Source organism: Paenibacillus sp. FSL L8-0502 (genome assembly GCF_038593055.1).
Taxonomy (GTDB): Bacteria; Bacillota; Bacilli; order Paenibacillales; family Paenibacillaceae; genus Paenibacillus; species Paenibacillus polymyxa_D.
Window position 1 is genome coordinate 5,468,872 of record NZ_CP151958.1, and the last position, 230,686, is coordinate 5,699,557.

Here is a 230,686-nt window from a genome sequence, read left to right on the forward strand (position 1 = left end):
TGATCATTACGTACCCCAACAGCAAGGTCCGAAACATGTATCTGTTGTTCCTTTGGCAGGGTATGATTGGTTCCTATTGCGATTTCATAGGGGCGAGTATGCTTCGTTAATACTACATTTGCCGATCTTCCCGAACTGGGTAAATACGATATTTCGGCTAACAGCTTTTCAGGCTGTAACCGTTGCTCTTCCGATTGAATGCTGGAGAACATATCAGTAAAAGGCTCGTCAAACAAATCCAGAAATCTCCCGAACGTCTTTCCCGCCCCGTCTGACCCCTGATTAGGTGCCAGAAGTAAAATATACTCGCCGCGATCTACAGCCTGCTGATCAGGGGCGACCAATTGAAAAAACAATTCCATAGAAGGTGCTGCCAACCATTTGCCTGATTTCTGCCCTTTTAACATTTCGTCTATCATGGCATCTGTAAGTACCACTTCATGTTTTCCTTCATGGATGCAAGATACGAACCATTGAAATAAAAGCTTCTCCTGATGTGATCTCGACTGGGACGGTGACATGTTTTGAAGCCGTGTTCGGTTACTCAATGGATGTTTGTAGCCTGCCGGAGCACCCATCCCTGTATCCTCATCAAGAAGCTCCAGCAAAGGAACCTCCCGATATGGACCATACTTTTCCAAAAACTCCATACAAAATTCATCCAAAGGTCTATTCTCTCGCGACGAAAGCTTAGTTAGTAATTCGGCAACACATTCAACATCCTTACGGATACATTGGGGAAGAACAACTCCTCGATCCTCCAGGGAAAGGTCGATTTGCAAGCTTGATTTTGCACTGAACATTTTGCCCATCTTTCGTCTTAAATGCTCCAACGAATCTTCCCCTTGGCCTATAGGGAGACGATTATATTTATTAATAGTATCCGCGATGTTATTAAAATTCTCTTTTAACTCATCAATACCCGTTACTAACTTCAAGACGGATCGTATATGATCCAGAGGTTCGGTAGTAGTGGTAGGAGGAATAAGCTCAGATATCAAAAACTCTTGCTCAAATAGCTGCCATACATAACGGTCAATTGTCTCGATATCAGCTCTTTCAAATGTCTTATGTAGATGGTTGACCAGTTCCTGATAAGGTATGAGGGTCGAACTTGCTTCCATCACACAATCAAATACCTGAGTCGCACGAACGGACACACTCTGATCTTCTCCACCGACTATACTGCCGCATCTTGTCGTGTAGGGGATTTTAGCCCGGTTACCCTGACGATAAATTAATGTATTACGCTGAACCCGCAGCTGGCGGACAACCTCCTTACTGCTTGTGACCATTTCAACGGCTTTCATTAGCCATTCCATGTCCGGTCTTGCACGCTTTCGATACATATCTGGCTCTTGTAAAATGAGCTGAGACTGCTCTCCGAATTTCCCGTATGTGACTCCAGATAACAATCCGAACGGCGTAGGTCGTGTAGCCATTCTAGTGATATAACGCATAAAGGATTTGATAACTTGTTCCTGTTTGCGCGGATTGTCCTGATCGCTGATATGTACTAAAGATTCAAGCAGAGTAGGGCTGGAGGCAGCTAACGCTTCACGAATAAATGGATTACGAGATAATTCCGTAAGACGATTTATTGCAACTCGTCTGATTCCTTCAGTCTCTCCGACATTGGTTAGAAAGCATTTTCCGAACTCTTCCATAGGTAGCACAGGAGTACGAAGCATAAAAAAATCCAGGGTTTTATAAAGATGCTCTTCCATTCCCATTAAACCTCCGTTCTAAGCCAAACGTTTAAATTGTTTTCTTTTGCCAACGAACAAAGCTAATAGTCGAACAAATCAATATAATCACGATTAGACACATCCAGAATCTGGTGGAACCATCCACTCTTAAAGCAAGCATAATTTGCTGGAAAGGATCTATTAACATCACAAGTGGCTTGTAAAATGGGTAGATAAACATAGATATAAATAAAATAGAAATAAACGAGAATAAAGGTCTGGATATGAACAAACACACTGCACTACTTAGCATGAGCTTTGCCAGGCAAACCAACGTTAATACCAAATAAAACACAAGTGTATATGACATAGCATCTAATGAGGTGGAAGCCTCTGCTGAGCCGTATTTAAAAAAGGTTAAGCTACGGGGAAAAATAGTCCAACCAGCCAGTATGCCTATGAGCAAGGCTGTACCCGTAAAAACGATCGTCGTGACCGATAATGCGAACAGTTTTCCAAGCCAAAATTGAAAGCGACGGTATGGACGCAGTACATATAAACGATACGCCCCGGAGTGAATATCCCCGCTTAACTGATCCACATACAAAATAGGCAACAATGCCAGGATCAGAAATAGGGAAATTTCACTCATCATAAGCCACGGCAAGTTCAGATTATTAACAGTGGCAATCCCTTCGCCAAAGCGGAATTTCATTGTTCCATTAATTTTAAGACTGACAATATTCGCAATAACCATCAATAGAAAAATTGTATATAATAAAAGAGTAGATCTTCGATTCCATATTCGTTCCATTTCACTTCGCCAAATTCCTAGCATAAGAAAAATCCTCCTAATACAAATAATCATCCTTGGTAAAACGACGATATGCTCCCCATGTAAAAAGGATTAGATATAAAATAACAACGGTGGCAATCGCCCCATTTGCAGACAGGTTTCCGGATAAGGATGTCTTCAATCCTCTATACTGCATATAAGGAATAAATAAAAAGACTATAAGATCATGTATGTAGGGAATATGAGAAAATAGAGATGCTAATTTAAGGTATAAGCCATCGAACAGCAAAGAGAACAGATTATAGGTCGTACAAATACCAATTGCATGGGTTACACTCTTGCTACACATGGCAATATAGGAATACAGACAGCCAATAGCCATAAGTGAGACAAAAGCCTTTGCATAATATTGAAATACATACATTATAAGCTCTCCATATTGCCTTGTTTCGCCTTCAGAATAGGGAAATCGCCATACTCCGACACCCCAAAGAGACAGACCCAATATAAGTAAGAGTAATAGAACAGAAACCTGTAAAACCAATAGCTTGCTCCAGAAAATCTGTCCCCGAGTAAAACGCCGCATGAAGATTAGACGCAACTGTCCACCCCGAAATTGCTCCGTATATAGAGTCGCTACTAATGCAGCTACAGCAATATTGCATATTAAAAACAAATTTTCTTGCAGGCCTATAATGACAAAGACTTTGGACAACACTTCTACCGAAGTCTTGAGATACAAAAAATAGCTGGCTGTGGAATAAGCGAGTACAGGGGTACATAAAATCAGAAGCCAGAACCATTTTCTGCTATACAATCTCTCGAACTCACTGTAAATGAGTGTCTTCATAATCCCATTAGCTCCATAAAAGCATCCTCTAGCCGTTGACCTTCCTCAACCAATTGATCTGCGGGTCCCTTCCAAACTAGCGTTCCTTCTTTAATCACAATTAATTCGTCACACATTTGCTGCAACTCATCCAGCAGATGGCTGGAGATAAAAAATGCATAATTTTCTGAATTTCGCAAACGAAGGATAATATCTCTCAACTCCCTCATTCCCATAGGATCGAGACCATTGGAAGGCTCATCGAGCAGCAGTAGCTCCGGGTTACCCAGCATAGATTGGGCAATGCCCAAGCGTTGCTTCATGCCCAAAGAATAAGTTTTCACCCTGTCGTCTCCACGCAAATCCAGGCCTACTCTTTCTAACAATTCCTCTATATGCTTTTCCCGATCGGAAGATTTAATATTCGGATGCAACCGAGACAAATTACGCAGCACCTGTTTACCCGTCATATAATCAAAAAAGACCGGGGACTCAATGATAGCGCCTACTTTGGAGAGCGCCTTTTCCCGATCCGCCTGTACGTCATATGAAGCTATCCTTACAGAGCCACTGGTTGAATGCATTAACCCCGTCATGATCCGCATCATTGTTGTTTTCCCGGCTCCATTCGGTCCAATGAAACCATATATTTTCCCCTTTTCAAGCTCGAAGGAAATGTCACTTAATAAAGCCCGTTTCCCCATTTTTTTGGATACTTTTTCAACTTTCAATAAGACATCCGACATTACACTTTCCCTCCATTACTAAATCCAAATATAAGGATGCCTCTGATATTCACAACCAGGAAACCAAAGGTTTTCTCAAAGAAGAAGAAGGGACTTCAAGGTCCCTCCTCCTTTGCTAAATTAAATAGTTATCCAATATAAAGGTTTTGCAAGTTGCAAAACAACTAAAATTTATTAACAAAGTGTTCCTAAATTACTGAAGCAAGGTGAACATGTCTCAACACAAGTTTGGGATGTATTACCGCCACCACAGCCGCTAGAGCAATTCCAAATACTTCTAATTTTAGGCTCTACAGAACCTTGAGATTTGTTTACTTGAACGTCCAGATCAAATAAGTTTTCAGCCATTGCATTCCCCCCCTTTCATTTAGATATACCATCAGCCTTCAGCGAGGTTCATGTTTACCCCGCCAAAGCCTTCCTTCTCGCAATAGAAGAGAAGGATTTTATATGAACAACACCCCGACCAGATCGTCACCTACTCGAAATATTGCCATATATCACGTAGACAACCGTATGTATGATCTTTGTTGATAACAAACACTTCATCTAATAATAATTTATATCTTCCTTACAAATAAAAGAATATCATATGTTGCAAAATGTAAATCTATTACTTTATATGTAAACATACATAATAAAAAATCATTAATACCAATTTATTTTAATATATGGTTATTCTATTCCCACTCTCTCATTCTCTTTACCATACAAAAAAGGGGACTGACCCCATAACGTGAGACACATCAAAATACCTTCAAGAGAATCAAGCCATGTCGTAAGATATGGAGATAACCTTGGAGGTGTTTTTACGTTGGCAACGAGAGTGAGTTATCCCTTAGAAATAAAGATGAAAGCGATTGAAATGAGATTGGCAAGAGTTCTGGTAAGAGAGGTTATGGAGCAACTGGGAATACGGAATAAGACACAGCTAGAAACATGGATGAGGTGGTATCGAAAAGGCGAAGTGCATCGTCTGGAGCAGCCTGTAGGTAAACAATACAGCTACAGAAAAGGTCCGGAACACTCTTCGGAGCTTGAAAAAGTAAAAGCGGAGAATCGATTCCTGAAGCAGCAATTGGACCTGCTAAAAAAGTACAAGGAACTGGAAAAGAGGTGGAACCAGAAGTCGCCGTGGCCTGGATCGAATCCATTCGAGACGAAGTGACGGTGTCTGAGGCTTGTACATGGCTCGGGATCGCAAGAGCGACCTACTACCGCTGGAAAGCAACTATGGAGACAAAGCGCACAGATGCTACGGTGGAGAAAATCCGAGAGCTTTGCATCCATCATAAGTTTCGGTATGGTTACCAGAAAATCACCGCACTCCTTCGGGCAGAGCAAAGAATGAATCACAAACGAGTTCAGCGGATGATGCAGCGTGAGGGGCTACAGTGCCGCGTGAGAATGAAGAAACGAAAGGTCACTGGGCAGCCTGCAGGCTGCTTATCCAGCAGAAAATCTGCTGAAGCGGCAATTCCTTGCAGAGGCGCCCCTGCAAAAGCTCGTTACGGACATCACCTATTTACCGTTTGGCGGAAAGATGTTGTACTTCTCTAGCATTCATGCCCGCTTGTAGGATGCATCAACCCTGTCATCATGCGCATCAACGTCGTTTTCCCTACTCCATTCGGACCAATAAAACCATATATCTTTCCTTTGTCAAGCTGAAAGGAAGAATCGTGAATTACTTGACGCTTCCCAATCACTTTAGTGATTTGCTGAACCTCCATAACAACATTAGACATTCTTTCTCTCCTTCCAAATCTATCATAATTGAGGGGAAGGATGGGACTAAAAAGACCCCTTCCTTCCATTTTTCACCCTAATTCGATTAGGATTCGAGTTCAAATTCCATGGTTACACTGTTCAACACAATGCTCCAATATTAGAAAAACATTTTACACCTGCTGTTTCAGCACAAGTGTTGGCTGTTCCGCCGCACATTCCGGTGCATTGCCACGCCAAACTTGTTACTTGAGGTTCTACTGAACCTTTAGACTTGTTAATTTGTACATCCAAATCAAAAATATTATTTTCCATTTTTTCCAAACTCCTCTCGATATTCATCTTTAATAATAAATACAATAATTTTGTGTAATCTAGGAGGCTAATTTATATGAAAGATATCTCAACAGATCGTCACCTATTGAAACATCCTCATATGACATCTTCTTTATATGGTTAGACACTTTATTCAGGCATTATGCCGAAAAAAATCCTGCAAATGACTAATCAAAACTCCTTGTATCGAGTAAAAAGAAATATATATACTAATACATAATTATATGTATAGTTAAATTATGTATTATTTAAAACATATTTAGTAACTGATTTTTTATGAATTCAAGATTGGAAGATATACTTCAATATTCAAGATGCATAAAAGGCCTTGATCCAACTTTGATGCGTGTCCTAAAAGTACACGAAAACGACTTTGGGAGTAAGATATAGCGAAGTCCGCTTTACAACCTGGCAACAAGCAAGTTTAGTAAGGGATTATAAATACCTATTGTAGATGGATCCTTTCTTGATGGACGAAATCATTTCATACCGAGTACTCGCTCGGTCGCGGTCTTGAAGCTCAAATGAGCCTTAAATTTCATTCACTTGAATATCCAGATCAAATAAGTTTTAGAACCACACCCTGACCAGATCGTTACTCAAGGAATATCCATATATGACAATGCGGAAAATCTTATGTATGATCTTAGTTGACCATTATAAAAATTTATCTAACAGTGATTATTTCCTTCTTACAAATAAAACAATATCACATGCTTCAAAATGTAAATCTATTACTTTATATGTAAACATACATAATAAAAAAATAATTAACACCAATTTATTTTAATATATGGTTATTCCGTTCCCACGCTCTCATTAGTCTTTACCATATAAAAATAGCCCCTCAGCAGACGCGCTACCTCAGGGCTATCCCTTTATAAAATATACGTTGCCTATCTTCAGCAACCAGCCTATCACTTACTCCAGTTCAACCCACTCGCCGAGCAACGTGTCCAGCTCAGCTTGCAGTCGCTCACGCGCGTCCCACAGCTCCGCCATGTGCATCGTGTCGCTGCTTGTGCCGAGCAGCTCCAGCTCGGCATCTGTCGCCGCCAATTCTGCTTCTTTGGCGGCAATCGCTCGCTCCAAGCGCTCGCTGGACACAGCGGGCGAGCGGGTTAGCTTCGCGGCCTTCGCTCCGGGTGCCCCCAAGCGACCAGCGGACCCGGAGCGAGCACGGCTCGCATCGGCTCCGCTGGTCGCTCCTGCCCGCGCAGCCGTCCCCGCGCCATTGCTCGCTGCGCTAGAATGTACAGCTGTGCCCGAGCCTGAGCTGCCACCCGATGCGGCTCTGCTTGCAGATGTCGGGCGTGTCCCGGTATCCCCGTCGCTCTGTAAACGAGCGTTCTCCAGCTCACGCTTCTTCGCTCGGTACTCATCAAAGCTACCTAGATAAAAGGTCAGCTTTCCAGCCTCCAGCTCCCACACGCGCCCTACCAGCTTGTTCACAAAGTAGCGGTCATGTGAAATCGCCAGCACCGTTCCCGTGTAGGTGTCCAGCGCTTCCTCCAGCGCCTCGCGTGAGTCAATGTCCAGGTGGTTCGTCGGCTCATCCAGCACCAACAAATTTGGCTTTTTTATGACCAGCAACGCCAGCCGCAAGCGGGACCATTCGCCACCGGACAGCATGCTCACGGGTTTAAACACATCGGCACCGTAAAATAAATACTTCGCTAGCAATCCGCGTGCCTCGCCTTCTTCCACCCCTGCTTCTTCCTTGAAGTAAGCAAGCACAGTCGCCCGGCTATTCCGTTCTCTCTCTTGCTGCGCCAAATATCCGTACTCTACGCGCGTACCCCACTGGACCGTGCCTGCATCTACGCTTTCCTGACCAAGCAACAGCTTGAGCAGCGTCGTTTTACCTGCGCCGTTATCGCCCAACAAGGCTACCTTTTCACCGAATTCCAGGCTGCCCGTTGCCCCGCTTAATATCTGACGCTCTCCATAAGCTTTAACAATATCTTCAAACTGTAGCACTCGGCGACCGGAACGATCCTCCAGCTTTAAGTGAAATTCTGCCCCCTGTGGGTCCAGTACAGGTCGTTTCACCAGCTCCATACGCTCCAGTGCTTTACGAATGGAGGCTGCTTTTTTGAAAAACTTTTCGTTATCGCCGTTGCGACCCCACTCTTCAAAACGCCGAATGGCCTCTTTCATCTTTTTGATTCGCTTTTGCTGTTCCTTATAATCTTCAAATTGCAGTAGCAATCGTTCTTCCTTTTCCTTAACGTAGCCGCTGTAGTTCGTATAATACGTAAACGCCTCGCCATCCTCAAGCTCAATCATTTTAACGGCGACCCGATCCAGAAAATAACGATCATGGGACACAACCACACACGCGCCTGTGTAGCCCTGCAAAAAATGCTCCAGCCATTCCAGCCCTTTCAAATCCAGATGGTTGGTCGGCTCATCCAGCAGCAGCAAATCCGGTCGTCCGATGAGCTGTGATGCCAGCGCTATTTTTGTTTTCTCTCCACCAGACAGCGAGCCGAAGCTGCGCGTATACATTCCTTTGGGAATACGCAGACCATCCGCTACCTGATCAATATTTGCATCCATTTCATAGCCGCCGTTGCGCTCAAACCGTTCCTGTAGGGAAGCATACGATTGCAGCAGCTTCTCCAGAAGACCCGTATCCGCTACCACAATCGGATCTGACATTTCCCGTTCCAGTGTGCTCATCTGATTGCGGCAATCCTTCAGCTCACGATAGGCGTAAGCCAGCGTTTCGTACACGGTGAAGCTCTCAAACTCCGCCGGAATTTGCGGTAAATAGCCGATTTTCGTATCCTTGGCGATGACGAGCTGCCCTTCATCCGGGCGGGACAAGCGTGCGATTAGGCGTAATAGGGTGGTTTTACCGCTTCCGTTGCGGCCGATGAGTCCCACCTTTTCTCCCGTATGGATATCAAACGATGCACCATCCAAAATCAGATTGGCAGCGTGGTATTTTTTCAATTGTTGACCGTTAACTATATACATGTTCAGGCTCTCCTTTATTTAGGAAGACCCTTACCCGGGTAACACAAAAAGAGCCGCAGGAGCAACCCCGCGACTCTTCGGAAGATACAGCAATCCGTTCGAGTTAAGGTAGGCGTCTTCTCGCGATGTTTACAACCATATGATTAAAATTGGACAGACTTCTCCCGTTGTATGGAAAAGCATGAACAATGCCAGCCATAGCAATCGGCAGCTGGCTAATACGGTTGTTCAGCATCTCGTGATTCACCTACCTCACCTCCTTCTTCATAATTGTGTGTAGTATAACATGTTTGCTCGTATTATAAAAGAGGGCGATGGTTCAGCGAACTATGAAACAGAGTGGTGCCCTCTGACAGCCTGCGATGTCCCGGCTCTGGTAATGGAAAATACGCCGCAGACAAAAGCAACAATCACAAATGCCCCACCCACCCAAGCGTTCGTGGCAACAGATTCACTATTCTCAATTACTACGCCTCCCAAGGCAGAACCCAGAGCGATCCCGACCTGGAGTGCGGAGAAATTAAAGCTTTGCTGAATACTACCCGATTCGGGCGCATTTTCAATAAGATAGCTTTGCATCGGGGGCGACAAGGCCCAACTCAGTATGCCCCAGATGATCAATAGTGGCGCAAATACATAAACCGAGTGGATTGAGAGTGGCAGCAGGAACATCACGGCGATAAACACGCCTACGACGACTAGAATACTTTTCGCTGTGCCGAACCGATCTGCCAAAGAACCGCCAATAAAACCACCGCTCACTGCCGCCAGCCCAAAGACAAAATAGGCCACACTAACCCACGAAGCATTTAAACCCATCATATTTTCTAAAAACGGAGTGAAATACGCATATAGCGTGTAGTGGCCCGCCAGTGTCAGCGTGGTCACCAGATGAGCACTGATGACTTTAACATTTTTTAAGGATTTCAATTGATCACGCATAGGCACAACATGTTCCGTCGGAATCCGTTCCATAAACAAGTTGATAACGATCATAGCAACGACCGTCAACAAGGCAATAATCAGGAAAAGCACCCGCCAGCCAAACGCATTTCCAATCAGCACCCCGGCTGGAATACCAAGCACGATGGAGGAGCTAACCCCCATGGAGATGACACCGAGGACACGGGCCTGATAAGCCTTGGACACCACTTTGACTGCAATGGTCAGTGACAATGTCACGATCAGCGACCCGCTTGCAGCGGTAATGATACGGGATACAAACAGGACTGCATAATTCGGACTCCAGAAGGCCAGCAGACTTCCCAGAATAAAGATAAACATCGACCACAGGTACAGTCGTTTTCGTTCGATTTTGGCGGTCAACGCCAACAAAGTTGGCCCAGCAATAGCGTACACGAGCGCATAGATCATGATAAGCTGTCCTGCCGTACTTACGGAGACATTCAAATCCTGTGCAATTTGGGGCAGCACGCCACCGATAATCAGCTCCACCAACCCCACCGTAAAGGTCGCAATCGTTAAAATAACTACTTTGAAGTTCATTACATTAGCTCCTTTGCTGTCATGTAAATTCCCTCGTATTACGCAAAAAAATCCTGACCACAAGAAATGTACAAGACGTACACTTTTTGTAATCAGGATTTATCGGTTCCTGGTAGAGACCCTCAAACCATATTATTGAGGTTATACAAATGGGGCATTCATTTATTACGCATTCACGAAGGTTATAGCTATTACTATAAAGGAGCCTGTGGCTAAGTTCAACCCCCTACAGCCGCAAAAATTCACTCATGGCACGATCCGACAGATAAGGTAGATACTCATGACCGTATTCGTGATACAGGAGTATTTCCTTGCCTGATACGATTTTATTGTACACCGCAAACTGCGTGGAGGGTGGACAAATGATATCCGACAGCCCTGTCACAAACAACACACGACTACGAATACGGTCTGCCAAATGTTGAATATCGATGTAGCCTAGTCGGTGAAAGAGCTCCTCCTCGCGCACATGGTTCGGATCAAACCAACGAAAATAATAAACCAGTTCTTCATATGCGGATGTAGTGGCATCCAGCGCCCAGGCTCTTTTATAGTCCGATAGGAACGGATATACCGGAACTGCCATACGGACACGTGGCTCCAATGCAGCGCAAGCAACCGTCAAGGCCCCTCCCTGAGAGCAGCCAAATGCCCCGATCCGTTCAGGGTCGACCTGCTCCATAGACATCAGAATGCGCACCGTCTGCACGGTATCCAAAAATACATTGCGGTAATACAACCGATCCGGGTCCGGGTCGTCAATTCCGCGGATAATATGGCCGCGCACCGTCGTTCCCTGAACCTGCAAATTGTCCTCGGACAGCCCTCCTTGCCCCCGGCAATCCATAGCCAGCACGGTGAATCCGTGTGCCGCGTAGCTTACCTTGTCGAACCAATCACCACTGTCGCAGGAATATCCATGAAACATGGCCAAAGCTGGACCTTGTTCCGTAAGGTGCTTGGGACGAGCCAGCTTCCCATGAACCCTTGCTCCGCCCACTCCGGTAAAATATAGATGGTAACACTCTACCAGCGGAGAGACAAAATCCGCAGGCTCCAGTGTATATTCCAGTGGCTGCTGCTCCAGCTCCAGTAGCGCCCGTTCCCAGTATGCGTCAAAATCCGGTGGCTTTGGGCTGCTCCCCATGTACGACTGCAATTGCTGTAAAGACATATCCTCCGGCATTCACGTTCCCTCCTACATGCTACATCCGGCCCGACTCACGGTCGTCTCCGACCACTTCATCCGTTGCGATGACATACTTCATAATGTCGGATACTGTCGTGTATGCGATACCTACATACGTATCAGCGGCTCCATAATAAATTGCAATTCTTCCAGTGTCCGCGTCATGCAGCGTAGCACACGGGAACACCACATTCGGCACAAAGCCCCGCTCCTCATACCATTCCTCCGGGGTCAGCACGAAGTTGGAGGAACGATATTTAACCTTAGATGGATCATCCAGATCAAGAACGGCTACCCCCATGCTGTATACCAGCCCATTGCACGTGCCTGTCACCCCGTGGTAGAACATCAGCCAGCCCTCGGTCGTCTCAATCGGTGCCGGTCCGCCGCCAATTTTTACCGATTGCCACCAGCCCTGTCCGCCCTTACTCATGACATGACGGTGCTTGCCCCAGTAGACCAAGTCAGGACTTTCACTCAGAAAAATGTCGCCAAACGGTGTATGTCCACTGTCACTCGGACGGGATAGCAACATAAAGTTTCCGTTTAGCTTACGGGGCAACAGCACACCATTACGATTAAACGGCAAGAATGGATTTTCCAATCGTACAAAACTTTTAAAATCCTTCGTTTGGGCTATCCCCAACGCTGCACCGTAAAAATCTGTACACCAGATGATATAATACGTATCCTCCACGCGGACCAGACGCGGATCGTAAGCATAATTAGGCTGGTAATCATGCCCCTCCTCATCAACCAAATGCAACCGTTCTGTCTCAATGTCCCAAGCCAACCCGTCGTCACTCCAGCCTAGATGCAAATGCGGACGTCCGTTAATTGTTTCAGCCCGGAATACCCCTACAAACCGTCCTTCATACGGAGCTACTGCACTGTTGAAAATACGGGCAATGCCCGGCACCGGATTCCGCCCAATGACCGGATTCTCAGTATGTCTCCATACCGGAGCCTCACTGCCCTCAGGCTTATCCTGCCACGGCATTTTCGGCAGACTGTCTCCCACGATTCGCACGCTATTTACTCCCAAATCCACATTCAATTTATTCATACGTTTATTCCCCTCTCTACGAGATACTTGATTTCACCATTTTTTTGTTCAGCGTTATTCTATTTCACCGAACCCTGAGCGAATCCGTTATAGATATATTTTTGTAAGGATAAAAATGCAATCAGCGTCGGAATTATGGCAATGATAATGCCCGCGCTAATGACTTCCCATTGTGATCCATAGGGTCCTTTAAACTTGAACAGCGCCGTCGATATGACCTGAAGGCTTGTTTTGGGCATATACAGGAACGGGGTGTAAAAGTCGTTGTAAATATTAACGCCCTTGATAATGATCACCGTCACAATGGCAGGCTTCAGCAGGGGCAAAATAATGCGCCAGTAGATCGTCAGATAGGAGGCCCCATCCAGCATGGCCGATTCATCCAGCGCCACCGCAATGGAATCCAGAAATTGTAGAAAAATATACACCGCAATAATATCCGTTCCCAAATACAGCAAGATCGCCGCCCAAGGCGTGTTAAACAGCTCCAACTTGTTGATAATTTGAAATGTCGATACCTGTGTCGTTACCCCCGGAATGAGGGTTGCGAGCAGGAACGCACCCAGCATAAGACTTTTGCCCTTAAATTTAAAGCGGTTCAAAATGTACGCGATCATGGAACCCGTCAACGTGGCTCCGATGATCGAAATCAACAGGATAAAAGCTGTGTTCACAAATCCGGTCAGCATATTTCCGTTAATAAAGGCTTTGGTATAGTTAGCCCAATTCAGCCAGTTCACAGGGGGAGTCAGAGGACTGGTTGCCGCATATTCAGTCTTCGTCTTCAAAGATGCAAACAAAATTACGACAATCGGCAGCAGTGCAATGAACGCACCTAGTAGTAGCGCCGCATACTTGATGCTGCTAGCCAGTATTCTTTTCAGCTTATACATGATTAGTCCTCCTCTCCCCGAATTAGCAACCGTTGAAGCAGCGTAACAGCGATTACGATCAGCAGCAGAACAACCGCCATCGCCGAGGCCAAACCGACCTTGCTGTATTTGAATGCCACATCAAGCGTCTGAATGACGAATGTTTCGCTACCATTGGAGCCACCGGTCATAATATACGGAATATCGAATGCACTGACCGCACCGCTAATGGCCAAGATGAGGTTCAACTGCAAAATCCGCTTGATGCTCGGCAAAATAATTGAGCGGAACTGATGCCAGCGGTTGGCCCCATCGATATCGGCTGCTTCATACAGATCACTGGATATGGAAGAAATCGCACCTAGAAACACAATAAAGTTAAAGCCCATGTATCTCCAGATCGACGTGCCCGCCAGCGAAATATTGATAATCTCCGGGTTGCCCAGCCACAGCTTGACATACGAACCCAGCCCCACTGCCTGAAGCAGTGTATCGAGCGTGCCGTCTGGCTTAAAAAAGAATAGAAAAATAAAACCAATGGCCACCCCGTTCATCAGGGAAGGAAAAAACAAAACGCCTTTAAAGAAATTTTTAAACCAGGTCTGAAAGCTGAGAATGCTTGCAAAATAAAGGGCCAGACCCATCTGTACAAACGTGGCTACAAAGTAATACAGACTGACCTTAAACACCGAGAAATACTCGGGATCGGTAAAGATTTTGATATAGTTTTCAAAACCCACATATTCCAGACGCTTACTATAGCCGTTCCAGTCCGAAAAGCTGTACTTAAACATATTGATCACTGGCAAGTACGCAAAAGTGATCAGCAGCGCTAGCGGAATAAATGAAAAGGCAACAATAATCGCCAATCTTTGTTTGGAGTAGCTGAGATTCGAAAATTTTAACATGCTGCACCTCCTGGCTATCCGTCCATCGACTGCTACGTCGATCCTTTCTTTTCGTCAGTTCAGATGGCTATTTTGCTTCCTTAGCAGCCACTTCAGCACGCGCCTTCACCCATGCATCGTTCAGATCTTTCATAATGGCGTCATACGATTCCGGGCGGTTACCCACCGCTGCCTCAATAATGCGTTTCTTGAAATCAGGCTGCCACAAACCAATTTCGCCCATTTTGTCGATTTTATCAACAATTCCTTCCTGTCCTTTTGGAGATGAAGTAAGTGTTTCAAAAACGACCCCCTGATCTTCGTATTGCTTCAAAATGCTAGGCATTGGAGCACCCTTCAGCGGACTAATACTGCCTGCCTGCTCTACAGCATAGTTGGACTTTTCGGTAAACCAATCCACCCAGGCACGGGCCGCTGGTTTATTTTCACTGTTTACGTTAATACCGAGGTTAAAGTCACCAGCCAGCGGCACAAGTACCTTGGAGGCATTCGTCGGGAAAGGCATAAAACCGATATCATCCTTGTTAGGAGCTGTGCTTTTGATCTGGTCAATTGCCCAAGAGCCAAGCACCATCGTACCGATTTTGCCTTGAGCAAGATCTGCCTTGGAGGTCTCCCAATCCGTAGTCGTTGGATCTTTTTCAATCAGGCCTTTTTTAGCTGCATCGTATAGGACCTTATACAGTTCATAGTGAGGCTGGCCCTTTGTGAAATTGTCATCTGTATTCGGTTGTGTGACATTCACGTATTCCTTTGTACCCGCCAATGTTGCCAGACTAGACTCCCACTGGGTCAGTGCCCAACCAGAGGCATAGTTCGTAAACAGCGGCACTGCCTTGGTTTTGTCCTTAATCTGCTGTAACGCTGTCAGGAATTGGTCCGGTGTTTTGGGAAGCTGCGTGATTCCTGCGTCCTTGAACACCTTTTTGTTATAAATCACACCAGAGTAAACCATCGCAATCGGAATACCGTAGCTGTTATGATCCACCGTACGTTCTTCAATGCCGGTATACTTGTTTTTCATCTCCTCATAAGTACCCAGTGGTTCGAAAAAATTGGGCAGCTCTTCAACTGGAATACTGCCAGGGATCAGCAAAACATCCCCGTAATCCCTGGTCCCCATCCGAATTTTAATTTGACCATCATAATCGGCCAATGCCTGGAAATTGACCTTCACGTTCGGATAAAGCTTGTTAAATTCCTTAGCGTAGTCCTGAAATACCGTATCCACAATATCTGTCCGCTGTGTGATAACCGTAATTTCACCTTCCACGGCCTTTGGATCAGAGCTGGCAGCTGGCTCATCCTTCTTTGAGGTACAGCCAGTAAACAGCCCAGCTAACAAAACCACAGATAGTAATGACATCAAAACCTTGGACAACTTCATGAGACGACTCCTCCTGTTGTTTTTTAATAAGGTTATCGTTAAAGTAACAAAATCATTTTATTATGTTAGCGCTTACTATGTCAATTGCAATATTCTTTTTTTGTGAAGTGGAATCGGTCACACCTTATGAAAAAACACCAATTTAGCATGGTTGACAGTTTACAAACAGCTAGATATGATAATTCTGTAAAGTTAACGATAACCTAATATTTTTCCCGAAGGAGGCTTTGTCTCTTGGCAACACTACTGGACGAAATTAGACAGGAATGGAAGGAACACATACTCCCATTCTGGCTTGGACTGAAGGATGAGACACACGGTGGGTTTTACGGCGAGGTGGATGTGGATCTGCACACTCATAACCAAGCCGACAAAGGCGGGATTGCCACTGCACGGTTACTCTGGTCCTTCTCGGCGGCTGCTCGTGTAACAGGGGAAGATACCTATGCAGAAGCCGCACGAGATGCATTCACATTCCTGCGAGATCACCTGCTTGATCCATTACATGGAGGAATGTATTGGATGGTGGACTACACCGGGCAACCCGTGGACACGTGCAAGCATGTATACGCGCAGGCATTCGCGATCTATGCGCTAGCAGAGTATGCACGTGCCACAGACGACCCGAATGCATTGCCACTAGCTATGGAGCTGTTCCACCTGCTGGAGCAAAAAGGATATGATCCCGCCCGGCAGGCATACGGCGAGCAATATGACCGCTTGTGGAACACGCAGCCTAATGAGCTGCTCAGCGAAAATGGAGTTACCGCGCATATCACCATGAATACGCATATTCATGTTTTGGAAGCGTATACCCAATTGCTGCGCGTCTGGCCAAATGAAGAGGTTCGAGATGCACTGACGAACGTACTGGATATTTTATATCGTCGTGTTTACGATGCTTCTGCCCGACGATTGGGGGTATTCTTCGATCGTGAATGGCGCTCTCTGCTTGACCTGACCTCATATGGTCACGACATCGAAGCCAGCTGGTTGATTGAGGACGCTATGAATGTGCTGGGTTATTACCCGTCAGAATACGTGGATATGGTGATGGATATTGCCAATGCGGTAGCAGAGCGCGCTGTTCAGCCAGACGGATCGCTCATCAACGAGCGGGAAGGAGAGCGGGTAGACACCTCACGTATTTGGTGGGTACAGGCCGAGGGGATGGTTGGTTTTTACAATGCGTTTCAACGTACAAATGACGAACGATTTCTGCAAATTGTGCGTAATCTGTGGGCCTATACTCGGCAATATATCATAGATCCGCGCCCCGGAGGCGAATGGTTCTGGTCAGTTCAAGCGGATGGTAAGCCTGATGCGAGAGAGATTGCAGGCCCTTGGAAGTGCCCTTATCACAACAGCCGATTTTGCATAGAAATGCTAGAAAGGATGGAAAACCAATGATTCATAGCAAATACGATGAGCTGCTATTGCAGCAAGAGGAACTGATTACACGCCCTAATGAGGTTAAAACTACCTTTTACAATGGTATCTACGAGCGCTACCTCTATCCAGTGCTCACACGCCATCATGTTCCACTTCACTGGCGGTTCGATCTGGATGCGCAAACTAATCCCTTTTTCATGGAGCGGCTGGGTGTAAATGCAGCATTGAATCCAGGGGCGATCTATCATGAAGGAAAATACATTCTTGTTTCGCGTACCGAAGGACTGGATCGAAAATCATTTTTCGCTTTGGCAGAAAGCGATAACGGCATTGATCAATTTCGATTCATTGACGCCCCCCTAGTATGGGAGGATATCGACCCAGAAGAAACAAATATGTACGATATGCGGCTGGTGAAGCATGAGGACGGCTGGATTTACGGTATTTATTGCTCGGAAAAAAAGGACCCTGACGCGCCACCTCACGATACCTCCAGTGCTGTCGCTCAGGCCGGACTGGTCCGTACTCGTGATCTTCGTACATGGACCCGGCTTCCCAACATTACTACCCAGTCCCCACAGCAGCGCAACGTTGTTCTGCACCCTGAATTTGTGGACGGTCAATACGCCTTCTATACTCGTCCTCAGGACGGGTTTATTTCCACCGGCTCGGGCGGTGGCATTGCCTTCGGCCTGTGCAAAGATATTACACAGCCCGTGATTGAACACGAAACCGTCATTGATGAGCGCCGTTATCATACGGTGTACGAAGCCAAGAACGGACAGGGGCCTGCCCCGATTAAGACCAGCCGCGGCTGGATTCATATCGCTCACGGGGTACGCAATACGGCCGCCGGGCTGCGGTATGTGCTGTATACCTTTGCCACCAGTCTGGAAGACCCTACGCGCGTCATTGCTAAGCCCGGTGGGCACTTTCTAGCTCCTTATGATGAGGAACGCGTGGGCGACGTTTCGAATGTTATTTTTTGCAACGGGGCTGTTGTTAACGAGCAAGATGAAGTCTTTATCTACTACGCTTCCAGTGACACCCGTATCCACGTAGCGACAACCACCATCGCTCGACTGGAGGACTACACCTTCAATACACCATCCGACCCGCTGCGCTCTCTCAGCAGCGCCGCTGTTCGCCGTGATCTGATTCATCACAATGAAGCGCTATTGAAAGCGCACTCCCGTCCTTCTCAGCAGACATAAGCCGCAGGCTTTATCCTGCTTGCGGAACCATGTATACTATCCTTAGAACAACTGTTACCCGCAGGCTAACAGTTGTTCTATGGGCAGCCAGGCTGCCAGTCTTTGTATCTTTACAAGACAACTTTGCTGCTAAGTCTTTGTATCTGTACAGGCGGCTAAGCTACTGATATATTCCCCAGCATTTGCATCCATTCTCTGGATTAGGCAAAATGCTTATCTTTTTAAAATTGGAAGGCGGAACAGGAATGAAGAGCAACGTTACGATGCGGGATATTGCAGATAAGCTGGGAGTAAGCAGCGTGACCGTGTCGAAGGCGCTCAATGACAAGGATGGGGTTAGCGAGGAGCTAAAAGAGCGTATTAAGACGCTCGCGGGCGAAATGGGTTATCGTTTCAATACCGTTGCCAAGTCCATGAAGGAGGGCCTCACCTACAACATTGGTGTTGTCATCCCTGAACGCTTTACCGGCCCCGGCCAATCGTTTTATCTGCACATCTACCAGCAAATTTCACGGGCACTGGAGCCATACGGCTACTACGGCATCCTTCACATCCTCCATCGTGAAGACGAAGAACAGCTTAATCTGCCACGTATCTATTACGACCGCAAGGTGGACGGTTTCATTCTCCTGGGCCAAGTGAGCAAGCCATATATTGAGCTTGTACAAACCATGGATCTACCCAAAATGTTTCTCGATTTTTATGATGAACATGCCGATATCGACTCTGTGGTGACGGATAATTTTTACGGAGCCTACGAGCTGACCAACTATTTGATCGCCCAGGGGCACCGGGATATTGCTTATGCGGGAAATATCTATTCCACCAGTAGTATTCAGGATCGTTTCCTCGGCTACTATAAATCCTTGCTGGAGCACAGACTGCCCCTCCGTAACGAGTGGGTGCTCAGTGACCGGGACGACGAAGGTGCCTTTGTTGAAATGGAGCTGCCTCAGCCGCTGCCGACTGCCTTTGTATGTAACTGCGATCAGGTCGCTCACAATCTGGTACACAAGCTCATTGCTCTGGGATACCGCGTACCTGAGGACTGCTCTGTGGTCGGCTTTGACAACGATGTATACGCCACTCTTATTGTCCCGCAACTGACCACAGTCGGAGTAGACATCGAGCAGATGGCACGTACCGCGATTGATTCGATGATGAAAAAAATAAGCCATCCCGGCAGCCGCTTTGGTCGAGTTCTGGTGCAAGGTCATATTGTATATCGTGACTCCGTCAAGCCCATCGAGAGAACATGATCAACGCACACTTTACTAGGGAACAGGTCACCCCTACTCCAATATTCTACAACCAAAAGCCGCTCAGCATGTCGCTGGAGCGGCTTTTGACGTTCATAAATTTTGCAGTGTGATCATCGTACTCACTTTCAATTGTGGATTTTGCAAAATCCTGGATTAGGAGCGCTGGGCGACAAAGGAATTGCCCGCCCGATTGAGAATCGGCAACATCCGCATTTCCTGCCCCATCGAGGCTTGGCAAAATGGACAAGATGGCTCGTTCAAAAAGGTGAAATCCGTTCGCATCCAACCGTTGCAACCCTCGTTTGTACACGACCAAATAGCCGTATTTTCCTCTGGAATGATTTCCGGGGCCTGGCGTCTGTACATCTATATCCCCCCTCGGTTTTTATAGGGTAATATCCCCTGTCGTATTACTGTTAATTTCTACCTGTGCCAGGATTTTTGAAAATTCGATTCCAGTCGCTTCGAAGTGCAAGATATAGACGAACTAAACCATTTCGATCTATATCTTGTTCATTGAAAGTCGCTTATTGGATTTTCGCAAAATCCTCACCTGTGCGAGTATTAATATGCTCCAACCTCCAAAAAATATGCGCATTTTACCAAATTGTTTATTTACGGATAGCCTTGGTCCAGAAGCCACCATGGAACTGCTTCGGCTCTACCGTAATGACAAAAGCCTTGGGGTCCAGCTCCAAAATGGACTGATACAGCTTATTCTGGTTTTTTCGTTTAGCCAGAATTTCCATCACCAGGCGCTCTCCATCACGTCCACTGCCCAGCCAGGCTGTAACGCCGTATCCTTTGTCCCGCAGCGCATTGGCAATTCCTCCATTGATCTCATTGCTGATCACTTTAACGGTGACATAACCAAGCGCTATTTTTTCCTCAATCCATGCTCCAATAAGAATACCCAATGCATAGCCAATGGCGTATACCGCAAGACTTGCCACTTGATCCAGATACTTCAGCACAACATTCAAGCCCAACACATAGACCGTAACTTCCACGGTGCTAATGAGCGCAGCAATGTACTTCTGTCCTTTCAGCGTCAGAATCATGCGCAGTGTATACGCCGACACGTAAATAATTTGAATAACGAGAATAAACAATAAAATTTTGAGCATGCGCTCACTCCCCACTTCACGTTCTGATTTAACCCGTATCCCACATTATACCCTCGTCTGTGATATACAGCCTCTGGTTTCGTATTACCCTCGCTCGGGTAATGACTAACTACAGCATGCTGAATGAAAGTTCGATCACATAAGGAGGGCTACAACATGAAGGATAACGGAACTAGCGATAAAATCAAAGGTAATGTGAACAAAGCCAAAGGTGAAATCAAAGGTAATGTGAACAAAGCCAAAGGTGAAATCAAGGACCAAATCGGGAACGCTACCGATAATAAGTCCCTTCAAGCCGAAGGTAAACTGGATAAGGCCAAAGGCCACCTTCAGGAAACAGTTGGAAAACTGAAGGACGGCAAATAATTCTGAATGGATAACCTCGGCGCACTGTTTTACCAACAAGTCTCGCTGTCTTGTGCAGCGGGCTTGTTTTGTGTTGTTCGGATACTTTTGGAAAAACTTTTGCGCAAACAGGGCAACTTTTACGGTTGCTGTTGCGTCTAACCAATATAAGCACAACCCATAATGACTCTTCCAACCTGTTGGATTTTGTATGCATTAATGTTACTCTAGTCTATGAACCAGGCTATAATTCTTAAATAAAGGGGTAGACCAACGAATGAAATCACTGAAATCTATCAAAAAACCTGTCATCATCACTGCCGTATCCGCCTTGGCCATATCCGGGGCTCTTTTCAGCCAATCCACATATGCCGCACAAGTGACTAAGCCGATCCAAGCAGTATATAACAATATCAAAATTATATACAACGGAACCGAGGTTCCTACTGATGCTAAAACAGAACCATTTCTGCTGGATGGCGTGACGTATATCCCGCTGAAGCTGGCAGGTACAGCTTTGGATAAAAAGGTAACATGGGATGGCACAAACAAACGCGTAGTCATTGCTGACAACGGCGTTCCAATTGATCAATCTACAGTTACGGCGCTGAACAACCAGATTACGACGCTGACTCAAGAGCTCAACACAGCGAAAGCAGCGAACACGACGAAGGACGCTACCATCGCTCAGTTGCAAAAAGACAACCAGACGCTAAAAGATGAAGCAAGCAAAAATAGCTCCAGCTCCTTGAAGGATCTTCAAAAGAAGCTGAACGATGATCACAGCGATGACTACAACACCAACTCGGATATCACTCTGGATGGTAACAAAAACGATATTACGGTGACCATCGAAATGACAAAATCCAGATGGACTGAGCTATCTGACAGCAGAAAGGAAAGCTTCCTGGAGGACATCGTGGAAGATATTTTGAAAGAGTATAAAGATGCCGATGTAGAGGGTACGGTTAAAAACTCCAGTAATAGAGATAAAATGGCGACCTTCACAACCAACAGCAGAGGCGATGTTACTTTGAAGGATGTAGCTTCTTCCTTGGATGCAAGTACGATTCAACGCGATTTGGTTAATAGATATGGCAATTACGCTGGCGTTGGCTTTGATTTCACAGTAAGAGGCGACAGCAGTGAAGCTAGCGTGGATGTATATGTAAAGACTGACGCTTGGAACAATACACTTACTAATGCGCAAAGAAACTCTCTTATAGAGAATGTTCTTTATGAGCTTAAAAACAGAAACTCGGTATCTCGAGTAGTGGGTAAAATTAAGTCTAGCGAAAACAGCAACACGATAACTTCGTTCTAAATCGCACTTTTTTCAAAAAAAACGACAAAGGCTACAAAGCCTTTGTCGCTTTTTTTTAATGTACAAGCAACCTGCATTCAATTATTGAATCAGCCTGCCTACGGAAGTGATATATTTTATATAATCATTATCAGCGTCAATTGTATCGATATTCATTGTATAAACCAAATGACCGTGGCTGGTTATTTTCACTTTGTGAAATGAACCGGGTTTAGAATAAGGATCTACAGTATAGGTCCCTTTGCTATATACAATCATAGGATTAAAGTCAATTTGCTTAAAGGCGGGCGATAAGTCACTCTTATACGTAGCATGAATATTCAATACACCTTGCCTTTGATCCCAGTCAAAGGCAATAAGATCAAATGCATTCGCATCAATGACTTGGGCCAAGTCTTGTCCCTTAAACCTCATAAGAACTGGACTTTCCGTAAAGCTATCATGCCTTAGCTTCAATAAGCCACGCTTGGAATCCCACTCCATCTTCGCATCTGTATCTTTCAACAAAATGGATACCGGTAAAAACATTGCATTACTTAGCATGATAGGGACTGTGTCCATTGTCATGGGTTCGCCGTTAACCGATATATCGGGTGATCCAATCGTTGCCGTTACATTACGGTCTAACAGATCAACAGAAGCGGTTTTGTTCGCTGCATTATAAGTTACTTTACCGCCCAGTATATCCTCAGCCACTTGGAGCGGTATAAGCAGTCTTCCCTTCTTATCCACAAAGGGGGATGCAGGGAAGGTGTATAAAACGTAATGATCATTGACCTTCAAGTGTATGGGGGTATGATCTTGAGCCGATGCCAAATTCGAGTTTGTAGTAGCAAAACTTAGTACAATCATAATACCGATTAATAACCTGATTTTCATAATGCCCTCCTAATCATTTTGTTTAGGCTCAAAACCAAAATTATGGTGGAGGAGTCCAGTTGAGTAAGCTTAACATGGAAAAACATCTGCCAAGCCACATTGTTGTAAGTCCCACCCAACAACAAAGGAAATGACAGATGCTATTCAGTATATTTTAGCTTGAGCCATTGTTTAACTAATTGTTCTTATCGGTTGTTGATCCACACACTTGGACCATAATGAGTAATATAATCGGCGGGCCAATCAATCGTGCCGAACCACTGATTTCCATCCCAAAAAGAGTAATCCCGATAGTCATCCCATGGATAATAATAATCTGAATTGAACTTTGAGACTACCAATTCTGAAAACTCTCCATTGATAGAACTTCCAAAGATATTGCTGCCATCAAAGTTTTTTTTCGCTATTGCCGTCACTCTCTTAACCGACATGGATGATAGGTCTGAAGAGTCAAAAGAGGTTTGCATAACGACGATGTCTCTGTATTTTGCTAACAGATAAGCGTTATAGGTACTATTATCAATATAAAATTTAACTGAATCATTTATGTCGTGATTTTTCCACGTCTCTAAAGAGTATTTGAAACCATTATCGTTCCTAATATACCCCTGCCATACTTCTCTGCCTGTTTGATAGGAAAATCCCCCCTCAATTCCCCGTCCATTCTTTGCATCAAAACCGTAATACATCCATGGCTGTTCGTTTGCTCCTAGGTACTTAGCCCTTGGCGTAATCACATTTGCATTAACCCCATCAAAACCATCATAATCCAATTGAACCCTTGAGAAAGTTCCCGTTGTCCCTCCACTTACTTGTGATGGAGTGGGATTATATTTACTTGATATGGAAACATCATGATTGTTGCTTGATTCACTCAAAGAGCTTGTTTCCGTATAAGTAGCACCCGTCACACTATCGTCTTTTGGTTCAACTTTATCCGCCATGCCTACATAACCTTTTTCTGAGCTGTATACTTCTCCATCGAGAGTAAGATATATGTATTCCGATTCGTTAAGCTTCTCCAGACTTTGTTGTAGATCACTATTTTTTTTACTCTTTAGTGATGTACTATCCGCTGTATTCAGTAGTTCAGCAATAGATGATTTCGGGTTAACGGCGATCTTGTGTTCTTGAAGCTCATGGACTATGGCCCGCTGTTTGAGATTTTCAAAAAATGAAGCATCGTACGTAGTGGACTTAGGTTCCGCATAGGCGAGGCTTCCCGAGAATGCGGAACACATGAGGATAGTTGCTAATCCCATGCTGAAAAACTTATTTTTCCTAAACATACACAAACCTCCTAGTTATTTTTCAAAACTAGCATACCTCCACAATTATATAACGTCAACCATAATTTATAATTTTTACCTAAAAGTAGAACGGAGTATTTTACATATCATAGTGTATAGAAGGCTCAACTACATATCAAAAAAAAGAGAGGAATAGTGGTCAAAGACATTTCAAAGCCTCTTAGCTTTTTTACTATAACCGCCTTACAGGTATACAACGGCTCTTGGGTGCCGATATCTTTCCTATCGCTATTTAATTCATAAATATATTAATAATATTTATAAATAGAAAGGTATTTAGCAATGAAAGCAGAATATATCACTGTACTCCAATTCAGAAAGGGGCAAATGTGTATGATGAGAAGTTTTGTTAAACGTAAAGTCAGGAAAAGCATTGCAATAACACTAACATTATTATTAGCAATCGCAAGCGTACCATTAGGTGCAAGTGCAATAGACGCGGCGGCAACGCTGCCAGACCAGAACAATAAACAGGATGTGCCAACCTTCTCTAATGTATCGGTTCATGATCCTTCGATTGTCAAAGACGGTGACACTTATTATGTATTTGGGTCACATATCTCCGCGGCGAAGTCAAAAGATCTTATAAACTGGACTTCTTTTGCAAACGGTTACACTACGCCTGGGAATACACTTTACGGGGATTTATCGAAGAATCTGGCTGGATCTTTCGCTTGGGCGGGTGAGAATGATGCGGACAGTAAGGGAGGATTCTCGGTATGGGCGCCCGATGTATTTTGGAATGAGCATTATGTCAATAAGGATGGGACAAAAGGGGCATATATGATTTATTATAGTGCATCTTCCACCTACATTCGTTCCGCGATCGGCATTGCAGTTGCACCCAAAATTGAGGGTCCATATCAATATGTGGATACCATTATATACACTGGTTTTACGAAGGAGACTGCATTCGATAAAGATAGCAAGGTAGATAAAAAATGGACAAATACGCCGATTCAACAACTCATTAAGGAAGGCAAGCTTGAGGGTCTCAGACCGGGATGGTTTAATACCGATGGTTCCTATGCCAATCGGATGTTCCCAAATGCAATCGATGCAAGCGTTTTTTACGATGCAAACGGGCGCTTGTGGATGACGTATGGATCATGGTCTGGGGGAATATTTTTACTGGAGCTGGATAAGGCAACTGGCAAACCCATGTACCCAGGTCAAGATGGAACTACAGAAGACGGTCGGCTCATTGACCGTTATTTTGGCACCAAGATCGCAGGTGGATACGGTGAGTCAGGGGAAGGTCCATATATTGAATACAACCAGGAGACGGGGTACTACTATTTTTATGTAACCTACGGCGGTCTTGCAGCGGACGGAGGGTATAACATGAGGTTGTTCCGTTCCAAGAGTCCGACAGGACCTTATAAGGATGCCAAAGGACAGAATGCTGTTCTGCCGGCAAACACCAAAAATATAACTTATGGCAACAAGTTGATAGGTAATTTCTTGTTCGATAGTAAAATAGGTGACCCTGGTACAGGTGCTGGCTACGGCTATGTTTCCCCTGGACACAATTCTGTATACACTGATCCTGCTACTGGACAAATGTTTGTCGTCTTTCATACCCGATTCCCTCAGCAGGGGGAGACACATGAGCTGCGTGTACACCAAATGTTCATGAATCAGAATGACTGGCCTGTTGTAGCTCCTTATCGTTACGGTGGCGAGACTCTTTCAAAGCTGGATGAGCAGCAACTGATTGGGGATTTTCAATATATTAACCATGGCAGTGATTCGTCAGCGACGATCAAAAACACACAATTCATTCAGCTTAGAGCAGATCATACCATCGAAGGTGATGTGCAAGGAACATGGCGCAAGTCGGGGGATGCGAATGTTCAACTAACACTGGATGGTGCTATATATGATGGAGTATTCTTAAGACAATGGGACCAGGTTACGAACCAATATATTTTGGCGTTTACAGTTCTATCGAATAAAGGTGAAATGGCCTGGGGCAGTAAGCTCCCTGATATGACGGATACGACAGTAGTGGACAGTGTGTATCGTGAGTTAAATCTTGGCGATACAAGTCGGGTGACGGCTAGCCTGAATCTTCCGAAGGAAGGCAGTCGGCAATCCCGGATTACCTGGAAAACTTCAGACCAAAGCGTCATTGCGGATACAGGTGAAATCAAGCGCCCAGGGATCGGAGAAAGGGCTGCATCTGCCACTTTGACGGCTACCATTACCAAAGGAGAACGTAGTCGGGACAAAACTTTTAACATCACGGTATCCCCTTATGAGAAGGCAACATTGACTGCATCATACACATTTGAAAATAATCTGGAGGATCAGCAAGATGTTTTTGCTAATGGAGAAGTTATCGGTGACCGAATCGATCGCCAGGGTGGAAGTGTATCCTACGCTGAAGGCGTAAGAGGCCAAGCTGTAGTCCTTGATGGAAAGTCAGGCATTGCTCTACCTGAAGGACTCATATCCAGCTCAGCATATTCCGTGTCACTGTGGGTAAAACCAAGCGAATTAACTGTTCATACACCAACCTTCTTTGGAGCTATGGATAGTAATCACTGGATTAGCCTTTTGCCCAGAGGACCGGAGAAGGATAACACCATGGTGTGGTCGGGTAGCTCATCTTGGTATACCGGCAGTACCGGCCTAAAGATCAAAACAAATGAATGGACCCATCTCGCCTTCACTGTAGATCGTGGGGTGTTAGCCGTGTATGTGAATGGCAAGCTTCAATTTACCGGCTCAGGATTCCCAGATGTCTTTACCTCCAGATCTGGAACATTCAGCTTAGGTGTCAACTGGTGGGACCCTGCGTTTAAAGGATCTATTGATGAGCTGAGTATATTTGAGGGTGCACTCCCCCCTGTACAGGTGGCAGAGTTAGCGAAGATGAAGTGAATTAAGACTAATGAATCGTGAGTAACTCTAGTGTCGAAAAGAAAAGCTACAAAAAAGAGAGCGCTGAATAGCGCTCTCAGATTGTCGAGAAACCCCGTCATTTTGAGACGTGGGTTTCTTTTTTACATCATAATGCTCTGGTCTCTGGAGAAGCAGGGGGGGTTACCCCTGTTTCTCCAGGCGATCTAGGTGGATCGCCATCTTCTTCATGTTCTGCACGGCTGCCGTCATAAGGGCTTGTTCCCTGACGTTTGGAAGACCGCGCAAACGGCAATAGCGAAACCCATGGAGCTCTTTGGCATCCGCGAAGCTTCGCTCAATCGTCTCTTTTCGTTTGCGGTACAGCTTTTTACCAGATGGGCTCAGCCGGTTGCTCCGTACCCACTCTTTGCTGTCTTCCCAGACATGCCGAGTCACCACTTTGCGGTGGTTTCGAGACTGGGTACACTGACTTAGCAGTGGGCAATGCTGGCACTGAGCTGGGTCAGAGGCATACTGCCGGTATCCCTTACGGTCCGTCGTTCGGTAGGGCAGTTCCTGTTGGGCTGGGCATCTATACGCATTGCGTTTGGCATCGTATTCAAACTTCCATTTCGGAAACAGTCCTTGTCTGGGATGGAATCTTCGGTGAGCAATCACGGCAAAAATCTTTCGGTTCTGCAAACCTCGGCAAATCGGCGTTGTTAAATAACCTGAATCTAGTGCAACAGCTTCTACTTGAAAACCAAAACGTTCTCTTTGGCGATCCAAACGGGACAAATAGGGGACAGAATCATGTACATTCCCTGGTGTCACATGCACGTCCGTAATCAGATTGTACTTCATATCCACCGTGCGGTGGTCCAGATAGAAGAAGCCTTCGGGCTTGCCATCACGGATCATATAGCCGCTGTCCGGGTCTGTTTTGCTCACTTTAATTTCTTTTTCTTCGTTCACTTCCTCTCGGGATTTTAAGGCTTTTTTCCGTGGTTTCTCCGGTCATCCTTCACCGCTTCGTTCAGCTCGTCCATATAGTCTTTAGTATTCTGCAACACTTGTTCTTTGATGTACTGGTGCCTGTTAGCATTGGCTTTGACGTGTGTGGAATCGGTGACGAGAACACGCCCACCCACCATTCGGTGAGAGATCGCCTGCAGCACAATTTCATCGAAGATATCTTGAAAGATCGTGGTGTCTTTAAAGCGAGTGCGACGATTCCAGCTAATCGTCGTATGGTCCGGAACTTTATCCGTTAAGCCCAACCCCAGAAACCAACGATAAGCTAGGTTCGTCTGAATTTCTCGCTCGAGTTGCCGTTCTGAGCGAATGCCATAGAAATAACCGAGAAAGATCATTTTAAACAATACGGTAGGATCAATGGCAGGACGCCCGTTGTCTGCACAATACAGTGGCCGAACTTTATCATCGATAAACGAAAAATCGATATACTTATCTACTTTGCGGAGCAAGTGATCTTGAGGAACCAGATCTTCGATGGAAACAAATTCGTAGGATTGTTGTTTTTCGCGGTTGGAACGTAGCATATCAACACCATCCCTTCTACAATAGTTACCTATATTATACAACATCAACGCGGTGTCGTCTTAAACAAAATTAACATAAAATAGGCTGTCGAGACTTTCTCGACAGCCTGAGAGCGCTGAATAGCGCTCTCTTCCAATGAAACATATAAAATATAAGGAATATTAATAGGCCAATGCAAAAAGTCCTTTGATGTGGGACAAGTAACGGATGTTACTGCCTTCTTTCATCAAAGTGGCTACAGCGCCTTTCAGTTGGGTGCCATTCGCGCCTACAGTACCGATCGCGTCTGTTCTGCCCAAGCTGCCCAGTGTACCGGAGAATACTGGTGTAAAGCTTTCCATTTTCGCTCCGTTGAAATAAGCGAAGATGTTGTAACCAACTAATTCGCCCATTTGCCAAGCCAACTGTGCCGTTGGAGGGTATGGACGCTCGCCTTCAGCCGGGAACACCACTGCGCTGTCGCCAGCGAGGAAGATGTCTTCGTGAGAAGTCGATTGCAGTGCACTATTCACAGTTGCGCGACCACGGTTTACTTCGATACCAGATGCGCCAACCAGTGCATTACCTTGTACGCCGCCTGTCCAGATCAGTGTGTTCGTTTTGATCGAACGTCCGTCTTTCAAGAGAACTTCGTCAGCTTTCATTTCTGTAATCGGAACACCCGCTACGATTTGAACGCCACGTTTTTCAAGGCTTGTTACTGCACGATCAACCAGTGGTTGAGGGAAGCCTGCCAAAATAGATGGTCCAGCTTCTACACAATACAAGTTGATATCTTCGTAGTTAATACCTTTTTCGCGACAAATTGCAGGCAATTTGTCAGCATATTCGCCCACCAGCTCAACGCCTGTCAGACCGCCACCACCGATAACGATTGTAGCATCTGCTTGGTTACCGGATTGCTTGTAAGCATCCAGACGAGCTTCCACATGTGCACGGATACGATTGGCTTCTGCCACTGATTTCAGCGTGAAGCTATGCTCTTGCAGTCCTGGAATACCGAAGTAAGCCGTTTCGCTGCCCAGGGAAATAACGAGAGCATCATAGCTCAACGTAGCACCACTGGCCAAGGTTACTTTTTTATCGTCAGGCTTGATTTCGGAAACCGTATCCACTTTCAGGATAATATCTTTGTTACGCAGCAGTTTTTCCAAAGGAAGCGCCACAGCTTTTTCGGCAATTGTACCTGCCGCCAAACGGTGCAGTTCCGTAATAATTTGGTGCGACGCAAAGCGGTTAACCACTGTAATGGTGGCTTGGCTAGCGTCCATATGCTGGCGTGCTGTAAGAGCGGCCAGCAATCCGCCGTATCCGCCGCCCAAGATCAAAATTTGCTTCGACATGTCCATCCTCCGTTCTCAGTCAGGTAATTATTTGCTTTCGCGTTGGCGCTCATTCAGAATATCCAGGAAAGCCTGGCTGAAACGCAGCGTTTTTTGTACATTCGGATCTTTAAGCATTTTGAGCAGACCGAACAGACCTACACTGCCATCCGTAGTTTGTACACGGTCATTTGCTTCAATCGCAGCAGAAGCCAATCCTTTAGCCGATTCTGTTACAGGCTTCACAAACTCTCCCATGGAGTTTTTCATATCTCCGATAAAGACAGGGTCAGTTGCCAGACTGCGAGCTACATCATAAGCGTCGGTCATCAAAGTAACCATCTCAGTCAACTTTGGCAGATTCTCTACCAGTACGGTCAGCGATTGCTGAACCTCCGGTTTCATCAATTGGTCCAGTACATCCCGAGACTCTTTGGTAGCTTCTTGTGTTACTGCCACCTCTTGTTGGTTTTCAGACATGCGTGAACGTCCTCCTTTACTGTGAAAATAGAAGTCCATCCTCTCTCGTAACCTGTATCCATAAACTCTAGCAATAAAACGTTCATTGAATTCACGCCCTTAAACATACAAGAAGCACAGCTTAAACCGGCCTATACCCTAAAGGGCAAGACTGATTTATCGCAGATGCCAATTGTATATTGCTCAGACGTTATTCTGTTGTTACTGCTGCGGAATATCTCACGAAGCGTTCCTTCGTGACTACAACAGGCCGAAACGGAACCCTATACCTCTATATTACACCTTTCACAACACAATCGTCGAAGAAATTTTAAATTTGCACAAATTTCTGCAAATTTTTTATTGTTATTTTAGATAAAAATTAGAATAAGCTCGATTTTTGTCCAAGTTTCCCTTGAAAAAGGGTCATTTTAGACTAGAGGAGGGTAATAGAGAGCGTACGTTTCAGTTCGATAATATGAAAATAACCCAAAATATATTCATACAGAGGCCCGATCATCATTACTTGTGGGTCGGGCGGACAAGCTGCATTGGCAGAATCGCCCTACCTACGTAGGGTGTCTTCAGAAGCATCAGGAATATCAGATGGTTCGAAATCATCAGGAGACGGCTGTGGCACACCAGACTCAATGAACTCCTCTACATCGCGGGCAGCCTTAACTTGATTGCATTCATTGCAAGCACATACACAATTGACGGGCGTCGTGTGACCCCCTTTTGCCCGAGGCAGTAAATGATCAATCGTGTCACCGTAGCCCCCGCAAAAGAAACAAGTATAGCGGTCACGCTTAAGCACATATTGGCGAAATTCCTTGTTGCTATACAGTCTGCGCACGGTGTAAGGATTAACAATCACCGCCATACGCTCTCTGACCAGGGTCATGGCTAGATCAAGCTCAATCTCTTGATGCCAGCGTCTCCCCTGATCGGTTTTACCTCTTAGCCGAATCATGCCATTACGATTGAGCCGCAACGCCCGAGTATCCGCAGGCTTCAGCCTACTAAGCAGATGCCGAACCCGTTGCCGATGGCGCTCACGCGCTTTATCCGTGACCGGCTTCCTGCGGGGGCGCTGTGCCTCCATAGGTAGTGACGCCTCCAGGCTGTGCACAGCCGTATTTGCTCCAAGGCTATGCTGCGTCACGGGAGCAGCCGAGAGGTTCGCTTCCTCGCCGTAAGGAGCGGACGTAGCCGCACGTTCTTGCGGGGCCAACCCCCGGCAGGAACGGCAAGGACCACGCCGGGAATAAGGACCCGCCCGGCGACCCGTTCTGCGCTGAAAGTCCGTTAAAGGTTTCATCTCCTGACAATACGTACATTTTTTTATCAGCGCTTTGCTCGTTTCATCCTTATTCTGCTGCGGTTCTGTCACGTCCACCCCTCCTTTCTTCTATTGCTCGCGCTCCACGGTTTGCCCAAAACCCGAACTATTGTTAAGTTAGATTCATTTTACCGTTTTCACGTTCCCTTTTCTAGCTATTGAGACATTATGAACACTCAGGTATAACAAATTTTAATGATTTAGCATACGTTATACAGCGATCCTTGTTCTTCATTCAGCATCATATTGACCGTCTGACGTTTAGCCCCCCTCACTTGGTGGGTAACTTGTTATATATAAAGGAGGGACGCACATGAAAAGGAACCATACGATGATGCAATTTTTCGAGTGGAATGTCGAAGCTGACGGTTCTCACTGGAAGAAGCTTGCCCGCCTGGCACCGGAACTGAAGGCCAAAGGAATTGACGCGATATGGATTCCACCTGTCACCAAAGGCCAGTCGCCCGAGGATACGGGATACGGCGTCTATGACCTTTACGATCTGGGCGAGTTTGACCAAAAAGGCGCGGTGCGCACCAAATACGGAACCAGGGAAGACCTGCTGGAAGCTGTTGCTGCCTGCGTTCGTCACGGTGTGGCCGTCTATGTCGATCTGGTCATGAACCATAAAGCTGGTGCGGATGAAACCGAAGTATTCAAGGTCGTCGAGGTCAACCCGGATAACCGCAATGAGGTCATTTCCGAGCCCTTTGATATCGAAGGCTGGACTAAATTTACATTCCCCGGCCGACAAGGGAAGTATTCCACATTTCAATGGAACTTTGAACATTTTAACGGAACCGATTACGATGCGAGCCAGGACCGGACAGGAATCTATCGTATTTTAGGTAAAAATAAAAGCTGGAGCGAAAATGTAGATGATGAATTCGGCAATTATGATTATTTAATGTTCGCCAATATTGACTATAATCATCAGGATGTGCGCAAAGAGATGATCCGCTGGGGCAAATGGCTGGTGGACACTCTGCAATGCAACGGATTCCGTCTGGATGCAATCAAGCATATTAATCATGAATTTGTACGAGAGTTTGCTACAGAAATGATTAAAAAACGCGGGCAGGATTTTTATATGGTAGGCGAGTTTTGGAAACCGGATCTGGAATCATGTCAAAAGTTCCTGGATACCATTGATTATAAAATCGACCTGTTTGACGTATCCCTCCACTACAAACTACATAGCGCTTCCTTGGGTGGCAAGGATTTCGATCTAAGCACCATTTTCGAGGATACGCTGGTTCATACCCATCCCCTGAACTCGGTTACTTTTGTCGATAATCATGATTCCCAGCCGCACGAAGCGCTCGAATCCTGGGTGGAGGACTGGTTTAAGCCCAGCGCCTATGCACTTATCTTGCTGCGCAAGGACGGTTATCCCTGCGTGTTCTACGGCGATTACTACGGTATTCAGGGGCAAACGCCCGTGAAAGGCAAGCAAGCTGAGCTAGACCCGCTACTATATGCCCGGTACCATAAAGCTTATGGTGAGCAAAAAGATTATTTCGATGATCCCCATACGATTGGATGGGTTCGTCATGGCGTGCCTGAGCTGGAAGGCTCCGGATGTGCTGTGGTGATCACCAACGCAAATGACGGGGAAAAGCGCATGTTCGTAGGTAAACAACGTGCAGGGGAAGAATGGATAGATTTGACCGGGCATCACGATCATATCGTAAAGATCGGGCAGGATGGCTACGGCATATTTCCCGTTCGTGCCGGCAGTGTGTCGGTGTGGGCACTTCCCGCAGAGGAAGACAGCCAGGAATCAGAAGAAGAAGAAGCGAACGCTTAATCTATACCCAACACAAAGAGGACAGGATGCGAGGAGGCGCCCTGTCCTCTTTGTGTATAGAAAATCACTCCGTTACCTTGCTTTGGTTGGCCACAGCCTGCTTCTTAGCCTCTACATGACTCGGATCACCGAGATAAAAGCGCCGAATGGGATCTATATGCTCATCCAGCTCGTACACCAGGGGAATGCCTGTCGGAATATTCAAATCCAGCAATGCGGTTTCGTCCAGATTCTCCATATACTTAATTAAGGCCCGCAAAGTGTTACCATGTGCAGAAATGATAACTCGATCCTTTTTGAGAATCAAAGGTACAATCCGCTGCTTCCAAAACTCGCCGACCCGATGCACTGTGTCCTCCAGACTTTCCCCAAGCGGCAGCTCTTCTGGCTTAATATTGCGATAACGCTCTTCCCGATGCGGACTCCGCTCGTCTTTCTCATCCAGCATGGGGGGCCGCACTGTCAGGCTACGCCGCCAGATATGAACCTGCTCCTCGCCGTATTCAACGGCAGAATCCAGCTTGCTAAGCCCCTGAAGAGCACCGTAATGGCGTTCATTCAGCTTCCATGACTTCTGCACAGGTATCCACAGATGATCCAGTTCATCCAAGATGTGATACAACGTGCGGATAGATCGTTTTAGCACAGAGGCAAATGCCAAATCAAACGTATAACCAGCCTCCTTGAGAATACGTCCCGCCTCAATGGCCTCATGAGTCCCTTGTTCAGTCAGGTCCACGTCCGTCCAGCCCGTAAACAGGTTTTGTCGGTTATACACGCTTTCTCCATGCCTAACCAGCACTACTTGATACATGTACTCACTCCTCTCCTGTCTGTCTTAATGTTTTACCCAACTTCTATGTATTTAACGTAAAATGCAATTTTTAAACCGTCTATTTAAAATACAAAAAAGGACGGCATTCAGCCATCCCTTTCTTCTCATCCTGCACTTAGTCCCTCTTACTGAACTTGGCCAACAGGTCCAAAATCCGTACATACAGCCATACTAGAGTCACCAGCAATGCAAAAGCACCATACCACTCCATGTATTTGGGTGCACCTTGATCTGCTTGCTCTTCAATGAAATTAAAATCCACCAGCAGATTTAAAGCCGCAATGATCACGATAAATAAACTGATGCCGATGCCCAGCCAACCTGTTTCATGGATATACGGAACATTCATACCGAAAAAGTTCAACATAAAATCAACCAGCGTCACCAGAAAAATCGCCATCGTACACAGGACCACGAATGAGATAAAGCCGCGTGTCACCTTGATGATTCGCTGTGTATACATAAAGAGCATCAAGAACAAAATACCCACGGTCAGCAAAATGGCATTAGCCACAATTCCCGGGTACTCATACTCCATAAAGGCTGAAACGCCACCCAAAGCAAAACCACTCAGAATCGCATATACAGGAGAGAGTAACGGAGCCGTCTTGGGAAAAAAGGATATCGCAAGTGCTACGCCTGCCATACCAATAAAGCCTGCCGTCAGCAAAGATAGCACCTCTACAGTTCCTTCATAGGTCATGTACCAGGTAATACTGCCAGAGACGATGAGCAGAACCAGCAGAAGCAACGTTTTGTTCACCGTTCCTCCAATGGTCATGCGTTGTTCACTAGCTTCTCTTTCATCTTCGCGCAAAAAGATGTCATCACGTAAAACCGGATTGCTAAAGCTCATACAGGGTACTCCTTTTCGATGTTGTTGTTTGCTATGCTATATGTATATATCGGCACAATATGAAAAAAGTTTCAGAAAATTTCAAACAAAAAAAGCTCTAACCTTGCCTTTCGGCAAAGCTAGAGTTAGAGAGTCAGGTCGTTACAAGTTAGAAATCAGATGTAGCAATTTGGATTGTACCTGTTACTGCTCCAACTGGAGTCGCCTGAAGAGCAGCTACCAGCAGCAAAGCAACTTCTAACGTTAGACTGTTGCCCGCCGGGATAACATAAGTGATCACAGGAGCATTGACACGGGTAACCACAAGATCAACCGGATTGGCACCCGTATTATTCACGGTAATTGTAGCATTATTACCGCCTCTCAGGTTTTCAAAAAAGGACTTACCCACACCAGCAGCAAGATTGTAGAATTGCGAAGGTAAAAGAATCGCCATAGTTTTCACCTCCCTTGCTTTTGATAGTGTATTCTATGCTTCCAATCTATGAACGTAACGTTAAGTGACTCAGTAATAAGACACAATTTAAAAGACTCATAGATTAACGTACCCTATATATGTAAAAAAGAGTTGCCCCCTCAGATCCTTTACAGAATCTGCGGACAACTCCTTTTTTAAATAATGGAAGGCTCAAACGTTATAAAAAGTGGCTAGTAGGATTGTATGTTGCCTTTGCTTCATTATTGCACGTGAAGGCTCAATTCCTGCGGACCGAAACGGGAAGGCGCAGAAACCTTCACACGAATTTGTCCAGCCTCCCCCTTCGACCGAATCCAGAATGCAATACGTCCTCCAATCAGAGATAAGCTCGAAGGACCGATCAATTCACCCACTCCCTCGACCTCCACCGAAACGGGATCTGCATAGAACGGCAATACATTGCCGTATTCGTCCAGAGCATCGACTACCACTCGAGTGACATCCCAATCGCCGGCTTCCAGCACTGTATCATCTGCAGCTACGCGCAGCTCTGTCGGCACCGGATTACGTGAATAGTATCTACGTATTACTTCTTGCCCATTTACGTACCCAATGAATACAGCGTCTTCCCACTTCATGCCCCAGTGGCCTGTCAACTCGTCGATCACGACAGGGGGGTGAGGAAGCGCTGGGTACTTCTCTCGGTTCGGACGATAAACACCTTTGCGCTCATGACCGTAGATGAACTCCACCTCATCGCAATTGGTGAACACGACCAGCGGCACGATGCCTCCGATATTCCGCTCGCCACGCGACCAGTAAGTGACCGGCTCCATAACGACTTCCTGTTCGACGTTCTTCTGGCTCCGGTACACGCTCGCTGCAAATTTAGGCAGGCGGAACATATCCATGACACCGTGGTAGCAGATTTTATCACCGGAACCAAAATCAGCATGCGTGTTATAGTCAAAAGCACACCAGCCAATCGCTCCGGCAATGCCCTCATCGGCATAGGAAGCATTTTGGACCCGCGTATGGCGCAGTGCATGCTCCATTACCCGTTCCTCCTGGTCAAAACGCTTGGTCGGGTACATATGCCCGTTATATTCCGTTACCAGATAAGGGACCGGATGATCCAGCTTTGTAACGAGAGAAGGCTGGCGCAAGCCTGTCGTTTCGCCATCTACGCCTTCTGTATCGTCATACGTATCAAAATTGCGGATTTCCTTCGCCAAATATTTTTTGTGCCCACCATCATGAACAAAATCATTTATCGTATATACGTCTTCCAGCAGCTCACTGCCTACAATATAACGCACACCACCCGTAGCACGGGTCGGATCTAGCTTTCGTGCCAGCTCATTGGTACGCGTGTACAGATCATGATCATCCTGCGACTCATTAATTCGTACGCCCCAGATGACGATGGAGGGATGATTACGATCACGGATAATCATGTCCTCGACGTCCCTCACCGCCTGGTCCTTCCACGCTTTACCGCCAATATGCTGCCAACCCGGAATCTCTTCGAAAACGAGCAATCCGATCTCATCACAGCGGTCTAGAAAATGACGGGACTGAGGGTAGTGGGATGTCCGTACCATATTCAGCCCCAGCTCCTCCTTGAGCACATCTGCATCACGACGCTGCGCTCTTTTGGGCATAGCATAGCCAACGTACGGATAGGATTGGTGACGGTTCAGGCCGAGCAGCTTGATCTTCCGCCCGTTCAAGTAAAAACCGTCCGGCTGAAATTCGGCCTCGCGGAAGCCAAAGCGCACGGTCACCTGATCCAACTCTTCTCCGCCTCGTAGCAGCGTCAGCTTCGCTTCATATAGCTTGGGACTATCTATACCCCAAAGCTGCAGGTCGCCCAGCTCTTTCAGCTCCAGCGTCACTTCCGCCGCCGTCACCACTGCCAGCTCGGTCTCCGCCTTCACGCTCGCTCTGTCCAGCAGTTGCAGCGCGACCGTCAAGTCGTCCTGCTGATCGCTGGCGCCCTCCAGCTCCACGACGACGCGTACCGTCTTACTTGCTGCAAGCGGCTCCGGCGTTTGGACGAATACCGTTCCGAGGTGTACAGGCTCCACTATTCGCAGCTGCACTTCGCGGTAAATACCGCCGTAGGTCAGATAGTCGATGACTGCCCCAAAGGGAGGGATGTCGTCCCGTTCCGTGGAATCGACGATGACCGTGAGCACATTGGAGCCGCCATACTCGGCAACTTCGGTCAATTCAACGCTGAACGGTGTATATCCACCTTTATGCTCACCCGCTTTTACCCCGTTTAGATATACCTGGGCATAGGTTATGACTCCTTCAAAATCAACATACACTCGCTTACCTTTGGCATCTGCCGGAATGTCCAGCTCTCTTTTATACGTAGAAATAAACTGAAATGCCTTGTCGTCAAAATAATTGTACGGCAGCTCTACATTCGTGTGCGGCAGCTGAACTGGCTCATACCGACTCGCATCAATGCCTGCGCTTACTTCGCTCTCGACATATTCAGGAAGGTAAAACCATTGGTCATTCAACGGCAAAATGGTACGCATGGGCAGTCACCTCAACCTTTTATTTTTCACTCTTATACCATAGTAAAATATTTGAGTAAAAATAACGAGTAAAACTTGGTAAAATAAATATATGTTAAATGTAAGCATTTACAAGACAATTGTCAATCCATTTTTGTATCTTTTTACAATCAAAAAAACAGCCCCGGAAGGCAGGGCTGTCCAAATCCATAACGTTGATTTTATGGGGCATCGGTATGTAGCGGCGCACTGCTGTTGCGAATCATTAGCTCGGTCGGAATGATGACCTTGCGCCCTACCTCGTTGGGACCGTTGCGTACCGTATGCAGCAAGAACTGAACACCCGTTTCTCCCATCAGTTCGGTATGCGTTTTGACCGTTGACAGAGATGGGGTCAAATATTCCGCTGTCGGAATATCATTGAAGCCAACAATGGAGATCCGTTCCGGCACCGCAAGGTGATGCCGCTCCAGTGCCTTTAACACCCCAATAGCCACCGAATCGCTCGCAACAAAGAAAGCTGTAGGCAGGTTTTCTGGTCCTGCCAAAATAGCCGCTTCCATCGCACGGAAGCCGTCTGCCGCCGTTCCGCCGCACACATGAATATCATCCGACGTGCACAGCCTGTGCTGTTCCTGATACCGCAAAAATGTCTCATAGCGAGCATCTAGATCCGCTCGTTCGAAATCATGGGACTGCTCATCCTTGCCCATACCTACATATCCGATGTGACGATGGCCTGCGCCCATCAAATAATCCAGTGCATCAGCTGTAGCGCGAGCAAGGTCAATGACCACATAGTCTGCCCCTGTGCGCTCTACCGAATGATCCAGAAAAACGCAAGGAATGGGCAGTTCCAGCATACGTTCTACCTCTTCGCTGCTAAAATGCCCCAGCACGATCAGCCCATGCAGCCCTTCGGATGACGCCTTCAGCGCAGTCAGGTCCTCTCTTCTGAAAATACGCTCCAGCTGTGCCCCGCTTTGGCGGCACTCTTTTTCCACGCCAAACCGGATAGACAGATAATAAGGGTCTTCCAGTTCCTCGTACGTACTAAACCAGTGCACCATGCCCAACCGAATGGGTCCATCTGCCTTCTTGCGGGGCTGACGACCAATACCGCCATTTTTACGTTTAACAGTCGTATACTTCATACGCTCGGCAACCTCAAAAATTTTGCGCCGCGTTTCCTCTGATACAGACAGTGTCTCATCATAATTTAGCACTCGGGAGACCGTGGATATCGAAACCTCTGCCTCCTGGGCGATATCTTTTAACGTAGGCATTGCAGACTCCTTTAAGATTTTACTCTATTTTTACTTTTATTTTACTATTATCCCTAAAAGGTTCAACCATTTTTTTCATATTATAAGCCTAATCATGATAAAATACCTACCATAATAGAAATGACACCAAGGAGGATATCCACATGAAACAGGAACTGATTGACCGCCTGACTACATATGTTCAGGTAGATACCCAATCTGATGAAAGCAGCCACACTTGCCCCACTACACCTGGACAGCTTACATTGGGCAACCTTTTGGTGGACGAATTGAAAGCCATTGGTATGACAGACGTAACCATTGATGATCATGGTTATGTGATGGCAACCCTTCCTTCCAATACGGATAAAGTGGTTCCCGTCATCGGTTTTCTCGCTCACCTCGATACGGCTACCGAACTGACTGGTGCAGGGGTAAAGCCGCAATTGACGGAAAACTATGATGGGGGCGATATCACGCTGAATGCTTCGCTTGGTGTGGTTCTTTCTCCACGTGAGTTTCCCGAACTGACTCAATATAAAGGCCACACCCTGATCACAACAGATGGTACCACCCTGCTCGGTGCAGACAACAAAGCCGGGATCGCAGAAATCATGACAGCTATCCACTACCTGATTGACCATCCAGAAATTCAACATGGCAAAATTCGCGTTGCTTTTACACCGGACGAAGAGATTGGGAGAGGACCGGAACGCTTTGATGTAGCCGCTTTTGGCGCTGAATATGCCTATACGGTAGACGGCGGACCGCTCGGAGAACTGGAGTATGAGAGCTTTAACGCCGCAGCCGCCCATATTACCATTCACGGTGTGAATGTGCATCCTGGTACGGCTAAAAACAAAATGATTCACGCTGCCAAAATCGCTATGGAGCTGCACAGTCGGTTACCTGCAAACGAAGCCCCGGAATATACAGACGGATATGATGGCTTCTATCATCTCTTGGATTCTACAGGCACCGCAGAACAAGCTAAACTGTACTATATTATCCGTGATTTTGACCGCGAGAGCTTTGAAAACCGGAAAGCTTATTTAACAAATGTAGTCAAAGAGCTGCAGGCCGCATATGGAGAAAACCGTATTGCACTGGAGCTGAGAGATCAATATTACAACATGAAAGAGAAAATAGAGCCAGTCAAGCATATCGTCGATGTCGCTTATGAAGCAATGACAAAGCTGAATATCGAACCCATTATCAAGCCGATCCGTGGCGGTACAGACGGTTCACAGCTATCCTACATGGGACTGCCTACACCGAATATTTTTACAGGTGGGGAGAACTACCACGGTAAGTTTGAATATGTGTCGGTGGACAACATGGTGCTCGCTACCAAGGTTATTGTGGAAATCGCACAACTGTTCGAGCAACGCGGCAAGTGAACTACCTATACGCAGCACTGACACGTTCAGATTAAATAGAAGGCATATCGTTTCGAAATGGAAATGGTATGCCTTTTTTTCTGATGCTTTCACTTCCTTAAAGATTCAATATCTTTATAACTTTTATCCATCTTTAGACCGACAACTATATACGAGACTATAAAAAATATACCTAGTAAAGAAAGGTAGGTTATCTATTTGAATACAATAGATGCATTAATTGCAGCCATTCCCTACATACAACAGATCATGCGTGAGAAAGTGACCCTTGCTCTCTTCGACCGAACTCATGTCCTTATGTATACCCAATCGGAGGGTATGGACCTCGGCTTTGAAACAGGCTCGGAGCTACTCGAGGACTATAAGAATTTTGCCATGCTTAAAAATGGACGTGAGACCAGCCTGACCCACATTCCTGCTGAAATTCTAGGTTTTCCTCTGGATATGATCAGTATTCCTGTATTGGACGAGAAAGGTGAAGTCATTGCAGCATTTGCGGCCTCTTATAATTTGACTAACAAAAATCAACTGGATCAATTCGTATCCGAGAACCGCTCCATCACCGAGCAGCTCATTGATATGGTACAGCATGTAGCAGCTCATTCCGAGGAACTTCAGGCAACCAGTGAACAAATTTTGAAAAACACCCAAATCGCTGTGCAAAACTCGGGTAAAATCAATCAGGTAGCTGTGTTCATCAAGGAAATTTCCGATCAAACCAACCTGCTTGGATTGAATGCAGCGATTGAGGCCGCGCGTGTCGGAGAAGCAGGAGCAGGCTTTGGTGTCGTCGCTCAAGAGGTGCGCAAGCTATCCGTAGAATCCAAAAAGGCGACGGTCGATATTGAAGGGGCCCTTAAGGATGTACAGAACTCCATTCATCAAATGGAGCAGGAAATTGAGCAAATTGTTTCTTCTTCTCAAGAGCAGGCGACTCTGGTAGGCTCTTTCACTGAAGTGATGGACCGTATGCAAAAGGCGAGTGAAACGATGCAACATCTGGCCAATAGCCTGACTTCGTATGTCGTAAAATAAATTTTGGCATAAAAAAGGGAGCACACGGATCGCAAAATGCGTAAAAGTGTGCTCCCTTTATGTACAAAAGGCCTATCGGGCTTAAGGATCTAAATCTGAAACTCAAGCAGGATAAGAAAAAGAAAAAACACCATGATTTGAAGGAATCACAGGGTCTAACCCTTCCCAAATATTTCCCACCGGAAGAGCAATACTAAGAGACGCCAAGGCCATAGTTACCGAGATTAATGCCTTTTTCAGCATGAAGCCCCCTTAATAAAATGGTTTGGTATTGCTCTTGCTGTGATGGTGTTGCCCAATCTCGATAAGTCTCAAACAGAGCAACCAATGTCCTGAAATTGGCATCCACTTCTACATTGGCAGAGAATTGCAGAGAATCAAGAACATAATTTAAGGCAACGGAGTACTGCTTCTTCTTGAAATGGTAAATGGCCAATTGGTTGACCAGTTTTAGATAATATACGCGGTTTGCTCTATCTTCATAACCTTCAAATATTTTAATATCATCAGCAAAATCGTTCAGCAGGTCGTCTATATTCCAATTATTCAAGTTAGCCGCTTCCGCAATACCAACCAATCCTGGAAGTAACTCCTCTTCATTGTCATGAAGAAATTGAACGTACTCAGGCAAAAGTTCCCTTCTCCCCGAAAGTAACTCAATCGTAAATAAATTGGCCTTGGCGAGGAAACGGAATCTCTCTACTTCTTCGTGACCGCTCTGATCCAGCCCCATAAACCAGCCCATTTCGCTATACTTCATAATATAGTTTCTAGCTTCCTCATACTTGCCCATATTCTGATAGTAAATAGACTTCGCCAGATAACTGTAAGCATAATAAAACACTAGCGGGTGTTTGGTGTCCAATGTCTCATACTTGCCGTCTGCAGCATTTCTCAGTTGGGTGTGATACAGGTTTTCAGCCAACGTATGCAGAAAGTCTGCTACTCTGTTCGCTTCATCCCAATCATTATGTGTGTAGCTGAGTCTAAACAACTCACAAGCTTTATCGAGTTCGTGACTGTCCGACAACAAATAAATGGCTTCCCTTTGGTTCAAGACCTCTTCCATTAGACCCCGCCTCCCTAGCCTGAAAATTGCGGTTACCCCTAGCCCAATGGCTATTTTTCAGGGCAGTTATGCTGCTAGCCTCCATTTTTGCATACCGTATATTGCAAATATAGTCAAAACCTAACTTGAAGTCAATTCAATCATCGCTATCTTCTTTTTTTTTGCAACCTTACATTGCTGTGTACGGTTATGGATTTTGCAAAATTCGATTCCAGTCGCTTCGAAGTGCAAGATATAGACGAACCAAACCATTTCGATCTATATCTTGTTCATTGGAAGTCGCTTATGGGATTTTTGCAAAATCCTCGGTTACGAATAGTTGACTCTCCTTATAGAAATAATACTAAAAAAGACAAAGTATAGGCTCTCTCATGGATGGTTTTTATGATGCTATAGTATCGTGGGGGTAACTACGTTACGAATTAGTGCGTACTTTTCAACCGGATAGCTGGGCCTTACAATCAAACCTGTGCATGAAATTAAAGTATAGAGTAATACTCAACAGAGCATGTACCTGTTCATCAAAATACAAATTCACTTAAGGAGTGAAGTTAATAACATGGAACTTCAATTGGCTTTAGACTTAGTAGATATCCCGCAAGGGATTGCATTGGTAAAAGAAGTAGAGTCGTATATTGACATCGTAGAAATCGGTACGCCGATTGTCATCAATGAAGGACTTCATGCAGTAAAAGCAATGAAAGAAGCATTCCCGAATCTGAAAGTGCTGGCTGACCTGAAGGTTATGGATGCAGGGGGCTATGAAGTGCTAAAAGCTTCCGAGGCTGGTGCAGATATCGTTACGATTTTGGCTGTAGCTGAAGATGCAACAATCAAAGGTGCAGTAGAAGAAGCGAAAAAACAAGGCGGCAAAAAAATCCTGGTGGATATGATCGGTGTTAAAAACCTGGAGCAACGCGCGAAAGAAATTGACGCTCTGGGCGTTGACTACATCTGTGTGCATACAGGCTACGATCTACAAGCTGAAGGACAAAGCCCGTTCGAAGCACTGCAAACCGTCAAACAAGTCGTGAAAAACTCCAAAACTGCCGTGGCTGGCGGTATTAAGCTGAGCACATTGGCTGAAGTCGTGAAGGCTCAACCGGATCTGGTTATCGTCGGCGGTGGTATCACTGGCGAGGACGACAAAAAGGCTGTAGCTTCCCAAATGCAACAGCTCATCAAACAAGGTTAACCCCAATGGAAACCTCTCAATATTTATCAGAGGTACTCAACGAGCTACAATGGGTTCCACAGTTGATCAGCAATGCGGAATCGGAACAGCTGATCCACTCCATCAACGCTGCGAATAAGGTATTCGTGGCAGGTGCGGGCCGCTCAGGGTTCATGATTCGCTCGCTGGCGATGCGACTGATGCACATGGAAATTCAAGCTTACGTGGTGGGTGAAACCGTAACTCCCGGCTTGGGCGAGGGCGACCTGCTCATTATTGGTTCAGGCTCTGGCGAAACCAAAAGCCTGATCTCCATGGCAGAAAAAGCAAAGAAACTCGGGGCCTCTCTGGCGCTTCTAACCACGTCCCCCGAGTCTACCATCGGCAAACTGGCCAATATCATCGTCAAGCTGCCCGGTGCACCCAAGGATCCTTCCAACAAGGATTACCAGACGATTCAGCCTATGGGCTCATTGTTTGAGCAAACCCTGCTGTTGTACGGTGATGCACTGGTACTCAGAACGATGGAGCTGCGCAAGCTGACCTCCGAATCTATGTTTGGCCAACACGCTAACTTGGAATAAACCGCGATTCCTTTACGATAACAAAGCAGGCTGTCCTTCACATGTGAAATGTAAAGGACAGCCTGCTTTTATGCTTGTATAAGCGGACGTTCGATACAGCATACATGCCAATCCATACTTCCGTAAAACCGCCATTGCGTTCAGGTGAGATAACAAAGGCCGGCATGTATTCAAACCATTTATTCGTTATTCCCTGCTGGCAACGGCGGGACTTTGGACGAATCAGCAAGTGCCCAATAGGCATATTTGGCCTTTAACTGTTCGTCGAATAATAGCGGCTTATCCAGCCGGGCTATTGGAAACGTGCTGAGCCACGTATTTCCATCATCCGTACCCCAAATCGTCACATTGCTGATATGATCCTGCTGCCTTGAAAACATATCGAACAGCGCCCGATAGCGGTGAGCCTGCCGGATCAGCATAGATTCTGGAATCGTTTCATAGCGATCTGTGTCATTGGAATAAAGACCCATATCCAGCTCGGTAATCTGATTATCCAGACCAAGCGAAGCAAACTTTTCGATGGACTGCTCAATCTCGCTAATAGCGGGAAACTCTAGGCGGATATGCGATTGGTGGCCTACCCCGTCAATCGGTACACCTTTAGCGAGCAGATCACGTACCAAATTGTACAGAAAATCCCGTTTCTTCGGCTCATGCGTGTTGTAATCGTTAATGAATAGTCGTGCGTTCGGGCCCGCCGCTTCCCTCGTGACACGGAATGCTTTTTCAATATAATCCGTACCGGTAATCTGATACCACTTGCTGCGGCGCATGCCATCCGGCTGATCAGGATCAATGACCTCATTCACCACATCCCAATCGGTGATGACATTTTTATACCGCGCTGCAACAGCGCGAATATGCGTCTCCAGCCGATCCAGCAAAAGCTTTTTATTTTCAGCAGTCGGTGTCATCGGCTGTCCATTCTTATCCTTGAACATCCAATCCCCAGTTTGGTTATGCCACACCAAGGTATGGAAGCGAATCTCTAGTCCGTGCTGTCTAGCAAACTGCACAATTTGGTCTGCTTCCTCCCAATGGAACTGTCCCTCGGACGGTTGTAAGGAGATTGGCTTCATCGCATTCCCTGCAACGACGCTGTTAAAATGCTTCTGTACCAACTCTCCGTAAGCCCCTTCGGTCTGAAAAGCTTCAATCGCCGTGCCGATGCTGAACTGTCCCCCATATAATCCATGCAAAGAAGGAATGTCCTTTTCAATAGCCAGTGGTGGTACAAGTGACAGTTCGAAATCATCCATATAAAAGGAAGACGTTCCTTCTGCCGTTTCCAAATACATAGAAACAGTGTCTGCATCATGCGCGAGCGTATACGTACCAGATAAATGCATCCATCCCCCTGTCGTAGTAGCCGTGTCGCCTACAACAGTTTCATACGAACTATTCCCTTGGTGATCACGCTGCACGCTGAGCCTCACCTTGGCAGGCTGCTCACCCGGCGCCAGCTTCACCCAGGCACTGACCGTATATCGGCTGCCCTTTTGCATCGTAGCAGTCACATCCAGCTTCGGTCCGGCATATGTCTTTTGTCTGCCTGTTGTCAGCAGACTGTATGAGCCGCTTCGTGCATCGGCATCCGAAACCTGCACGGTCTCGGCTCCCATACGGGACACCCATCCTTGAGCCGTACCCTCTTCAAACCCGGATACGATACCATGGGCCGGCTCCGTTGGCGTCTTCGATACCTGTGTTATTTCTACCTCATCCACATAGTAGGCCTGCGCGGGATTCGAGCTTTCCACATACAGCTTCAATGCATCCATCCCCCCGGTAAAAGTATATTTCCCCTGAAGTTTAATCCACGATGTATCCGCCGTCTCCGTCTGCGCTACCGTCTTCCATGTCGTAGTCCCGTCTGTCGGCTGCTGCTCCACTGTAAGTTTAACCATGCTCGGAACCGCAGAATGACCATCTAGCTTCACATAGCCACTAATTTCATACTCTACATCCGGCTGCAATAGCGACTTCACATCCAGCTCCGCCCCGTTCCAAGCCGCTGTGCGGGCGGTTGCCTTCAGACTGTGCGTGCCGCCATATGCTGCTTCCGTGACGGATGCAATTTGGGTATAAGTTCCCCGGGGTTTCCAGCCGTCGCTGTTTCCTTGCTCAAATCCATACGTTCCAATGGTCTTATGGATATTACCCGCTGACAGCACCGTATCCGAAACGGGCGGGGAATGTTCTATAGACGGAGCTGCCTTTACTACAGACGCCCCCCACCAACCGACAGGCGATAACAACAGCGCTCCAGCCAGTACCAGACAAAAAGGCTTAACCCAACATGACCGCAAAGCAATCCCTCCCGTACTCCGATTTTTTGGAATTGGTATTTGGCACCATTGGTTTTCATTTACTATCCTTTGACACCGCCCAAGGTCATACCCTTCACAAAGTATTTTTGCAAAAAGGGATAAACTAAAATAATAGGCACTGAAGCGACAATCGTCATCGTGGCCCGAATTGAGGTAGGCGTGACCGACTTCGCTAGATTTTCCGAACCAGCGAATTGGCTCGCATAGTCCTGAGTGTTAACAGACGTGTTGGAATTTTGCAGTATTTTCATCAACTCATATTGAAGAGTGCTCCATTGTTCATATGACGAATTGTACAAAAACACATCGAACCAGGAATTCCATTGCGCGACTGCTGTAAACAGCGACACCGTCGCTAGCACGGGAACACACAGCGGTAAAACGATGCGCATAAAAGTGGAAAACTCCCCAGCCCCGTCAATACGCGCCGACTCCAAAATCCCTTCCGGCAATCCCTCAATAAAGGAGCGAATAACAATCACATTAAACACCCCAATCAATCCCGGCACAACATACACCCAGAAAGTCCCCAGCATCCCAAGCTCACGAATCAGGAGAAAGTTCGGAATCAGTCCACCGCTAAAATACATCGTTAAAATAAAAGCAATCGAAACAAATTTACGCAGCACATATTCCGGCCGGCTGATCGTGTACGCCACCATCGCGCAGCAAAACACCGAAGTCACCGTGCCCGCAACCGTACGTAATACAGAAATCAGCGTAGCATGAAAAATCGTCGCTTCCTTGAACACAAATTCATAATTACTCCACGTGAATTCACGTGGCCACAAATAAATCCCGCCCCGTATCGAATCATTCGCTTCATTCAACGAAACCGCCAGCGTATTCAAGAACGGATACAGCGTGAACACCATCAGGCAGAGCATAAACAGAATATTGCACGCATCAAAAATCCGATCCGAGGGCGCCCGAAACCGCCCGTGTACAGCCTTCCCTTTACCCATGACTTCCGCTCCTTTCTAAAAAATAGCCTAATCATCTGACTGATAAGGTCAGCTAAGCGGCCTGTTAAAAATCCACTGACCTGCACCCGTAGTATGAATGAGCTCGCACCTTCTGTTATCACCACCACTAGCAGTCCTAAAAACAAGCGAAAGCGAAGCTGAGCCAACCATCATGGCGCATTTACCCAAGGAAGCGCGAGTCACGCGCCTTCCCTAAGTTCTCCCCTTGCCACTACCCTCAGTTCTCAAAAAAAGTGACTTTACGGCGGGTAGCAGCGGAGCGGGCGGAATTGTTCTGAAGAAGCGGAGCGTTCGCCTTTATCCCCGGATTTTAACCTATGATCTTTATTCCAATAAGAAAATACGGGGATAACAGCGATCGGAAGAACAATCCGCACGCGAAGCGACAACGAGCCCTCCCCAGAAACTCACTCTTTTTTTAGAACAATCTCTCCTCCCCTAACCGCTTCGCAATATGATTGGCGCTAAACAGTAAGATGAAGCTGACCACCGTTTTGAACATCCCGGCAGCAATGGAAAGCGAGAAATTACCCATCTGGATACCATATTTCAGCACAAAAATATCCAGATTCTCCGAGTAATCCACGTTCATACCGTTGCCCAGTAAGTATTGCGGCTCAAAGCCGGATTCCAGCAGATTGCCGATGTTCATAATGAGCAGGATGATAAATACAGGCTTCAATCCGGGTAATGTCACATGCCAAATCCGCTGAAAACGCCCTGCTCCATCCATCTCAGCCGCTTCATACTGCGAGGGATCAATCATCGTCATCGCGGCCAAATAAATGATGGTATTCCAGCCGACATTTTTCCATACCTCCGATGCACCGAGAATGCCCCAGAAATAGCTTCCTTCGCCCAGCCACAGAATAGGCTCCTTAATCAATCCCAGCCACATCAGCACCTCATTGATGATGCCGCCATCCGCAGATAGCGCCGTACTAATGATGCTGGCCGCGACCACCCACGAAATAAAATGCGGTAGATAGCTGATCGTCTGTACCACCCGCTTAAATACGAGCTGACGAAGCTCATTCAGCAAAATTGCTAGTGTTATAGCGGTGACAAAGCCCAACACCAAATTAATAAAGCTCATCGCCAGCGTATTGCGCATGACCCGCAGAAAGTGTTCATCCTGAAACAGAAAATGGAAATGCTTTAATCCAACCCATTGCTGATCGAGCAACTTGCGGGCAGGCTTAAAATCCTGAAAGGCAATCGTCCAGCCCCAGATGGGCAAATACTTGAAGATGAACAGCCAGATTAAAAAAGGGACGGACATCCATACTAGTGCCCGTTGCTGATTCAGCTTGTGCATAAATCCCCTAAAGCCGGTTCGCCGCGAGGGCGGAAAATGATCCGGGGAGATCGTGACAGGTGGTGGTGACGAGTGGCCCATAGCTGCTTCCTCCTTTATTTTTTACCGGGATTTTCGATTTTTTTGGCAACCTCCTTCGTGATCAACTCCTCATACGCCTTTACATCCAGCTTGTTGAATTCAGTAGTGTATTCATTCCAAATCGCATCAAACTGTTCCGGTGCAGACAGCACCAAACGCGGGAAATATTTGCGCTGTAGGTCCCCCTTCTTTTGCTGGAAGAGCTGCGCAGTTGAGCCTTGAGCAATCGGAATACTCCAGGCCGGATACCATGGGCGCTCGTCAGGTGCGGAAAACATTTGCGAGAAGGACTCTACACCATAGACTTTTAGTAGCTTTTTATCTCCCTCGGTGTAGGACATACGCGCAACCTCAGGCTGCCGTCCGGGGCCAACCGAGTTACCGTCAGGCAGGGTAGAACCGCTACCGTATCGCGGCCAACTATATTCAAAATATTTGAACCCGAATGATTCGCGGAACGCGTCCTGACCAGTCTGCTTAATTTGCTCCTCAGTCCGGTAAAAGCGTCCTTTTTTATCTACATCATAGGTTTCCCCCTTGATTCCCCAGTTGGATAATATCTGGTTTTCGTCCGTCAGCAGGTTGTCAAAAAATTTGATGATACGTACCGGGTCCTTGGCACTGACCGTAATTCCTATGCCTCGGTTATTAACGAATGACGACGGATCAATGTACTGATCCTTTATATTCTGGTCGTATACAATAGGCAGCCCTATATACTCCATATCATCATTGCCCGATTGCTTGGCAGCCTCTTGCAGATTATTCAGGGCCTGCCCCGCCTGCCAGCGGTAGTCAAAAAAGCCCAGCACCTTACCCGAAGTCAGCTTCGCCAAATATTGATCGTAATTGTCCACAAAGGACGATTTATCAAATAGGCCCTCTACATTGAGCTGATTTAGCTCTTTCAGATACCGCTTTGTGATTTCCATATCTCCATAATCCGTGGCCCGGTGTGTCTTCATATCAATAATCGTGCCGCCATCATTCGGATAGCCTGCCAGATGCATCGGCGCGTTCGTAAGAGCATAAAACCTATCCTGCGTGGTTAACGCCAGGTACCCAGTCAAGCCCTCATCTGCATGTTTTTTCGCATAGTTACGAATCAGGGCTAAATACTCGTCAAGTGTTTTGATTTTTGGAAATCCCGCTTCTTTTAATACCCTGCGTTGCACCCAAAAGGCTCCTTGCTCCAAGTTAGGCGCAGGTAAATAATCGCCTACCACCGCACTGAGCGGAAGAAAATAAATGTTCCCATCCTCCGCCTTCATCAAGTTGTAGTACGGTCCATATACACGCTTAATATTCGGTCCGTATTTGTCGATCAAATCATTCAGGGGAATAAAAGCCCCGGCATCCAGCAGCTTATCGATCGTGCCATCCGGTACTATCACATCCGGGAAATCGTTACTGGCAATAAATGTACCGATCTTCGTATTGGAATCACCCACCAAATGCTCCAGCTTCCAGTTTACCCCCGTCTGATCCTCCAGGATCTTGCCGATCCGCGTTTCATTGGTATTAATGTCCCTGCCCGCAGTGGCATTAAAATACGTGAATGTGACCTTCTCCTTGCTATCTCCTGACGCTGGCTCCTTGCCCGAGCTCCCTGAGCAAGCAGTGATCATAGATGCCATCATAACCATTACCAGACCGATGATTCCGAACCTTTTGCTTGTCATGCCAGACCTTCCCCTTTCGCCCTCTTTTGTCGATTGTGTGTGAATATCGTGCGGACGTACCGCAAGCACTGGGAATCCCGCACACCCTAAATTGTAAGCACTTTCATTTTATAAAATGCCGTCCATTTCGTTCACCTGCCAATCTAAAGGTGTTACTTAGGAAACTATAGGTAAAGGTCCTTCAAAGCAAAATAGGTACCGCTCTCCACCTCACTCCCGATCCGCAGGAATCCTAATTCGTATCTCCGTACCCACGCCGGGGGCACTGCGTATGGCAAGCTCAAAGCGGCTCCCGTAGTAAAGTTTAAGACGATAGATGACATTTTGCAGACCTATACGCTCACCCATTTCTTCCTGCCTTTGCATGTAACCATATAAACGTTGTACCTGTTCCTCAGACATGCCCACCCCATCATCTCGAACCGTTAGAATCAGTTGCCCTTCCTCCTGCTCAAAATGAATCTCAATGCGTCCCCCATGCTTTAGCGGCTCAATGCCGTGGATACTTGCATTTTCAACCAGTGTCAGCGCGACCATTTTGGGAAGCAGATTGTCCAAGTCTTCAGAGCGCGCCTGCACTTCGTACTGTATTCGCTCACCAAAGCGATATTGCTGGATTTCCAGAAAACAACGGATCAGCTCCAGCTCCTCCCGCAAAGTAACCCGATCCTTGTTCCACACCAGCGAATTGCGGAATATCCGTGCCATGTTATGAATAATGTGCGCTGTCTCATCCTCATGCTTCATCAAGCTCCTCATGCGAATCGTCTCCAGCGCATTGAACAGGAAATGGGGGTTGATCTGGCTGTGAAGTGCATTCAACTGGGCATGTCTGCGCTGAATTTCCAGATTTTTTCGTTGAATATCGGCCATATACACATCGTTAATCAGTCGTTTTATTTTCAGCGTCATCCGGTTAAACTCACCTGTTAATTGCCCGATTTCATCTCGCGACTCTGTATCGGGAATCAGCTCAAAATGCTGGTTTTTCACCTTTTTCATGTGCTTTAAAATACGATGAATCCTCACGTTCAGCGAACGTGTAATCCAGATAATAATTAATGTAGGTAACAGCATATTTACACAGGTTAACAAGAGCACAAAGTTGCGGGATTCCTGCATTTCATACAGCATTTCATCTCTGGATACCGCTGCCACAATGCTCCAGCCGTTCAGATTGCTCGTAAGCACATAATTCGTCTTGAACTCCATCGTGTCCTCGGGCAGCTTGAGGGTGCTATAGGCCACACTTTTGTGGTTTATAGCAACTTTGGGATCCGTTGTATATTCGATTTCCCCTCGTTCGTTCAGCAGAAAGAGACTTCCCTGCAAATTCAGGTTGTTGAAAATCTCACGAATGGACGACATTCGCAGTTCTATTTTTAGTATTTTTTCACGACCATTTTGGGAATAAAAGTAGTTCATCCGCCGAATCAGGCTGAAAGGGTGCAGCTGTTCGCCTGTACTGTCATCGGTACGTACAAATATAGGCTTGGACTGGCGCCCAGACGGGATTTTGGTATACCAGGGCAAGCTTCTGACCCTCTCATCTATAAAGCTGACTCCCCCGGAATCCAGCAGCGTTGAATTATCGGTGTAGATCGTAATTCCACCTACGGAATGGTATACAGGACTGTAATTATTGTTCAAGATACGACGTAAATAAGAGTCATAGGCAGCAATATAATCAGCAGGGTGGGGATATGTTTGTTCCAACACCTCATTGAGCTGATGATCGGTATAAAAGATAGACGAGATTTCCATCGCATCTTCAAATTCACGGTAAAATTCAATTTTAATCTGTTCCAGTGCACGCGAAATATCCTGAATACGCTGTTCTTTCACATTTTGTGAGGTAACATGGTAAAAAACCAGATTGGTCAACACTACAGGCGCGAAAACACACAGAAAATAAAGCAGCAGCATTTTATCCCGCAATCGCACATGATCAAGAGTCGTCCTCAGCATCTTCATTCGCCGGCCCTCTCTGGCTCGTCGCCAATACTCAAGCTGTTGCGGTATTCACTAGGCGTGGCGTGCGCCGTCTTTTCAAACTGGGTAACAAAATAGTCTGAACTGCCAAAGCCCACGCGCTCCGCAATTTCATAAATCCGCAGATCCGTCTGCCGCAACAAACGTTTTGCCTCCTGAACGCGCAATTTCAGCAAGAATTCGTTAAAGTACACACCATACGTTTTTCTGAACAATTGACCGAGGTACACCGGGTTCATGTAAAAGCGAGCCGCAATACTTTTCAGGCTTATATTCTCGGCTGCATGCTGCTCAATGTAAGCACGGATGTGCTGGATGCCTCCCTGCTGACAATCCTTGCGCAGAACCCCAATATACCTTCCACTTTCCTCTGCAAAAGCTGTAAACAATCGCTGTAGTTCACCCAGGGACAGGTTCATGTCCTGCCAGTTCATCATCGGTTCTAGTGACCGAAGTGAGCGCTCATCTCCCTGCATGTTTTGAATGACCCGAACGATACTAAGTACGCATTGATGCAAACTCATTTTCACAGCCTCAGGTGCATAACATTCCTCCCGAAAGCTGCTAAATAAATAATCCACGGCCACACGCAGCTCCTCCAACCGCAGTTCCTCGACTTGTTCCGTCATGCGATCCAGTACGTCCTGATGTATGGTCTTATAGTGGAGTGGTGGCATTCCCTCCTGTAGATATACAACAATACCGCTATGGTCATAAATGTATTTATGGAGCACTGCTTCCTTCGCACAGGCGTAGGACTGCTGGATATCCTGCAACCGATTCACAGGCTCTCCTGCATAAATGAAAACCCGACTTCCCAGCTGGTCTTTTAGTGACTTCATCCCCTCTATCTCCTGTTGTAGCGCTTTCATAAAGACTTCGACCTTGCCTTCAAAATAGTTCAAAAAGAAGTCCGGTACGATAAGACCGATCCGGTTGCGATGCTCATGGACATAGAGAGGGTACTTGCCATCCATTAAATGATGAAGTGCTTGCTCTATAAGCTCCCTGAATTGGAAAAGCGATAGCATAATATTATTGTCACCAGAGCGCCAGGGATGTTGGTCATTCAGCTCGACGAGTACATAGTACATAGAAGTGGCCTCCTCAAGCCGTAGTTGCTGCTCCCACTGTGTCACCACTACATCATCCACTGGGTTCATCATCACAGTCTCTAACAACCCACCTGCATGGTGATTCTGATATCGTTGCGCATTCTGTTGTTCACGATGCAGTCTCTCACTCAGCTTGCGCAATGTAGCCGAAAAGTCACCCTCATCAATCGGCTTAAGCATAAAATCATGAACCCCATAGCGGATTGCCTGCTGCGCATAAGCGAAATCACTATAGCCGCTTAAGATAATAAACGCGGGATGTTCTGTACTCTGTTCGAGCACAGATCGAATCAGCTCTAATCCGTCGAGCACAGGCATACGAATATCGGTAATGACCAGGTCCGGGTGAATACGGCTGATTAGCTCCAGCGCATCCTCACCGTTATCAGCTTCTCCTACGATTTCAAAACCACAGGCTTGCCAATCCATGAGTTGAAGCAGCCCTTTACGAGTAAAGGTTTCATCATCTACCACAATGGCTTGATGCAGCTTCATAACACGCTTCCTCCTTTTGATGTACGCCTATTTTATTATTTTAGTTAACTATTCCAACGATCTTAGTCACTATGATAATGTAAAAACATCAGGGATTGGAAATTTTCACCACACCTATGATATGACAAATAGAGGGGTGCAAAGCATGCGCACACCAGCAGCCAAGCCAAGCAGCAAATATACAAAAAGGAGACGAATCCCTGAATGGGGGGTCGTCTCCTTTTTTTGCTATTGCGTAAAAAGCTCTATTATTCTCTTATTCGTGAATTCAGGCTATCGCTCAGCGATGATACTGACCGCTTGCAGATGGTCGGCGTACTTTACAAACTGCTTGCGCATACCCATAACCCTTGTCCGGGCAGCATGGTTACGCATAAGGTTAAAGGTGATTTTTCCAAGTCTCAACCAGCCCTCGTCCTGAATGATACGTGGCAGATGCAATAAGTGCATGGGAACCGTATAGATTTTAACGACCTTAAAGCCTTCCTCTTTCAGCAACTGTTCCCACTCTGACACCGTCAACGGTGTCGCGTTAACTCGCATGGCTACAGCCAAGTCCTTGTAAATTTGCTTTCTGAGCGCAGGCTCAATATGGCTAGGAGCAAGGCACATCTCATGGATAGCAAACTTCCCGCCTACTTTCAAAAGCCGCCTGGCTTCCGAAATAATCTGCGCTTTCTTGGCCCTTGTGTGCATCGTCAGCATGGCTTCCCCATATACCACCGTCGCAGAGGCATCCGGCAACGGAACCTGTTCAGCATCGGCAATAATGACCTCCCGGTTTGCTCCGCTTGCATACGTTTTTACGATAGAGGCCGCCTTCTCATTCTGTTCAATCGCAATATAACGGCGGGGATTAAGCTGTAGTGTGATTTGGGCAGTTATACCCAATCCGGGGGCAAACTCAATGACCTCATCCTGCCCGGTTACGTCAAGTCCCTCTATCATCCAACGTGTCGTTTTTAACCCTCCGGGCCTAAGCACGCGCTTACCGAGACTTGCTAATACCCAGTGCCCTGGCACCTGATTGTAATCTACTGTCTGCATTGGCCATTAACACCTCTTCTCAAAATTTGATAATGATATTCATTATCAATACGAGTGTAAAAAAAATAACCATTTTCTTTTTTTTATATGAGCATCTTGCTGCTATGTTCTCTTTTATATGTTTTGTGCATAGCTTTCACTTGGAGTTTGGGTCAACACTACATGCAGACTGGAATTCGTCTCTGAACCGCCACGATAGGAAAAGTGTTCATCGCCTGTAACATGAATGATATCCCCTTGGACAACTTCCGTTGCTTCGCCGTTCACAGTTACAGTACCGCTGCCTTCAAGAACAAGCAAATATACATTCGCTCCCGGGTGATTATGTGTTGGCAGCTCGGCATTAGGAGTAAAGTTGAGAATAAAAATTACATTGTCGGCTTCCTTATGCACAATTCGTTTTGTAAAGGCTGCTTCCTTATATTCCTGAAATTGAATGAGGTTTGATTTTTTCATATTGGTTCACGCTCCTGTTTGGAATTAAATTGCTTAAGATGGATTTATACCTTTATTGTATTGGATTATTTCGCTCGCCTTGTGATTGCAGTCACAAAACTAAATTTAAGGAGGATTTTGCAAAAATCCAATAAGCGACTTTCAATGAACAAAATATATAGATCGAAATGGTCTAGTTCGTCTATATATTGTACTTTGGGGCGACTGGAATCGAATTTTGCAAAATCCTAAAGTCAAAAATACTTTTGAAATATTTAAAAATTTGATTTCAATCATCTTTTTCATCGACACATCCAACTAGAATCGAATTGTGTTAGACAAACAAAAACAAGCAGGAGGTTGTTCCTATGAAACCAGGATTCCAACTGGCAAAGGATATTTATTGGGTAGGAAAAATTGATAATCGTGAGGTTCCCTTTCATCGTCTTCTACTATCTAAGGGCACAACCTATAATGCATATCTATTGAAAACCGGAAAACCGACCATTGTAGATACCGTAGATATGGCGTTCGGTAGAGAATTTGCAGAGGCTGTTGCCGAATTGATCGATCCATTGGATATTCAATATATTATCGTCAATCACACGGAACCAGATCACTCGGGTGGATTGGCGGCACTCGCCTCCAAGGCAACAAACGCTACGATCGTCTGCACTGAGATTGCCGTTCCGGAAATTCAACAAATGTACAAGCTTCAGCATCGCAACTTCCTCGTCATCAAGGATGGAGATCAACTGGACATTGGAGGCAAAACGCTGCTGTTCAAAGAAACACCTTACCTGCATACGGAAGAAACCATGATTACGTACTGCATAGAAGATAAAATCTTGTTCCCTTGCGATATTTTCAGTACACACGTGGCTGTAGAGCATCTATTTGCCGACGAGGCTGGTTTTGATATCACCGAGGACTTTGTCGGATACTATCAGGCTATTATTCATCCACATCGCAGATATGTGCGCACATTAATTGAAGCTGTTGCCGATCTGGATATTGAGATGATTGCACCTTCCCACGGCTTCGCCATCCGGCATGATATTGCCAAGTTTATTGATGTGTACGCCTCTATGAGTACCGAAACCAAGGAGGATAAAAAAGTAGCGATTGTTTATGCCACCCTAAAAAATAACACTAAAAAAATGGCAAACATTCTGAAAGACTGCTTTTTGGAGAACCAAATCAAGGTGGAGCTATGGGACGTGGATAAAGCCGATGAAACGGAGATATTGAATAGTATTGCCTCAGCGGATGCTGTTTTTGTCGGTAGCTCTACCAAATATGCTGATATGACAGGCAAATTGGAAGGCCTATTGCAACAAATGCAAAAGATGAATCTGGAAGGCAAGCTGGCTGCTGCCTTTGGTTCCTACGGCTGGAGCGGGGAAGCCATTGAAGTCGTACAAGATTACTTGAACGGTACCAATATGAAGGTCCAAAGCACTTCAGATGTAATCAAATCAACAGGTATGACCCATGTGGAATTCCCGGTACGTATTCGTTTCTCTCCTACAGATGTTGAAAAAGTGAAAAAAATTAAAAATGCCGCTGAATTTGTCTCAGATCTACTGCTTAGTGTTATTTAAAACACAGTAGCATATAGCGAATAGGAGAGATACTGAATGGGTAACCCACATTACGTTATTATCGGAGGCAGTGTCGCCGCCGTCAACGCAGCAAAAGCAATTAGAGATCATGATGAGCTGGCTGAAATATCTATTTACGGAGAGGAAGCATCCTTTCCATATAACAGAGTCAAACTTTCCAAGGGACTATTTACTGATTTGCACAGTGACAAAATCCTGATCAAAAAGGAAAAATGGTTTGCCAATCAACGAATTCATGTGTATTCCGGTATCAAGATAACCGAGATACATCCTGAGGATCGTACTATCCAAACCATAAATGGACAAACCGTTGCTTATGACAAGCTGCTACTGTGTACAGGAGCTCACAACCGTAAGCTTGTGCTAGAGGGGGCTTCTCTAAGGAATGTTCACAATATCCGTTTTCGACAAGATGCAGATAGCCTTAAAGCGGAATTGCGACAGGGAGACCGGATATGCATCATCGGCGGTGGTATTCAAGGCGTGGAAACCGCCTGGTCCTTCCAGCAAGCAGGGTATTCTGTAACCATACTGGAAGCCTCGCATCGGCTTATGCCCCGCCAGCTAGATGAAAAGGCCTCCACTATTTTGACCGATCGTATGACCGATCGGGGTACTCAGGTACACCTTGGACAAGGCGTACAACGTATTAAAGGCACAGATCATGTTGAAGGTGTGGAACTTCAAGACGGCTCCGTTATCCCCTGCGAGCATGTCGTGTACTCTATCGGAATTGTACCTAATACGGAGCTTGCTCGCCAAATCGACCTTGGTATTGGACAAGGCATTCTGGTGAATGCGCAGATGGAGACCAGCGCCACCAATATCTATGCAGCAGGTGATGCAGCCGAATTTCAGGGTAGAGTAGATGGGTTATGGGAAAGCGCAATGGAGCAAGGAAAAATAGCAGGCGCCAATATGGCGGGCGCATCCGTCAGCTATCAGCGTCCCCTCCCTGTAACCCTGTCGAACTGCTACGAATCCCCTCTCTTTTCCATCGGTCTAGTAGATGAACGAGTCTGCGACACCAGCCTGATTACTAAAAGTCAAGCTTCTTATACACGTATGTTCATACAAGACGGCTCTATCTGCGGCGTGATTGGCTTTGGGGATGCCCTTGCTTCACTACCATACAAAACAGCCATCATGCAGGGACTCAAACCGGATGCACCAGAGCTCACAAAAATTTTAAATGACAAGGAGAACTAGAGATGAAAAAATATGTATGTCAGCCCTGTGGATACATTTATGATCCTGCTATCGGCGACCCCGATGAAGACGTTATGCCCGGTACAGCGTTTGAGGATCTTCCAGAAGACTGGGTTTGTCCAGTCTGCGGTGAGGATCAAAGTCATTTTGCCCCAATAGATGATACAGAATAACAACCATGCACTATAACCTGTAGTTTCCGGTTTATGAATGGAGTGAATGAATGTGAATGAGATGTCCTGCCCCTGCCAGTGCGAAAAGGAGCCCTGTGCCCGCAAAGTACCTATCTTTTCCTCTTTGTCCTGCGAAGATTTGTGTAAGGTCAGCTCCATGATCCGACACCGAAAATATCAGAAGGGTGAGGCCCTAATTATCGAGGAACAAGCATCCGATACGCTGTACATTATTAAAAGCGGGCATGTCAAGCTGCTGAAGATGACGCCTCAGGGTAAGGAGCAAATCCTGCACATTCTAACAACTGGCGATTTTTTTGGCGAGTTGAACATATTTAACAGCGATGAGCTGAGTAACTTTAGTGCGTATGCCTTAAAAGATACTGATATTTGCATGCTCACCAAGGATGATATGGAGCAGTTGATCCGCAACAATCCCGATATCTCTTTGAAGCTGCTCAAAACCATTACTAAACGCTTGGCACATACCGAAAACCTGGCTCAAAGCCTAGCTACCAAAGACCCGGAAATCCGTATCGCCTATATGATTCTTGAGCTTGGACATAAATACGGCAAGCCGGATGGCTCCAATATTAAAATAAATCTCCCCCTTTCACGCGAAGAAATGGCTAATTATGTGGGTGTCACCCGCGAAACCATCAGCCGTAAATTTGGAAAATTTGAACAGCTGGGGATTATTCATAGCAAGGGTACACGAGAGATTACCATCTGCGATGTACAAAAACTGAACGAATATATGGATTGAGACATATATATACCAGGTTACTCTGGCATGAGAACAACAAAAAACCGCTTCTTTAACTTATGGATTGCAGTTGATCTATCAACCACTTCCATTTCGTTAAAAGGCGGTTTTTACCATATTTTATACTCCACTAACGATCAATTGTCGTGTTCACGCCTTGGGAAGACGCTCCCCATGCAGGCCGCGCTGAAGGAAGTTCTGGCGAAACTCCGTCTGTGGAAGGAGCAGTCTCAATCGTGGTCGATTGGGAGCAATCCCACACTACTTTGACCAAATACCCAAACAATAACACATTCAACAATGACGTCACGCACAAAATAATACCGTATTGATCCCGAGAATTGGAGCTATAGAAGATATCAAAGGTATTCAGGAAAATCGTAAGACTGAATCCACCTGCAAGCCATAAAAATCTGCGGTCTCGCAAATACAGATACGCCAGTACAGCTAACGCCGCCGCAGGGAACAAATACCTTTCATGCATGCTGGAAGCGAAGGTAAATACACCTGCAATGAGTACCAGTGCAGCTGCCGCTGCAAATTGTGGTTTGCGACTACGGATATACATCCACCACGTGAACAGAGTCACCAGCACAATGCAGATCATACCCCATGTATGGTAACTAAACAGGAACAGCGTTGTAGTGTCCTGCGTATAATTGCCTCCGATCAGTGCAAAAAAGTTATACGCGTTCACCGAAGCATACGGATACTCGCCGACCGTTCCCTTGTATAGGTCAAGTAGCCATAACGGTTCCTGCCCCCACGAAAATGGCAATATAACCAGAATGGTCGTCACAACGGCACCGCCAATGGACAACAGCCAAGGTTGTATTTTGCGTTGTCTCAGCAGCTCGAAAAACAAAACTGGCCCATAAATAATTCCCTGCGGCTTCATCAATACCGCTACCGTAAACAATACGGCTGACCAGCCCACCCGGTTTTCCACAAGCAGCACAATCATGCCCACAATCAGCAGAGTAAAGAAAGAATCCACTTGCCCCCAGAAGGTCGAATTGATAAATACAGCTGGGTTAAACACGTAGAATATAGCCAATCCAAGGCTTATTCCATAGCCGACCCGTTTGCTCGCCAACCGGTACAGCATGTACACTGTCACGATATCGGCTAATATATTTGGAAGCCGCAGCAGCACGGACATATAGGGACTGAAAGCATCCGTAGAGCCGATTTGACCGATCACATATAAAATATAAATATAGAACGGCGGATAATCACTTGATCCGTTCGTGTAAAAGCCCGATAAGCTATCCGCTGCTGTCGTAGCCCAGTTCCGGAATAGCATTAAATCCATGTGACCCGAAATCCATGGGGCGATCGCCATTCTTAAAAAGAAACCCACACCCAGCACAGTCCACAGCATCAGTCCTCGATTACGTTCCCCGAGCTTCCAATCACGAGCCCGAAAACGGTACGTAATAAACACGAATGCACCGAAGAACAAAGCGGCGAAAACCGCCAGCGGAGTCGCATAAGCAGATGAAGAATTCCCACTTCTTCCACCACCGCCAGGACCGCCCATGCCAGATCCGTTACCAGACATGCCTCCGGGGCCTCTGTGCTGGCCGTCTCTGGCGGCACCACTGCTGTCCGATGCAGACGTATCCGTTCCAGCCATTGTACCTTGGTCACCCGATGTTGATGTCCCCTCAGTGGAGGAGTCGGTAGTTTGGCCTGTCGTCCCCTGATCCTTGCTGTCAGCGCTATTCACCGAATCCAGCCCCCTCATACCTCCGCCAGGTCCGCCTCCTCCCCCAAACCCGCCGGATGGGCCCTGTCTAACAGCCGCAGACTGGGACGCGGAGCTACCTGAATAACTCCATAACGAAACGACACTAACGACAGCACACAATATGAGACTAAATAGAAGTATATATTTCAGACCGTTCGCTTTCCAAACGTTCAAATCCGATGCACCTCTCTCTGTTTCTATTTTCCCATATTGTATCTGCCTTAGCTTAGGACTTTGTGAGTTCTGGCTGAATGTTGGCTGAATACGGAATCATCACACTGAAGATTGTCGTTCCATCTCCATAATCGCCCTTTCCAGCTGAGATTGTGGATGCTTCAGCATGTTGCCGTGACCGACAGCTAATAAAGATGGATCGAAACTCGCCAGCTTTTTGGCGCTTTTCAGCGAAATTTCCTTGTTCCAGGTAGCCAGTGCCGGAAAAGGAAACAGCGGTTTAAGCCTTCCCGATACCGCTATACCTCCTCGGGTCTGAATGGCGTCGCCTGCAATTAACGCTCGGGTACGAGTATCCAAAAATGCCATCGAACCCGGCGTATGTCCTGGTGCGCTGATCGCCAACAGCGAACCTACATGATCCCCATCCTCCAGTAAAACGTCAGGCTGGGTAAGGATATGCTTCGGTACATCGCCCCGAATTGGAGTATCCGGTTCCCCTGCCTCCAACGATACATCGCCCTGTAGCAGCGGTGCGTCCCGCCTTGAAATGAATACTTGCGCGTCAGGATACCTTGCCTTCAGCTTATCCAACGCACCCACATGATCCCCATGGGCATGGGTAAGTACAATTCGAATAATCGGCTGCCCGATCCGCGCCGCAGCCTGCTCTATACCACGGGTACTGTATGGCAATCCGGCATCTACTAAGGTGAGCCCCTCTTTCTCCTCCACCAAATAACAGTTCACCGGGAACAGCCGGGGCATAAACGTCAATTGATACAGATGCTGTACCTGAACAATACGCATTTCAGCTCATCTCCTTGTCTTCATCACAAACTAATTATATTAGTATTATAATTAATATAATTAGTTTTAAGCAACTGTTTTTGCTGCTATTCAGCCGGAGTTGGAGCTTGGGACTACTACGGGGACGATCACACTGAGAAAAACAGCAAAAAAGCATCCCCGGAACTCTGCCTCCGTGGATGCCTCTCAAAGCAAAAATTAGTCTTAGATACGAATCTTCCTGCACGCTCCCTTTGCCCAGTCTTGGGAATGGTGATATCGAGATGTCAGGAGATCCAGATATCATTGCAGAAACTTGGTACAACTTATACGAGAAAAAAGACAGCTTTGAAGAAACATTCCCAAAAGAAATGGATCCAACAACTTCATCCGTAATTACAGCCGGATTGCCTCAGCAATAGGCGTACTGCCAGACACCAGATTAATTGAACGATGATACGTTTGCTGTTCCTCCAGCACTGCTATGACCACTGCCGCCACATCTTCACGGGAAATGGTGTGGCTGGTGAAATCCTCACCGGTAGCAACTTTGCCGGTGCCCACATCATCCGTCAGGCCACCCGGACGAAGAATCGTGTAGTCTAGGTTGCTCGCTTCCAACAGGCGGTCTGCATAATGCTTCGCCACATAATACGGTTTAATGGATTCGGGCCACTGCTCCCGATTCTCCGCATGTAGGGCGCTGACCATTACGAAGCGTTGGATACCTGCTTGTTCGGCGGCTTCCATCGCCTTGACCGCTCCATCCAAGTCGATAAGCAGCGTTTTATCTGCACCTGTTTTTCCGCCGGAGCCTGCTGTGAATACGACAGCATCGCTGCCTTTTATAGCTGCGGCAATTTCACCAACCGTCCCTTCGAGGTCAGCTACCACTGTTTCTGCTCCCAAACGTTCAAGCGCTTCGGCCTGATCCGAATGGCGGATCAACGCCTTTACACGATGCGATTTATTTTGCCCCAGTAGACGAACAAGATGTCTGCCTACTTTTCCATTTGCGCCAATCACCAGTACGTTCACTCATATCCCTCCTGTATTCAGAGTCTCTCATCTACATTATACAGATGTATTTTACCCTTCGGGTCTGCGACGCAACCATGTTAGCTGCATCAGGTTGAAATCAGACTTCTTTGGTCAGCTCACCATCTCGCTTTTGCTGCACACGCAGACCTGCCAAAAAGGTAGCCATGATCACCTCAATGCTCCGGTCCACCTCGACAGGCAAACCAAACCCGCCCTTTTGTTCAAGCGAGGCAAATCCATGAAGCAGGCTACGGAATCCCCTCGCTGCATGAATGCAATCTTCTTCCTTGAAGCCGTAACCACTGGACAGGACGGTAATGACCAGCTCGGCCACGCGATCCGCAGCCTGCCTCATTTCGGTATCATTTCGATCAGTTGCATACAGCATCGCTTCATACAAACCGGGTCGCTCGCGAGCATACCGCATATACGCCTTCCCCATAGCGGTTAGCGCATCTGCGCCCGCTCTACCAACTGCTGCGCTCATCAAAGCTTCCTCCAACTGTTCGAGACTGTGCAATGCCAGTACTTGGCGCAGTCCATTCAATCCGTCCACGTGGTTATACAAAGACGGAGGGCGAATGTGCAACTTTTGCGCCAGCGTGGTGAGCGTGACATCCCACATCCCTTGTTCATTGGCAATGTCCTCGGCAGCCCGCAGAATATCTTGCAGCTTTACTCCGTTTCTAGGCGACATCATCCTGTCTCCTTTCATCGAATTTCTATGTAATTCGGTTCCTTATACATGTACAGAATCGATCCAGATTCTATTTTAACTAATCCTGTTAGTTTATACAAAGAAAATGCCGTTTACCGCAGCCAACCTGCATCGAATCTTTACAGAAGAGCATAGCAGTCATTACTGATATAATAAAAAAATAAGATCATAGAACGGATCTGATCCCTTCCTCGATCCCCTACAAAGGAGCTAGCTATATCTATGGAACCCAAACCACTTCCAGCTATTGAATTTAACCACATCATCAAATATTTCACCGGGTCTGGACAACAACGTGCGGTTCTGAACGGGATTACCGCAAAAGTTTCCCCCGGCAAAATCACCACGTTGGTCGGTCCATCGGGGTCTGGTAAAAGCACGTTGCTTTCACTGTGTAACCTCCTAATGACACCGGATGAAGGGGAAATCCGTGTCCTCGGCAAACCTATATCGGAGTGGGAGATCCCTGAACTGAGACGGAAAGTCGCATTGGTTTTTCAGGATGCCCCCATGCTTCAGGGAACTGTCCTGTACAATCTCCAAACCGTAGAACGGCTGCACGGTACAGTGCTGGGTGATCCTGCCAGCCTGTTGGAACGCGTAGGGCTCACCCGCGACCTGTTGGAACAGAAGGCGCAGGAACTGTCTGGCGGACAAAGACAACGCTTGGCCTTGGCGCGGACGCTTGCGAACCGCCCGGATATTTTACTGCTGGATGAGATTACTTCTGCACTGGACCCTGCCTCGGTCAAAGAGGTTGAGGAACTGCTGCTACAAATGAACAAAGAAGAGGGAACAACGATGATTTGGATTACGCATCACATGGAACAAGCCCGCAGAGTAGGCCACGAAACATGGCTAATGATCGACGGAAGACTGATAGAACAAGCGGATACGGAGACGTTTTTTAATGCTCCGCAGCATAGTGAGACCCGCAAGTTTGTAGCAGGAGAATGGGTATGACGATTGTTGCTTTGATTCTCTCTCTTGGTTTTGTATTTATCGCCATTGTCATGTCCAAATCCTTCAAACTCGGTCTGGACCGAGACATGATCATCGCCACGATCAGAGCGTCGGTTCAACTGCTGGCGATTGGATATGTATTGCATTTGATTTTTGGGTTGCAAAGCTACGGGTTTATCGTATTATTCATTCTGCTCATGATTACCGTAGCCTCACAAAATGTTGCGCGCAAAGGACGATTTATCCCCGGTCTCATGTGGAAGTCATTCCTGACTTTGCTGTGTGTGGAAATCGTTACACAGACATTCCTCATTGGCCTGCATATTATTCCGGCGACAGCCCGATATATGATTCCGATTAGCGGTATGATCATTGGCAGCTCCATGATTTTGTCCAGTCTGCTGGTATCCCGGCTCAAGTCGGAAGTCCTGCTGCGCAAGCCTGAAATCATGCTCATTCTGGCACTAGGCGGCACGCCTAGACAAGCCATCTTCCCTATACTCAAGGATTGCATACGTTCCAGTATGATTCCAACCATTGAGGGGCAGAAAACGCTGGGGCTTGTCCAGCTTCCCGGCATGATGACCGGACAAATCATCGCAGGTGCCAATCCGATTGCCGCTGTGCGTTTGCAATTGCTCATCGTATTTACCACCATGACCTCTGCTATTTTGACCAGCGTGCTACTCAGCCTGTTCATTTATCCGGCATTATTTAACCGCCAGCAACAACTGCACCCCGAAGCATGGGAACGCTAATCAGGTGAATATCCCCAGTTATCTGCTATTTGGCAAAATAAAAGGGACATGTTTAATTCCTGACACAAAGGTTAATAGATACACGTACCCGCTTTACTAAAATTCGATGAGGAGTGATTGAACATGGCTAACAACAACCAAAATGGCAAAATGAGTCGCGAAGAAGCAGGACGTCTAGGTGGAGAAGCTACTGCTAAAAATCACGACAAAGAATTTTACCAAGAGATTGGCGAAAAAGGTGGCGAGGCCACTTCCAAAAATCATGGCAAGGACTTCTACCAGGAAATTGGTGAAAAAGGCGGCGAAGCCACTTCCAAAAACCATGACAAGGAATTCTATCAGGAAATCGGACGCAAGGGCGGCGAAGCCCGTGGCAATTCAGACCAAAGTGATAGCGACGGGAAAATGAGTAGGGAAGAAGCAGGCCGCAAAGGCGGCGAGGCTCGCGCACGCCAACGTAAAAATAATTGACAATAAAGCTATGCCGTCGGTGCAATCCTATGAAGAGGCACAGACTGCGTATAAACACAAAGTAAGTTGACGTTTATGTTATAAAAGCCTATCTGCCGGAAGAATGGCAGATAGGCTTTTTGTGTAAAAGTTACTTTCAACATCGGATCATACACCTTACAATATACATAAACAGGATAAATAACCAATCATACATATTTTATTACAAATGAAAGAATGGATTATGGGAGGTTGGTGCGAATGTTGATTACAAAAAATAAAACGGCTGCAACTATTTTAAAAATTATATTTTTTTCACTAATTTTCAGCTGGATTTATTATTATTCAGGTCATCACTCGACAGAAATCGCTAAGCTAGTTAAAACTACAGATGATTACTTGGTCATACAGAGAGATACTTTTAACGGAGGTGGATATAAAGAATTATATATTTCCTCAAAGTCCGCGATCCCTCCTCTGGTTATAGGCAAACAATATTATTTCGTGTCTGATCAAAGGTACTTTCAACACCCATATATCCGCTATGTAGAGGAGTAAAGCAGAACAAGAGAAAAAAACACATGCAACTCAAGTCAAATATTCCTGCATTCCGGCTGTTAAGATGGAGTCGAAAGGAGGGAACGCTCGTGTATGAATGGAACGAAATGGTTCAGCTTATGATCGATTGGATTGATAATAATCTTACTTCAGCACCTTCGTTGTTGAGAATGTCCAATCAGTTAGGCTACTCCCCTTACTACTGTACAAAACAGTTTCATTCCCTTACAGGAATAACGTTAAGGGATTATGTGTGGATGCGCCGGATTAGCCGTGCCGCGCTAGAACTCCGAGATGGCAATGTCCGCATCCTCGATGTTGCAATAAAGTATGGGTTTTCTTCACAGGAGGCTTTTACACGGGCATTTGTAAAAGCATTCGAGGTAACTCCGGCTGTATACCAGAAGGAGCCCCGACCTATTCCGTTAGCCATTCGCGTTGAGGTGTTCTCTCCTTATCATTACCATTTGAAGGAGCGGGATAAGATGGTTAAGGATCATTTGCAAGAAGCTGAAGTCAAAATCGAGCATATACCAGCACACAAATTTATTGGAATCTGGGATACCTCTTCTCGAAACTACGGTGATTTCTGGAGAAACGGTCACAATTGTGATGAAATTTGCGGAACATTGGAAAGCATGTCTCATCTCAAGCTTCCCGAACAATTGGGCCAAACTGCGGGCTGGTTCTATCAGGATGGTCAGAAGGGATATCTCTATGGAATACCGGTTGCCGCTGACTACGCCGGAGAGATTCCCGCAGGAATGAGGTGCCGGGACATCCCCGAATCAGATTACCTGGTGTTTTTCCACCCACCCTTCAATTATTTAAAAAACAATGGAGACGTTATGAGAATGGTGGAGGAGAAAGCTTGGAACTTTGACCCTAGCAGCCTGGGGTATGAATGGGATGAGGAAACAAAGCAAGATTATCAGCGGCATTTCCCAGAAGGATACGGATACGCAGTGTTACGTCCAGTAAAAAAAGTGTAGAGAAAAAGAATCCGAAGAAGCCGCTACGATCAGGATGCTGTTCATCGTCTTGCTAAAGTCTGTTGAAAAATAATAACAGTTTATTACTGACGGGTTCCGTTTTGAGGTGCAATACACATCGAATTGACATTGTGGACACAATCCGATGTAAATACAGAATAAACCGATTCACTGAATCATACAGTTGTCGGTTTATTCTTGATCAGCATTTTTAGTTTGCAAGTAACTATCAGTGATTTAAATATCGTTCTTTTTAATACATTTTATTAAATAAATTTGGAATAAAAGCTGCTTTCAGCTTTTTTATTCGTCTATAACAACAAATACAATTGTGGAGGTATAGAATATGAGCTCTGTCTCAAAAATAGCTTGCATATCTATTTTAGGTCTTACTTTAGGTGCGGGAGCAGCACAAGCTTCTTCGACACATATTATCGTTAATAATTCAATTGTATCCTCTGATGAAACTTACCAATCTCATGGGATTACCATGGTCCCATTAAATGCTGTTCAAAGTTTACCTGGTGTATCCATCACATGGAATAATAGCACCAAGACAGTCACAATAGATCGTAACGGTGAAAAAACACTATTAAAAGTTGGGCAGAAAAGTGCAACGCTTGGTTCAAAAAATATAACCTTGCCTGTTGTCACTACATTGAAAAACGGACGGATTATGGTCCCTCTCCGATTCATTGCTGATTCATCCAATGCGTATGTCTCCTGGAATCCAAAATCTCAGACGGCCTATGTAGCGAAAGCAAACAATGAAATAAAAAACAAATATACTTCGGATAAGCTTAATGTATCCAGAGGAGCAGCAATCAAACTTCCCAAAGTTAGCAATTTAAAAGAATATACACCCAAAGGGTATGAAAATCTGAACACAGACTATTATTTTCCTGAAGGCAAATCAAATTCGTTTTTTATTCAGGAGATGGATGTTATTTCATACTATAAAATCAGCAACGATTGTAGTGTATTAATATGGACAGCACGTTTTGACTCAACCAAAAGGGAGAGCAGTGGTCTATCCTTTTTGCCTTATAAATTAGTGGAACAAGACGGCCAGAAACCTACAATTCAAGGGCGAATAACCCATTTTAATTTCATGGCCGCTGTTGGAGAAATCAGTTACAATCTCATTGACAATACTGGGAAAGAGATAAACCCAGGGCAAAAACCAGTTGATCCAACAAATTTCTTTTTTGATATCCCTGATGAACAAAAATGATCGAATTGACTTTGCATGCGTTCTTTTCCTCTTACATTAATAAAGACCAGAATCTAAGCTGGTACGTGGTAATAAATTGATACAATATTGGTTTGGAGGTATAGGCAATGAAATCTTTTCGTTTTTGGCTAGTCCTAATCTCGTGTCTAGTTATTACTGTAAATATTATGGGGAACGACGACTATAATATGCTATTGGCTATCGTTAGCCCGTTGGTTTGGATGTATGAATCATTTCGATTTGTGCGAGAAGCAGACATCCCCATAGCCATTGTTTACTTCACTACACTAGTTTTCTGGTATCTTATTGGATACGTTTTGGATCGTTTGATTAGAAAATTGAAAAACTAAAATCACTTGAAGTTATCTTCTAAATTGTCGTCTACTTTGTCAGGCTCAAACTCGACCGTTCTGTTTCAAAGCGATAATCATCAGACAGTGAAAGCATCTTATTGTAATCGCGACTCATAGAAGCGTTCATATATTCTGAAAATGTCGAGACAGCAGTCTCCTTGGGCTTATCGGGAAGTTTATAAGGCTCCTTATCCCCTCCAAAACCCGTAACAATTACGGTCAAACCCCCTCCTAAGACAACCAAGCAAGCCAACTTATTACGCGATACAATCCTCAATAAACAAAACCCTCTTTGTTGTAAATTTTACCACCTATTTTCAACGTATCTCAACTTAAAAAGATGCTATAAAACGCGGCATAACTTCTTGTAAAGTCCCATTCATTTAAAACCAAGGTCATGCCTTTAATATAATTTTATTTTAACGTAAATACTCACTGAACACCTTTGTTACCTTATGTAATGTCTTCTTCCCATCCTGTAAACTAAGTTCCATCAAGCGGTAACCGCTGGATCATAGAGAGGATGAGATATTTATGAGTTTGGATAATAGAGTTTTTGCGATACAAGCTGGTCTGGACGGACGTGTAAATGCAGTTATAGATCAAACCCTTGCCGAAAAGCGTCTGATCGGCACAGTCGTCATGATATATATGGATGGTTCACCCGTGTATGTCCGAGCGGCGGGGCTGGCTGATCGAGAAGAACAACGTCCTATGCATGAGGATGCTTTATTTCGGCTTTCTTCTGTATCCAAACCGATTGTATCTACTGCGGCTTTGGTTTTGGCAGCCCAAGGATTGATTAAGCTCGATGAATCTATTGAACGCTGGTTGCCCGATTTTCGCCCCCGATTAACCAGTCGTGAGCAGCCCTCCATTACAGTACGCCAATTGCTGACACATACTGCCGGGTTGACCTATGGCTTTTTAGAGGAAGAAGGCGGGGGTCCCTATCATCGTGCAGGCGTATCAGATGGCATGGATTTTTCAAATCTTACGCTGGAGGAGAACTTGCAACGTTTGGCTTCTGTGCCTCTGTTATATACACCGGGTAAAGCATGGGGATATTCGATTGCTACTGATGTGCTCGGCGCTATCATTAGCCGCGTATGTGGCACAAGCCTTGATGCAGCTGTTAAAAAACTCGTTACCGAACCTCTCGGTATGCACGACACCAGTTTCGCGGTCGCGGATGCCGGACGGCTTGCGGCTCCTTATGTTAACGATATATCAGAACCTCGGCGAATGCGTGAGCTTGAGGTTGCACAGGTTTTTGAGGGCACGGCAGGACTACGTTTTCAGCCTGCACGAGCCTTTGATCCCACGGCTTTCCACTCTGGTGGCTCGGGTATGATTGGCAGCGCAAAAGATTTCATGCGACTGTTGGAAACACTGCGAAACGGCGGCAATCCGTTACTTTCAGAGGAATGGGTCCGCGAAATGGGCACCATCCAGACCGGGAACCTTCCCTTGGCAGGCTGGCCGGGGCGGGGTTTTGGATTAGGATTCACCGTACTCCAAAATCCCGATGAAAGCGGAACAGCAGAATCACCCGGAACGTGGCGTCTCGGAGGAGCTTATGGTCATTCGTGGTTCGTTGATCCCGCACTAAGACTCAGTGTGGTCGCCTTTACCAATACAGCGTTTGAAGGGATGTCAGGTCCGTTTACAACTGAGCTTTGCCAAGCCATTTACGGTAGCTCAAATAGGGTCTAATAAAGTGGGGGTTACATGTTTATGGTCTACAGGCGAGGACAGGACAATTAACGTGGTAGAGTGCCCATGCTTTCCACACTCATCCCCGAACTGCTCCAGCTTGAGCATAGACTCAACCATGACTTTCAGTAAGTAATTTTGCTCGCCGCTGATTCTATGGCACTCAATGACTTCAGGTGCAGATTGGCAAAACTCAACAAATGAATTGCATTGATTCGTGTGCACGAGCACGTGAGCCATGATCGGTTTTCCAACTTTCTCATGTGAAACTGTGGCACGATATCCGGTGATAATACCTTTATCCTCCATGCGCCGTACTCTTTCCGTTACGGCAGGCTGGGAAAGTCCAACCTCCTTACCCAGCTCGGTCATGGAGATACGCGCCTGGTTTTGTAGACACAACAAAATTTTATGATCCACTTGGTCCATCAAATCCATCTCCTTAAATCCAAGGTAATATTGCATAAACGCAATTATTATTATGTAGTATTTCGAATATTGACTTATTATTTTATGATTTAATGAAATATTAGCATGCAAAATCAAGGACGTAAAGTAGGAGGACATGGAGAGGGAATGAAACTAATGAAATATAGTAAGCCTCTGCTTTTCATCGCACTTGGCCTATTTGGTGTATACACGATTGAGTTCGGTGTGGTTGGCATTTTGCCGGTCATCATTGAACGTTTTCATATTACGGCAGCTCAGGCCGGGTTTCTTGTCAGTTCATTTGCATTGATCATCGCGCTGTTCGGTCCCTTCATGGTGCTATTGATGTCCAGGTTTAACCGCAAGCGAATCATGACAATGTCGTTGTTTGTTTTTGCCATAACAAGCTTGCTGTCAGCCTATACATCCAACTTTTATCTACTAGTGATTTTACGTATCATTCCGGCTCTGTTTCACCCGGTGTACTTCTCGCTTGCCTTTGTCGCCGCTACTGCGTTGTATCCCCCGGAAAAGGCAACGCAAGCTTCCGCCAAAGCCTTTCTCGGCACGAGCATGGGAATGGTACTCGGTATTCCAATTACGGCCTATATCGCCAATCAAATTTCATACGAGGCCTCCTTCTGGTTTACTGCGGTAGCGAATGGGATTGCAGGGATTGGTATTTTATTCATGCTGCCGGATACACCACAAGCCGAAATGTTCTCCTATCGGAAGCAGCTTGGCATTTTGCGTAAAATACCGCTGTGGCTCAATATCGGGGCAGCTACTTTTATTTTTGCAGCCATGTTCTCGGTGTATAGCTATTCTGCCGAATATTTGGGACAAAACACAGGGATGAGCAGCAATGTTATCAGTTTTCTGCTTATTATTTTCGGCATCGGCGGAATGCTCGGCAATCTATTGGCTGGCAAGCTCATGGGCTTGCATAAGGTACGCACCGCTCTTTTTCATCCAGTAGTCTTGGGGGGCACCTATTTGCTGCTGTACGGGATCAGTTCTTCATTCATCCCTACCCTCTTCATCATTATTGTGTGGGGGGCCGCTCATACCAGCGGACTGATTGTCGCCCAGATTTGGGTGATTGATGAGGCCAAAGAAGCTCCCGCGTTTGCCAACAGTCTTTACATCTCGTTTATTAACCTGGGGGTTTCACTGGGCTCGCTGGCAGGGGGATGGTTTATTGCCAGAGCGGGCATCCAGGGGACGCTGTGGAGCGGTTTGCTGTTCGCCATGCTGGCGATGGTATGTATCGGGACTAGAGTAATTTATCCACGTATTTTTCGAAATATAAAAGGTTAGATGTGCAAAACTAAAAAGTTGCAAGAGGGCCAAGCCTGTTATCATAAAAAAAAACGGTCAACACTTTGTATGGTGTTGAACCGGTTTTTGTTTAATGATTTATTCCTGCCTGTCGGATTGGATTAGAATGAAACATGCACTTCGTTGCGAATTAAATCAACGTATAACCACCATCCGGGAACAGCACGCTTCCGGTGGTAAGCTTGTTCGCCATCAGATACAACACAGTATGTGCAATTTCCTCATTATACCCCACCCCGGTGTAAACAGATGGTCGAATGCTCCGACTTTTTCAAAAAACGCCTGAACCTCTTCCTCTATTTGATTATTAAGCATGTTGATTATGTAAATTCGTATTATTCTCAGCTACTCTATGGGGATCATATCATAACTATTTTAAAGGAATACTTATTTTTATTCAGATGGGCTTTCCTGCACCGAGCTTTTGCGATAGGATGTCGGCGATTGGCCCGACCAGCGCTTGAACTGTCTGCTAAAATGCGCAATATCCCCATAGCCGAGCATATCGGCAATTTGTTGCACCGACCATTGCGGATCAGCCAACAGCAACTTGGCCTCATGCAGCACAAGCCCGGATAGATATACACGGGGAGAAACGCCGAAAACACTACGGAAAACACGATTACAATGGGATACGCTAATACCTAGCTCGGATGAAATCCCCTCGATCCCATCCTGTTTTTCCACCGAGCCAGCCTGCCCATAGGGCTGATTCACTCTGCCCTGAAGACGACTGGCAATCTGATGGGCAAGCTCTGCCTGCACATATCCACGCCCCGGCAGATGAGCGGCTTCGCTGGATACAGCCTCCCACAACGTTGCGAACAGTTCAAACACAGCAGATTGAATCCGCATTCGCTTTGCCACCGAATCACTACCTACTCCTATGTCTTCCGGCGTTGAAAGATCGAGCAACTTGCCCAGCGCTGGTCCCATCTGCCCTGCCACTGTGCCTTCAGCTGGAAACAGCACCTGTTCCAGACGACTCAGCAGCGAGAGAAACAGCTTATCATCAATGTCGAAATGCATGCAAAAATACGTAAATCCCTTTCCGTTACTATGACTGGAGTGAACAATCCCCGGGCGCAGCAGCACCAGATCACCCTGTCGCTGGGTATAGCTACGACCATCCACAACCATGATCTGTTCTCCCGCAAGCACGATGTTAATTTCATATTGAGGATGCTCGTGTGGCGGATAGCTCCAGTCTCTTCCCACACTTCGTGTATGAATGGCAAATAGATTGACTGTGGTCCGCACATCGGGAAAAAAGAATTCCTCTCCGGCAGCTGTAAGGTCCGGATGATGGGGACGCTTCGGTAAACGTGGTGACGACATGTTTTCCCTCCTGGCTTACTTACATGGATATACTCCAGTATATCGCTTTCAGCGCGATTTGGATAAATAGTTGAGCGATTTGACAATGGTTCCCCACCACATGACATGCTAGGCTCTAAGTGAAGTTAATCAAAGTTGAACTTTATCATGAAAGGGGTTTCATTATATGTCGAAAAATATATTTTATAACACACAGCATGCACCTATCGGTTCTTTTTCCAGCTTTACACTTGGGTTTAAGGGTAATCGCGGCGGACTTGGTTTGGAGCTGGGCAAGCCTGCCGACGAAAATGTATATATCGGGCTGCAATCCAGAGATGGCGAATCATACGAGGCGCTTCCCTTCTTTGCATCCACACAGGATGAAAGTGCCCGCTACGACGTGGAGAAAAAGGGTAAACGAACGGAACCGCAGCTTATGGCCTTTGCTGATTCCGACATTACCCGTGAGCTAAAAGTAGGAACGGATACATGGCAGGCCGGCGATTTGACGTTCCGGCTGTACTCTCCTGTTCGCCCGGTACCCGAGCCGGGAATTGCAGGTATGGATGAACTGCGAGCAGCGTTGGTTCCGGCGGTATTCGCCGAGCTAACCGTCGATAACACGCAGGGGACTGCAGCGCGAAGAGCTTTTTTCGGCTATCAGGGCAGTGATCCGTATAGCGGCATACGCATTATAGGAGAAGATCCGCGCAGGGACACTACGGATTCTACCCCATTGGAGGAAAGACTCACAGGCATCGGCCAAGGGCGCAGTACAGCCATTGTGACCAACAGCAGCGAAGCAGTACCTGCCAGCGGATTTGCAATGGAGAAGCTGCTTGGGGAGACCATGGCCGAGAATTTATCCTTTGGCCTGGGCACGACGGGTGCGCTCCTGATGGACGTTCCCGCAGGTGAGAAGCGCACATATGCCTTCGCCATATGCTTCTATCGCGGCGGCATTGTGACAACAGGCATCGAAGCGTCGTATTACTATACCCAGCTGTTCAAGGATATTGAGGACGTGGGAAACTATGCGTTGAAGCATTTTACAGACCTGACTGCAGCCTGTGTTCAGGCTAATCGCTGGATGGAGTCGGCAGACCTGAGCCCGGACCAGAAATTTATGCTCGCTCAGGCGATCCACAGCTACTACGGCAGTACTCAACTGCTGAGTCACCAAGCGGACGGAGAACCGATCTGGATTGTGAACGAAGGCGAGTATCGGATGATGAATACCCTCGATCTGACGGCGGATCAGCTTTATTATGAATTGATTTTGAATCCATGGACGGTACGCAACGAGCTGGAGTGGTTTGTCCAAAGGTACAGCTATCGGGATGAGGTACGCTTTCCGGGAGAGGAACAGACCTATCCCGGTGGTATCACGTTTACCCATGATATGGGCGTAGCCAACGTGTTCTCCCGGCAGGGATACTCCTGTTATGAGCTGGCAGGGATTGACGACTGCTTCTCTTACATGAGCCACGAGGAACTGGTGAACTGGCTTTGCTGCGCCACGGTATATATCGAGCAGACACAGGATCAGTCATTTACGACACGTATGCTACCTGTTTTGTGTGACTGCTTCGAAAGCATGCTACGACGGGATCACCCCGACCCGGCACAACGAAACGGCTTGATGGGCTTGGACAGCTCTAGAACCCGGGGCGGCGCGGAAATTACGACCTACGACAGTCTGGACGTATCTCTGGGTCAGTCCCGCAACAACATTTATCTGGGCAGCAAATGCTGGGCGGTATATGTTGCACTGGAAAAGATATTTGCCTCAAAAGGGCTTAACTCCCTCTCACAGGAGGCTGGCTTACAGGCGGACAAATGCGCAGCAGCAATCACAGCACATATGACAGACAAGGGCTATATTCCTGCAGTTATTAAAGAAGGCAATGACTCGCAGATTATTCCTGCCATTGAGGGGCTGATCTTCCCTTACTTTACAGGATGTGAGGATGCGCTTAAGCCTGATGGACGGTTCAGTGGATATATCCAAGCATTGCGGCGCCATTTGGAAACTGTACTGGTACCGGGAGTTTGTCTGTTTGAAGACGGAGGCTGGAAGCTGTCCTCGACCAGTAACAACTCCTGGCTGAGCAAAATCTATCTGTCACAGTTTATTGCCCGCGAGCTGCTAGAGCTGCCTTGGGAAGAAGCTGGGCAGGCCGCAGACGCTGCCCACGTCTCATGGCTCCTTCACCCTGAAGAATCCTATTGGTGCTGGAGCGATCAGATACTCTCCGGCATTGCCCACGGCAGTAAATATTATCCGCGCGGAGTTACCGCTATTTTGTGGCTGTATGAAGGCAACGGCAACCGTCTGACTCTCCCAGAGCATATGAGTCAGGATCAGAAACAGCATGTCTGAGGATCATCTTCACCTGCCCAAAAGGAGGCTCCAATATGAGCAAGCTTATGGATATGCCAAAAGAAAGCGGCTATGCGGCTTGGCTGCATTACAGCCGCAATAGTAAGGTACAAAAGCTGCCCGCCTGGTGCAGGGTCATCGTGGTCCATGAGACAGATGAAGTGCTTCAATCGGCTGCGAGTGAGCTTCAGCACGGATTGACCTCCATGTTTGGACAGCAGCCGAAAATCAGTACCGTTCCTGTAAATGCGCCATTCATTGCGCTGGGTACGTTCCCAACGCATCCTTTGGTCGCAGAACGATTCAGTGCGACGGAACAGGCAGAAGTGGGCGCGGAAGGCTACCGAATTCGCGGGCTAGAGATGCCAGATCCGGCATATTCAGCTTTGCACAGTAACGATGAGTTCAAAGGACCGTACGTTATAGTCGCGGGGCAGACCTCCAAAGGCGTATTGTATGGAGTCTTTCATCTGCTGCGCTACCTTCAAGGAGGATTAGACGGCAAACTGAAACCCGCCGCCGAGGAATCATTGCACGCTCCCCTTCTAGACCTATTGTCTAATCCAGCTAATCCCATCCGTATGATCAACCACTGGGATAACATGGATGGTAGTATTGAACGCGGGTATGCGGGTGGGTCCATTTTCTACGACAATAATGCCTTTACTGCAAATATGGAGCGCCTGCGAGACTATGCCCGTCTACTCGCTTCTGTAGGCATTCAAGCGCTATCCATTAACAATGTGAATGTCCATCAGGTAGAAACCGAGCTGATTACAGATAAATTCCTACCGGATGTGGCCAAAGTAGCTGCGGTATTCCGCGCCTATGGCATACAGATCTACTTGAGCATTAACTATGCCAGTCCTATTCAGCTCGGCGGGTTAACTACAGCCGATCCCTTGGAACCAGCTGTAGCTGAATGGTGGCAGACCAAAGCCCAGGAAGTTTACGCCGCCGTTCCTGATCTGGGTGGTTTTGTGGTCAAAGCCGATTCCGAAAATCGGCCCGGACCGTTCAGCTACGGGCGCCATCACGCCGATGGAGCCAATATGCTGGCAGATGCGTTGCAGCCCTATGGCGGACGTGTGATTTGGCGCTGCTTTGTCTACAATTGCAAGCAGGACTGGCGCGATCGCAAGACGGATCGAGCTCGCGCAGCCTTTAACCATTTTAAACCACTGGATGGGCTGTTTCGGGAAAATGTCATTTTACAGATCAAAAATGGTCCCATGGATTTTCAGGTGCGGGAGCCTGTCTCCCCCCTGTTCGGTGGGCTGGAAGCCACTCAGGTGCTACTGGAATTTCAGATTGCGCAAGAGTACACCGGCCAACAGAAGCATCTATGTTACCTTGTTCCGCAATGGAAGGAAGTATTGGATTTTGATACTTACGCCCAAGGAAAAGGCTCCACCATCAAGCGTATTGTGAGTGGCGCCCTGCATTCTCCCAAACCTACCAACTATGGAATAGCCGCTGTATCCAATATTGGTGCAGACACCAATTGGACCGGACATTTGCTCGCCCAGTCCAATCTTTATGGCTATGGTCGACTGGCATGGGACCCGGAGCTGTCTGCGGAGGAAATCGCTGATGAGTGGGTTCGGCTGACGTTTGGCAGACAAGGGAATAGCGAAGGCGACACAGATTTAATTTCTACCATTAAGCAGATGCTGCTCGATTCATGGAATATCTACGAATCCTACACCGCCCCTCTGGGGGTCGGCTGGATGGTCAGTCCCGATCACCACTATGGGCCGGATGTAGACGGGTACGAATATTCCAAGTGGGGAACCTACCATTTTGCTGATTGCCGAGGGATTGGAGTAGATCGCACGACCGCAACCGGGACCGGCTATGCAGGACAATATTTTGCTCCCCATGCCGATATCTATGAATCTACGGACACCTGTCCGGATGAGCTGCTCTTATTCTTTCACCATGTTCCTTATACACACTTGCTCCATTCCGGCCAAACTATCATACAGCACATTTATGATACCCATTTTGAAGGTGCAGAACGTGCGGCCCATCTTCGAGACACATGGGTTAGTCTACGAGGGCAGCTGAATGATACCATGTATGAACAGGTGTTGGAGCGGCTGGAGCATCAGGCTGAGCATGCCAAAGAATGGCGGGATCGGATCAATACGTATTTCTACCGTAAAAGCGGTATTGCCGACCAGAAGGATCGCCCTATTTATTAAGCAGGCTGTCTCGGCAATACTTTCCATACAGACTGGAACAAGACTTTTATACGCTTAGGTTCATTTTCTCCTATACTGGCTTGGCTATCCGCACATCACTAAAGGGCATGCGTCTCCTCAGACCTATGCCTTTTTTTTGCCTGTAGACTTTTAGGCACACGGTTGCTTACGTAAAATGTCATATTTGTCCACCTTGAGTGCGCAATAAATTCTTCTTTTTATGCAACCGCTTGCTTTATACTATTTTTGTAGACGTTTACAAAATGTTGTCGAATTAGACTATGCTTTGGGGAGGATGATCGGTTTGACATTGTATCGAAGTCTATGGAAAAAAGGGTGTATGCTTCTACTAAGCCTTGTGCTGTCTCTGACTGCCTTCATTGGCTCACCCTCTAATACGGCGAGCGCAGCGGTTGCAGATGATTTTCAAGCTTCCGTCATGGGACCGCTGGCGAAAATCAATGACTGGGGTTCCTTTAAAAAGCAGCTACAAACGTTGAAAAACAATGGCGTGTATGCCATCACTACCGACGTCTGGTGGGGCTATGTGGAGAGCGCAGGAGATAACCAGTTCGATTGGAGCTACTACAAGACCTATGCAAATGCCGTGAAAGAAGCGGGACTGAAGTGGGTTCCTATTATCTCTACGCATAAGTGTGGAGGAAATGTGGGAGATGACTGTAACATCCCACTGCCAAGCTGGCTGCCGAGCAAGGGCAGTGCAGATGAAATGCAATTCAAGGACGAAAGCGGCTATGCCAATAGTGAAGCCCTCTCCCCATTGTGGAGCGGAACCGGTAAACAATATGACGAGCTGTATGCCTCATTCGCTGAAAACTTTGCCGGATATAAAAGTATCATTCCCAAAATTTATTTGAGCGGCGGTCCTTCTGGGGAATTGCGCTATCCGTCCTACTATCCAGCAGCAGGGTGGAGCTACCCGGGACGAGGCAAGTTCCAAGCTTATACTGAAACAGCCAAAAATGCATTCCGCACAGCTATGAATGACAAGTACGGATCATTGGACAAGATTAATGCTGCTTGGGGCACCAAACTTACCAGCCTTAGCCAAATCAATCCACCGACCGATGGGGACGGATTTTACACGAATGGCGGATATAATTCCACATATGGAAAGGATTTTCTGTCGTGGTACCAAAGTGTACTTGAGAAGCATTTAGGTGTCATCGGAGCAGCGGCCCACAAAAACTTCGATTCTGTGTTTGGTGTCCGGATCGGGGCCAAAGTTTCCGGTCTGCACTGGCAAATGAACAATCCTGCTATGCCGCACAGCACAGAACAAGCAGGTGGATATTATGATTACAACCGTCTCATTCAGAAATTCAAGGATGCCGATCTAGACTTGACATTTACTTGCCTGGAGATGAGTGACAGTGGCACAGCACCGAATTATTCCTTGCCGTCCACCCTGGTTGATACCGTCTCCTCCATCGCGAATGCCAAGGGTGTTCGCCTGAATGGTGAAAATGCACTCCCGACAGGCGGCAGCGGCTTCCAAAAAATCGAGGAGAAAATCACGAAGTTCGGTTATCACGGGTTTACGTTATTGCGCATCAACAATCTCGTCAACAATGATGGCTCACCAACCGGTGAGTTGAGTGGATTCAAACAATATATCATCAGCAAAGCCAAGCCTGACAATAATGGCGGTACAGGCAACAAAGTAACGATATACTACAAAAAAGGCTTTAACTCACCTTACATTCACTACCGTCCGGCTGGCGGAAGCTGGACTGCAGCGCCAGGTGTGAAAATGCAGGATGCCGAAATTAGCGGCTATGCTAAAATTACCGTCGATATCGGTTCTGCCTCCCAATTGGAAGCCGCTTTTAATGACGGCAATAACAACTGGGACAGCAACAACACCAAAAACTACTCCTTCAGCACGGGCACTTCTACGTACACGCCCGGTAACAGCGGCAATGCGGGAACGATCACATCTGGCGCTCCAGCGGGTACGATTCCCGGGGATGGCGGCGGTACAACTAACAAGGTAACGGTATACTACAAAAAAGGCTTTAACTCGCCTTATATTCACTACCGCCCAGCTAACGGAAACTGGACTGCCGTACCCGGTGTGAAAATGCAGGATGCCGAGATTAGCGGCTATGCCAAAATTACCGTTGATATCGGTTCTGCCTCCCAATTGGAAGCTGCTTTTAATGACGGCAATAACAGTTGGGACAGCAATAACTCGAAGAACTACCTTTTCAGCACTGGAACTTCTACCTACACACCCGGCTTGAACGGGGCTGCAGGATCTATCCGAACGGGGGCACCTTCGGGGGGCGTCCTCAGCGTAGGGGCTTCTACCTACGCAACCGACCTCAACGAAGTGGCAGGACCTATCCCAACAGAAAAACTTTCGGGTGTAACCTTAAACGTAAGCACTTCTACCTACACACCCAATGTTAACGGAGTTGAAGTAACTGCTCAAACGGAGGCGCCTTTAGGCGCCTTCACTCCTATAGATCCGGGTACCCTTTCCAAGCCCACTCCCCTCAACGTAGACTGGAGCGAACAAAGCATTTATTTTATCATGACAGACCGATTTAGCAACGGAGATCCGTCCAACGATAACTACGGTGGCTTCAATTCCAACAACAGCGATCAACGCAAGTGGCATGGTGGCGATTTTCAAGGTATTATTAACAAACTCGACTACATTAAAAATATGGGGTTTACCGCGATCTGGATTACCCCGGTAACGATGCAAAAGAGTGAATACGCTTACCACGGCTATCATACGTATGATTTTTATGCGGTAGACGGGCATCTCGGTACAATGGACAAGTTCAAAGAGCTGGTTGGTAAGGCACATGACAAAAATATCGCTGTGATGCTGGACGTCGTCGTGAATCACACAGGTGATTTCCAACCGGGGAACGGCATCGCCAAGGCCCCTTTTGATAAAACAGATTGGTATCATCACAATGGTGAAATTACAGGTGGGGACTACAACTCTAACAACCAATGGAAAATTGAAAACGGTGATGTGGCTGGACTGGATGACCTAAATCATGAAAACCCCGCTACCGCAAATGAGCTTAAAAACTGGATCAAATGGCTGCTGAATGAGACAGGCATCGACGGACTGCGGTTGGATACCGCCAAGCATGTACCGAAGGGTTTTCTAAAGGATTTTGACCAAGCCGCCAATACCTTCACCATGGGTGAAATTTTCCATGGCGACCCTGCTTATGTGGGGGATTACACCCGGTATCTCGATGCCGCATTGGATTTTCCGATGTATTATACAATCAAGGATGTCTTCGGACACGATCAATCCATGAGAAAAATCAAGGAACGCTACTCCGATGATCGTTACTATCGCGATGCCCAGACCAACGGTGTATTTATTGACAATCATGATGTAAAACGTTTCCTGAATGACGCCTCCGGCAAGCCGGGTGCTAACTATGACAAATGGCCACAGCTCAAAACTGCTTTGGGCTTTACTCTGACATCACGCGGAATTCCAATCATCTACCAAGGTACTGAGCAAGGCTTTAATGGCGGAGATGATCCCGGCAATCGGGAGAATATGGCTTTCAACTCCAACCATGACCTGTATCAGTACATCGCTAAGCTGAACAATGTGCGCAACAACCACCCTGCTCTGCAAAACGGCAGCCAAAAGGAAAAATGGGTGGACGACTCCTTTTACAGTTTTCAGCGCTCTAAAAACGGTGACGAGGCCATCGTATTTATCAACAACTCCTGGAATAGTCAAACCCGCACGATTGGCAACTTCGATAATCTGTCCAACGGAACTCGCCTGACCAACCAATTAGGCAACGATTCCGTTCAGATTAACAACGGTTCGGTTACCGTGACTCTTGCTCCAAAGGAAGTTAAAATTTTCACCAAGTAACGGTCCCATTCGGTTACATTGGTTATTCAGATGTGCTAAAATGAGTTATAGAAGGATATACTAAAAAAGAGCAAGGATGCTGGTAACATCCCTACTCTTGGCAACAGCCGCTTTGAAGAGCGGTCGGCTGTTCAAAGGCGATCTACAGAAATAGACCGTTTTCCCCTTGAGCAGGGCGGTCTATTTCTTTTTGTTTTGGTTCAACGCAATAACAATCGTAACGATTAATCCGATCAACGCTATTAATAGCGTGCCGAACATCATCATTAATGTCAGAGCATCCTTAACCTCCACAGGCATCACCTCCCTTCCGGGAGATTAGCCGACCGCCCACCTAAGCCATTCTGTTGTTACTGGAATTATAGCACGTAAATCCGTCCTTAAGCGACAACATTTTACAGATTCATCCAGCCAATCTTATATGGACACTCATCGTCCTTTGCTGCTTACACATTCTACTGTGTCTCTATATGGGTATAGCTTCTTAACGCCAATAAAAGCCCAGCACAAAAATGAAGCAAATACTGATGATTCCTCCAGGAACATTCGTAAATGTTCTGCCCAGTGTGCCGTGTGGAGAAAACAATAACGGCACGGTCCATGGATAAAAGGTATTTCCAGGTGTATTAACCAAAACAAAATTTAAACACATAACGGTACACATCCCCATAATGGCGGGCACAAATTTTCTCCAGCGAATGGCGAAGAACGTGATGATCGGGATGAGCATAGCGTGCATAATAATCATTTTAGTGAAGATTCCAAGCTGATATATAACGATTTCAAAGGTTAGCGGTCTGTCCGTAATTAACATACCCAATAGCGCAGATAGCGCAAATGCCAACAAAAGGCTAACAGCGATGTACATATAAATAACAAGCAGCTTGCTGAAGTAAAGACGACTCCGGCGAACCGGGCTTGTAAACAGGGCCATATGGGTCCTCTCTTGATATTCTCTCGCATAGATATAGCAAGTCAAAATATAATAGCTCATATACCCAGTTAGGAAATTAATAAGAGTAACAATACTCATAAAATAGTCATTCCAACCATCACGATCTATCGAATACTTGGGACTACCCGTGTAACTATAAAATTCCACCACAATGGTTAATACTAAAATCATTACACTCAACAAAAGAATCTTAGTTCTTTTCAGCTTCAAGCACTCTGCTTTAAACAGGGCAAACATAACAAACCTCCTTTGAAAAGCTCTCTCCATCTAGCCCCTTCTTTGATATGCCCATAGGGATAAAAACAATCCAAGAAGAAAAGTTACTGATAAACTCAACCACGCTATGAGAATATTGACGAATATAATCGCACTTCCTTCATTGGGCGACAAAAGATAGGGTACAATCCACGGATACCATTCACTTTTATACATAAAATTTAAAAATATAACAGTACAAACTACGAGTACAACCACCATAATGCTCTTCCAGCGTATAGCAAAAAAAGAGGCAATTGGGATTAACATCGCATGCATCACACACATTTTGGCAAACACTTGAATTTGGTATACCCAGATAGCCATCGTTAAAGGTCGATTTGTAATAAGCATGCCTAATACTGCAGACAGAAACAGAACGATAAATAGCGACACAATAATAAATCCATAAATAATGATCAATTTACTAAAATAAAATTTTGCCTTGGTGACAGGCGTAGTAAACATAAAGAGGTGCGTGTTTTCCTGGTACTCTCTCGCAAAAATATGACCCGTTAAAATGTAATAACTGACAAATCCGGCTGCAACATTAACGAAAAGAACTATGCCTTCAAAATAGTAGGTCCAACCCCGTTTATCAATTGAATATCGGTAAAAAACGGCGCTTGTTACGAATTCCAGCAACACAACAGCCAGCAATATTATAAAACTCAACAAGAAGGCTTTAGAGCCTTTAAGCTTAATGAGCTCTGCTCTAATCACGTCGCCCACCCTCTCCTGAAATGAGAGTCAAAAAGTACTCCTCTAGCGTCTGCTTTGTGGTGTGTATCTCATAAACTGAAAACTGATGATCTATTAACTGTTTATTTAACGCAGATGTATTTTCAATCGGACTATGAATTCTTAGTTGTTGTGGGGGATATCACATTAGATTGAAGCTGCTTCATGTGCTCTTGCAGAAATGCTTGCACTGCTTCTGCATCGTCTACCTTTACATCTGTATATTGCTCAAAGCCTTCCTCTAACCGGCTCAAACGATCTTCCGCTAACAGTTTTCCATTATGTATAATCCCGATGTGTGTAGCTAACTGCTGAATTTCGCTCAAGATGTGGCTGGAAATAAGAATTGTTTTCCCGTCTTCCTCGCACAACCGCTTCAATAGCTGACGAATTTCCTTAATTCCAGATGGGTCCAGTCCGTTTGTTGGCTCATCCAATATGAGCAACTCAGGGTCATGAACAAGCGCCCTCGCAATCCCCAATCTTTGCTTCATCCCTAGGGAAAAATCTTTGAACTTCTTTTTACCGGTATGCTCTAAACCTACCGTGGTTAAGGTACGTTCTATTCTTCCATCATCCTTCATTCCCATGTACTTACAGCATATTCTCAGATTATCACGCGCACTCAGGTTTTCGTATAAACCTGGTGTTTCAATAATCGTTCCAATTTTGGAAAAGATAGATGGATAATTCGTCTCCAACCGCTCGCCAAATAAAAAAACCTCCCCACTTGTAGGCTCAATCAGCCTCATCAGCATGCGGATGGTCGTTGTTTTGCCAGCCCCATTCTCACCGAGGAAACCGTAGATACTGCCACGCTCCACGTGTAAGGAAATATCGTCTACAGCTACCGACATCCCGAACTGTTTGCGGAGGCCCTTCGTTTCAATAACATACTGCATTTCTTTCATCCTCCTATACACACCAAATATAATTATTATACAGATTGAATCATCCACAAAATGTAAAAACCATCACATTTATTCATTTGCCAATCATTATCCCGATAAAAACAAAACAGGCACCTGACGAAGCGTACACTTCGTTGCAGGTGCCTTGTTTATATATAAACAACGTGGGATTACTTAGGCCTCAGTAGCCACGTTGATATTGTTCAGGTATGGAAGGCTTCTCGCCGCGCAGTGCCACCGCTGCATGAGTAGCCCAATATGGATCGCGCAGCAATCCGCGTCCCACAGCGACCAGATCGGCATCTTCATTGCCGATAACAGACTGCGCCAAGGCCGGTTCATCCAGTGCGCCAACGGCGATGACTGGGATGTTCAGCGCCTCGCGGATTTGGCGAGCAAACGGCACTTGATAGCCCGGATAGTTGCCTGGCTTTCTGGCGCCTGCCGGTCCTTCTCCGCCCGAGCTGACATGGATCACGTCTACGCCTGCAGCCTGATATGCTCGGCTCAGCTCAATAGCATGATCCACATCGTATCCACCATCTACATATTCCACCGCGCTGATGCGGAAGATTAACGGCATACCCGCAGGCATTTCCTTGCGCACAGCCTGAATGACTTCAACGCCGAAAAGGGATAGCTCCTGACCATACACGTCATCACGCTTGTTTGTAACCGGCGAATGGAATTGGTGAATCAAGTAACCATGTGCACCGTGAAGCTCAATCGTATCCACGCCCGCTTGAACCGCACGCCGGGCGGCGTCTGCGAATTTTTGTACCATGCCACGGACTTCCTCTGTGGTCAGTGCGCGCGGCTGCTTATAACTCGCATCCGGGTATGCGATGGCCGAGGGAGCGACCGGCTCTGCTGCATCCTCAGCTTTACGGCCCGCGTGAGCAATCTGAATGCCTACCTTGGACCCGTGCGCATGAATACCGTCAACCAGCTTCTTATAAGCCGGAATATGTTCATCTGACCAAAGGCCCAGATCATAATCGGTAATTCGTCCATCCGGTTCCACGTCCGTCATTTCTATAATAATCAGCCCCGTGCCTCCAATTGCTCGGCTTAGGTAGTGAACATGATGCCAATCATTCGGAATCCCATCCTTGGCTGTGACCGAGTATTGGCACATCGGTGCCATGACCACACGATTCTTTAACTCCAAATTTTTGATTGTATACGGTGTAAACAACGAAGTCTTCAAAACGCTCATCTCCTTTTTCATCTCTACCACATAACTAAAAATGCGTTCCAAATTACACGGTCTATTATAAGCACAATCGGCACAGTCCAAACGAAATAAAGAGATTCCCCAACCGGGGTCTCCCTCGTATTTGCACCGTGCAGTCATTATGTATATCGTAAGGTTGTAGATGTATTGCACACAATCTATTATCCACAACCTAATAACTTTTTGCAAGTAAATATTTAAATATTATTAAATATTTTTTTGTTCACACTCTCTCGACCTCCTAACTCTAACACAAAAAGACGCCCTTACGGACGCCTCTGCGAAACCAGTTTTATTGTGCTGAACCTAATTGCACCCATGCCTTCTCAATCTCTGCAACCGCCTGATCCTTGTTCATGTTACCACTGATATAAGCCTGCATCAGCTCGCCAAATTTTTGATGGAATGTATCCAAGGAGTAGTTAACAGACAGATCACCGGACTTCGACGTTTTCAAAATGCTTTCCATTTCCTTAGGCATTTCAAGATCAGGAAGCGGTGCATCCTTAATTGGAGGAATCACCTTCGCTACCTGGGAGAACCAGTTCTTACCGTATTCCGAAGTGTACAGCCAGTTGAAAAATTCAATCGTTTCCTTCGATACTTCGGAATCCTTATTGATACGCAGTGCCTGATCCGCACCGGTAATGATGACCGATTGATCAGCTTTGTCACTCACCGGATACCCCATGATGCCAATCTTGAGATCAGGGTTAATTTTCTTAATCGCTTCCTCATCCCACGCACCTTTACCCGTCATAAATGCAGCTTTTCCAGATGCAAAATCACTTACTCCCGCATTGCTGTCCCGTTCCAGCGGCTTATCTGTGCCATGTTTCACCGTCAAATCAATGAAGCTAAAGAAGTTGTTGTACAGCACTGGGTAGTCCTTGATTTTTGCTTTACCTGCGATAAAATCACTAACGAGCTGCTTCGACTCCACGCCTGCATCCTGTGCAGCAGCATCTACATAGTGCATGAAGATGTGCTTCCATACCCACCACTCTTTATATGCGTTCGCAAATGGAGTAATGCCCTTCGCCTCCAGCTTGGTGACCGCGTCCTGCATTTCTGCAATCGTCTTTGGCGGGGAGGTTATCCCAGCTTTGGTAAGCAAATCTTTGTTGTAAATCAACGAAAACAGGTTCCCCTTCACCGGGAGTCCGAGCACTTTTCCGTCACTGGAACTCATATTCGCTCGAACAGCATCCGTCATGGCTGCTGCTAGCGGCTCATTGGTCAGATCGGCGCTATAATCCGCATACGTGTCGATGTCGCCTCCTGCCGTCGTTTGGAATACATCCGGTGTACTACCTGAAGCTATTTTCGACTTCAGAATCGTGTTGTAGTCTGCCTGCATGATCTCCAAATTGATCTTCACGTTAGGTTTGACCTTCTTATACTCCTCGATATACGCGTTAAAGGCATCGGTATACTCCGGTGAGGCTGTGAACATATTTATTGTAACCGTTTTCAAATCTTCTTTGCCGCCAGCACTTTCTTTCGACGCATCCGTGCCGCCGCTGCTTCCACATCCGCTCAACAAACCGACCGTCAAAAGCAAACTGCCGGATAACGCCATCATCTTCTTTAACATGGATACTCCCCCATTTGTTTGTGATCAACGTCCATGCGATCATTCTAAAAAATATACTCCAATTTAAAAAGGCAGATTAGTGAAGCATTAAGGGTAAAAAAGTGGTTTATTGCAAGCTCACACGATACTCAGACGGTGATACCTGATAATAATTACGAAAAGCCTTACTGAAATAATTTTTATCTTTGTAGCCGAGCATATCCGAGATTTCTTGTATTTTCAGGCTAGAATCGCCCAGTAGCTCTTTCGCCTTGTCCATCCTAACCTTCTGTACATATTCGTGAATACCGTAACCAAACTGCTGCTTAAACAGCTTCATCAAGTATTCCCGACTCAAAAAATAGGTTTCAGCAAAGAACGAAATTTTAATATCCTCAAAATAATAACGGTCGATGTGCCTTTTGATGTCTGTTATATCAAAGGGCTGGTTCCCCGCTTGAGCATGTTGGACCCCAGCAATGTAAAGCTCCAGCATCCGATTCAATCTCTGACCGTAGTGAACAAAGCTCGTAAAATCAGCAGACAAATCGCTTTCCCCCACGTGCTCCGGTTCTTCCAAAGCTCCATCTTGATTCAACGCTGACGTAGACGCACCCAACTCAATCGCTGCCTCTTTCAGTAGAAAATGGAACTCCCGCATCAATCGATCTGCATCCTGTAAACGGAAAACAGGACCTGTTGCCAATTGTTTCAGCAGATCACCCAGCAGCACCTTTGCCCGGTTTGCCTGACCTGTCTGAGCATCCTTTTGGATCGCCAACAGTTGCTCCGTCCATGACATTTCCTCTGACGTAGCCATTTGCCGGGGCACCGTATGGAGAATAGATTCCCCTTCCAGCTTCAATACATCCGTGCTGTGAATAAGCGTTTTGGCATCCCTATAGGCAGAAGCCAGCTCCACTACGTCTGTACAGAGCTTGCCCACTCCGGCCGCTACTACCATACAGAACAGCCCATGCAGGTTCACAACCGCCTTCTGTGCCACTTGTGCCAGTAGGAGGGACATATGTTCTTCATGCCCTGGGGCCAGGGTACAGATCGAAATGACCTCGCGCTCCCGTCGCGGATGGGGGAAGCTAAAACAACTCAACCGTTCATCTGATGTCTGCGCTAATACATTCGTTACAGCAAAATCCATCAGATCGACATCGCCATGAAAACGTGTCCTGCGAATCTCATCCCTGTTCAGCAGCCGCAGCACGATCACCCCAAAGCGATTCCCCGGCTGATCCGCTCCGATCAATGGGAGCAACGCCGTATTGGCCTGCCTTTTAAAGCTACCGTCCAAAATGGACAAATATAGCTTCTCTTTCAGCTTCGGCAGTGACATATTCAGCGTAATGTTCTGGCTAATGGACTTGTTTTTGCTTTGCTCTCGGCTTTCCAGAATGTCCACTGCTTTGCGCAGTGCCTGGTTCAGATCCTGACGATTGATAGGCTTGAGCAGATAATCCACCACCCGGGATTGAATCGCCTGCCGTGTAAATTCAAAGTCGTTGTAGCCGCTAATGACAATCGTCAACAGATGGGGATATGCCTTCTCGATGGCACGGAGAAATTCGATACCGTTCAGCTCAGGCATTTTCATATCGACCATCACCACATCTATAGGGTGCTGACCCAGCAGCTCCAGTCCCAATCTTCCATTCGTCGCTTCATAAATATGTTCGATCCCCAGACGGTCCCAGTCCCCGATAATACGAATGGCTTCGCGCAACGGCTCTTCATCGTCAATAATCAATACGTTATACATGACTACTTCCTCCCCGGGGAATTTGCATCCTCATTTCCGTTCCCTTTTCATCCGTAAGGATGAATAATCCTGCCTGATCCCCATACAAAAGCTTCAACCGTGTGTTCAGATTTTTCAAACCAATATGCTCGCTCTCCCGTTCTTCCCATTTTTCATGGAATGAATCCAGCACCAGTCTCAGCTTGTCCTCTGAAAATCCAGGTCCGTTGTCCCTGACTGTAATTGTGGCATTTGTAGAACTCGAATCGGCTGAAATGACGATCAGAATATCGCTTGATACTTTTTCCAACGCATGCTTGATAGCATTTTCCACCAACGTCTGCACGGATAATCTCGGAATCGGCAGCTCCATCAGCGTTTCCTCCCATACCACTTCGACCCGCAGTCTCGCCCCGAATCTTGCTTTTTGCAGACCTATATATCGTTCAATATGCTTGAGCTCCTCGCGGGCAGCTACGATATCCTTGCCGTTGATGGAATACCGTAACGTTTGGGCCAACGCATCCACCATATCCGCCATGTCGAACATCTCCCGCTTTAATGCCTGTGTGGATATGGCTTGCAGGGCATTGTACAGAAAATGAGGATTAATTTCAGCCTCCAACGCCTTGAGTATGGCGTTCTTTTCGACCAGCTTCATGCGATAGCGCTCATTAATAAGTTCTTCGGTTCTTTGAACCATTTCGTTAAAATGCAGTGACAAATATGCAATCTCGTCATGTCCCTTCACAGGAGCTGTTGCTCCAAAATCTCCGGTGCTAAACCGCTTCATCTGGGTGGACAGCTTATGTAAAGGTCGGGTAATGGCGTTCGAGGTCAGTGTCACTAATATAATAGACACACCTAAAAATAAAGCCCCAATGGCATAGCTCCAGTTTCGTGTTGTCGTAGCTGCTTCATAAATCTGGCGGTATGGGATGGGCTTAATGAGCTGCCACCCATCCTTTTCGCCAGCATCATAGACGACCAAATACTCCTGATTGCCACTGCGATCAGACCACGTTACTCGCCCGCTTCCCCCCTTGCCAATCTGTGCCAACACTCCGGAATCACGCATCCGCTCATATAGCGGAAAGCTGTTCACATAAAAGGGAACCCCTTTAGGGCTCATCAGCATCAATTGGTCCCCTTTGCCCAGTGGGATGTTCTGCATGATTTCATCCACGGTGCTCGTATTGTAATAAAAGGACAGCAACGCCTGCGGGTGACGGGATGCAATCGATCTCAGCACTCGATGGTATGCCATAAAGCTGGCTTGTGGCGCCACATAGCCCATATCAGAGCGGGACCCCACAAAGGATTGAAATGATTCATTCGTGGTACTGGCCATCGCCTCTTTATACCAAGGAAGATTGGAAATATCTGTATTTACTCCTTTGCGCACCGTAATGTTATACGTCTCCCTGGTCACCACATAGTATTGATGTCGGTCCGCCACGTACAGATAGATCGCTTCCAGATCGGTACGCGAATAAAACATGCTGCGCAAGTAATTCTCAATGACCATTCTCGAAGCATAGTCCCAGTTCTCATTGGCAATCGCGTTCATAATATCGTTGTAACGTAGCTGCGGAAGAGCCAACTGCTGCATTCCCTCCAAGTAATCCTCCAAATTCTGATTGACCAGCAGCAGATTATTCGTCGTGCTGGCGATGCTATGGTTAACCGACTCCTTTTCAATCATCTGATAGGAAATAATTGTGAGTGAGCCCACCACCAGAATAATCACCGAGGTAAAAAGTAGAATGAGCTTGTTCACTAATTTTTGCGTGATTCTCCTCCACATAGAGCGAAGAAACGTTCTTACACGCTCTGACATCATGATAATCGCCCCTTTTGAAAGCGTACACATTTTTACCCTCAACTGTTTTCTTAAATCCATTGGTCCGGCCCTAGAGCTATCCTATACTTTCATTATATCTTAAACAGCTTGGAACGTAAGAGCGGAAAATGTTGAGAAAAAGAGGTGCGTTATGCTGAAAAAAAGGGGAACCCGGGGCGACAAGGGCAGTAAACTGGAATTCGGTTTATTCACACTGCCCGTAATCTTGTGCATTACGATTGCATTTTATATTCCGTTTTTGATGACGATACGCTATTCCCTGACCAAGTGGAACGGCATATCCAAACATCCGAAATTTGTAGGTCTGGATAACTTCAAGCAAATCTTGCTTGGAGACGCCAATTTTGCACATGCAGCCTGGTTTACCGTCAAGTATGCCATTTTGTACATTGTATTGGTGAATGTGCTGGCCATTTTGCTGGCGCTCGTTCTCGATATGAAGCTGAAAAGCTCGGCTTGGTTGCGAGCGGCCTTCTTTATCCCTTATATCCTCAGTCTTGTAATTGTTGGATTCATATGGAAATTTATCTTCATGCAAGGCTTTGAGTCATTGGGTCACAGTACAGGCTGGGGCATCTTCCAGCTCAGTTGGCTGGGTGAGGAAGGGCTCGCGTTTGTTTCCATTTTGGCGGTATCGATCTGGCAATCCATTGGCTTTTACATGGTCATTTATATTGCAGGCTTGCAATCTGTGCCAGAGGATCTAAAAGAAGCTGCCATTGTCGATGGCGCGGGGCCGATTCGGAGATTTTTCAGTATTATTCTACCGATGCTTGCACCTTCCATTACGATCTCAGTCTTCATGGCACTGACCAACTCAATCAAAGTGTTTGACGTCATTTTATCTCTGACCGGCGGTGGGCCGGGAGGTACGACATACAGCATTGCGTATGATATTTACCGGGACACGTTCCAGAACAATCTGTATGGCTACGGAACAGCCAAAGCATTGATTTTATTCGTTGCAGTCCTGATCATTACGATTATTCAATTGTCTATTTTCAAACGCAGGGAGGTTGAAGCCTGATGCAACGCAGCCGTACGGGACGTATTTTGCTAGAAGCGGGCATGATTGTATTATCACTGTTATTTTTGTACCCGCTGTTTCTCGCCATTAACAATTCGTTCAAAAGCTTCGCCGAGGTCATGACCGACGTCATTGCCCTGCCTAAGCAGCTTTCGCTGGATAACTACGTATATGTATGGAAATTCATTGACTATCCACGCTTATTTCTGAATAACACCATTATTACCGTCGTCGGCCTGGCAGGTATCGTACTGATATCTTCCATCGCGGCCTACAAGCTGGCAAGAACCAAGAGCAAATGGAGCTCCGTGATTTACATGCTGTGCATTATGCCGATGCTGATTCCATTTCAGTCCATCATGCTCACTGTCTTGCGACTGGCGAAAGACTTAAATCTGGCAGACAGCACTTGGGGACTTGGCTTGCTGTATTGGGGCTTCGGCGCTCCACTGGCAGTATTTATCTATCACGGCTTCGTGAAAGGTATTCCGGCTGAGATCGACGAAAGCGCCAAAATCGATGGGGCCTCGGGCTTCCGGCTTTTCTTTTCCGTAATTTTCCCCTTGCTGAAATCAGTCACCGCCACCATTGTCATTATCGACGTGATGTGGATTTGGAACGATTTCCTGCTTCCGTTACTCATGGTTAACGGCTCACCCAGCACTAAGACGCTGACGCTGGCCGCCTATACCTTCGTCGGACAGTATACATCCGACTGGCAATACGCCATGACCGCGATGGTAATGGCTGTGCTGCCTTCGATTATCGTATTTATTTTTCTGCAAAAATACATTGTCAAAGGCGTTGTTGCCGGAGCCGTCAAAGGCTGATTCAACTACACCCTTACAGATGACCCAAAGAGGACTTGCGTAAACTTTACGCAAGTCCTCTTGTCTTCGTGATGTCCATGCCTGTACTCTGGCCTTATTTATGCTTAACCCATTGCGCGCTATCCACCGGCCAAAAAATCACATCCGCACGGCCAACAATATCTTTAATAGAAACAAAGCCAATAGCACGACTATCCCTACTATTATTGCGGTGGTCGCCCATCACAAAAATATACCCCTCAGGTACCTTGGAATCGGTTATGGTTCCATTTGGAAAGTCCACATTGTTATATAGTTCTCCCTTGGCGTGCGCATCCTGAATAGCTCCCTGAATGTATGACTCCTCTACTTTCTTACCGTTCACATAAAGATTGTCGCCTTGATACCGAATCGTATCGCCAGCCACCCCAATAACACGCTTAATAAAGTCTCTTTGTTCCTTTCTCACATGGAATACAACAACCTCACTCGGCTTGGGATCACGAAAATCGTAAATCACCTTGTTCACGACTACTCGTTCATCTGTCTTGAAATTCGGTTCCATGGACGCTCCCTCAACAATAAATGGCGCAAATAATAGCCAACGTATAATGAACACGAGCACAATGGCTACAATAATGGCCTTAAGCCAATCGATCATCTCCTTTTTCACTCTTGGCTGCTTTTCCTGCAATTGTTCGACAGTTGAATCTGTCAAATGATTTCCACTCTCCATGCGCTAAAACCACCCTTTCCCACAGTCTTCATTCCTATTATATGTATAATGTTTAAGTATAATCAAATTTTCCCAGTCTGACAAAAGTGCATTTTTAGTTGAAACAAAAGTGTGAACTTTTTTTCACAACATTAAAAAAACAGTAAAAAACTGTTGATGCAAACGTTAACATATATTACACTGTGCATATACTTCATAGAGCGTATTAGACATAGGTTAGATCAATCTGTCACCCCAGGAGGTGTCCTGTTTTTACTGGTAAGACAGCATGAGCCACTTTTATATATGCTATCTTCTTTTAAAATAAGAACTCAAATGAGGAGGAATTTACATGTTTAAACGGAATGATCGTCCAAAAAACGGATTTAACGCTCTAAGACTCAGTGTTTCTTTTGTTTTCGCCTCTTCTTGTATTATTGGAACCGCTTACGCAGATACGTTACCCAACGACACCCCTTCTTCCGCACTCACAGAAGAGGCAGTTAGTACAACTGACTCAACCACCGTCTCCACAACGTTAGCGGCAGGAGATTTGTATGTGGCGCCAAATGGTAACGTGTCCAATCCGGGCACCATATCTAGTCCTACCACACTCGAAGCAGCTCTTACACAAATTGCTCCTGGTAAAACCATTTACCTGCGCGGTGGCAACTACACCTACTCCTCAACGATTACAATTCAGCGTGAAAATAGCGGCAATAACGGCTCACTCAAAGGGTTGGTCGCTTACGGTAGTGAAAAGCCGGTACTTGATTTCTCTGCTCAAGCCTTTGGTTCAGCCAATCGTGGACTTCAGCTTAACGGAGACTTTTGGCTGGTAAAGGGCCTTGAAGTAAAGGGTGCCGGAGATAATGGTATCTATATCGGCGGTAGCAATAACCGAATCGAAAACGTGGAAACCCACCACAACCGGGATACTGGACTTCAGCTTGGGCGTTACTCTCCTAACGCTTCCACTAGTGAGTGGCCTTCGAATAATTTGATTTTGAATTCTTACTCTCATGATAACGCTGATCCCGATAATGGTGAGGATGCCGATGGCTTCGCGGCCAAATTGACTGTAGGATCAGGCAATGTGTTTGATAACTGCTTGGCTGCGTACAACGTAGACGATGGTTGGGATTTGTATAGCAAAACAGAAACAGGCCCTATCGGTGAGGTAACCATCTTGAACAGTGTGGCCCACCACAACGGGCAGACCGCAGATGGAACGTCTACCGCGAACAGCGACGGCAATGGCTTTAAGCTGGGTGGAGACAAAATCAAAGTCAACCATATTGTGAAAAACGGTATTGCTTTCCAGAACAAAAAACACGGCTTCACCTACAATAGCAACCCCGGCAGCATTACGTTGACCAATAATACCTCGTGGGACAATGGACAAAGTAATTTTGCTTTTGACAAGGGTGATCACGTGTTCATTAACAATCTTTCCTTTGAGGGAAGCGCCAGTGACAAAACAAGCGGTACAGATCAAGACAACTCTAGCGTTTGGTGGAAAAACAAAAAATCGACGAATGCCAAAGGTCTGGTAGTCAGTGCAGACGACTTTGTTAGTCTCACGCCTTCTATCACTCGAGGTGCAGACGGTTCCATCCAGCTAGGTGATTTCCTTAAGCTGGCCAAAGGGAGCGATCTGATCGGCTCGGGTACTCCGAGCGGAAAAAATATAGGGGCACGTTAAAAGCCCAGCTTAATCAGGACGCCCTGGCCCATCTACCAACTTAGACAATTCTGCATAATATAGCGACCGGTGATTGTCCTCATAACCAGACAAAATATGAGGTGAACAGATCATGGAACGAAGAATCACACTGAAACATACACTCGCCTATGGAAGCGGTAACATGCTGGGAAGTGGCGCACTTGCGATTAGCGGTGCATGGTTAATGTACTTTTATACAACCTTTTGCGGACTGTCTCCCGTTCAGGCCGCGGCCATTTTCTCTGTTGCTAGCATCATAGATGCAGTCAGCAATCCGGTCATGGGCTTTATCAGCGATAACTTTCACCGAACCCGCTTGGGCCGTAAATTCGGCAGACGACGCTTTTTCATCATGATGGGTATCCCGCTGATGCTCGTGTATCCGATGCTTTGGGTAGATGGGTTGGGCTTCTGGTATTACCTGAGTACGTACGTGCTGTTTGAACTGGTGTATACCTCAGTCATGGTGCCGTATGAAGCACTAGCGTCAGAGATGACCCGCGACTTCGGCGCACGCTCCAGATTAACTGGATGGAAGGCCATGTTTGGCAAAATTGCCAATTTTGCCGCTGCCTTTATCCCTGGTCGCTTTATTGCTGAGTATGGCAAAGACTCTCCATTGCCTTTCTTTTATACCGGTCTCGTTTTTGCAGCTATTTTGCTGATTGCGATGGCATTCTTGTACAAAAACTCCTGGGAACGTCCAAGTGAGGAACTGCAAAAGGAACTGGAAGGTGAAGCTCCGCTTTCCTTTATAGATTCGATGAAAAAGTTGTTTATCGACATTTCCTCTACCTTCCGGGTCAAGACGTTCCGTCATCATCTCGGGATGTACCTGGGCGGCTTTTCAGCTGAGTGGCTGTTTACTTCTGCTTTTACGTACTTTATTGTCTTCTCCTTGTTTCAAAGCTCGGAGATGGTGTCCAATCTGAATAGCTTTAACTCTGTCATTCAATTGATTTCTACCTATTTCTTCATCCAATTCTGTGTGCGTAAAGGATTCCGTATGCCATTCATCGCTGCACTCGTTGTCGTTTGCTTTAGCGTAGCAGGCTATGGCCTGCTCTATATAACGGGAGCCTCTAATACGATGGTATGGCTATATGTCATCACACTGTTCATGGGACTTGGTACAGGGGGCGTCTACTATATCCCTTGGAATCAATATACGTTCCTTGCCGATGTGGATGAAGCGTTGACTGGCCGTCGACGGGAAGGAATTTATGCAGGTATGATGACTTTTGCCGGAAAAATGGTGCGGGCCGTTGTCGTCTTCATTCTCGGCTGGGTGTTACAGCACTTTGGCTTTGTATCCGGGGCTGATAGTCAGCCCGTCGCTGCTCAGCACGCCATCTTTTATGTACTCGTGGTCGGTACCATCGTTCTCGCGATCATCGGTATGATTGCTTCTGTCGTGATGAAGCTGGATATTGACAGCCACAAGAAGCTAATCGCCGAAATTGACCGCCTCAAAAACGGTGGTTCCATGAAATCAGCTAAACCGGAAGCCCGGAAGGTATTCGAGGAACTGACAGGTTTCCATTACGATCGGTGCTGGGGTAACAATAATGTGGGCTTCAAGAACAAACCCGTTGACCCTAAGACACACACTCCATCTATGTAACAACAATAACAATTACAGATTAAACATTTACTAAAGAGGTGACTGTATCATGGCAAATCCAACATCACAACCAACCCCCAGCCCTACAAAAACAGATTCTTGGGCTGTACGTATGAGCGATTCCGTTCTACAACGGAGCCCGGAATTTTATGAAAAATGGGAATATGACCATGGCGTGATTTACAGAGGTCTGGAATGGGTCGGCGAACTGACAGGCGATCCCAAGTACATGGAATTTATAAAAAAACATATGGATCATTTTGTTGACGAAAATGGCGTAATTCAGCGCTATAAAGTAGATGAGTACAATATTGACCACGTGAATAACGGCAAGCTGCTCTTCTCTCTGTATCGTGCCACAGGAGATGAACGATACAAAAAGGCTGCCTACCAATTACGCAGTCAGTTGGAAAAACACCCACGCACAAGCGAGGGCGCATTCTGGCATAAGCAAATTTATCCGTATCAAATTTGGCTCGACGGCTTGTACATGGGTGCCCCGTTCTACGCTGAATTTATCCGCGAATTCGGAGATCCGTCAGAGTTTGACGATGTGACCCTACAATTCAAGCTTTGCTACAAGCATACGCGTGATCCTGAAACGGGTCTGCTCTACCATGCTTGGGATGAGAAGGGTGAGCAGCATTGGTGCAACCCGGAAACAGGCTGTTCCAAAAATTTCTGGGGACGCTCGATGGGTTGGTTCGTTATGGCACTCGTTGACGTGCTGGACTATATTCCAGAGGATCATGCAGACCGTCCTGTCCTGATCGATATGCTGACGGAAACACTGGAAGCCCTGCTGAAAGTGCGTGATAAAGAAAGTGGAGTCTTTTATCAAGTGCTCAACCTGGGCCATGTGAAAGGCAACTATCTGGAAGCCTCTGCTTCCTGCATGATTCTTTATGCTATTGCCAAGGGCGTTCGCAAAGGCTATCTGCCAGAGCAATATCGTCAAGAGGCAGAAATCATCCGTAAGGGAATTATCGATGAATTTATCACGATTACTGAAGAAGGACTCGTGAATCTGAACAAAACGGTGCAAGTAAGCGGTTTGGGTGGTAAAGATCGTCGGGACGGTACCTTCGCTTACTATATCAGTGAGCCGATTATAACTAACGATCCCAAAGGTATTGGCGCTTTCATTCAGGCGATGGGTGAAGCGGAGCGCATCTAAACGATGCGGACTATATACTCTTAGATAGCACAAAGGACGGTGGCGATCAGCCCCGTCCTTTCCTCATTTATGCCTATCTTACTTACTTCATAACTTTAAATTCATATCCCTGTTTCTTCAGATATTCTATGATTTGCGGCAATGCTTTGGCTGTTTCTTCTTTACCATAGGTGTCATGCATGAGTATAATTGCTTTTTCTCGACCTTTGACTGACCTTATAAACTGGTTGATTAGTGCCGGTGCTTTCTTGGATCTTCCCTCTGCATCCTTCGTTAATACATTCCAGTCCACCTGATGGTAATCCTTTTGACGCAAAACCTTATCCAGAGCAGCCATTCCCTGTGGATCTCTTCTGTTCCATGTCATGTGCCCCCCAGGGAAGCGGATCATTCTGGTGGAGAATTCTGGCCCCAGAATACTTTTTAGAACCTGATTGTTCTTCTCGATCTCCTGCATAACATGATCCGTATTTACTCGTCTGTTCGGATATAAATATTTATAATTATGTGAGTACGTATGGTTTCCTATCGCGTGACCCTCTTTGACAATTCTTTTGATAAGGTTCCTGGTATGCTCATTTTCATTGGCTTCTTTACCTACAATAAAAAAAGTTGCCTTGACCTTCTGCTTTTTCAGAATATCCAATATCTGAGGTGTGACCGTCACGGATGGTCCGTCATCAAAGGATAAGTAGGCCACTTTTTTACCATCAGCTCCATCGGGCATTTGTCCTAGCATTTGCTGATTTAAATATTTTTCAACAAAGGCACCGTCTTCTACATCGGGATCGTTTTTTGGAGAGGCCGCTTTACCCTTTGCCCCTGCGCTGGATTTAACGTTTGATGATCCGGAATCCGTTTTTTTAGCAAGCTCCTGGGTCGGCGCGTGTGGCTTACTATCCGAAACCTTTATCGCAATGAAAGTAATGCAGCCTGCCACAAATAATATAATAGCAATCAGTATCAGCCTTCTTCTGTTCCTCTTCAAGCGGTGCTCACTCGTTCTACTATGTGAATAGCCCTTTTCCATTAGCTTATGTACCTCCACACTAAAATAAGAAAAACCACCGGATCAGGGTGGATGTACACACCTTAGAATGGACATTGGAAAAACCCTTAGGTTTAAGCCGGTGAAAATTTAGGGATGCACTTCAACCAGAGGACAACCTACTCCCGGTGGCTTTCTTGTCTTGCATTTGCATAATTACGAGTATCATTGCAGTTTATTACGATTGTTTCGTTAGGACCTGAGCTAACAAGGACGCATAAGCTTTAGCACCTTTAGGTTTTAAATGTACTCCGTCATGCTCGAAATATGAATTTTTACCAGAGCTTGCTGCATACCAGTCAATCATTGTAATTCGTGGGTCTTGGGATGCAGCTTCGGCAAGATGCTTGTTCACAATACTCTCCCATGGCCGAGGCACACGGGTATTCACGAGTATAATACGCTTCGTATCCTTCAGACTGGCGAGCAAATTCGCCAACTGATCCTTGGTGAAAGCGCCGTTCGTGCCCAGCTCAATGATAACTGTCTTACCTAGCTGTCCGTTCTGTCTTAGCTGCTCCAGTACGGCAGGCGCTTCGGCCATCTGACGGCCGATCCGCCCATCTACAACAGCTCCCGGGAAGGATTCCTGAAGGTACGACTGTACATCCAACATGACAGAGTCTCCAATGGCGGTCACACTCGACCCATCACCTGTCATAGGCGTAACTTCTTTGGGTTTGTCCGAAGGTTCCGACGGTTTCGTAACATCATCCGTAGTACCAGCCTGGACCACCGTGTTTTTAGGCGTCTGGGCTTGAGACGGGGCTGGGGTCTGCGCCTTGTTACCCTCGGACCCTTGCAGCTTGGTGGCTTGGGGCTCCTTGGAAGCCACGGATACCGTTCCGTGAAGTGGCGGCATCGCCTTTGCCTTTGCAACTGGCTTCTCATCACTTGATGCCGCCTGAATCGTTGCATCAGGAGAAGCCACGTACAGGTGGACGGTACCCATGAGAATACCTGCAAAAAGCACAGCCGCTGTAGTTGTAGGCATCCATCTCCACTGCGCCTGTCTACGAACCGCTGAACGGATTTCTGTAATCCAGTGGCGGAATCCTCCATGGCGAATCGGCTCCTCGATATATTTAAACGAGAGAGATGCCAGCAATACGGTAGCTAGCAATTGTAAAATGATACGCGTCATATGTACGCCATCGGTATCTACTTGAGGCGTCGTTAGCGTAATAACCGGAAAATGCCACAGATACAGACCGTAGGAACGGGCTCCAATCCAGCGTAGCGGCTTGATTCCAAGGAGACGACCAAGGTGGCTTACCGGATGAGCCAACGCTGCGACCACAATAGCAGTGACCAAGGCTATGCCCAGCAGGCCGCCCCGGTACAGAGATGGGTCGTATTCATTCGAGGCCCACGCCCAGTGACAAAGCAGCAGCAAGCTTATCGCACCGATGCTGTCCAGAAGCATACGCGCCTTAGCAGAAGCTTGCTCTTTCAGCTTGCCGCTTGGCCACACCAAGGCCAGCGCTGCACCAATTAGTAAAGCAAATCCACGCGTATCCGTGCCGTAATACACCCGGCTCGGGTCGCTTCCCGGTACGTAAATCACGGCCATCAGGAGTGCAGATATTAACGCCAGACAAATCACCCAGCCTGCAAGCACAATACGCTTGGGCATGAATTTTAGCCCGAGCGCCAGCAGTAAAGGCCACAGGATATAAAACTGCTCCTCCACCGCCAGCGACCACAGATGCCCAAGCGGAGAAGGGGGGCCGAAACTTTCAAAATACGAAACCTGATGGAAAATAAACCACCAATTACTCATATACACCAATGCGGCAGGAACATCTCCGCGCAAGGCCGTTAGCCGTGACGGATCGAAGAGCAACGAGCACAGGACGATGACAGCCACAACCGTCAACATGGCAGGCAGCAACCTTCTGGCACGACGCAGCCAGAAATCTTTCATTTTAAAACTATGATATGTATCCCACTGACTAACCAAAATATCTGTAATCAGATACCCCGACAACGTAAAAAACACGCCTACACCCAACAAACCGCCCGGCAACCAATCCGGATTCAGATGATACACAATGACTGCGATGACCGCCAGCGCTCTTAAACCATCCAAACCTGGCATATAACGACGTTGTGACGACAACCGATTAGACTTCATTTCAGCCGCCGTCCTTCTTGCAAATTCAAGCTCCCTGTCTGTTTCAATGCTCTTCTGCCCTTTCCCTCTCCTGCACATCGTCTGTGCGATGCCCTGTAGCCTTTTCATTCATTATATAAAACTTCATAATCGTAATGATTTCATTGAAGTTAAAATTAATGACAATGTTTTTATTATATCATTCCTTTCCACAGTTAGGTAACCACTGATAGATATACAAAAAAAGGCATCTCTTCCCTTAGGAAGAAAATGCCTTTTTATTCGTATTCTATTCTCTTAAAATTTGATGATACCTGAGGTATGAAGGAAGACCAACAACATCAGGATCGGTGCAACATACCGAAGACCGAATAACCATACATTGAACCAGAAGGGTTTGATGTTCGCATGCTCAGCCGCAGTCTTCCAGTAGTAACCTGTGAATATAACAATCAACAAACCGCCTAACGGTAAGAAGATGTTGGACGCGGTGAAGTCTACGAAATCAAAGAATGATTTATCCCCTACTTTTAACTCTGGCACCAGCCCCATGGACAATGCAGAAGGGACGCCCAGCATCAAGCACAGGACCGATACGACGATAACCGAGCGAACCCGGCTCCAACGCATACGCTCCATGACATAGGCTACTGGAACTTCCAGCAAGGATACCATAGAACCTAACGCAGCAACCGCCAGCAGTACGAAGAACAAACCGCCGAAGAATGCACCAAAAGGCATTGCCGAGAAAGCAGCCGGTAAAGCAATGAAAACCAACGATGGTCCTTGAGCCGGGTTAATTCCGAAGGAGAAGGTTGTAGGGAAAATAATCATACCTGCGATAAACGCATAGATTAAATCTCCACCACCAACGGCCAGCATGGCTCCACCCAGGGATTGACGGCGATCCACATATGCACCGTACGTGATCATAATCCCCATCCCAAGTGAGAGTGAGAAGAAGGCATGTCCCAAAGCAACCAATGCAGACTCTATACTTAGCTTAGAGAAGTCGGGATTCAGAAAGAAGGATACGCCCGCACCAGAGCCTGGCAGCATAAGAGCGTTAATCATCAACACGAGCAGCAGAATGACCTTGGCAGGAATCAAAATTTTATTGAACTTTTCAATCCCGTTCGATACCCCAAGCGTAACCACGACTGCTGTAAATGCAAAAACAACTAACAGCCAAACCAACGGCGCATAGCCGGAGGAAAAAGAAGCGAACTGTCCAGCAAAATCATTATTTGAAAACAGATTTCCGCTAAATGCCTCTACGGCATAATGCAGTGTCCAGCCTCCTACAATGGCATAGAACGACAAGATAACAAACGGTACGATAACAAACATGATGCTCATCTTGCCCCAAATCGGATGACCGCCTACTTTTACCATTGCAGAAGCAGCACTTCCTCGACCTGCACGACCAAGCGCAAGCTCTGCTAAAAGTACAGGCAAACCAACAAGCAACAGGCAGACAATAAACAATAAGAAAAATGCAGCTCCGCCATATTGTCCTGTAATATACGGAAATTTCCAAATGTTACCTAGTCCTGCCGCACTTCCGATCGCCGCCAATATAAATCCAGCTGACGAGAAGCGTTCATTTTTATCAGACAGGCTATTCTGCCCCTTGCTCAAATTCATTATATCCCCCTCATTCTCTCTACTTACGCATAAACATGAGCATGCGCACATAAATAATTTTTACTCATTATAGCGTAAGTAGGATGTAAGGTCATGCATAATTTTTCACTATTACCGGATTTATTTTCATAATGTTCGGTATCTACACAATACAACAGAAAACTACATTTTTTCTTCAATATCCTTCTTTATTATGGTCTCTCCCATGCGATTGGATACTTTTTGATAAATATACGAAATCGCCAACAGTACAACACCAAAAGAGAAGTAGGCTACAATCGTGCTTCCTGTCGTTAACAGGTGCAGATCATACAACAGCAGCTTACCTGTCGACAGCAAGGTCAAGCCCAATCCAAATCTGCGAATGTAGACCACTCGCTTGAGGAAGCCGTATACAATATACAAAATGGCCAGTAGCAAATACACCAGACTGAACACAAGACCAGCATCCCCCAGACGGAACTGAACTCCGAGAAAGGCGGTTATGATGCCCAGCAAATATACACCCATAATGACCGGATATAACTCATTACTTCTATAATGTCGGGTCATCAGTGCGTTCAAGAAATCCCTGCTACTGAAGAATACCAGCACATTGAAGGCAGCAAGTACCACCAACGCCACATAATCAGCAGCCGTATTTTGCGCATAATTTTCATGCAAAGTTGGAATCGCTACGGTGGCCACCAGTGCCAGCGCATAGCCTATGACGTACAACGCCAAGCTGTAGTATTTAATCACCCGATCGTACAGCAGCTTCACTTTAGGCAGGAAATAAGCCAACACCAGCGATACGCAGGTGTACAACAATACTTTGTACAAGGTGTAATGGGCAAACTCGTCGGATACAACGATGTTATACCAATGCCCGGCTTCATACAAAAGGTAGAAATACACGTTCACCAAAGCTACATATTTAAATCCTTGCATGATATGCATTTCGTACAACCGATTGTTTTTGAAAGCATTCGGACGGCTAAATTCAATCGCATAGAAGACGGTAACGACCAACATTCCCAGTGTAATGAGCGTATATTTGAGTCCAAAATAATCCGTCTCAAATCCTGACAACAGATATATAGGGAAATCGACGAAAAAGAATGCGCCCAGACACAGTAATAAAATGCCCCAGCCAGCTCGTTCCAATTCCTTCAACCGGTAACGGTGGCCATATAATGTAAGAAGAACCGCTTCGATCAACCACCCCATGGATAACCATCTAACTCCAAACTGGAACGGAATCATAAGGATGGCAAAGGTCAACGAAGTCGCATAAAATAATATTTTGGTTTGTTTCTCCTCTGGAATATATCGACGGACCCATTGTCCCAGACCCCCGTACACCAAGCAAAAGACGAGAGCCAACAAGCCTTTATAATCATCCAGGCCTGCATCACCGAACAGAGAATACAGAACGGAACAGCTCACGACTGTATTCAGAGCCAATAGGGAGAAATCCAGCCATGACAGTTTTGTTTTTAAACGGAACGGCACCCACAGTGTCATCCCGAGGTACATCGCAAATGTAATGACTGCATACAGCATGCTCGCTACGGCGCTTTCCGATAACCACGCCAGCACAATCATCAAGGGCGTATTAAGCAAAAAGCTGATATATTGCACGACGACCCACCGTTTGCGGAAGGATACAAGCAGAATCAGCAAGTTTAACAGGAACAAATAGCCCATGGCGATATACACGGCGTTCCCTTCCAGCCCGTTCGCTGCCATATAGGAAAAGAGCGGAAGATATCCCCCTACTAAACCAAAAGAGCATATCGTTCGGGATTCATACCTTAATGACAGTAGCACAGCGGTCACTGTAACGAGTACGGACAAGCCTATGCCTGTATACATTCCTATGATTTCTAACAAAAAGTAGCTGTAAAAAATCGATCCGTACAGTACAGAAATACCGCCGCCCAAAATACCGAGCGCAAAGGTCTGCTTCTGCTTGCGGTACAGCCATTCGCCGCCGCCCAGCATCAGCGCTCCTAGCAGAAAGAAGGCAACGCCCTTCATATTTCCTGTAAACCAGTTCGAGTATGAGTATTTAAATGCGGCTCCCACACCCAATATAATGAGCAAAATCCCCAGCTTGTTGATCCAGTTCAAGCCTAACTTCATTTCAAACTGATTTTGCTTCATGCGCTTCTGCATCGTTTCTTCGCTGATCTCTTCTTCTCCGAACTGCTGGAACTCGCTTGCCGTCTGATGAAGCAATTTGCGCTCGGCCTCCTGAAACCGCCTGCGTTGCTCCATGATTCGGTCTCGTATCTCCTCTGAGAACAGTCGTAATCGGGCGACGATCTCGTCCTGATCTTCTTTAAGCTCATGCGTAGTTTGCTGAATAAGCTGGTCCACTCGGTTTTTAGCCCCATATTCAAAGGATGTCAGCCGATTTTCCCCTTCTGTGGTTCTGGAAGCAAAATAGGTCTCCAGCTTTTCACGCGAAATGCGAATCATATTCGCCTTTTCGCTCAGCATTTGCTCCGTCAGCGCAGTGCGCAATTTTCCATTTTCCTGCTCAATATGTCGTACTCGCTCTTCCAAGTGAATGCAGCGAGCCTGATAATCCTCGAACTTTTTTCGCAGAACCTCATTCTCCAAAATGATATCTGAGGCTTCATAGTCTGCGATTAATGTTTGATACTCCTTGAGCAGCTTGTTCTGTTCTTGGCGGATCGTATGTAAACGATCTTTAAAATCCTCCATGTTCTCCTCCATCGCTGTCCATTTTGGTAATCATTACATTTTACATGAAATTAAAAAGGCATTATAGAGACTATAGCCTATTTTGAGCGTTAAATTGGTGCTTTTACTTAAATTTTCTTCCAGTTTCATCATCACAAAAAAAGCAGGACGAATATACATAAGAAATAAAGCCTACCTTTTCCCTTCGCAAACATGAAACCCGCATGGATGTGTTGCAGAGTCATGCCCTTGATTACCCTGCCGAAAATCAGTATACTAACAAAAAAGCAAACGATATTATGCCTGTGAAGAGCATCCAACTCGGAGGCGTTTACGCCAAGGACCATACGTTAGCGTAGGATATGGCGATATGTACCTAAGTAAACCGGACCCGCCCGTTACAGCGGAGCAAAGTGGATTGGAGAGTCATGACATCTGTCATGCTGTCCGGTCAATTTGGGTGGCACCGCGAGATCAAAGCGCTCCTCGTCCCTTATGGATGAGGGCGCTTTTTGTATTTTTATCCGAAAAGGAGTGCGGTGTCATGTTGGATATCAAATGGATCAGAGAGCATCAAGAACAGGTTCAGACGGCAGCAGACGGCAAAGGAATACAAGTATCGGTCGCAGAGCTGTTGACTCTGGATGAGCGGAGAAAACAGCTGCTTCAGGAAGTGGAACAGCTTCGGCAGAAGCGAAATCAGTGTAGTCAGGATATTGGTGCGCTAATCCATGCTGGTAAGAGTGAGCAGGCCGAAGGAGCAAAGCATCAGGTCAAAGAAATTAACGGACAGCTAGATCTTCTGGAGGCCCCGCAACAGGAAGTAGAAGAACAGTTTCAACAGCTTTTGCTTCTGATGCCTAATATCGTATCGCCAGATACACCACGGGGGAGATCAGATGAGGATAATGTAGAGCTGGAGAGGGTTGGAACGGTTCCGAACTTCGGATTTGAGCCAAAGGATCATATGGCGCTTGGTGAGCTTCACAAGCTTATCGATGTCCCTCGGGGTGTCAAAACAGCCGGTACCCGTAACTACTATCTGACGGGAGCAGGGGTTGCATTGCATCGGGCTGTGCAGCAGCTTGCGGTGGATCTGCTGACTGAACGCGGATTTCAGTTGCTGGATGTTCCGCTGATGGTACGTGCAGAGGCGATGCGCAGCACTGGTTTCTTCCCGCTCGGACTGGATCAGACGTATCGCATCACAGGAGAGGATCAGTGGCTTGTAGGCACTTCGGAAGTGCCGCTGGTCTCGTATTACAGCGGTGAGATCGTGGATGTTACGGACCCGATTCGGCTGGCAGCCGTGTCCGTATGCTTCCGCAATGAGGTCGGCTCGGCCGGAAGAGATGTGCACGGACTGTATCGTGTGCACCAGTTTGCCAAGGTCGAGCAGGTCATCATCTGTGAAGCCAGCCTGGACGCTTCAGAGCAGATGTTTCAGGAGATTACGCGCAATGCGGAGGACCTGCTTCAACTGCTGGAACTGCCCTACCGTAAGATGGCTGTCTGTACAGGCGACATGGCGCAAAAAACCTACAAGCAGGTGGACATTGAGACATGGATGCCTAGCCGTCAAGCTTACGGCGAGACACATTCGTCGTCGCAACTGCTTGATTTTCAGGCGCGTCGTTCCAACATCCGCTACCGTAATGCGGACGGCAAGCTGCGATATTGTTACACGCTCAACAACACAGCGGTTGCTTCGCCCCGGATTTTGATTCCGTTGCTGGAGCATCACCAGCAAGAGGACGGTTCGATCCGTATTCCGGAGGCTTTACGTCCATATATGCCGCGAGGTATGGAATTTTTGCGTACTCCCTTGTTATGAAAACAGGAGTGCACTTTGAAAAGTAGTACCCCATGAGCAGGATTTCCCATTGTATCATCGCAAAAAAGACGAAGGACAAATATCCTTCGTCTTTTTGATGTTTCATTGTGTCATTGTGCTTCTGCTTCCCAAGCGCTGGCAGGGCCAAAGAATTCATAGTGGATATCCGAAGCAGGGATATTCCACTCCTTCAACAGGCCGTATACCGATTGCATGAATCCCTCAGGGCCGCAAAAGTAATATTGTGCGTTACGTTCCGGTATCACGGATTGCAACCAGGCCAGATCCAAACGACCTTCCTTGTGAAAAGCCTGTGCCAGCCGATCTTGCTCCGTTGGTCTGCTGTAACACCAACGAACTGCAGCCTGTGCATGTGTGGCGACCAGCTTTTCCACCTCATTGCGCAGAGCATGGTTATCTCCGTTGACTGCTGCGTGGACAAAGGTGACAGGCCGATGCGGAGCAGATTTCACCAAGGAAGCCAGCATACTGACCATTGGGGTTAGCCCGACCCCGCCGCTGATCAGCACGACAGGTCTGCGATCTGCCCGATCCAGCGTAAAATCACCCGCCGGTGCAGATACCTGAAGCACATCGCCCTCTTGTACCTGCTCATGCAGATATACGGATACTTTACCTGCCGGACGTGACTCTACGGCATCCTCGCGCTTTACAGATATCCGGTAGTGGGATTGGCCCGGTGCATCCGAAAGGCTGTATTGACGAATATGGGTATTATGTTCGCCCGGAATTTCCATTTTTAAGCTGATATATTGCCCAGGCTCGAATTCAGGCAGCACCTGTCCATCCTGCGGCACCAAATAAAAGGACGTAATTTGGTCGCTTTCCTTAACCTTTTTCTGCACAACAAAGCTCTTAAAGTCTGACCAGCCTCCCTGCTGCTGTCCAGCCTCCTTGTACATTTCAGCTTCCATGTCTATAAATACATTAGCGATCACACCATAGGCCTCAGCCCATGCGGCAATGATCTCGTCTGTAGCCGCATCTCCCAGTACGTCTTTGATCGCAGCGAGCAGATATTTTCCGACAATTGGATAATGCTCGGGCTTAATTCCCAAACTGCGATGCTTATGTGCAATCTGACGTACCACCGGAATAATTTCCTCCAGACGGTCAATGTGCTGTGCAGCTGCGTATACAGCATTGGCCAGCGCCCCTTGTTGACGTCCTTGCTTCTGATTCGCGTGATTGAATATATTGAGAAGCTCGGGATGGGCCTCAAACATCATCTGGTAAAAACGCTTGGTGATTGTAGTTCCATGTACCTCCAAAACAGGTACAGTCGATTTGATCGTTGCAATGGTTTGCTCACTTAGCATCTTTGTATCCCTCTTCTCTCCAAAATAAGATCAACAAAGGGTGTATCAACATATGCCCCATTTGTTAATCCTCAATTTAAAGCAAGTATACCCAACTAAAGTAACCGTTTATGTGATTCTAGTCACTTTAAATTTGAATTATTCGAACATGTCAATGACAAAACGCACATTTAAAAACAATTCCGATATAACGAACGCACTTTCCCCTAACAACAGTTTCACCATTCTAAAGACTTCAATTTATTCCACTTGTAAACGCTTCCAATTGGGATAAAATCGAAGATGAGGTGCCGGACAAGCCGTTACGGCCCATCCTATTCGTGTTAAAGGAGGCAGATGATATCGTGAAGTGGATCCACAGCAGCAAATGGTTAGCCGCATGGATTTGTATCCTGTTCGCAGTGTCCAGTGCGGGTCTTCAACCCGACGTAGCCCATGCCCATACAACAGGAGTTACGCAAGCAACCTACGGGACCGAAGTGAACCAGGCGCTGAATGGTTTGGACGTCGCCAATGCCGAACTATCCCTGAGCGCAACAGCAAGCACGGCCATTACGAACGGAACGGATTGGAAAGACACCGCAGGTAACCCCATTCAGGCGAACAGCGGTAATATCCTAAAAGTAGGTTCCACTTATTATTGGTACGGCGAGCACGCCGAAAACTGGAAATTTGAAAAAGTGAACGTGTATACCTCAACCGATCTGAAAAATTGGTCCTTCCGCAGCACTATTCTCACCAAAGGTTCCGCCCCTGAGCTAAATTCGAGCAAAATCGAACGTCCCAAAGTCATCTACAACAAAACCACCGGAAAATATGTATTATGGGCGCACTATGAAAATGGCACGGACTACTCCCTAGGTCGTGTAGCCGTCGCTACCAGCGATACACCCGACGGAAATTTTGCCTACCAAGGCAGCTTTCGCCCGCTGAATTACGAATCTCGTGATATGACGGTGTTCACGGATACTGACGGTAGCGGCTACCTTATTACAGCTTCCCGTAAAAATGGCGGCGCCAACGATACGATGGCGATCTTCAAGCTGACAGCTGATTATACGGGCGTGCAGTCGTTTGTTGGCTGGATTTTTGAAAATGGCTATCGCGAAGCTCCTGCTGTTGTGAAAAAGAACAACACCTACTACCTGTTCACCTCGCAGGCATCCGGCTGGTATCCGAATCAGGGCGCTTACGCAACCGCCAGTTCCATGACGGGAAGCTGGTCTGCTCTATCGCCCTTCGGTGATCCGGCGGCTTATGGATCGCAAATCCACTCCATCGCCACGATTACGGGTAGCGCGGGAACCAGCTACATCTATATGGGCGACCGCTGGAACCCGCTCAATCTGAGCGACCACAAATTCATCTGGTTGCCACTAACTCTGAATGACGCCAACAAAACAGCAACCCTGAACTGGTACAGTAGCTGGGATCTGGATGCTGCGACAGGCGCAGTAATTCTACCGTCCCTTGTGAATCATGCACAGGGCAAAACAGCGACTGCTAGCTCAGCCGCATCCGGTTCTCCAGCTTCACTGGCGAACGATGGCAACGCCCAAACCTCGTGGAAGGCTACTTCCGCATCCTGGCCTGCATGGTGGCAGGTCGATTTGGGCAATTCCAAGACCATCCGCGAAGTGGGTATTTCATGGTTTATGTACAAAGGATCTGAGGCGTATTACAAATACAAAATTGAATACAGCATGGATGGAGTCAACTACTCCACGATTGATCGCACAGGTAATACCACATATGGTTTTACCTGTGACAAAGTCAATTTTCAAGCTCGCTACGTGCGAATCAACCTTGTAAATGCAGTGCTATTCAATAATCCGAACAACTGGTATACCCCGACAGTGCATGAAGTCAGATTGCTTGGCAATTAACTTGCTTCATTAAAAAGAACATGACAGGAGAATCCCATATCAAATAGGCTTCTTCTGCCATGCTTGCTTTACCACCTGTTTCGTACTCATTCGCTCAACGTATCCGATTTACTGTGGTAAACACAAATTTATCATACCGATGCCGTGAGAATGAGTATTCAAACGGTATACCCGTATCCAGATAACCTACCTGCTCAATTTCTAAAACCGGATCATCCACACCACAGTCCAAATACTCCCAATCTAGCTCAGTCGACTTGGACGCGCGGATGGTACGATGTGAACTGACAATATTAAGGCCCAGCTCCTCCTTAATATGTTTGTACACTGAGCCGTGCAACACCTGCTCGGTAATACCGCTGATCAGCTTGGTAGGCATGTATGTGCGCTCTATCACATAGGGCTCGCCCTCTACAATACGCAGACGGACGACATGATACACAGGAGAATTGGCATCAATAAATAGATGCGCCGCTACCTCTTCAGATGGAAATTGAACGTCAAACGCTATGATTTTACTTTTGATTTCTTTCCCGCGCAGTACGTTTGTCAGCCCCAGCATTTCATTCACAACGACATTAACCGGGACATTGTAGACCGATTTGACGATAAAGGTTCCGTGTCCTCTTTTACGATTCAACAGCCCTTCCGACACCAACGTATCCAATGCCCGCTTAATCGTCATCCGACTTACCCGGAACTCACTGGCCAGTGAAATTTCATCGGGAATCGGATCATCACTGCTATAGGTCTTATCTATAATACGCTTCTTGACCTCTTGTGCAATCCGTTCGTATTTATTCATCTGTCTACCACCTGTACTAAAATTTGTTTTATGTCAGCATTTTACCAAAAAAATCGGTAGCGCTGGTTCTTTTGGTTCTGCAGGCGGGGACATCGAGGTATTACGGTATAAGTAAGTATACCGAACAATATACTTTCTCACCAGCAGTATACAGAGTAACTTGGCACGGTGATAAAAAAAAGGCGGTCCAGAGGACCACCCACCACCTTAGAATCCGTTATTTTCGATCACTTGTTTGAACCAGTGCCCACTCTGTTTAACGGATCTTTTGCCGCCGTCCTGAAGATCGACAGACACAAAACCATAGCGATTCTTATAAGCATTCGTCCAGGACCAGTTGTCCATAAACGTCCATAAGTGATAGCCTTTCACATTGGAGCCCTCCAAGATGGCCCGTTGAACCCATTTGAGATGCTCACGGATAAAATCAATGCGATAGTCATCATGGATCATGCCGTGCTCATCCCTGAATTTTTCCTCGCCTTGAACACCCATCCCATTTTCTGAAATGAAGCATTCAATGTTGCCGTAATTCAGTCTGACATTGGTCAGAATGTCGTAAATGCCCTTCTCATAAATCTCCCAGCCCCGCATCTCATTCATCTTACGGCCAGGCATAGCGTAATAATCGAAGAATCGTTCCGGCACAAAAGGCGCATCTGGATTCGGCAGACTTTCGCGAGCCTTGACTCTGCGAGGCTGATAATAGTTAATCCCCAGCAGGCCCACCGTGCCTTGACGTATAATCTCCCGGTCCCCGTCTTCCATCAGCGGTACAAAGCCCTCTTGGCGCAACAGTTCCACGAGCAAAGGGTTAAATTCTCCCGTCACAGATGGGTCTAAAAAGGAACGGTTAAAGAACGCATCGCATATTTCAGCAGCCTGCACGTCTGCCGGGTGCTGACTACGCGGATAGGTCGGCGTCAGGTTCAAAATAATTCCGATTTTGCCCTTGTAGCCTCCCTCTTTGTATGCCTTAATGGCACTCGCGCTCGATAACAGGGTATGGTATCCCACCTGTACAGCTTTACCGAAATCCACTTCATTCGGATAATGGAAATCGTACAGATAGCCGCCTTCCACTGGGACAATCGGCTCATTATGCGTAAACCATTTGGCCACACGATCTCCGAATAGCCCAAAGCAAGTGTTAGCGTAATCTACGTAAGCTTCGACCGTCTCCCGGTTCACCCATCCTCCTTTTTCCTGTAAAGCCATCGGCAAATCAAAATGATACAAACTCACAAATGGCTCAATCCCCGCCTGATGCAACTCTGCAATGACGGCATTATAGAAATCAACCGCCTTCTGGTTCATCGCACCCCTTCCCGCTGGAAACAGACGCGACCAGGAAATAGAGAACCGGAAGGAGTTGTGACCAAGCTCTTTCATGAGTGCAATATCTTCTTTGTAACGGGTATAGAAACGGGACGTTTCGCCAGGTCCAACCCCGTCATAAAAACGGTTCGGCTCCTGCTCAAACCAATAATCCCAAATGTTCGGTCCTTTGCCGTCTCCCTCCATGGTTCCTTCTGTCTGGGTAGCCGAGGCCGATGAGCCCCACCAGAAGTCGGATGGAAAACGGTATTGAATGGTTTGCTGCTCGTTATCTTTCATTTCGGTATGATTCACAGCTCTACTCCTCTCTCTTTTGCATGAATAAGCTGCTAATCCAGCAGCTTATTCACATTACATTCCAACAGTTTGATCCTTACCTGCAATGGCTGCTTGGTTAAGCTCCTCTTCCTGCTCTTTACGAACGTTCATCCGATCAATAAATTTCAGGAATGGGAACCAAATGACAAAAACGACAGCCATATTAAACAACTGCAGTAGGCCTCCCATTAGAGATCCCGTAGCCATCATTCCACTAAAGAACAACGGCATCGTCCAAGGGACCTGTATTCCGTTAGGCGGTGGTACAAGCCCGGTGGACATCGCGAAGTAAGTAATCAGCGTAACGATCATTGGAGCAATGACCCATGGGACAAAAATAAGCGGATTCATCACAATCGGCAAACCGAAAATGACGGGTTCATTGACATTGAACAGACCTGGTCCAATGGCCAACTTACTGACCTGCTTCAATTGCTTGCTCTTCAGGAAGATCAGAATCGTGAGCACGACTGCCAGTGTCATACCTGTACCACCGATACCTACGGTATAAATATCCACAAACTGCTTGGTGATAATATGCGGCAGTTCCGCTCCTTTGGAGTATGCTTCATAGTTTTCAAGTGCCAGCGTATTCCAGATCGGCTCCATAACCGAGTTGATAATGATTTGACCATGAAGACCAAAGAACCATAAAAGCTGAACAAAGAAAATAGCAATCAATGTAGGGATAATGCCACTGCCCAAATGTACCAGCGGTGCCTGTACGGCATGATAAATCAGATCATGCAGGTTATTATGAAGGGTCAGTGTAACTACAACATTAATGATCAAAAATATGCCCAATGTAATACATGCCGGAAGCAAAGCGGCAAATGACTTGGCAACTGCCGGCGGAACGCCTGGAGGCATTTTGATAATAATGTTCCGCTGTGTCACTCTTCGGTAAATTTCACCAGCTATAAAAGCAACGATCATGCCAAGGAACATGCCTTTGGCCCCAATCCGATCCAACGGAATGACACCAGCAATCGTGGCACCGCTTTCTTGTGTCAGCACAAACGGGGTGAGCATCAAGAAGCTGACCAACGCGATCATGCCGCCGAATATGGGCTCGACCTTATAACTTCGGGATAAATAATAGCCGATCCCGACAACCACGAATAAGGTCATGATGTTCAGTGTGGCACTCGGCGCAATGTTCAGCAGACTGTTAAAAGTCGCATAATTGCCGTCGCCCATCCACCCTTTTAGAAACGGCAGATTGATAATAACGACGATGATGGAGCCAAAAACTGTTAATGGAAATGACAACATAAATGCATCACGTAGTACAGTAAGATAGCGGTTGTTGTTCAGTTTACCGGCAATAGGTATCAGTATCCGGCTTAATTTCTCAAACAAAGCCTATTCCTCCCCGCGAAGTGACTTGCATCAATAGGGTTGCAAGCTTTTTATGTCCTAAATTTCACATACTTATATGTTTCGCTATAAATTTCTGGATTTGAACAGCTCCAGCAATTCTAGAACCAGGTCTTTCATGGTAACCGTGGACATCAGATGATCCTCGGCATGCATCAGAAGGAGCGAGAAGGGAGTTTGGGTACCTCCCGCTTCCTTCTTAACCATTTGAAAATGGATATCATGTGCAGCACGTAAATCCTGCTTGGCTTGTTTGAGCAGTTCGTCCGCGCCTTCTACATTTTCATTTCGGTATTCAGTCAGCGCCTGAATTACTTTACTGCGAGCGCTTCCACTATGAAGAATAAGTTGGAAACTAATCTGTTCTTCCGTCAGTTCAGCTATATTGACTTTATCCATTTTTGCGTTCCACCAGCTTCACGGCCTGTTCATAGGCTTTCTTACCGTCAACCATTCCGTAGGCCATCATGTCGATCACTTCTACGTGAATACCATATGGAGCTGCTTCCTTTTCCAGTTGTCCTTTCAGAAAACTCATTTGTGGTCCAATCAATACCGCGTCAGCCTTAGCCATGTCTTCTGCCGCCTGATCTTGACCTACTGCCCAAATTTCAGCCTCGTCCCCAATGGACTTAGCATATTCCTGCATCTTAGTAACCAGCAAACTTGTAGACATACCTGAGCTGCACGCCAGTAAAATTTTTTTCATGATTATTCCTTCCCTTCAAGGTATTATTGGATGTTAAGTACTAGAAAACGTTTACAGCGTAATTATAAATCCAGTCTTTTCATTTGTCTATACATTTAGGTTATATGTATAGACTTTTTTTAAAATGACACGACTTCTTCACTTTTTTTCTTGAAAATGAACGTGATCTCTTATCTTTAATCTCTCAGTAATAGCTGAAAATTAGAAAAATTTAGAATATCAAGAAACATTCCTACATTTTTATCGTCTATATTATGGAAGACCTTACGTATGAGGGTAAGATTTTCCGAAGCCCAAAGTTAAAAAATCAACTCACAAAGGAGCTTATGCATGTTAAAAAAGTTAGGATTAGCTGCATTGATTCTGGTTACTAGCCTCTCCGTTATTGGAACAGGCTGGGCCGCATCCAGCACAACAACCATTGAAGTTTCTAAAACTGCTCTGGATTACAACATTGCTCGCCCGCTGAGCGATGGTGCTTTTCATGATGGCTTATTGGCCGCTGAAACATCCGCTGGAAACCTTGTGTATTACAATACCAAAGGAGCAAAAGCTTTCTCACTTCCCGCCGAGCTTAAACCCGTTGGCGATTTTCATGAGCAGCGAGCCGTCGTCAAAAATACAAAAACCAATCTCTATGGATACATTAACACCAAAGGGACACTGGTCGTCCCTTGCCAATATACCGAAGCCAATTTCTTTTCCGAAGGAAAAGCCAAGGTTACCATAGCAGACACCAAAGAAAATGCAATTATAGATCGAACGGGAAAAATCCTTTCTCATTTTAAAGAAAATGGGGAGTCAGAATATGTATTTACAGACGGTCTGGCCCTCGCCTACGCCCCCAACACTGGCAAGATCGGTTTTGTGAATGCCTCTGGTCAACTAGCGATTCCTTATAAATACAAATACAGTCGTGGTTTCTCGAATGGCTTGGCTATTGTTCAAAATAGCAAAGGGCTGTACGGGTATATCAATACAGCAGGGAAAGAAGTCATTCCTCCTCAATATCAATCCGGTGGAGACTTCTCGGAAGGATTGGCCCCGGTGCAAAATACCAAGGGAAAATGGGGATTCATCAATAAACAGGGAAAAGTCGCAATTCCCTTTAAATTTACGGATGCACAGGATTTTAGTGAAGGCTTGGCGAGTGTGAAAAATGCAAAAAATGAGGTTGGATTTATTGATAAAACCGGAGCATTGGTCATTAAATATCAACAAAAATTTGACGTTACCTCTCCATTCAAGGAAGGCTTAGCTTTAGTCGGTAAACAAACACAATCATCCGTCTCAGACGGCAAATTCGGTTACATCAATCGTCAAGGGCAACTGCTAACTAAACTTGAGTACAGATCCGAATCTTCTTCCTTCTCCAATGGCTATGCTGTTGCTTTTATCAAACCAGGCAAAGCGTTTATTATATCTAAACATTCCGTTTCAAAATAAAAAAGACGACCCCGGAGGCAGATCGAGTGGATCTGCTTCCGGGGTCATTAGATTTCCAATATCTTGTATACAATTAGTCGTGTGTGTAGAATTTTACCCCAGGCAGATCTGCTGCCACCCACGAATAATTAATGGTGTTACTGTTATAATTTTTGGTCCCCGCCTGTGCAACCTGTACCTCCTTCAAAATCGTGATCGATGAACCCTTCGGTCTGACAACAACCACATGACCATGCCCATCTGCTTTTTTGATTCCGATGGTAGGATACCCGAGATTTGCTCTTTTTTGAGCATCCTGAAAGGTTACAGTGTACCATCCCGGCGCATTGTTGCCCAGTAAAGCATCAGCCATTTGATTGGCTAAGCCACTTGGCAGGGAAGCCGACATCGCAGACATCACATCTTGTGCAAAAATATTACACTTCGTTCCACCTACTGGCGAATACTTTTTGTTCGTTTCTACCTTAAAACCGTCAATTACAGATGCGTAAGTACTTGCACTTCTAGCCATTGAAATTCCCCCTGAATATAAGTTGTAGAGGAAACGACGGAGTCGCTTGAACATCTGAATGGCTCCACATTCATTGATGTTGGCCTCAATTCCCTCTCAACTATTAGGGTGATTTCCGGCTTACTTTAACAACGTAATACGCAAAGAAATGATCAAAATTCACAAAAAAGTAATTAGTAGAAAAGTATATATAATACATCCATAAGATGGTATAATATCTCCCAGAATGGACTTATATTTTAGCATCGGATTGTCCCAATAAATATCCTTATAGATCGCTATCTAACGGAATACATAAAATGTTACGTTAAAGGGGTTGTTACACTTGGAACCTACAACCACGATACGCGCAGAACTGGAAAACTTCATGAAACAGAATGAGTTAAACATTACTCAATTCGGTCTGGTGGCAGGTATAAACCCGGGTACAGTAAGCGGGATCGTCACAGGCAACCGTACACTTTCCGTTCAACAATTAGATCGTATTACAGCCACCTTGGGTCACCCCAAAGGACATTTTTACAAGAATTATATTGAGGAATTTTTGAGTGCAACAACCCCTAACATACGTAGAGTCAGACCCCTTTTGTACAATTGTGCAGAGTTGAACATGTTGGATTGCATTGAGCAGGTTGTCATCTTGCTCATGGAGAAGCTAACATACGGTGATGCCCTATTTACCATAGCTGAGGACTTTTTCCAACAAGGAAAGTTTGCAGCGTCCATCATCCTTTATGAGAGCGTAGCCGTTGGTGAGAAAAAGCAGCACTCCGAGCGACTAGCCCTTTGTCAGTACCGCATTTTTATGGCGAAGCAAGGGGACGATCATGTACGAAATCTCGAAGCTGCCAATCAGTTTGAGCCCTATGTTGAGCGGCTGAATGAGGTCGATCAGTTGGAGGCACTAAGAAATTTGGCGAATATATATCTCTCGTTGCGCCAATGGGATAAGCTAGATAAGTGGGCATCTGTAATGGACTATAAGGCTCAAATTCAGTATCGTTTGACTTACCATCAGGAGCGAAAGAAAAAGAGAACTCCAAAGAGACCCATCAGACCGCTATTTTACTACATAGCCTATTCAAATTTGCTCCATGCATGTGTTTGTGAAGCGAAAGGTGACTATGAGAGAACACTACAATATATTCGCACTTATGGAGATGTGAGTTGGGTAGTGGAGACGAGCGAGGATGCTCAACATTGGAAGCAACTGTTCCAAGAGTGGGCAGAGGCTAATTTTTATGTCATTAAGCTCTTGTCCGGGGATGGGAGCGTAATTTCGGATTATGTAACATATATTGAATCAAAAAAGGATGAAACTCTTATAGCCTTATGCAACATCTTTGAAGCTGCTAACCGATATCATATTAATGTAGATAATGTAATCCAACGCTTTAAATTAGAGATCACAGAGTATATTAAACAACACCCAGAAAGCGTATATGACCCACAAAATATATCTGATCAGCTCATTCGTTTACTATACGAATTGGCTCACTACTGTTTAAATAGAGCTATGTATTCTCACGGTTTTAAATACCTAATAGACTGCTTAAGAAAATCTGCTTCATTAAATAATGAAGTATTCTACATCAAATGTACGGGATTGTTTGAGCAATTTAAAGTTTATTCAACCAAACAAATATGTTTAGAATATCACAATTTAATCACTGAAGTGCGGAAAGAAAGATTATTCTACTTTTAGAAATGCAAGTTGCTTTGAATTTGACACCTCAACCAAATGGCTACTACTACAATTGGAACTCTACTGTATAACCAGCTCTTCGAGCTGGTTCAGATTGTCGAGAAACCAAGATCATTTTAAGACCTTGGGTTTCTCTTTATGTTCTGGCATGTGTAACGTTGAGAAACGAGAGGGTTACCACCGTCTCTCCAGGCAATCCAGGTGAATCGCCATCTTCTTCATGTTCTGCACGGCTGCCGTTATTCAAGGCTTGTTCCCAGAGATTGGGGAGTCCGCGCAAACGGCAATAGCGAAACCCGTGAAGGTCTTTAGCATGCGCGAAGCTTGCTCTATCGTAGGTATAAAGGAGGCTACCAAGACTTCTCGACAGCCTGACGCCTTCCAATGAAAGCGCTATAAATAATTTATTTTCCCTTTTTACTTAAGCTCATCTTTTGTTTTTATCGTTCTACCGGCAACTAATATATATTGAAGAGGATCTTTTACAGTAACAAATGAAATGCTTTGAGAAACTGAGCTGTCCTTTTCAATCTTTGGACGCTTCCTATCGGGAATATCTACGGAAGCTTGATCAGCATCCATGTTAAGCGTTTGATTAAAGACAAATACTTCGTGTAAATCCTCCTTACCTATGTGAAACACAATCTTGTCCTTTTTCCAGTTGATAAGCTCAAGCAGAGTACCTCACCACTGGGATATGCTTTACAAGAATCTATATCAGAAATTGTTATTCAGAGTTTCCCCTCATCCGATTTCCTCTGGGAATTTATGCATAATGCTCATATTAAGAAGCTTCATACTTGGATGTAAATCTTTTTCGATCTTTAACAATCTCGTTTTTATAAGCATCTTGATACGTTTTATACTCCTCTGTTTTGGCTAGTTCATTAGCAATGCTCTCTTCACTAAGCTTCTGGATACTATTTTTCGAAAAAAAATCTTTTTTTACCTCTATGTTAGAATTAGGTCCTGATACTAGTAAAGAACCATCCTGCTCTGCGGTCGCAGTAAACACATACACCTTTCCTTTTTGTGGTAGGGAATCATCTTCAAATAAGAAATATGTGCTCTTATCTTCACTCAATCCCCCGGACTTTTGAAGAGGAATGGAAACATCTTTCTTTAGATTACCTTTTATATTATCAAGCACTTTAATGGAATAATTCGTATAGGGACTTTTCAATTCTTTTGGTCCATCTTCCGTTTCTTTCGTTACAGGAAATTTATAATCAGTTCCAGTCATTTCTTCTACAAATCCTACAAATACATAATCTGCAAAACCTACAACCTCTTTAGAGTTATCTACATTTATATCAAATGAAGCATGTAAATAACTGGTCGGAACCTCGCCAGCCTTCGTTATATTCTTGTCTACATTACTATTGGAGCAACCGGAAGCCAGCATGGCAATCATTGTGAAAAGGGACAGGAACATAAATATTTTCTTCATGCTAGTTCTCATTGGTTGTACCTCCTTAATTAGTATCTTTTATAAGCAAGAACGAATGAAGCTTTATCATTAGCGCTGAGCATTGTTATGGACGTAACAAACGCGTACATTACATCATTACTTGTATTATGTTCCAACCCAAGAGCATGAGCGATCAATCAATATAATCGGGTATACTACGCAAAATTAAAAAAGCCGAATGCCTTCAAGCAATCGACTGGGCGAAAACAAAAAAATGCAGTAGCTCAAAAAAATTAATCTATCAGCTTAACTTTAAAACTTGCATTAGGACTTGCTGTATAAGGATTATCATCAGGCAAGGGCGAAAATGGATTAGTCAGCATGAATAAAATCATGACTTTTCCATTCTTCTTATTGTCTATAGATACAGTGATTTTTTTGTTCTCTCCTTTAGCGAGTTTATCATAAATATTTTGATTGCTATTTATATTTACTTGCTCCCAATCGACTAGCGATACAATATAAAAATCAATTGACTCCTCCGATAAGTTGCCGTACAGAACGTTGAATCTTAGATTATCATCCTCCGTTTGTAACAAGGCTTTATAAGCATCACCTTGCTTACCTACAAAAATACCATCTATACGCGCTTCTTTTAATTTTTCACTATTCACTTGTTGAGGCCGCTCCATAGGAATTTTATCCAAATTCTTAAACAAATTTACTCGAATATTATATGTTTGAGATAGAGAATCGGCCTTTGCTAATGTGTTGCTATCTGTCACAACTTCATCTGGATTTTTGAGAATAATAAAATTTGTCGCATGGAATCCGTCTGTGATACCTTCTATTTTCACAGGAATTGTCTCACTTTGATTTTTAGCTAAAGTAAAGCGAAAGTACCGCATATCATTATCATGTATTTTAAAGTTTCTTTGCTTTCCATTATCAAAGACAAGCAATATAAATACCCTGTCCTGATTAGTCTTGTTCGTAAATATAATATTTTTTTCAAAAATTTCATCTTTTATATCAAATGAACGCTCGGCTTCTATGGTAGAATTGCTATTGTAAAGACCTAAGGAATAGCCCTGCGCCCTCTTTTCATTGGGTACTATGTTCTGCTCGATACTTGAATTTGTATCGTTGCTACAGCCTACAAACAATATAAATAACAAAAATATACATAACTTTTTCAGTTTTATCCACATCCTATTTTTTGAAAAAGAAGACAGGAAATTGGTTCCCGCCTCTTTTTCTATATTTAAGAGTAATTAGCCATAACTACCAACCGTTATAATCTTCTCTAGTTTCTGGATACCAACTACTATAGCCTTTACTTTCAAATGAGTGATTAGAATAACCATAAGCATCATAGCTCGGCAAAATCATTGTACCTTGCCATGCTGTAGCAGCAGCAAGATTAGTATTCGATTGTGTGTCAGAAGCAGTCGCTAATATCCCTCCATTGTGATATAAACGAGTCACTACGCCAAGTTTACTAGCAACAAACGAAGATCTTGTTTCTCCTGTTGAAAATAGCTGTGCCTGAGGAACAGGAAATTTAAAAGCTTTTCCTAATTTTGTGCTGCACGTCCAATCAGGAGAAGCGGCCAAAGTAATCCCACTTCCGTCTGACAAAGGTGTAAAAGTTTTTTCCTGCACTTTAACTATAAAATTGTCTTCATTAGTGTAGGAATAACTTTTTACAGATTCTGAGTCTTTTTCCGATACTTCAGTGGCAAAAGCGGAAGCAGAAAACATAAAAGTTAAAGCCAGCGTTCCCAATAAAACTCTCTTCTTCATAGTCTTTTTTCTCCTTTTTGTGAGCTTATTTATACAAAACTCCCTTACAACTCATAGTGTAATTGAGTTTGCATACCAGAACAGATAGGATACCTAACAATTAAATATAAAAAGTTGTTTCTATTAGTAATAAATGTATGTATAAAATACTATACAGTCTCACTTCATTATTTTTTATAAATCACTTTACCTTGACCATCTCGTATATCTACTTCAGTTGGTTTAAAACGTGTATCAGAACTATCACTTATGAAGATATATACTGTTTCTTTAACATCCATTTTTTTTGTCTGTGTACGCTGATTTGGAAAGGTAATAGATATAGTTTTGCCATACATAAGGATTTCCTCACTGTTAATAAAAAGCGCCAAATACGGAGAGCCTCTTTTGCGTCCAATGGTTTGCACTACCTGCTTTTTATCTTCCTGAATCTCTAATTCTCTTACAAATTCCTCTTGTCCATTTACTATAGTTAACATTCCGACTCCGATACGCTTATGATCTTTGTAAGCTATTAGAGAAAATGGCTTGTCTACATTATTTACTATTTTGTAGTTTAGTAACTCAAACTCTTCTTTGCCTGAAACTTTTTTAATTGTATCCTCATTAATGGCGGTGTATTTATCTCTTGTGAAGTAATTTGAAACTACAACGATGAGAACTATACTGATTAGAATAAAAACAATTTTCCATTTGCCTTTATGCATTTTTGCCTCCCTAATATCTAAATTCGAAGTGCAAGATGTAGATTTCTATTTATGTAATCTATCAACTTATTTATCCATATTATAGTGAAAAAAATTCATGTTGTCATTAACTAGAAGACTATACATATACCAATATAAACCAAATAAAATCCCATATTTCTAATACACTATCATTTGTTGATACCCATTGACTTACCTTGCTTTACGCTTGAAATGGTAGGAATCTTATAATGTTGGAATCTGTACAGATTCCAAGTTTCAAAACAGTATTAATTTCTTTAGAAATATTCACAAAAAAACTTTATGAGAGCATAATTCCTTTTTACATTGACCTTATCGATCAAATAATCAGAGTTAGACGAGCCGTTTTTTTGTTTTCTAGAAAAGATATTCCTCATGTACTTTCACTTTTCCCATAAATACACATGGCATCCTAAAATAAGTATCACCTAAGGAGGGGTGTATGATGGGAAGTGAAGAAACTTTGCAACAACGATTGGAGAAAAATCGACAGCGGCTCTATGATTTGCAAGCGAAATATGGACTAGAGCATATCTATGTACTCCGTCAATCTATGGTCTTGGACGAACTGATTAATCAATACAATCGGATATACTATGCAAAATTAAAAAAGCCGATTGCTTGAAGGCAATCGACCGGGCGAGAAACTTGTGGTGGGTCACTCGCCCTTTTATTGTAACATAGTTGCCAAATCATCCGATTGCCAGCTTTATCGTTTATTTTTCAATTCATTCATACAAGAGATACAGATCCAAGCATTTTTAAAATATGTAAGATGTTGAAGTTCGCCACATAAGGTACAAACTTTCCCCGTGCATTGTCGCATGATCAAACCACTCTCCGTCATCCAAAACTCCATGGCTGTATGCTTGCCAATCCCCAGACGCTTTCTTATATCCACGGGGATGACAATCCGACCTAAGCTATCCAAGTCCCTAACCATTCCTACGCGATCCAAGAAACAACCTCCTTATTTCAAAAATATCAGTAGCTCAAAAATAGGCATAAATGCTTGAAATAAGTAAATATTTTTCATGACATGGCAAGAACCGGAAAAAAACCGTGTTCAACATGGAGAAAATATAAAGCGCCTTGCCGAGGAAAACCTCCCAGCAAAGCGCACAGTTACGCGTTAAAGGAGAATCATGGGTACGTTCATGCTTTTTACCTTAATAAGCCAGACTCCCTCCCGAATATCCAACGATACGAACAGGCAGAAGAAAAAGCCTAATCATCACTTAACTGAAGGCTTTCTTCACTGATTACGGTTGGAACGATAAGCTCAGGAGGAGTCGTAGGCTTAGCTTGTGTTAAATAGTCTGCTGCCCCCATCATCAGAGCGATGCCGATAAATAGCACGACCCAATTACGATTCTTTTTCATCATCTGTACCTCTCATTCTTCACTTCGCCCGTTCAGCCACTTGAACCAATGGAGCAGATGACTGAATCGGTATTCATGCTGCAAAGCATACGTCCATACTTCAGGCTCTTCACCGGGTTCCTTCCAGACGAGCATGGAAAAGTGACCCTCTTCCTCGCTTGCAACCGACAGCAGCGAAAGACGATCATCCCCGAATCGGTATGGAGCCGATTCCACCCAGTAATTCCGCATATCGCTGATCCAGCTGCGAAACTGCTCTGTACCTGCGATCCGCAGCACCTCATCCGGCAGGAGCAGGTGCTCGTCGATGTCCTTCCAATCCCCCGCATATCGGTACCGCGCTGCCAGCATCGGACTGAGCGGTCGGGTTTTACCCGGGGCCAACGTAGGCATATAGGCGACGGGAACGACCGGACCGATACTCTGGATAGCATAAGACCGAGCTTCCTCCTCACTCATTCCGTAGGACATCGCCTCCGCAAGAAAATGGTTTCGTCTTACACCAAATTGATGCTGATACTGTGACATCTCATCCTGTAGCTCCAATACCATACCCTCCACTGTATCTGTTCCGATCATTCCCAAACACCTCTCATTCCAAAATATAGTTGTGCAATTCTCGTTGCGCTCGATACTTTGCCCAATTGAATTCAGACCAAGCCGATTCTTCTCTCGTCATGCTCGTCAAACGGGCTTGTAAAAACTCATCCAGCGCTCCATGTTCCTTACGGCTAAAGTCAATCAGCAGCGGAATCGCGTCCGCCGATAGCTCACTCAAATATTCCTTATCTATCACCGATGTCGTGCGATACCGTTCGAGATTATTTTCAGCAATCCGTATATCAATGCCCACATAGTTCACGACGACATAGGCGACCAGAGCGAGTACAATATAATATTTCGCCAACGGCAGTTGACGGAAATGAATGCGCATTGCTGCAATAAGCAGTAGCAAGCCCAGAAAAATCATAAACGCGTGTACCAAATAGCGGGTGTACGTATAGCCGTATGCTTCTTCGTACATAACCAGCCGGGTATATCCCGAATACAGCATCACACCCGAACAACCCACGAGTATGTACAGCAGGCCGCTGTTCATTTTTTGCACTATACCTGAGCCAAATTCAGTCCACTTCAATACACTGATCATCAGCACAAAGTTGATACCTGTTACCATAACCAGCTCCCCGAATCCTCTTCTCGCATATTCGGCATACGAGGTTCCTTCGGGCAGAGCACCTTCCCATGCACCAAACAAATATCCGAACTGCAACACGACGAACACAACATACACCAAATTCATGACAATCAGCACCGTAGCGGTAATTACAGGATCAAACTTGATCGCCACCGGCTCGTGGTAAGGTACTGTTGATGACTGAGTTTCTCTCTGCGTATTACGCGGAGCAGGCTGTACAAATCCCCACAAGTAACAGAAGAAACAGAAGGTGAAAAAGCAGATCCAGATCAGCCGTGGCAAACCACTCCCAAAGGTCAATGTGCCAATCCATTCGGGTATGCCAGATAACAACTTTTCGAACATCCCGTCTGCCGAAGCCAGCAGAGATATAATAATGAGTAGCAACGGCAAGGCAATAAGTAGACCGATTATCACTTTACCCAATACACGCTTACGCTCATCCTTTACATTCCGAAAGGCTGCCGTCTTAAACATTCGAAACGGAGTCACGATATGGCGAAAATTTTGATAAAACCAATGGCTTAGCGCCTGACCGATAATACCGGGTTCTGACCAGCCATGCCTTTTCTCCCCGAACAGCAGCACCATATGTACGCTAATCAGAGCAGGTATCGCCAGCGCATTTAACACATATAGGATCGGATTATTGAACAGCACGTATGTCAATGCCAGCATGAAAATGATCACAAACAGCAAACGCCCTATCCATGATTTGAGCTGGAAACGATCTCGATTAAAGGCATACATATAGGCGTAAAACCCAATAACAAAAATTGGCATAGACACGCCCAGCCCATGTCCGAAGAACAGATATTGATGAACCAGCGCCAACACAATTGCGCCAGCAAAGGCAGACAGAAACGACGTTTTCGGCAAAGACGTTCCATTCATCTTGTCATGCATGATAAATACCTCCGCAAATATGCTTTATAACCCTTATTGTAGATGATAAAATAAGAAGATAAAGAGAAATTAATTCAAACAAAATTTCCTATTTTATAAAAGTGGCTACGCTTTTAATCAAATATAGGGGAACCGGAGCAACCTTGAATGAAACTCCATGCCCAATTTTTACGACTTCACTCACACGCAGCTGACGACAAGGACGAAAACCATACTATAGAGACGACGCTGGATGAGCTAGCAGCTATTTTTGACTGTACTCACCGCAACGCCTTGATGATCATTCAGAAAATGGAGCAGCATGACTGGATACAATGGACTCCCCGCCGAGGCAGAGGCCGCCGCTCCAGTCTGCGCTTCCTTATTCAGCCGGAAGACATTGCCGTGCAATCCATGATGCAAGCCATAGACCGCCATGATATCAAACGCGCGCTGGATGAGATCCGAGTTCATTCGCGCTCCTCCACCATGCAAGAGCATTTGCAAGGCTGGCTGCTAAATTATTTTGGGCACCACGCGGAGGTGCGCAGTGATCAGCAGCAGATCGACACGCTGCGTCTGCCTATTCGCCAGCAACTTTATACGCTGGACCCGTTGTACTTGAACTGGCTTGCCGAGTCCTTCGTATCCAGCCACGTCTTTGATGGCCTGGCCCGTCGGGCGAACGAAAGCGGCGAGATTTTGCCGGGATTGGCGCACGCTTGGGAGGTGGACACCACTCGTACACAGTGGACTTTTTTCCTGCGTAAAGAAGTGCTGTTTCATAACGGAAAAATACTCACCGCTGAAGACGTCGTCTATACCTTTGAGCGACTGAGTCGGGCCCCGGGAAGGAGACTTTACCATTTTATCGTCCGGCAAATTCAGCACGTCCAGGCGTTAAGTCCGACGATGGTACGTTTCGTACTAAAGGAGCCAAACGAGCTATTTCTATCCTTCCTGTGTACCAGCCGGGCTGCGATTGTGCCGCGTGAGCTTAATCAGGTGGGTGAAGCCGCCTTTGGCATCCACCCTGTCGGTACAGGGGCATTCAAAGTCACGGAAATGAACGAGAGCCTGTGTACACTGGAGGCTTTCGCACCTTATTTTCAAGGCCGAGCTCATCTGGACCGAGTGGAAATTGTCCAACTCCCGTGGGCGACTAAGCTGGAATCGCCGGATACGGAAGACACCGCTTCTTCTTTTCACATTATCCATAATCCCGTATCGGCGGGAGATACGGATACCGCATGGAGCCAGATTCACTCAGCGGCTTCGGTACGCAAATTTATCACATGTAATACACACAAGGATGGACCGCTGCGTAACCCAGAAATACGTGCCCGCATTGTAGCATGTCTGGATCATCGCTCCCTTCCTCCAGCAGTAAATTCATCTAACGATTCTTTTGAACCACTGGCGGCACTGCAAATTGCTACCATTCCCGAGTATAAAGCGGACGCAGACCGGGTTGCGGCTCAGCTCGAATCCTGTGGGTATACCTGTAACATCGTGGCCGCATCTATGAATGAATTCAAAAGCTCATCTATCCGTATGGAGTCAGACTTAATCATCTTTTCTCTCTTTCGTGACCGTGATGAGCAATTACGCCTGTTTGACTTGTATCTGAATGTATCCGGACATGTTGAGCCTCATAGCCGTGTGGATATCGAAAGACTGCTGCGTGAAATTGCACGGGAGGCCGATCACACTGTTAGGGCGCAGCAATTTGAACATATCGAAACTCGGCTCATGGATGAGCACCAGCTGCATATTTTATATGAAAAACCCGTTCAGACGGCCTATCTCCCTTCTGTGCGCGGCGTATCTTTTAACAGTCAGGGCTGGGTGGATCTGCGTCATGTCTGGTTTCCACCTGCTGTACCTCCATCATCCAAGCCTTGAGCCAAGCGGTCCATTCAAGCGCATCGGATGACCAAAAAAAGGTATCCTCTTTTCACAAGAGGATACCTTTTGGGTTACGACAATCCAGACCTTTTCAAGTAGATGGTTCAAGGGATGAAAGCGCCCATCCCCCCAACCCATGACTGTGGACATCGCTAGGATCTTCCATAGGAGGGGTAACGGGTGGAAAATTCAACAGGATAAAAACATTAAATGCGAGCAGAGAAAAAACGATCTTTTTTATCATGGATGTACTCTACCTCTCCAAGTAAGTTTTTATATTCCTCTTTGTCCTGAGAAGTGGCAGTATGCCGATACTTTTCAAATAATCCTACACATTTGATGGTGACAGGATTACCATTCAGCACGACGGAATAAGAAAGGCTCTCAAGCAAGAATTTCATACCTTTGGTATAACGGTGTTTGTTGAGATCATAACAAGCCATCTCTGCCAAAAATCGTGCATAGAGATCTGCTGACATTTGCTCCGTATAAGTGCCTACCTTAACATGCTGATCTGCAAATGCCTCAATTTGTTTTTCAAAACGTTGCAGTACATGGTCTACATTAAAATCATAACGGTTGGCCGCTACCATAATTTTATGTAACCCCACGAGAATTTCGCCTTCGTTTTTTTCCAAATAATCTACATACTGTGGAATCACATCCAGACTGCCGGACATCAACTGGTATAAATACCCGTTGGCCTCAGCCCAGTTGCTACAAAGGGCCTTCAAACGCCGAGCTTCTTCCGTATCCTCTTGCACCCAGCTCAAATCAGAGTATAGGGATACAAATTCCAGTGCCTTCTGATAATCCCCGCGCTCATCCCACACCCCGGCACGCAGCACGTAAGAATATACAATATACATAAACAAAGGACCCTTAGGTTCCTTGCCACGCTCCGGTCTTCTGGTATTTCCGTATTTTTGCTCGTATTGTACCTTGGCTTTTTGAGCCATTTTTTCAGCATACCATTCTACTTTATCCCAACGCCGCAAGGAGGCATAGGTATTAGCCAAGTCTCTTAAGGCATCCAGTTGGTCTGCTTCACCCAGTCGGTCCACAAAGCTTTCGAAATGTGTGGCTGCCCATAAATTTTCGTCCTGGTCATCACCAACGGCAATCGTAAATAAACGGTATTGGCAGAGCGCCAGACGCTCTGAATGTTGGTACTTCTCACTTTCCGAAACATTTTTATAAATAATTGCAGCAGCCTCGAGCTTACCTTCGCTGAATAATTCTTCTGCTGTCTCAAACAAAGCTGGGGCGTATATGAGATAGTCCATCATAAACTCCACGACTTGCTTAATACAATCCAGTTTGTTCAGCTCTGCACAGCGATGCAAAAAGGGACGAACCCGTCGCCAATTCGGTGCCGTATTCCGTATAAATTCATCAATGTATAACTCATAGAGGCTCCCTTCTTCAAGCCCCATGCCTGCACCAATCCTATCCAACAGCAGCATCGCAATCGGACGATTACCGTTAATAATGGCACTGATCGTTCCTGCATTAATACCTGTGTTCTCCCCAAACTTACTAATCGTAATTCCTTCTCGTCTGATGTACTGTTCCAGCTCTGCGCGAATTGTGGTTGTTTCCTTCAAACCAGGCACCCCCAGGGATTACTTGCATGATTACAATACAAAAAAAGAAAATTCCCGTGAATATTCCCTTAATTATACAAAAGAAAGCTCGCTTAGCCAACCGCTCCAGTAAATTTATATCAAAAAATTCAATAATTCTCCGAATTGCCGTATACTACGGGGAGGTGAGCCGAGCAGCTACACCCAATCGGTACGCAGGAAAGGATACGACAAATGGACAACACCCCTACAGCAGAACAAGAAATTGCACAATGGATGGTCGCGCAGATCCGTGAAGTGGGCACCCTGAAACAAGAAGATGCAATTGCATATGTACGCTCTAAGTATGGAGAGCAGTATGTGTTTATAAGCGAGCATGGTCATGTATCTCTGGAAAAAGACATCAAAAAAGCATTTCGCAAGCTTCATGGTGGCAGAATCGCCTGGGATCGTGACGGATTTCTCTGGGCCTGGACTTAACAAGCAAAAGCATCTGCCCTAGGCAGGTGCTTTTTTAATGATTTATCCATATATCCTCTGAAGTCGGTTAATTTCTTCCTTCACAAACTGTCGGAGTATTACAGGCTCCACAACTTCAACCCTGCCAATCCAATCCATAGCATCGCGGCAGGCCGCTTCATAACTATACATGTTGACCGTTAGAATGAAATGAGTGCCTTCCTGTACAGACTGGATGATTTCCATCCTTTTCGCTATGATTTCCGCTTGCTTCTTATTCGTTCGGATCAGAACGGGATAGTATTCTTTCTCTGCACAAAGCTGCTTAAACGCGGTTTCTTGTCTCATCCAATGATGCTCCAGCGAAAAATCCTCCGGAACCTCAAAGACTTCCGCAGACGGCTGAACCTCCTTGATTCGCTCACACTTAAAGGTCCGAACCTCCCGCCCAACTTCACAGAAGGCAATGAGGTACCAATCTCCTTTTTTCACCACAAGTCCGTAGGGATGCACATGACGGGAAGAACAGATTCCGTCAGCTTTTTCATATTGAATGTTTATTTTATGGGCCCCCCACACCGCAGCTCTTACGGACTCAAGACAAGGAATGGCTATACGTTCCGTCCACCACGGCGTATCATCAAAATAAAACCGCGCTTTGGCTTTCTTAATATCGGACTGATACGAGTCTGGCATCGTCTGTTCCAGTTTGAGCAGAGCATTCTTTAACTTCAAACCCGATTCCGTGGGCCCGCCTGTATAAATGCCCATCCCTGTTAAATACAACTGAATGACATCCCCGCCATTCAACTGTTTCAGGTTCGCCGTATAACCCTCCATTAAATAAATTCCGCCCTTCGGGCCGGAAGCGGTAACAATCGGAACGCCGGCTTCAGCCAGGAGGTCGATATCCCTGTAGATGGAGCGTACAGAGGTTTCCAGTGCCAACGCCAATTCCTTGGCTTTCATTCTCCCTCTAGATTCGATACATAATAAAATCGCGATTAAACGATGCAGTCTCACAATCATTCCTCCACAATAGATGGTTAACCCGAATTGAAAAGATAATGCAAAGATTGTTGACACCCTGTTGGCAGTAATAGGTGTGTATCATAGAAGTAAAGAGGTGTGATGGATGATGAATATTGGAATATTGGGGACGGGATTCGGCGCGTATCATGCCTCACTGTTAAACAACCATCCCAAGGTAAACAGAATCATGGTATTTGGAAGGAACGAAGCCAAGCTGCAAAAGCTGAAAGAGGAGCTAAACGTAGAAGTCACACAAAATATAGAGGATATTCTGCTGGATCCAGACGTGGATATCGTCGATCTATGCCTGCCTTCCCACCTGCATAGGTCATATGCGGTGGACGCGCTGAAGCACGGTAAGCATGTATTTTGTGAAACACCCGTTTGCTTTGATCTCGAAGACGCTCTTCTTATGCAACAAGCTGAGAAGCAATATGACAAAAAGATTCTGGTCAACCAGTTCATTAAGTTTGACCCTGCCTATACCTATCTGTATGAAGCATACCGCCAACAGAAATACGGGAAGCTCATTTCCTTATCTTTGAAAAGAGAAACGTCTCCTCTGTGGGGGGATCTTGGACTAAGCTCCATCCCTGCTCAGTTCATGATTCATGAACTGGATTTATTGACCTGGCTATTAGGCCCCTGTGATCCTTGTACAGTCTGGGGTACAGAAGTTACTCATCCTGAACAAGCACAGATTCGGGCTTACTTTCAGCATCGGGATACATTCACAGAAGTCATGGCCTCATCCCACTTGCCGGGAAGCTACCCATTCACAGTGGCCTATGAGGCATATTTTGAAGAGGCCAAGCTGGTATTTCATGAAAGCGACGAAAACGATCTTATACCTACCGCATTATATGAATATACCGCATCAGGACAGCAAAAAATCAACCTCGAATCTGCCAATCCATACGAAAAAAGTTTGGACCATGCACTTGAATGCTTTGGTGGACATCCGGAAAGCCTGATTCCACTGGAGTCAGCTGTACAAGCGCTGAAAGTGGCTATTGAGATTAAAAGCAGACTGGGGCAAGCCCAGCGTTAACCCGGTATTTTTGCAAAATCCTCATCTACGGAAATCAGCTTCCTATAAGGAAGCTGTATCCGCAGGCAAGGAAACTTCGTCCGCGTAGTTCGTTGCCATAATCTTGGCTACCCCTGCCGGGTCGTCCGTCTGCCCCAACGCCCACATCATTTTCGTCACCAGCGCTTCCGTTGTCATGTCATACCCCGGAATAACACCCTTCTCCAGTACCTTTTGCCCCACTTCGTAAATCGTCAAATCCCCGCCCTCATAAGGACATTGAGTAGTCACGACAATACTCATACCGTCCTTCATCAGCTCCTCTATTTTGCTGATCAGGCTTCTTTCTTTAAAAGGAACGCCGCCCATACCAAAGCCCTCAATGACGATACCTTTATAGCCCAAGCCCTGAATGGCATCGAAGATCGCCGGATTCGTACCCGGAATCAGCCTGAGCAGAAATACCTCCGAAGCATACCCGTCGTTGTATGGGTGACGAGCGGTACCGCGATTTGCAAATACGCCCTCCGTATAGATCACCTTACCGTTCTCCACGAGTCCGATATACGGATAGTTAATACTCTCAAAAGCATTATAGCTGCGTGTTCTGATTTTTGAACTGCGGCTACCGTTGATAATTTTGCCGTTAAACACGACAAAAACCCCGGCCACCTCGCCACATGCGGTCAGGAATGAGTCGATTACATTCTTTTTGGAATCGCTGTGCTCCGCCAAAATAGAAACCTGCGAACCTGTCACGACGACGGGTTTGTCTACAGTTCCCAACATGAAGCTCAAGGCTGATGCTGTATAAGCCATCGTGTCCGTGCCGTGTGCAATGACAATACCGTCGTATTGATCGAGCGAACGATGTACCATCCGGGCGATGGAAGCCCAATCCTCAGGTTGTGTATTTGTGCTATCAATGCTCATCAGATTATGGGCATCAATCTCGCAAATCTCCTTCAGTTCCGGAATTTCCGCCAAAATATTTTCAGCCGATTGGGTCGGTGTCAGGCCGTTTTCCTGATAGGAGGAAGAAATGGTCCCTCCGGTATTAATGAACAAAACCTTTTTCATATCCAATGTTCCTTCCCGATTACATCTTCACTGTATTGTTCTTAGAATTTATCATGAATAAGTGTGATAAGCTACTTTGCAATGGAAAAGAATTGGAGATATGAGGGGCCAAAAAAGCACGACAAACAAGCGCGGGCTTTCCTTCCTCCTGCGACTTGTCTAACGTGCTTTTTACATAGGTGCAATAAGTCTACAGCGCCGCTGCACATACCTATAAGCCATCCACGTACTTCTTATGGGGATACAGGCTGCTCCTGTGGCACTCTCTGTACCAACGCTTTGCCCAGAAACTGCCGTGTCCGTTCTTCCTTCGGATTGGTGAAAAACTGCTCCACGGGTCCCTGCTCCACGATCACGCCATGCTCCATCAGCACAACCCGATCCGCTACATCTCTCGCAAAACCAAGCTCATGCGTGACAATAATCATCGTATTGCCTTCACTCGCCACCTTTTGAATCACGGACAGCACTTCATCTACCAGTTCAGGATCAAGTGAAGATGTCGGTTCATCGAACAACAACACCTGCGGATTTAGTGCCAAAGCACGGGCAATCGCAACTCGCTGCTGCTGTCCACCCGAAAGCTGGGCAGGATAATAAGTCATACGATCCTTTAACCCGACCTTTTCCAGAATGCCTTCACTGATCTCCCTCGCCTGCTTACGATCCAGCTTTTTCACACTGGTCAGACCAATCATCACATTGTGGAGTGCATTCAAATTTTTAAACAACTGATATTGCTGAAATACCATGGCCGTTGCCATCCGTAGTCCGAGAATGTCCTTTTTTCCCGCCTTGGCCGCGTCTACCTTTACACCGTCAATTTCAATGACACCACTGGTCGGCTGTTCCAAAAAATTAATGCTGCGCAGCAGCGTGGACTTCCCCGATCCGCTTGGGCCCAGGATCACCACGACTTCTCCCTTGCCCACCGTCAGGTCTATGCCCTTCAACACGTGATGCTGTCCAAAATACTTATGAATTTGATGAAGTTGAATCATACCCTTACTCACTTCTTTCGTAAATTCGAATACGCTTCTCCAGCACGACAAGTCCGCGCTCAATAATAATGCACACCAACCAGTAAATCAGAGACACCGCAACATACACCTCAAAAAAAGCCAGCGCCCGCGCGCCCATAATTTTAGCCTGTCCCATCATATCGACGACACCAATCATAAAAATAAAAGACGTATCCTTCACTGTACTGATCAGCGTGTTTCCCAAATTGGGCAAAGCCACCGTCAACGCCTGCGGCAGTACAATTTTGAGCATAATTTGTGTTTGGCTCATGCCGATGGAATTAGCAGCCTCAAATTGTCCCCGATCGACCGAATGAATCGCCGCCCTAAATGTCTCCGACAGGTATCCCCCGAGATTCAATGAAAATGAGAGCAACGCAAACAGCTCGGGCGGAATGACATAGACATTGAACTGCTGTAAGAATCCATATTCGCTCTGGAAATAATACAGAAACTTGGGTATTCCGTAATATACGAGAAACAGCTGCACAATGAGCGGTGTTCCCCGAATGTACGAGACATACAACGTAGACAATGGCGCCAAGACAGGCACCTTGTATATCCGGATTAAAGCCGTAGCTAACCCGATGATCCCACCCAGCAGCATGGACACAAACGCAATCCATAAGGTCACGGGGAGATACTCGACGATCTGGGGAAGGCTTTTCAACATATAATCAAGATCAAACAGCTTTTCCATAGGAACCCCACTTTACCCTTTACATTGTTATTACTGAGGAATAAATTCTCCACCTGTCCACTGTTCAGACAATTTTTTCAGTGTTCCGTCCGTTTTCAGCTCTTTAATGATCGGGTCGATTTTAGCTTTCAGCTCTTCGCCCTGCTTATCCTTTTTAAACACCAGGTTGATGTTATCACTTTGCACCGGCTCGCCCACAGCTTCCACCTGCAAACCTTCCTTCTTGATCGTTGCCGCCGCCATAACCGGATCATTCACATAAGCGTCCACTCGGCCATTTTGCACGTCTTGAAGGTTATCGGACGAAGTGCCTGTATCATTGTATTTTAAAATAATTTTATTCCCGTTCTTCGCATTATACTGTTCCAGCAACTGTGTGTAGGAGTCGCCTACCGAGGCTGCTACCTTCTTGCCTTCCAAATCCTTGAGGGAATGAATATCCGTTCTGCCCTTTTTCACAATAATAACAGACTGAGCCGAGAAATAGGACTCATCCGAGAACAAATACTTCTTCTCACGTTCAGGATTTTTGGCAACTTCATCTGCAATCATCTGAACTTTATTCGAATCCAGGGCAAGGAATATCGCATCCCAACCCGAAGGTACAAATTCAATCTTATACCCGTCCAGCTTCTTGTCGATCTCCTTGACTACTTCCACATCGTATCCGGTCAGCTCATTTTTATCATTCGTAAAGGCAAACGGTGGGTAGTCATTTTGTGTGCCGACATAGATGACCTTATCCCCCGATGCCGCATCCTTCGAGGAACATCCACTCAAGGCACCCGTTAATAACACAAGAGATAGGCCAATCGCTGCTACCAAAGCAGATTTCTTCATATTATGACATCCCCTTTTTAATATCCAAGTAATTTACTATGATTTTATATTATAACGGGTTATTCAAATAATACAACAAGTAAATTTCATATTGATTATTTAGCTATATGTTGCACAAAAAAAGACCCTTGCGGGTCCACTGTTATCCATGAAGCGGAAAACGCTCTGCTGGATGCTCTGGCAAAATGGACGAGATCAACCGCCGTACAGCAGGATGAGCAGATTCAAAAATCTGATCCTTCTCATCACAGCGCTCGATCAATCTCCCGTGCTCCATCACAGCAATGCCATCGCAGACGGCGTATGCCGCCCGAATATCATGCGTGATGAACAGATATGACAATCCAAACGAAGATTTCAGTTCTCCCAGCAGGGATAAAATGTGCATCTGGTGAACCATATCCAGACTGCTGACGGACTCATCCAGCACGATCAGCTTTGGTTTAAGCGCAATCGCCCGTGCAATGTTGATCCGCTGCAATTGTCCGCCACTGAACTGATGCGGATATTTAATCCGATCCTCTGGCTTGAGGCCAACCCGTTCCAGCAGGCTTTCGACTGTTCTTTTTTGTTCCTGCGCCGATAACCGTTCGTAATTGTCCAAAGGCTCCCCAATAATCTGCCCAGCGGTCATTCGGGGGTTTACAGCAGAGTGGCAGTCCTGAAATACGACTTGCATATCCCGTCGCAGTCCCCTGAGGACCTGGGGACTCGCATTATAAATGTCCTGTCCCTGGAACAGAACCTGACCCTCCTGCGGCTTCTCCAGCCCTAGAATAATCTTGCCCAGCGTGCTTTTACCAGCTCCACTGGTTCCAAGTAAGCCCAGGCAAAATCCACTCTCTATAGTAAGCGAAACGTTAGCCAACACAGGGGGACGTGGTTCAGAGCGGCCCAGCCATTTGCGCCTTCCATAGCTATGGGTTACTTCCTTCACTTGTAGCATGCGCATTCGCTCCCCTTTTGAAAGTGTGACCGTCGAACAGGCGACTAACCACCTACCTGATTTATGCCCCGAAGAGACAACTTGGGTCTGACATGCAGCAGCATTTTCGTATATTCATCCTGCGGGTGATTGAACAACTGATGGACCTCAGCCTGCTCAACAATACGACCCTGCTGCATGACAGCCACTTCATCCGCCAATTGGGAAATGACGCCCAGATCATGCGAGATCAGCAAAATGGACGTATTGTATTCCGTACGCAAGCGATCCAGCTCTCTTAGCACCTGTAGCTGATTGACCACATCAAGCGCCGTCGTCGGTTCATCGGCAATAACCACTGCTGGCCGCAGACACATGGAGATGGCGATCATGACCCGTTGCAGCATCCCGCCACTCAACTGAAACGAATAACGCTTCATCAGCTTGGCTGGATCGGGTAAATTCATATTTTCCAGAGCTGTTATGGCAAGTTCATGGGCCTGTCGTTTGGTTAATCCGGTGTGCGTGCGAACCGTTTCCATAAACTGAGCTCCGATCGTATACACTGGCGTAAAGGCACTCATCGGGTTTTGCATAATAAATGCGATTTCCTTGCCCCGAATACGCCGCATCTCACCGGCCGCCATTTCGTTCAGCTCGCGCCCATTCAGACGGACACTTCCTTCTATATCCATCGTCTGGCGATCCAACAGTTGGAGCAACGCTTTACAAGTCACCGTTTTGCCGCTTCCACTCTCGCCGACAAGACCCAGAACTTGTCCCCTTCTCAGCTCAAAATGAATTGGCTCCAGCAGAGACACCGCTCCTGCATCGGTTCTGAGCTTCACCTGTAAGTCGCTGACCTCCAGCACCTTCGCCCTGTCGTCCATCGTTGTAACTCACTCCTGTTTTACTGACGTTTGGCAATTCCGTATCGGTCGGACAGCGCCTCCCCCAATATATTGAAGGCCATCACCACCACCAGAATCATAACCCCCGGATAGATCATTAATTCCGGATGGCTGCGGATGTATCCCGTTCCCTCATGAATCATCGCTCCCCATTCGGGAGTCGGCGGTTGGATGCCCAAACCGAGGAACGACAACGCGGAAATATCCATGATCGCCCAGCCCATTTCCAGCGTACCAATGACCACAATCGGCCGCAGCACATTCGGAATAATATGCCGCCGGATAATGGCTCCTGAGGAGGACCCGCTGATCCTTGCGGCAGCTATAAAATTCCGTTCTTTCAGACTGACGACCATATTGCGGCACATTCTGGCATAATACACCCACTGCACCATCATTAATGCAAGCAGCACCTGCATGAGGCCCGGTCCAAAAATACCGACAATGCCCAGCACAAGCACCAAATTCGGAAACGCCATAATACCTTCACAAAACCGCATCAGCACACTATCGACCCAGCCGCCCACATAACCCGCAAGCGACCCGACCACAACGCCGATGCTAAGCGAGGACAGGAAAATTAAGGTTGCAAATCCTAGCGAAATCCGTGCGCCATACAGCAACCGGGATAAATTGCACCGACCCAAATGATCAGTTCCCAACCAGTACTCTTTGGAAGGTCCCTCCAGCTTGTGCAGTAAACTGACTTTAACCGGATCATGGGGAGCCAGCCAAGGAGCTAGCGCCATAATAATAAAAAGAGCAGCCAGTACGACAGAGCAGACCACGATTACCTTTTGACCTTTGAACATTGTACGCAATCTTATCATCACTGCTCTGCTCGTCCCTTCGATGAAATTCGGGGGTCCATATACAAATGCACCAGATCAACGAGCAAATTGCATACGATGAACAGGCATGCCGCCAAAAACACATAGCATTGTATGACGGGAATATCCCGGTTAAAAATCGCCTCCACAAAATAACGGCCAAACCCGGGCCATGAAAACACCTGCTCCACAATAATCGTTCCGGTCAAAAGTTTGCCCAGGTTCATACCCATACTTGTAATCAGTGGAGCAATGGCAATTTTCAGTACATGCTTGAGCATGATCACCCGCTCACGGAGTCCTCTAGTTCTGGCATACTGCACATACGTTTCCTGCAGCTGCTCCAACACACTGGAACGCAGCAGGCGCGTATATAAAGCAATCAGAACCAGCGACAGGGTTAACGTGGGCAGCACCAGATGCTGCCACGTTCCTCGCCCCTCTACAGGGAGCCAATCCAATCGGACAGAGAAAAAGAAGATTAACAAATATCCCAGCCAGAACTGGGGAATAGACGCCCCAAAATATGAAATTCCTCGACTAAGCATGTCGATCCAGCCATTTTTACGCATCGCCGCTAGCACGCCCAACGGGATACTCACTAGAATAGATAGCACCATACTGCTCACAGCCAATTCAAAAGTGGCGGGCAGCCGAACTTTGACCTCATCCCATACCGGCTTGTTGGTCAGATACGAAGTACCAAAGTCCAATTGACTGATTCTTTGAAGTGTATGCATATACTGCGTCAGCAAAGGCTCATCCAGCCCGAACTCATGTCTTTTCTGCTCCAGAATCTCTGGAGTAGGATAAATATGAGCAGCCGTCAAATAGGCCTCGGCCGGATCAACTGGTGAAATATGAATCAGTGCAAAGGTAACGAGGGTGGCAAAGAGAACAATAGGAATGACCGCTACCATTCGCTTCCCGATATAGCTGATCATGAGTTGTCCTCCTATCCTGTAAACGAACGTTACCCTTCGTTTTTAACTACTTCCCGATTTCAAGCCCACCAAACGGATTTTCATCCCGGTTGGCCGGGAATACAAAGTTCGTAATCTTTTTCTGATACACTGCCGTTTTCTTAATATACGAAATAGGCACAATGGCAGATTGCTCCTGAAGCGTCTTCAGAATCGAAGCATACAGCTCTTGGCGCTTGGTTTCATCTGTCGATGAGAGCGCCTCGTGTACTTGCTGATCCAGATCTTTCTTCATCGGAAGGGCGCTCAGCGTCTCGGAAATTCCGAAGCTCTTCTTGGCAATGACGTTAATAAAGGAATGCGGATCATAAGGCGCACCATAGTTATACCAGAAGTACAGATCAAACTGGTTGGATCTAAGGCGCTTAATTTGAACCGTCAGCTCCAGTCCGGTCAGGTTCACTTTGACACCCAGTTCTCCCCATTCGGCCTGAATGGTTTCAGCCATCGCCTTTTGGATTGGATCGGTTTTATCAAAAATCAGCTCAAAATCCAGCTGTTGTCCGTCTTTTTCCCGTACTGTACCGCCTGCGGGCAGCTTCCAGCCAGCCTCATCCAGCAACGCTTTGGATTTTTCCACATCATAGCCAACAGGCTGTAGGTTTACATTCGTATACGGATAGTTTTTGGATAAAACCGTATCCGCTTTTTCCTCCAGCCCTGAAGTCACACCTTCCACCATTGCCTGCTTGTTAAAGCCATGCTGGAGGGCCAGACGTACCCGAAGGTCTGCCAGCTTGGGATTGGACGAGTTGAGCAACAGACTTCTTGTTCCGACAGGCTCGGACAGCGTGGTAACATACTGATTCGTGTCGCGAAGCTGTTTGAAGGCATCCAGACTAATGACACCCTCTCCATAAATCAGATCCAGGTCGCCTTTTTCAAAGGCCATCACACGGGTTTCGCCATCGGGAATGATTTTTACCGTAATTTTATCCACCTTCGGTGCAGTACCCCAATAGTTCGGATTACGCTTAAAGGTTGCATACTCATCTTGCTTGTATTCATCCAGCATCCAAGGTCCTGTACCTACAGGTTTCTTGATTCCTTTGGACGTATCTCCATCATCCGGGAACCCAGCTTCACCCAGAAAACGGAACGGACGAACGACAGACAAATCCTGAAGCACTGGGTAGTATGGCTCTTTGAGCATCATTCGGAAAGTGCTGTCATCTACAGCTTCAGTTTTGTCGAGAACGCCTACTATACCAAGCCAGCTGTGTGTTTTCTCATTTTTCATGATAGCGTCAAAATTCTTTTTGACAATAGCCGCATTAAATAGTGTCCCATCCGAAAATTTTACACCTTTGCGCAGCTTAAACGTATATGTCTTACCGTCCTTGGAAATAGTCCAGGATTCAGCCAAAGCAGGTTCCAGCTTGCCTCCTTGCTTGTAGCTGACTAACGGCTCATAAACCATGGATTGTGCAAAAAGTTGGGAAGGATTGTATACATGAGGATTCATCGTGCCAATGTCACGCGGCCACGATAGCGTGATCGACTTTTCATTGGCAGCTCCGTCAGTAGAGGTGGATGCAGGTGTGTTCTCCTGCTTTGCGCAGCCCAAAACAACGGATAATAAGAGGAGCGCCACCAACATAAGGGTAGCAGTCTTGCGGTGTCGAACGGACATCAATGTATTTCCCCTTTTCTATATATGTGATAATGATTATCATAATCATATTTAGAATAGGTATCACGCTCAATTTTGTCAACACTATTCGACAAGCAACCCTCTTATTTCTTTTGAATTTGTAGAATGAGGATTTTGAAATCCTAAACTTATGGCTTAATTCGCCAACGTTTGAAATAGAGTACGCGTGTACTCATGCTGTAACAATTCTTCATCCCATTCCTTAAATATTTCCACAATCTCCCCCTGAACCATGACGGCAACGCGGTCACAAAACTGACGAGTAGATGGGAGATCGTGAGTGATAAATAGGTAGGACAACTGACGTTCCACCTGCATTCTCTTGAGCATGTCCAATACAGAAGACTGCGTTGTCGTATCCAGATTGGCGATCGATTCATCGAACAAGATAATATTTGGCTCCACCGCCAAAGCTCGGGCAATACATACCCGCTGCTTTTGTCCGCCACTCAGCTGAGCTGGGTATTTTTCCAGACTGTCAGCCTCTAATCCTACCGATTCCAATAGAGACAGACAAATATCCAGCGCCTGCGCTTTTCGCTCAGGGAAATAGTTGTGGATTGGCTCCATTAAAATATCTCGAATGGTCATACGGGGATGCAGCGAGGAGGACGAATCCTGTGCAACCAACTGGATTCGCTTGTACAGCTGAACATCCTTCATCTTTCCGGTGTGAATGGGCTGTTCATCCAGCCAAATCTCTCCTGAGGTCAACGACTCCAGCCCCAGAATACATTGTGCCAGCGTGCTTTTGCCACTTCCACTTTCTCCAACCAGTCCAAGACATTCTCCTTGTCGTATCTCCAGACTCACCTTCTTCACGGCCTGTTCGCTATCTTGCGTGCTGAACCAACCTTTTCTCCGTTTGCGGACAGGGTATGCTTTGGTCACATTCTTCAATTCCAGCATCACTGGTGCATCCTTCCTTCCGGGCTCATCTCCAACACTCGATCTGCTATGCGACTCATACCCTGGCGATCATGTGAGATCAACAATATGGTGAGATCAAAGTCTTCTCTCAACTGTTGCAGCAATGCCAAGACCTTATCGCGGTTGATCACATCCAGCGCCGTAGTCGGCTCGTCGGCAATAAAGAGGCTCGGACCGGAGCTTAGCATGGCAGCCAGCAGCACCCTTTGACACATGCCTCCGCTTAGTTCAAAAGGATACGACGACAAAATATGCTCAGGATCTTCAAACCCTACCTTGCAGAGCAGAGAGCGCAAATAGGCCTCCCGCACTGGATTAGCGCCTCCTCTGGCTATCTCCGAGACACGGCTCAGCATCTGCCGTATCCGTGGCAGCACGCCCAGTGGGTGGACTTGCTGCGGTGCATTGTGGGATAATGCAGCACCAGCGTGCTCCGGCTCCATCTGGTCATGCGGCATCCAACGCCGCCCGTGCAGTCTAAGCGTATCCATCAGCTGGGCGCGGACAGTCCGGATTGGGTTTAACCCGCTCAGCGATTGTTGAATGAGCAGGGCAATATCCTCTCGTCGCAGCCTTTGCCAGCGCCGTTCCTGGAACGGGAGAATGTCTTCCCCGTTATAGTAGATACGCCCATGCGTAACACCGATACCTGGCTCCAGCATGCCTGCGATTGCGTGTGCGGTCAGGCTCTTGCCGCATCCGCTCGGTCCGGTCAGGGCCACAATCTCCCCTGAATATATGGAAAAGCTCACATCACGCAGCAGTGGTTTGCTCCCACTTCTGCTTGCTCCTACGCCTGTGCGGCAGATTTCCAAATGTTCCACGTGTAACAACGGTTTTCGACCTGCCACTTGTTCTATCGTATCCTTGCCCCCAAGGGCTGTTTGATCCTCCACTATTTGGCCGCCTCCTTTTCCGAAAAGCGGTCGCCCAAAAGCTGGCAGGCAAGTACGAATAGCATAATCGCCAAGCCTGGGAAAATCATGACATGCGGAGCCACCTGAAAATATGAGGTGGCATCATGCAGCATCACGCCCCACTCTGGCTTGGGCGGCTGTACCCCCAGTCCAAGAAAGGACAGCCCAGCGATCATCAGCACCACGCGTCCGATATCCCATACCGCATAAACCAACAATTGCGGCAACGCTTGTGGCAATACATAACGGCTCAGTATACGTACGTGTGAATTGCCGGATAAACGGGCATACCGAACGTAGTCCTCCTGACAAGCTTTTTGAACCAGACTACGGATATATCGGACATAGCCCGCCCACCGTACCGCAATAATCGCAAGGGTCATGTTAACAAAACCCGGACCCAAAATACCGACAATTGCCACTGTTAAAATAATATCAGGAAAAGCCAGTACCCCGTCGATTCCTCGCATAACCAGCTGGTCCACGCGTCCGCGCACATAACCAATAAGCAACCCTATAGGCAGACTGAAGCACAACGTAGCTACAGTAATCGCACATGCGATTAGCACGCTCATCCGAATCCCGTAAATTAGCCGTGATAGCACATCCCGGCCCAGATGATCCGTACCGAAAGGATATTTCCGGCTGGGTGGTGCCAGACGGTTCAAAAGGTCCACTTGGAGAGGATCATGAGGAGCGACCCATGGAGCCAATAACCCAAGCAGCACGATCAGACCAAACAGTACGCCTCCTGCCAGCAAGCTCCCTTGAAAGGAAAGCCGTATCTTTTTCATTTTCAGCTTCCTCCTTAACGCAAACGTAGCCTCGGATCTATCGCCGTCTGGACCACATCCACCAAACACTGAACTCCTACAATTAAAAATACGGCGAAAATAACATACCCCTGAATCACCGGATAATCTCGCTGTGTAATCGCATCTATAAAATACTTGCCCAACCCCGGCCATGAAAAAATGGTCTCTACAATCACATTACCTGCCAGCATAAATGATAGATTGGTACCTAGCAGTGTAATTATAGGCAGAACCGCATGCCTAAATATCTCAAAAAACAGGATATGCAAACGTGAAAAGCCTCGAGCCTTCGCTGCTTTCACAAAATTCCGGTCACCCAGCTCCAGCATTTGAGCGCGCAGTACGCGTGCTTGCACAGCTCCCAAACCTGCGCCAAGAGTCAGCGCTGGGAGCACTAGATGTGTCCAGTCCTCCCTTCCCATGGATGGGAGCCAGCCCAAGCGAACGGAGAATAGATAGATCAACAGAAAACCAAACCAAAAAGAGGGGATCGACGATCCCAGCAGGGCGAACAGCCTGCCCAGACGATCCAGTGGGCCGCTGATTTTTAGCGAGGCAGCTAGCCCCAGCCCCAGCGTAAGCACCGTCATGACGGCGAAGCCCGCAGCAGCTAGCTCCACAGTAGCAGGAAGTCTGTTCCACAGTTCGGCTAGCACCGACTCCTTGGATACATACGAAGTGCCCCAATGCCCTGTGAACACATCCCGCAGCCAGTTCACATATTGAATATGAAGCGGTTCGTTTAAGCCCAGTTCCTTTCGTAGCGTCGTCAACGCCTCCTCAGAGGCAGGGATATTATGCGCGGTGAGCAAAATGGTAGCAGGGTCTCCAGGGGCCAGCCGCATCAGTACAAAAGTCAGCGTGGACACCACGAATACAATGATAAGCAGCTGCGCCACACGTTCCAGTATAAAACGAATCATAGGATACGCAGCTCGTTATTCCGCAATATCGGATTGCGCTGTAATGTAGTAATACTCGATCGGATGCGGTGTAAACCCCCCCACCCCTTTTTTCACGCCAAACACATTATCAGGATGCACAATGAACGACTGTGGCAAATCCGTATTGATGATATCCAGCGCTTGTAGTGTCATGGCATTACGCTGCGCTGTATCCTTCGCCAGCTTCAAGCTGTTCAGAATACTCTCTAGCGGTTTGGAACTATAACGGCTTACATTGGCTTCGCTTTTCGAAGAATAAAACATGTCCATAAAATATTGCGGCTCTCCTGTATGAGCAGTAAGCATACTGTACATAGCAAAATCCCAATCGTTTTTGGTCAACGCCTCGTCGATATTTTCCACCTTGCGAATCTTGACCTGGATTCCCTCTTTCAGCAATTGGCTTTGGATGACCTCAGCCATAACAGAGAGCTCCGGACGCTGAGGGAAAGTCAGCAGCGTAACCTCGAACGGCTTGCCTTGCTTAGTCCATGTCCCTTGGGCGTCCTTCTGCCAGCCATCCTTCGTCAACAGTTGCTCTGCCGTTCCGTCCAGCGCTTTACGCTCAACTTTACCGAAGGGAAGAATGCTCGGGAACGGGCTGCTTGCCTCCGTACCGAAGTCCCTCATGACGGCGCTCACAATCGATGCGCGTGGAATCAGGCTGTCCACCACCTTACGGTTCGCCACATCCTTGAATACTGGCGATTCCATATTGTACACGATCATATGGGTGCGCAAGGACGGAGCTGACAGCACTTGCAGCTTGCCGTTCTTTTTCAGTACCTCTGCGTTATCAACCGGAATATCCGTCGCTACGTCCACCTCGCCGGATTGCAGCGCCATCAGGCGCGAATTCCCGTCCGTAATGAACTTCATCGTCGCTTCAGCCAGTCGTGCCTTCTCGCCCCAATATCCGTCATAACGCTCCACGACCAACGATTGGTCCTTGTTGAACGCTTTGATTTTAAAGGCGCCTGTCATCGCTGGGTAACTCTGTTCATCTTTCATCGATGCCACATCCAGTACAATCGTCGATGGATCAGCTAGATTAGACACCAACGCCGCATTCGGCTGGTTTGTCGTGATCTTCAAGGCCAGCGGGCCGCTTACATCAATGGACTTCACATTCAGTAAATCCTTCGCCAGATGGCTTTTCTCAATAGAGCGTAACAAAGACGCTTTTACACTTGCTGCACCCATACTTTTTCCATTATGAAAAGTGACTTTATCCTGCAAGCTGAACGTCCAAACTGTAGGGCTATCCTGCTTCCACTCCTTTGCCAGCCAAGCCACAGGCTCCAGCTTTTCATTCAAACGTACCAGTGTCTCACCTGCACCGGATCGCATCACATCCCAGCTATTATCTCCATGCGGGTCAACGCCTGACGGTTTCCATGTATACGCCATTACCAGCTTTTTATCTGTCGCTGTTTGTTGTGCTGACGCGTTTTCACCCTTGCCGGAGCTATCCGACGTCCTATTGCTGGCACATCCCGAAAGAGCCATAACTGCCAGCAGCAGCATCACCCCTGTACATATCAACCATGAACGCCTACTACGACTGCTTATCATTCGATGAATCCCCCTCTATCTTGTAAAATCGCATAAACCTAACGCAAAACGCGAAAAAAGCATTCCAGACCACTTAATTAGCAGTCAGAAATGCCTTCAATATAAAATGTCAGAACTCACCTCGAAGCCAACTCCAAAAACATAGAAGGGATCAGATCGGTTTCAGACATTCCGTATGCAGCACGCCTAACCACCTCCCCAGCATCCCGTGGGTCTGACAGTGATGTCAAAACAGGCAGGTCTCCTGACTCCAGGCGTATCTTTCAGGCCTTCCCGGTTCTTCACAATTCCAGTGGCTGTTCTGAAAGCTCCAGCAGTATCCTGCTGATGCCTGTATACAGTGGCGGGCCCGTGTCGGAATCAACCGAACTTCCCTTTTAAGTGAACATGCTCAACAACTATGTACATCGTCTCTACGAAACCCCATACATAGAGTTGTCCGGCTCACACCTGTTTTCTTCCTTTATTTCTTTTCATTACGATCTTATTTTGTTGTCACAGGCTTGTCAATAAAGGCTGCACAATAATTTAAATTTGAACGATAAGGTAGAAACAAGACCTAACCTCCAATTGCGTGTACGCAATTGAAGTGTTAAAATTAGGTATAGAGTAAACCACCGTGTCCGTATACTAAAAAGAGTCTTCGCCGCGCCAACGGCAAAGACTCTTAGGACTTGAAAGGCTGTGGATCACCCACGGCGCGCTGCATAACTAATGGTTAATGCAAACGAAACCCACCGTTAGGGGCCAACCTAATTACGCGGTGGGTTTTCGCTTGTTCCGAAATTTCCGACGTAGCCAGCGATAAAGTTTACGAATACTAAACACCAGGCTTAGTAACGTAACCATCCAACGCAACACATCGTAGCACGACACAAGGTTGACCATCGGCTTCACCCCCTCTCAGGAAGCTACACCGTGGTCCGAAAACATCCACCACTATTCAAAATCCATAAGGTAAATTATACCATGATATCACCCATCACTCTAGCAAATTGTTCTAGTAGATTAATAAGCTCCTAATGTTCATTTGGAGAACTCCTTTAGCTTCTTACTCCTACTGGACTATCAAATCTGCTGTTATAAAACTGTCATTAAATGTCGTATATGTCAGGCTAATGAACTCTCGCTTATAAAAATATAGATAAATATATTCATATATTCCATTAAAAGGTTGACATAGTATGTGAGCTCATTTATGCTATCTATGGATTTACAAATTTTTCAAGGAGAAGCTTTGTATGAAAGTAAAGTATCTACCACAAGCTTTTCTAGCTGTAACGCTACTCATTTCTTGGGGAGTCGTCAGTCCAGCAATCTCTCATGCTGAGAAAGGGGAAAAAATCCCTGACCAAATGTTGGCGGGTACAATCATCCAATATGACGAGAACAATAACATGGTTGTATTGGAAAAAGGAACTCCTGTACCTGAACCACAAAAATCTCTAGCTGCTGTTGCTCCACTTACTGCTGAACAACAAATTGAGCTACAAAAAGAAGAGGCACTAATTAAGGAAATCAAAGAAGAAGCCAAATCACTGCCGGTATATCATATTGACAACCCTGAACCTCAGCCTGGTTTAAAAGTAATTTATGATGGTGAAGGTTACATCAAAGATATTATCTTACCTGATCAAAAGGAAAATGCGATTACAACTAATAGTGTTTCACTTCAGGCATTACCACGCGGTACACGCAAAGCACCTGGGACTTATACATACGGAGCGCATAATAATGAAATTGTCATTACCGGAACTTCGAATGGCAAGGTTCAAGGCACAGGTAGAGGGACAAATTTTACGGACTCAACTGGTGAGAATTCCAATTCACTAAAAAGAGGCGACTGTGCAACAAAAGGGGCTATTGATAACCCTGAGTTTGGAACAAAAATCTCCGTAAGAAATATTGACAACAATAATGTCCATGATTTCACTAAGGCTGACAATGGGAGTCTGCCAGATGCTGTTGTTGATATTTGGAAAACAGGTGTACAGGATTTGGGCTTGACATGGAGTTCGTCTCTCTCATTTTCGGGGCGATATTTTTATACGTTCTAATTTCTTCATGTGAAACAAGGATAGGGCCTACACCCTGTCCTTTTCCCTTTTTTCTTAACATAATCGATTTAGTAAATTTCTCATCTTTAGAAAGGATGTTCGCTTTTGAAAACAAGCAGCTTTCGCTTCATTATAATTTACTTGCTCGTTCCAACTCTATTGTCTGCCTGCTCACCATCTTCTGCTCCATCAACGCAATCAGTCCCATATAAAGAAGTTCTATCAGGAAAAAAAACAGTTCCTTCAGAACAAGGCCAATATCTATCCATGACCTATACAGAATATGTGAATGGGAAAAATACAGATAAAGGTATGGTTATGCGAGTCATGACATATGACTTAAGCAGTAAAAAAATGACCAAACTGGCCGATGTTCCTTATACCTCTCAATACCCGCTTTCCCTGGTGTCCTTACCTGATCACAAAATTTATTACTCTGCCGATGTGGATGATAAGGGAGACCAACTATTTTCGTACGACTTAAATTCAAAAAAACTAAACAATTATCCGATAATTTATTTGCCATTAATCGTATAGTGCCAACTACTCCAGAAGGTCCACTTATACTAGCTGCAGTCAAAAAAGGAGAGCGTACACTTAAAACAATTTTCTACAATAAATCGACTCATACAATGCAGTTCTTACATGATGAAAACCAAGATAAACACACCTGGTCTATAGCCTATAATCCGGCAAAAAAAAACAATTTATACTACACAGTTTTCAGAGAAAGAGCAAGATAAACGGTCAGATATTGCGTCAAAAAACAATACTTTTACTATGCCAGCAAGCTACAAGGTTACAGAGATCAACAACGCCACTAAACAAGAGCGGTCTGTCATTACACTAAAGAACGAACAAATCTTATCAATGTCCAGCAGTAATGATCAGTTGCTCCTAGTAACTGCCCGTTTCATTAATCACGGCAACCCCGAGTATAGCCTTGTTGATATTGCGACTGGAAAACGCACCAAATTAGAGCTACCCATTTCATCCCGCAGCTTTATCTATATGTCCCCAGACGGCAAGGGGATCTACTATTTAGGCAGCGCCTCTCAGAAAAATCAGGAGGAAGGACGCGGCGTGTACTATTATGACTTTACTTCGAAAATCCAAACCCCGATCTTTATACAGGAAGAGGGTTTCATCAATAACTTCATGCTGCTTAATAAATAACCCATTCTGGGTAACTCCATGCCAAAAAGCCGGAAAGAAGCTTACGCTTTCTCTCCGGCTTTCTTTATCTGATTCCAATCATCAAACCTTCTGTGGAACCTCCTGAACCGTCACACTTTTGACCGATTCCCCTTGTTTTCTCGTCAAAACGATGTTCAAGACAATCGCTGTAATCGAGCCCGAAACGATACCATTTTGCAGCAGCATTTTGGCAAAGCTCGGCAGCTGGTCGAACATTTGTGGCAGAACGGCAGAGCCTAGGCCCACGGCAATACTGCATGCTGCGATCAGCAGATTGCTTTCCTTTCGCAGATCCACTTCTGACAAAATAGACATGCCTGATGCAGCGACCGAGCCAAACATGACGATCATCGCCCCGCCCAGCACAGCGTTAGGAATCACTGTCGTTAAAGCAGCCAGCTTAGGCAGCAAACCGAGAACAACCATGATACCGCCCGCAGCAAAAATAACGTTCCGCGATTTGACGCGTGTGAGCGAGATCAGACCCACATTTTGCGAGAAGGCTGTATAAGGAAACGCGTTAAAAATACCCCCAAGCATAATCGCAAGTCCTTCCGAACGGAGTCCATTGACGATCTGCTTTTGCTCTACCTTTTGATCAATCGCCTTGCCTACTGCCAGATAAACACCCGTAGACTCGACCATGCTGACAATATTGACGATAATCATCGTACAAACTGCCATAATGCTAAACTCTGGCTTACCAAAATAAAATGGCTGCGCAACACTCACCCATGACGCATCTGCCACGGGAGCAAAATGCACCATTCCCATCGCATAAGCAACCACCGTGCCTGCAAACAGACCGATGAGCACGGAAATCGAGCGCATAAAGCCCTTTGCCAACCGATTCACAAGCAGAATAACCAATAATGTAACCAGCGCCAGCAGCAAATTACGCGGCTGTCCAAAATCCGCGCTGCCCTGGCCACCTGCTACATTGTTCATCGCCACCGGAATAAGGGATAGACCGATAATTGTAACGACCGAACCCGTAACGACCGTCGGGAAAAAGCGTAGCAGCTTGCCATACAGCGGTGCCGCAAGCACCACGAATATACCAGACAAAATAATGGCACCGTACGCTGTCGCCAAATTTGAGGTCGAAGCAATCGCGATGATAGGCCCTACTGCCGTAAACGTACAGCCTAAAATGACAGGCAGTCTACTACCGAAAAAGCGTGTGCCCATAATTTGTAATAACGTAGCAATCCCGCAAGTGAACAGATCGGCAGCCACCAAATAAGCCATCTGGGCTGGCGTCAGGTGCAATGCTCCCCCTACAATTAGAGGTACAGCAATGGCTCCAGCGTACATCGCCATGACATGCTGGAAGCCCAGTGCGAATAACTTTTGTTTACTTAACATCCCACATTCTCCTTAACAGGAGCAATTACTACGCCAGCTTCCTCTATAAAATCGACCTCGCCTGGTGCCATGGAAGCGATACGCGCAAGAGAACGTACGGCGATGCCTCTTTGCTCCAACAGTCCACGGCCTTCCTGGAAGCTCTTCTCAATCACACAGCCAACCCCGGCCAGCTCCGCTCCTGCTTCCTTTACAATATCCGTAAGTCCGACCAATGCTGCACCAGTTGCCAAAAAATCATCTACGATCAGCACATGGTCGCTGGCATCAAGGTATTTTTGGGAGATACTCACCTGATAGGTTTCCTGCCGAGTGAACGAATGAACCTCTGCGAAGTATACCTGCTCATTCAGCGTGATGGCCTTCTTTTTCTTCGCATAAATGAACGGGACCCCCAAGGCAATAGCAGTAGCCATTGCAAATTGAATACCACTAGCTTCAATGGTAAGCACCTTGGTGATCGGAGCACTGCCGAACAGGCGTGCAAACTCCTTACCAATCTCTAATGCTAATGCTGTATCTACCTGATGATTCAAAAATGAATCCACCTTTAATACGGTGTCAGATAAAATTTGTCCTTCTTGACGAATACGTTCCTCCAAAACTTTCATTATGCGAGTATCGCTCCTTCTGTACTTTAAAATAGTGAGGATTTTGCAAAATCCTGAACAGTAAAACCTGCCAAAACCAAAAAAGGACAGGCTCCCTTGAGTTGTTTCTCAAGTGAAGCCTGTCCTTGGGGTTATAATCCCTGACGGATTGGCGCACAAATAAATGCCCGCATTCATCCGAAGCCGATGCGCTATCACTCATAGTCGGACGATTACAGTGGTCATCCGGTAGAAACTTTTGGGCCATATCCCCAATATTATACGAGTCATATGAAATTGATATCTTGTATACTACACCCTCTGGCGGACGGTTTCAAGATTATTTTTCATACAGACAGCGGCTTTTGGAGAACCTTCCACAATTGGAATATCGTAAATCACATCGACCTTTGTTGAAGGTATATATATAGTAGAAAACAGATGTTAAAAAACAAAAATACATACAAAACAACACTTAATTTTAATTATTATTTCAAATACAAAAATAAAACCACAAAATAGACTTCCGTTTCTGTTGACTACAAAGAAAAACGGAAGTAGTATGGAGTTAGTTAAGAAAACAAAAGGCAGACTTTCAGGCTGCCCGTATTTTATCCATGCAAGGAGATTGGATATGAATAATTATCTTGCTGTTGATATTGGAGCTTCAAGCGGTAGGCTCGTAGGGGCAACTCTGCAAGGTGACCAGCTACACTTACAAGAGCTTCACCGTTTCAACAACTCCTTTACCGAAAAGGACGGGCACGATTACTGGAATATCGAGGAACTATTGAATGAGATTATTCAAGGCTTGCAAAAAGCTAAGCAGAAGGGGATTCATTCCTGTACGCTCGGCATTGATACATGGGCTGTAGATTACGTGCTGCTTGATCAGAAAGGTAACCGCATTCATGAGGTATACGCTTACCGGGATGCACGTACCCTCCACGCACCCGACAGGCTGCACCAGCTCATCAGTCGAGAGGCTGTGTATGAGAAAACAGGCATTCAGGAACTAAACTTTAATACCCTGTATCAACTGTTTGTCCATGATCGGGAACAGCTTGCCCAGGCGGATAAAATATTGATGGTCCCTGATTATCTGTACTATCGCCTGACAGGCATCATGACCAATGAAATCACGAATGCGTCCACGATGCAGCTTCTCAACGTGAACACCCGAGAGTTTGATGAAGACCTGCTGTCCCTGCTCCAACTGCGGCGCAATCAGTTTTCAGAGCTTGCCGAGCCTGGGCGGGTTCTGGGTTCTCTTTTGCCGGAGCTTGTTCAAAAATACGATCTTCCGGACTGTCAGATCATTCTTGCGCCTACTCACGATACTGCATCGGCCGTTGCAGGTGTTCCGTCACAGCGGGAAGAATCTTGGGCTTATATTAGCAGCGGCACGTGGTCACTACTGGGAATGGAACGATCCGAAGCCTTGAATACGAAGGCAGCCATGCAGGCGAACTACACGAATGAGTGGGGCGCTTACGGTACGTACCGTTTTCTGAAAAATATTATGGGATTGTGGATGATTCAGGAGGTCAGAAGAGAAGGGGGCTGTGCACATAGCTTTGCCGAATTGGCCCAACTGGCCTCAGCAGAAGCACCGTTTGTCAGTCTTGTCCTCTGTAACCATTCATCCTTCTTAAACCCGGATAGTATGACCCTTGAAATCCAGCGATTCTGTGAAGAAACAGGCCAGCCCATCCCCAGGACGCCGGGCTCACTCGCCCGCTGTATTTTTGACAGTCTGGCCTTAAGCTACCGCGATGCCTTACACGAACTGCAACGTTTAACAGACGAAACGATTACCAGATTGCACATTGTCGGCGGAGGCGCTAACAACGAATTACTATGTCAGCTAACAGCCGATCTCTTGGGAATTGAGGTTCAGGCAGGTCCTTCCGAATCTACGGCCATCGGCAATATTGTCGTGCAATTAATTAGCTCTGGTGTTCTTGAGAATCTCAAGGCTGCGGGCCGAACCATCGCCCGCTCCTTTCCGACTCGGCTATATGAGCCACAATCGGTGGAAGGCGTGCAAGAACTTTTGGATCGCTGGGAGCAGCTTAAGATACAAGCAACATCCTCTATTCACATATCTCAATAAAGGAGTAAAGCCATGAACGAAGCCATTGAAGCCAGTTATAACGAAGCGAAAAAGCTGTATGCCCGCCACGGTATTCAAGTGGACGACATTTTACGGAAGCTTTCACAAATCAAAATATCACTGCACTGCTGGCAGGGAGATGATGTTCAGGGATTCCTGTTCAAAGACAAACAGCTTAGCGGGGGGATTGCCGTAACGGGCAGCTACCCGGGCAGAGCCGGCACGCCGCATGAGTTGCGTCAGGATTTAGAAAAAGCCTTATCACTCATTCCGGGTAAACACAAGGTCAATCTGCACGCCATCTATGCGGACACCACAGAACAAGTGGATCTGGATCAACTGGAGCCACGCCATTTTCAGAACTGGGTAGACTGGGCCAAACAGCAAGGACTTGGGCTTGATTTTAATCCAACCCTGTTCTCCCATCCTAAAGCGGAAGACGGCTTCACACTGAGTCACAAGGATTCGGAAATCCGTGATTTCTGGATCACACACTGCAAAAAATCACGCAGGATTGCCGAGTATTTTGGCAAAGAACTCGGTCAGCCCTGTGTCACAAACCACTGGATGCCGGACGGCTATAAAGATACTCCGGTTGATCGGTTGGCTCCAAGAGAACGTCTGCGTGATGCGCTGGACGACATTTTCAGCGAGGAAATCAGCGAGGAATACAACATCGATGCGGTTGAAAGCAAGCTGTTTGGCATTGGCTCGGAAAGCTATGTCGTGGGCTCACATGAATTCTATATGGGTTACGCCCTGACACGCGGTAAATCTATCTGTCTCGATGCGGGTCACTTCCATCCAACCGAAGTCATTTCGAACAAACTGTCCTCTGTGCTGATGTTCACCGATCAATTATTGCTCCATGTCAGCAGACCCGTTCGCTGGGACAGTGATCATGTCGTGACAATGGACGACGAATTGCTGGACATTGCCCGTGAGCTGGTTCGCGGTGAATTGCTTTCCCGAACCCATATCGGTCTCGACTTCTTTGATGGCAGTATCAACCATGTGGCAGCATGGGTCATCGGAACACGCAACACGATTAAAGCGCTGCTTCGCGCTATGCTCGAACCGATTGAAGCATTAAAGCAGGCGGAAGAGGAACGAGACTTCACCACTCGTCTTGCTCTAGTCGAAGAGTTCAAATCGTATCCGTTTGGTGCGATATGGGATTACTATTGCGCTCAAAACAGCGTTCCCGTTCGTGAGGAATGGCTGGCCGAAGTTAAAAACTATGAACAACAAGTACTGTTGAAACGATAACTGCTGAAACGGTAACTACTGCACTGATAATGCTTATATTCATATCATCCAAAGGGAGAGATCATCCATGACTACTGTGCTGGAGAATCAAAAAGAACGCAAATCGGGACTGGATATCCCATTTGTTCGCGAGATGGCGGAAATTACACAAAACATGTGGAAATTCGGCTGGGATGAACGCAATGGAGGTAATGTAAGCTATATTCTGGATGAAGCTGAGGTTGCAAAATATATAGATATTCATCAGGTCATTCGGACGATTAAACCTGCTTTCCCGGTGAATGAACTGGCTGGTAAGTATTTTATCGTCACCGGATCAGGAAAATATTTTAAAAACGTAATTGCAGATCCAGAAGCAAACTTAGGGGTCCTTCGTGTCTCCCAGGATGGCGAACAGTTGGAAGTCTTGTGGGGCCTCAAACATGGCGCAGTGCCTACCAGTGAGTTACCTTCCCATTTTATGAGCCACATTGAGCGCTTGAAGGTCGCTCCTAACCATCGCGTGGTGATTCATAATCATGCCACCCATGTTATTGCCATGACCTTCATTCATAGTCTGGACGAAAACCAATTCACCAAAACGCTGTGGGAAATGTGTACCGAATGTATTGTCGTCTTTCCAGACGGTATCGGTGTAATCCCTTGGATGGTACCGGGTTCCAGCGAAATCGGCCGCGAAACGGCTAAAAAAATGAAGGATCATCACGCTGTATTATGGCCTCATCATGGCATTTTCGGAACGGGCAGCTCCATTGATGAAGCGTTTGGTCTCATTGAGACGATTGAAAAAGCGGCGCAAATTTACATGCTCATTGCTCACCATGATAACCAGCAACGGATTACAGATCAGGAATTGGCCGATCTAGCCAAAGCCTTCAACGTTACTCCAAAAGAAGGAATCTTGAACGTATAAATATAGGCTAATCCCCATCTCATAATACAGAACTTAAAAGGCTCCACGGGTCATCTCAAACCGGCCATGGAGCCTTTGGCATACGCAGTTTTAATTATATAACCCTCAATTCCAATTAATTAACTTGTAATTGTGCTTTCCTTTATATACAATAAAATCAAAATTCCCTTATCTCCACCAAAGGAGAGGTGACAAGTTATGAAAAGAGCAAAAAATGAAGATCACTTCGACATCGTGGAAGACCATTATTTCACAGCTACCGAATTGGAAAAGTCCAGCGCCATTTGGCCTGTCAGACTGGGTATGGATATTTCGAAAACAAGCTGCCATGTCGGTCCCAAGGCTGTTCCTTATTTTTATTTGATTTTTGTGCTTGAAGGTCAGGCTGAGTTTATTTATAAGCAACAGAAGTACCGTGTCCAAAAGTCTGATTTATTCTGTTTTTTTCCGCATGTTGCCCATGAATATTACACCGATCACCAGCACCCTTTGCAAAAGGTATGGATTGCCTTTGAGGGACCCAAATCCCTCGCGCTACTGGAGCGGATCGGAATTAATCCCTCCACGCCATTTATGGCTAACGCCGTGAGTGAGGAAATCCTCGAACTTATCTCTAACCTGTTTTCCATCGTACACGACAACAACAGACAGGGCAGCGATCTGGCCCGCTTGATTATACTGCACCAGATCTTCGAGGAGTTGTCCCGCAACACATCTGACGTACTGCGCAACTTTGTATGCTCTGATTATTGGCTCCAGCAGGGGAAAGATTACATTGAAGTGCATTATTGTGACCGTGTTACGATTGAGCAAATTGCCGAGCATGTAGGTGTGGATCGTGCCCACTTTTCACGTAAGTTCCATTCCACCTTCCTCATCTCTCCCGCCAAGTATTTGCAAAACCTTAAGATTAACGAAGCCAAAAGATTACTGGAGCAGACAACTTACAATTTGTCGATCATAGCCCAGTCCATCGGCTATACCGATATGTCCACCTTTTCCAAAGCATTTAAGAAAACAGCAGGGATTCCACCGCGTGAGTATCGCTTCCGACATCAGTCCCGGCAAGAGATTCGTACCGTCAATGCCTAGCTGGAATCCAGTAACGTTCAAGAGAGCCGCCGTATACGGTGGCTCTCTTTTTTTATGACCTGATCCTAATTAGTACTTGGTTCTGAGCCCTTTCAACGTTATAATAAGCATCAAACCAACAGGAAAGGTACGTGAAATCCATGCTGCGATTCAATGCGATACGTACGGGCTATCTGCTGGGCATCTCACTGGTACTTGCCGCGATTATTTATTTTTTCGCCTCCAATTGGGGCGGACTGGATCGGACAGTCAAAATTGTACTGGCTGCTGCGCTTATTGTTCTGTTCTATGGCTTGTCTTTTGTATTTGCACGGATACGTGCTGTTCCCGGTCAACAAGCTTTTCTGTCAAATATGTTTTTGGTGGCTGGCTGTATAGCCTTTGGCGTTTCTGTGGCATTGCTCGGTCAAATTTACAATTCCCATGCGGACAGCTACGGGTTGTTTTTCATTTGGTCGGTGCCAGCTCTACTGCTTAGCTGGATTACTCGCTACAATCCTTTTTATATGCTGTCTTATGTACTAATTCACCTCGGTTTGTGGCTTTATTTTTACCCTACGATGCAAAGTGCATCTTATAGCGAGCTGGAATCGTTGTCCATTGCCGGAGTGTTCGCACTGGTCAATCTGTTGTTGTTCCTATTGGCGTTCCTTCATCGTATACATTCTGCTCCACTACAATATATGAGCTTTACTGTTTTTCATATAGCGATGTTGGCGATGACCAACTCTTTTGCATTTGATGGGTATGGCCTGGTCATGAATATACCGCATATCGCTGTGATTGCTTTAGGATTTTATATATTTATCAAGGTACGGCTGAATAAAACACTACTGACCTTGAATGCATTGGCGCTCTCAGCGTTTGCTGTCTTTAAATTTATAGAGCTAGCAGAGGCTTACTACTCATCTCTGTTTTTTGTTTTTGGTTTGATTTTTGTGGCGCTGCTGCTGACCGGTAACGTGTGGTTTTTCCGTTATTTGAATCGTTTGGGGAAAACACCGCCGGAAACAGGGGAGATATTCAATGGGGAAAACGGGGATATCGCGAAAACCGATGTGGAAACAATCGTTCCCGAGGAACGTGGCAGTGAATGGATCAGCAAAACCGTATCCCGTGTAATCAAAGTGGTTGGGGTGCTGATCGGAAGTATATCTCTCATCGGATTGATTATGATTAGCACGAATGTAAACCACACCGAATATGTACTGTTGGTTGTGTCGTTGCTACTTATGATTTTGATGATTGTCATACCGGAATCCAAGCTGGATTCGGTCATACGTTATACCCTGCTAACCATCAGCTATATTACAGGCTTGGCGGCCATTCTATGGTCAGATCAGTCGATGCTTTCGGTATTATTTCTGATCGTTTCCATCGCTGGATGGTTTCGCTCCAAGGGGAAAAGGCAGTTGTTTTTTGCCTACACCTTTGTAAACCTGAATCTGGCGACCATTTTATTTCAGCAGTATCAGGAGTGGGATGGTTGGAACTGGACCTATAAGTTCATCATCTTCTCTCTTTTCATCGTCAATGCCGTGTTATATGGGGTAAGTTACTTTATATCCAAGACGGAGTTAAAAGAACATCTGCGGAATAGCTCATTATTTTTCAGCTTGCTGTTCCTGTTTTGGGCGACGTTTTTCGAGGATGTCGTTCCACACTCTTATATGTTCATTAACATTTTTTATTTTGTTATCGTTACCGGGATGGTCTTTGCCTTTGCCCGTGTGAAACAAAAATCGGAGGCCATCATGGGCGTTGTCTTCTGGTTTATTTTTATCGGCTTCAAATACTATGATTTATTGTGGACGCTACTGTATAAATCTTTTACGCTGGCGTTACTGGGGATCATTGCGCTCGGAATTACCTGGTGGGCGGATCGGCGAATGGCCCATAGCGGCAAAGCAGCATTCGATGCCGATCACCGCAGCTTTAGCTTTATGCGCTTAAGCCCGTTACTCATTGCCATTGTCATCGTGCTACAGCTGGGGATCATCGGGTATCAGACGGTGAGAAGCGAAACCCTGCTCGCCACAGGGGCTTCCATTAAGCTCAAACTGGCTCCTATAGACCCGCGCTCCCTGCTACAAGGCGATTATGTGGCACTGAATTACGACATATCTACCCCTCCTTCCAAGACCCCTCTTCAGGAGGAAGAATGGAGCCGAGGCAAGGTCAAAGTCGTTCTCACACCAGATAACCAAGGAGTATACGTCGCAGACCGCCTCTATCAAGATGGCGAAAAACTTGCCAGTCATGAGGTCATTCTAAATGGACAGTGGTATGGTTCTCGTATTGTGTACGGTATTGAGAATTATTTCATCCCTGAGGGAACCGGACGTACTGTAGAACAGAACGCACATTTTGCCCATATTCGGGTGAGCCGCAATGGAGACGCACTGCTGGAACGTTTGGCAGAAAGCTGACCGGATCGGCGCAGATAGTTAACGAAGCAGGCTGAACCAAGCTGCTCCATTGCTGGAGCACCACTTGGTTCAGCCTGCTTGTTTTTTCGGGTCATCGAGTTACCCTCTTATAGATAACCTTTATCCCTACGCTACGCTTATCCTCGTTTATACATCTCTCGTCCATGATGCTATTTCCTCAATATCCTGCGGCTGAGTCCGGCAACAACCACCAATCAGACGAGCTCCCGCTTCATACCATTGGCGGGCACTTTGTCCGAACGTCTCTGTACAAGTGCTACCGTGCCATGTCTTGGTGACCGGGTCATATTCCTCTCCCAGATTGGGATATACCACCACAGGCTTATCCGTGTGGCTGCGTATTTCGTGAATAAGCGATGGAACGAATTTCGGCAAAGTGCAATTGACCCCTACAGCGGCCACTTGCTCATGCCCATTCAGCCACTCAGCACATGCAGCGGCAGACTCACCATTGCTGATATGCTGCCCATCCTTTGCGCTAAAGCTGATCCAGGCATACGTACCAGGGAATTCCTTCAGCAATCGGGCGATGGCCTTGGCTTCAACCAGACAGGGTATCGTTTCACAAGCTAAAATATCTGCACCCGCCTCAATCAGAGCTTTCATACGCGGCCTGTGAAACTCCACTAGCTGTTCCTCGCTCAGCTTGTAATCGCCGCGATACTCTGATCCATCTGCCAAAAATGCCCCGTAAGGGCCAACAGAAGCTGCGACTAGCGGCTTGGGACGATGTCGCTGACTTGCAGTAGCCGTCACGTCAGCCCAAAACTCATCGCGTGCCTGCACAGCAATCCGCACCGATGATTGAATCAACTCCAGCGCCTCATTTTCGCTTAGGCCTCGTTTAACATAGCCTTCAACGGTAGCCTGATAGCTCGCAGTAATCGCACAGTCTGCCCCAGCCTCAAAATAATCCCTATGTACACGCTTGATCGACTCCGGATGCTCATGGAGGATTTTAGCTGACCATAAGCTATCGTTCAGATCATGTCCATGACGCTCCAGCTCGGTCGCCATTGCGCCATCCAGCACGATCAGCTGAAATTCGTTCAGTATATGTTGTATCGGATTCATGCGGCCCCTCCTGCTCGTCTTTTCTATTTAACCCACTAATCAAGTAGGGTTTAATGATTTACATTATAGCACGGATGTTGATGAGCATTCACAAAGCCAAGAAATAATCATTTTGTGAAGTGAAGACGCCCCCTCTCGTTTCATTTGCTATCTGATGTAACGTATAAATTTTTTAAATTAGTTTCATAAGTTAAATTAATTAGATATTGTTCTTTTTTTCACAAAGTCATTTTACTATAAAGGTGCAAACCAACACTTTGGCCAAAAGATCATGGCATTGCATCGTCACATTCTGCATCGTCATATATGTGAAAAAAGGTACAAGAGAGGGTTTTATTTATGTCTTTACTAGAAATGATTACCGCGACCTTAACAGATAACAAAATTGTCAGTTCTATCGCTTCCACCGTTTTTATTATCCTTCTTGGTTTCTTTTGCCGCAAGAAGGGAATTTTTAACGCAGCAGTAGGAAAGATGTTATCCAAGGTTGTTCTAACCGTGGCTCTACCAGCGCTAGCCTTTAATTCTTTCATGCAAGATATCAATCCTACAATGTTAAAACAAGGAATGAATGTTTTAATATGGGGAGTTCTAATTTATATTATTCTCATCTTTATTTCTAAACCGTTCTTCCTCAGCTACAACAAGGATAAACAGGATGTTTTGCGGGTGTTAACCATTTTCGGTTCTACTACTTTCTTCGGAATTCCAATTGTAGGAGCCATTTATGGTCCTACCGGAGTGATGTACAGTTCCATTTTTAATATAGGGTACCGCATTTTCTTATACTCCTACGGCTATATCAAAATGAGCGGCTTAAAAATGGAGCTTAAAAATCTCAAAACCATGTTTTTAAATCCCATCGTTATCGCCACGTTTCTAGGCCTGTTTGTTTGGTTATTTCAAGGTTATTTGCCACAGATGAGTGTAGCTACAGAGGATGGGGCCATTCAGCAGTTCGCCTTTCTAAGAATTGATCAAACGGCTGTCTGGCTGTTCAAGCCCATGACCTACCTTGCTGGACTAGCTTCTCCGTTAGCCTGGTTATCGATTGGCTCGACATTGGGGGAGATCAGCTTCAAGTCGGCAGCTACGGATAAGACCTCTTGGTATTACAGCATCGTTAAGGTTTGGCTTGTACCTATTGTTAACATCGTCTTGCTGGCCTTGTTGACTGTATCTCATATTCTGTCAGTTGATTCTGTCGCTTTAGCTACTATTGTCATCATGATGGCTACTCCTACAGCTACCGTAGCCGCAGCCTATGCCATCAGTTTTGATAAGGAAGCCATATTGACTTCCAATGCATCACTTCTATCAACTATCACTTCTGTCGTCATGATTCCAGTGTGGATCATTACGCTCAATGTCATTGATAAAATTGGAATTTTCTAAATCAGGGGGTAAACAACATGTTAAAAATCATTTGCTATGGTGTCCGTTCTTATGAGAAACCCTATTTCCAGGATCTCAATAAATATAACTTCCAACTAACGCTGGTAGAAGAGTTGTTAACCACCAGCAATGCAGAATTGGCGCAGCATCACGATGCCGTTTTGCTAAGAGGAAACTGTGCTGCCAATCGGGAAAATATCACAAAATTCAATGAATACGGCATTCAATATATTTTCACCAGAACAGTCGGAATCAACCACATTGATTTGGATGCCTGTAGCGAATTCGGAATGAAGGTGGCACGCGTGCCATCCTACTCTCCGAATGCCATCGCTGAGCTCTCCTTAACTTTGGCTATGATGCTGTTCCGCCACACCGCTTATATGACTACCAAAAGCTCTTTCAAAAATTTTATTGTGGATGAGCATACATTCAGCAAAGAGATCCATAACTGTAAAGTTGGGATTATCGGGGTTGGACGCATTGGTCTGACAGAGGCCAAATTGTTTAAAGGATTAGGAGCTTCTGTTATCGGCTATGATGTGTACCAATCCGACGCAGCCAAGGAAGTCATTCCATTCACAACCTTGGATGAGCTACTGGCAGAGAGCGATATTGTTAGTGTGCATGTTCCTTATCTGCCGGGACAGAACGACCAAATGATTAATGCTGGCTTTTTAGCAAAAATGAAAAAGGGATCTATCCTCATCAATACCTCACGTGGAGAATTACAAGATAACCAAGCCATTCTGGACGCTTTACTCAGTAATCATTTGGAGGGATTTGGGACAGATGTCTTCCCTAAAGAGGAAGAACTATTTTTCAAAGCCTTTGAACCATGGCAAATGCTCCCGGACCCAACGATCCAGAAGCTTGTGGAGCTGTATCCAAGAGTTTTGGTAACGCCTCATGCTGGCTCGAATACCGTTACGGCGTTATCCAACATGATTGAAACTAGCTATGACAACTTCCATGATATCGTTACAACTCATTCTTCAGATAACCTGGTCCCACTTCCTGTCCTCTCTATGAAATAAATAATTAGGAAGCTCGGCACCTTTGTTGAACAAAAAAAGAACCGCTATTTCCAGATTACAATGGAAATGGCGGTTCTTTTATATCAGGATTCAACTGATAGAGCATTAGCGGCCTACCAACCTTGTGGTATTCTATCGATTCAACGAGAAAGCCATCGTCCACCAGGAACTGAATATATTTTTTTACCGTGATACGGGACAAGTCCACTTCTCTGGCTAACGTTTCAACCGAGAAGGGTCCGTCCAGCTCTTGAATACTCTTCAGTATTGTGGTCATGGTCAGTTTGGACAAATTTTTAGACAGGTTTTTCGATAGATTATGCGATGGATGTTCAACAGGTTTTTTCTTTTCCACACCCGCATGCTCTTCTTTATTAAAATAATGGTCAATAACAGCTTGATTAATTCCGTTCCCTTCCTCCATCACCGTGGCCAGACGCTGGATTTTCTCAACAGCCAGTCTAAAGCGTTCGAATGTAAAGGGTTTAATTAAATAGTCTGCAACACCATAAAAAACAGCTTCCTTCACCGTCTGAATATCTTTTGCAGCCGTAATTAAAATAACGGAAGCATGATACTGATGCTCCTGCATATGTGATAATAAAGTTAATCCGCTTTTTCCAGGTAAATAAACGTCCAGTAATACCAGATCCGGTGACCATTTTTGAAGGCAGTCCTGTGCTTTCTTGACGGTATCTGCCTTACATACAACGTCCAAATTGTCCATGCGCTCGATAAACTGTTGATTGAGCTCAGCAACCATCGGATCATCCTCAACAATTAGAACTTTCATTCATTTGTCACCTCCAATGTACAGGGCAACTCTACATATATACTTGTTCCCAGACCCGGTTGGCTATCAAGCTCAATGATTCCTTGATGATTTTCCACCATGGTTTTAACCAGATTCAAGCCGTAGCCTCTGTCTTCTCCTTTGGTTGAAAAACCATGCTCGAATATTCTTTTTTGCATCTCAAAATCAATCCCCAACCCATTATCTTTCACTTCCAAAATGAATACATTTCCCTCACTCTCATAGTTCAATTTCAGTTCAATTTTGCCGGGTTCTTTTTTTTGTAAGATGGAATCTATGGCGTTGTCAAAAAAATTGCCCAGGATGTGTATGACATCATGAACGATATCCTGCATCTCCACATTAGAGATATCCGAGCTTTCTGCAAGAAGAACCGAAATATTCTGTTCGCGTGCTTCGTTGATTTTACCCATAATAAAACCTGCTAATGCCGGAACTTTAATTCTCTCAGTCAGAAAGCCTACCTCATCTTGATACCGGTGATTTAGCTGCTGAATATATTGACTGACCTCCGCATATTTCCTCATCTCAATCAACCCGGATATTACGTGCATTTTGTTCATAAATTCATGGGTCTGTCCGCGAAGGGAGTTAATATAATATTTAGTACCACTTAACTGGTTGCTAAGATGAATCATCTCGGATTGGTCGCGCAGCGTTGCAACCGCCCCAAAAAACTCATTTTCAATATATATAGGGGTTACTGTCGCAATGACTTCTATACCATTCACATAAAATGAGCGATCCTTGATTTTCTTTTTATCATCAAACACTCTCTTGAAGAGCACGTTATAAAAGTTGGTATCTAGCTGCTTGCCAATCGAGGCTTTCATCTCTTGGTTTGCCAGTTGATACTTGGCCTGAGCTTCTTTGTTCATGAGCATAATTTTCTTGTCAGCCGAAATGGCTATAATTCCTTCAGCCACCTCATTTTCAATAATTTCTTTTTCGCGCAATCGTGTTGCTATCTCTTGCGGCTCAAGCCCAAATAAAATGGTTTTGATTTTCTGAGCCAGAATGATCGCACCCAAAACTCCACTAAAGAGCCCCAGCATCAGCCCCCCAAAAATGGTATACTGCGCCTGCATCAAATCGTGATTTAGGGTTCTCATGGTCAGCCCTACACATACAATGCCAATGACCTCATGCTGTTGATTAAATATCGGCGTAAAATATCGGTAACCTTTGCCCAAAATACCTATATTCTCAGAAAAATGTCCCTGACCGGATAGCGCTCTTCTGGCATCATTTAAATCCGAGAACGGTTTGCCAACCATCGTTGCATTCGGATGAGATAGCCGAATTAAATCGTGGTTCAGAATGACAACAAAATCCACATTAACGTTATGCATGACTCCAAGCGAGTAGTCTTGAATCTGCTTCACAGGAATTCCCTGCTCGACATTACGAATAACATCGTTGTCACTGGCAACCATCTTGGCAACACCCGAAAGTTTTTCCTTCGTATTATCAAAATGCTTGTTAATCACAAAATTACGAATGAGAAGCAAGGATATAATTAAGGAAATAATGATAACTAAAACAACCAAAATAATAATCATGAATTGTAGCGAAACTTTGAATTGTCGTCTCGGTTTCGATTTACTTTTTGACCGCAACCCCATCACCTAGCTTTTTTGTTAAGCTCTCCATTAGGAATAAGAGCCTATTTCTTTCCCTATAATCCCTTGTTATTCGACATCGTTTGACAATTTCCTTCTTATTTCGCAAACCATTCATCGGCTGGAAAGGCAAATTTCGTTCATCTTGAGCAAATGCGATATTAACACCTAGTTGAAGCTTGGCTACTTCAGTAAAATAAATAAAACCGACTTGTCTTTAAAAGACAAGCCGGCTTTATATCAGGATTTTGCAAAATCCTCATATGAATTAGTGTATGCAAAAAGGTTCCAAATTCACAAAATTCCCCGTATCTCATCCAATGACTGCACCTTTTCCCGCTGCATCCATTGTTCAAGGCCATGTACCAGCTCGGCCCCTGCATGTAAATGGACAAAGTTGTACGTTCCTACCTGAATGGCAGCGGCACCTGCCATGGTGAATTCAATAATATCTTCCACTGAGCTAATCCCGCCCATCCCGATCACCGGAATCGACACCGCCTGTGCCACCTGGTGAACCATACGCAAAGCAATCGGCTTAATTGCCGGGCCGGAAAGACCCGCATACGTATTGGCAAAAACACTACGACGCCGACGTATATCAATTTTCATCGCAGAAAATGTATTGATCAACGAAACTCCGTCTGCGCCTTCTTCCTCGCACATAACCGCCATCTGCGTGATATTCTCTGCGTTGGGAGACAGCTTGACAACCAACGGAAGTGCCGTCACATTGCGCACCTGACGCACAACCTCCCGCGCTACCTCCGTCTGGATACCAAATTGCATTCCACCCTGCTTCACGTTGGGACATGAAATGTTCAATTCCAGCATATCAACGCCTCTGCGGTTCATCGTGCGACGCTTTTGTGCATTTTCCGTAATCATCGCTACGGCCTGAACATATTCCTCCAGATTGGAACCGCCCACGTTGGCAATAACAGCCGTGTTCCAGTGAGTCATGTCATCCAGTTCATCCTTCAAAAAGGCGGCAACACCCGGATTCTCCAGCCCCACACTATTGAGCATGCCGGATGCTGTCTCATGTATTCGTGATCCCGTATTACCAGCCTTCGGATGCAGGGTTAGTCCCTTGCCGACGATGCCGCCCAATAATTCAGGAGAATAAAATTCCGCATACTCCCGTCCGAATCCAAACGTACCGGAAGCCATGATGATCGGGTTCTTGAACGGTACACCCGCAATATTACACGCCATGGAGATCATCGAACTCCACCTCCTCCACCGGGAATACAGGCCCTTCTTTACATACCCTCCGATTGCCTCCACGGGTACGCATCGTACAGCCCAAACATGCGCCAATACCACAGGCCATGTGTCTTTCAGTTGAAATATATAAGCGGGACGACGTATCCACCGTTTTTATAGCGAGTGCTTGTAACATCGGAGTTGGCCCGCAGGAAAACATATTTGCATAGAGCGTCGGATCGATCTGTTCGACGATACTTCCCCCTACCTTGACCTGTACAGATGCCGCCACAGCTTCGAACGCTTCAACCCCGAAGGCTTGCTGTGCAAACCCTAGATAAACATGCGCATGCGGGTAATACTTTGCAGCCAACAGCAACGGAGCTGTACCCATGCCACCGCCGATTAAAGCCAAACTACCCTCTACCTGCGGAAAACCGTTTCCGAAAGGTCCTTCTAACTGAATTTCCTGACCAGGCTGTAATTGGGAAAACAAATTTGTCCCCTCTCCAACAACCCGATACAAAAAGGAAATACTCTCTTCCCCGATATCATAAATGCTGATGGGTCTGGGCAGCAGTGGGTAACCTGTCCCGCTGCGCAGCATGTAAAACTGCCCCATGTTCCCTTTAAACTTTCCCTCTATTTTCATCACATAAATGCCCGGAACGAGCGCCACATTCGAAATTACGTTAGCCATATAACCCCTCCACTAACCACTCACTATAACGTAAAAGCAGCAACTATTACGTGACTATTTTCACATTTCTGGGTAACGTTTCGCCCTACGGCTCGTGATATAAAAAAGCGTACTCCTGTTAGAGAGTACGCTTGTGTATTTAACTAATGGCTTCGCGCTCTGCATCGCGGCTACCCTTGGCATCCTTGCGGATTTGTTTGCTGCGTAGCTGTCCGCAGGCTGCGTCAATATCGACTCCATGCTCCAGCCGAACACTACAGCTAATACCTTGTTTCTTCAGCACATCATAGAAGCCCGTAATCGACTCCGACTCACTCCGCTGGTATTGGCTATGCTCATCCACTGGATTGTACGGAATGAGGTTGACATTGGCCAGATTACGACGATGGCCCACCAGCTCAGCCAGTTCGAGCGCATGCTCCTTACCGTCATTAACATCCTTCAGCAAGATGTACTCCAGCGTAATTCGACGATTTGTTTTGTCCAAATAATAATCAATCGCCTGCATGAGTTTCTCAATCGGAATCGCCCGGTTGATCTTCATAATGCGAGTACGAATCTCATTATTCGGGGCGTGGAGGGAGATCGCCAGATTGACATGCAGGTCTGAATCTGCAAATTCAATGATTTTATCAGCCAATCCGCTTGTGGAAACGGTAATATGCCGTGGCCCAATCGCTAGCCCTTTGTGATCCTTAATGACCCGAATGAAATCGGACAGGTTCACGAAGTTATCAAACGGTTCGCCAATTCCCATCACAACAACATGACTGACCTGATCGCCCGGACGTTCCTGATCCAGATACAGCTGGACCTTCATAATTTGCTCTACAATTTCACCACTAGACAGGTCACGGCTCTTCTTCAACAGTCCGCTCGCACAGAAGCTGCACCCAATGTTACATCCTACCTGGGTAGTCACACATACGGATAAGCCAAACTTATGCCGCATCAATACGGTCTCAATTAAATTACCATCTTGAAGCCGGAACAAGAACTTGACCGTCCCATCTGCCGACTGTTGCTTCACGTGTTCTTCAAGTGTTTCAATGGAAAAGTGCTCTGCCAACAGGCGAGTACAATCTTCATGAACATCTGCCATCGCTGCAAAATCAGTAACCCGCTTCCGATACAATGCGTCCCATACCTGCAATGCCCGGGATTTCTTATGCCCATGCTCGATGAGCCATGCTGTCAATTGATCTAGCGTTAATCCATAAATGGATTCTTTTTTCATGTTCGATCCTCTTTTCAAAACAATCAAATTCGTATTTCTATATATAAACCCTAGCCATCACGACTCGTCTCAACGATCATTGCATCATAGCATGTTTAAGCAGTCTGCGCTATTTAAACGCCTCTTTCATTGTCCCAAATTTTAATTATGAACACAAGGGGGCAGGCACATTGTTTTTCCTGTTCAATAAGAGCACGCAAAGACAGGATTACAGATACTCCTAATGATATGATTACAACCAAGGAGGTGATGCGGTTGGAATGGTTGCTTCGGATCAAGAACGCACTGGATCTGATGGAAGAGAGAATGCAGCAGCCACTCGATATCGATGAAATTGCAAAGGCAGCCTATTCGTCTCCTTTTCATTTTCAGCGTATGTTTCATATGCTAACTGGCGTCACGGTAGCAGAATATGTGCGCAAACGTCGATTGACCTTGGCTGCTCAGGAATTGAGTCTTTCTTCCGCCAAGGTGCTGGATGTAGCGTTCAAATACGGATATGATTCCCCCGAATCTTTTTCTAAAGCGTTCCGAAAGGTACACGGTATTTCTCCCTCTGAGGCCAGAAGCCCTGGGGTGAACCTGAAAGCCTTTCCACGCATCACCTTCCATCTATCGTTGAAGGGAGATCAGGAAATGGATTACAAAATTGTAGAGAAAGCGGCCTTTACGGTCATTGGCAAGTCCATTCAAGTCACCACTAAGAACGGCGATAATCTTCGAGAAATCCCAAAATTCTGGAACGAACTGAATGCGGATGGTACATCGGATCGGATTCATGCCTTGGGAATAGGCGACGATATACTCGGTATTTGTTTGGATTTCAAGCATGGGGAAGAAAAATTCACGTACTTAATCGCCGCAGAAGGCAGCGAAGAAGTAGCGACCGCGAATGGGCTGGAATCCAGAACCATTCCGGCTTCAACCTGGGCAGTGTTTACATCCATCGGCCCTATGCCTCACTCGATCCAAAAGGTATGGCAAAGAATTTTTCAGGAATGGTTCCCTGCCAGCAATTATGAGCATTCAGGCGGCCCGGAACTGGAAGTGTATACTATGGGAGATTCACATGCTGAAGACTACCGGTGCGAGGTATGGGTTCCGATTAATAAAAAGTAAACCAATGAACCGATTGCCCACGGCAGTCGGTTTTCTGCTGTACTGCATTTACATCATATGGTGACAGAAAACACAATTCCCTAATACTCGTTACTCTAGCTTAATGGTCGCATGCAATCCCCCAAGCTCCTGCTTCAACACAGAATATAGCCTTGAACCTGCCGGCTTTAGCGGATAGTCTGTTGCTTTGCAGAGAAGTCCGAAGGTCATATCGATCATGCTACCGCTTAATTCCCTCACCGCTGTTCCTGCCGGGACAGAACTGACCAGAAGTTGTGGCACAAGTGCAATCCCTAAATCGCTTTCCACATAAAATTTCAGAGCCGTCATGCTGCCAATTTCCATCGTATTTAACGTGGTTATTCCATATTCCTTCATGACCATTTCAAGTTTGCGACGATAGGGACAAGTAGCCGACGTAATAAGCAACCGCTGCCCCTGTAAATCCTCCGGCCCAATGTTTTCTTTTTCCGCAAGCGGGTGATTTTCAGGCATTAAAACTACAAATTTCTCCCTAAATAAAGGCTCAAAATATAGCTCTGTGCCCAAATCTGGTGTGGAACACAGCGCTAAGTCAATATCCCCCTTGAGAATACGCTCGCTTAAGGTAGGGGTATTTCCAAACTCAACAGAAACCCGAATGTTCGGATAATGGGTTAAGAAACGTTTTAAAATTCCTGGTAGTCGATAACTGGCAGTCGGTTCGGTCACTCCTATACGAATGTCGCCTGCGGTCCCTCTTTGCAGATTGTCCATATTTTCCTGCAATTGCTCCATATCCTTTACAATATGTAGACTTTGCTCGTAAAACATCCTGCCCGCTTCAGTTAACTTTATTTTCTTGCCCCGTTCGATCAGTTGAATTCCCATATCGGACTCCAGCTTCTGTATTTGCATCGTCACGGTAGATTGTGCATAATTCAACTCTTCCGCTGCACGCATAAAACTTCCGTAATTCACAATCATTTGAAATGTTTTGAGTGTTTTAATGTCCATTATCAGACTCCTGTATAAACAATTGATTCAATTTTATTGAATTATAAATTCATTTAATTCAATTATACAGAATACAATACCTCCTCTACAATGATACATATCAGATCGTATTATTTTTCAGACGCAAATGAACTGGATGGAGAAGGAGCGAATTTACATGGATTTACATCAAAAAGTAGCATTGGTTACAGGTGGAGGTACAGGAATTGGGAGAGCCGTGTGTATGGCCTTGGCAGATCGAAAAGCTACGGTAGTCGTAAACTATTCCCGCTCTAAAAACGATGCAGAGGAAACTGTACGTATGATCCTTGAAAAGGGCGGACGTGCTATCGCATTACAGGCAGATGTTTCCCGAGATCAGGAAGTTCGAACTATGGTTGACCAGATTGTCCAGCAATTCGGTACGATTAATATACTCGTGAATAACGCTAGCATTACACATCACATTCCGATGGATGATCTGGAGGCAGCCACGGAAGAGGTATGGGATGATCTATTTGATGTAAATGTAAAAGGCATGTTTTACTGTGCCAGAGCCGTAGCTCCTTTTATGAAGCGTAGTAAACAAGGAGCTATCGTCAATCTGGGAAGTATAGCAGGGCAAACAGGGCTAGGTTCTTCGCTTCCCTATGCGGTATCCAAAGCGGCCGTCCACGGGCTGACCAAATCTTTAGCACGGGCACTTGCGCCGGATATTCGCGTCAATTGCATCGTGCCGGGAGCTGTAGCGACAAGATGGTGGTCAGGCAGGGAAGAGCAAATGAAAACATTGGCTCCTCATTTACTCCTACAGCGCATTTCCACGCCCGAAGATATCGCCAGCATGATCTGCTCTGCTTTGGAACAGGAAGCCATGACAGGCCAGATTATTACGGTAGACAGCGGACAAACACTGTAAAGATATTGGGACTTCTGAGTAAAAACAAGCCGCCTTCTCAGACAGAAGGCGGCTTTTGAGCTATCGTATACCGTCGTTAAACTACGTTTTAGCTTAAAGATACCGCAATTCGTGTACCTTTCACGAATTTAGCAAATAAGTACCGAACAAGCGGCCCTACAATTAAGAGCTGCAGAGGGAAAGCAAAAATAAAATTCTTAAAAACTAAAGATAAGTAATTTTTAAATAATGAATCTCCCGAAAGACCATTAAAAAAGTAAGCTGTCCCCAATCCATAAAGTGACATACAGAGAACCATTCCAATGACCATACAGCATGAAAGGGACAGAATCACAAATACCTTTTTGGATTTATCGTATGGTAATGAGAAGGCTATTTTCTTTGCTAATGGACCGACAATAAATAGTTCCAATACGAAAGCAATGATAAAACATAAAATAAATTGAAAAACCATTAATTTTAGAGAGATTGTGCCAATCAAGTCATTTGTATATAGATTATAAAATGTCATGAATACGACCATCCCCAAGCACATCATGAAACCAAAGTAAAAATCTTCTTTCTTCGTCGTTGGCAATTCCATCATCCCTTCTGTGTACCTTGGTAATTATATAAATAGTCGAAACCTCCACATAAGTGAACTTTCTGTGAACTTTTTGGCAAACGTTTTCTTTTTTAGAATATAAGAAATAGGCATCGTTCAGCTCAACGATACCTTGGAATGTTGCAGTTCATATCCCTCAATGATCTGCTTTTAAATCTAAGCCAAATCTCTTCAGCTCAATAAAAACACCTTCAAGTCGCTTCCCTTTTTCCGTTAACGAATATTCAACACGCGGGGGAACCTCGGCATATACCTTTCTCTCTAACAGACCGTTATCTTCAAGCTCTTTCAGGCGTAGGGAAAGCGTTTTGGGACTAATCCCCTTCATGGACTTCTGAAGTTGGCTGAATCTCAGTGTTCCTTCGATAAGCAGGTCACGGATGATTAAAAAAGTCCATTTCGTTCCGATCAAATCAAGTGTTTGGGCAATAGGGCACGGCTTGCCGGGTATTCCTTTGGTCAATTCAATAGGTTCTTGGTCGTGCATAGGAACTCCCCCAAAAATTATCTGTTAAATCCAATGATATCACAATAGTTCCTTTAGGGAAACTATATGAATTAAATATCACTACTTCCCTAAATAAACTTACTACATATACAATATCGCTGTAGCAACTAACGTTTTCTCTAATACAAGGAGGTGAAGAGATGAAAAATATACTAATCATTAACGGTCATCAAAAATATGATTCGTCTGAAGGGAAATTGAACCAAACATTGATAGACAATATGGTGCGTCTCTTAAGTGAAGAGAACAAAATCAAAATAACGTCTGTTCAAGACGGCTATACCCTCAGCGAAGAACAAGAAAAATTTTTATGGGCGGATGTAGTCATTTACCAAACCCCCATCTACTGGTTCAGCGTTCCTGGATTATTAAAGACTTATATGGATGAAGTCTATGCTTACGGTGTATTCTTCACGGGTGCTCATGAATATGGGAGCGGAGGTTTATTAACCGACAAGAAATATATGTTCTCCACAACTTGGAATGCTCCGGAAAAAGCCTTTAATGATCCAACTCAATTTTTTAATGGGGCTAGTCTAGAAGCTGCACTCCGTCATTTGCATTCTGCGCATACATTTCTCGGTATGAAGCCCTTGAAAAGCTTTGCATGCTACGATGTTATTAAAAATCCAAATATACCTAAATTTATTGCTGATCTTGATACACATCTACAAGCCGTATTACATGATTAACAAATCCAGATGAATACTAGGAGGGAATCCATTTGCAAAACCAAAAGATTGTCATTATTGGTGGAAGCTCAGGTATTGGTTTAGAAACAGCTAAGCAAGTCATTTCGCTTGGAGCGGAAGTGGTAATCGCCAGCCGGTCGGAGGATAAATTGCACAAGGCCAAGGAAATGCTGGGCCCTCGTGCTGTAATACATGTGCTGGACACGTCAGATGAGCAGCAGGTAAAATCTTTCTTCAAAAAAGTCGGCCCCTATGATCATCTTATCGTTAGCGCGGCAGAAACATCAGGTGGGTCATTCCTTCAGTCGGAGACAGATCAAGCCCGCAAGCTATTCGAAAACAAATTTTGGGGACAGTATTATGCAGCTAAATACGGGGCTTCCCAACTCTCAGCCGAGGGTTCCATTACCTTATTTTCAGGAGTGGTGGCTTACAAGCCGATGATCGGCTCCTCTGCGCTCGGTGCTGTGAATGCAGCCGTTGCGAATCTTGGTCAAACCTTGGCGTTAGAGCTTGCTCCCATCCGCGTGAATGTCGTCTCACCCGGCATTATTGACACACCTTCCCGTAGCAAAATGCCTGAAAATACACGCAATCAATTCTATGATACGGTCGCGCATAAGCTCCCTGTGAAGCGAGTTGGACTTGCGGAGGATGTTGCACGAGGCGTACTTTATTTGATTCAAAATCAGTTTGTGACCGGAACAGTCCTTCATGTGGATGGCGGACACATTTTAACATAAAAGCTTCGTCCTAAATCTGTCAGTCATTTACCAAAAAAAACGGAGAACGCTCCCGCACCTTGGCTTGGGCGTTCTCCTCCTTTTCTTATCCATGAATGATTTCACAAACTTTATCCTAATGATGTATACGACGTTTGTTTCTCAAGATGTTGCGAATCATCTTGTGATTGGGGAGCTGCCTGAACAACATATGTCCGGGATGCGGATTGGCCTCGATAATCCAAATTTGGCCGCTCTTCTCAATAGCAAGATCGATGCCCAACTCGCGAACCGGATGATTTTTATCTATCGTGTCGGCAATGATTCTAGAAAGCTCGGTGACCTGGTCCAGAATCTCTTTCATTTTTGTTCTGTCATTTTTAAAGACCCTTAAAAGCACTTTGGACAACGGCGCCGCATGTCCTCCCTTCCGATAGTTGGTAACGACTTTTCGAGGTGCAGCGACACGGCCGGTTATTCCTGAAATGACCCATTCCGATTCCGGCTTCTGCATATACACTCTGGCATCAAAAATCGAACCTTTGTACTTGGCTAACTTAAGTCCTTGCTGTACCAAATAACGGCGATGAGGTCTTCGATAGGTTCTAACTGCTCTTCTTACGGCGTGAGATCTAACGATTCTGCGACTGGAGCCACAACGAACCTCATATTTCCTCCCCAGCTTTTTCGCACGTATGATGCCAGTCCCTCCACTCCCATAATTAGGCTTGATGAAGACTGTGCGATAGGTATCCAGCATCCGTAAAGTCCTTGCATTACTGATCCAGCGGGTTTCGGGCAAGTGAGAACGTAAAATGGGATGTTGTCGCATTTCCTTGTATTGAATCATCTTTCCAATGGGCACGAATATCCCTCGATTCTGTTGGGTTTTTGCACACACTACATGAATATGCATCTATATTCTATCTTGGTAACGGCGAATGCCACAGTTTGCTATGAAGAGGCAAATCTCCCACTTTCTCAAGTCGAGTCTTCTTTGGTTTCAAGAGAGAGATGGACAATGTGTCTTTACATGACAAGATTATTGCAAATACCTATAAGGTTGATTCCAATAATATATTAGACCAATAACAATTCTGGATATATGATGTATTAAAAAATAACGTGAGGAGGAACGTTAACATGTCTATTTATGATTTTCAAGCAACCTCAATTAATGGGGAACCGATTGAACTCTCAGACTATAGAGGTAAGATTCTCCTTATTGTAAACACTGCCAGCATGTGTAGCTTCTCCAGTCAATTCACTGATCTGCAAAAGCTCTACGAAAAACGGAGGGAACAAGGTTTTGAAATCCTTGCATTTCCTTGTAACCAATTCAATAAAAAAGAGCCGGGTAGCAATTCGGAGGTTCAGGGAATTTGCCAAATTAACCATGGAGTAACCTTCCCACTATTTGAGAAGACGGATGTAAGAGGCTTATCTCTTCATCCTTTATTTCAATATCTGACCCAACAGGCACCGTTTCAAGGCTTCGATATCCAGACCAAAGACGGTCAATGGATGGAGGATTTCCTGCGGGATAAGTATCCGGATATATACGCTGGCGACGGTATCAAGTGGAATTTTTCTAAATTCTTGGTCGATCGCGATGGCCATGTGCAAGGGAGATTTGAAGTAACAACGGAGCCCTGGGCCATTGATCCCGTCATCGAATCGTTATTGTAGTATTTCTGTTCACTTCTTTGGATTCTTTAAAAAAAGGGTATCAAATGACAAAAACGTATATTTGTCATTTGATACCCTTTATGTTATCCTGACTTTAAGGAGGTGACTCACACGGCACTTGACCGTGTCCCTATGGAAAAATCCTCAGATGTGCTAACCAAGGAACAGATTCTTATCGCTACAGAAGACACACTTAGGCGTTTTGGTATAGCCAAAACCTCCGTGACCGATGTTGCCAAAGTATTGGGAGTAAGTCATGGTACCATTTACCGACACTTTAAAAGTAAAGCCGAGCTTCTTGAAGGTGTGACCGAAAAATGGCTGAATGAAAAGATTATCGGCCCGTTAACGGAGGTCTGTCAGAATTCATCTATACTGGGAACGCCACATTTAAAACGATATATACAGACCTTGGTCGAACTTAAGCAGTATTATGCCCGCGACGACGAGGAAATGTTTGAGATGTATACGAGGGTCACCGAGCAAGCGGCTGATTTAATCGACCAGCATATCGCCCACATTGTGGATCAGCTCGCTGATATCATTATACGCGGAGACATCACATCGGATCAGCCAGCCCAACTGGCGCGTACCCTTTTCTATGCCACAGCCCGTTTTCATCATCCCGCTCATGCTTACGAATGGAAGAATCCCGTGATTAATCGGGAGTTTTCGGATGTGTGGATGCTTTTAGAAAAAGGAATCACTTAAAATAGATATGGAAGGAAGGTCCAAACACATATGAAGCATTTGGACGGAAAAACAGCAATTATCACCGGGTCCTCTAGAGGAATTGGACGTGCCATTGCCGAGCAACTGGCTGATCTGGGCGCTAATGTAGTCATCAATTATGCCAGCAGTCCGGACAAAGCTCAAAAAGTCGTGGAGAGGATTATTCAAAAAGGCGGCAAAGCCATAGCACTTCACGCTGATCTGGGCAAAATGAGTGATATTGAAGCATTATTTACAAATACGATTGCTGAATTCGGTAAAGTGGATATTCTGGTTAACAACGCTGGGCTGATGATCACCCAACCTCTGGCTGAGGTAACCGAAGCTGACTTTGACAAACAATTCGCACTGAATGTAAAGGGCACCTTCTTTGCCTGTCAGCAAGCCATGAAATATATGGAGAACTACGGAAGAATCGTGAACCTGTCCACATCCGTGATCGGACAAATGTTCCCGACCTATAGCGTATACGCAGGTACCAAGGGCGCAGTGGAGCAATTTACCCGTCAGCTAGCCAAGGAATTCGGAAGCAAACAAATTACGATCAACGCCGTGGCTCCCGGTCCTGTGAACACCGAGCTTTTCCAAGCTGGAAAAACCGAGCAGCAAATCGAAGGCATGAAAAAAATGAATGCTATGGGTCGGCTCGGCGAACCGGAAGATATCGCTGATGTGATTGAGTTTCTGGTCAGCGCCAAATCACAGTGGGTTACCGGGCAGACAATCCGCGTCAATGGCGGGTTCATCTAAAAAGCTGGAATACATGGAATGGAGGTTATTACGTTCATGATGTTACACAAAGGTGAGACCTTATTTCGACAAGGAGAATCTGGCCCTTTATATCACCTCAAGAGCGGCTTGTTAAAAATTGTCCGAGTCCATGAAGACGGCTCGCAAATTTTAGTTAATGTGATTGTGCCCGATGAAATCATCCCGCACCACTCCCTGATCAGCCCCAATCCTTATTATGGTACAGCAGTCGCGCTGGTAACCTCTGAGGTTGAGGTTCTGTCACAAAAAGAATGGTATCAGGCGCTGGAGCAAGACCCGACTCAATGTCGGGCTATCGCTTTACAGCTACAGGATAAGTTGCGCATGATGCAGCAACGAATTGACCAGCTCACCGAGGTGTCACCTGCCGAAAAGCTTCGGAAGCTTCAACGCTGGTTCCACTCCTACATCGCACCCGCCACGTTAACGGACGTGCTGACGCAGGAGGAAATCGGCCAGTTTATCGGGCTACGCCGGGAGACGATTAATCGGCTATTGCGTGCTTCAAGCGCTCCTTCTGCAAAAGATGATGACGATAATGCATCTCGATGAGCGAAAACCACTCTCCAGCATTCAACGCGCCGAATCTGGGATGAGAGACGGTAGAAAGCCCTGTTGATTTCCCAACGATCGGCTCAATCTCTCTCATTTTACGGATCACAGCATTTAAACCCTCCACAATTTCTTCTTTGCTCGTCGGTTGTGGGGGAGTATACTGCGGAGATGGTGGAACTTGGATACGTATGGGCGGAAACCCTCCTAGATTAAAAACGGCCGTACCCGCCTCCGTTTTAACCCCTGTCTCCCCATTAGGCTGTAGACAAACATCAATGTTCTTCAGGTGCATATACAGAGCAGAGTTCACCAAATGAAGATACATTTGTCCAAGCGACCATTGGTCCTCCTGCGGTGTGTACTGCAATTGCTCCAAGCTAAAGCTGTCCAATTCAAGAAGATAGTGTTGTGCCGTTTCTTCAAAACGCTGCAATGTTTCGGTTGTATTCATATATTAGTGACTGCCCCTCTCTATTAAAGTAGCTTTACTATACAAAAATGCTACTGACAGCATTATGTCAGTAGCATTTCAACATTTTTTCCACTTCCGCACGTATCCGCTCCCGGAGCGACTCAGGCTCCAGCACAACCATATCCGCGCCCCATCCAAGTATCCATTGCAGTAATTCCTCCGGCTGTCTAACGCGGAAAAGTATATGCAATCCATCTGCACGCTCCTCTATAGCCTCCATATAAAAGTTGTTCGCTTCCTTCACCTTATCTGCGATATCGGAGCGTGCTAGTATGCGAACAGTCACATGACGGTCATCGGTTTGCTTATAATCCTGCAAATGAAAATCGACAGGCAAATGAAACCTGTCCTCCAGTACCATAAGCTCGTCCATACGTGACAGACGGAAATGGCGAAGCTGCTGCCGCAATTCACATTGCCCGATTAATACCCACGAACCACGAAGCAATACCAGACCATAGGGAGCGACCACACGCACACTTTGACGATTCCCGTCAGCCTCTGGCATTCTTTTGGAGTAACCAAACCGTACCATTCGTTTTTCCAATACAGCAAGACGCAGCGTTTCCAAGTAGGTTTTCTCTCTATGGTTTGCCCCTTCACCCACAGCGAGTAATCTCATGGTTGTACGCACCCGGGAAACTTCCCTGCGGACGCTCTCTGGTAAAATGGCTTCAATTTTCCTGCGGGAGGTTTGCGCCTTGATACCGTAGTCTGTATCAAATTTTTGTTCGATAAAATCCGTCCCGATTAGCAACGCCACAGCCTCTTCTGCGGTAAAGCTCACTGGGGGCAGGAAATACCCCTCCATCAAGGAATATCCAATGCCCGGTGCTCCTACAATCGGTACGCCCGATTCGCTTAGAGCCTGAATATCCCGATAGATGGTTCTCACACTCGTTTCGAATATAGCTGCCAAATCCTCAGCTCGTAAAATATCCTTACGCTGCAACTCTAGCAAGATCGCTAGCAAACGATCTGTTTTGTTCATACCATGGCCCCTCTCTGGAAGGATCTAAAATGCAGAAATACAAAAAAGCAATAAGGGCAGTACAGTCACTGCGACTTATTGCTCTTTTTTTCATACGGAAGTTACTCCATTACTTAAAAAATACTTTTTCAACGTTATATTTAGCCTTTTGTGAATTGATAATGTAGGTTTCATAAATTTCTCGCTCTACCGCATCTTCTACAATACAAACCTCGATAATCGCAACCTCATTCCGCTTGTCCTTGATCGGCGATACGTTATCTTCAAAATGCTTTTTGATTCTTGGTCTTAGCTTTCTTGCTTTACCAACGAACAGCAGTTCCTCCTGCGCATTGTAAAACATAAAGATACCCGCCTTATCTCTAGGGATCAGGTGAAAGTCGGTAAACCCGTAAATATGGCTGAGCTCAGGGTTAACCTGTTTGGTAATCGTGATATCCGGAGTTGGAATTGTTATATTAATCACTATGTCACTTCCTCATTCTATATAGGTGTAAATATTATCACAAATCCTGCGGTAACACCATTCAAGATAATCAGGGAGTGTCCCCTGGAACAGGCTTCGTCGTTTTCTCAACGATTCTTTCCAGTACCCAGACAAGTACCCCCACTGCAAGGCTGGCGATGACCGCCATAATCGCCGATCCGCCAGCATGTAGCAGCAACACGGGAACCCAAAGCAATCCGAGCAAACGATGTACGGTCCGCATCCACTTGTTACGAACTTTGTTAATGAAGAAGCCATACCCGGCGATCGCCAGCAGAATGACAAATCCCGCAATCCCGGTATAGGTTTTGTTATCTTGAAGCTTGGTTATCAAAAAATAAATACCATGAGCGGCAATCAGGATCAAGGTCGCCCAACCCAGAAGTTTATGGAGGGAATGTAACAACCGCCCGGCTCTTCTAACCAACATTGATGGCGATCTTAGCTTCTTCTTAAACCAGAACCAAGAGAAAGCGGCCGCACCAAGAAATACGGAAATCGTACCCAAAGTCTTGAATATTTCCCCGTTGCCCCCACGCCCTTCTCCACGAGGATGTACGCCCACAGGCCCTGTAGACCCACCTTCTGATAGCCGTGGGCCAGGTCCACCGCCGGAGAGCGATGACATGTAGTAATAGTAGATGACGAGTAGAACTGCTACCGTAACTGCAATCATAGCTGGAATCCAAACGGCCCTTTTCGTCTTCATTTGTTATACATCCTTCCTAGGAAAATTGCCTTGAGTGTACCTGGTCAAGCTTAAAACAAGATTAAAGCAAGCTGAAAGTATTCCTTTTACCTCAGTCAGTATCGAGGATGGTCGTAATAACGTTAATACAGGCACCGTAATAGATAGAAATCTATGAATTCCCTACTATGCGAGCACGCCGGTTTCCGTTACAATATGTCAGTGTGATTCTGGCATCGGCAGATTGACGCGTATTTGAACATTATTGGAGGCTTCTATTTTTTCATGCAAAATGAATCTCATGCTAACGTAAAAATCATAACGGCCGATCCGAGTGCGATCGGCCTGTTTGGCTTGGCTATTGTAACACTTGTAGCTTCATCCCAAAAGCTTGGTCTCACTGAAGGCTTGAGCTTTATTATCCCTTGGGCTATTTTCCTTGGTGCCTTTGCACAGCTGTTTGCCTGCATTCAGGATGCAAAGCATAACAATACCTTTGGCATGACGGCATTTGGTGCTTACGCCTTCTTCTGGTTAGCCGTAGCTAGTAGCTGGATGATTAAAATGGGCGTATTCGGCTCAGAGCTAGCATCTGCTGTAGATGGCAAACAGCTCGGCTTTGCCTTTGCCGGCTATCTCATCTTCACGCTCTTCATGACCATTGGAGCCATGGAGACGCACAAGGTCCTATTTTTTATTTTCGTGTTGATTGATTTTCTATTCCTCGGCCTTAGCTTCGATGCATTCGGCATCGCCCCAGAGGTGTTCCATACCATCGCCGCTTATGCTGAAATGGGCATTGGTCTACTCTCGCTGTACGGTACAGGAGCTGCCGTTCTGAATGCACATTTTGGCCGAACATTTCTGCCCGTAGGACGTCCTTTCGGCATTTTCAAACCACGTCCTTAGCTGCATATTTAAACCCACAAAGCCTCCTTTCGCGCCGATCCGCGTTAAGGACGGCTTTGTTTCCTTTCCATCACTCCCCCCTGTATCAAAAAAATACTAAAGAGAGTCGTTTAGTGAATATAAAACCCCACAATGATAACAATATACATAAATTGTATTCAAAGGGGTTTTTGTAAAAATGACACAAAGCAAATCTCGTATCGCATTTCCGCAATTTCCCGAATCGTATTGGTTAGCTTCCACTGACATCCCTAACTTCCCCAAACTTAGTGAGGATATTCAGGTGGATGTTGCCATTGTAGGTGCGGGGATTACCGGTATTACCACTGCTTATTTACTTTCTAAAAAAGGATTAAACGTCGCCGTCGTCGACGCAGGGCGGATACTTCATGGGACAACCGGTCATACTACCGCCAAAATTACCGCACAGCATGATTTGATCTACAGCGAGTTTATTTCCCATTTTGGCAAGGAAAAAACCCGGCTCTATTACGAAGCCAACCACAACGCTCTTCAATTTATCAAACAAACGGTAGAAGAGTTTAATATCGATTGTCAATTTACAGAAGAAGATGCCTACGTTTATACATGTGAAGATACGTACGTTGGAAAAATCGACGACGAATATAAAGCTTACGAGCAACTTGGCATCCCGGGAAGTTATGTCGAACAAACGCCTCTGCCGTTTTCAACTAAAGCAGCTATTAAGATGAAAAACCAGGCCCAGTTTAATCCTGTACCTTTCTTAAGATATTTGGCAAACCAAGTCATCCATCAGGGCGGGGAAATTTATGAGCAAACCACCGTTGTAGATGTTGAAAAAGGAAACCCTGCCATCATTACAACCAGCGACGGAAAGAAAATTACCTGCAACCATGTCGTATCCTCCTCACATTTTCCATTCAATGATCCCAACGGTCTTTATTTTGCGCGATTGCATGCCGAGCGGTCTTATGTACTCGCGGTCAAAACCGATAAAATCTATCCAGGTGGTATGTATCTAAGTGCAGAAACCCCAAAACGTTCACTTCGCTCCGTAATGGTAAACGGAGAACCAATGGTTATCGTCGGTGGGGAAGGTCACAAAACGGGACAAGGAATCTGTACTTTCCAGTACTATGAAGCTTTACAAAAGTTCGCGGAGCAAACATTTGGATTAAAGGAGATCGTTTATCGCTGGTCGGCCCAAGACTTGTATACGCTAGACAAGCTCCCTTATATTGGGCAGGAACTATCCAACACCTCTAACATCCTCGTTGCTACGGGTTATAGAAAATGGGGGATGACCACAAGTGTAGCGGCAGCCTTATTAAATACGAATCTGATTACCAGAGAGGAAAGCCCCTACCAGGATCTTTTCTCCCCTTCAAGGTTTCATATGGACCCCGACATTAAAACATTTGTAACTCAAAATGCAAATGTGGCTAAACATTTGATTGCTGGAAAGTTAGACATCAGCTACAAAAAAGCCGAAGAACTGGAACACGACGAAGGGTCGGTCATCCGGGTAAACGGCAAAAGAGCAGGCGCATACCGAGACCCACAAGGAGCATTGCACCTAGTGGACACGACATGCACCCATATGGGTTGCGAAGTCGAGTGGAATGAAGCGGAAAGAACATGGGATTGCCCTTGTCATGGCTCTCGCTTTTCATATCAAGGCGAAGTCATTGAAGGACCGGCCAAAAAAGCACTTGGCAAGGTTGAAGCCGAATAGCACGATCCTTTCGAATAAACCTAGTTAGGCTGGATAACATACCTTTGAGAAACATAAAAGAAAGGTGATCCGATGATAAACCAACAGTCTACATTAGCGGCGCATGAGTCCTTAGAAATCCACGAAGCGCTTAATTTTAAAACGTTATGCTTAGCCAAGTCCAAATTAATGCAGGGCTTGGTATTCGATCAAGAGCTAAAGGATCTAATGGAAAAAGATGTTCAGCAATCTATACAAGCTATTGCCGATTTGCAAGCATTGTATGTTAAAGCACCGTTTCAGGCACCTGTTCCAGAATTCCGACCAACACCAATTTTAAATTGAGGTGAATGATGTGACATTAGATCAGACCCAGTCCGCTAAAATGGATTATGTGGATCCAAAAAACTCATTAAACATGCCGGAAATGGCAGACACGACCTTAGCGATGGATTTTCTGATTCGCGTCAAGGAAGGAGTTCGAAATACAGCCGTAGCCTTGACGGAAACCGTCTCTCCAGATGCCAGAACTCTGTTGCGCAATCAACTGCATCAAGGCATCGCTCTTCATCAGGAAATCACTGATCTTATGGTACGAAAAAAATGGTTTCATCCTTATGATCTGCAAAAGCAGTATCAATTGGATCAACTATCAGCCAACAAGACGGTGGACATCAGCAAAATGAAACTGTTCCCAGACGATACCACCCGCAAGGGTATGTTTGATCGCACGCCGGACGAACATATGGGAGGAAACCAGGCATGAAAGCAGTGACCTACCAAGGTATCAAAAACGTTGTGGTTAAAGAGGTTCCGGACCCAAGTATTCAAAAAGCCGACGATGCGATTGTCAGACTGACGACAACCGCTATTTGTGGTTCAGATCTGCATCTCATTCATGGAATGATTCCGAATCTACAAGAGGATTATGTAATTGGGCATGAGCCGATGGGGGTTGTAGAAGAAGTCGGCAGCGGGGTAACCAACTTGAAAAAGGGAGACCGCGTGATCATTCCGTTCAACATAGCGTGCGGTGAATGCTTTTATTGTAAAAACCAATTGGAAAGTCAGTGTGATCATTCTAATGAGCATGGAGATATGGGCGGTTTTTTCGGCTATTCAGGAACAACTGGTGGATATCCGGGTGGACAAGCTGAATATTTACGTGTGCCTTTTGCCAACTTCACTCACTTCAAAATTCCGGAGAGTTGTGAACATCCTGACGAGAAGCTTTGCCTGATTGCTGATGCCATGACTACTGCATTTTGGAGCGTCGATAATGCCGGAGTGAAGAAGGGGGATACTGTCATTGTTATTGGCTGTGGGCCGGTAGGTTTGTTAGCGCAAAAGTTCGCCTGGTTCAAAGGGGCAAAACGAGTCATTGCGGCAGACTATCTGGATTATCGTCTGCAACATGCGAAGCGTACAAATCATGTGGAAATTGTTAATGTAGAATCGCAAGAAAACGTCGGCAACTACCTCAAAGAGATAACCAAAGGAGGCGCAGACGTAGTTATTGACTGCTCCGGCATGAGCGGTAAAATGTCTCCGCTGGAATCTCTCGCTTCCGGTCTCAAGCTTCACAGCGGAGCTTTAGGAGGACTAGTCATAGCTACACAGGCTGTGCGCAAAGGTGGCACCATTCAAGTTACCGGTGTATACGGCGGACGATATAACGGTTTTCCTTTGGGAGACATTTTTCAGCGAAATGTTAATTTACGTACGGGACAGGCTCCCGTTATTCACTATATGCCATATATGTATGAGCTGATTGATACGGGAAAGGTGGACCCAGGAGACGTTGTTACACACGTCATTCCGTTAAGCGACGCCAAACGTGGATATGAAATTTTTGATACCAGACAGGACAATTGCATCAAAGTTGTACTTAAACCTTAACTATATATTGGAGCATTGGAGGTAAACGTCATATGGTGTATGGCCTGCACGAAACACTTGAAGTCCATGAATTGTCAGCGTTCAAAACAGTGTGTCTTACCAAGTCTAAAACCATGCAAGCATTAATCTCTGATCCAACTCTCAAAGCTATATTACAGCAGGATGTTGACTTATCGACCCGCCAATTACAAGAACTCGGTACCCTCTTAGATCAAGCCATTTCACAGGAGGTTAAGCCATGAATACACTGTTGGAGCATTTGACCGGACTGCATACCTTAACGGACCAAGTCATTGCAGCCGATTTTCTGAACGCGGCCAAAAGCGGTGTGAGAAATTACGCTATGGCCGTAACAGAAGCGGGAACTCCAGAAATTAAGGCAATTCTTACAAAGCAACTGGATGAAGCCATTGATACGCATGAGCAAATTTCCACGTACATGATTGAACGCGGCTGGTATCACCCTTGGAACGTAAAAGAGCAGCTTTCGATGGATCTACAAAATATCAATACTGCATTGCAAGCCCCCATTTTATAAGGATAGGACGCTCACTTCGGTCGTACATTCCTGCCCGTAGGACGTCCCTTGGGAATTTTAAAAGCACACCCAACCCTTAGCAGTATATGTAAACCCACAAAGCCGCCTTTCACGTCGATACGCGTTAAGGGCGGCTTTTGGGATCAACGTGTTATCTTAATTATTCAGCTTGCCAATTCGGCATCCGTTCTGCAGGATAACGAAGACCCGCTGCCATCCCCTTTGGAATGATTGCGTTAATAGCCTCCATTTCCTGTGCGGATAAAACAACATCGACGGATCCTGCATTTTCCTCTAAATACGTAACCCGCTTGGTTCCTGGAATCGGTACAATTCCCTCTTGCGCAAGCAGCCATGCCAACGCCAGTTGAGAAGGTTTGACCCCTTTTTGGGCGGCAAGGTCCTTAACATGCTGCACGAGATCCAGATTTTTCTGGAAATTCTCAGGTTGAAAACGTGGCACAGAGCGACGGAAATCATCTTCTGCAAAATCATCAAACTTCTGAATTTGTCCGCTCAAAAAGCCGCGTCCAAGTGGACTGTAGGCCACAAATTCGATGCCTAGTTCCTTACACGCCGGTATAACTTCATCTTCTGCTTCTCGGCTCCATAAGGAGTATTCCGTTTGCAGCGCTGTAATCGGATGTACCTTGTGAGCGCGTCGAATGAGCCCAGGAGAAGCTTCGGACAGCCCCAAATAGCGGACTTTTCCTGCTTGAACCAAGTCACTCATCGCACCAACTGTTTCCTCGATAGGCACATTCGGATCAACACGATGCTGGTAGTACAGATCAATCACATCTACACCCAGTCTTTGCAGGCTGCGATCACATGCCTCTTTTACGTATTCGGGACGGCCACTTACACCCATAAATGCGCCATCTTCCCCACGCATAATGGAAAATTTAGTGGCTAATACGACTTCGTCGCGGCGGCTCCGCAGGACTTGGCTAATCAGTTTTTCATTTTCCCCCACACCGTAGACATCGGCAGTATCCCAAAAGTTTATCCCTAGCTCCAGCGCACGATGAAGTGTTTTGATCGACTCCTGCTCATTCAACTCACCGTAATATTCGGACATTCCCATGCAGCCCAGACCCAGTGCAGATACTTGAAGGTCACTGTTACCCAGTTGTTTCTTTTTCAATTTCTATCACTCCTAAATTTTCAGAATAGTCATCGTATTTCCTAAGCACCACGTCACATTCCGTATGTTACTACTTAAAGTTAACTTGAAGTCAAGCATTGTCTCGTTTTGAAACGAGAATTATTATGTATGAACAGAAGCGGTCGGTAGCTTCTGGACGGTAGGGAGATTCACTTACAAAGCTAAGGCTTCTTCCGTAATCTTCTTGATATCAATGGATAAAGGCGTTTCTTCCTTGACCATATCGGGCAGGATATTCTCCAAAAAATACTCAACGCAGTGTAATTGAATATTCTTGATTTTTACAAGTGCATTACGGTACATGACTATAAATTCTTTTTCCGTATTTCCCCGCTGAAGTTCTGCAAATGCTTCGTATACCTGATCCATCTTGTCCGCAACTTCAAGGATTAAACCTTCTACAGAATCATCTTTACCTTCCCTTAGCTGTTTGCGAAAAATAGCCTTAAAATCCTCGGGAATATTCTCTTCAATAAAATACTCAATCATACCCTCTTCGACCTGTTGGATTAATAATCGTAGTTCCTTAGAGGAGTGCTTAACTGGCGTTTTGATGTCTCCAATAAAAATCTCCCCGTAATCGTGACTGCTCGTAATCTCGTATAGCTTTTTCCAGTCAATACGGACACCATTTCTCTCTTCAATATCAGCCAGCGTTTTGGCGTATTGTACGACTTTCCAAGAATGTGCCGATACGCTGTGTTCCTCGAATTTAAACTTACCCGGACAACGGATGATTCTTTCCAGCTCATTTAGCGACCGAAAATACGTGTGAATCCCCATCATTGCATCCATCCTTTAATATATATATGAGATAGTCAATCTAAATCCCACTATAAACCTCAACTATTAACAGCAGATTATCGCAATATCAAGTGGAATTCACACATGTAGCATATACACAATTTTTGCTATACACTTTATAAAAGAGGAATTTGCAAAATCCTGAAAAAAATATAAAGTGGTGAATTCGTTGTTCAAAATCTTATTAATTGAAGATGATGAAACTTTGTTCCATGAAATGAAGGATCGGTTAACTCAATGGAACTATGATGTGTATGGCATCCAGGACTTTAATAAAGTCATTCAGGAATTCACAACGATAAAGCCTGATCTGGTCGTGATAGATATTCAATTGCCGAAATTTGATGGGTTTCATTGGTGTCGAATGATTCGATCCCACTCTAACGTCCCCATCCTCTTCTTATCTTCACGGGATCATCCTACGGATATGGTGATGTCGATGCAGCTTGGAGCGGATGATTTTATCCAAAAACCGTTTCATTTTGATGTACTCATTGCCAAATTACAGGCGACACTCCGCCGCGTATATAATTACAATACAGAACCTGTCTCCCTTAAAACATGGTGTGGCGCAACGGTCGACTATGAAAAAAATGTAGTAGCCAATGAGACTGGCTCCATCGAATTAACCAAGAACGAGATCTTTATTTTGAAGCTGCTGATCGAACAAAAAAATAAAATTGTTGCACGTGAGGAATTAATTAAAAGCCTCTGGGATGATGAACGTTTTGTCAGCGACAATACCCTGACCGTCAACTTGAACCGCCTGCGCAAAAAATTGGACGAGCTGGATTTGGGCCGTTTCATTGAAACGAAAGTCGGGCAAGGCTACATGGCTACAGAAGAGGCACCTGCCTATGATTAAAAAATACCTTATAGAGAGGCGGAGCTGGATTCTACTGTTTGTGTGTCAGCAATTCCTGATCCTGTTCATTGCTTATGTGGATGCAGCAATTCCGTTAGTGCCGATTCTTTATATCGTCTTCTTATCTATGATGATTTTCTTGGTTTTTTTAATCATTCGTTATCCCAAGGAAACCAAGTTCTATACCACACTAGAAAAATGGGAGAGTTCTCTTGAACTAACGGGTATAGGCGAACCGGAGAGTCCGTTTGAGCAAATCATTGAACAAAAAATCACGGGCCAGAACGAACGGTTACAACAGATCATCTCGCAAAATCAATTGACACTTGAACATGAAAAAGATGAACTATTATCCTGGATTCATGAGGTAAAAACACCTTTGACCACCATGCATTTGATGATTGAGCGGTTGGACGACAAGTCCCTAAAAGCTCAGTTAACCTATGAATGGCTACGAATTCACTTACTGCTGGATCAGCAGCTCCATCACAAACGAATATCTTTTATTGAAAATGATCTGTATGTCGAGCAAGTGGATTTAAAATCTCTGGTTTTTAAAGAGATCAAAGCATTACAGTCATGGTGCATCCAAAAGGGGATCGGTTTTGACATCCAACTTGAGCACATGGAAGTGCTGAGTGATGCCAAATGGCTGGCTTTTATCATCAGACAGCTCTTAACCAATGCCATCAAATATAGCGATGCCAGTGATATTATCATTCACAGCTATGAACAAAGGGATCGAATACAGCTTGAGGTTCAAGACTTTGGACGCGGTATTGATCCGAAGGATATACCGCGTATCTTCGAGAAAGGTTTTACCTCCACAACCCAACATTCTGATCACACTTCAACGGGTATGGGGTTATATTTAACGAAAAAGGCAGCACAAACCTTGCTCATACATATAGATGTGCACTCCAAACCGAACGTAGGTACAACCTTCACTTTAATTTTTCCCAAACGAAATGATTTCGTGAGTGTGGTAAGCATGTGACAGAGATGTCACATGCTTTTATGTATTGTTCGCCCAATCAAAGGAAAAACATCGGCTCTATTTTTATAATAAGGCTACAAGAACAATAAGGAGTGCATCGAAGTGAACATTTTAGAAGCTCATAAAATCCGTAAAAGCTACGGTAATAAGTTCAATATGCAGGAGGTTTTGAAGGGAATAGATATCCTTATTGAAGAAGGGGAATTTGTCAGTATTATGGGAGCCTCCGGTTCAGGTAAAACCACATTGCTGAATGTTCTTTCCTCTATTGATAAAGTGAGCCAAGGTTCCATTAGAATCAATGATATCGAAATGACGAAAATGAAAGAAAAGCAACTGGCTGAATTTCGCAAAGAGCATTTAGGCTTTATTTTTCAGGAGTATAATCTGCTGGATACGCTAACGGTGAAGGAGAACATCCTCTTACCGTTATCCATCACCAAAACGCCTAAGAAAGAAGCCAACCGAAGATTTCAGGAAGTGGCTACAGAATTGGGGATTTATGAGTTGAAAGATAAGTATCCCAATGAAATTTCGGGTGGACAGAAACAGCGTACATCAGCGGCCAGAGCGTTTATTCATGAGCCCAGTATTATTTTTGCCGATGAACCTACGGGTGCACTGGATTCCAAGTCGGCTTCCGATTTATTAAACAAGCTGGGCCAGTTGAACCAAAAACGCAAAGCAACCATTATTATGGTCACGCATGATCCTGTCGCTGCCAGCCATTGCAGTCGGGTTATTTTTATTAAGGATGGGCAAATGTATACGCAGCTTCACAAAGGCGAGCAGGAAAGACAAAGCTTCTTCCAGGATATCATGAAAACCCAAGGGGTCTTAGGCGGGGTCCAATATGAACATTAACCTGCTCATTCTAAAAAATTTGAAAAAAAACCTGAAAAATTATTACCTTTATGTTTTTGCCCTCATTTTCAGTGTTGCACTCTATTTCGCTTTTGTCACACTACAGTACGATCCCTCCATGGACGAAGTGAAGGGGTCTGTTAAAGGTGCAGCTTCCATACGGGCAGCTTCCATTTTACTGGTCGCTATTGTCTGCATTTTTCTTATGTATGCCAATAATATTTTTATAAAAAGACGAAGCAAAGAAATTGGCCTATTTCAATTGATCGGAATGACTAAAAGTAAAATTTTTCGCATCCTGAGTGCTGAAAACCTAATTTTATACTTTAGTTCCCTCTTCATTGGGATTGGGGTTGGATTCTCCTTTTCCAAATTAGTGATTATGATTTTATTTAAGACGACGGGCGTCGAAGCCATTGCCACTCTATATTTCTCTAACCAAGCACTGACTCAAACACTCATCGTTTTTGTTGTCATCTACCTGCTGATCATGCTCATGAATTATTCTTTTATCAAAAGACAAAGTATTTTGTCCTTGTTCAGAGTGACCTCAACCACCGAAGGGAAAATCAAGAAAATATCGATCTTTGAGATGATCATCGGGATCATTGGCATCTCTCTCATCGCTTTAGGTTACTATGTTTCCTCCAAATTATTTGGTGGAGACTTTACATCCATAAATGAATTGTTTATGGCTATGGTGTTTATTTTGGGCACTGTCATCATCGGAACACTCCTTTTTTATAAAGGATCTATCCGCTTTATTTCCAATATCATCAGAAAGAGTAAAGGCGGATATTTAAACATCCATGAGGTGCTGTCCCTCTCGTCCATTATGTTCCGCATGAAGTCCAATGCTTTGTTGTTGACCATTATTACGACAGTATCGGCACTTGCCATCGGTTTACTTTCCTTAAGCTATATCGCCTATTATTCTGCGGATCAAGCAGCTGAGGACAATGTACCTTCCCATTTTGCCATGACGAATGTACCGGATGCGGAGAAATTCAAAGCGTTACTTCATGAGCATGATATAAAGTATCGTGAAAAGAAAATTGAAGTGATTCAAGTCAGTGTGAAGACAGCGCAAATTATGGAGACTCCTATGGAACAATTAAATGATGGTACGGATTCCATGACACTGCCTGTCGTAAGCGACCAATCTGTGGAGGGTACGGATGTAACTCCAGGCCAAACGGTTTTAACGGGCTATAATGATATGTTACAGAAATTCATGTCCTTGAAAGACTTTGGCCCCTTGGATTTGAAGGGGAAAACAGAAGTCATACCTCAACAATATGTGGGTCTAAAAAAGGATTATGTCATTCCCTACTATTTTGCAGCCGGGGGAGTACCCACTGTCATTGTAGACGAAACCATCTTTGAGCGGTTAAAGAAAGATGTAAATCCTGAGATTCAAAAGAAATCATCCTTATATATTGGAATTGATATGATAAATGCAGAACAGATTGAAGAAGCCAATCGTCTCTTTGCAGCTGCGAATTTTAATGATCAACAAACATCCCGCCTTGAAATGAGCAGCAATCAGAAGCGGAACATGGGAGTGATCATGTTTGTAGTTGGCTTTTTGGGACTCACCTTTCTCATTACATCAGGCTGTATCCTTTACTTTAAGCAAATGGATGAGAGCGAAGATGAAAAAGCCAATTATACGGTGTTAAGAAAGTTAGGGTTCACCCAAAGTGACCTGCTTCGAGGTATTAAAATAAAACAACTCTTTAACTTTGGCATTCCATTAGTGATTGGCCTATCACACAGCTATTTCGCCGTTCAATCCGGCTGGTTCTTGTTTGGAACCGAAATTTGGATGCCTATGATTATCGTTATGGTGCTGTACACCGCCTTATATTCCATTTTCGGGATACTATCCATCCTGTATTATAAAAAGGTCATTAAATCAGCATTATAATCGGCAAAAAGCAAAAAAGCCCCAGGCGAAAGTGCTGGGGCTTTTCCAAATATTTGAGCATTTTCGTTCCTACATGTACAATAAAATAACTATCATCGTAACCCCAAAGGGGGAGAGCTTATTTTATTATTAATCATCAATGGCATCGGCATCGTGGCCAATATCATACTCGGTTCCTTTATAGGCGCAGCTATTTTTATGGGAATCGTTTTTTTCCTGATTGGCTTGCCTGAGTTTAAAAAATCGCCCAAGCACACCAGAGAGGCTAAAAAGGATATCACCTATATTATGTCCACATTGTTAACTCTTGTTGTATTCATGGTTATCGTTTTCTGGAATATCCGCGCCTCAGGTGATTTGATGCTAGCAGGTCCGCTAACACCGCAAATGAAGTTTCACTGGGGACAAAAGGTGTTGATGCTAGGGTTACTGGAGGGCTTATGGTCTGTCATCACCCTAAAATGGCTATTACCCATCTTTTTTGGTCCGCTGGATCTCAGAAAGAAGCAAATCCTCGTTCTAGTGAGCGGGATTGTATTTAGTGTGGGTTCAGGTATTTATGCCATACTTGGAGCTAGTTAATGGTTCGCCTCTACAGAGGCTCGTGTGAATGCTTAACGCAAAGGTTCAAAACCCTCTGCTTGCTTAAGAATCTGCTCAATTTCCGCGCATGTCTCCGGTTGCAGCGTCACTTCGACTGCTTTTACATTTTCCTCAATTTGTGCCGGTTTAGTAGCCCCAATAAGTGCAGCGCTGATACCCGGTTCTCTCAGAATCCAAGCAAGCGCGAGCTGTGACAGGGTAACACCCAAATTCTTCGCCAGCTTATCCAGCTCCTGGACACAGTTCAGAACGGTATCGTTCATGTAACTGCTGATGACATTATTGACAGAGGCATCAGCCCCGCGGCTACCCGTCGGTAAAGGTTGTCCAGGCTTGTATTTCCCCGTGAGGACCCCTTGGGCCAGAGGCGAAAATACAATTTGGCCGATGCCTACCTGCCCGGATACCGGAAGTACCTCATGCTCGATGTAACGTTCGAACATATTATAGATCGGCTGATTGGCAATCAGCGGGCGCAGATTCAGCCTTTTTCCAATCCCATAAGCATCCATGAGCTGGGCAGCACTCCATTCGCTGACAGCAGCGTACAGAATCTTACCCTGAGCCTGAAGGTCATCGAGCGCTCGCAGCGTCTCTTCCAAAGGAGTGTCCGGATCATAACGATGACAAAAGTACATGTCGATATAATCCGTACCCAGACGCTTCAGACTCGCTTCACATTGCTCCATAATGTGCTTGCGTGACAGTCCCCTGTCATTGGGACCGGAATCCATAGGGAAGTACACCTTAGTAGATAATACATAGCTATCTCTTCGATAAGACTTCAAGGCAGCTCCCATAGCCTTTTCGCCTTCTCCCCGGTTATACGCGTTCGCGGTATCAAAGAAATTAATCCCGAGTTCAAAGGCTTTGGCAATACAGGTATGAGCTGCTTCCTGCTCGGCGGCTGTACCGTACGTCAACCAGCTCCCCAAGCCGATTTCACTAATTTTAAGACCACTGTTGCCTACATTTCTATATTTCATATCTACTCCTTCTTTCATAAGAGAATTATATTTTTATATTTTAACATGTAAACCCTTTCATTAAAATCATTGATAAAGGATTCATGGAGTTACATGAAGGATATCTACCACCCTGACTGTTAGGGTGGTAGATGCTTTAGTCTCACAATCTCAAATCATGTCTACTTGCTTCCTACAGGAAAAAGCGCATCATATGCAGGACAAGGCAGTTTGTCGAGAAACTCCTGAAGCTGCTTCGGTTTGTTTTTGTAAATATCCTTTAAGGATGTTCCGTTATAGATATTGCCGATGACCACAGGATGGCATAGCTCACAGATCAGAATGTCCCCGTTCCCGTGCAGATGGAGCTGTTTTTTACCATCAACACAATTGGAAAAATACACACCCGGCTGTTCCTTGAAACCCAGTGCTTCTGCGAAACGGTCCATACAGGTGAAATACAATACAGTATCATCTTTTTTATGTGCAATCAGGTCATGAACGGAACGGACGAGCGCTTCCTTGGTGGAAATAGCGTTCCAGTTGGTATGATCCATCACAATGCTGTTTTGGATTTCATGGATGCGCACACCGAGATCATATACCATTTCGCTAATAGCTGGCATGTTGTTTTGTGTCTCCGCAAACAGCAACGTCTCCAACACCGTTTCCAGCTTGGCCTCGGTACATAACCGGATATTTTGAACAATTTTCTCATACATGCGAGGATGAACATGATAATATGCTGCATATTTATCAGCATCCGTGAAGTTGAAGGAGATATGAATGTTGGAAAGACCTGCATCACGCAGTTTCTCAATTCGTTCAGGGCTGAGCAAGCTGGCATTGGTGTTGAGCTGGGTAGCGATTCCTTTGCTCGAACAGTGAGCCACAATGTCCAGACAATCCTCATACTTCAGGGTCACTTCTCCCCCGGACAGTCGCACACGTTTTAACGTTGGAATGTCATCAATAATATCAATGACCTCTTTGCTGCTAATGCATTGCCCATCGTTCCGCTGATATGCGCAGCAGTAATCACACTTGAAGTTGCAATTAGAGGTGACCCCGACTTCCAGTCCCTCCAGCTCGTAGATGCCCGGCTTTTCCAGTTCAAGTGCTTTATATTTGTTCTCTATACTCACTTTCTCATGATCCTCCCGATCTCAGGCTTGTGTCTTGAATTCCCCTTGAGATTATACAGAATGGGACGGTTTGTAGATATGACATTGGTAACGGCGAACCGTTGCATAAGTAGCGTCATGTTTTGGGTAGGGAACTGCAGAAAAAGCGCAGAAAAGGATTGGCAGCATATTGTTAAATAGTAAAAAACTCAATGTTAGAGGGTTACAACCGCCTAGCCTATGAAACAGTAACTTATACTATTCCCCGTTTTTTTCTTCCCTCAATACATATACTATATCTCAAAATTGTATTCTTAGGGGGAGAGATGCGAAGATGAAAAGGTTAGTTTATGCATGCATGCTTTCTTTACTTCTTATGACTCCGATACAAATCGTGGGAGCAGCTATAAATACAGCGGAAGCTAGACCAGTTAAACCAGAGTTACTAAGTTCTCTTCGTCAGGGTGGATACATTCTGTTCGTTAGGCACGGTGAAGCAACGCTAGGAGAAGATCAACCTAATCTCGTCTTCGGCGATTGCTCACTCCAAAGGAATCTTTCCGAGGAAGGTAAAAGACAAGCCTTACTTTTTGGGGAAAGGATAAAGAGCTTACAAATCCCCATTCAAACCCCAGTTATAGCAAGTCCCTTTTGTCGAACAAGGGAAACGGCAGAATTAGCTTTTGGAGCAGAAAATGTTCATGTAGATCCCTTCTGGGTTAGAATTTACAATCTAAGTGGTGATGTAACCGCAGCAGAGAAGGAAAGTACATTAGCCGAACTGACTTCTGTGTTAGAGAAAGTTCCACCTTCTGGGACCAACAAAGTTATCATTGCTCACAGTTTCCCTCAAGGCATTGGTTTGGGCGAGATTCCGAACTTGGGTACTGTAGTTGTGAAGCCAAGAGGACAGGGAAACGGTTTTGATATTGTAGACAGGATATCTTTTGCTGAGTTGTCGAGTGTGCCGTGAGAAAAATTTGCGGCTTCAGACAACACAGTGAACCATGCATAGTTTTCATTTCCAAATCCATACTGAATATATCTGTTGGTAATGGAGGCGGGAATTGTGGATAAAAGGATGAATCTGCTTATGTTCAGCGGCGATTATGATAAGGCAATGGCTGGACTGATTCTGGCAAATACAGCGCGGGAATTGGATGTGGATGTGACGATGTTTTTTGCGTTCTGGGGATTATCACTGGTTCGTGATCCCGAGAAGATGACGCTTGAGGATAAGACGATTTACGAGAAACTCATGGACTTGATGACGCCCAAAGGGCCTGAATCCTTACCGCTGTCCCATATGAATTTTAGTGGTCTGGGCAAACTGATGCTAACGGAAATGTTGGAAGACAATGAAGCCCCAAAGCTGATCCACTTCCTAAAAGGTGCCCGGAAGAAAAACGTCAAATTTTATGCCTGTAAGCTATCGGTGGATATTATGGGTTTTAAACCGGAAGAATTTATACCTGAACTGGAAATTATCGAGGCCAAAACGTATCTAAAAGATGCGCTCGAATCCGATATGCAGTTGTTTATATAGGATAGACTTGCGCCTTATCCGGCTGTTGGATGAGGCTTTTATTGTGACTAAATGATGACACTCGCCTATTTTTTTTAACCCATTCGGACCTACTTACGTACCCTAAGAAGACAGAACGACTTGGGAGGCGCCGTATGCTCATGGCTCGAATTGGAAGCAGTAATTGTAGGTATCAGCCTTCTAACGAGGCTTATTTCCAAAGGTATCGCGAAAGTACAATCGGATATCACCAGACCTTTGAATCTCCATATGGGCAAAAAAAGCTGATTTATGCGGATTGGGCAGCCAGTGGCCGTCTGTATGGACCCATCGAGTCGAAAATAGCTCATGAATTAGGCCCTTTTGTGGCGAATACGCATACGGAGTCTAATTTGACAGGAACTCTGATGACCCAAGCCTATGAAGAAGCGAAACAAATCATTAAGGGCCACGTTCATGCCAATGAACATGATATCATCCTGTTCGCCGGGTCAGGTATGACAGGTGCAGTGAATAAGCTTCAGCGGCTATTAGGATTGAAAATACATGAAAAATTAAAGCCCCTCTACCCCATCGCCAAAAAAGAGCGCCCCGTTATTTTCGTTACACATATGGAGCATCATTCCAATCATATTTCCTGGGCAGAAACCGTTGGAGACGTTGTATGTCTTCCTCCGGGTCCCGGCGGGATTGTCGATCCAACTCATCTCGAACGACTGCTGCTTTATTTCCGGCATCGCCCTATCAAAATCGGCGCCTTTACCGCCTGCTCTAATGTTACAGGGTTCGAAGTACCGATTTACCAGCTATCTCGCAAAATGCACGAACATGGCGGCGTTTGTTTCATTGATTTTTCAGCAAGCGCACCTTATGCCGAGATTAACATGCACCCCACAGATCCTCTCGAGAAACTGGACGGGATTGTATTTTCACCCCACAAATTTCTTGGGGGTCCCGGTACAAGCGGCGTTTTAATTATGGATTCGAGACTATGCCTTAGTTGTGCTCCGGATCAGCCCGGAGGGGGTACAGTTAGCTGGACCAATCCTTGGGGTGGATACGAGTATAAAGATAATACTGAAGCCCGTGAGGATGGAGGAACCCCTGCCTTTCTACAGGCCGTTCGAACGGCGCTCTGCATTCGGCTGAAAGAACAAATGGGATACAACCGAATGTTGGAGCGAAAAAAGGAACTGACATCATTATTACTAAAAAGCTTGAGTACCATACCAGGACTACACATTTTAGGAGGAAGCAGCCAAGAACGAATGGGAATCGTTTCTTTTGTTGTCGGTCCTATTCACTATAACCTGATCGTAAAACTATTGAATGATCGGTTTGGCATTCAGGTCCGGGGCGGCTGCTCTTGTGCAGGCCCCTACGGACATTATTTGCTGGGCATTGACCCACAAACATCCAAACAAATGACAGACCTGATCCATGCGGGAGACTTATCTCGAAAACCGGGCTGGGTGCGTCTGTCGCTCCATCCCATGATGACAAATCAGGAAGTCTCCTATATCGCCTCTTCCATACGGGCAATCGTGGAAAACATCGTGACCTGGCAAAAAGATTATACCTATCAACCAGAATCAAACGAATGGAGATCTATAAATGAACATAACAAAATAGACATCAGCAAATGGTTCAATTTTAGCGATTAAGAGACTCGTGTCCGTTCCCTTCTTTCAAAACTCTCATAGAATACTCTGTAGGATTACTATATGAGGAAAGAAGTGACGACAAATGGGTCTCAATTTTCGCAACAGTACCAATGCGGCTATCTTTGTGGTCTTTGCCTATCCGGACTTCAGCTGTACTCCTGTTAACTATTCTAAAGCAGGCTGGTACCGTGTTAACCCTGGACAGACTATTCAGGTTTGGAGCGGCTTCGCAGGAGGGAATACGTTCTTTTATTACGCTGAAGATGATTTTGGACGCGAATGGCGGGGTTCATATTTCACTCAAGTTCCTGAGAATGCCTTCAATTGGTGCTGGGATACAGGTTGTACCACTTGTAGAAGCGTGGGACTGCGGAGAATCGCAGTTAGTCCATTCGTCTTGGACTACACCATCAACTTTGTAACGAGCAGCAGTCAAAGAAAACCTGCATCATCCACACATCGCATGACATTGCCTTCCAAGGCAACCCAAGAGAAACCTATCCTGCGCAGAGTCCCTGCTAAACCTAAGAGACTAAAACAAGGTAAAACCCTGTTGCAAAAGCGCATCACGCATAAAAAACGGACAAAATAAAAAATGATCTGATCAGCTCATATATAGATTATTTTAGAGTTAAGAAAGGAGCGGCCATATCGCTCATGGTCTGCCCCTTTCTCCTTTGTCTACTGAGATCAATCCACCTATTTACTCTCGGATTCCCACTTGGATATCTCTTCACGAACCCGTGGTGCTACCTCTGTTCCCAATAGCTCAATAGCTCTCATGACATCGTCATGCGGCATCGTACCGACGGGCACGTGCAACAGAAAACGTGTAATGCCTACCTGTTTACGGAGATGAATGATTTTCTTGGCAACCGTGTCTGAATCACCTACATATAACGCTCCTTCAAAGCTGCGTGCGGCATCGAAGCTGGAGCGAGTGTAAGGGCCCCAACCGCGTTCACGCCCAAGCACATTCATGCTCTGCTGAGTGGAAGGGAAGAACTTATCCGCTGCCAGCTCAGTAGTCTCTGCGATAAAACCATGTGAGTGTGATGCAACCGGAAGCAGCGATGCATCATGACCGGCATGCCTCGCGGCTTTTTTATATAGTTCCACCAACGGGGCAAACTGTACAGGGCTACCCCCGATAATCGCCAGAACCAATGGCAAACCGAGCAATCCTGCACGAACCACAGATTCCTGATTCCCCCCACTCCCAATCCATACGGGCAACGGATTTTGAACTGGACGCGGATACACGCTCAAATTGTGAATTGCAGGCCGATGTCCGCCCTTCCAGGTGACTTTCTCGGATTCTCGGATTTTCAATAACAGCTCCAGTTTTTCATCAAATAACTCATCGTAGTTATCCAAATCATACCCAAATAACGGGAACGATTCGATAAAAGAGCCCCGGCCTGCCATAATCTCAGCTCGTCCATTCGAAATGCCGTCCAGTGTAGCAAAATCCTGAAACACACGTACGGGATCATCCGATGAAAGTACCGTAACTGCACTGGTTAACCGAATCCGTTGGGTCTGTGCAGCAGCAGCAGCGAGGATAACAGCAGGTGCAGATGCCGCATAATCTTTACGATGATGCTCCCCGACGCCGTACACATCCAGCCCTACCTGATCTGCAAGCACAATCTCCTCGACCACTTCACGTATTCGTTGTGCGTGACTGATAACCTCCCCCGTTTGGGGATCCGGCGTTGTTTCTACAAACGTGCTTATCCCTATCTCCACTTGCTCTACCCCCTATTTTCATGTTTCATTCTCATTCGGCTGCTTTCGAAGCCAATCATTTTAAAAACCGATATCTTTATATTGAACCTTTTTCGCATCTTTTTCAAGCTCTCCTTTTCTGAGTCTGAAAATCAGCCAAGGGAAGTGTCAAGATTCGCCGCAGGAAAAGAAGTCTCTTTGTCGAATATTGTATGGAACAAAGAAGTTTCCCATCCCCACACCATGAATACAACAAGGAGGCACTTACATTTATGGCTTTTGTTATTAATAATTTAAAGGATAACAGCAATGTTGCTATCACTGACCAATTAGGCGGATTTACGGTACTGGAATACATAACAGATTTGAGCTGCACCTCGGTTGCGGCTGCGCAAGACAATTACTATATGAGCAAAAGTAACATGCGCCGCAAACAGCTCATGATCGAAATCAACAATAGTGAGATTATGATGAAGGCGGGAGCCATGCAATATACTGTGGGTAGCATGGAAATGACTACCGGTGTAAAAGGCGTGGGAGGCTTAATGCGAAACTTGGTGTCCGGTGCTGTAACCGGGACAGGTGCCATTAAGCCACACTATAAAGGCACGGGTACCATCATGCTGGAGCCTACCTACCAATATATTTGGCTTATTGATGTCGACAATGATGATATTGCCATCGAAGACGGCTTGTTTTTGGCTTGTGACACGACGCTAGACATATCCGTCGTTGCACGTAGTAATCTTTCCTCTGCCGCACTGGGTGGAGAAGGGTTATTTAATTTAAGCGCCCGCGGAAAAGGAGTTCTGGCACTTCAAGCTCCAATCCCTTCCGAGGAAGCGGTCGTTATAGAATTGCAAAATGATGTGCTGAAGGTGGATGGTAACTTTGCCCTCATGTGGTCCAATACCTTACAATTCACCGTCGAAAAATCCGGGAAAACCAAAATGGGCTCTGCTGCTTCCGGCGAAGGGCTGGTAAATGTGTACAGGGGAACCGGAACCGTATGGTTAGCACCATTATAAACACAAAAAAGGAGAAGCCCTAGGCTTCTCCTTTCTTACATTTTAATTCTTTTTTACAAACTCCGATTTTAGCTTCATTGCTCCAAAACCATCAATTTTGCAGTCAATATTGTGATCGCCATCCACCAGACGGATGTTTTTTACTTTGGTGCCGATTTTTAAGACGGATGAGCTTCCCTTCACTTTAAGGTCTTTAATGACCGTTACAGAGTCACCATCCTGCAGGATGTTACCATTCGCATCTTTGACGACCTTTACGTCTTCACTGCTTGCTTCTGACTCGGTAGACCACTCATGAGCGCATTCCGGGCAAATGAAGAGACTGCGATCCTCATAAGTGTACTCTGAATTACATTCAGGACAATTTGGTAAACTAGACATGGTATTATGTACTCCATTCATTTTCAAATTCTACTGCTGTGCTAAGCTTCCCTGGATAGACCAAGCTTGCTCCAAGTCTTCCTTGGAGTTCCCTACAAGTATATTGGATAATCCGTCACGATTCCACTCATGGATGAAACTAATCTGAGTATTGTTGCACCTCATATGTAAGCGTTCTGTCTGCTGAAAATGTCCATAGGTGAACATATAACTAAAAACGGATGTTGCCTAGGTAGGCAGCATCCGTTTTACGGCACGTTTATTATGCTTGGATTTGCTTGATCAGTTCACTAATTCCTTGGCTAAGCGGTGTAAGGGAGCGTTTCAACAGCTTTTCAAAATCGCTGCTTACGACATCCAAGGCTCCTTCACGAATCGCTTGTTGAATACCAACCACAATAGGGATTGCTCCTTCTGGGACTCCCGCACCGAGCATAACCTCGGCATACGTAGCATCATCCACCTGCTGGACAGGAACGTTTTTGCCCAGAACCTCAGCAAGTACCGCTGCAAACTCTTCTTGGGTAATCGGCTTACCGGAGAGCTCGTATATTGTATTCTCATGTCCTTCACCAGACAAAACAGTTGCAGCTGCTTGCGCATAATCTGCGCGGGTAGCCCAACCTACTTTACCGGACCCTGCCGAGGTTAGCCAAGGAGCACCCGCGAGTACGGATCGGATCGTGCCTGCCTCATTCTCCAGATACCAATTATTACGCAAGAAGGAATAAGGAATACCTGACCCGCGAATGAACTCCTCCGTGATGCGATGTACGGGCGCAAGAAATAGAGTGCTGTCAGCGGCATTGGCAGCGCTAGTATAAGCGATGAAGCCTACTCCAGCACGCACAGCAGCATCAACAGCCGCTTTATGCTGACGAATTCTAGTATCATTATCCCCGTCTGCGGATATAATCAGCAGTCGATCTACTCCGGCAAACGCTTGGTCCAGCGTCTCCGGTTTATCAAAATCACCGTGACGAACGTCAACGCCACGAGACCGTAAGTTCTCTGCTTTTTCTGGATTTCTTACGCTAACAATAAGATCGTTTGCGGAGACAGATGTAAGCAACGTATCTACCACGATGGAACCCAGTTGCCCTGTTGCTCCTGTTAATGCGATTTTCATATGAAATCCTCCATTCAGATTTTATTTACTTTTATATAGTAACTAAAAAATATAACACATGTCTAATCTAGAGTCTAAAGGTCTGCTTTGCGGGTAAGAGTGGGTAACCCAAACTTTCCCCTAGAGAAAGGAACATGTATATGAAGAAAGCTATGATCATTGTAAATCCCTCTTCCGGCAAAGAGGAATCCCTCCAACATGTCAGAAACGTAGAAGAAACTCTACGTGATCAAGGATACGTTGTTACGGTTAAAGAGACAGAGAAGGAACTGGACGCCACCCGTTTTTGCGTTAATGCGTGTGAGGAAGCTTGTGACCTAGTCGTTTCCATCGGTGGAGATGGCACACTTCACGAAACCATCAACGGTTTCATGGATCAAGACCACCGTCCAAGACTGGGGATTATCCCCCTTGGGACAGTCAATGATTTTGCCCGTGCCTTGCAAATTCCGCTAAGTCCCGAGCTGGCGATCCGTACACTGACTTCTGCCCGCGTGAAAAACGTAGATATGGGCCTCTTAAACGGCCGAATGTTTGCCAATGTTGTTGCTACAGGTTCGCTTGCTGAATCGCTATCAGCTGTATCGTCAGACGATAAATCCATGTTTGGCACATTTGCCTACTTCAAAGAAGGCATGAAAGAGCTTATCAGCCATCCAGCCCACTCACTTATCGTCCGCTATGATGACAAGACCTGGGAAGGAAAGTCCCCACTCTTTTTGGCCACGTTAACCAATTCAGTTGGCGGATTCGAGAAACTGGCACCCGATGCGACTGTTGACGATGGTCTGCTTCACTGCTTTATTTTTAAAAACCTCAATATATTGAACACCGTGACGGCCAGCATATCCTTATTTTTAGGCAACCTGAAGGATCATAGTGATATCGTTTACTTTACTGCAAAGCATGTAAGTGTCAGCTCCGCAGAACCGATAAGTACGAATGTAGATGGTGAGGAAGGGCCGTCTTTGCCTATCGAGCTTGGTATTTTACCGCGTCATATCGAGGTAATTGTGCCGGAAGACGTTTAAGTCATGCGGTGCTGGTCCTCAAGCTTGAGGATCATACTCGCTTAATTTCCCCTCGTAGATCAAATGGAATCGATCACTTTGCCGAAAATCGTCTGGCGTAACAAGAGCGGGCAGTTTGTTCCATATTTTTATGCCGGATCGCTGTAAAATTTCCGCGACGAATTGCGAACAAAAATAAGAATTGCTGAACTCGACTGGTTCTTTGAGTGCAATACCAATCAAACCCAGTAAGTTATACATATATTTTTGACGACTTCGGATAAATACATGTAAAACTCGCTTCATTTTTTCAACTTCACGGTCGGTTACTTGAAGCTGGTAGATAACACATGTTGTATTCGGAAATCTGCTGTATGTACCTGTCTTAATATCCTCTTTCACGAAACCACCATCCAGAGGGTTATTAGGGGTCTTTCTGCCGAAGCTGTATAACTCCGAAAGTTCCCGGTTGAAGGAAATGGAGGCGTGATTGTATGGCGCTCTCGTATAGCTTTTAATGACTCTCGTAAGAAACGTTCCCGTATTCGTAAGCAAGATAAAGACGGATTGATCTGCTACCATTTACGAAATTTCCCCTTATCAAGTTGGAATTATTCCTTCATAATAACATAGGAACCCTAATGGAACCCTATTTCGCGATAAGTTGGTGAGTGGTAATGGACAGTTCGATATTAACGTTAATCCTTATTTTTACAGCCTTATTGGTCATCCATCTGATTTACATAGTAGTAGTCAAAACACAACCAGACAAAGACTATGCAGGGATTGGGCTTCGCATCAAGACATGGTGGGGTATGTTCTTTATCTTTTGCTTGGCAACTCTTTTCAATCCGATTGTTTCACTGCTTTCCCTGATGGCACTCACCTTTTTTGCGCTAAAAGAATACTTTTCCATGATTAGATCCAGAAAAGCTGATCGCAGATTGTTTCTATGGGCGTACTTGGCGATTCCCGTACAATTTTATTGGATTTATATCGGGTGGTACGGAATGTTTATTGTTTTTATTCCTATCTATGTATTCTTACTGCTACCGCTCCCACGATTGATCAACAAAGGAACGGTTGGTTTTCTGCGCAGTGTCAGCTCGACCCAGTGGGGACTCATGCTGATGGTTTTCGGGTTGAGTCATCTGGCCTATTTTCAGTTTGCTACGCCACAATACGGAGCGAAACTTGTACTTTTTCTAGTGGTACTGACGCAGCTCAATGATGTCGTACACTATCTAGCATCACTCTATTTCGGAAAACGGAAAATCGTCCCGACATCCAATCCCAATATAACTTGGGAAGGCTTTGCATTCGCTTTTCCCGTAACTATAGCGGCTTCCTATTTCATCTATCCTTACCTGACGCCGTTTGACCTGAAATTTGGAATTATTTTCGGCATGCTGATCAGCTTGAGCGGTTTCTTTGGCAGTTTAACGGTTTCCGTGCTGAAGCGGGATTTATTAATCGGCGATGATGATAAGTTCGATGCTTTGAAAAAAAGCTATTTAAGCCGGGTGGATAGTTTGACCTACACCTCACCCGTCTTTTTCCACGTAATTCGTTATTTTTTTGACTTTATGTAGCGATTACCTCCGCAATACTCCGCTTCTCATCGGTTTCATTTTGGTTAGCCGGGGTAAGTACTACCGTACCGTAAGCAGTCCTTATCCTAGAAAACGATCTTGAGGAGGCGTTAGAAATGGCAGAGCACAATCATGTTGTGAATAAGGAAGGCGAAGTGGCCTTGAACAAGGTAGATGACGTATTAAATCGGATAGACGACAACAAAAAGGATGACATTCTGGGCAGCTTTGATTCATTCAAAAGTTATTTGAGCGACAAGATTGAAATGGCTCAAAATATTGGTTTGAATGAAGAATTGATCGCAAAAGCAGCTGAGAAGATAGCTGGATATCTGGCAGCCAAAGAAGAACCTCGAAACAGCGAGGAGAAGCTCCTCCAGGAGCTGTGGAAAGCGGGGGACAAGGAGCAGCAGCATGCGCTTGCCCATATGCTAGTACGCGTGGCTCAAACCTCGTATGAATAGTGATGATGGAACACAATATCTTGCTATGAAAAGGGCAGCCTATCCTCACCTAAGGATAGGCTGCTTTCGCGTTTACTACCGTTGCAGTGCGTTCCTGATTCTGCGAACCCCTTCACGAATTTCATTTTCCTTTAGATGCCCATAGCCCATGAGCAGCCGGTTCCCTTCAAGCTGTGCCGCAAATACATTTTGACTATGGAGACATTTCGGCAAATCCTCTCGGAACGGGAACTGAAACTCTGCTACCAAATGTAAACCCGCCGATCGGCCACACACCCGATATTGCCCTGTAAAATGCTGCTCAAGGCTATCAAGCAGGACTTGACGACGCTTGGCATACACTTTCTTCATCTTATGTACATGTTTATGAAGGAGTCGCTTCCTGATATACCGACTCAACACAATTTGCTCCAGGCTCGCCGTCTGGTAATCCGCCAGTTGCTTTAAACGGATAAAATCAGCGACTCGTGACGAGGGAAGAACAATATAGCCGATCCGCAGCGCGGGGAATAATATTTTGCTAAACGTCCCGACATATAGCACCCGTTCTGGGTCCAGACTCTGCAAGGAGTGGACGGGCGCCCCGTCATACCGGAACTCACTGTCATAATCATCTTCGAGCAGAAGACATCCTGTCCGGGCTGCATACTGAATTAGCTCGATCCGCCTTTGGATCGGCAAGATACCCCCCAGCGGGAACTGGTGCGAGGGTGTCAGATATGCCAGTTTGGGGTGTTTCTTTTGCGGCAGATCGGCTGTTATAACTCCCGAATCATCAACAGTCATACTCCGCAGTGTGGCTCCTGTGGCCGCCAGAATGCTTTTTAAATCTTCATTTGTCGGTTCCTCTACCAGGGCTTCATCTCCAGCTGACAGTAACAGACGGGTGACAAGCTGAATCGCTTGTACTGCTCCGCTAGTGATTACAATATGTTCCGGGCTGACTTTCACTCCTCTGGTGTGAATCAAATAGTCGGCTAGCTCCCTGCGTAACTCAGGCTCTCCAGCAGGATCGCCATAACCTAGTGCCAGATCAGGAGCCTCTTTGCATACGCTCTGAAGCAAGTCAGCCCATGATTTGCGCGGAAATAATTCCAATGCAGGAAGGCCTGTCCGGAAGGAAATTACCGACATCTCATTTGAATATGCAGATTCCACTGCAGACGCAGACGCCTCGATAGGCGGTGCGGATACATAACCTGGAAGGACGGCCCCTTCGGCTACATAAGTTCCTGAACCTGAGCGCGCAATGGCTAAGCCTTCGGCTAGCAGCATTTCATAAGCTTCGAGGATAACATTCCGGGAAACGTTCAACTGTAAGGCCAGCACCCGGGTCGAAGGAAGTTTATACCCTGCATTCAGTTCTCCAGCTAAAATACGGTCCCGTATTGCTTGATATACCTGACGCAGCATCGGAACTGTCACATTCTTATCGATAGATAACCACATAGCTACCCCCCAAGCGGTACTGTCGAAAACCTCTTCAACTGGATCTACAAGTGCCCAGTTTCTATTGCTACAGTATATATCAATATCTGTACAAGAGGTGAGATAAAATGAACAAACCAACCTTTTCGACTTACATGGAATTAGTGATCGCCACCTCCATTGTCGGCAGTTCTGTGGTAGTCGGCAAACTGGTCGTGATGCAGCTGCCTGTTTTTTTATCGCAATCTGCCAGTCTGGCTGTTGCCCTTCTGTTCTTGGTACCCATTGTATTCATCAAGAAGTATTCATTAAGGATCAGCAAACGGGATGCCTTAATCCTGTTCATTCAAGCACTGGTCGGCATGTTTCTCTTCCGTGTCCTAATGCTGTACGGGCTGGCCTACGCCTCTGCTTCTGAAAGCGGAATTTTAACTAGCTTAACCCCAGCTATTGTTGCACTTCTTTCGTATGTGCTGCTGAGAGAAAAGATTACGCTCCGCCCCGGACTAGGGATTGCCTGTTCACTGCTCGGTGTTTTGGCACTACAAGTACCTCACATATCGGCGCTCTGGTTCAATGCTCCTAACGCAACCTCGTTCATTGGCCTGCTGCTTGTTCTGTCTGCTGTGTTCGGAGAAGCGGCACTGACAGTGTTACGCAAGATGCTATCCAGCCATGTCTCTTCCCTGCTTGGAACCATGTATATAACACTCTTTTCATTCCTCATGTTCCTGGCTTGTTCCTTTGTGGAGGCCCAACAGTTCAACTTTAACCACGTTGGTGTAGGGGAGATTGGGCTAGTCTTATATTATGGTATCTTTGTCACCGCATTAGGCTACGTATTATGGTTTAGGGGTGTATCAAGAGTACCGGCTAGTACAGCAGCTGTATACACGGGTTGTATTCCCGTCAGCACACTGCTGCTGTCCTATATCATCCTCCGTGAATCCTTCTCATTTGCTCATCTGGCTGGTGCAGGCTTTGTATTTCTCGGCATCATACTTATATCACGCGGTGAACGCCGCTGACTCACGCAAAGACCTTCTCAAAAAAAGGCTCCCGGCTGAAACTTCGGGAGCCTCTTTTCTTTATTTTAGGTTCTTATCGCATTGAATTAATGCACCTGATCCAGCAATTGATATGCTTCTTCCTTCGTAGTAACTGCCAGAAGCGCCTCTCTGAAATGATCGTCCATCAGCTTACGCGATAACATTTGCAGCACTTTCAGATGCGCATTTTCCTTGCTGTTGCGCGGTACGGCAATCATAAAGATCAGTTTTGCTTCACTTCCGTCTGCACTATTCCAGTCAACACCGCCTTGCTTGATGCCAAAGACCACGCTTGGCTTCAGGACAGCTTCCGATTTGCCATGAGGAATGGCAATATTCATTCCAATGCCTGTGGAGCCTTCTTCCTCTCTGGCTAATATCGCCTGTTTGAAATCACTGGCAGAGCTTACGGCTCCAGTTCTCTCAAGTGCTCCGATCATTTCATCAACCACAGCATCTCGTGTCGTTCCTTCCAGATCCAAATTAATCAGATCCATCGTTACAATATCCGTCAGTTTCTCAATGTGCATGGCTTGCGAAGACACTGCTGGCCCGTTATTTGTGACAGTTGTTGATGCAGATGACTCCGCCGCAGCAGTCGTTGTAGTAATCGCAGATTGCCCAGCTCCTGCGGTAGAATGTCCAGGCATCGCTTCCCCAGCAGCATCCGGAGTTACAGTTGCTGCAATATCTTTTTTCAGCAAGCTCACCAGGACAACCGATACGGCTACGCCGACAATAACGGCAATGAAGAACATAAGCACATGGTCCACTGCACCAAGTACAGCTACAATCGGTCCACCGTGAGCTACCTTATCACCTACATTTCCCAACATGGCGATGACAGAACCGACCATGGACCCTACCATAATACTGGGAATAACACGCAGTGGATCTTGCGCCGCGAATGGAATCGCACCTTCGGTAATCCCGAACAACCCCATCGTGAATGTTGCCTTCCCGGCCTCGCGTTCCGCAGGTGCAAATTTACGTTTGTTGATCATCGCTGCAAGTCCCATCCCAATCGGCGGAATACAAATCGCAACGGCGATTGGCCCCATAATTTCATAATTCCCTTCGCCGATCATGGCCGAACCGAATAAGAAAGCAACTTTGTTCACAGGGCCGCCCATATCAAAGGAGATCATCGCACCTAGAATCAATGCCAGTAGAATTGAGCTTGTACCTTGCATACCTGCAAGCCAACCCGTTAAAGCTTCAAACAATTGTGCGACTGGAGCACCAATCACAAAGACAAAGATTAATCCAACAATTAAAGATGCCAATACAGGGATAATAATAATAGGCATGATCGGCTGTAACGCTCGCCCAACCTTCATTTTCCGAATACCCAGTGCAACATAACCCGCCAGAAAACCAGCGATAATCCCGCCGATAAATCCGGCCCCCGCCTCACTTCCATAAAAACTGCCGTTCGCAGCAATGAATCCGCCAACCATACCCGGTGCAAGCCCCGGTCTATCCGCAATACTCATTGCGATAAATCCGGCGAGGATCGGTATCATAAAGGTAAACGAAGCTGAGCCGATATCCTGAACCGTCTTCCAAAATGAACCGTCCGGTATAACCAGACCGCCTGGTGTCTTCTCACCGCCAATCGTCAACGCAATGGCAATGAGCAATCCCCCAATGACGATGAAGGGTACCATATAGGACACACCGTTCATCAAGTGTCGGTAGATGGGATTTTGTTTCGGTTTGTTCTCCTGTGAGCTACCTTCGGCAGTACGTGACTCTGCTTGGTGCACAGGTACATTCCCCTTCATCACCCGCTGGATCAATTCTTCTGGACGGCGAATGCCATCCTGTACGCCAACGACCAGCAGTTTCTTACCGACGAAGCGGTCTTTAACCACCGTTTTATCCGCTGCAATAATAATGCCATCTGCCTCACGGATATCCTGCTCGGTCAGTTGATTTTCGACTCCAATGGAGCCTTGCGTCTCGACCTTCATTTCGATGCCCAGCTTTGCTGCTGCCTTTTGCAGATTCTCAGCTGCCATATACGTATGTGCAATTCCGTTAGGACATGAGGTAATCGCTAATATCTTCATAGTCATTCCCCTTCTCTCTGTTGTTTCCGCTTACATTGATAGTATAAACGCCTATCTTGCTGTTATCGGACGAACTTTTTACCGGAACTTTCGGAAAAACGGAATTATACCGACAAAAAGCAGGACTTATCTATAAGTCCTGCTCCAGAGTACAGCTTTTGATTTTAGTTTATCCCTTCATTCTCCCTAATAATCTCATCGCATCGGTCTCCTTAGATAAGGCATGAACCAAAGCAGGTTGCTCACTGATCAGGGACAATTCCTTGAATAACTGGCGCATCTCTTCCCGCCCATCCTGTTTAACCGCAAGCAAGAACACAAGCTCTACTTTCTCGGTCCCCCAGGTAAGCGGCTGCTTCAAGGTAGCGATTACAATAGAGGACTGCCTTATCCACTCAGAACCGCCATGCGGGATGGCTATGCCTCCCCCAATCGTCGTAGCCGACATTTTTTCTCGCGCCAGTACGCTGTCCACATAACCGGGCTCCACATATCCTTTGTCCTCCAGTATTTGCGCCAGCTTGGAGATCAATTGTTCCGGATGCTGCACTTCCTGCTGGGGAAAGACCAAAAAAGGTGTTGTATATTTAAAAAATACCGATTCTTCTGCTGCCCTATGTTCCGGCTCATCCAGTCGTCGGATCACTTGCTCCAGTCGACGTTCGTCCTTGGCATCCAGCAAGGGAGAGACGAGAATGTGCGGAATGTTCATCTCTGGGAGATCTACAGTGGTAATGACGAGATCCACCTCCTGGGCTGCCAGATAGTCCTGGACTTCTGCTTTGGAAAGGGTGGTCTCCACATGTACAGCCGGAAATTTACGTTCCACCTTGGTGCGCAGCAGTTGGGACATACCGATGCCCATGTGACACACGATAATGGCTCTCTGGGGATGACTCTCTTTCCGGTGCAATCGCTCCACAGAAGCCTGAAAATGCAGCGTTAAATACGCCGCTTCCTCCTCGGGGAATGATAGCCGGACCCATCTCCCCACCTCTTCCAGCGTAATAATAACTCGGTCGAACATGTAGGGGTACATCTTCTTGATCTCGGCCAGCATAGGATTGGACACGGTCAACCCATATTGAAGACGGTTCAGGGTCGTATATAAATGGACATTCAATCCTTTCAGCAACATCTTGTCCTTGGAAAAGGCAATCATATTCAGCTCGGACATCCGCCGGACTAACTGCTCAATCAACTCAGGCAAAAGCGGGTGGCTATCTGCCAGCTCACCTTGTTTTCCTGTTCTTTCCTCCTGCTGGTAACGGAACTTCCCGCTAAGCAGGTGCAGAGTTAAATACGCTGTCTCTTCCTTGGAAAAAGGCACGGCAAACAACTTTTGCAACTGCTGCAAAAAAGACATAGCCCATGTAAATTCGCGTCTCTCCTGCAAAAAGGCAATGTCCTGCTTGGAGAGGGAAATGGGTTGTCCCATCTTGGTTCGTTTGACCATTAAGAGGATATGCAGCATTAGAGCTTCGAAAGCTTCGTCAGTAAAGCTGAGCTCATTGCGTTTTTGCAATGCTTTTAATTCATGATTTATGGTTGTAATCTCGTGCGATTCAAACTGTTTGCGCATCAACTGTCCTGTTAACTCAGGACTGTCAATCAGCTGGTTCATCCGCGCCAAAGCGATGCGCTTATTTTTCTCAGAGCCTAGGATGGTCAAGCCTACGCGCTGCTTGGTAATTAAGGCCAGATCAAAGCTGTGTAGCCAGCCATCAATCTTCTCCATATCTCTACGAATTACCGTCTTGTTCACATAATACTGTGAAGCTAGATCCTGGATGGTCACAGGCTTGGCATTCATCAAGAGCCGATAGGCGAGATGCAGTACCCTTTCCTCATCCGACTCATGTTGGGCCGTACTCTCGTCCGCATACAGTCGATGGAACAATTCATTCTGATCCGCTTCACCCATCTCCAGATAAATGCCGCGTCCCGGCCTTCTCACCAGATTGGCATCAGAATGCTTGACGATATAATCTTCAATTACTTTCAGATCGTTGCGGATCGTCTTTTCAGAGCAGTCGGTCAGATCCGCCAGATCCTGCGCTAACCACAACCTGTCCGGTTCAGTTAACAACATGCGTAAAATTTCCATTTGCCTTTTATTCATTCCATTCTCCCATCTTCCAAGTTAAAGAATGTCCACGGCATTTCGAGCTATATTTTTGCTGGTTTTGTGTTGACTTTAAGTATACTCCAAGTAGTACATTTAAAGCATGGTGGCCGCCAAATTCAAGAATAATGAAAAGAGGAATCACTCATGACCATTGGAAAAACAGTTCTTATTACTGGGGCCAACAAAGGCATCGGGTATGAAACAGCCAGACAATTGGGGGGTATGGGTTATACAATCCTGATTGGCTCACGGAATGAGCAGAGCGGCCGGGAAGCGGTGGCTAAGTTGGCTAATGAGGGAGTAAAAGCCCGATTGATTTTGTTAGACGTGACGAATCACAGTACGATTGATTCCGCAGTCCAACAGATCAAACAAGAATTCGGTTCCCTTGATGTACTCATCAACAATGCCGGTATATCTTTGGGAGGAGCCACTCCTCCAAGTCAGTTTTCTTTGGACGATTTAAGAGAAACGTATGAAACAAACTTTTTCGGTTTGGTCGCCGTGACGCAAGCCATGCTGCCTTTATTGCAAGAATCTCCATGCGGTAGAATCGTTAACTTGTCGAGTGGCCTCGGTTCATTAACCTATAATAGCGATCCTGAACATGAGCATGCCCAATTTAATTTGCTTGCCTACAATAGCAGCAAAGCAGCGGTTAATATGTTCACCGTCACCCTTGCCAAGGAACTCAAAGACTCACCTCTCAAAGTTAATTCGGCTGATCCTGGCTTTACCGCCACTGACTTAAATGGCTTTACAGGACCGGGTTCTGTACAACAAGCTGCTGCTGTCATTGTTCGTTTAGCCACTTTAAATAATGACGGGCCGTCAGGAGGGTTTTTTGACGCGTTTGGAGAAGTTCCTTGGTAATCGTTACAATTAAGGAGTGGGATACTTTGCAGGAAATTCCGGAGACCATAACCTCTATTAGTCAAGCTGCAGAACTAACAGGTTTAACAGAGGATACCATACGCTACTATGAGCGAATTGGCTTGCTGCCCTATGCAGAACGAAAGGCTAACGGACACAGGTTCTACAGTAGAGATCAGGTTCTGGGGATTATCTTTCTAACCCGATTAAAAGCCACTGGAATGACCATAGAGGAAATGAAGCATTATCGAGAACTTTCGATGCAAGGCAACAGCACCATTCCGATTAGACACTCCTTACTTGAAAAACATAATCAGAAGATTCAACAAGAAATCTCCAGACTGATGGAGACCCAAAAAATTATTGAATATAAGCTCAGCCATTATCGCGACCTCTCTACCAATCCTGATCTTAGCGACACGAATTGTAACCCTACAACCCCCAGCACCAATCCCCTTTTTTAAGGGGTTTTTTATTGCTTTATCCAAAAAGAAGGTCGATCATGTTGTACAATGATCAACCTTCTTCCTACCCATGCTCCCCCGCTTGATTCACCTCATCTATCATTTCTGAGAACGATTGATATACTCTGATTTGACCAATGCGCACATGTAAAGATCATCATATTTCCCGGACGTAAATTCATATTGGGAGAGGAGCCCTTCCTGCCGAAAGCCTGCTTTTTCGAGCAAACGCAAGGATTGTGCATTCTCTGGCTCTACTAGCGCCTGAATGCGGTTCAATGAGAGGGTATTAAACCCATAGTCGATTACAGCTGCAAGTACCTCCAACATTAACCCTTGGCCCCAATAGTCTCTGGACAATTCATAGCCCATTTCTGCCCGGTGATGACGTTGGTCCCAGTTATGAAACCCGCAAGAACCGATGATTTTACCTTCATTCGTTTGAAGAGCCCAGCGTATTCCCTGATCTGTCTCAAAAATCCGATCATACCAACTGATCTCATCCAGTACATCCTGTTCAGACTCAAACGGGCTCAGTCCATAAAACTTCATAACCTGCTCATCTGAAAAGTATTCCAACATGTCCTTGCTGTCCGTCGCTACCATTTTTCGTAATACGAGACGTTCGGTCGTTATAACCGGAAACTCACCTTTCACATTCTCACCTCTTGCTGCCTTGTTCGCTTTTGCCAGCTCTTCTTGCATACCCATACCTCCCGAGTCTATCGTTACTTTCTTCTTCCAATTATAGAGTAAATGAGAGGAAGGGATATTTATAATAATTTCTTTGTTTATAGAATGTTTTCCTAAACATGGATTGTAAAATGACCGTTAATATAAGGAGTGTGTTTTTAATTATTAAGAAGAGGTGTATTTTTTGGACGAACAGCACGTACCACACAACCCGCAGGAATCTTCAAGACAGATGTACATTCGGCATGGTCAAAATTATGGGGTAGATCCAAACAGGATGGCGGCGTTATCAAAAACATACGGGAACTCTACTCTGTTTAGACGGTGGGGAGCAACAGTTTTTGATTGCATATTTTTTTATCTTGGGTATATTTGTTTCTTTATTTCTGTCATTCAAATAACGGATAGATGGTTTTGGCCTTTAGCGATTGCATCCCGTTGTATTCTGCTTATTGCTTTCTTCAGCTATTATTTGCTTTTGGAAGGTTACACAGGCTATACGCTGGGTAAGTTCGTCTTTCGTATTAAGGTGGTTAACGGGGAAGGTAGGCCTCCTGGTTTTCTTAAATCACTCATTCGTACGCTGCTCAGGCTAATCGATACCAATCCGTTGCTAATGGGTGGGATACCTGCTGTTATCAGCGTGTTAGTAACTGCATCTAGACAACGAATTGGTGATTTAGCTGCAGGTACATATGTTGTAAAGGTACGGGATTTAGAGCCGATTAGCAAAAAGACAATGAAACGTTCGCTGTTTATATTTTTTACCGCCATGGTGATCTTGGGAGCCTCGTTTGTAAATGCTATTTTTATACTGGCAAATAGTTACGTGCCTCCTGAAGCTCCAGTGAGCAAGAAAGAGCAAAGCTATGTGAGTAAAGATGGACGATTTCAAATCACAGCCCCACTGGACTGGTCAACAGATCCGGACCGTGAAGGAAAAGCAGAGATTGCGATATTTAATCCGTACATTCAAAAGTCCGTTGTGGTACTATCCCACTCGAAAAAGCAATTGGGCAATATAACTCTCCAACAGTATGGTAAGAAAGCTGAAAATAACTTAACCAAAGAGTGGAACCTGTCCAGTGTAGGACCTGTCTCTAATACAACTATTCATGGATATCCTGCCCTTGAGTTCGCGATTAAAGGTAAAAAAGATGTGGATAAATATATCACCCATGTAGCGATTATTGAGACCGAAAAGGATTACTACCAGGTGCTAGGATATGCCCCAGCGTCTAAAGACGGCCGTTTAAAGAAAGAACTACACGACATTATCTATAGCTTCCGCGAGGTTCGTCATTAGTCAGCGTGGCTGGCAATAAAAAGGATAGACACAAAAAGCAGGTGCTCCTTAGAGCCCTGTTTTTTTGCGTACAACGATTCTTCACATCTATGATAAAATGGACTGACATGCTCGGCGACCTGCCTTATCATATTGTTCAGATGCACAATAAATTGGAAACCCTTTCATAAAGGTAGTACATTAAGGTACACTATATCACGATAGATAAAGGAGGAATCCGGATTTGTTTCAGCTCTCCGAAAAACAAGCCCAAGACATCGTAGACAAAATGATGAAGGATATTCCATACAATATCAATATAATGAATGAACGAGGCATCATCATTGGCAGCGGCGAGAGTGAACGAATCGGAACCATTCACCAAGGCGCTGTTCAGGCGCTCGAAACCGGGAAAATGATTGAAGTGTGGCAGGACGGCCACTATGAGAAAAGGGGAACCAACGAACCGATTGTCATTCATCATGAGTTAGTTGGCGTGATTGGTATTTCAGGCAATCCCGATGAAGTGCGTCCTTTTTGCAATATTGTTAAAACTACAGTATCTCTCCTGATTGAACAGCGCATCTCATTGGAGCATCTGGCCTATGAAGCCAATCGCAAAAAATCTGTGCTGGAAATGTTATTGAATCATCAGGGAGCCTATACGCAAAAAATAAAAAAAGAAGCAGCTCAATATCACATTGATTTGCTTCTAAAAACTTCGGCTGTATATGTAAAGTATCTGCCTGCTGATCCAGCTCATTTAGCCGAGTTGTCCAATATATTCATGCAGCATCCATCCTTTCGTATGGAGGAAGATTGTTATCTCGTCCTAATACAAAATCAGGAACCGACAGACAAACTGCTAGAGCCACTTGTGCGCAGCCATCCCGATGTGCTGATTACGGTCAGCAGACAAGAGCACAACATTGCGGATGTTTATATGCAAGCCAAGTCAGCTATGAATGTTTTACTGGCTTTGCGCCCGCCTGTGCAAAAAATTTCTTTTGCGGAAGTCGAATTTCTGGTCAAATTGAGTCAAACGAACCTGACGAACACGATCTATCTGGTGAGCAAGCTGGAGGATACCGTGGATTTGCTGGATACGCTGCGAAGCTTTATTAACCATAACGGCAGTGTCTCCTTTACGGCAGATGAATTAAACATTCACCGAAATACGCTGCAATACCGCCTGAAGCGCATCCATACCTTAACTGGTAAAGATCCCCGGAATCTCCTTCAGCTTTTTGAGCTTACGCACGGCTTATTGGCACTGTATCAATGAACAGCTGTTTCACGCCCCTGACCATACGCCAGAAATATCATGTATCCGCTCGCCGCACTCCCAATTTCTCAGTCAATCCGGCTTTAGCTAAGCTCGGGATTACAGGCGAGCGCTCGTATTATTCGGTTCACTTCTCGCTGAATTGAAGTACTCTTGCGATATTCTCGCACGTACGCTCTACGTTTTGCGGCCCTTCGGCCAGCAGCTTACCGAGCTCCGAGGCTCCCGGTACGATGCCGAACACCGCATCTATTCCTTCCTTGTACAACGTGTCGATCCCTTCCCCGATATAACCTGCAACCGCAATAACCTTTTTGCCAGACTGTTTGGCCGCCTGAGCTACTCCATAAGGAGTTTTACCGAATTTAGTCTGAAAATCAATACCGCCTTCCCCCGTCAAAACGATATCGGCCGTGGCAAGCTTTTGTTTTAAACCGGTGTATTCAATCACAATTTCAATGCCTTTTTGCAGCGCCGCTTGAGTGAAAATCAATAAGCCCGCACCCAATCCACCTGCTGCGCCTGCGCCTGGGAGATCGCGCACATCCTTGCCTAGTTGCTGCTTCACCACATCGGCATAATGGGCAAGATTGGCATCCAATTGCTGCACCATCTCCGGGGTTGCCCCTTTTTGTGGCCCGAATACTTGAGAGGCCCCATGCTCTCCGCACAGCGGATTTGTCACATCACAGGCTACAATCAGTTGTACCTGCTGCAACCGGTCATCCAGTGATGAAATATCGACACTGGCCAGCTCGCCCAGACTACCGCCACCGCGCGGAAGAGTATTGCCTGTTGCATCCAGAAATCTGGCGCCCAGTGCTTCCGCCATTCCTGTACCGCCATCATTCGTCGCGCTTCCGCCAATGCCGATGATAATTTTTCGAATTCCCTGGTTCAGACATTCACGGATTAACTCCCCTGTACCGTAGGTGGTTGTCTTTAACGGGTTCTTGTTATCCTTGTTAACCAGATGGATTCCACTGGCGGATGCCATCTCGATTGCCGCCGTGGTGTCGTCTCCCAGCAAGCCGTATGCAGCAGTTACAGGTTCTCCAAGTGGTCCTGTCACCTCAATATAACGAACCTGTCCGCCTGTCGCATCCACCAGTGACTGCACCGTTCCTTCACCGCCGTCCGCCATCGGTACGTGGACGTAATTCGCTGCTGGATAGACCTTGCGCAGTCCTTTCTCCATCGCGATACACACTTCTTTAGCCGTCATGCTTTCTTTAAAAGAATCTGGTGCCAGCACAAATGTTTTCTCTCTCATCTTCTCACCCCATTGTAAATATTAAAGTAAAAATCCATACATGAGTGTCGCTACAATTGCCATCGTCCCACCCACAATAGCTTCGTAAGGAATCAATCCCATCCGTTGTTTAATGCTCATTTTCATGCTGTCTGCCGTGACGTGAAAATAGTTGCCCTGCGGCAAGGAATCAATGACTGTAGCTCCTGTATGCACCATCACAGCTGCGGCGAGCGGGGCCGTTCCCATGTTCAGAATGGCTTCCCCAAACGAGCCTGTCGCCAAAATAACTCCCGTCGAGGTGGACGCCGTGGCGGCTGCCATCAGAATACCTGCAAGCGGTGCCAAAAATGTACCGGAAACTCCCGAAGCTTCAATCAGGCCAACCACCTGTGCAGACAAGTTGGAGGCAGAGATCAGACCGGCAATCCCGCCTGCACCGATCAAAATCAGCACAGTCGCTGTCATTTTATTTAAACCGGAGGCCGAATACTTCAGGATATTGCGCCCTTGTCCCATGGCCAGCATACCCACAATCCCGGCGATCGGCAAAATGTACATCGCATCCACCTTGAAACTCGAAAGTGCTTTAATGCCGGAGATGGAACCAATCGGGTTAATCATCAGCAAAATAACAGCTACCAGCGGGGCTACAATCGCCCGTCCCAACGCTGGATATTTCGATGTATCGACATCACTGTCCATAATATCCTGGTCGGACACCTTCACACCTTTGGTTTTCAACATAGATGCCACCAATACAGTCATGATTAAACCGCATATCGCAGGAACCACGCCCGCCAACATCACGTGGCTTAAATCCAGATTAAATCCGCGCGCCGCCGCAATCGTATTAGGATTGGGAGAGATGATGTTCCCCGCTTTTCCGCCTCCAGACAAAGCCAACAGGAGGGCCAGCTTGGAAATCCCCATTTTGTTACCGACCGACAATGCAATAGGTGCCACAATCAGCACGGCAACGGGAATAAATACACCTACCGCCGTAATAATCATCGTCGCTAAGGCTAGTGCGAGTATCGCTTTACTACCGCCAAATTTCTTTACAATAGCCTGCGCAATCGTCTCCGCCGCCCCGGATTCCATCATTACGCCTGCCAATACACCTGCGGCAAGCACACGAATGACCGTCCCCATCACACTTTGCGTACCGCTTATTAACACGCTGATCGTCTGCTCCAGATTGGCTCCGCCCAATAAAGCGCCTACAATAGCTCCCAAAAATAAAGCATAAACCGGATTCAGCTTTCTTAATATCAGAATAATTGCAATAGCCAGCCCTGCCAGAGCCCCTATCCAACTGATCGTCAATCCTTCCATCTGTCTAACCCCCCGGGCAATTTTTGATTACGCTTTCATTATATCGATTGCTGTATGTGAAAAATATTGAAGAACAGACGAAATTGATTGTGCATTTGCACAAAAAAGTCCGAACAGGCTTACAAAACAAATTTAATGAATACGCTTGCAAATTTAAAATTTAAGATTATAATACCTGTATACAAGTATACTTGATTAATTGAGAAGGTGAAATGATGGTCGAATCAGAATTCCTATATCCCTCCAAATGGCTTTTAAAAGCCTCAGCTGGTGATCGCGTAACTTCCGAGCTTAGAATGCGCATTATTTCTGGCGGGATTGAAAGCGGTACCATATTATCTGAAAATAAACTAGCTGCTGATTTCACTGTAAGTCGCTCACCCATTCGTGAAGCGTTAAAAATACTGGCATCCGAAAATATCATTCGATTAGAAAGAATGGGAGCCGTTGTTATTGGTTTATCAGAAAAAGAAATAGAAGAAATTTATGATGTCCGTCTGCTCATAGAATCCTTCGTATTTGAACGTCTTGTAAAGATGGACACTGATGATTTGGCGAAGGAACTTAGTAAAATACTCGAAATGATGAAAGTCGCCATCAAATATGGTGATGCTGATGAGTTTTCATATCAAGATGTCTTATTCCATGAAACGATTATTCGTGCAGTCAATCATTCTCAAATTCTGATGATTTGGAATAATTTAAAGCCTGTTATGGAAAGTCTCATTCTTTTGTCGATGCGTATGCGTTTCAAAGAAAAGTATGAAGATTTTACACGGATTATAAACAATCACGAACTTTATATTGAAGCAATCAAAGCAAAAGATAGAGACCTCATGATCAAGTCTTTACATGAAAACTTTGATGATGTTCAAGGTAAAGTAGAAGACCTATGGATGTCACAACAAATGCTATCTAAAGGAGTCGTGCAACCAAATGACTAACTATATGTTGGGTGTAGATATCGGGACCACAAGTACGAAAGCCGTTCTATTTAGCGAAAAGGGCGAAGTCATCCAACAAGAGAATATTGGATACCCGTTTTATACACCGGACATAGCGACAGCTGAACAAAATCCAGAAGAGATATTTCAGGCGGTCCTACAGGCCATTTCGAATCTCATGAAACATCACTCACAAAAAAAGCTATCGTTTGTTTCATTTAGCAGTGCCATGCATAGTGTCATTGCGATGGATGAACATGACCTCCCACTTACGTCTTGTATCACTTGGGCAGATAATCGAAGTGAAGCATGGGCACATAAAATAAAAGATGAGCTGAATGGCCATGAAGTCTATAAACGAACAGGAACACCCATTCACCCCATGTCACCCTTAACAAAAATAGCTTGGATTGTGAATGATCTTTCTGAAACCGCTGTCAAGGTTAAAAAGTATATCGGAATTAAAGAATATATTTTCAAAAAGTTCTTTGATCAATATGTAGTGGATTATTCCCTAGCTTCTGCCATGGGCATGATGAATCTAGAAAAATTAGATTGGGATGAAGAAGCATTAAAAATTGCGGGTATAACCCCTTCTCAATTATCTGAGCTCGTGCCAACAACCCAGATATTTACCAACTGTGATTCAGATTTAGCAAAAAAGATGGGGATCGATCCACAAACATCATTTGTTATTGGAGCTAGCGATGGAGTCCTTTCTAATCTAGGTGTAAATGCGATACGAAAAGGCGAGGTTGCCGTCACAATTGGGACAAGCGGTGCCATTCGAACCATTATAGACAAGCCTCAAACAGACGAAAAGGGAAGAATATTTTGTTATGCCTTAACAGAAAAGCACTGGGTTATTGGGGGGCCGGTGAACAATGGCGGGATGGTCCTTCGCTGGATCCGTGACGAACTTGCCTCATCAGAAGTAGAAACAGCGAAAAGACTAGGAATTGATCCATATGATGTACTAACCAAGATTGCTGAACGTGTAAGACCAGGATCTGACGGATTGTTATTCCATCCATACCTGGCTGGTGAACGTGCGCCATTATGGAATCCAGATGTACGTGGCTCATTCTTCGGTTTGACGATGTCACACAAGAAAGAACATATGATTCGCGCAGCCCTAGAAGGAGTCATTTACAATTTGTACACCGTATTTTTGGCATTAACTGAATGCATGGACGGTCCCGTGACCCGAATTCAAGCTACTGGAGGCTTCGCGAGGTCAGATGTTTGGCGGCAAATGATGTCCGATATATTCGCATCTGAAGTCGTCGTTCCAGAAAGCTACGAAAGTTCTTGTCTAGGAGCTTGTATTTTAGGCTTGTATGCCACCGGAAAAATCCAGTCCTTTGAAGTCGTCTCTGAAATGGTTGGCAGTACCAACAAACATACACCAAAAGAAGAAGCAACCAAGGAATACAGGAAATTGCTGCCGATTTTCATTAACCTATCCAGAGTATTAGAAGACGATTATACACGGATTTCCAATTATCAAAGAAGCTTAATTAAACACTAAAAAGATAAAAAGCAGGGGGTAATTACAATGCCATTAGTTATCGTAGGGATTGGAATTTTAGCATTACTCGTTTTAATCATGGGCTTCAAATTGAACACCTTTATTTCATTAATCATTGTATCGTTCGGCGTCGCTTTAGCACTTGGAATGCCTTTAGAAGAAATTGTTAAAACCATCGAAGCCGGATTAGGCGGAACCCTTGGTCACTTAGCGTTAATCTTTGGACTTGGAGCGATGTTAGGGAAGTTGATCGCTGATTCTGGTGGTGCTCAACGAATTGCCATGACCCTCGTAGACAAATTTGGTGAAAAAAATATTCAATGGGCGGTCGTAGCTGCTTCATTCATTATCGGTGTAGCGCTATTTTTTGAAGTAGGATTAGTATTATTAATTCCAATCGTATTTGCCATTTCAAAACAATTAAAGGTTTCTATCTTACATCTCGGTATTCCGATGATTGCAGCTTTATCCGTAACACACGGTTTCTTACCTCCACACCCAGGGCCGACAGTTATTGCCCGTGAATATGGCGCGAACCTTGGTGAGGTTTTACTTTACGGTTTCATTATTGCCATTCCAACCGTTATCTTAGCTGGACCTGTATTTACGAAGCTTGCCAAAAAACTCGTACCTGCATCATTTACGAAAACTGGTAATATTGCCTCTTTAGGTGAACAAAAAGTATTTAAGTCCGAGGAAACTCCTGGATTTGGAATCAGTGTATTTACTGCAATGCTTCCTGTCATTTTAATGTCTATTGCTACGATTATAACTTTGCTTCAAAAAACAATGGGATTTGAAGATAATAGTTTACTAGCAGCGATCCGTTTTATTGGTGATGCATCAACTTCCATGTTAATTTCCTTACTGGTAGCTGTCTACACCATGGGAATAGCAAGAAAAATCCCAATCAAAAATGTAATGGCATCTTGTACAACGGCTATTACTCATATTGGGATGATGCTCTTAATCATTGGGGGCGGCGGAGCCTTCAAACAAGTACTGATTAATGGCGGCGTAGGCGACTATGTAGCTGAATTATTCAATGGAACTACATTATCACCCATTTTACTTGCCTGGATCATCGCTGCAATTTTACGTATTTCCTTAGGTTCTGCAACTGTTGCAGCTTTAACAACCGCTGGTTTAGTTATACCGATGTTAGGACAATCCGACGTTAATCTTGCTTTAGTTGTGCTTGCCACGGGAGCGGGTAGTTTAATAGCTTCACATGTTAACGATGCTGGTTTCTGGATGTTTAAAGAGTATTTTGGTTTAAGCATGAAAGAAACATTTGCAACATGGACATTGCTTGAGACCATCATTTCGGTAGCCGGATTAGGATTTATTTTAGTACTAAGTTTATTCGTATAAACCACGATTCCCGGGCGGTAGATCCCTACTTATTTCTCTTAGAATCTTCTAAGTTTATAAGTGGGGATCTACGGCCTATTCATTTCACAAAAAGGAGCAGAAAAAAATGTTCAATACAATTGGTGTTATTGGTTTAGGGGTAATGGGCCGTAATATCGCTTTAAACATGGCTGGTAAAGGTGAGCAAGTCGCTGTCTATAATTATACGAGGGATTTAACGGACGATCTTGTCAAAAAAAGTGAAGGTCACTCCATCCATCCCTACTACGAAATTCAAGATTTTGTTTGCTCCTTAAAAACTCCAAGGAAAATTTTCCTTATGGTAACAGCGGGCAAACCGGTCGATTCGGTAATAGGTACATTAGTCCCCTTCCTTGAAGCAGGCGATGTGATCATGGACGGTGGTAACTCCCATTACAAAGATACGGAACGTAGATATGATGAATTGAAGTCAAAAGGAATCGGTTATTTAGGAATCGGTATTTCCGGCGGCGAAGTTGGGGCTTTACATGGACCTTCGATCATGCCTGGTGGAGATAAAGACGTATATGAAAAAGCAGCTCCTATTCTAACAAAAATAGCAGCCCAAGTGGGCGGAGATCCTTGCTGTGTTTATATGGGTCCAAAAGGATCCGGTCACTTTGTAAAAATGGTACATAACGGAATTGAATATGCAGATATGCAATTAATCGCAGAAGTCTATACATTTTTAAGAAAGAGGCTATGTTTATCTGTTAATGAAATTGCCGACATCTTTGAAACATGGAATCAAGGGGAACTGAAAAGTTATTTAATCGAAATTACCGCAGAGATTTTACGAAAAAAAGATGAAATAACAGGCTTACCTCTGATCGATGTGATTCTGGATAAAACAGGGCAAAAGGGCACAGGTAAATGGACAAGTATTCAAGCAATTGATCATGGAATCCCATCATCCATTATTACAGAGTCATTGTTTGCCCGTTACATCTCCTCTTTAAAAGAAGAACGAGTTTATGCAGAAAATATCCTGACAGGCCCAGAGATTGATCAGCGAAGTTTAGATAAAAATGTGTGGATTGAGTACATTAGACAAGCTTTTTATATGGGTAAAATTTGTGCCTACGCGCAAGGATTTATACAATATAAAATGACTTCTGAGCTTTACGGATGGAATTTACCTTTACAGGATATTGCCCTTATTTTCCGTGGTGGTTGCATCATTCGTGCCGAATTCTTAAATGTAATAAGCGAAACATATCAAGAACAGCCGAATTTGGCTAATCTATTAATCGCCCCGTATTTTGCTGAAAAGGTTAAAGAATATCAATTGGGATTGCGAAAAGTAGTCTGTGAGGGTATTAATTCTGCTATTTCGTTTCCATGTTTAAGTGCTTCACTTACTTATTTCGATAGTTACCGGACAGGCATTTCAAATGCTAACCTTTTGCAAGCACAAAGGGATTATTTTGGTGCCCATACTTATGAACGAAGTGATGCAGCAGGGTCCTTTCATACAAACTGGCAGTGATCGATAGTGGTAGTAAATCTCCAGTGCCCTAATGAAGTGGTTCCTTCCCTTCATTAGGGCACTCCTCGTTTAAGCTAAATAAAAAGAAGCCTTGGGCGTATAACATTTCAGCCAAGACTTCTTCAAATAAACATCTACCCAGCCCAGACATTTGGCAAAAGTTTGCATCTGTTGGGGTTTAAGTGCCACCCATAGCTTATCTTTGCAGATATTGTCTCAGCCATTGGAGCGCGGGACGTTCCGTGCCGTTAGAGTTCAGCAGATGTGTGTTCGGCTTCCAAGTTTGTCCCTGGATATACCCCCAGAGCGTAACTCCCTTCACCGCAGAATGCTTCCATAATACCGGAAATTTCTCCTTGTATCTGGCAAGCTGGGTGTTGTCGTCGCCAGTTATATCCAGCTCCGACACATAGATTGGCAATCCTGTTGCCGCCAGCTTGTTCAGTACAGTGTTCATCGTGTTAACTGAAACAGTGTCCATGCTAAACTGGTGGCATTGGATACCAATTCCGTCAATCAGGCCTCTGCTCTTGAGCTGATTAATAATATTGACATATTGGTCGGTTAACGAAGGATCATTGATAATTCCATATTCATTGATCAGCAGCTTAGCATTGGGGAAGGCTTGTCTGGCCTGTTGGAACGACCATATGACCCAATCCCATCCGGTCGACCCGTCACCACCAATGGCATTGCGATAGGACGGCTTCTGATGCAGCGGCTCATTCACCACATCTACAAACTCCGCATTCGGATAGCGTTGACCTGCTGCTTTAATCCACTGAGTCACTTCCGCTTTCTGATCAGCAGCCGACAGCCCCCTAACCCAACCTGGCTCCTGGGCACCCCATACCAACGTATGGAACTTGAACGGGAAGCCATTGCTACGGGCATAATTGTAGGCGGTATCGGCCTGTGACCAGTTCATGTTGTTACGGTTGCCTTCAACCGATTCCCACTTAGTCGAGTTTTCCGGCGTCACTTGATTCCAGTATGTCCCGTAACTAGGAGGGACACTGCCCGCAATGACATTCCCCAGGAATTTGCTACCGTTCGCCATACTGGCACTAGCCGGGTTTATCAGAACTGATGATAACAACACACCCGCCAACGCCAAGCCGCTTACCAACTTGCCCACTTTAAATTTCGACATACAATCTCCTCCTCATACGTATAGTTTTTTAATATTCCTACTCTTAAATAAATCGCTTACATTTCCAATTATAAGAATGTAAGGTTATTATCTGCTACATGTAAAAGTAAAGATTTTACCCGAAAAACTTTACATCATTGCGGGGCGACTGAAAACCTGGTGCTCCTTTATCCCAAACAACTCCGAAATGACAAAAAAAGGTTGATGCAAAAAGTGATATGCTCCCCTTACAGTAGCAAGTTTTAACCTGCCTACTCTTTTGGGAACATATCACTTTGGAGACTGCCTATTTAATAGTTTAAGGATTAAGGGCTCTTGCAATTGCGTCTACATAACTTTGGCTAGCACGTTGGCTTACTTCTGCTTGTGGAACTATTCCCTCAAAATTGTGGAATGTGCCGGGATACAGATGGAATTCGACGTCCACCCCCGCTTGGGCAAGGCGTCCCACATATTCGATCGTCTCATCTCGGAATAGATCGAGCTGGCCTACGCACGTATAAGCCGGCGGCAGGCCAGCCAAGCTTTCTGCTCTCGACGGCACCGCATATGGGGACACCTCGCTATCTTCGGTACGATTGCCTAAGTACATGTTCCAGGCCGCCAAGTTGTTCTTCCGGTTCCATGGTGCGTTATCGGCCGTAATTTCATGACTTGACGCCGTAATACTGCGGTCATCGATCATCGGATACAGCGGCATTTGGAAAATGAGGGCTGGCCCACCTTTGTCACGAGCCATTAAAGCAAGTGCTGCGGTCAGCCCGCCGCCCCCACTTGCTCCTGCAATGGCGACCCGATCTAAGTCAATGCCCAGCAGCTCCGCTTTGTCGGTCATCCACGTCAAAGCGGCATAACAGTCATCGATGGCAGCCGGGTAGGGATGCTCAGGAGCAAGTCGGTAATCGACCGATACGACGACGCATTTGGCCGCCTGCACGAAGCGTTCGCACAAAGCATCGTCCATATCAGGATGGCCCATCACATAGCCTCCCCCGTGAATCCACAGCATGGCCGGAAGCCTAACGTCAGTTCGCTGAGCAGGTTCGTAGATTTTGACTAATATCTCGCCTGCTACACTCGGAATCATCCGGCTTGTCGTGCGTACGTGCTCCGACTGCTCAATAGGAGGACTAGACAAATAGCTTCTGCTCAGCTCTAAATTCTCTTCCAGTTGAAAACCAGGAAATTGTGCGATTACTGACCTTAATTCTGGTAATAAACGATTTTCAAAATCCATGCAAATCACTCCTATGTTTGGTTTTTACAATCTTTTCTCCGTCTCCGCTTCCCACTTGGCTATTTCCTTCCGAACTCGGGGTGCTACCTCTGTTCCTAGCAGCTCAATGGCTCTCATCACTTCGGCATGCGGCATCGTGCTTAACGGAACATACAACATAAAGCGAGTAACACCTACATGTTTGCGAAGGTGAATGATCTTCTGGGCAACAGTCTCTGGATCGCCGACATACAGCGCACCTTCAAAGCTGCGCGCGGCATCGTAGCTAGAACGATCATAATGTGCCCAGCCCCGCTCCCTGCCCAATCTATTCATACCTGCCATCGTAGAAGGGAAATATGTATCTGCAGCTTGCTCATTATTCTCTCCGACAAATCCTATCGAGTGCGACCCAACCCTAAGCTTTGATTCATCATGACCGGCGTGCGCTGCTGCCTTCTTATAAAGCTGGACAAGTGGTGCAAAATTTACCGGATTCCCGCCAATGATCGCCAGTATCAAGGGCAGTCCTAACAGACCTGCCCGGATAGCAGAATCCTGCCTGCCCCCGCTGCCAACCCATATGGGTAAAGGATTCTGAACCGGCCGTGGATACACACCCAAATTGTTAATTGCTGGCCGATGTCCGCCTTTCCAGGTTACTTTTTCGGACTCCCGTATTTTAAGGAGCAATTCCAAATGTTGTTCAAACAGCTCATCATAGTCTTCCAAGTCATAGCCGAACAGTGGAAAAGATTCAATAAAGGAACCTCGACCCGCCATAATCTCCGCACGTCCATTCGAAATACCATCCAGCGTAGCAAAATCCTGAAAAACGCGAACGGGATCAGCTGAAGAAAGCACTGTCACTGCACTGGTCAGCCGAATCCGTTTCGTCTGCGCTGCAGCCGCTGACAGCACAACTGCTGGTGAAGATGCAGAATAATCCTTCCGATGATGCTCACCTACACCAAACACATCAAGCCCCACTTGATCAGCAAGGATAATTTCCTCGACAACTTCGCGCAATCGCTGTGCGTGACTTATCACTTCACCTGTCTGAACGTCGGGCTTTGTTTCTACAAACGAAGTAATACCTATCTCCATCGTCCATCTCTCCTATTCTAATAGCTTTCTTTGTATGTTAATTAAATACCGGTAAAATATCATACCGATCGGTAAAATATTTTTCCCAGTAAATATAACTCATTAAAAAGAGTACTGTCAATAAATATAGTAAAAATCTTTGATTTATCCTCATACTGATATCTCCTTGGTGCGATAAACCAATCTGCATTTGACAATATAACGGGCTAATTATAAGATAATAACATACTAACTGGTACGCAAATAAAGACCCCTAACAATTATGATCAGAGTCATGGAATTAAGAATAAAATTACGAACAATGAGAGGTATTGATTATGGGACGAATCCGCGAATTTGACGAAGATAAAGTATTAGATGCAGCTATGCAAATATTTTGGGAGAAGGGATATGAAGCTACCTCATTGAGTGATTTAACTTCCAGAATGGAAATTCAACGACCCAGTATATATTCCACTTTTGGAGGCAAAAAAGAATTGTTCGAAGCTGCGCTGCGCAAATACATGATGTCCCGTGCTTCTCTGATCCGAACCAAACTTCAAAGCAATCCATCTGTAAAAGAAGCATTTCGGACTTTCTTTGAAGGTGTGGTCGAT

The 230,686-nt window shown here is 45.6% G+C and carries 211 protein-coding genes, 2 pseudogenes and 3 riboswitches (2 of these 216 running past the window's edge); of the genes and pseudogenes, 89 read left to right on the forward strand and 124 right to left on the reverse strand.

Going from position 1 to position 230,686, the window contains the following annotated elements; all coding sequences use genetic code 11:
* The 5 genes from NSQ57_RS23940 to NSQ57_RS23960 form a co-directional block, all read right to left on the reverse strand.
* On the reverse strand, positions 1 to 1,727 hold the 5' portion of the coding sequence (locus tag NSQ57_RS23940) for a lantibiotic dehydratase (RefSeq protein ID WP_342425401.1). It extends 1,453 nt beyond the left edge of the window; the window shows 1,727 of its 3,180 coding nt (coding positions 1-1,727); it begins with the start codon at positions 1,725 to 1,727; the stop codon falls past the left edge of the window.
* A 31-nt stretch (positions 1,728 to 1,758) separates the two neighbouring features.
* Positions 1,759 to 2,526 carry an ABC transporter permease gene (locus NSQ57_RS23945; RefSeq protein WP_029518678.1) on the reverse strand — a complete coding sequence of 256 codons (768 nt, stop codon included), beginning with the start codon at positions 2,524 to 2,526 and terminating at the stop codon, positions 1,759 to 1,761.
* A 13-nt stretch (positions 2,527 to 2,539) separates the two neighbouring features.
* Positions 2,540 to 3,334, reverse strand: a complete 795-nt coding sequence (locus NSQ57_RS23950) for an ABC transporter permease (RefSeq protein ID WP_029518679.1) — start codon at positions 3,332 to 3,334, stop codon at positions 2,540 to 2,542.
* Positions 3,331 to 4,059, reverse strand: coding sequence for an ATP-binding cassette domain-containing protein (locus NSQ57_RS23955; RefSeq protein WP_029518680.1), 729 nt, complete (start codon positions 4,057 to 4,059; stop codon positions 3,331 to 3,333). Before NSQ57_RS23955 ends, NSQ57_RS23950 begins: the two co-directional genes overlap by 4 nt.
* 174 nt (positions 4,060 to 4,233) lie before the next feature.
* Positions 4,234 to 4,407 (reverse strand): FDLD family class I lanthipeptide, encoded by a 174-nt coding sequence (locus NSQ57_RS23960; RefSeq protein ID WP_193373363.1) that lies wholly within the window; start codon positions 4,405 to 4,407, stop codon positions 4,234 to 4,236.
* A 466-nt stretch (positions 4,408 to 4,873) separates the two neighbouring features.
* Between NSQ57_RS23960 and NSQ57_RS23965 the strand changes: the two genes are divergently transcribed.
* Positions 4,874 to 5,227, forward strand: coding sequence for a hypothetical protein (locus tag NSQ57_RS23965; protein ID WP_342425402.1), 354 nt, complete (start codon positions 4,874 to 4,876; stop codon positions 5,225 to 5,227).
* Positions 5,176 to 5,619 carry an IS3 family transposase gene (locus NSQ57_RS23970; protein ID WP_152526751.1) on the forward strand — a complete coding sequence of 148 codons (444 nt, stop codon included), beginning with the start codon at positions 5,176 to 5,178 and terminating at the stop codon, positions 5,617 to 5,619. Before NSQ57_RS23965 ends, NSQ57_RS23970 begins: the two co-directional genes overlap by 52 nt.
* Here NSQ57_RS23970 and NSQ57_RS23975 read toward each other — a convergent pair.
* The 10 genes from NSQ57_RS23975 to NSQ57_RS24020 all read right to left on the reverse strand — a co-directional run bounded on the left by NSQ57_RS23975 (position 5,616) and on the right by NSQ57_RS24020 (position 16,036).
* Complete coding sequence (locus tag NSQ57_RS23975) at positions 5,616 to 5,807, reverse strand: ATP-binding cassette domain-containing protein (RefSeq protein WP_029518683.1); 192 nt, start codon at positions 5,805 to 5,807, stop codon at positions 5,616 to 5,618. The genes NSQ57_RS23970 and NSQ57_RS23975 overlap by 4 nt on opposite strands.
* Positions 5,808 to 5,928: 121 nt before the next feature.
* A complete protein-coding gene (locus NSQ57_RS23980) occupies positions 5,929 to 6,102 on the reverse strand; it encodes an FDLD family class I lanthipeptide (RefSeq protein WP_155271705.1) in 174 nt (57 codons plus the stop codon).
* A gap of 942 nt (positions 6,103 to 7,044) precedes the next feature.
* Positions 7,045 to 9,108 (reverse strand): ABC-F type ribosomal protection protein, encoded by a 2,064-nt coding sequence (gene abc-f / locus NSQ57_RS23985; protein ID WP_342425403.1) that lies wholly within the window; start codon positions 9,106 to 9,108, stop codon positions 7,045 to 7,047.
* Positions 9,109 to 9,211: 103 nt separating this feature from the next.
* Positions 9,212 to 9,355 carry an RAxF-45 family protein gene (locus NSQ57_RS23990; protein WP_165145821.1) on the reverse strand — a complete coding sequence of 48 codons (144 nt, stop codon included), beginning with the start codon at positions 9,353 to 9,355 and terminating at the stop codon, positions 9,212 to 9,214.
* Positions 9,356 to 9,435: 80 nt separating this feature from the next.
* Positions 9,436 to 10,614, reverse strand: a complete 1,179-nt coding sequence (locus NSQ57_RS23995) for an MFS transporter (RefSeq protein ID WP_029518685.1) — start codon at positions 10,612 to 10,614, stop codon at positions 9,436 to 9,438.
* Positions 10,615 to 10,683: 69 nt separating this feature from the next.
* Positions 10,684 to 10,783, reverse strand: a riboswitch (purine riboswitch).
* Positions 10,784 to 10,840: 57 nt separating this feature from the next.
* Positions 10,841 to 11,800 (reverse strand): alpha/beta fold hydrolase, encoded by a 960-nt coding sequence (locus NSQ57_RS24000; RefSeq protein WP_342425404.1) that lies wholly within the window; start codon positions 11,798 to 11,800, stop codon positions 10,841 to 10,843.
* Positions 11,801 to 11,819: 19 nt separating this feature from the next.
* Complete coding sequence (locus tag NSQ57_RS24005; RefSeq protein WP_342425405.1) at positions 11,820 to 12,869, reverse strand: glycoside hydrolase family 130 protein; 1,050 nt, start codon at positions 12,867 to 12,869, stop codon at positions 11,820 to 11,822.
* Between the two features lie 59 nt (positions 12,870 to 12,928).
* Complete coding sequence (locus NSQ57_RS24010) at positions 12,929 to 13,762, reverse strand: carbohydrate ABC transporter permease (RefSeq protein WP_023990883.1); 834 nt, start codon at positions 13,760 to 13,762, stop codon at positions 12,929 to 12,931.
* Positions 13,763 to 13,764: 2 nt separating this feature from the next.
* On the reverse strand, positions 13,765 to 14,649 hold the full coding sequence (locus tag NSQ57_RS24015) for a sugar ABC transporter permease (RefSeq protein WP_039271802.1): 885 nt from the start codon (positions 14,647 to 14,649) through the stop codon (positions 13,765 to 13,767).
* A gap of 67 nt (positions 14,650 to 14,716) precedes the next feature.
* Positions 14,717 to 16,036 (reverse strand): extracellular solute-binding protein, encoded by a 1,320-nt coding sequence (locus NSQ57_RS24020; RefSeq protein WP_069010998.1) that lies wholly within the window; start codon positions 16,034 to 16,036, stop codon positions 14,717 to 14,719.
* A gap of 234 nt (positions 16,037 to 16,270) precedes the next feature.
* Here NSQ57_RS24020 and NSQ57_RS24025 point away from each other — a divergent pair, with 234 nt between their 5' ends.
* The 3 genes from NSQ57_RS24025 (at position 16,271) to NSQ57_RS24035 (ending at position 19,901) form a co-directional block, all read left to right on the forward strand.
* Positions 16,271 to 17,446: an AGE family epimerase/isomerase gene (locus NSQ57_RS24025; protein ID WP_029518690.1), complete on the forward strand. Its 1,176-nt coding sequence runs from the start codon at positions 16,271 to 16,273 to the stop codon at positions 17,444 to 17,446.
* On the forward strand, positions 17,443 to 18,642 hold the full coding sequence (locus tag NSQ57_RS24030; RefSeq protein WP_318627716.1) for a glycosidase: 1,200 nt from the start codon (positions 17,443 to 17,445) through the stop codon (positions 18,640 to 18,642). Before NSQ57_RS24025 ends, NSQ57_RS24030 begins: the two co-directional genes overlap by 4 nt.
* Before the next feature lie 245 nt (positions 18,643 to 18,887).
* Positions 18,888 to 19,901: a substrate-binding domain-containing protein gene (locus NSQ57_RS24035; protein ID WP_342425406.1), complete on the forward strand. Its 1,014-nt coding sequence runs from the start codon at positions 18,888 to 18,890 to the stop codon at positions 19,899 to 19,901.
* A gap of 156 nt (positions 19,902 to 20,057) precedes the next feature.
* Here NSQ57_RS24035 and NSQ57_RS24040 read toward each other — a convergent pair whose 3' ends face one another.
* Complete coding sequence (locus tag NSQ57_RS24040; protein ID WP_342425407.1) at positions 20,058 to 20,270, reverse strand: cold-shock protein; 213 nt, start codon at positions 20,268 to 20,270, stop codon at positions 20,058 to 20,060.
* Between the two features lie 245 nt (positions 20,271 to 20,515).
* Positions 20,516 to 21,031: a DUF2179 domain-containing protein gene (locus tag NSQ57_RS24045; RefSeq protein ID WP_023990890.1), complete on the reverse strand. Its 516-nt coding sequence runs from the start codon at positions 21,029 to 21,031 to the stop codon at positions 20,516 to 20,518.
* Positions 21,032 to 21,187: 156 nt separating this feature from the next.
* Between NSQ57_RS24045 and NSQ57_RS24050 the strand changes: the two genes are divergently transcribed.
* Together NSQ57_RS24050 and NSQ57_RS24055 are read left to right on the forward strand one after the other, a co-directional pair.
* Complete coding sequence (locus NSQ57_RS24050) at positions 21,188 to 21,397, forward strand: CsbD family protein (RefSeq protein ID WP_342425408.1); 210 nt, start codon at positions 21,188 to 21,190, stop codon at positions 21,395 to 21,397.
* 256 nt (positions 21,398 to 21,653) lie between these two features.
* On the forward strand, positions 21,654 to 22,700 hold the full coding sequence (locus NSQ57_RS24055) for a stalk domain-containing protein (RefSeq protein WP_342425409.1): 1,047 nt from the start codon (positions 21,654 to 21,656) through the stop codon (positions 22,698 to 22,700).
* An 81-nt stretch (positions 22,701 to 22,781) separates the two neighbouring features.
* On the opposite strand, the gene NSQ57_RS24060 is transcribed toward NSQ57_RS24055, so the two are convergent.
* Together NSQ57_RS24060 and NSQ57_RS24065 are read right to left on the reverse strand one after the other, a co-directional pair.
* Entirely contained in the window at positions 22,782 to 23,579 is a 798-nt protein-coding gene (locus tag NSQ57_RS24060; RefSeq protein ID WP_342425410.1) for a copper amine oxidase N-terminal domain-containing protein, read from the reverse strand.
* A gap of 185 nt (positions 23,580 to 23,764) precedes the next feature.
* Positions 23,765 to 24,868 (reverse strand): hypothetical protein, encoded by a 1,104-nt coding sequence (locus tag NSQ57_RS24065; RefSeq protein WP_342425411.1) that lies wholly within the window; start codon positions 24,866 to 24,868, stop codon positions 23,765 to 23,767.
* A gap of 354 nt (positions 24,869 to 25,222) precedes the next feature.
* On the opposite strand from NSQ57_RS24065, the gene NSQ57_RS24070 reads away from it, so the two are divergent.
* Positions 25,223 to 27,778: a LamG-like jellyroll fold domain-containing protein gene (locus NSQ57_RS24070; protein WP_342425412.1), complete on the forward strand. Its 2,556-nt coding sequence runs from the start codon at positions 25,223 to 25,225 to the stop codon at positions 27,776 to 27,778.
* 162 nt (positions 27,779 to 27,940) lie between these two features.
* On the opposite strand, the gene NSQ57_RS24075 is transcribed toward NSQ57_RS24070, so the two are convergent.
* The 4 genes from NSQ57_RS24075 to NSQ57_RS24090 all read right to left on the reverse strand — a co-directional run bounded on the left by NSQ57_RS24075 (position 27,941) and on the right by NSQ57_RS24090 (position 32,476).
* Positions 27,941 to 29,301, reverse strand: a protein-coding gene (locus NSQ57_RS24075) for an IS1182 family transposase (protein WP_340954273.1) whose coding sequence is annotated in 2 segments (ribosomal slippage) — positions 27,941 to 28,734 and positions 28,734 to 29,301 — 1,362 coding nt in all. Because the reading frame shifts where the segments join, the coding sequence is not laid out codon by codon here.
* A 162-nt stretch (positions 29,302 to 29,463) separates the two neighbouring features.
* Entirely contained in the window at positions 29,464 to 30,645 is a 1,182-nt protein-coding gene (locus NSQ57_RS24080) for an NAD(P)/FAD-dependent oxidoreductase (protein WP_013312527.1), read from the reverse strand.
* Between the two features lie 27 nt (positions 30,646 to 30,672).
* The gene (locus NSQ57_RS24085; protein ID WP_029518696.1) at positions 30,673 to 31,104 is read right to left on the reverse strand and encodes a DUF1641 domain-containing protein; all 432 of its coding nucleotides are present in this window, start codon (positions 31,102 to 31,104) and stop codon (positions 30,673 to 30,675) included.
* Between the two features lie 544 nt (positions 31,105 to 31,648).
* Positions 31,649 to 32,476: an HNH endonuclease signature motif containing protein gene (locus NSQ57_RS24090; RefSeq protein WP_342425414.1), complete on the reverse strand. Its 828-nt coding sequence runs from the start codon at positions 32,474 to 32,476 to the stop codon at positions 31,649 to 31,651.
* Between the two features lie 262 nt (positions 32,477 to 32,738).
* Here NSQ57_RS24090 and NSQ57_RS24095 point away from each other — a divergent pair, with 262 nt between their 5' ends.
* Positions 32,739 to 34,235 (forward strand): alpha-amylase, encoded by a 1,497-nt coding sequence (locus tag NSQ57_RS24095; protein ID WP_342425415.1) that lies wholly within the window; start codon positions 32,739 to 32,741, stop codon positions 34,233 to 34,235.
* Positions 34,236 to 34,299: 64 nt separating this feature from the next.
* Here the strand turns inward: NSQ57_RS24095 and gpmA are convergent, their stop codons facing one another.
* From gpmA to NSQ57_RS24120, 5 genes are all read right to left on the reverse strand, one after another.
* Positions 34,300 to 35,049 (reverse strand): 2,3-diphosphoglycerate-dependent phosphoglycerate mutase, encoded by a 750-nt coding sequence (gpmA, locus tag NSQ57_RS24100; protein ID WP_029518698.1) that lies wholly within the window; start codon positions 35,047 to 35,049, stop codon positions 34,300 to 34,302.
* 136 nt (positions 35,050 to 35,185) lie between these two features.
* The gene (locus NSQ57_RS24105; RefSeq protein ID WP_029518699.1) at positions 35,186 to 35,926 is read right to left on the reverse strand and encodes a Bax inhibitor-1/YccA family protein; all 741 of its coding nucleotides are present in this window, start codon (positions 35,924 to 35,926) and stop codon (positions 35,186 to 35,188) included.
* Between the two features lie 148 nt (positions 35,927 to 36,074).
* Complete coding sequence (locus NSQ57_RS24110; protein WP_029518700.1) at positions 36,075 to 36,362, reverse strand: hypothetical protein; 288 nt, start codon at positions 36,360 to 36,362, stop codon at positions 36,075 to 36,077.
* A gap of 242 nt (positions 36,363 to 36,604) precedes the next feature.
* Positions 36,605 to 38,899, reverse strand: a complete 2,295-nt coding sequence (locus NSQ57_RS24115; RefSeq protein ID WP_342425416.1) for a glycoside hydrolase family 2 TIM barrel-domain containing protein — start codon at positions 38,897 to 38,899, stop codon at positions 36,605 to 36,607.
* A gap of 200 nt (positions 38,900 to 39,099) precedes the next feature.
* Positions 39,100 to 40,164: a LacI family DNA-binding transcriptional regulator gene (locus NSQ57_RS24120; RefSeq protein ID WP_342425417.1), complete on the reverse strand. Its 1,065-nt coding sequence runs from the start codon at positions 40,162 to 40,164 to the stop codon at positions 39,100 to 39,102.
* A 143-nt stretch (positions 40,165 to 40,307) separates the two neighbouring features.
* Here NSQ57_RS24120 and pepT point away from each other — a divergent pair, with 143 nt between their 5' ends.
* On the forward strand, positions 40,308 to 41,543 hold the full coding sequence (pepT, locus tag NSQ57_RS24125; RefSeq protein WP_029518703.1) for a peptidase T: 1,236 nt from the start codon (positions 40,308 to 40,310) through the stop codon (positions 41,541 to 41,543).
* Positions 41,544 to 41,741: 198 nt separating this feature from the next.
* The gene (locus NSQ57_RS24130) at positions 41,742 to 42,578 is read left to right on the forward strand and encodes a methyl-accepting chemotaxis protein (RefSeq protein ID WP_069011007.1); all 837 of its coding nucleotides are present in this window, start codon (positions 41,742 to 41,744) and stop codon (positions 42,576 to 42,578) included.
* Between the two features lie 193 nt (positions 42,579 to 42,771).
* On the opposite strand, the gene NSQ57_RS24135 is transcribed toward NSQ57_RS24130, so the two are convergent.
* Positions 42,772 to 43,647 carry a DNA-binding protein gene (locus tag NSQ57_RS24135; protein ID WP_165145785.1) on the reverse strand — a complete coding sequence of 292 codons (876 nt, stop codon included), beginning with the start codon at positions 43,645 to 43,647 and terminating at the stop codon, positions 42,772 to 42,774.
* Between the two features lie 559 nt (positions 43,648 to 44,206).
* On the opposite strand from NSQ57_RS24135, the gene hxlA reads away from it, so the two are divergent.
* Both hxlA and hxlB read left to right on the forward strand, forming a co-directional pair.
* Positions 44,207 to 44,842 (forward strand): 3-hexulose-6-phosphate synthase, encoded by a 636-nt coding sequence (hxlA, locus tag NSQ57_RS24140; protein WP_029518706.1) that lies wholly within the window; start codon positions 44,207 to 44,209, stop codon positions 44,840 to 44,842.
* A gap of 5 nt (positions 44,843 to 44,847) precedes the next feature.
* Positions 44,848 to 45,405, forward strand: a complete 558-nt coding sequence (gene hxlB / locus NSQ57_RS24145; protein ID WP_069012217.1) for a 6-phospho-3-hexuloisomerase — start codon at positions 44,848 to 44,850, stop codon at positions 45,403 to 45,405.
* Positions 45,406 to 45,584: 179 nt separating this feature from the next.
* Here the strand turns inward: hxlB and NSQ57_RS24150 are convergent, their stop codons facing one another.
* From NSQ57_RS24150 to NSQ57_RS24185, 8 genes are all read right to left on the reverse strand, one after another.
* Positions 45,585 to 47,717 carry an endo-1,4-beta-xylanase gene (locus tag NSQ57_RS24150; protein ID WP_342425418.1) on the reverse strand — a complete coding sequence of 711 codons (2,133 nt, stop codon included), beginning with the start codon at positions 47,715 to 47,717 and terminating at the stop codon, positions 45,585 to 45,587.
* A gap of 62 nt (positions 47,718 to 47,779) precedes the next feature.
* The gene (locus NSQ57_RS24155; RefSeq protein ID WP_029518710.1) at positions 47,780 to 48,703 is read right to left on the reverse strand and encodes a carbohydrate ABC transporter permease; all 924 of its coding nucleotides are present in this window, start codon (positions 48,701 to 48,703) and stop codon (positions 47,780 to 47,782) included.
* 439 nt (positions 48,704 to 49,142) lie between these two features.
* The gene (locus tag NSQ57_RS24160) at positions 49,143 to 50,123 is read right to left on the reverse strand and encodes a sugar ABC transporter permease (protein WP_029518711.1); all 981 of its coding nucleotides are present in this window, start codon (positions 50,121 to 50,123) and stop codon (positions 49,143 to 49,145) included.
* A 14-nt stretch (positions 50,124 to 50,137) separates the two neighbouring features.
* Positions 50,138 to 51,805, reverse strand: coding sequence for an ABC transporter substrate-binding protein (locus NSQ57_RS24165; RefSeq protein ID WP_029518712.1), 1,668 nt, complete (start codon positions 51,803 to 51,805; stop codon positions 50,138 to 50,140).
* 210 nt (positions 51,806 to 52,015) lie between these two features.
* Entirely contained in the window at positions 52,016 to 53,779 is a 1,764-nt protein-coding gene (locus NSQ57_RS24170; RefSeq protein WP_341040271.1) for a sensor histidine kinase, read from the reverse strand.
* Positions 53,776 to 55,407 (reverse strand): response regulator, encoded by a 1,632-nt coding sequence (locus tag NSQ57_RS24175; protein ID WP_342425419.1) that lies wholly within the window; start codon positions 55,405 to 55,407, stop codon positions 53,776 to 53,778. The genes NSQ57_RS24170 and NSQ57_RS24175 overlap by 4 nt, the downstream gene beginning before the upstream one ends.
* 273 nt (positions 55,408 to 55,680) lie before the next feature.
* Positions 55,681 to 56,454 carry a class I SAM-dependent methyltransferase gene (locus NSQ57_RS24180; RefSeq protein WP_029518715.1) on the reverse strand — a complete coding sequence of 258 codons (774 nt, stop codon included), beginning with the start codon at positions 56,452 to 56,454 and terminating at the stop codon, positions 55,681 to 55,683.
* A 114-nt stretch (positions 56,455 to 56,568) separates the two neighbouring features.
* Positions 56,569 to 56,910 (reverse strand): cupin domain-containing protein, encoded by a 342-nt coding sequence (locus tag NSQ57_RS24185; RefSeq protein ID WP_069012219.1) that lies wholly within the window; start codon positions 56,908 to 56,910, stop codon positions 56,569 to 56,571.
* A 347-nt stretch (positions 56,911 to 57,257) separates the two neighbouring features.
* Here NSQ57_RS24185 and NSQ57_RS24190 point away from each other — a divergent pair, with 347 nt between their 5' ends.
* The 4 genes from NSQ57_RS24190 (at position 57,258) to NSQ57_RS24205 (ending at position 60,662) form a co-directional block, all read left to right on the forward strand.
* Positions 57,258 to 58,493, forward strand: a complete 1,236-nt coding sequence (locus NSQ57_RS24190; RefSeq protein ID WP_342425420.1) for an FprA family A-type flavoprotein — start codon at positions 57,258 to 57,260, stop codon at positions 58,491 to 58,493.
* Between the two features lie 36 nt (positions 58,494 to 58,529).
* Positions 58,530 to 59,723, forward strand: a complete 1,194-nt coding sequence (locus NSQ57_RS24195; RefSeq protein ID WP_342425421.1) for an FAD-dependent oxidoreductase — start codon at positions 58,530 to 58,532, stop codon at positions 59,721 to 59,723.
* Positions 59,724 to 59,725: 2 nt separating this feature from the next.
* The gene (rd, locus tag NSQ57_RS24200) at positions 59,726 to 59,896 is read left to right on the forward strand and encodes a rubredoxin (protein ID WP_007432984.1); all 171 of its coding nucleotides are present in this window, start codon (positions 59,726 to 59,728) and stop codon (positions 59,894 to 59,896) included.
* A 61-nt stretch (positions 59,897 to 59,957) separates the two neighbouring features.
* Positions 59,958 to 60,662 (forward strand): Crp/Fnr family transcriptional regulator, encoded by a 705-nt coding sequence (locus NSQ57_RS24205; protein ID WP_029518719.1) that lies wholly within the window; start codon positions 59,958 to 59,960, stop codon positions 60,660 to 60,662.
* Between the two features lie 130 nt (positions 60,663 to 60,792).
* Here NSQ57_RS24205 and NSQ57_RS24210 read toward each other — a convergent pair whose 3' ends face one another.
* The 4 genes from NSQ57_RS24210 to NSQ57_RS24225 form a co-directional block, all read right to left on the reverse strand.
* Entirely contained in the window at positions 60,793 to 62,589 is a 1,797-nt protein-coding gene (locus tag NSQ57_RS24210) for a glycosyltransferase 87 family protein (protein ID WP_342425422.1), read from the reverse strand.
* A 99-nt stretch (positions 62,590 to 62,688) separates the two neighbouring features.
* On the reverse strand, positions 62,689 to 63,399 hold the full coding sequence (locus NSQ57_RS24215) for an MBL fold metallo-hydrolase (RefSeq protein WP_340957332.1): 711 nt from the start codon (positions 63,397 to 63,399) through the stop codon (positions 62,689 to 62,691).
* A gap of 375 nt (positions 63,400 to 63,774) precedes the next feature.
* Positions 63,775 to 64,416, reverse strand: coding sequence for an SDR family oxidoreductase (locus tag NSQ57_RS24220; protein ID WP_342425423.1), 642 nt, complete (start codon positions 64,414 to 64,416; stop codon positions 63,775 to 63,777).
* Between the two features lie 100 nt (positions 64,417 to 64,516).
* Complete coding sequence (locus NSQ57_RS24225) at positions 64,517 to 65,116, reverse strand: TetR-like C-terminal domain-containing protein (protein WP_340957337.1); 600 nt, start codon at positions 65,114 to 65,116, stop codon at positions 64,517 to 64,519.
* A 243-nt stretch (positions 65,117 to 65,359) separates the two neighbouring features.
* Here NSQ57_RS24225 and NSQ57_RS24230 point away from each other — a divergent pair, with 243 nt between their 5' ends.
* From NSQ57_RS24230 to NSQ57_RS24255, 6 genes are all read left to right on the forward strand, one after another.
* Positions 65,360 to 66,100: a phosphate ABC transporter ATP-binding protein gene (locus NSQ57_RS24230; RefSeq protein WP_340957339.1), complete on the forward strand. Its 741-nt coding sequence runs from the start codon at positions 65,360 to 65,362 to the stop codon at positions 66,098 to 66,100.
* Positions 66,097 to 66,858 carry an iron export ABC transporter permease subunit FetB gene (fetB, locus tag NSQ57_RS24235; RefSeq protein ID WP_340957341.1) on the forward strand — a complete coding sequence of 254 codons (762 nt, stop codon included), beginning with the start codon at positions 66,097 to 66,099 and terminating at the stop codon, positions 66,856 to 66,858. Before NSQ57_RS24230 ends, fetB begins: the two co-directional genes overlap by 4 nt.
* A 123-nt stretch (positions 66,859 to 66,981) precedes the next feature.
* Positions 66,982 to 67,329 (forward strand): general stress protein, encoded by a 348-nt coding sequence (locus NSQ57_RS24240; protein ID WP_029518726.1) that lies wholly within the window; start codon positions 66,982 to 66,984, stop codon positions 67,327 to 67,329.
* A 240-nt stretch (positions 67,330 to 67,569) separates the two neighbouring features.
* Complete coding sequence (locus NSQ57_RS24245) at positions 67,570 to 67,866, forward strand: hypothetical protein (RefSeq protein WP_029518727.1); 297 nt, start codon at positions 67,570 to 67,572, stop codon at positions 67,864 to 67,866.
* An 89-nt stretch (positions 67,867 to 67,955) separates the two neighbouring features.
* Positions 67,956 to 68,858: an AraC family transcriptional regulator gene (locus NSQ57_RS24250; RefSeq protein ID WP_029518728.1), complete on the forward strand. Its 903-nt coding sequence runs from the start codon at positions 67,956 to 67,958 to the stop codon at positions 68,856 to 68,858.
* A 346-nt stretch (positions 68,859 to 69,204) separates the two neighbouring features.
* Complete coding sequence (locus NSQ57_RS24255; RefSeq protein ID WP_342425424.1) at positions 69,205 to 70,092, forward strand: copper amine oxidase N-terminal domain-containing protein; 888 nt, start codon at positions 69,205 to 69,207, stop codon at positions 70,090 to 70,092.
* A 381-nt stretch (positions 70,093 to 70,473) separates the two neighbouring features.
* On the opposite strand, the gene NSQ57_RS24260 is transcribed toward NSQ57_RS24255, so the two are convergent.
* Complete coding sequence (locus NSQ57_RS24260; protein WP_340957347.1) at positions 70,474 to 70,668, reverse strand: hypothetical protein; 195 nt, start codon at positions 70,666 to 70,668, stop codon at positions 70,474 to 70,476.
* A gap of 311 nt (positions 70,669 to 70,979) precedes the next feature.
* Between NSQ57_RS24260 and NSQ57_RS24265 the strand changes: the two genes are divergently transcribed.
* Positions 70,980 to 72,161 (forward strand): serine hydrolase domain-containing protein, encoded by a 1,182-nt coding sequence (locus tag NSQ57_RS24265; RefSeq protein ID WP_342425425.1) that lies wholly within the window; start codon positions 70,980 to 70,982, stop codon positions 72,159 to 72,161.
* Here NSQ57_RS24265 and NSQ57_RS24270 read toward each other — a convergent pair.
* Positions 72,147 to 72,590 (reverse strand): Lrp/AsnC family transcriptional regulator, encoded by a 444-nt coding sequence (locus tag NSQ57_RS24270; RefSeq protein WP_029518733.1) that lies wholly within the window; start codon positions 72,588 to 72,590, stop codon positions 72,147 to 72,149. The two genes, NSQ57_RS24265 and NSQ57_RS24270, sit on opposite strands and share 15 nt — an antisense overlap.
* Before the next feature lie 147 nt (positions 72,591 to 72,737).
* Between NSQ57_RS24270 and NSQ57_RS24275 the strand changes: the two genes are divergently transcribed.
* Positions 72,738 to 73,910 (forward strand): MFS transporter, encoded by a 1,173-nt coding sequence (locus NSQ57_RS24275; protein WP_342425426.1) that lies wholly within the window; start codon positions 72,738 to 72,740, stop codon positions 73,908 to 73,910.
* A 151-nt stretch (positions 73,911 to 74,061) separates the two neighbouring features.
* Here NSQ57_RS24275 and NSQ57_RS24280 read toward each other — a convergent pair.
* Both NSQ57_RS24280 and NSQ57_RS24285 read right to left on the reverse strand, forming a co-directional pair.
* Positions 74,062 to 74,163: pseudogene (locus tag NSQ57_RS24280) on the reverse strand (dehydrogenase); the annotation flags it as partial.
* Positions 74,164 to 74,324: 161 nt separating this feature from the next.
* A complete protein-coding gene (locus NSQ57_RS24285) occupies positions 74,325 to 75,269 on the reverse strand; it encodes an AraC family transcriptional regulator (RefSeq protein WP_069012237.1) in 945 nt (314 codons plus the stop codon).
* A gap of 166 nt (positions 75,270 to 75,435) precedes the next feature.
* Here NSQ57_RS24285 and NSQ57_RS24290 point away from each other — a divergent pair, with 166 nt between their 5' ends.
* The 3 genes from NSQ57_RS24290 (at position 75,436) to NSQ57_RS24300 (ending at position 83,736) form a co-directional block, all read left to right on the forward strand.
* Positions 75,436 to 77,634 (forward strand): glycoside hydrolase family 52 protein, encoded by a 2,199-nt coding sequence (locus NSQ57_RS24290; protein ID WP_342425427.1) that lies wholly within the window; start codon positions 75,436 to 75,438, stop codon positions 77,632 to 77,634.
* 35 nt (positions 77,635 to 77,669) lie between these two features.
* Complete coding sequence (locus tag NSQ57_RS24295) at positions 77,670 to 79,841, forward strand: alpha-glucuronidase family glycosyl hydrolase (RefSeq protein WP_342425428.1); 2,172 nt, start codon at positions 77,670 to 77,672, stop codon at positions 79,839 to 79,841.
* A 304-nt stretch (positions 79,842 to 80,145) separates the two neighbouring features.
* Positions 80,146 to 83,736, forward strand: a complete 3,591-nt coding sequence (locus NSQ57_RS24300; RefSeq protein ID WP_342425429.1) for a family 14 glycosylhydrolase — start codon at positions 80,146 to 80,148, stop codon at positions 83,734 to 83,736.
* A 180-nt stretch (positions 83,737 to 83,916) separates the two neighbouring features.
* Here NSQ57_RS24300 and NSQ57_RS24305 read toward each other — a convergent pair whose 3' ends face one another.
* From NSQ57_RS24305 to NSQ57_RS24340, 8 genes are all read right to left on the reverse strand, one after another.
* Positions 83,917 to 84,030 (reverse strand): putative holin-like toxin, encoded by a 114-nt coding sequence (locus tag NSQ57_RS24305; RefSeq protein WP_016822651.1) that lies wholly within the window; start codon positions 84,028 to 84,030, stop codon positions 83,917 to 83,919.
* A 190-nt stretch (positions 84,031 to 84,220) separates the two neighbouring features.
* Positions 84,221 to 84,928, reverse strand: a complete 708-nt coding sequence (locus tag NSQ57_RS24310; RefSeq protein WP_342425430.1) for an ABC transporter permease — start codon at positions 84,926 to 84,928, stop codon at positions 84,221 to 84,223.
* A gap of 30 nt (positions 84,929 to 84,958) precedes the next feature.
* Complete coding sequence (locus NSQ57_RS24315; RefSeq protein ID WP_209947615.1) at positions 84,959 to 85,669, reverse strand: ABC transporter permease; 711 nt, start codon at positions 85,667 to 85,669, stop codon at positions 84,959 to 84,961.
* A gap of 131 nt (positions 85,670 to 85,800) precedes the next feature.
* Positions 85,801 to 86,589: an ABC transporter ATP-binding protein gene (locus tag NSQ57_RS24320; RefSeq protein ID WP_342425431.1), complete on the reverse strand. Its 789-nt coding sequence runs from the start codon at positions 86,587 to 86,589 to the stop codon at positions 85,801 to 85,803.
* 190 nt (positions 86,590 to 86,779) lie between these two features.
* Positions 86,780 to 87,808, reverse strand: a complete 1,029-nt coding sequence (locus NSQ57_RS24325; protein WP_029518752.1) for an NADH:flavin oxidoreductase/NADH oxidase — start codon at positions 87,806 to 87,808, stop codon at positions 86,780 to 86,782.
* Between the two features lie 319 nt (positions 87,809 to 88,127).
* Positions 88,128 to 89,432, reverse strand: a complete 1,305-nt coding sequence (locus NSQ57_RS24330; protein WP_039271867.1) for an extracellular solute-binding protein — start codon at positions 89,430 to 89,432, stop codon at positions 88,128 to 88,130.
* A gap of 106 nt (positions 89,433 to 89,538) precedes the next feature.
* Positions 89,539 to 91,185, reverse strand: coding sequence for a response regulator (locus NSQ57_RS24335; RefSeq protein ID WP_341040295.1), 1,647 nt, complete (start codon positions 91,183 to 91,185; stop codon positions 89,539 to 89,541).
* Complete coding sequence (locus NSQ57_RS24340; RefSeq protein WP_342426140.1) at positions 91,178 to 93,037, reverse strand: sensor histidine kinase; 1,860 nt, start codon at positions 93,035 to 93,037, stop codon at positions 91,178 to 91,180. Before NSQ57_RS24340 ends, NSQ57_RS24335 begins: the two co-directional genes overlap by 8 nt.
* A 121-nt stretch (positions 93,038 to 93,158) precedes the next feature.
* Between NSQ57_RS24340 and NSQ57_RS24345 the strand changes: the two genes are divergently transcribed.
* Positions 93,159 to 94,055, forward strand: a complete 897-nt coding sequence (locus NSQ57_RS24345; protein WP_029518756.1) for a sugar ABC transporter permease — start codon at positions 93,159 to 93,161, stop codon at positions 94,053 to 94,055.
* Positions 94,055 to 94,885, forward strand: a complete 831-nt coding sequence (locus tag NSQ57_RS24350) for a carbohydrate ABC transporter permease (protein ID WP_013312583.1) — start codon at positions 94,055 to 94,057, stop codon at positions 94,883 to 94,885. Before NSQ57_RS24345 ends, NSQ57_RS24350 begins: the two co-directional genes overlap by 1 nt.
* A gap of 94 nt (positions 94,886 to 94,979) precedes the next feature.
* Here NSQ57_RS24350 and lepB read toward each other — a convergent pair whose 3' ends face one another.
* Positions 94,980 to 95,600 carry a signal peptidase I gene (gene lepB, locus NSQ57_RS24355; RefSeq protein WP_029518758.1) on the reverse strand — a complete coding sequence of 207 codons (621 nt, stop codon included), beginning with the start codon at positions 95,598 to 95,600 and terminating at the stop codon, positions 94,980 to 94,982.
* A 331-nt stretch (positions 95,601 to 95,931) separates the two neighbouring features.
* Here lepB and NSQ57_RS24360 point away from each other — a divergent pair, with 331 nt between their 5' ends.
* The 3 genes from NSQ57_RS24360 (at position 95,932) to NSQ57_RS24370 (ending at position 100,106) form a co-directional block, all read left to right on the forward strand.
* Positions 95,932 to 97,284, forward strand: a complete 1,353-nt coding sequence (locus tag NSQ57_RS24360) for a right-handed parallel beta-helix repeat-containing protein (RefSeq protein ID WP_342425432.1) — start codon at positions 95,932 to 95,934, stop codon at positions 97,282 to 97,284.
* A gap of 112 nt (positions 97,285 to 97,396) precedes the next feature.
* Positions 97,397 to 98,929 (forward strand): MFS transporter, encoded by a 1,533-nt coding sequence (locus NSQ57_RS24365; protein ID WP_069012248.1) that lies wholly within the window; start codon positions 97,397 to 97,399, stop codon positions 98,927 to 98,929.
* Positions 98,930 to 98,978: 49 nt separating this feature from the next.
* Positions 98,979 to 100,106, forward strand: a complete 1,128-nt coding sequence (locus NSQ57_RS24370) for a glycoside hydrolase family 88 protein (RefSeq protein ID WP_209947611.1) — start codon at positions 98,979 to 98,981, stop codon at positions 100,104 to 100,106.
* An 82-nt stretch (positions 100,107 to 100,188) separates the two neighbouring features.
* On the opposite strand, the gene NSQ57_RS24375 is transcribed toward NSQ57_RS24370, so the two are convergent.
* The 4 genes from NSQ57_RS24375 to NSQ57_RS24390 form a co-directional block, all read right to left on the reverse strand.
* Positions 100,189 to 101,136, reverse strand: a complete 948-nt coding sequence (locus NSQ57_RS24375) for a polysaccharide deacetylase family protein (RefSeq protein WP_069012250.1) — start codon at positions 101,134 to 101,136, stop codon at positions 100,189 to 100,191.
* Between the two features lie 196 nt (positions 101,137 to 101,332).
* Positions 101,333 to 103,399 (reverse strand): acyltransferase family protein, encoded by a 2,067-nt coding sequence (locus NSQ57_RS24380; protein WP_340957382.1) that lies wholly within the window; start codon positions 103,397 to 103,399, stop codon positions 101,333 to 101,335.
* A gap of 168 nt (positions 103,400 to 103,567) precedes the next feature.
* A complete protein-coding gene (locus tag NSQ57_RS24385) occupies positions 103,568 to 104,917 on the reverse strand; it encodes a sodium-dependent transporter (protein WP_013312591.1) in 1,350 nt (449 codons plus the stop codon).
* 162 nt (positions 104,918 to 105,079) lie between these two features.
* A complete protein-coding gene (locus NSQ57_RS24390) occupies positions 105,080 to 107,632 on the reverse strand; it encodes a DUF2339 domain-containing protein (protein ID WP_069012252.1) in 2,553 nt (850 codons plus the stop codon).
* Positions 107,633 to 108,155: 523 nt separating this feature from the next.
* Between NSQ57_RS24390 and serS the strand changes: the two genes are divergently transcribed.
* On the forward strand, positions 108,156 to 109,445 hold the full coding sequence (gene serS / locus NSQ57_RS24395; RefSeq protein ID WP_069012253.1) for a serine--tRNA ligase: 1,290 nt from the start codon (positions 108,156 to 108,158) through the stop codon (positions 109,443 to 109,445).
* A gap of 110 nt (positions 109,446 to 109,555) precedes the next feature.
* Here serS and hmpA read toward each other — a convergent pair whose 3' ends face one another.
* Positions 109,556 to 110,785: an NO-inducible flavohemoprotein gene (gene hmpA / locus NSQ57_RS24400; protein WP_069012254.1), complete on the reverse strand. Its 1,230-nt coding sequence runs from the start codon at positions 110,783 to 110,785 to the stop codon at positions 109,556 to 109,558.
* Positions 110,786 to 111,129: 344 nt separating this feature from the next.
* On the opposite strand from hmpA, the gene NSQ57_RS24405 reads away from it, so the two are divergent.
* Entirely contained in the window at positions 111,130 to 112,671 is a 1,542-nt protein-coding gene (locus tag NSQ57_RS24405; RefSeq protein ID WP_342425433.1) for a family 43 glycosylhydrolase, read from the forward strand.
* Between the two features lie 94 nt (positions 112,672 to 112,765).
* On the opposite strand, the gene NSQ57_RS24410 is transcribed toward NSQ57_RS24405, so the two are convergent.
* The 5 genes from NSQ57_RS24410 to NSQ57_RS24430 all read right to left on the reverse strand — a co-directional run bounded on the left by NSQ57_RS24410 (position 112,766) and on the right by NSQ57_RS24430 (position 117,221).
* Positions 112,766 to 113,476: a GntR family transcriptional regulator gene (locus tag NSQ57_RS24410; RefSeq protein WP_029518770.1), complete on the reverse strand. Its 711-nt coding sequence runs from the start codon at positions 113,474 to 113,476 to the stop codon at positions 112,766 to 112,768.
* 207 nt (positions 113,477 to 113,683) lie between these two features.
* Complete coding sequence (locus tag NSQ57_RS24415; protein WP_341071908.1) at positions 113,684 to 115,093, reverse strand: glycoside hydrolase family 1 protein; 1,410 nt, start codon at positions 115,091 to 115,093, stop codon at positions 113,684 to 113,686.
* A gap of 72 nt (positions 115,094 to 115,165) precedes the next feature.
* Complete coding sequence (gene celB / locus NSQ57_RS24420) at positions 115,166 to 116,494, reverse strand: PTS cellobiose transporter subunit IIC (RefSeq protein WP_342425434.1); 1,329 nt, start codon at positions 116,492 to 116,494, stop codon at positions 115,166 to 115,168.
* Positions 116,495 to 116,578: 84 nt separating this feature from the next.
* The gene (locus NSQ57_RS24425) at positions 116,579 to 116,911 is read right to left on the reverse strand and encodes a PTS lactose/cellobiose transporter subunit IIA (protein WP_013312602.1); all 333 of its coding nucleotides are present in this window, start codon (positions 116,909 to 116,911) and stop codon (positions 116,579 to 116,581) included.
* Entirely contained in the window at positions 116,904 to 117,221 is a 318-nt protein-coding gene (locus NSQ57_RS24430) for a PTS sugar transporter subunit IIB (RefSeq protein WP_029518773.1), read from the reverse strand. The genes NSQ57_RS24425 and NSQ57_RS24430 overlap by 8 nt, the downstream gene beginning before the upstream one ends.
* Before the next feature lie 330 nt (positions 117,222 to 117,551).
* On the opposite strand from NSQ57_RS24430, the gene NSQ57_RS24435 reads away from it, so the two are divergent.
* Positions 117,552 to 118,667 carry a WG repeat-containing protein gene (locus NSQ57_RS24435; RefSeq protein WP_342425435.1) on the forward strand — a complete coding sequence of 372 codons (1,116 nt, stop codon included), beginning with the start codon at positions 117,552 to 117,554 and terminating at the stop codon, positions 118,665 to 118,667.
* A 73-nt stretch (positions 118,668 to 118,740) separates the two neighbouring features.
* On the opposite strand, the gene NSQ57_RS24440 is transcribed toward NSQ57_RS24435, so the two are convergent.
* Complete coding sequence (locus NSQ57_RS24440; protein WP_069012257.1) at positions 118,741 to 119,178, reverse strand: hypothetical protein; 438 nt, start codon at positions 119,176 to 119,178, stop codon at positions 118,741 to 118,743.
* Between the two features lie 325 nt (positions 119,179 to 119,503).
* Here NSQ57_RS24440 and NSQ57_RS24445 point away from each other — a divergent pair, with 325 nt between their 5' ends.
* Positions 119,504 to 120,883, forward strand: a complete 1,380-nt coding sequence (locus tag NSQ57_RS24445; RefSeq protein WP_340957392.1) for a transcriptional regulator — start codon at positions 119,504 to 119,506, stop codon at positions 120,881 to 120,883.
* A gap of 174 nt (positions 120,884 to 121,057) precedes the next feature.
* Here NSQ57_RS24445 and NSQ57_RS24450 read toward each other — a convergent pair.
* The 6 genes and pseudogenes from NSQ57_RS24450 to NSQ57_RS24475 form a co-directional block, all read right to left on the reverse strand.
* Positions 121,058 to 121,256 (reverse strand): annotated as a pseudogene (locus tag NSQ57_RS24450) (hypothetical protein); the annotation flags it as partial.
* 44 nt (positions 121,257 to 121,300) lie between these two features.
* Positions 121,301 to 121,525, reverse strand: coding sequence for a hypothetical protein (locus NSQ57_RS24455; RefSeq protein ID WP_307350903.1), 225 nt, complete (start codon positions 121,523 to 121,525; stop codon positions 121,301 to 121,303).
* 142 nt (positions 121,526 to 121,667) lie between these two features.
* Complete coding sequence (locus NSQ57_RS24460) at positions 121,668 to 122,345, reverse strand: cell surface protein (RefSeq protein WP_340957395.1); 678 nt, start codon at positions 122,343 to 122,345, stop codon at positions 121,668 to 121,670.
* A gap of 242 nt (positions 122,346 to 122,587) precedes the next feature.
* A complete protein-coding gene (locus NSQ57_RS24465) occupies positions 122,588 to 123,472 on the reverse strand; it encodes a hypothetical protein (RefSeq protein ID WP_139116778.1) in 885 nt (294 codons plus the stop codon).
* Between the two features lie 106 nt (positions 123,473 to 123,578).
* Positions 123,579 to 124,100, reverse strand: coding sequence for a hypothetical protein (locus NSQ57_RS24470; RefSeq protein ID WP_053326405.1), 522 nt, complete (start codon positions 124,098 to 124,100; stop codon positions 123,579 to 123,581).
* Positions 124,101 to 124,267: 167 nt separating this feature from the next.
* Entirely contained in the window at positions 124,268 to 124,807 is a 540-nt protein-coding gene (locus NSQ57_RS24475; protein ID WP_340957400.1) for a hypothetical protein, read from the reverse strand.
* Positions 124,808 to 125,273: 466 nt separating this feature from the next.
* Between NSQ57_RS24475 and NSQ57_RS24480 the strand changes: the two genes are divergently transcribed.
* Entirely contained in the window at positions 125,274 to 125,453 is a 180-nt protein-coding gene (locus tag NSQ57_RS24480; RefSeq protein WP_209947593.1) for an aspartyl-phosphate phosphatase Spo0E family protein, read from the forward strand.
* 84 nt (positions 125,454 to 125,537) lie between these two features.
* Here NSQ57_RS24480 and NSQ57_RS24485 read toward each other — a convergent pair whose 3' ends face one another.
* From NSQ57_RS24485 to NSQ57_RS24500, 4 genes are all read right to left on the reverse strand, one after another.
* Positions 125,538 to 125,786 carry an AbrB/MazE/SpoVT family DNA-binding domain-containing protein gene (locus NSQ57_RS24485; RefSeq protein WP_069081040.1) on the reverse strand — a complete coding sequence of 83 codons (249 nt, stop codon included), beginning with the start codon at positions 125,784 to 125,786 and terminating at the stop codon, positions 125,538 to 125,540.
* Between the two features lie 269 nt (positions 125,787 to 126,055).
* Entirely contained in the window at positions 126,056 to 126,211 is a 156-nt protein-coding gene (locus NSQ57_RS24490; RefSeq protein ID WP_176716881.1) for a hypothetical protein, read from the reverse strand.
* Between the two features lie 12 nt (positions 126,212 to 126,223).
* Positions 126,224 to 126,790, reverse strand: coding sequence for a hypothetical protein (locus NSQ57_RS24495; RefSeq protein WP_029518788.1), 567 nt, complete (start codon positions 126,788 to 126,790; stop codon positions 126,224 to 126,226).
* Between the two features lie 13 nt (positions 126,791 to 126,803).
* A complete protein-coding gene (locus NSQ57_RS24500) occupies positions 126,804 to 128,315 on the reverse strand; it encodes a DUF4173 domain-containing protein (RefSeq protein WP_029518789.1) in 1,512 nt (503 codons plus the stop codon).
* A 147-nt stretch (positions 128,316 to 128,462) separates the two neighbouring features.
* On the opposite strand from NSQ57_RS24500, the gene NSQ57_RS24505 reads away from it, so the two are divergent.
* Complete coding sequence (locus tag NSQ57_RS24505) at positions 128,463 to 130,199, forward strand: ABC transporter substrate-binding protein (RefSeq protein WP_069012260.1); 1,737 nt, start codon at positions 128,463 to 128,465, stop codon at positions 130,197 to 130,199.
* A gap of 209 nt (positions 130,200 to 130,408) precedes the next feature.
* Here the strand turns inward: NSQ57_RS24505 and NSQ57_RS24510 are convergent, their stop codons facing one another.
* Positions 130,409 to 131,809 (reverse strand): transcriptional regulator, encoded by a 1,401-nt coding sequence (locus tag NSQ57_RS24510; RefSeq protein WP_069012261.1) that lies wholly within the window; start codon positions 131,807 to 131,809, stop codon positions 130,409 to 130,411.
* Between the two features lie 213 nt (positions 131,810 to 132,022).
* On the opposite strand from NSQ57_RS24510, the gene NSQ57_RS24515 reads away from it, so the two are divergent.
* Positions 132,023 to 132,268, forward strand: coding sequence for a hypothetical protein (locus NSQ57_RS24515; RefSeq protein ID WP_029518793.1), 246 nt, complete (start codon positions 132,023 to 132,025; stop codon positions 132,266 to 132,268).
* Positions 132,269 to 132,310: 42 nt separating this feature from the next.
* Here the strand turns inward: NSQ57_RS24515 and NSQ57_RS24520 are convergent, their stop codons facing one another.
* Positions 132,311 to 133,270 carry a WYL domain-containing protein gene (locus tag NSQ57_RS24520; protein ID WP_342425436.1) on the reverse strand — a complete coding sequence of 320 codons (960 nt, stop codon included), beginning with the start codon at positions 133,268 to 133,270 and terminating at the stop codon, positions 132,311 to 132,313.
* A gap of 112 nt (positions 133,271 to 133,382) precedes the next feature.
* On the opposite strand from NSQ57_RS24520, the gene NSQ57_RS24525 reads away from it, so the two are divergent.
* On the forward strand, positions 133,383 to 134,330 hold the full coding sequence (locus NSQ57_RS24525) for a Gfo/Idh/MocA family oxidoreductase (protein ID WP_342425437.1): 948 nt from the start codon (positions 133,383 to 133,385) through the stop codon (positions 134,328 to 134,330).
* 42 nt (positions 134,331 to 134,372) lie between these two features.
* Here NSQ57_RS24525 and NSQ57_RS24530 read toward each other — a convergent pair whose 3' ends face one another.
* From NSQ57_RS24530 to NSQ57_RS24595, 14 genes are all read right to left on the reverse strand, one after another.
* Positions 134,373 to 135,389: an asparaginase gene (locus NSQ57_RS24530; protein ID WP_165145671.1), complete on the reverse strand. Its 1,017-nt coding sequence runs from the start codon at positions 135,387 to 135,389 to the stop codon at positions 134,373 to 134,375.
* 233 nt (positions 135,390 to 135,622) lie between these two features.
* A complete protein-coding gene (locus NSQ57_RS24535) occupies positions 135,623 to 136,390 on the reverse strand; it encodes an amino acid ABC transporter ATP-binding protein (protein WP_340886833.1) in 768 nt (255 codons plus the stop codon).
* Between the two features lie 4 nt (positions 136,391 to 136,394).
* On the reverse strand, positions 136,395 to 137,111 hold the full coding sequence (locus NSQ57_RS24540; RefSeq protein WP_013312615.1) for an amino acid ABC transporter permease: 717 nt from the start codon (positions 137,109 to 137,111) through the stop codon (positions 136,395 to 136,397).
* A gap of 30 nt (positions 137,112 to 137,141) precedes the next feature.
* A complete protein-coding gene (locus NSQ57_RS24545) occupies positions 137,142 to 137,951 on the reverse strand; it encodes a transporter substrate-binding domain-containing protein (protein WP_165145665.1) in 810 nt (269 codons plus the stop codon).
* A 142-nt stretch (positions 137,952 to 138,093) separates the two neighbouring features.
* Positions 138,094 to 138,903, reverse strand: coding sequence for a nickel import ATP-binding protein NikE (nikE, locus tag NSQ57_RS24550; RefSeq protein WP_342425438.1), 810 nt, complete (start codon positions 138,901 to 138,903; stop codon positions 138,094 to 138,096).
* Positions 138,904 to 138,941: 38 nt separating this feature from the next.
* Complete coding sequence (locus NSQ57_RS24555) at positions 138,942 to 139,766, reverse strand: ABC transporter ATP-binding protein (RefSeq protein ID WP_342425439.1); 825 nt, start codon at positions 139,764 to 139,766, stop codon at positions 138,942 to 138,944.
* A gap of 20 nt (positions 139,767 to 139,786) precedes the next feature.
* Positions 139,787 to 140,617, reverse strand: coding sequence for a nickel ABC transporter permease subunit NikC (gene nikC / locus NSQ57_RS24560; RefSeq protein WP_080658671.1), 831 nt, complete (start codon positions 140,615 to 140,617; stop codon positions 139,787 to 139,789).
* The gene (gene nikB / locus NSQ57_RS24565) at positions 140,617 to 141,561 is read right to left on the reverse strand and encodes a nickel ABC transporter permease subunit NikB (RefSeq protein WP_340957414.1); all 945 of its coding nucleotides are present in this window, start codon (positions 141,559 to 141,561) and stop codon (positions 140,617 to 140,619) included. Before nikB (NSQ57_RS24565) ends, nikC begins: the two co-directional genes overlap by 1 nt.
* Before the next feature lie 46 nt (positions 141,562 to 141,607).
* Complete coding sequence (gene nikA, locus NSQ57_RS24570) at positions 141,608 to 143,233, reverse strand: nickel ABC transporter substrate-binding protein (protein ID WP_318627746.1); 1,626 nt, start codon at positions 143,231 to 143,233, stop codon at positions 141,608 to 141,610.
* A 156-nt stretch (positions 143,234 to 143,389) separates the two neighbouring features.
* Positions 143,390 to 144,166 carry a dipeptide/oligopeptide/nickel ABC transporter ATP-binding protein gene (locus NSQ57_RS24575; protein WP_341071399.1) on the reverse strand — a complete coding sequence of 259 codons (777 nt, stop codon included), beginning with the start codon at positions 144,164 to 144,166 and terminating at the stop codon, positions 143,390 to 143,392.
* Positions 144,163 to 145,080 (reverse strand): ATP-binding cassette domain-containing protein, encoded by a 918-nt coding sequence (locus NSQ57_RS24580; protein ID WP_342425440.1) that lies wholly within the window; start codon positions 145,078 to 145,080, stop codon positions 144,163 to 144,165. Before NSQ57_RS24580 ends, NSQ57_RS24575 begins: the two co-directional genes overlap by 4 nt.
* Entirely contained in the window at positions 145,080 to 145,895 is an 816-nt protein-coding gene (locus NSQ57_RS24585; RefSeq protein ID WP_340886842.1) for an ABC transporter permease subunit, read from the reverse strand. The genes NSQ57_RS24580 and NSQ57_RS24585 overlap by 1 nt, the downstream gene beginning before the upstream one ends.
* A gap of 14 nt (positions 145,896 to 145,909) precedes the next feature.
* Positions 145,910 to 146,839 carry a nickel ABC transporter permease gene (gene nikB / locus NSQ57_RS24590; RefSeq protein ID WP_165145644.1) on the reverse strand — a complete coding sequence of 310 codons (930 nt, stop codon included), beginning with the start codon at positions 146,837 to 146,839 and terminating at the stop codon, positions 145,910 to 145,912.
* Positions 146,840 to 146,854: 15 nt separating this feature from the next.
* Entirely contained in the window at positions 146,855 to 148,435 is a 1,581-nt protein-coding gene (locus NSQ57_RS24595) for an ABC transporter substrate-binding protein (RefSeq protein WP_340886845.1), read from the reverse strand.
* A gap of 216 nt (positions 148,436 to 148,651) precedes the next feature.
* Positions 148,652 to 148,852, reverse strand: a riboswitch (cobalamin riboswitch).
* A gap of 824 nt (positions 148,853 to 149,676) precedes the next feature.
* Between NSQ57_RS24595 and NSQ57_RS24600 the strand changes: the two genes are divergently transcribed.
* From NSQ57_RS24600 to NSQ57_RS24610, 3 genes are all read left to right on the forward strand, one after another.
* Positions 149,677 to 150,492: a hypothetical protein gene (locus NSQ57_RS24600; RefSeq protein WP_342425441.1), complete on the forward strand. Its 816-nt coding sequence runs from the start codon at positions 149,677 to 149,679 to the stop codon at positions 150,490 to 150,492.
* A 105-nt stretch (positions 150,493 to 150,597) separates the two neighbouring features.
* On the forward strand, positions 150,598 to 151,029 hold the full coding sequence (locus NSQ57_RS24605; protein ID WP_342425442.1) for a hypothetical protein: 432 nt from the start codon (positions 150,598 to 150,600) through the stop codon (positions 151,027 to 151,029).
* Between the two features lie 243 nt (positions 151,030 to 151,272).
* Complete coding sequence (locus NSQ57_RS24610) at positions 151,273 to 151,668, forward strand: hypothetical protein (RefSeq protein ID WP_342425443.1); 396 nt, start codon at positions 151,273 to 151,275, stop codon at positions 151,666 to 151,668.
* Between the two features lie 81 nt (positions 151,669 to 151,749).
* Here the strand turns inward: NSQ57_RS24610 and NSQ57_RS24615 are convergent, their stop codons facing one another.
* Both NSQ57_RS24615 and NSQ57_RS24620 read right to left on the reverse strand, forming a co-directional pair.
* A complete protein-coding gene (locus tag NSQ57_RS24615; protein ID WP_029518809.1) occupies positions 151,750 to 153,057 on the reverse strand; it encodes a nucleobase:cation symporter-2 family protein in 1,308 nt (435 codons plus the stop codon).
* Positions 153,051 to 153,668, reverse strand: a complete 618-nt coding sequence (locus NSQ57_RS24620; protein WP_069012276.1) for a xanthine phosphoribosyltransferase — start codon at positions 153,666 to 153,668, stop codon at positions 153,051 to 153,053. Before NSQ57_RS24620 ends, NSQ57_RS24615 begins: the two co-directional genes overlap by 7 nt.
* Positions 153,669 to 153,849: 181 nt before the next feature.
* A riboswitch (purine riboswitch) is annotated at positions 153,850 to 153,953 on the reverse strand.
* 328 nt (positions 153,954 to 154,281) lie between these two features.
* Between NSQ57_RS24620 and rhaB the strand changes: the two genes are divergently transcribed.
* The 5 genes from rhaB to NSQ57_RS24645 all read left to right on the forward strand — a co-directional run bounded on the left by rhaB (position 154,282) and on the right by NSQ57_RS24645 (position 161,466).
* Positions 154,282 to 155,763: a rhamnulokinase gene (rhaB, locus tag NSQ57_RS24625; protein ID WP_342425444.1), complete on the forward strand. Its 1,482-nt coding sequence runs from the start codon at positions 154,282 to 154,284 to the stop codon at positions 155,761 to 155,763.
* A gap of 12 nt (positions 155,764 to 155,775) precedes the next feature.
* Positions 155,776 to 157,032: an L-rhamnose isomerase gene (gene rhaA, locus NSQ57_RS24630; protein WP_069012278.1), complete on the forward strand. Its 1,257-nt coding sequence runs from the start codon at positions 155,776 to 155,778 to the stop codon at positions 157,030 to 157,032.
* A gap of 67 nt (positions 157,033 to 157,099) precedes the next feature.
* Entirely contained in the window at positions 157,100 to 157,945 is an 846-nt protein-coding gene (gene rhaD / locus NSQ57_RS24635) for a rhamnulose-1-phosphate aldolase (RefSeq protein WP_340957423.1), read from the forward strand.
* A 198-nt stretch (positions 157,946 to 158,143) separates the two neighbouring features.
* Complete coding sequence (locus NSQ57_RS24640; protein ID WP_340957425.1) at positions 158,144 to 159,037, forward strand: AraC family transcriptional regulator; 894 nt, start codon at positions 158,144 to 158,146, stop codon at positions 159,035 to 159,037.
* Positions 159,038 to 159,177: 140 nt separating this feature from the next.
* Entirely contained in the window at positions 159,178 to 161,466 is a 2,289-nt protein-coding gene (locus NSQ57_RS24645; protein WP_342426141.1) for a GDYXXLXY domain-containing protein, read from the forward strand.
* Between the two features lie 147 nt (positions 161,467 to 161,613).
* Here the strand turns inward: NSQ57_RS24645 and mmuM are convergent, their stop codons facing one another.
* Positions 161,614 to 162,561: a homocysteine S-methyltransferase gene (mmuM, locus tag NSQ57_RS24650; protein ID WP_340957427.1), complete on the reverse strand. Its 948-nt coding sequence runs from the start codon at positions 162,559 to 162,561 to the stop codon at positions 161,614 to 161,616.
* Between the two features lie 339 nt (positions 162,562 to 162,900).
* Here mmuM and NSQ57_RS24655 point away from each other — a divergent pair, with 339 nt between their 5' ends.
* The gene (locus NSQ57_RS24655; protein ID WP_340957428.1) at positions 162,901 to 163,956 is read left to right on the forward strand and encodes an AEC family transporter; all 1,056 of its coding nucleotides are present in this window, start codon (positions 162,901 to 162,903) and stop codon (positions 163,954 to 163,956) included.
* Positions 163,957 to 163,973: 17 nt separating this feature from the next.
* A complete protein-coding gene (locus NSQ57_RS24660; protein ID WP_340957429.1) occupies positions 163,974 to 164,993 on the forward strand; it encodes a 2-hydroxyacid dehydrogenase in 1,020 nt (339 codons plus the stop codon).
* A gap of 55 nt (positions 164,994 to 165,048) precedes the next feature.
* On the opposite strand, the gene NSQ57_RS24665 is transcribed toward NSQ57_RS24660, so the two are convergent.
* The 5 genes from NSQ57_RS24665 to rlmN form a co-directional block, all read right to left on the reverse strand.
* Entirely contained in the window at positions 165,049 to 165,786 is a 738-nt protein-coding gene (locus NSQ57_RS24665) for a response regulator (RefSeq protein WP_340957431.1), read from the reverse strand.
* Positions 165,783 to 167,432, reverse strand: coding sequence for an ATP-binding protein (locus NSQ57_RS24670; RefSeq protein ID WP_340957432.1), 1,650 nt, complete (start codon positions 167,430 to 167,432; stop codon positions 165,783 to 165,785). Before NSQ57_RS24670 ends, NSQ57_RS24665 begins: the two co-directional genes overlap by 4 nt.
* Before the next feature lie 291 nt (positions 167,433 to 167,723).
* Positions 167,724 to 168,656, reverse strand: a complete 933-nt coding sequence (locus NSQ57_RS24675; RefSeq protein ID WP_025719854.1) for a dihydroorotate dehydrogenase — start codon at positions 168,654 to 168,656, stop codon at positions 167,724 to 167,726.
* Positions 168,637 to 169,338, reverse strand: coding sequence for a dihydroorotate dehydrogenase electron transfer subunit (locus NSQ57_RS24680; RefSeq protein ID WP_029518821.1), 702 nt, complete (start codon positions 169,336 to 169,338; stop codon positions 168,637 to 168,639). Before NSQ57_RS24680 ends, NSQ57_RS24675 begins: the two co-directional genes overlap by 20 nt.
* A 139-nt stretch (positions 169,339 to 169,477) precedes the next feature.
* On the reverse strand, positions 169,478 to 170,575 hold the full coding sequence (gene rlmN / locus NSQ57_RS24685; protein ID WP_340957435.1) for a 23S rRNA (adenine(2503)-C(2))-methyltransferase RlmN: 1,098 nt from the start codon (positions 170,573 to 170,575) through the stop codon (positions 169,478 to 169,480).
* 249 nt (positions 170,576 to 170,824) lie between these two features.
* On the opposite strand from rlmN, the gene NSQ57_RS24690 reads away from it, so the two are divergent.
* A complete protein-coding gene (locus tag NSQ57_RS24690) occupies positions 170,825 to 171,694 on the forward strand; it encodes a GyrI-like domain-containing protein (protein ID WP_340957437.1) in 870 nt (289 codons plus the stop codon).
* Between the two features lie 90 nt (positions 171,695 to 171,784).
* Here NSQ57_RS24690 and NSQ57_RS24695 read toward each other — a convergent pair whose 3' ends face one another.
* On the reverse strand, positions 171,785 to 172,690 hold the full coding sequence (locus NSQ57_RS24695; RefSeq protein ID WP_340957439.1) for a LysR family transcriptional regulator: 906 nt from the start codon (positions 172,688 to 172,690) through the stop codon (positions 171,785 to 171,787).
* 157 nt (positions 172,691 to 172,847) lie between these two features.
* On the opposite strand from NSQ57_RS24695, the gene NSQ57_RS24700 reads away from it, so the two are divergent.
* Positions 172,848 to 173,588: an SDR family NAD(P)-dependent oxidoreductase gene (locus NSQ57_RS24700; protein WP_029518825.1), complete on the forward strand. Its 741-nt coding sequence runs from the start codon at positions 172,848 to 172,850 to the stop codon at positions 173,586 to 173,588.
* Between the two features lie 88 nt (positions 173,589 to 173,676).
* Here the strand turns inward: NSQ57_RS24700 and NSQ57_RS24705 are convergent, their stop codons facing one another.
* Together NSQ57_RS24705 and NSQ57_RS24710 are read right to left on the reverse strand one after the other, a co-directional pair.
* A complete protein-coding gene (locus NSQ57_RS24705; RefSeq protein ID WP_340957441.1) occupies positions 173,677 to 174,165 on the reverse strand; it encodes a hypothetical protein in 489 nt (162 codons plus the stop codon).
* Positions 174,166 to 174,328: 163 nt separating this feature from the next.
* Positions 174,329 to 174,679: a helix-turn-helix domain-containing protein gene (locus NSQ57_RS24710; RefSeq protein WP_029518827.1), complete on the reverse strand. Its 351-nt coding sequence runs from the start codon at positions 174,677 to 174,679 to the stop codon at positions 174,329 to 174,331.
* 161 nt (positions 174,680 to 174,840) lie between these two features.
* Between NSQ57_RS24710 and NSQ57_RS24715 the strand changes: the two genes are divergently transcribed.
* The gene (locus NSQ57_RS24715; RefSeq protein WP_165145600.1) at positions 174,841 to 175,392 is read left to right on the forward strand and encodes an NAD(P)H-dependent oxidoreductase; all 552 of its coding nucleotides are present in this window, start codon (positions 174,841 to 174,843) and stop codon (positions 175,390 to 175,392) included.
* Positions 175,393 to 175,424: 32 nt separating this feature from the next.
* Positions 175,425 to 176,135, forward strand: coding sequence for an SDR family oxidoreductase (locus NSQ57_RS24720; protein WP_342425445.1), 711 nt, complete (start codon positions 175,425 to 175,427; stop codon positions 176,133 to 176,135).
* A 115-nt stretch (positions 176,136 to 176,250) separates the two neighbouring features.
* Here NSQ57_RS24720 and NSQ57_RS24725 read toward each other — a convergent pair whose 3' ends face one another.
* The gene (locus NSQ57_RS24725; protein ID WP_029518831.1) at positions 176,251 to 176,979 is read right to left on the reverse strand and encodes a YheC/YheD family protein; all 729 of its coding nucleotides are present in this window, start codon (positions 176,977 to 176,979) and stop codon (positions 176,251 to 176,253) included.
* 278 nt (positions 176,980 to 177,257) lie between these two features.
* Here NSQ57_RS24725 and NSQ57_RS24730 point away from each other — a divergent pair, with 278 nt between their 5' ends.
* From NSQ57_RS24730 to NSQ57_RS24745, 4 genes are all read left to right on the forward strand, one after another.
* Complete coding sequence (locus NSQ57_RS24730; protein WP_165145594.1) at positions 177,258 to 177,803, forward strand: glutathione peroxidase; 546 nt, start codon at positions 177,258 to 177,260, stop codon at positions 177,801 to 177,803.
* A gap of 132 nt (positions 177,804 to 177,935) precedes the next feature.
* Positions 177,936 to 178,514, forward strand: coding sequence for a TetR family transcriptional regulator (locus NSQ57_RS24735; RefSeq protein ID WP_029518833.1), 579 nt, complete (start codon positions 177,936 to 177,938; stop codon positions 178,512 to 178,514).
* Positions 178,515 to 178,544: 30 nt separating this feature from the next.
* Entirely contained in the window at positions 178,545 to 179,285 is a 741-nt protein-coding gene (locus tag NSQ57_RS24740) for an SDR family oxidoreductase (protein WP_029518834.1), read from the forward strand.
* Positions 179,286 to 179,321: 36 nt separating this feature from the next.
* Positions 179,322 to 179,858, forward strand: coding sequence for a Crp/Fnr family transcriptional regulator (locus tag NSQ57_RS24745; RefSeq protein WP_029518835.1), 537 nt, complete (start codon positions 179,322 to 179,324; stop codon positions 179,856 to 179,858).
* On the opposite strand, the gene NSQ57_RS24750 is transcribed toward NSQ57_RS24745, so the two are convergent.
* The 4 genes from NSQ57_RS24750 to NSQ57_RS24765 form a co-directional block, all read right to left on the reverse strand.
* Positions 179,791 to 180,312, reverse strand: a complete 522-nt coding sequence (locus NSQ57_RS24750; protein WP_080658672.1) for a DinB family protein — start codon at positions 180,310 to 180,312, stop codon at positions 179,791 to 179,793. The genes NSQ57_RS24745 and NSQ57_RS24750 overlap by 68 nt on opposite strands.
* Before the next feature lie 67 nt (positions 180,313 to 180,379).
* Positions 180,380 to 181,324, reverse strand: coding sequence for a YafY family protein (locus tag NSQ57_RS24755; RefSeq protein ID WP_029518836.1), 945 nt, complete (start codon positions 181,322 to 181,324; stop codon positions 180,380 to 180,382).
* Positions 181,325 to 181,433: 109 nt separating this feature from the next.
* On the reverse strand, positions 181,434 to 181,790 hold the full coding sequence (locus NSQ57_RS24760; RefSeq protein WP_069012290.1) for a nucleotide excision repair endonuclease: 357 nt from the start codon (positions 181,788 to 181,790) through the stop codon (positions 181,434 to 181,436).
* A 70-nt stretch (positions 181,791 to 181,860) separates the two neighbouring features.
* On the reverse strand, positions 181,861 to 182,520 hold the full coding sequence (locus NSQ57_RS24765) for a hypothetical protein (protein ID WP_029518838.1): 660 nt from the start codon (positions 182,518 to 182,520) through the stop codon (positions 181,861 to 181,863).
* A 264-nt stretch (positions 182,521 to 182,784) separates the two neighbouring features.
* On the opposite strand from NSQ57_RS24765, the gene NSQ57_RS24770 reads away from it, so the two are divergent.
* The 7 genes from NSQ57_RS24770 to NSQ57_RS24800 all read left to right on the forward strand — a co-directional run bounded on the left by NSQ57_RS24770 (position 182,785) and on the right by NSQ57_RS24800 (position 187,541).
* Positions 182,785 to 183,408: a GPR1/FUN34/YaaH family transporter gene (locus NSQ57_RS24770; RefSeq protein WP_029518839.1), complete on the forward strand. Its 624-nt coding sequence runs from the start codon at positions 182,785 to 182,787 to the stop codon at positions 183,406 to 183,408.
* 178 nt (positions 183,409 to 183,586) lie between these two features.
* Positions 183,587 to 185,125, forward strand: coding sequence for an FAD-dependent oxidoreductase (locus NSQ57_RS24775; RefSeq protein ID WP_342425446.1), 1,539 nt, complete (start codon positions 183,587 to 183,589; stop codon positions 185,123 to 185,125).
* A gap of 72 nt (positions 185,126 to 185,197) precedes the next feature.
* On the forward strand, positions 185,198 to 185,449 hold the full coding sequence (locus NSQ57_RS24780; protein WP_039271973.1) for a hypothetical protein: 252 nt from the start codon (positions 185,198 to 185,200) through the stop codon (positions 185,447 to 185,449).
* 40 nt (positions 185,450 to 185,489) lie between these two features.
* Complete coding sequence (locus NSQ57_RS24785) at positions 185,490 to 185,870, forward strand: spore coat protein (RefSeq protein ID WP_039272188.1); 381 nt, start codon at positions 185,490 to 185,492, stop codon at positions 185,868 to 185,870.
* Complete coding sequence (locus tag NSQ57_RS24790) at positions 185,867 to 187,003, forward strand: zinc-dependent alcohol dehydrogenase (RefSeq protein WP_342425447.1); 1,137 nt, start codon at positions 185,867 to 185,869, stop codon at positions 187,001 to 187,003. The genes NSQ57_RS24785 and NSQ57_RS24790 overlap by 4 nt, the downstream gene beginning before the upstream one ends.
* Positions 187,004 to 187,035: 32 nt before the next feature.
* Complete coding sequence (locus tag NSQ57_RS24795; RefSeq protein ID WP_029518844.1) at positions 187,036 to 187,245, forward strand: hypothetical protein; 210 nt, start codon at positions 187,036 to 187,038, stop codon at positions 187,243 to 187,245.
* Positions 187,242 to 187,541, forward strand: coding sequence for a spore coat protein (locus NSQ57_RS24800; RefSeq protein WP_342425448.1), 300 nt, complete (start codon positions 187,242 to 187,244; stop codon positions 187,539 to 187,541). The genes NSQ57_RS24795 and NSQ57_RS24800 overlap by 4 nt, the downstream gene beginning before the upstream one ends.
* 160 nt (positions 187,542 to 187,701) lie before the next feature.
* Here NSQ57_RS24800 and NSQ57_RS24805 read toward each other — a convergent pair whose 3' ends face one another.
* Entirely contained in the window at positions 187,702 to 188,688 is a 987-nt protein-coding gene (locus tag NSQ57_RS24805; protein ID WP_029518846.1) for an aldo/keto reductase, read from the reverse strand.
* A 174-nt stretch (positions 188,689 to 188,862) separates the two neighbouring features.
* Positions 188,863 to 189,492: a YfbR-like 5'-deoxynucleotidase gene (locus NSQ57_RS24810; RefSeq protein WP_209947909.1), complete on the reverse strand. Its 630-nt coding sequence runs from the start codon at positions 189,490 to 189,492 to the stop codon at positions 188,863 to 188,865.
* 190 nt (positions 189,493 to 189,682) lie between these two features.
* Between NSQ57_RS24810 and NSQ57_RS24815 the strand changes: the two genes are divergently transcribed.
* The 5 genes from NSQ57_RS24815 to NSQ57_RS24835 all read left to right on the forward strand — a co-directional run bounded on the left by NSQ57_RS24815 (position 189,683) and on the right by NSQ57_RS24835 (position 194,751).
* Positions 189,683 to 190,378, forward strand: a complete 696-nt coding sequence (locus NSQ57_RS24815) for a response regulator transcription factor (RefSeq protein WP_029518848.1) — start codon at positions 189,683 to 189,685, stop codon at positions 190,376 to 190,378.
* Positions 190,371 to 191,375 (forward strand): sensor histidine kinase, encoded by a 1,005-nt coding sequence (locus NSQ57_RS24820; protein ID WP_342425449.1) that lies wholly within the window; start codon positions 190,371 to 190,373, stop codon positions 191,373 to 191,375. Before NSQ57_RS24815 ends, NSQ57_RS24820 begins: the two co-directional genes overlap by 8 nt.
* 102 nt (positions 191,376 to 191,477) lie before the next feature.
* On the forward strand, positions 191,478 to 192,239 hold the full coding sequence (locus tag NSQ57_RS24825; protein ID WP_069012292.1) for an ABC transporter ATP-binding protein: 762 nt from the start codon (positions 191,478 to 191,480) through the stop codon (positions 192,237 to 192,239).
* Positions 192,229 to 194,169 carry an ABC transporter permease gene (locus tag NSQ57_RS24830; RefSeq protein ID WP_342425450.1) on the forward strand — a complete coding sequence of 647 codons (1,941 nt, stop codon included), beginning with the start codon at positions 192,229 to 192,231 and terminating at the stop codon, positions 194,167 to 194,169. The genes NSQ57_RS24825 and NSQ57_RS24830 overlap by 11 nt, the downstream gene beginning before the upstream one ends.
* Before the next feature lie 198 nt (positions 194,170 to 194,367).
* Positions 194,368 to 194,751, forward strand: coding sequence for a hypothetical protein (locus NSQ57_RS24835; protein ID WP_342425451.1), 384 nt, complete (start codon positions 194,368 to 194,370; stop codon positions 194,749 to 194,751).
* Positions 194,752 to 194,783: 32 nt separating this feature from the next.
* On the opposite strand, the gene NSQ57_RS24840 is transcribed toward NSQ57_RS24835, so the two are convergent.
* Both NSQ57_RS24840 and NSQ57_RS24845 read right to left on the reverse strand, forming a co-directional pair.
* Positions 194,784 to 195,758 carry an aldo/keto reductase family protein gene (locus NSQ57_RS24840; protein WP_342425452.1) on the reverse strand — a complete coding sequence of 325 codons (975 nt, stop codon included), beginning with the start codon at positions 195,756 to 195,758 and terminating at the stop codon, positions 194,784 to 194,786.
* 161 nt (positions 195,759 to 195,919) lie between these two features.
* The gene (locus tag NSQ57_RS24845; RefSeq protein ID WP_342425453.1) at positions 195,920 to 196,882 is read right to left on the reverse strand and encodes a radical SAM protein; all 963 of its coding nucleotides are present in this window, start codon (positions 196,880 to 196,882) and stop codon (positions 195,920 to 195,922) included.
* Positions 196,883 to 197,195: 313 nt separating this feature from the next.
* Here NSQ57_RS24845 and NSQ57_RS24850 point away from each other — a divergent pair, with 313 nt between their 5' ends.
* The 4 genes from NSQ57_RS24850 (at position 197,196) to NSQ57_RS24865 (ending at position 200,642) form a co-directional block, all read left to right on the forward strand.
* Positions 197,196 to 197,834, forward strand: a complete 639-nt coding sequence (locus NSQ57_RS24850) for a histidine phosphatase family protein (protein WP_342425454.1) — start codon at positions 197,196 to 197,198, stop codon at positions 197,832 to 197,834.
* Positions 197,835 to 197,930: 96 nt separating this feature from the next.
* A complete protein-coding gene (locus tag NSQ57_RS24855; RefSeq protein WP_029518856.1) occupies positions 197,931 to 198,407 on the forward strand; it encodes a DsrE/DsrF/DrsH-like family protein in 477 nt (158 codons plus the stop codon).
* Between the two features lie 134 nt (positions 198,408 to 198,541).
* Positions 198,542 to 200,050: an aminotransferase class V-fold PLP-dependent enzyme gene (locus NSQ57_RS24860; RefSeq protein WP_342425455.1), complete on the forward strand. Its 1,509-nt coding sequence runs from the start codon at positions 198,542 to 198,544 to the stop codon at positions 200,048 to 200,050.
* A gap of 82 nt (positions 200,051 to 200,132) precedes the next feature.
* Positions 200,133 to 200,642 carry a DUF1036 domain-containing protein gene (locus NSQ57_RS24865; protein ID WP_165145570.1) on the forward strand — a complete coding sequence of 170 codons (510 nt, stop codon included), beginning with the start codon at positions 200,133 to 200,135 and terminating at the stop codon, positions 200,640 to 200,642.
* A 107-nt stretch (positions 200,643 to 200,749) separates the two neighbouring features.
* Here the strand turns inward: NSQ57_RS24865 and NSQ57_RS24870 are convergent, their stop codons facing one another.
* Entirely contained in the window at positions 200,750 to 201,802 is a 1,053-nt protein-coding gene (locus NSQ57_RS24870; protein WP_342425456.1) for an LLM class flavin-dependent oxidoreductase, read from the reverse strand.
* 251 nt (positions 201,803 to 202,053) lie between these two features.
* Here NSQ57_RS24870 and NSQ57_RS24875 point away from each other — a divergent pair, with 251 nt between their 5' ends.
* Entirely contained in the window at positions 202,054 to 202,809 is a 756-nt protein-coding gene (locus NSQ57_RS24875; protein ID WP_029518860.1) for an AIM24 family protein, read from the forward strand.
* Between the two features lie 42 nt (positions 202,810 to 202,851).
* On the opposite strand, the gene NSQ57_RS24880 is transcribed toward NSQ57_RS24875, so the two are convergent.
* Positions 202,852 to 203,190, reverse strand: a complete 339-nt coding sequence (locus NSQ57_RS24880; protein ID WP_342425457.1) for a zinc ribbon domain-containing protein YjdM — start codon at positions 203,188 to 203,190, stop codon at positions 202,852 to 202,854.
* A gap of 262 nt (positions 203,191 to 203,452) precedes the next feature.
* Positions 203,453 to 204,319 (reverse strand): SDR family oxidoreductase, encoded by an 867-nt coding sequence (locus NSQ57_RS24885; RefSeq protein WP_318627768.1) that lies wholly within the window; start codon positions 204,317 to 204,319, stop codon positions 203,453 to 203,455.
* Between the two features lie 140 nt (positions 204,320 to 204,459).
* Between NSQ57_RS24885 and NSQ57_RS24890 the strand changes: the two genes are divergently transcribed.
* Complete coding sequence (locus NSQ57_RS24890; RefSeq protein WP_340933730.1) at positions 204,460 to 205,350, forward strand: YegS/Rv2252/BmrU family lipid kinase; 891 nt, start codon at positions 204,460 to 204,462, stop codon at positions 205,348 to 205,350.
* A gap of 18 nt (positions 205,351 to 205,368) precedes the next feature.
* Here the strand turns inward: NSQ57_RS24890 and NSQ57_RS24895 are convergent, their stop codons facing one another.
* A complete protein-coding gene (locus NSQ57_RS24895) occupies positions 205,369 to 205,911 on the reverse strand; it encodes a hypothetical protein (RefSeq protein ID WP_039271982.1) in 543 nt (180 codons plus the stop codon).
* A gap of 95 nt (positions 205,912 to 206,006) precedes the next feature.
* On the opposite strand from NSQ57_RS24895, the gene NSQ57_RS24900 reads away from it, so the two are divergent.
* Together NSQ57_RS24900 and NSQ57_RS24905 are read left to right on the forward strand one after the other, a co-directional pair.
* Positions 206,007 to 206,921: a phosphatidate cytidylyltransferase gene (locus tag NSQ57_RS24900; protein WP_165145549.1), complete on the forward strand. Its 915-nt coding sequence runs from the start codon at positions 206,007 to 206,009 to the stop codon at positions 206,919 to 206,921.
* Between the two features lie 116 nt (positions 206,922 to 207,037).
* Complete coding sequence (locus NSQ57_RS24905; protein WP_318627769.1) at positions 207,038 to 207,385, forward strand: DUF3243 domain-containing protein; 348 nt, start codon at positions 207,038 to 207,040, stop codon at positions 207,383 to 207,385.
* A gap of 75 nt (positions 207,386 to 207,460) precedes the next feature.
* Here NSQ57_RS24905 and NSQ57_RS24910 read toward each other — a convergent pair whose 3' ends face one another.
* Positions 207,461 to 208,834, reverse strand: coding sequence for a PLP-dependent aminotransferase family protein (locus NSQ57_RS24910; protein WP_342425458.1), 1,374 nt, complete (start codon positions 208,832 to 208,834; stop codon positions 207,461 to 207,463).
* Between the two features lie 107 nt (positions 208,835 to 208,941).
* Here NSQ57_RS24910 and NSQ57_RS24915 point away from each other — a divergent pair, with 107 nt between their 5' ends.
* Positions 208,942 to 209,841: a DMT family transporter gene (locus NSQ57_RS24915; RefSeq protein ID WP_342425459.1), complete on the forward strand. Its 900-nt coding sequence runs from the start codon at positions 208,942 to 208,944 to the stop codon at positions 209,839 to 209,841.
* 86 nt (positions 209,842 to 209,927) lie between these two features.
* Here the strand turns inward: NSQ57_RS24915 and NSQ57_RS24920 are convergent, their stop codons facing one another.
* A complete protein-coding gene (locus NSQ57_RS24920; protein ID WP_340886907.1) occupies positions 209,928 to 211,937 on the reverse strand; it encodes a PTS fructose transporter subunit IIABC in 2,010 nt (669 codons plus the stop codon).
* A 169-nt stretch (positions 211,938 to 212,106) separates the two neighbouring features.
* Positions 212,107 to 214,059 (reverse strand): BglG family transcription antiterminator, encoded by a 1,953-nt coding sequence (locus NSQ57_RS24925; RefSeq protein WP_029518868.1) that lies wholly within the window; start codon positions 214,057 to 214,059, stop codon positions 212,107 to 212,109.
* A 150-nt stretch (positions 214,060 to 214,209) separates the two neighbouring features.
* On the opposite strand from NSQ57_RS24925, the gene NSQ57_RS24930 reads away from it, so the two are divergent.
* Both NSQ57_RS24930 and NSQ57_RS24935 read left to right on the forward strand, forming a co-directional pair.
* Positions 214,210 to 214,938: an SDR family oxidoreductase gene (locus NSQ57_RS24930; RefSeq protein ID WP_342425460.1), complete on the forward strand. Its 729-nt coding sequence runs from the start codon at positions 214,210 to 214,212 to the stop codon at positions 214,936 to 214,938.
* On the forward strand, positions 214,932 to 215,402 hold the full coding sequence (locus NSQ57_RS24935; RefSeq protein WP_342425461.1) for a MerR family transcriptional regulator: 471 nt from the start codon (positions 214,932 to 214,934) through the stop codon (positions 215,400 to 215,402). The genes NSQ57_RS24930 and NSQ57_RS24935 overlap by 7 nt, the downstream gene beginning before the upstream one ends.
* 99 nt (positions 215,403 to 215,501) lie before the next feature.
* Here the strand turns inward: NSQ57_RS24935 and NSQ57_RS24940 are convergent, their stop codons facing one another.
* Positions 215,502 to 216,059 (reverse strand): GNAT family protein, encoded by a 558-nt coding sequence (locus tag NSQ57_RS24940; RefSeq protein ID WP_039272193.1) that lies wholly within the window; start codon positions 216,057 to 216,059, stop codon positions 215,502 to 215,504.
* A 211-nt stretch (positions 216,060 to 216,270) separates the two neighbouring features.
* On the opposite strand from NSQ57_RS24940, the gene NSQ57_RS24945 reads away from it, so the two are divergent.
* Both NSQ57_RS24945 and NSQ57_RS24950 read left to right on the forward strand, forming a co-directional pair.
* Positions 216,271 to 217,401, forward strand: coding sequence for an RDD family protein (locus NSQ57_RS24945; protein WP_342425462.1), 1,131 nt, complete (start codon positions 216,271 to 216,273; stop codon positions 217,399 to 217,401).
* A 223-nt stretch (positions 217,402 to 217,624) separates the two neighbouring features.
* Entirely contained in the window at positions 217,625 to 218,665 is a 1,041-nt protein-coding gene (locus NSQ57_RS24950) for a sugar diacid recognition domain-containing protein (protein ID WP_209950091.1), read from the forward strand.
* 127 nt (positions 218,666 to 218,792) lie between these two features.
* Here the strand turns inward: NSQ57_RS24950 and NSQ57_RS24955 are convergent, their stop codons facing one another.
* Both NSQ57_RS24955 and NSQ57_RS24960 read right to left on the reverse strand, forming a co-directional pair.
* Complete coding sequence (locus NSQ57_RS24955; protein ID WP_209950092.1) at positions 218,793 to 219,938, reverse strand: glycerate kinase; 1,146 nt, start codon at positions 219,936 to 219,938, stop codon at positions 218,793 to 218,795.
* Between the two features lie 21 nt (positions 219,939 to 219,959).
* Entirely contained in the window at positions 219,960 to 221,255 is a 1,296-nt protein-coding gene (locus NSQ57_RS24960) for an SLC13 family permease (RefSeq protein ID WP_318627775.1), read from the reverse strand.
* A 212-nt stretch (positions 221,256 to 221,467) separates the two neighbouring features.
* Between NSQ57_RS24960 and NSQ57_RS24965 the strand changes: the two genes are divergently transcribed.
* The 4 genes from NSQ57_RS24965 to gnd all read left to right on the forward strand — a co-directional run bounded on the left by NSQ57_RS24965 (position 221,468) and on the right by gnd (position 226,614).
* The gene (locus NSQ57_RS24965; protein WP_342425463.1) at positions 221,468 to 222,199 is read left to right on the forward strand and encodes a GntR family transcriptional regulator; all 732 of its coding nucleotides are present in this window, start codon (positions 221,468 to 221,470) and stop codon (positions 222,197 to 222,199) included.
* Complete coding sequence (gene gntK / locus NSQ57_RS24970) at positions 222,192 to 223,730, forward strand: gluconokinase (protein ID WP_342425464.1); 1,539 nt, start codon at positions 222,192 to 222,194, stop codon at positions 223,728 to 223,730. The genes NSQ57_RS24965 and gntK overlap by 8 nt, the downstream gene beginning before the upstream one ends.
* A 27-nt stretch (positions 223,731 to 223,757) precedes the next feature.
* Positions 223,758 to 225,104, forward strand: coding sequence for a GntP family permease (locus tag NSQ57_RS24975; RefSeq protein ID WP_342425465.1), 1,347 nt, complete (start codon positions 223,758 to 223,760; stop codon positions 225,102 to 225,104).
* A gap of 106 nt (positions 225,105 to 225,210) precedes the next feature.
* On the forward strand, positions 225,211 to 226,614 hold the full coding sequence (gene gnd / locus NSQ57_RS24980) for a decarboxylating NADP(+)-dependent phosphogluconate dehydrogenase (RefSeq protein ID WP_342425466.1): 1,404 nt from the start codon (positions 225,211 to 225,213) through the stop codon (positions 226,612 to 226,614).
* A 196-nt stretch (positions 226,615 to 226,810) separates the two neighbouring features.
* On the opposite strand, the gene NSQ57_RS24985 is transcribed toward gnd, so the two are convergent.
* From NSQ57_RS24985 to NSQ57_RS24995, 3 genes are all read right to left on the reverse strand, one after another.
* A complete protein-coding gene (locus tag NSQ57_RS24985) occupies positions 226,811 to 227,767 on the reverse strand; it encodes an endo-1,4-beta-xylanase (protein WP_318627778.1) in 957 nt (318 codons plus the stop codon).
* Positions 227,768 to 228,065: 298 nt separating this feature from the next.
* A complete protein-coding gene (locus NSQ57_RS24990) occupies positions 228,066 to 229,004 on the reverse strand; it encodes an alpha/beta hydrolase (protein ID WP_340933981.1) in 939 nt (312 codons plus the stop codon).
* Between the two features lie 24 nt (positions 229,005 to 229,028).
* On the reverse strand, positions 229,029 to 230,090 hold the full coding sequence (locus tag NSQ57_RS24995) for an LLM class flavin-dependent oxidoreductase (protein WP_025722808.1): 1,062 nt from the start codon (positions 230,088 to 230,090) through the stop codon (positions 229,029 to 229,031).
* Between the two features lie 317 nt (positions 230,091 to 230,407).
* Between NSQ57_RS24995 and NSQ57_RS25000 the strand changes: the two genes are divergently transcribed.
* Positions 230,408 to 230,686 carry the beginning of a TetR/AcrR family transcriptional regulator gene (locus tag NSQ57_RS25000; RefSeq protein WP_029518882.1) on the forward strand. The gene runs 303 nt beyond the window's last position, so 279 of the gene's 582 nt are visible here — the first part of the coding sequence; it begins with the start codon at positions 230,408 to 230,410; its stop codon lies off the right edge, out of view.

Coding starts and splice junctions, on each gene's coding strand:
- NSQ57_RS24530 (WP_165145671.1), bottom strand. CDS start 135,389: ATGAAAAAGGTTTTGTTCATTAATACCGGAGGGACCATTTCTTCCTCC.
- NSQ57_RS24105 (WP_029518699.1), bottom strand. CDS start 35,926: ATGAGCTTTAGCAATCCGGTTTTACGTGATGACATCTTTTTGCGCGAA.
- NSQ57_RS24375 (WP_069012250.1), bottom strand. CDS start 101,136: ATGGAAAAGGGCTATTCACATAGTAGAACGAGTGAGCACCGCTTGAAG.
- rd (WP_007432984.1), top strand. CDS start 59,726: ATGAAAAAATATGTATGTCAGCCCTGTGGATACATTTATGATCCTGCT.
- gnd (WP_342425466.1), top strand. CDS start 225,211: ATGTTCAATACAATTGGTGTTATTGGTTTAGGGGTAATGGGCCGTAAT.
- NSQ57_RS24695 (WP_340957439.1), bottom strand. CDS start 172,690: ATGGACATTAAAACACTCAAAACATTTCAAATGATTGTGAATTACGGA.
- NSQ57_RS24865 (WP_165145570.1), top strand. CDS start 200,133: ATGGGTCTCAATTTTCGCAACAGTACCAATGCGGCTATCTTTGTGGTC.
- NSQ57_RS24160 (WP_029518711.1), bottom strand. CDS start 50,123: ATGGGCCACTCGTCACCACCACCTGTCACGATCTCCCCGGATCATTTT.
- NSQ57_RS24655 (WP_340957428.1), top strand. CDS start 162,901: ATGTCTTTACTAGAAATGATTACCGCGACCTTAACAGATAACAAAATT.
- NSQ57_RS24790 (WP_342425447.1), top strand. CDS start 185,867: ATGAAAGCAGTGACCTACCAAGGTATCAAAAACGTTGTGGTTAAAGAG.
- NSQ57_RS24900 (WP_165145549.1), top strand. CDS start 206,007: ATGGACAGTTCGATATTAACGTTAATCCTTATTTTTACAGCCTTATTG.
- NSQ57_RS24975 (WP_342425465.1), top strand. CDS start 223,758: ATGCCATTAGTTATCGTAGGGATTGGAATTTTAGCATTACTCGTTTTA.
- NSQ57_RS24475 (WP_340957400.1), bottom strand. CDS start 124,807: ATGCATAAAGGCAAATGGAAAATTGTTTTTATTCTAATCAGTATAGTT.
- NSQ57_RS24000 (WP_342425404.1), bottom strand. CDS start 11,800: ATGCCGGAGGATATGTCTTTACAGCAATTGCAGTCGTACATGGGGAGC.
- rhaB (WP_342425444.1), top strand. CDS start 154,282: ATGAATAATTATCTTGCTGTTGATATTGGAGCTTCAAGCGGTAGGCTC.
- NSQ57_RS24215 (WP_340957332.1), bottom strand. CDS start 63,399: ATGCGTATTGTTCAGGTACAGCATCTGTATCAATTGACGTTTATGCCC.
- NSQ57_RS24425 (WP_013312602.1), bottom strand. CDS start 116,911: ATGGATAAAGTCAATATAGCTGAACTGACGGAAGAACAGATTAGTTTC.
- NSQ57_RS24320 (WP_342425431.1), bottom strand. CDS start 86,589: ATGCAGTATGTTATTGAAACGAAGGGCCTCCGCAAACAGTTCGGGATG.
- NSQ57_RS24880 (WP_342425457.1), bottom strand. CDS start 203,190: ATGTCTAGTTTACCAAATTGTCCTGAATGTAATTCAGAGTACACTTAT.
- NSQ57_RS24820 (WP_342425449.1), top strand. CDS start 190,371: ATGATTAAAAAATACCTTATAGAGAGGCGGAGCTGGATTCTACTGTTT.
- nikC (WP_080658671.1), bottom strand. CDS start 140,617: ATGATAAGATTGCGTACAATGTTCAAAGGTCAAAAGGTAATCGTGGTC.
- NSQ57_RS24370 (WP_209947611.1), top strand. CDS start 98,979: ATGGCAAATCCAACATCACAACCAACCCCCAGCCCTACAAAAACAGAT.
- NSQ57_RS24965 (WP_342425463.1), top strand. CDS start 221,468: ATGATGGTCGAATCAGAATTCCTATATCCCTCCAAATGGCTTTTAAAA.
- NSQ57_RS24290 (WP_342425427.1), top strand. CDS start 75,436: ATGTCGAAAAATATATTTTATAACACACAGCATGCACCTATCGGTTCT.
- NSQ57_RS24135 (WP_165145785.1), bottom strand. CDS start 43,647: ATGGAAGAGGTCTTGAACCAAAGGGAAGCCATTTATTTGTTGTCGGAC.
- NSQ57_RS24920 (WP_340886907.1), bottom strand. CDS start 211,937: ATGAAGATATTAGCGATTACCTCATGTCCTAACGGAATTGCACATACG.
- NSQ57_RS23980 (WP_155271705.1), bottom strand. CDS start 6,102: ATGGAAAATAATATTTTTGATTTGGATGTACAAATTAACAAGTCTAAA.
- NSQ57_RS24480 (WP_209947593.1), top strand. CDS start 125,274: ATGGGAAGTGAAGAAACTTTGCAACAACGATTGGAGAAAAATCGACAG.
- NSQ57_RS24020 (WP_069010998.1), bottom strand. CDS start 16,036: ATGAAGTTGTCCAAGGTTTTGATGTCATTACTATCTGTGGTTTTGTTA.
- NSQ57_RS24690 (WP_340957437.1), top strand. CDS start 170,825: ATGCGGTTGGAATGGTTGCTTCGGATCAAGAACGCACTGGATCTGATG.
- NSQ57_RS24585 (WP_340886842.1), bottom strand. CDS start 145,895: ATGAAAAAGATACGGCTTTCCTTTCAAGGGAGCTTGCTGGCAGGAGGC.
- NSQ57_RS24430 (WP_029518773.1), bottom strand. CDS start 117,221: ATGAAAAAAATTTTACTGGCGTGCAGCTCAGGTATGTCTACAAGTTTG.
- NSQ57_RS24390 (WP_069012252.1), bottom strand. CDS start 107,632: ATGGAGGATTTTAAAGATCGTTTACATACGATCCGCCAAGAACAGAAC.
- NSQ57_RS24190 (WP_342425420.1), top strand. CDS start 57,258: ATGAAACCAGGATTCCAACTGGCAAAGGATATTTATTGGGTAGGAAAA.
- NSQ57_RS24115 (WP_342425416.1), bottom strand. CDS start 38,899: ATGCGTACCATTTTGCCGTTGAATGACCAATGGTTTTACCTTCCTGAA.
- NSQ57_RS24040 (WP_342425407.1), bottom strand. CDS start 20,270: ATGTACAGACGCCAGGCCCCGGAAATCATTCCAGAGGAAAATACGGCT.
- NSQ57_RS24335 (WP_341040295.1), bottom strand. CDS start 91,185: ATGTATAACGTATTGATTATTGACGATGAAGAGCCGTTGCGCGAAGCC.
- NSQ57_RS24835 (WP_342425451.1), top strand. CDS start 194,368: ATGGGAATCGTTTTTTTCCTGATTGGCTTGCCTGAGTTTAAAAAATCG.
- NSQ57_RS24640 (WP_340957425.1), top strand. CDS start 158,144: ATGAAAAGAGCAAAAAATGAAGATCACTTCGACATCGTGGAAGACCAT.
- rhaD (WP_340957423.1), top strand. CDS start 157,100: ATGACTACTGTGCTGGAGAATCAAAAAGAACGCAAATCGGGACTGGAT.
- NSQ57_RS24595 (WP_340886845.1), bottom strand. CDS start 148,435: ATGATAAGCAGTCGTAGTAGGCGTTCATGGTTGATATGTACAGGGGTG.
- serS (WP_069012253.1), top strand. CDS start 108,156: ATGTTGGATATCAAATGGATCAGAGAGCATCAAGAACAGGTTCAGACG.
- NSQ57_RS24955 (WP_209950092.1), bottom strand. CDS start 219,938: ATGAGAGAGAAAACATTTGTGCTGGCACCAGATTCTTTTAAAGAAAGC.
- NSQ57_RS24500 (WP_029518789.1), bottom strand. CDS start 128,315: ATGCATGACAAGATGAATGGAACGTCTTTGCCGAAAACGTCGTTTCTG.
- NSQ57_RS24985 (WP_318627778.1), bottom strand. CDS start 227,767: ATGTCGAAATTTAAAGTGGGCAAGTTGGTAAGCGGCTTGGCGTTGGCG.
- gntK (WP_342425464.1), top strand. CDS start 222,192: ATGACTAACTATATGTTGGGTGTAGATATCGGGACCACAAGTACGAAA.
- NSQ57_RS24755 (WP_029518836.1), bottom strand. CDS start 181,324: ATGAACAAAACAGATCGTTTGCTAGCGATCTTGCTAGAGTTGCAGCGT.
- NSQ57_RS24005 (WP_342425405.1), bottom strand. CDS start 12,869: ATGAATAAATTGAATGTGGATTTGGGAGTAAATAGCGTGCGAATCGTG.
- NSQ57_RS24295 (WP_342425428.1), top strand. CDS start 77,670: ATGAGCAAGCTTATGGATATGCCAAAAGAAAGCGGCTATGCGGCTTGG.
- NSQ57_RS24240 (WP_029518726.1), top strand. CDS start 66,982: ATGGCTAACAACAACCAAAATGGCAAAATGAGTCGCGAAGAAGCAGGA.
- NSQ57_RS24330 (WP_039271867.1), bottom strand. CDS start 89,432: ATGTTAAAGAAGATGATGGCGTTATCCGGCAGTTTGCTTTTGACGGTC.
- NSQ57_RS23960 (WP_193373363.1), bottom strand. CDS start 4,407: ATGGCTGAAAACTTATTTGATCTGGACGTTCAAGTAAACAAATCTCAA.
- NSQ57_RS24800 (WP_342425448.1), top strand. CDS start 187,242: ATGAATACACTGTTGGAGCATTTGACCGGACTGCATACCTTAACGGAC.
- NSQ57_RS24895 (WP_039271982.1), bottom strand. CDS start 205,911: ATGGTAGCAGATCAATCCGTCTTTATCTTGCTTACGAATACGGGAACG.
- hxlB (WP_069012217.1), top strand. CDS start 44,848: ATGGAAACCTCTCAATATTTATCAGAGGTACTCAACGAGCTACAATGG.
- NSQ57_RS24885 (WP_318627768.1), bottom strand. CDS start 204,319: ATGAAAATCGCATTAACAGGAGCAACAGGGCAACTGGGTTCCATCGTG.
- NSQ57_RS24350 (WP_013312583.1), top strand. CDS start 94,055: ATGCAACGCAGCCGTACGGGACGTATTTTGCTAGAAGCGGGCATGATT.
- NSQ57_RS24080 (WP_013312527.1), bottom strand. CDS start 30,645: ATGTCGAAGCAAATTTTGATCTTGGGCGGCGGATACGGCGGATTGCTG.
- NSQ57_RS24515 (WP_029518793.1), top strand. CDS start 132,023: ATGGACAACACCCCTACAGCAGAACAAGAAATTGCACAATGGATGGTC.
- NSQ57_RS23995 (WP_029518685.1), bottom strand. CDS start 10,614: ATGAACTTCAAAGTAGTTATTTTAACGATTGCGACCTTTACGGTGGGG.
- NSQ57_RS24340 (WP_342426140.1), bottom strand. CDS start 93,037: ATGTGTACGCTTTCAAAAGGGGCGATTATCATGATGTCAGAGCGTGTA.
- NSQ57_RS24745 (WP_029518835.1), top strand. CDS start 179,322: ATGATGTTACACAAAGGTGAGACCTTATTTCGACAAGGAGAATCTGGC.
- NSQ57_RS24410 (WP_029518770.1), bottom strand. CDS start 113,476: ATGAATAAATACGAACGGATTGCACAAGAGGTCAAGAAGCGTATTATA.
- NSQ57_RS24750 (WP_080658672.1), bottom strand. CDS start 180,312: ATGAATACAACCGAAACATTGCAGCGTTTTGAAGAAACGGCACAACAC.
- pepT (WP_029518703.1), top strand. CDS start 40,308: ATGAAACAGGAACTGATTGACCGCCTGACTACATATGTTCAGGTAGAT.
- NSQ57_RS24960 (WP_318627775.1), bottom strand. CDS start 221,255: ATGGAAGGATTGACGATCAGTTGGATAGGGGCTCTGGCAGGGCTGGCT.
- NSQ57_RS24795 (WP_029518844.1), top strand. CDS start 187,036: ATGGTGTATGGCCTGCACGAAACACTTGAAGTCCATGAATTGTCAGCG.
- NSQ57_RS24055 (WP_342425409.1), top strand. CDS start 21,654: ATGAAATCACTGAAATCTATCAAAAAACCTGTCATCATCACTGCCGTA.
- NSQ57_RS24915 (WP_342425459.1), top strand. CDS start 208,942: ATGAACAAACCAACCTTTTCGACTTACATGGAATTAGTGATCGCCACC.
- NSQ57_RS24875 (WP_029518860.1), top strand. CDS start 202,054: ATGGCTTTTGTTATTAATAATTTAAAGGATAACAGCAATGTTGCTATC.
- nikA (WP_318627746.1), bottom strand. CDS start 143,233: ATGTCCGTTCGACACCGCAAGACTGCTACCCTTATGTTGGTGGCGCTC.
- NSQ57_RS24230 (WP_340957339.1), top strand. CDS start 65,360: ATGGAACCCAAACCACTTCCAGCTATTGAATTTAACCACATCATCAAA.
- NSQ57_RS24910 (WP_342425458.1), bottom strand. CDS start 208,834: ATGTGGTTATCTATCGATAAGAATGTGACAGTTCCGATGCTGCGTCAG.
- NSQ57_RS24545 (WP_165145665.1), bottom strand. CDS start 137,951: ATGAAGAAATCTGCTTTGGTAGCAGCGATTGGCCTATCTCTTGTGTTA.
- NSQ57_RS24265 (WP_342425425.1), top strand. CDS start 70,980: ATGAGTTTGGATAATAGAGTTTTTGCGATACAAGCTGGTCTGGACGGA.
- hxlA (WP_029518706.1), top strand. CDS start 44,207: ATGGAACTTCAATTGGCTTTAGACTTAGTAGATATCCCGCAAGGGATT.
- NSQ57_RS24615 (WP_029518809.1), bottom strand. CDS start 153,057: ATGTTAAGTAAACAAAAGTTATTCGCACTGGGCTTCCAGCATGTCATG.
- NSQ57_RS24470 (WP_053326405.1), bottom strand. CDS start 124,100: ATGAAGAAGAGAGTTTTATTGGGAACGCTGGCTTTAACTTTTATGTTT.
- NSQ57_RS24285 (WP_069012237.1), bottom strand. CDS start 75,269: ATGTCGTCACCACGTTTACCGAAGCGTCCCCATCATCCGGACCTTACA.
- NSQ57_RS24270 (WP_029518733.1), bottom strand. CDS start 72,590: ATGGACCAAGTGGATCATAAAATTTTGTTGTGTCTACAAAACCAGGCG.
- NSQ57_RS24185 (WP_069012219.1), bottom strand. CDS start 56,910: ATGAAAAAATCAAACCTCATTCAATTTCAGGAATATAAGGAAGCAGCC.
- NSQ57_RS24070 (WP_342425412.1), top strand. CDS start 25,223: ATGATGAGAAGTTTTGTTAAACGTAAAGTCAGGAAAAGCATTGCAATA.
- NSQ57_RS24645 (WP_342426141.1), top strand. CDS start 159,178: ATGCTGCGATTCAATGCGATACGTACGGGCTATCTGCTGGGCATCTCA.
- NSQ57_RS24225 (WP_340957337.1), bottom strand. CDS start 65,116: ATGTCGCCTAGAAACGGAGTAAAGCTGCAAGATATTCTGCGGGCTGCC.
- NSQ57_RS24780 (WP_039271973.1), top strand. CDS start 185,198: ATGATAAACCAACAGTCTACATTAGCGGCGCATGAGTCCTTAGAAATC.
- NSQ57_RS24775 (WP_342425446.1), top strand. CDS start 183,587: ATGACACAAAGCAAATCTCGTATCGCATTTCCGCAATTTCCCGAATCG.
- NSQ57_RS24930 (WP_342425460.1), top strand. CDS start 214,210: ATGACCATTGGAAAAACAGTTCTTATTACTGGGGCCAACAAAGGCATC.
- NSQ57_RS24495 (WP_029518788.1), bottom strand. CDS start 126,790: ATGATCGGAACAGATACAGTGGAGGGTATGGTATTGGAGCTACAGGAT.
- hmpA (WP_069012254.1), bottom strand. CDS start 110,785: ATGCTAAGTGAGCAAACCATTGCAACGATCAAATCGACTGTACCTGTT.
- NSQ57_RS24365 (WP_069012248.1), top strand. CDS start 97,397: ATGGAACGAAGAATCACACTGAAACATACACTCGCCTATGGAAGCGGT.
- rlmN (WP_340957435.1), bottom strand. CDS start 170,575: ATGAAAAAAGAATCCATTTATGGATTAACGCTAGATCAATTGACAGCA.
- rhaA (WP_069012278.1), top strand. CDS start 155,776: ATGAACGAAGCCATTGAAGCCAGTTATAACGAAGCGAAAAAGCTGTAT.
- NSQ57_RS24740 (WP_029518834.1), top strand. CDS start 178,545: ATGAAGCATTTGGACGGAAAAACAGCAATTATCACCGGGTCCTCTAGA.
- NSQ57_RS23950 (WP_029518679.1), bottom strand. CDS start 3,334: ATGAAGACACTCATTTACAGTGAGTTCGAGAGATTGTATAGCAGAAAA.
- nikE (WP_342425438.1), bottom strand. CDS start 138,903: ATGCGCATGCTACAAGTGAAGGAAGTAACCCATAGCTATGGAAGGCGC.
- nikB (WP_165145644.1), bottom strand. CDS start 146,839: ATGATTCGTTTTATACTGGAACGTGTGGCGCAGCTGCTTATCATTGTA.
- mmuM (WP_340957427.1), bottom strand. CDS start 162,561: ATGAATCCGATACAACATATACTGAACGAATTTCAGCTGATCGTGCTG.
- NSQ57_RS24860 (WP_342425455.1), top strand. CDS start 198,542: ATGCTCATGGCTCGAATTGGAAGCAGTAATTGTAGGTATCAGCCTTCT.
- NSQ57_RS24890 (WP_340933730.1), top strand. CDS start 204,460: ATGAAGAAAGCTATGATCATTGTAAATCCCTCTTCCGGCAAAGAGGAA.
- NSQ57_RS24345 (WP_029518756.1), top strand. CDS start 93,159: ATGCTGAAAAAAAGGGGAACCCGGGGCGACAAGGGCAGTAAACTGGAA.
- NSQ57_RS24670 (WP_340957432.1), bottom strand. CDS start 167,432: ATGGGGTTGCGGTCAAAAAGTAAATCGAAACCGAGACGACAATTCAAA.
- NSQ57_RS24905 (WP_318627769.1), top strand. CDS start 207,038: ATGGCAGAGCACAATCATGTTGTGAATAAGGAAGGCGAAGTGGCCTTG.
- NSQ57_RS24120 (WP_342425417.1), bottom strand. CDS start 40,164: ATGCCTACGTTAAAAGATATCGCCCAGGAGGCAGAGGTTTCGATATCC.
- NSQ57_RS24700 (WP_029518825.1), top strand. CDS start 172,848: ATGGATTTACATCAAAAAGTAGCATTGGTTACAGGTGGAGGTACAGGA.
- NSQ57_RS24385 (WP_013312591.1), bottom strand. CDS start 104,917: ATGAATTTGAGCAAGGGGCAGAATAGCCTGTCTGATAAAAATGAACGC.
- NSQ57_RS24310 (WP_342425430.1), bottom strand. CDS start 84,928: ATGTTTGCCCTGTTTAAAGCAGAGTGCTTGAAGCTGAAAAGAACTAAG.
- NSQ57_RS24665 (WP_340957431.1), bottom strand. CDS start 165,786: ATGAAAGTTCTAATTGTTGAGGATGATCCGATGGTTGCTGAGCTCAAT.
- NSQ57_RS24045 (WP_023990890.1), bottom strand. CDS start 21,031: ATGCTCAAAATTTTATTGTTTATTCTCGTTATTCAAATTATTTACGTG.
- NSQ57_RS24030 (WP_318627716.1), top strand. CDS start 17,443: ATGATTCATAGCAAATACGATGAGCTGCTATTGCAGCAAGAGGAACTG.
- NSQ57_RS24610 (WP_342425443.1), top strand. CDS start 151,273: ATGCCAGCAAGCTACAAGGTTACAGAGATCAACAACGCCACTAAACAA.
- NSQ57_RS24850 (WP_342425454.1), top strand. CDS start 197,196: ATGAAAAGGTTAGTTTATGCATGCATGCTTTCTTTACTTCTTATGACT.
- NSQ57_RS24275 (WP_342425426.1), top strand. CDS start 72,738: ATGAAACTAATGAAATATAGTAAGCCTCTGCTTTTCATCGCACTTGGC.
- NSQ57_RS23975 (WP_029518683.1), bottom strand. CDS start 5,807: ATGTCTAATGTTGTTATGGAGGTTCAGCAAATCACTAAAGTGATTGGG.
- NSQ57_RS24205 (WP_029518719.1), top strand. CDS start 59,958: ATGTCCTGCCCCTGCCAGTGCGAAAAGGAGCCCTGTGCCCGCAAAGTA.
- NSQ57_RS24765 (WP_029518838.1), bottom strand. CDS start 182,520: ATGAAGACGAAAAGGGCCGTTTGGATTCCAGCTATGATTGCAGTTACG.
- fetB (WP_340957341.1), top strand. CDS start 66,097: ATGACGATTGTTGCTTTGATTCTCTCTCTTGGTTTTGTATTTATCGCC.
- lepB (WP_029518758.1), bottom strand. CDS start 95,600: ATGGAGAGTGGAAATCATTTGACAGATTCAACTGTCGAACAATTGCAG.
- NSQ57_RS24840 (WP_342425452.1), bottom strand. CDS start 195,758: ATGAAATATAGAAATGTAGGCAACAGTGGTCTTAAAATTAGTGAAATC.
- NSQ57_RS24360 (WP_342425432.1), top strand. CDS start 95,932: ATGTTTAAACGGAATGATCGTCCAAAAAACGGATTTAACGCTCTAAGA.
- NSQ57_RS24095 (WP_342425415.1), top strand. CDS start 32,739: ATGAAAAGGAACCATACGATGATGCAATTTTTCGAGTGGAATGTCGAA.
- NSQ57_RS24085 (WP_029518696.1), bottom strand. CDS start 31,104: ATGTCTGAAAACCAACAAGAGGTGGCAGTAACACAAGAAGCTACCAAA.
- NSQ57_RS24050 (WP_342425408.1), top strand. CDS start 21,188: ATGAAGGATAACGGAACTAGCGATAAAATCAAAGGTAATGTGAACAAA.
- NSQ57_RS24155 (WP_029518710.1), bottom strand. CDS start 48,703: ATGGGTAAAGGGAAGGCTGTACACGGGCGGTTTCGGGCGCCCTCGGAT.
- NSQ57_RS24770 (WP_029518839.1), top strand. CDS start 182,785: ATGCAAAATGAATCTCATGCTAACGTAAAAATCATAACGGCCGATCCG.
- NSQ57_RS24540 (WP_013312615.1), bottom strand. CDS start 137,111: ATGGAAAAGCTGTTTGATCTTGATTATATGTTGAAAAGCCTTCCCCAG.
- NSQ57_RS23945 (WP_029518678.1), bottom strand. CDS start 2,526: ATGCTAGGAATTTGGCGAAGTGAAATGGAACGAATATGGAATCGAAGA.
- NSQ57_RS24245 (WP_029518727.1), top strand. CDS start 67,570: ATGTTGATTACAAAAAATAAAACGGCTGCAACTATTTTAAAAATTATA.
- abc-f (WP_342425403.1), bottom strand. CDS start 9,108: ATGTATATAGTTAACGGTCAACAATTGAAAAAATACCACGCTGCCAAT.
- NSQ57_RS24060 (WP_342425410.1), bottom strand. CDS start 23,579: ATGAAAATCAGGTTATTAATCGGTATTATGATTGTACTAAGTTTTGCT.
- NSQ57_RS24440 (WP_069012257.1), bottom strand. CDS start 119,178: ATGGCTAGAAGTGCAAGTACTTACGCATCTGTAATTGACGGTTTTAAG.
- NSQ57_RS24600 (WP_342425441.1), top strand. CDS start 149,677: ATGAAAGTAAAGTATCTACCACAAGCTTTTCTAGCTGTAACGCTACTC.
- NSQ57_RS24415 (WP_341071908.1), bottom strand. CDS start 115,093: ATGAAAGATAACGAGCAGCAAACCATTCAATACCGTTTTCCATCCGAC.
- NSQ57_RS24660 (WP_340957429.1), top strand. CDS start 163,974: ATGTTAAAAATCATTTGCTATGGTGTCCGTTCTTATGAGAAACCCTAT.
- NSQ57_RS24380 (WP_340957382.1), bottom strand. CDS start 103,399: ATGAAAAGGCTACAGGGCATCGCACAGACGATGTGCAGGAGAGGGAAA.
- NSQ57_RS24620 (WP_069012276.1), bottom strand. CDS start 153,668: ATGAAAGTTTTGGAGGAACGTATTCGTCAAGAAGGACAAATTTTATCT.
- NSQ57_RS24735 (WP_029518833.1), top strand. CDS start 177,936: ATGGAAAAATCCTCAGATGTGCTAACCAAGGAACAGATTCTTATCGCT.
- NSQ57_RS24830 (WP_342425450.1), top strand. CDS start 192,229: ATGAACATTAACCTGCTCATTCTAAAAAATTTGAAAAAAAACCTGAAA.
- NSQ57_RS24810 (WP_209947909.1), bottom strand. CDS start 189,492: ATGGGGATTCACACGTATTTTCGGTCGCTAAATGAGCTGGAAAGAATC.
- NSQ57_RS24165 (WP_029518712.1), bottom strand. CDS start 51,805: ATGACAAGCAAAAGGTTCGGAATCATCGGTCTGGTAATGGTTATGATG.
- NSQ57_RS24435 (WP_342425435.1), top strand. CDS start 117,552: ATGTTAAAAAAGTTAGGATTAGCTGCATTGATTCTGGTTACTAGCCTC.
- NSQ57_RS24010 (WP_023990883.1), bottom strand. CDS start 13,762: ATGTATAAGCTGAAAAGAATACTGGCTAGCAGCATCAAGTATGCGGCG.
- NSQ57_RS24535 (WP_340886833.1), bottom strand. CDS start 136,390: ATGATTCAACTTCATCAAATTCATAAGTATTTTGGACAGCATCACGTG.
- NSQ57_RS24460 (WP_340957395.1), bottom strand. CDS start 122,345: ATGAGAACTAGCATGAAGAAAATATTTATGTTCCTGTCCCTTTTCACA.
- NSQ57_RS24505 (WP_069012260.1), top strand. CDS start 128,463: ATGAAACTCCATGCCCAATTTTTACGACTTCACTCACACGCAGCTGAC.
- NSQ57_RS24680 (WP_029518821.1), bottom strand. CDS start 169,338: ATGGCTAACGTAATTTCGAATGTGGCGCTCGTTCCGGGCATTTATGTG.
- NSQ57_RS24715 (WP_165145600.1), top strand. CDS start 174,841: ATGAAAAATATACTAATCATTAACGGTCATCAAAAATATGATTCGTCT.
- NSQ57_RS24925 (WP_029518868.1), bottom strand. CDS start 214,059: ATGAATAAAAGGCAAATGGAAATTTTACGCATGTTGTTAACTGAACCG.
- NSQ57_RS24175 (WP_342425419.1), bottom strand. CDS start 55,407: ATGAAGCTGCATCAAGCCATTGTGGTAGATGATGAAACCTTTACTCGT.
- NSQ57_RS24555 (WP_342425439.1), bottom strand. CDS start 139,766: ATGGACGACAGGGCGAAGGTGCTGGAGGTCAGCGACTTACAGGTGAAG.
- NSQ57_RS24785 (WP_039272188.1), top strand. CDS start 185,490: ATGGATTATGTGGATCCAAAAAACTCATTAAACATGCCGGAAATGGCA.
- NSQ57_RS24015 (WP_039271802.1), bottom strand. CDS start 14,649: ATGTTAAAATTTTCGAATCTCAGCTACTCCAAACAAAGATTGGCGATT.
- NSQ57_RS24180 (WP_029518715.1), bottom strand. CDS start 56,454: ATGCAGACAGTAGATTACAATCAGGTGCCAGGGCACTGGGTATTAGCA.
- NSQ57_RS24065 (WP_342425411.1), bottom strand. CDS start 24,868: ATGTTTAGGAAAAATAAGTTTTTCAGCATGGGATTAGCAACTATCCTC.
- NSQ57_RS24195 (WP_342425421.1), top strand. CDS start 58,530: ATGGGTAACCCACATTACGTTATTATCGGAGGCAGTGTCGCCGCCGTC.
- NSQ57_RS24170 (WP_341040271.1), bottom strand. CDS start 53,779: ATGAAGATGCTGAGGACGACTCTTGATCATGTGCGATTGCGGGATAAA.
- NSQ57_RS24035 (WP_342425406.1), top strand. CDS start 18,888: ATGAAGAGCAACGTTACGATGCGGGATATTGCAGATAAGCTGGGAGTA.
- NSQ57_RS24995 (WP_025722808.1), bottom strand. CDS start 230,090: ATGGAGATAGGTATTACTTCGTTTGTAGAAACAAAGCCCGACGTTCAG.
- nikB (WP_340957414.1), bottom strand. CDS start 141,561: ATGATCAGCTATATCGGGAAGCGAATGGTAGCGGTCATTCCTATTGTT.
- NSQ57_RS24710 (WP_029518827.1), bottom strand. CDS start 174,679: ATGCACGACCAAGAACCTATTGAATTGACCAAAGGAATACCCGGCAAG.
- NSQ57_RS24255 (WP_342425424.1), top strand. CDS start 69,205: ATGAGCTCTGTCTCAAAAATAGCTTGCATATCTATTTTAGGTCTTACT.
- NSQ57_RS24490 (WP_176716881.1), bottom strand. CDS start 126,211: ATGAAAAAGAATCGTAATTGGGTCGTGCTATTTATCGGCATCGCTCTG.
- NSQ57_RS24110 (WP_029518700.1), bottom strand. CDS start 36,362: ATGGCGATTCTTTTACCTTCGCAATTCTACAATCTTGCTGCTGGTGTG.
- NSQ57_RS24730 (WP_165145594.1), top strand. CDS start 177,258: ATGTCTATTTATGATTTTCAAGCAACCTCAATTAATGGGGAACCGATT.
- gpmA (WP_029518698.1), bottom strand. CDS start 35,049: ATGTATCAAGTAGTGCTGGTTAGGCATGGAGAAAGCGTGTATAACCGA.
- NSQ57_RS24525 (WP_342425437.1), top strand. CDS start 133,383: ATGATGAATATTGGAATATTGGGGACGGGATTCGGCGCGTATCATGCC.
- NSQ57_RS24990 (WP_340933981.1), bottom strand. CDS start 229,004: ATGGATTTTGAAAATCGTTTATTACCAGAATTAAGGTCAGTAATCGCA.
- NSQ57_RS23955 (WP_029518680.1), bottom strand. CDS start 4,059: ATGTCGGATGTCTTATTGAAAGTTGAAAAAGTATCCAAAAAAATGGGG.
- NSQ57_RS24675 (WP_025719854.1), bottom strand. CDS start 168,656: ATGATCTCCATGGCGTGTAATATTGCGGGTGTACCGTTCAAGAACCCG.